General features: G+C 72.9%; 201 protein-coding genes, 3 rRNA genes and 3 pseudogenes (1 of these 207 cut by a window edge). 129 read left to right on the top strand and 78 right to left on the bottom strand.

The genetic code is table 11. The annotated features are described in order from the left end of the window. Both ACSU53_RS13700 and ACSU53_RS13695 read left to right on the top strand, forming a co-directional pair. On the top strand, positions 1-809 hold the 3' portion of the coding sequence (locus ACSU53_RS13700) for an ATP-binding cassette domain-containing protein (protein ID WP_437033186.1). It extends 166 nt beyond the left edge of the window; only the last 809 of its 975 coding nucleotides appear in the window; its start codon lies off the left edge, out of view; it ends in the stop codon at positions 807-809. After that, complete coding sequence (locus ACSU53_RS13695; RefSeq protein ID WP_437027671.1) at positions 806-1564, top strand: ABC transporter permease; 759 nt, start codon at positions 806-808, stop codon at positions 1562-1564. The genes ACSU53_RS13700 and ACSU53_RS13695 overlap by 4 nt, the downstream gene beginning before the upstream one ends. Positions 1565-1654: 90 nt before the next feature. Here the strand turns inward: ACSU53_RS13695 and ACSU53_RS13690 are convergent, their stop codons facing one another. Together ACSU53_RS13690 and ACSU53_RS13685 are read right to left on the bottom strand one after the other, a co-directional pair. Next, the gene (locus tag ACSU53_RS13690) at positions 1655-3064 is read right to left on the bottom strand and encodes a glutamate decarboxylase (RefSeq protein ID WP_437027670.1); all 1410 of its coding nucleotides are present in this window, start codon (positions 3062-3064) and stop codon (positions 1655-1657) included. A gap of 240 nt (positions 3065-3304) precedes the next feature. Next, positions 3305-4591 (bottom strand): ion channel protein, encoded by a 1287-nt coding sequence (locus ACSU53_RS13685; protein ID WP_437027668.1) that lies wholly within the window; start codon positions 4589-4591, stop codon positions 3305-3307. A 138-nt stretch (positions 4592-4729) separates the two neighbouring features. Between ACSU53_RS13685 and ACSU53_RS13680 the strand changes: the two genes are divergently transcribed. Further along, a complete protein-coding gene (locus tag ACSU53_RS13680) occupies positions 4730-5488 on the top strand; it encodes a MerR family transcriptional regulator (protein ID WP_437027666.1) in 759 nt (252 codons plus the stop codon). A 297-nt stretch (positions 5489-5785) separates the two neighbouring features. Then, entirely contained in the window at positions 5786-6808 is a 1023-nt protein-coding gene (locus tag ACSU53_RS13675; protein WP_437027664.1) for a VTT domain-containing protein, read from the top strand. A gap of 27 nt (positions 6809-6835) precedes the next feature. On the opposite strand, the gene ACSU53_RS13670 is transcribed toward ACSU53_RS13675, so the two are convergent. Further along, complete coding sequence (locus ACSU53_RS13670; protein WP_437027662.1) at positions 6836-8539, bottom strand: threonine/serine exporter family protein; 1704 nt, start codon at positions 8537-8539, stop codon at positions 6836-6838. 131 nt (positions 8540-8670) lie between these two features. Beyond that, complete coding sequence (locus ACSU53_RS13665; RefSeq protein WP_145871991.1) at positions 8671-9162, bottom strand: inorganic diphosphatase; 492 nt, start codon at positions 9160-9162, stop codon at positions 8671-8673. A 79-nt stretch (positions 9163-9241) separates the two neighbouring features. On the opposite strand from ACSU53_RS13665, the gene dacB reads away from it, so the two are divergent. The 6 genes from dacB to folE all read left to right on the top strand — a co-directional run bounded on the left by dacB (position 9242) and on the right by folE (position 16903). Next, complete coding sequence (gene dacB, locus ACSU53_RS13660) at positions 9242-10867, top strand: D-alanyl-D-alanine carboxypeptidase/D-alanyl-D-alanine endopeptidase (RefSeq protein WP_437027660.1); 1626 nt, start codon at positions 9242-9244, stop codon at positions 10865-10867. Between the two features lie 100 nt (positions 10868-10967). Continuing rightward, positions 10968-12101: a zinc-dependent metalloprotease gene (locus tag ACSU53_RS13655; RefSeq protein WP_437027658.1), complete on the top strand. Its 1134-nt coding sequence runs from the start codon at positions 10968-10970 to the stop codon at positions 12099-12101. Between the two features lie 183 nt (positions 12102-12284). After that, positions 12285-13310 carry a tRNA lysidine(34) synthetase TilS gene (gene tilS, locus ACSU53_RS13650; RefSeq protein ID WP_437027656.1) on the top strand — a complete coding sequence of 342 codons (1026 nt, stop codon included), beginning with the start codon at positions 12285-12287 and terminating at the stop codon, positions 13308-13310. A 60-nt stretch (positions 13311-13370) separates the two neighbouring features. Further along, the gene (gene hpt / locus ACSU53_RS13645) at positions 13371-13931 is read left to right on the top strand and encodes a hypoxanthine phosphoribosyltransferase (protein ID WP_437033184.1); all 561 of its coding nucleotides are present in this window, start codon (positions 13371-13373) and stop codon (positions 13929-13931) included. Positions 13932-14120: 189 nt separating this feature from the next. Beyond that, complete coding sequence (gene ftsH, locus ACSU53_RS13640; RefSeq protein ID WP_437027654.1) at positions 14121-16160, top strand: ATP-dependent zinc metalloprotease FtsH; 2040 nt, start codon at positions 14121-14123, stop codon at positions 16158-16160. A gap of 137 nt (positions 16161-16297) precedes the next feature. Next, entirely contained in the window at positions 16298-16903 is a 606-nt protein-coding gene (gene folE, locus ACSU53_RS13635; RefSeq protein WP_437027652.1) for a GTP cyclohydrolase I FolE, read from the top strand. Positions 16904-17085: 182 nt separating this feature from the next. On the opposite strand, the gene ACSU53_RS13630 is transcribed toward folE, so the two are convergent. The 6 genes from ACSU53_RS13630 to ACSU53_RS13605 form a co-directional block, all read right to left on the bottom strand. After that, entirely contained in the window at positions 17086-17577 is a 492-nt protein-coding gene (locus tag ACSU53_RS13630; protein WP_437027650.1) for a DUF3180 domain-containing protein, read from the bottom strand. A gap of 56 nt (positions 17578-17633) precedes the next feature. Further along, positions 17634-18245: a 2-amino-4-hydroxy-6-hydroxymethyldihydropteridine diphosphokinase gene (gene folK, locus ACSU53_RS13625; RefSeq protein ID WP_437027648.1), complete on the bottom strand. Its 612-nt coding sequence runs from the start codon at positions 18243-18245 to the stop codon at positions 17634-17636. Continuing rightward, complete coding sequence (folB, locus tag ACSU53_RS13620; RefSeq protein WP_437027646.1) at positions 18242-18601, bottom strand: dihydroneopterin aldolase; 360 nt, start codon at positions 18599-18601, stop codon at positions 18242-18244. Before folB ends, folK begins: the two co-directional genes overlap by 4 nt. Positions 18602-18858: 257 nt before the next feature. Then, entirely contained in the window at positions 18859-19368 is a 510-nt protein-coding gene (locus ACSU53_RS13615) for a nuclear transport factor 2 family protein (RefSeq protein WP_437027644.1), read from the bottom strand. Further along, positions 19365-20279, bottom strand: coding sequence for a dihydropteroate synthase (folP, locus tag ACSU53_RS13610; protein ID WP_437027642.1), 915 nt, complete (start codon positions 20277-20279; stop codon positions 19365-19367). The genes ACSU53_RS13615 and folP overlap by 4 nt, the downstream gene beginning before the upstream one ends. A 203-nt stretch (positions 20280-20482) precedes the next feature. Continuing rightward, positions 20483-22321, bottom strand: a complete 1839-nt coding sequence (locus ACSU53_RS13605) for a phosphatidylglycerol lysyltransferase domain-containing protein (protein WP_437027640.1) — start codon at positions 22319-22321, stop codon at positions 20483-20485. A 984-nt stretch (positions 22322-23305) separates the two neighbouring features. Between ACSU53_RS13605 and ACSU53_RS13600 the strand changes: the two genes are divergently transcribed. Further along, positions 23306-24862 carry a hypothetical protein gene (locus ACSU53_RS13600; protein ID WP_437027638.1) on the top strand — a complete coding sequence of 519 codons (1557 nt, stop codon included), beginning with the start codon at positions 23306-23308 and terminating at the stop codon, positions 24860-24862. 244 nt (positions 24863-25106) lie between these two features. On the opposite strand, the gene ACSU53_RS13595 is transcribed toward ACSU53_RS13600, so the two are convergent. Then, positions 25107-26459, bottom strand: coding sequence for a PH domain-containing protein (locus ACSU53_RS13595; protein ID WP_437027636.1), 1353 nt, complete (start codon positions 26457-26459; stop codon positions 25107-25109). Beyond that, positions 26456-26977 carry a PH domain-containing protein gene (locus ACSU53_RS13590; RefSeq protein WP_437033182.1) on the bottom strand — a complete coding sequence of 174 codons (522 nt, stop codon included), beginning with the start codon at positions 26975-26977 and terminating at the stop codon, positions 26456-26458. The genes ACSU53_RS13595 and ACSU53_RS13590 overlap by 4 nt, the downstream gene beginning before the upstream one ends. A gap of 211 nt (positions 26978-27188) precedes the next feature. Between ACSU53_RS13590 and ACSU53_RS13585 the strand changes: the two genes are divergently transcribed. Further along, positions 27189-28340 (top strand): NADH-quinone oxidoreductase subunit D, encoded by a 1152-nt coding sequence (locus ACSU53_RS13585; RefSeq protein ID WP_437027634.1) that lies wholly within the window; start codon positions 27189-27191, stop codon positions 28338-28340. Between the two features lie 64 nt (positions 28341-28404). On the opposite strand, the gene ACSU53_RS13580 is transcribed toward ACSU53_RS13585, so the two are convergent. Then, positions 28405-29508 carry an SAM-dependent methyltransferase gene (locus ACSU53_RS13580; RefSeq protein WP_437027632.1) on the bottom strand — a complete coding sequence of 368 codons (1104 nt, stop codon included), beginning with the start codon at positions 29506-29508 and terminating at the stop codon, positions 28405-28407. 151 nt (positions 29509-29659) lie between these two features. On the opposite strand from ACSU53_RS13580, the gene ACSU53_RS13575 reads away from it, so the two are divergent. The 3 genes from ACSU53_RS13575 (at position 29660) to ACSU53_RS13565 (ending at position 32455) form a co-directional block, all read left to right on the top strand. Beyond that, complete coding sequence (locus ACSU53_RS13575; RefSeq protein ID WP_437027630.1) at positions 29660-30859, top strand: sensor histidine kinase; 1200 nt, start codon at positions 29660-29662, stop codon at positions 30857-30859. Between the two features lie 181 nt (positions 30860-31040). Continuing rightward, entirely contained in the window at positions 31041-31712 is a 672-nt protein-coding gene (locus ACSU53_RS13570) for a response regulator (RefSeq protein ID WP_437027628.1), read from the top strand. A gap of 110 nt (positions 31713-31822) precedes the next feature. Then, the gene (locus ACSU53_RS13565; RefSeq protein ID WP_437027626.1) at positions 31823-32455 is read left to right on the top strand and encodes an AAA family ATPase; all 633 of its coding nucleotides are present in this window, start codon (positions 31823-31825) and stop codon (positions 32453-32455) included. A gap of 66 nt (positions 32456-32521) precedes the next feature. Here the strand turns inward: ACSU53_RS13565 and ACSU53_RS13560 are convergent, their stop codons facing one another. After that, positions 32522-33628 carry a DUF5937 family protein gene (locus ACSU53_RS13560; protein WP_437027624.1) on the bottom strand — a complete coding sequence of 369 codons (1107 nt, stop codon included), beginning with the start codon at positions 33626-33628 and terminating at the stop codon, positions 32522-32524. Between the two features lie 201 nt (positions 33629-33829). Then, positions 33830-35053, bottom strand: coding sequence for a threonine aldolase family protein (locus ACSU53_RS13555; RefSeq protein WP_437027623.1), 1224 nt, complete (start codon positions 35051-35053; stop codon positions 33830-33832). 204 nt (positions 35054-35257) lie between these two features. Here ACSU53_RS13555 and ACSU53_RS13550 point away from each other — a divergent pair, with 204 nt between their 5' ends. The 10 genes from ACSU53_RS13550 (at position 35258) to ACSU53_RS13505 (ending at position 44166) form a co-directional block, all read left to right on the top strand. Beyond that, positions 35258-36259 (top strand): Rossmann-like and DUF2520 domain-containing protein, encoded by a 1002-nt coding sequence (locus ACSU53_RS13550; RefSeq protein ID WP_437027621.1) that lies wholly within the window; start codon positions 35258-35260, stop codon positions 36257-36259. Between the two features lie 121 nt (positions 36260-36380). After that, positions 36381-37379 carry a pantoate--beta-alanine ligase gene (panC, locus tag ACSU53_RS13545; protein ID WP_437027619.1) on the top strand — a complete coding sequence of 333 codons (999 nt, stop codon included), beginning with the start codon at positions 36381-36383 and terminating at the stop codon, positions 37377-37379. Between the two features lie 65 nt (positions 37380-37444). Next, a complete protein-coding gene (locus tag ACSU53_RS13540) occupies positions 37445-39157 on the top strand; it encodes an L-aspartate oxidase (RefSeq protein ID WP_437033180.1) in 1713 nt (570 codons plus the stop codon). 5 nt (positions 39158-39162) lie between these two features. After that, positions 39163-40134, top strand: coding sequence for a carboxylating nicotinate-nucleotide diphosphorylase (gene nadC, locus ACSU53_RS13535; protein WP_437027617.1), 972 nt, complete (start codon positions 39163-39165; stop codon positions 40132-40134). 5 nt (positions 40135-40139) lie between these two features. Next, positions 40140-40937 carry a type III pantothenate kinase gene (locus ACSU53_RS13530; RefSeq protein ID WP_437027616.1) on the top strand — a complete coding sequence of 266 codons (798 nt, stop codon included), beginning with the start codon at positions 40140-40142 and terminating at the stop codon, positions 40935-40937. A 390-nt stretch (positions 40938-41327) separates the two neighbouring features. Further along, positions 41328-41993, top strand: a complete 666-nt coding sequence (locus tag ACSU53_RS13525) for a hypothetical protein (RefSeq protein ID WP_437027614.1) — start codon at positions 41328-41330, stop codon at positions 41991-41993. 65 nt (positions 41994-42058) lie between these two features. Next, entirely contained in the window at positions 42059-42238 is a 180-nt protein-coding gene (locus ACSU53_RS13520) for a hypothetical protein (protein ID WP_437027612.1), read from the top strand. 269 nt (positions 42239-42507) lie between these two features. Further along, positions 42508-43005 carry a BlaI/MecI/CopY family transcriptional regulator gene (locus tag ACSU53_RS13515; RefSeq protein ID WP_437033178.1) on the top strand — a complete coding sequence of 166 codons (498 nt, stop codon included), beginning with the start codon at positions 42508-42510 and terminating at the stop codon, positions 43003-43005. A gap of 9 nt (positions 43006-43014) precedes the next feature. Beyond that, complete coding sequence (locus ACSU53_RS13510; RefSeq protein ID WP_437027610.1) at positions 43015-43563, top strand: amino-acid N-acetyltransferase; 549 nt, start codon at positions 43015-43017, stop codon at positions 43561-43563. Positions 43564-43830: 267 nt separating this feature from the next. Then, positions 43831-44166, top strand: coding sequence for a histone-like nucleoid-structuring protein Lsr2 (locus ACSU53_RS13505; RefSeq protein WP_437027609.1), 336 nt, complete (start codon positions 43831-43833; stop codon positions 44164-44166). Between the two features lie 71 nt (positions 44167-44237). Here ACSU53_RS13505 and ACSU53_RS13500 read toward each other — a convergent pair whose 3' ends face one another. Then, positions 44238-44870: an SCO3374 family protein gene (locus tag ACSU53_RS13500; RefSeq protein ID WP_437027607.1), complete on the bottom strand. Its 633-nt coding sequence runs from the start codon at positions 44868-44870 to the stop codon at positions 44238-44240. Between the two features lie 432 nt (positions 44871-45302). On the opposite strand from ACSU53_RS13500, the gene ACSU53_RS13495 reads away from it, so the two are divergent. After that, positions 45303-47828, top strand: a complete 2526-nt coding sequence (locus ACSU53_RS13495) for an ATP-dependent Clp protease ATP-binding subunit (protein ID WP_437027605.1) — start codon at positions 45303-45305, stop codon at positions 47826-47828. Between the two features lie 96 nt (positions 47829-47924). On the opposite strand, the gene ACSU53_RS13490 is transcribed toward ACSU53_RS13495, so the two are convergent. After that, positions 47925-48566: an HAD family acid phosphatase gene (locus tag ACSU53_RS13490; RefSeq protein WP_437027603.1), complete on the bottom strand. Its 642-nt coding sequence runs from the start codon at positions 48564-48566 to the stop codon at positions 47925-47927. A 440-nt stretch (positions 48567-49006) separates the two neighbouring features. Between ACSU53_RS13490 and ACSU53_RS13485 the strand changes: the two genes are divergently transcribed. Beyond that, positions 49007-49606: a M23 family metallopeptidase gene (locus ACSU53_RS13485; protein ID WP_437027601.1), complete on the top strand. Its 600-nt coding sequence runs from the start codon at positions 49007-49009 to the stop codon at positions 49604-49606. Positions 49607-49710: 104 nt separating this feature from the next. On the opposite strand, the gene cseC is transcribed toward ACSU53_RS13485, so the two are convergent. From cseC to ACSU53_RS13460, 5 genes are all read right to left on the bottom strand, one after another. After that, entirely contained in the window at positions 49711-51099 is a 1389-nt protein-coding gene (gene cseC / locus ACSU53_RS13480; protein WP_437027599.1) for a two-component system sensor histidine kinase CseC, read from the bottom strand. An 8-nt stretch (positions 51100-51107) separates the two neighbouring features. Beyond that, complete coding sequence (gene cseB / locus ACSU53_RS13475) at positions 51108-51800, bottom strand: two-component system response regulator CseB (protein WP_437027597.1); 693 nt, start codon at positions 51798-51800, stop codon at positions 51108-51110. A 135-nt stretch (positions 51801-51935) separates the two neighbouring features. Next, entirely contained in the window at positions 51936-52586 is a 651-nt protein-coding gene (locus tag ACSU53_RS13470) for a hypothetical protein (protein WP_437027595.1), read from the bottom strand. Continuing rightward, positions 52574-53113 carry a SigE family RNA polymerase sigma factor gene (locus ACSU53_RS13465; protein WP_437027593.1) on the bottom strand — a complete coding sequence of 180 codons (540 nt, stop codon included), beginning with the start codon at positions 53111-53113 and terminating at the stop codon, positions 52574-52576. The genes ACSU53_RS13470 and ACSU53_RS13465 overlap by 13 nt, the downstream gene beginning before the upstream one ends. A gap of 539 nt (positions 53114-53652) precedes the next feature. Beyond that, positions 53653-54588: an A/G-specific adenine glycosylase gene (locus tag ACSU53_RS13460; RefSeq protein ID WP_437027591.1), complete on the bottom strand. Its 936-nt coding sequence runs from the start codon at positions 54586-54588 to the stop codon at positions 53653-53655. A gap of 239 nt (positions 54589-54827) precedes the next feature. Between ACSU53_RS13460 and ACSU53_RS13455 the strand changes: the two genes are divergently transcribed. Next, entirely contained in the window at positions 54828-55658 is an 831-nt protein-coding gene (locus tag ACSU53_RS13455) for a hypothetical protein (protein WP_437027589.1), read from the top strand. A gap of 291 nt (positions 55659-55949) precedes the next feature. On the opposite strand, the gene disA is transcribed toward ACSU53_RS13455, so the two are convergent. The 3 genes from disA to ACSU53_RS13440 form a co-directional block, all read right to left on the bottom strand. Then, the gene (disA, locus tag ACSU53_RS13450) at positions 55950-57074 is read right to left on the bottom strand and encodes a DNA integrity scanning diadenylate cyclase DisA (RefSeq protein WP_362102332.1); all 1125 of its coding nucleotides are present in this window, start codon (positions 57072-57074) and stop codon (positions 55950-55952) included. Between the two features lie 70 nt (positions 57075-57144). Next, complete coding sequence (gene radA, locus ACSU53_RS13445) at positions 57145-58554, bottom strand: DNA repair protein RadA (protein WP_437027586.1); 1410 nt, start codon at positions 58552-58554, stop codon at positions 57145-57147. Between the two features lie 214 nt (positions 58555-58768). Further along, positions 58769-59656, bottom strand: a complete 888-nt coding sequence (locus tag ACSU53_RS13440) for an NAD(P)-dependent oxidoreductase (RefSeq protein ID WP_437027584.1) — start codon at positions 59654-59656, stop codon at positions 58769-58771. 98 nt (positions 59657-59754) lie between these two features. Here ACSU53_RS13440 and ACSU53_RS13435 point away from each other — a divergent pair, with 98 nt between their 5' ends. Together ACSU53_RS13435 and ACSU53_RS13430 are read left to right on the top strand one after the other, a co-directional pair. Further along, positions 59755-60105: a winged helix-turn-helix transcriptional regulator gene (locus ACSU53_RS13435; protein ID WP_437027582.1), complete on the top strand. Its 351-nt coding sequence runs from the start codon at positions 59755-59757 to the stop codon at positions 60103-60105. Positions 60106-60596: 491 nt separating this feature from the next. Then, positions 60597-62360, top strand: coding sequence for a BACON domain-containing protein (locus ACSU53_RS13430; RefSeq protein ID WP_437027580.1), 1764 nt, complete (start codon positions 60597-60599; stop codon positions 62358-62360). A gap of 144 nt (positions 62361-62504) precedes the next feature. Here the strand turns inward: ACSU53_RS13430 and ACSU53_RS13425 are convergent, their stop codons facing one another. After that, complete coding sequence (locus tag ACSU53_RS13425) at positions 62505-63371, bottom strand: hypothetical protein (protein ID WP_437027578.1); 867 nt, start codon at positions 63369-63371, stop codon at positions 62505-62507. A 95-nt stretch (positions 63372-63466) separates the two neighbouring features. On the opposite strand from ACSU53_RS13425, the gene ACSU53_RS13420 reads away from it, so the two are divergent. From ACSU53_RS13420 to ilvD, 4 genes are all read left to right on the top strand, one after another. Beyond that, the gene (locus ACSU53_RS13420; RefSeq protein WP_437027577.1) at positions 63467-64411 is read left to right on the top strand and encodes a Ppx/GppA phosphatase family protein; all 945 of its coding nucleotides are present in this window, start codon (positions 63467-63469) and stop codon (positions 64409-64411) included. 142 nt (positions 64412-64553) lie between these two features. Then, positions 64554-65420: a sugar phosphate isomerase/epimerase family protein gene (locus ACSU53_RS13415; RefSeq protein ID WP_437027575.1), complete on the top strand. Its 867-nt coding sequence runs from the start codon at positions 64554-64556 to the stop codon at positions 65418-65420. After that, complete coding sequence (locus ACSU53_RS13410) at positions 65417-66064, top strand: TetR family transcriptional regulator (protein WP_437027573.1); 648 nt, start codon at positions 65417-65419, stop codon at positions 66062-66064. Before ACSU53_RS13415 ends, ACSU53_RS13410 begins: the two co-directional genes overlap by 4 nt. Positions 66065-66357: 293 nt before the next feature. Next, the gene (ilvD, locus tag ACSU53_RS13405) at positions 66358-68211 is read left to right on the top strand and encodes a dihydroxy-acid dehydratase (RefSeq protein ID WP_437027571.1); all 1854 of its coding nucleotides are present in this window, start codon (positions 66358-66360) and stop codon (positions 68209-68211) included. An 83-nt stretch (positions 68212-68294) separates the two neighbouring features. On the opposite strand, the gene ACSU53_RS13400 is transcribed toward ilvD, so the two are convergent. After that, entirely contained in the window at positions 68295-70682 is a 2388-nt protein-coding gene (locus ACSU53_RS13400; protein ID WP_437027569.1) for a protein kinase domain-containing protein, read from the bottom strand. Between the two features lie 183 nt (positions 70683-70865). On the opposite strand from ACSU53_RS13400, the gene ACSU53_RS13395 reads away from it, so the two are divergent. The 5 genes from ACSU53_RS13395 to proC all read left to right on the top strand — a co-directional run bounded on the left by ACSU53_RS13395 (position 70866) and on the right by proC (position 75430). Further along, positions 70866-71186: an SH3 domain-containing protein gene (locus ACSU53_RS13395; protein ID WP_437027567.1), complete on the top strand. Its 321-nt coding sequence runs from the start codon at positions 70866-70868 to the stop codon at positions 71184-71186. A 566-nt stretch (positions 71187-71752) separates the two neighbouring features. Then, entirely contained in the window at positions 71753-72295 is a 543-nt protein-coding gene (locus ACSU53_RS13390) for an EamA/RhaT family transporter (RefSeq protein ID WP_437027565.1), read from the top strand. A gap of 534 nt (positions 72296-72829) precedes the next feature. Then, positions 72830-73687, top strand: coding sequence for an ABC transporter ATP-binding protein (locus tag ACSU53_RS13385; RefSeq protein ID WP_437027563.1), 858 nt, complete (start codon positions 72830-72832; stop codon positions 73685-73687). Next, positions 73684-74475: an ABC transporter permease gene (locus ACSU53_RS13380; protein ID WP_437027561.1), complete on the top strand. Its 792-nt coding sequence runs from the start codon at positions 73684-73686 to the stop codon at positions 74473-74475. The genes ACSU53_RS13385 and ACSU53_RS13380 overlap by 4 nt, the downstream gene beginning before the upstream one ends. 142 nt (positions 74476-74617) lie before the next feature. Continuing rightward, positions 74618-75430, top strand: a complete 813-nt coding sequence (proC, locus tag ACSU53_RS13375; RefSeq protein WP_437027560.1) for a pyrroline-5-carboxylate reductase — start codon at positions 74618-74620, stop codon at positions 75428-75430. Positions 75431-75526: 96 nt separating this feature from the next. Here proC and ACSU53_RS13370 read toward each other — a convergent pair whose 3' ends face one another. Then, the gene (locus tag ACSU53_RS13370; RefSeq protein ID WP_437027558.1) at positions 75527-76111 is read right to left on the bottom strand and encodes a cysteine hydrolase family protein; all 585 of its coding nucleotides are present in this window, start codon (positions 76109-76111) and stop codon (positions 75527-75529) included. Positions 76112-76186: 75 nt separating this feature from the next. Here ACSU53_RS13370 and ACSU53_RS13365 point away from each other — a divergent pair, with 75 nt between their 5' ends. Further along, positions 76187-77191, top strand: a complete 1005-nt coding sequence (locus ACSU53_RS13365) for a GlxA family transcriptional regulator (RefSeq protein ID WP_437027556.1) — start codon at positions 76187-76189, stop codon at positions 77189-77191. Here ACSU53_RS13365 and trpS read toward each other — a convergent pair. Continuing rightward, positions 77122-78156 carry a tryptophan--tRNA ligase gene (gene trpS, locus ACSU53_RS13360; RefSeq protein WP_437027554.1) on the bottom strand — a complete coding sequence of 345 codons (1035 nt, stop codon included), beginning with the start codon at positions 78154-78156 and terminating at the stop codon, positions 77122-77124. The two genes, ACSU53_RS13365 and trpS, sit on opposite strands and share 70 nt — an antisense overlap. Before the next feature lie 827 nt (positions 78157-78983). Between trpS and ACSU53_RS13355 the strand changes: the two genes are divergently transcribed. The 12 genes from ACSU53_RS13355 (at position 78984) to ACSU53_RS13300 (ending at position 92563) form a co-directional block, all read left to right on the top strand. After that, positions 78984-80512: ribosomal RNA gene (locus ACSU53_RS13355) — 16S ribosomal RNA — on the top strand. Positions 80513-80824: 312 nt separating this feature from the next. Further along, positions 80825-83948, top strand: a 23S ribosomal RNA gene (locus tag ACSU53_RS13350). A 91-nt stretch (positions 83949-84039) separates the two neighbouring features. After that, positions 84040-84156: ribosomal RNA gene (gene rrf, locus ACSU53_RS13345) — 5S ribosomal RNA — on the top strand. Together the 16S, 23S and 5S rRNA genes form the textbook arrangement of a ribosomal RNA operon. 62 nt (positions 84157-84218) lie before the next feature. Next, positions 84219-84863 (top strand): HAD family hydrolase, encoded by a 645-nt coding sequence (locus ACSU53_RS13340; RefSeq protein WP_437027552.1) that lies wholly within the window; start codon positions 84219-84221, stop codon positions 84861-84863. A 128-nt stretch (positions 84864-84991) separates the two neighbouring features. Continuing rightward, the gene (locus ACSU53_RS13335) at positions 84992-85795 is read left to right on the top strand and encodes a VC0807 family protein (protein WP_437027551.1); all 804 of its coding nucleotides are present in this window, start codon (positions 84992-84994) and stop codon (positions 85793-85795) included. A 60-nt stretch (positions 85796-85855) separates the two neighbouring features. After that, positions 85856-87235, top strand: a complete 1380-nt coding sequence (locus ACSU53_RS13330) for an MFS transporter (RefSeq protein WP_437027549.1) — start codon at positions 85856-85858, stop codon at positions 87233-87235. Beyond that, entirely contained in the window at positions 87186-88358 is a 1173-nt protein-coding gene (locus ACSU53_RS13325) for an acetoin utilization protein AcuC (protein ID WP_437027547.1), read from the top strand. Before ACSU53_RS13330 ends, ACSU53_RS13325 begins: the two co-directional genes overlap by 50 nt. A gap of 336 nt (positions 88359-88694) precedes the next feature. After that, positions 88695-89510, top strand: a complete 816-nt coding sequence (locus ACSU53_RS13320; protein WP_437027545.1) for a phosphatase — start codon at positions 88695-88697, stop codon at positions 89508-89510. A gap of 129 nt (positions 89511-89639) precedes the next feature. Beyond that, positions 89640-89852: a helix-turn-helix domain-containing protein gene (locus ACSU53_RS13315; RefSeq protein ID WP_362090267.1), complete on the top strand. Its 213-nt coding sequence runs from the start codon at positions 89640-89642 to the stop codon at positions 89850-89852. Between the two features lie 156 nt (positions 89853-90008). Continuing rightward, positions 90009-90107 (top strand): 30S ribosomal protein bS22, encoded by a 99-nt coding sequence (locus ACSU53_RS13310; protein WP_003948845.1) that lies wholly within the window; start codon positions 90009-90011, stop codon positions 90105-90107. Positions 90108-90425: 318 nt separating this feature from the next. Beyond that, complete coding sequence (locus tag ACSU53_RS13305; RefSeq protein ID WP_437027543.1) at positions 90426-91487, top strand: NAD-dependent epimerase/dehydratase family protein; 1062 nt, start codon at positions 90426-90428, stop codon at positions 91485-91487. Positions 91488-91501: 14 nt separating this feature from the next. Continuing rightward, positions 91502-92563 carry a lysophospholipid acyltransferase family protein gene (locus tag ACSU53_RS13300; protein WP_437027541.1) on the top strand — a complete coding sequence of 354 codons (1062 nt, stop codon included), beginning with the start codon at positions 91502-91504 and terminating at the stop codon, positions 92561-92563. Positions 92564-92823: 260 nt separating this feature from the next. On the opposite strand, the gene ACSU53_RS13295 is transcribed toward ACSU53_RS13300, so the two are convergent. The 3 genes from ACSU53_RS13295 to ACSU53_RS13285 form a co-directional block, all read right to left on the bottom strand. Further along, positions 92824-94071, bottom strand: coding sequence for a DUF5667 domain-containing protein (locus tag ACSU53_RS13295; protein ID WP_437027539.1), 1248 nt, complete (start codon positions 94069-94071; stop codon positions 92824-92826). Positions 94072-94305: 234 nt separating this feature from the next. Then, a complete protein-coding gene (locus tag ACSU53_RS13290) occupies positions 94306-95136 on the bottom strand; it encodes an ECF subfamily RNA polymerase sigma factor, BldN family (protein ID WP_437027537.1) in 831 nt (276 codons plus the stop codon). A gap of 789 nt (positions 95137-95925) precedes the next feature. Then, on the bottom strand, positions 95926-96837 hold the full coding sequence (locus tag ACSU53_RS13285) for an HAD family hydrolase (RefSeq protein WP_437027535.1): 912 nt from the start codon (positions 96835-96837) through the stop codon (positions 95926-95928). A gap of 96 nt (positions 96838-96933) precedes the next feature. Here ACSU53_RS13285 and ACSU53_RS13280 point away from each other — a divergent pair, with 96 nt between their 5' ends. From ACSU53_RS13280 to ACSU53_RS13260, 5 genes are all read left to right on the top strand, one after another. After that, complete coding sequence (locus tag ACSU53_RS13280; RefSeq protein ID WP_437033176.1) at positions 96934-97212, top strand: glutaredoxin family protein; 279 nt, start codon at positions 96934-96936, stop codon at positions 97210-97212. Positions 97213-97502: 290 nt separating this feature from the next. Beyond that, positions 97503-98264: a redox-sensing transcriptional repressor Rex gene (locus ACSU53_RS13275; protein WP_437027533.1), complete on the top strand. Its 762-nt coding sequence runs from the start codon at positions 97503-97505 to the stop codon at positions 98262-98264. Further along, complete coding sequence (locus tag ACSU53_RS13270) at positions 98261-99970, top strand: glutamyl-tRNA reductase (protein ID WP_437027531.1); 1710 nt, start codon at positions 98261-98263, stop codon at positions 99968-99970. The genes ACSU53_RS13275 and ACSU53_RS13270 overlap by 4 nt, the downstream gene beginning before the upstream one ends. Next, a complete protein-coding gene (gene hemC / locus ACSU53_RS13265; RefSeq protein WP_437027529.1) occupies positions 99963-100922 on the top strand; it encodes a hydroxymethylbilane synthase in 960 nt (319 codons plus the stop codon). The genes ACSU53_RS13270 and hemC overlap by 8 nt, the downstream gene beginning before the upstream one ends. Next, the gene (locus ACSU53_RS13260; protein ID WP_437027527.1) at positions 100919-102634 is read left to right on the top strand and encodes a uroporphyrinogen-III synthase; all 1716 of its coding nucleotides are present in this window, start codon (positions 100919-100921) and stop codon (positions 102632-102634) included. Before hemC ends, ACSU53_RS13260 begins: the two co-directional genes overlap by 4 nt. A gap of 151 nt (positions 102635-102785) precedes the next feature. Here the strand turns inward: ACSU53_RS13260 and ACSU53_RS13255 are convergent, their stop codons facing one another. Both ACSU53_RS13255 and ACSU53_RS13250 read right to left on the bottom strand, forming a co-directional pair. Then, complete coding sequence (locus ACSU53_RS13255; protein ID WP_437027525.1) at positions 102786-102986, bottom strand: DUF397 domain-containing protein; 201 nt, start codon at positions 102984-102986, stop codon at positions 102786-102788. Beyond that, positions 102983-103816 carry a helix-turn-helix domain-containing protein gene (locus ACSU53_RS13250; RefSeq protein ID WP_437027523.1) on the bottom strand — a complete coding sequence of 278 codons (834 nt, stop codon included), beginning with the start codon at positions 103814-103816 and terminating at the stop codon, positions 102983-102985. The genes ACSU53_RS13255 and ACSU53_RS13250 overlap by 4 nt, the downstream gene beginning before the upstream one ends. 288 nt (positions 103817-104104) lie before the next feature. On the opposite strand from ACSU53_RS13250, the gene tgmC reads away from it, so the two are divergent. After that, positions 104105-105307: an ATP-grasp peptide maturase system methyltransferase gene (gene tgmC, locus ACSU53_RS13245; RefSeq protein ID WP_437027521.1), complete on the top strand. Its 1203-nt coding sequence runs from the start codon at positions 104105-104107 to the stop codon at positions 105305-105307. 87 nt (positions 105308-105394) lie between these two features. Continuing rightward, positions 105395-105826 (top strand): ATP-binding protein, encoded by a 432-nt coding sequence (locus ACSU53_RS13240; RefSeq protein WP_437027519.1) that lies wholly within the window; start codon positions 105395-105397, stop codon positions 105824-105826. A 2-nt stretch (positions 105827-105828) separates the two neighbouring features. On the opposite strand, the gene ACSU53_RS13235 is transcribed toward ACSU53_RS13240, so the two are convergent. After that, positions 105829-106359 (bottom strand): SMI1/KNR4 family protein, encoded by a 531-nt coding sequence (locus ACSU53_RS13235; protein ID WP_437027517.1) that lies wholly within the window; start codon positions 106357-106359, stop codon positions 105829-105831. Positions 106360-106649: 290 nt separating this feature from the next. Here ACSU53_RS13235 and ACSU53_RS13230 point away from each other — a divergent pair, with 290 nt between their 5' ends. The 3 genes and pseudogenes from ACSU53_RS13230 (at position 106650) to ACSU53_RS13220 (ending at position 109223) form a co-directional block, all read left to right on the top strand. Next, positions 106650-107108: a peptidoglycan-binding protein gene (locus tag ACSU53_RS13230; RefSeq protein ID WP_437027515.1), complete on the top strand. Its 459-nt coding sequence runs from the start codon at positions 106650-106652 to the stop codon at positions 107106-107108. A gap of 296 nt (positions 107109-107404) precedes the next feature. Further along, positions 107405-107802, top strand: a pseudogene (locus tag ACSU53_RS13225) (hypothetical protein); the annotation flags it as partial. Between the two features lie 329 nt (positions 107803-108131). Continuing rightward, positions 108132-109223 carry a helix-turn-helix domain-containing protein gene (locus ACSU53_RS13220; RefSeq protein ID WP_437027513.1) on the top strand — a complete coding sequence of 364 codons (1092 nt, stop codon included), beginning with the start codon at positions 108132-108134 and terminating at the stop codon, positions 109221-109223. Between the two features lie 10 nt (positions 109224-109233). On the opposite strand, the gene ACSU53_RS13215 is transcribed toward ACSU53_RS13220, so the two are convergent. The 3 genes from ACSU53_RS13215 to ACSU53_RS13205 are packed head-to-tail and all read right to left on the bottom strand — an operon-like array spanning position 109234 to position 112113. Further along, positions 109234-110763 carry a PLP-dependent aminotransferase family protein gene (locus ACSU53_RS13215; protein ID WP_437027511.1) on the bottom strand — a complete coding sequence of 510 codons (1530 nt, stop codon included), beginning with the start codon at positions 110761-110763 and terminating at the stop codon, positions 109234-109236. 14 nt (positions 110764-110777) lie between these two features. Then, complete coding sequence (locus tag ACSU53_RS13210) at positions 110778-111506, bottom strand: B3/B4 domain-containing protein (RefSeq protein WP_437027509.1); 729 nt, start codon at positions 111504-111506, stop codon at positions 110778-110780. A 1-nt stretch (position 111507) separates the two neighbouring features. Then, complete coding sequence (locus tag ACSU53_RS13205; RefSeq protein WP_437027507.1) at positions 111508-112113, bottom strand: LysE family translocator; 606 nt, start codon at positions 112111-112113, stop codon at positions 111508-111510. Positions 112114-112487: 374 nt separating this feature from the next. Between ACSU53_RS13205 and hemB the strand changes: the two genes are divergently transcribed. Continuing rightward, positions 112488-113489 carry a porphobilinogen synthase gene (gene hemB, locus ACSU53_RS13200; RefSeq protein ID WP_437027506.1) on the top strand — a complete coding sequence of 334 codons (1002 nt, stop codon included), beginning with the start codon at positions 112488-112490 and terminating at the stop codon, positions 113487-113489. Between the two features lie 68 nt (positions 113490-113557). Here the strand turns inward: hemB and ACSU53_RS13195 are convergent, their stop codons facing one another. The 5 genes from ACSU53_RS13195 to argS all read right to left on the bottom strand — a co-directional run bounded on the left by ACSU53_RS13195 (position 113558) and on the right by argS (position 118306). After that, complete coding sequence (locus tag ACSU53_RS13195) at positions 113558-113683, bottom strand: hypothetical protein (protein ID WP_432058697.1); 126 nt, start codon at positions 113681-113683, stop codon at positions 113558-113560. Between the two features lie 77 nt (positions 113684-113760). Beyond that, entirely contained in the window at positions 113761-114324 is a 564-nt protein-coding gene (locus ACSU53_RS13190; RefSeq protein ID WP_437027504.1) for a hypothetical protein, read from the bottom strand. Beyond that, on the bottom strand, positions 114321-115577 hold the full coding sequence (locus ACSU53_RS13185) for a DUF7224 domain-containing protein (protein WP_437027503.1): 1257 nt from the start codon (positions 115575-115577) through the stop codon (positions 114321-114323). Before ACSU53_RS13185 ends, ACSU53_RS13190 begins: the two co-directional genes overlap by 4 nt. After that, on the bottom strand, positions 115574-116320 hold the full coding sequence (locus ACSU53_RS13180) for an ABC transporter ATP-binding protein (protein WP_437027501.1): 747 nt from the start codon (positions 116318-116320) through the stop codon (positions 115574-115576). Before ACSU53_RS13180 ends, ACSU53_RS13185 begins: the two co-directional genes overlap by 4 nt. A gap of 228 nt (positions 116321-116548) precedes the next feature. Then, positions 116549-118306: an arginine--tRNA ligase gene (gene argS / locus ACSU53_RS13175; protein WP_437027499.1), complete on the bottom strand. Its 1758-nt coding sequence runs from the start codon at positions 118304-118306 to the stop codon at positions 116549-116551. 216 nt (positions 118307-118522) lie between these two features. On the opposite strand from argS, the gene lysS reads away from it, so the two are divergent. Then, positions 118523-120265 carry a lysine--tRNA ligase gene (lysS, locus tag ACSU53_RS13170; RefSeq protein ID WP_437027497.1) on the top strand — a complete coding sequence of 581 codons (1743 nt, stop codon included), beginning with the start codon at positions 118523-118525 and terminating at the stop codon, positions 120263-120265. A gap of 92 nt (positions 120266-120357) precedes the next feature. Here lysS and ACSU53_RS13165 read toward each other — a convergent pair whose 3' ends face one another. The 3 genes from ACSU53_RS13165 to ACSU53_RS13155 all read right to left on the bottom strand — a co-directional run bounded on the left by ACSU53_RS13165 (position 120358) and on the right by ACSU53_RS13155 (position 124028). Next, a complete protein-coding gene (locus ACSU53_RS13165; protein ID WP_437027496.1) occupies positions 120358-121869 on the bottom strand; it encodes a DUF2637 domain-containing protein in 1512 nt (503 codons plus the stop codon). A 238-nt stretch (positions 121870-122107) separates the two neighbouring features. Continuing rightward, positions 122108-122968 (bottom strand): DUF3558 domain-containing protein, encoded by an 861-nt coding sequence (locus ACSU53_RS13160; protein WP_437027495.1) that lies wholly within the window; start codon positions 122966-122968, stop codon positions 122108-122110. 139 nt (positions 122969-123107) lie between these two features. Continuing rightward, positions 123108-124028, bottom strand: a complete 921-nt coding sequence (locus ACSU53_RS13155) for a DUF3558 domain-containing protein (RefSeq protein WP_437027493.1) — start codon at positions 124026-124028, stop codon at positions 123108-123110. Positions 124029-124243: 215 nt separating this feature from the next. Here ACSU53_RS13155 and ACSU53_RS13150 point away from each other — a divergent pair, with 215 nt between their 5' ends. Continuing rightward, the gene (locus ACSU53_RS13150; RefSeq protein WP_437027492.1) at positions 124244-125437 is read left to right on the top strand and encodes an RtcB family protein; all 1194 of its coding nucleotides are present in this window, start codon (positions 124244-124246) and stop codon (positions 125435-125437) included. A 145-nt stretch (positions 125438-125582) separates the two neighbouring features. Here the strand turns inward: ACSU53_RS13150 and ACSU53_RS13145 are convergent, their stop codons facing one another. Both ACSU53_RS13145 and ACSU53_RS13140 read right to left on the bottom strand, forming a co-directional pair. Continuing rightward, positions 125583-126368, bottom strand: coding sequence for an SDR family NAD(P)-dependent oxidoreductase (locus ACSU53_RS13145; RefSeq protein ID WP_437027490.1), 786 nt, complete (start codon positions 126366-126368; stop codon positions 125583-125585). Between the two features lie 264 nt (positions 126369-126632). Then, positions 126633-126971 carry a YnfA family protein gene (locus ACSU53_RS13140; protein ID WP_437027488.1) on the bottom strand — a complete coding sequence of 113 codons (339 nt, stop codon included), beginning with the start codon at positions 126969-126971 and terminating at the stop codon, positions 126633-126635. Between the two features lie 175 nt (positions 126972-127146). Between ACSU53_RS13140 and ACSU53_RS13135 the strand changes: the two genes are divergently transcribed. From ACSU53_RS13135 to ACSU53_RS13090, 10 genes are all read left to right on the top strand, one after another. Further along, on the top strand, positions 127147-127716 hold the full coding sequence (locus ACSU53_RS13135; protein ID WP_437027487.1) for a hypothetical protein: 570 nt from the start codon (positions 127147-127149) through the stop codon (positions 127714-127716). Between the two features lie 20 nt (positions 127717-127736). Continuing rightward, positions 127737-128216 (top strand): MarR family winged helix-turn-helix transcriptional regulator, encoded by a 480-nt coding sequence (locus ACSU53_RS13130; RefSeq protein ID WP_437027486.1) that lies wholly within the window; start codon positions 127737-127739, stop codon positions 128214-128216. A gap of 528 nt (positions 128217-128744) precedes the next feature. After that, positions 128745-129854, top strand: coding sequence for an LLM class flavin-dependent oxidoreductase (locus ACSU53_RS13125; RefSeq protein ID WP_437027484.1), 1110 nt, complete (start codon positions 128745-128747; stop codon positions 129852-129854). Then, positions 129851-130570 carry a CE1759 family FMN reductase gene (locus ACSU53_RS13120; protein WP_437027482.1) on the top strand — a complete coding sequence of 240 codons (720 nt, stop codon included), beginning with the start codon at positions 129851-129853 and terminating at the stop codon, positions 130568-130570. The genes ACSU53_RS13125 and ACSU53_RS13120 overlap by 4 nt, the downstream gene beginning before the upstream one ends. Positions 130571-130644: 74 nt before the next feature. Next, positions 130645-131397 (top strand): response regulator transcription factor, encoded by a 753-nt coding sequence (locus tag ACSU53_RS13115; protein ID WP_437027480.1) that lies wholly within the window; start codon positions 130645-130647, stop codon positions 131395-131397. A gap of 355 nt (positions 131398-131752) precedes the next feature. After that, positions 131753-133099, top strand: coding sequence for an ATP-binding protein (locus tag ACSU53_RS13110; protein ID WP_437027478.1), 1347 nt, complete (start codon positions 131753-131755; stop codon positions 133097-133099). A 283-nt stretch (positions 133100-133382) separates the two neighbouring features. Next, positions 133383-134648 (top strand): ArgE/DapE family deacylase, encoded by a 1266-nt coding sequence (locus tag ACSU53_RS13105; protein WP_437027477.1) that lies wholly within the window; start codon positions 133383-133385, stop codon positions 134646-134648. A gap of 91 nt (positions 134649-134739) precedes the next feature. Further along, a complete protein-coding gene (locus ACSU53_RS13100) occupies positions 134740-135447 on the top strand; it encodes an AAA family ATPase (RefSeq protein ID WP_437027475.1) in 708 nt (235 codons plus the stop codon). A 398-nt stretch (positions 135448-135845) separates the two neighbouring features. Next, positions 135846-136301: an SRPBCC family protein gene (locus tag ACSU53_RS13095; RefSeq protein ID WP_437027473.1), complete on the top strand. Its 456-nt coding sequence runs from the start codon at positions 135846-135848 to the stop codon at positions 136299-136301. A gap of 53 nt (positions 136302-136354) precedes the next feature. After that, positions 136355-137101 carry a class I SAM-dependent methyltransferase gene (locus ACSU53_RS13090; RefSeq protein ID WP_437027471.1) on the top strand — a complete coding sequence of 249 codons (747 nt, stop codon included), beginning with the start codon at positions 136355-136357 and terminating at the stop codon, positions 137099-137101. A gap of 64 nt (positions 137102-137165) precedes the next feature. Here the strand turns inward: ACSU53_RS13090 and ACSU53_RS13085 are convergent, their stop codons facing one another. Next, positions 137166-138983, bottom strand: coding sequence for a serine/threonine-protein kinase (locus tag ACSU53_RS13085; RefSeq protein ID WP_437027469.1), 1818 nt, complete (start codon positions 138981-138983; stop codon positions 137166-137168). A 323-nt stretch (positions 138984-139306) separates the two neighbouring features. Between ACSU53_RS13085 and ACSU53_RS13080 the strand changes: the two genes are divergently transcribed. After that, positions 139307-141001, top strand: a complete 1695-nt coding sequence (locus ACSU53_RS13080; RefSeq protein WP_437033174.1) for a sensor histidine kinase — start codon at positions 139307-139309, stop codon at positions 140999-141001. Positions 141002-141242: 241 nt separating this feature from the next. Continuing rightward, positions 141243-141896: a response regulator gene (locus ACSU53_RS13075; protein ID WP_437027468.1), complete on the top strand. Its 654-nt coding sequence runs from the start codon at positions 141243-141245 to the stop codon at positions 141894-141896. Positions 141897-142171: 275 nt separating this feature from the next. Here ACSU53_RS13075 and ACSU53_RS13070 read toward each other — a convergent pair whose 3' ends face one another. Together ACSU53_RS13070 and ACSU53_RS13065 are read right to left on the bottom strand one after the other, a co-directional pair. Continuing rightward, positions 142172-142681 (bottom strand): DUF4396 domain-containing protein, encoded by a 510-nt coding sequence (locus tag ACSU53_RS13070; RefSeq protein WP_437033172.1) that lies wholly within the window; start codon positions 142679-142681, stop codon positions 142172-142174. 273 nt (positions 142682-142954) lie between these two features. Further along, complete coding sequence (locus ACSU53_RS13065; protein WP_437027466.1) at positions 142955-144460, bottom strand: SulP family inorganic anion transporter; 1506 nt, start codon at positions 144458-144460, stop codon at positions 142955-142957. Between the two features lie 428 nt (positions 144461-144888). Here ACSU53_RS13065 and ACSU53_RS13060 point away from each other — a divergent pair, with 428 nt between their 5' ends. Then, positions 144889-145299: a MerR family transcriptional regulator gene (locus tag ACSU53_RS13060; protein WP_437027464.1), complete on the top strand. Its 411-nt coding sequence runs from the start codon at positions 144889-144891 to the stop codon at positions 145297-145299. Here ACSU53_RS13060 and ACSU53_RS13055 read toward each other — a convergent pair. The 6 genes from ACSU53_RS13055 to ACSU53_RS13030 all read right to left on the bottom strand — a co-directional run bounded on the left by ACSU53_RS13055 (position 145277) and on the right by ACSU53_RS13030 (position 149926). Next, positions 145277-146083 (bottom strand): cytochrome c oxidase assembly protein, encoded by an 807-nt coding sequence (locus tag ACSU53_RS13055; RefSeq protein ID WP_437027462.1) that lies wholly within the window; start codon positions 146081-146083, stop codon positions 145277-145279. The two genes, ACSU53_RS13060 and ACSU53_RS13055, sit on opposite strands and share 23 nt — an antisense overlap. Next, the gene (locus ACSU53_RS13050) at positions 146080-146472 is read right to left on the bottom strand and encodes a DUF2243 domain-containing protein (RefSeq protein WP_437033170.1); all 393 of its coding nucleotides are present in this window, start codon (positions 146470-146472) and stop codon (positions 146080-146082) included. Before ACSU53_RS13050 ends, ACSU53_RS13055 begins: the two co-directional genes overlap by 4 nt. Before the next feature lie 477 nt (positions 146473-146949). Further along, the gene (locus ACSU53_RS13045; RefSeq protein WP_437027460.1) at positions 146950-147540 is read right to left on the bottom strand and encodes a hemerythrin domain-containing protein; all 591 of its coding nucleotides are present in this window, start codon (positions 147538-147540) and stop codon (positions 146950-146952) included. 8 nt (positions 147541-147548) lie between these two features. Continuing rightward, complete coding sequence (locus tag ACSU53_RS13040; RefSeq protein WP_437027458.1) at positions 147549-148748, bottom strand: hypothetical protein; 1200 nt, start codon at positions 148746-148748, stop codon at positions 147549-147551. A 294-nt stretch (positions 148749-149042) separates the two neighbouring features. Beyond that, on the bottom strand, positions 149043-149501 hold the full coding sequence (locus ACSU53_RS13035; RefSeq protein WP_437027456.1) for an arsenate reductase ArsC: 459 nt from the start codon (positions 149499-149501) through the stop codon (positions 149043-149045). A gap of 44 nt (positions 149502-149545) precedes the next feature. Further along, positions 149546-149926 (bottom strand): ArsR/SmtB family transcription factor, encoded by a 381-nt coding sequence (locus tag ACSU53_RS13030; protein WP_437027454.1) that lies wholly within the window; start codon positions 149924-149926, stop codon positions 149546-149548. 182 nt (positions 149927-150108) lie between these two features. On the opposite strand from ACSU53_RS13030, the gene ACSU53_RS13025 reads away from it, so the two are divergent. Then, complete coding sequence (locus ACSU53_RS13025; RefSeq protein ID WP_437027452.1) at positions 150109-151497, top strand: FAD-dependent oxidoreductase; 1389 nt, start codon at positions 150109-150111, stop codon at positions 151495-151497. Positions 151498-151573: 76 nt separating this feature from the next. Here ACSU53_RS13025 and ACSU53_RS13020 read toward each other — a convergent pair whose 3' ends face one another. The 3 genes and pseudogenes from ACSU53_RS13020 to ACSU53_RS13010 all read right to left on the bottom strand — a co-directional run bounded on the left by ACSU53_RS13020 (position 151574) and on the right by ACSU53_RS13010 (position 153431). After that, positions 151574-152506 (bottom strand): phosphorothioated DNA-binding restriction endonuclease, encoded by a 933-nt coding sequence (locus ACSU53_RS13020; protein ID WP_437027450.1) that lies wholly within the window; start codon positions 152504-152506, stop codon positions 151574-151576. A gap of 111 nt (positions 152507-152617) precedes the next feature. Next, positions 152618-152848, bottom strand: a pseudogene (locus tag ACSU53_RS13015) (maleylpyruvate isomerase family mycothiol-dependent enzyme); the annotation flags it as partial. 145 nt (positions 152849-152993) lie between these two features. Continuing rightward, complete coding sequence (locus ACSU53_RS13010) at positions 152994-153431, bottom strand: hypothetical protein (protein WP_030860612.1); 438 nt, start codon at positions 153429-153431, stop codon at positions 152994-152996. 524 nt (positions 153432-153955) lie between these two features. On the opposite strand from ACSU53_RS13010, the gene hemL reads away from it, so the two are divergent. From hemL to ccsB, 7 genes are all read left to right on the top strand, one after another. Next, on the top strand, positions 153956-155272 hold the full coding sequence (gene hemL / locus ACSU53_RS13005; RefSeq protein ID WP_437027448.1) for a glutamate-1-semialdehyde 2,1-aminomutase: 1317 nt from the start codon (positions 153956-153958) through the stop codon (positions 155270-155272). A gap of 41 nt (positions 155273-155313) precedes the next feature. Continuing rightward, positions 155314-155988 (top strand): histidine phosphatase family protein, encoded by a 675-nt coding sequence (locus ACSU53_RS13000; RefSeq protein WP_437033168.1) that lies wholly within the window; start codon positions 155314-155316, stop codon positions 155986-155988. Positions 155989-156661: 673 nt separating this feature from the next. Then, positions 156662-157927, top strand: coding sequence for a polysaccharide deacetylase family protein (locus ACSU53_RS12995; RefSeq protein WP_437033166.1), 1266 nt, complete (start codon positions 156662-156664; stop codon positions 157925-157927). Between the two features lie 65 nt (positions 157928-157992). Beyond that, positions 157993-158628 (top strand): TlpA family protein disulfide reductase, encoded by a 636-nt coding sequence (locus ACSU53_RS12990; protein ID WP_437027446.1) that lies wholly within the window; start codon positions 157993-157995, stop codon positions 158626-158628. A gap of 1 nt (position 158629) precedes the next feature. Continuing rightward, entirely contained in the window at positions 158630-159403 is a 774-nt protein-coding gene (locus tag ACSU53_RS12985; RefSeq protein WP_437027444.1) for a cytochrome c biogenesis CcdA family protein, read from the top strand. A gap of 3 nt (positions 159404-159406) precedes the next feature. Then, the gene (gene resB / locus ACSU53_RS12980) at positions 159407-161164 is read left to right on the top strand and encodes a cytochrome c biogenesis protein ResB (protein WP_437027442.1); all 1758 of its coding nucleotides are present in this window, start codon (positions 159407-159409) and stop codon (positions 161162-161164) included. Between the two features lie 74 nt (positions 161165-161238). Next, a complete protein-coding gene (gene ccsB / locus ACSU53_RS12975) occupies positions 161239-162309 on the top strand; it encodes a c-type cytochrome biogenesis protein CcsB (RefSeq protein ID WP_437033164.1) in 1071 nt (356 codons plus the stop codon). A gap of 407 nt (positions 162310-162716) precedes the next feature. Here ccsB and ACSU53_RS12970 read toward each other — a convergent pair whose 3' ends face one another. After that, positions 162717-163946 (bottom strand): hypothetical protein, encoded by a 1230-nt coding sequence (locus ACSU53_RS12970; protein ID WP_437027440.1) that lies wholly within the window; start codon positions 163944-163946, stop codon positions 162717-162719. Positions 163947-164155: 209 nt separating this feature from the next. Then, a complete protein-coding gene (locus ACSU53_RS12965) occupies positions 164156-164542 on the bottom strand; it encodes a PLD nuclease N-terminal domain-containing protein (protein WP_437027438.1) in 387 nt (128 codons plus the stop codon). 86 nt (positions 164543-164628) lie between these two features. Between ACSU53_RS12965 and ACSU53_RS12960 the strand changes: the two genes are divergently transcribed. Next, entirely contained in the window at positions 164629-166086 is a 1458-nt protein-coding gene (locus ACSU53_RS12960) for a menaquinone biosynthesis decarboxylase (RefSeq protein ID WP_164443859.1), read from the top strand. Continuing rightward, a complete protein-coding gene (gene mqnP / locus ACSU53_RS12955) occupies positions 166083-166988 on the top strand; it encodes a menaquinone biosynthesis prenyltransferase MqnP (RefSeq protein ID WP_437027435.1) in 906 nt (301 codons plus the stop codon). Before ACSU53_RS12960 ends, mqnP begins: the two co-directional genes overlap by 4 nt. A 209-nt stretch (positions 166989-167197) precedes the next feature. Here mqnP and ACSU53_RS12950 read toward each other — a convergent pair whose 3' ends face one another. Next, entirely contained in the window at positions 167198-167812 is a 615-nt protein-coding gene (locus tag ACSU53_RS12950) for a rhomboid family intramembrane serine protease (RefSeq protein ID WP_437027434.1), read from the bottom strand. A gap of 94 nt (positions 167813-167906) precedes the next feature. Here ACSU53_RS12950 and ACSU53_RS12945 point away from each other — a divergent pair, with 94 nt between their 5' ends. The 9 genes from ACSU53_RS12945 to ACSU53_RS12905 all read left to right on the top strand — a co-directional run bounded on the left by ACSU53_RS12945 (position 167907) and on the right by ACSU53_RS12905 (position 174578). Beyond that, positions 167907-168590: a UbiX family flavin prenyltransferase gene (locus ACSU53_RS12945; protein WP_437027433.1), complete on the top strand. Its 684-nt coding sequence runs from the start codon at positions 167907-167909 to the stop codon at positions 168588-168590. Between the two features lie 119 nt (positions 168591-168709). Then, positions 168710-169168, top strand: a complete 459-nt coding sequence (locus ACSU53_RS12940) for an Lrp/AsnC family transcriptional regulator (protein WP_437027432.1) — start codon at positions 168710-168712, stop codon at positions 169166-169168. A 92-nt stretch (positions 169169-169260) separates the two neighbouring features. After that, on the top strand, positions 169261-170424 hold the full coding sequence (gene mqnE, locus ACSU53_RS12935; RefSeq protein ID WP_437027430.1) for an aminofutalosine synthase MqnE: 1164 nt from the start codon (positions 169261-169263) through the stop codon (positions 170422-170424). A gap of 59 nt (positions 170425-170483) precedes the next feature. Then, complete coding sequence (locus tag ACSU53_RS12930) at positions 170484-171134, top strand: UdgX family uracil-DNA binding protein (RefSeq protein ID WP_437027428.1); 651 nt, start codon at positions 170484-170486, stop codon at positions 171132-171134. Positions 171135-171150: 16 nt separating this feature from the next. After that, positions 171151-171699, top strand: coding sequence for an N-acetyltransferase family protein (locus tag ACSU53_RS12925; protein ID WP_437027426.1), 549 nt, complete (start codon positions 171151-171153; stop codon positions 171697-171699). Positions 171700-171804: 105 nt separating this feature from the next. After that, a complete protein-coding gene (locus tag ACSU53_RS12920) occupies positions 171805-172110 on the top strand; it encodes a DUF4229 domain-containing protein (RefSeq protein ID WP_437027425.1) in 306 nt (101 codons plus the stop codon). Between the two features lie 185 nt (positions 172111-172295). Next, on the top strand, positions 172296-172397 hold the full coding sequence (locus ACSU53_RS12915) for a putative leader peptide (RefSeq protein ID WP_437027423.1): 102 nt from the start codon (positions 172296-172298) through the stop codon (positions 172395-172397). 54 nt (positions 172398-172451) lie between these two features. Next, positions 172452-173774, top strand: coding sequence for a dicarboxylate/amino acid:cation symporter (locus ACSU53_RS12910; RefSeq protein ID WP_437027421.1), 1323 nt, complete (start codon positions 172452-172454; stop codon positions 173772-173774). 132 nt (positions 173775-173906) lie between these two features. Next, positions 173907-174578, top strand: a complete 672-nt coding sequence (locus ACSU53_RS12905) for a TetR/AcrR family transcriptional regulator (protein WP_437027417.1) — start codon at positions 173907-173909, stop codon at positions 174576-174578. A gap of 7 nt (positions 174579-174585) precedes the next feature. Here ACSU53_RS12905 and ACSU53_RS12900 read toward each other — a convergent pair whose 3' ends face one another. Beyond that, on the bottom strand, positions 174586-175476 hold the full coding sequence (locus ACSU53_RS12900; protein ID WP_437027416.1) for a MaoC/PaaZ C-terminal domain-containing protein: 891 nt from the start codon (positions 175474-175476) through the stop codon (positions 174586-174588). Between the two features lie 5 nt (positions 175477-175481). Further along, positions 175482-176792, bottom strand: coding sequence for a 3-oxoacyl-ACP reductase (locus ACSU53_RS12895; RefSeq protein ID WP_437027414.1), 1311 nt, complete (start codon positions 176790-176792; stop codon positions 175482-175484). Positions 176793-176901: 109 nt separating this feature from the next. On the opposite strand from ACSU53_RS12895, the gene ACSU53_RS12890 reads away from it, so the two are divergent. Together ACSU53_RS12890 and ACSU53_RS12885 are read left to right on the top strand one after the other, a co-directional pair. Beyond that, on the top strand, positions 176902-178197 hold the full coding sequence (locus ACSU53_RS12890) for an acetyl-CoA C-acetyltransferase (RefSeq protein ID WP_437027412.1): 1296 nt from the start codon (positions 176902-176904) through the stop codon (positions 178195-178197). A gap of 256 nt (positions 178198-178453) precedes the next feature. Continuing rightward, the gene (locus ACSU53_RS12885; protein ID WP_437027410.1) at positions 178454-180373 is read left to right on the top strand and encodes an AMP-dependent synthetase/ligase; all 1920 of its coding nucleotides are present in this window, start codon (positions 178454-178456) and stop codon (positions 180371-180373) included. A gap of 302 nt (positions 180374-180675) precedes the next feature. Here the strand turns inward: ACSU53_RS12885 and ACSU53_RS12880 are convergent, their stop codons facing one another. Continuing rightward, on the bottom strand, positions 180676-180879 hold the full coding sequence (locus ACSU53_RS12880) for a cold-shock protein (protein ID WP_006133199.1): 204 nt from the start codon (positions 180877-180879) through the stop codon (positions 180676-180678). Positions 180880-181222: 343 nt separating this feature from the next. Between ACSU53_RS12880 and ACSU53_RS12875 the strand changes: the two genes are divergently transcribed. The 7 genes from ACSU53_RS12875 to ACSU53_RS12845 all read left to right on the top strand — a co-directional run bounded on the left by ACSU53_RS12875 (position 181223) and on the right by ACSU53_RS12845 (position 188233). Continuing rightward, on the top strand, positions 181223-182071 hold the full coding sequence (locus ACSU53_RS12875) for a menaquinone biosynthetic enzyme MqnA/MqnD family protein (RefSeq protein ID WP_437027408.1): 849 nt from the start codon (positions 181223-181225) through the stop codon (positions 182069-182071). Between the two features lie 72 nt (positions 182072-182143). Further along, positions 182144-183955, top strand: a complete 1812-nt coding sequence (locus ACSU53_RS12870) for a serine/threonine-protein kinase (protein ID WP_437027406.1) — start codon at positions 182144-182146, stop codon at positions 183953-183955. Between the two features lie 320 nt (positions 183956-184275). Next, complete coding sequence (locus ACSU53_RS12865) at positions 184276-184494, top strand: hypothetical protein (protein WP_437027404.1); 219 nt, start codon at positions 184276-184278, stop codon at positions 184492-184494. A gap of 256 nt (positions 184495-184750) precedes the next feature. Beyond that, on the top strand, positions 184751-185485 hold the full coding sequence (locus ACSU53_RS12860) for a prepilin peptidase (RefSeq protein ID WP_437027403.1): 735 nt from the start codon (positions 184751-184753) through the stop codon (positions 185483-185485). Between the two features lie 123 nt (positions 185486-185608). Continuing rightward, a complete protein-coding gene (mqnC, locus tag ACSU53_RS12855) occupies positions 185609-186808 on the top strand; it encodes a cyclic dehypoxanthinyl futalosine synthase (protein WP_437027401.1) in 1200 nt (399 codons plus the stop codon). A gap of 7 nt (positions 186809-186815) precedes the next feature. Further along, the gene (locus tag ACSU53_RS12850) at positions 186816-187475 is read left to right on the top strand and encodes a hypothetical protein (protein WP_437027399.1); all 660 of its coding nucleotides are present in this window, start codon (positions 186816-186818) and stop codon (positions 187473-187475) included. 62 nt (positions 187476-187537) lie between these two features. Continuing rightward, the gene (locus tag ACSU53_RS12845; protein ID WP_437027397.1) at positions 187538-188233 is read left to right on the top strand and encodes a demethylmenaquinone methyltransferase; all 696 of its coding nucleotides are present in this window, start codon (positions 187538-187540) and stop codon (positions 188231-188233) included. Between the two features lie 73 nt (positions 188234-188306). Here ACSU53_RS12845 and ACSU53_RS12840 read toward each other — a convergent pair whose 3' ends face one another. Both ACSU53_RS12840 and ACSU53_RS12835 read right to left on the bottom strand, forming a co-directional pair. Beyond that, positions 188307-188651 carry a PASTA domain-containing protein gene (locus ACSU53_RS12840; RefSeq protein WP_437027395.1) on the bottom strand — a complete coding sequence of 115 codons (345 nt, stop codon included), beginning with the start codon at positions 188649-188651 and terminating at the stop codon, positions 188307-188309. Between the two features lie 158 nt (positions 188652-188809). Beyond that, positions 188810-189315: pseudogene (locus ACSU53_RS12835) on the bottom strand (GNAT family N-acetyltransferase). 99 nt (positions 189316-189414) lie between these two features. Here ACSU53_RS12835 and ACSU53_RS12830 point away from each other — a divergent pair. Next, positions 189415-190698 carry a geranylgeranyl reductase family protein gene (locus ACSU53_RS12830; protein ID WP_437027393.1) on the top strand — a complete coding sequence of 428 codons (1284 nt, stop codon included), beginning with the start codon at positions 189415-189417 and terminating at the stop codon, positions 190696-190698. 278 nt (positions 190699-190976) lie between these two features. Further along, a complete protein-coding gene (locus ACSU53_RS12825) occupies positions 190977-191279 on the top strand; it encodes a hypothetical protein (RefSeq protein ID WP_437027391.1) in 303 nt (100 codons plus the stop codon). A gap of 422 nt (positions 191280-191701) precedes the next feature. On the opposite strand, the gene ACSU53_RS12820 is transcribed toward ACSU53_RS12825, so the two are convergent. Further along, entirely contained in the window at positions 191702-192541 is an 840-nt protein-coding gene (locus ACSU53_RS12820; RefSeq protein ID WP_437027389.1) for a C40 family peptidase, read from the bottom strand. Between the two features lie 734 nt (positions 192542-193275). On the opposite strand from ACSU53_RS12820, the gene ACSU53_RS12815 reads away from it, so the two are divergent. The 14 genes from ACSU53_RS12815 to nuoN are packed head-to-tail and all read left to right on the top strand — an operon-like array spanning position 193276 to position 209379. After that, positions 193276-193635, top strand: a complete 360-nt coding sequence (locus ACSU53_RS12815; RefSeq protein WP_164337649.1) for an NADH-quinone oxidoreductase subunit A — start codon at positions 193276-193278, stop codon at positions 193633-193635. A 10-nt stretch (positions 193636-193645) separates the two neighbouring features. Continuing rightward, on the top strand, positions 193646-194200 hold the full coding sequence (locus ACSU53_RS12810) for a NuoB/complex I 20 kDa subunit family protein (protein ID WP_030221896.1): 555 nt from the start codon (positions 193646-193648) through the stop codon (positions 194198-194200). Further along, positions 194197-194946, top strand: coding sequence for an NADH-quinone oxidoreductase subunit C (locus ACSU53_RS12805; protein ID WP_437027386.1), 750 nt, complete (start codon positions 194197-194199; stop codon positions 194944-194946). Before ACSU53_RS12810 ends, ACSU53_RS12805 begins: the two co-directional genes overlap by 4 nt. Continuing rightward, positions 194943-196274: an NADH-quinone oxidoreductase subunit D gene (locus tag ACSU53_RS12800; RefSeq protein ID WP_437027384.1), complete on the top strand. Its 1332-nt coding sequence runs from the start codon at positions 194943-194945 to the stop codon at positions 196272-196274. Before ACSU53_RS12805 ends, ACSU53_RS12800 begins: the two co-directional genes overlap by 4 nt. Then, a complete protein-coding gene (nuoE, locus tag ACSU53_RS12795) occupies positions 196271-197182 on the top strand; it encodes an NADH-quinone oxidoreductase subunit NuoE (RefSeq protein WP_437027383.1) in 912 nt (303 codons plus the stop codon). Before ACSU53_RS12800 ends, nuoE begins: the two co-directional genes overlap by 4 nt. Beyond that, entirely contained in the window at positions 197179-198528 is a 1350-nt protein-coding gene (gene nuoF, locus ACSU53_RS12790; RefSeq protein ID WP_437027381.1) for an NADH-quinone oxidoreductase subunit NuoF, read from the top strand. The genes nuoE and nuoF overlap by 4 nt, the downstream gene beginning before the upstream one ends. Continuing rightward, positions 198525-201029, top strand: coding sequence for an NADH-quinone oxidoreductase subunit G (locus ACSU53_RS12785; RefSeq protein ID WP_437027380.1), 2505 nt, complete (start codon positions 198525-198527; stop codon positions 201027-201029). Before nuoF ends, ACSU53_RS12785 begins: the two co-directional genes overlap by 4 nt. After that, complete coding sequence (gene nuoH / locus ACSU53_RS12780) at positions 201026-202402, top strand: NADH-quinone oxidoreductase subunit NuoH (protein ID WP_437027378.1); 1377 nt, start codon at positions 201026-201028, stop codon at positions 202400-202402. Before ACSU53_RS12785 ends, nuoH begins: the two co-directional genes overlap by 4 nt. Beyond that, positions 202395-203045 (top strand): NADH-quinone oxidoreductase subunit NuoI, encoded by a 651-nt coding sequence (gene nuoI / locus ACSU53_RS12775; protein ID WP_437027376.1) that lies wholly within the window; start codon positions 202395-202397, stop codon positions 203043-203045. Before nuoH ends, nuoI begins: the two co-directional genes overlap by 8 nt. Beyond that, positions 203042-203881 carry an NADH-quinone oxidoreductase subunit J gene (locus ACSU53_RS12770; protein WP_437027374.1) on the top strand — a complete coding sequence of 280 codons (840 nt, stop codon included), beginning with the start codon at positions 203042-203044 and terminating at the stop codon, positions 203879-203881. The genes nuoI and ACSU53_RS12770 overlap by 4 nt, the downstream gene beginning before the upstream one ends. After that, positions 203878-204177, top strand: a complete 300-nt coding sequence (gene nuoK / locus ACSU53_RS12765; protein ID WP_003974374.1) for an NADH-quinone oxidoreductase subunit NuoK — start codon at positions 203878-203880, stop codon at positions 204175-204177. Before ACSU53_RS12770 ends, nuoK begins: the two co-directional genes overlap by 4 nt. 14 nt (positions 204178-204191) lie before the next feature. Beyond that, positions 204192-206156 carry an NADH-quinone oxidoreductase subunit L gene (gene nuoL / locus ACSU53_RS12760; RefSeq protein ID WP_437027373.1) on the top strand — a complete coding sequence of 655 codons (1965 nt, stop codon included), beginning with the start codon at positions 204192-204194 and terminating at the stop codon, positions 206154-206156. Between the two features lie 5 nt (positions 206157-206161). After that, positions 206162-207733, top strand: a complete 1572-nt coding sequence (locus ACSU53_RS12755) for an NADH-quinone oxidoreductase subunit M (protein WP_437027371.1) — start codon at positions 206162-206164, stop codon at positions 207731-207733. Further along, positions 207730-209379: an NADH-quinone oxidoreductase subunit NuoN gene (nuoN, locus tag ACSU53_RS12750; RefSeq protein WP_437027369.1), complete on the top strand. Its 1650-nt coding sequence runs from the start codon at positions 207730-207732 to the stop codon at positions 209377-209379. Before ACSU53_RS12755 ends, nuoN begins: the two co-directional genes overlap by 4 nt. A gap of 99 nt (positions 209380-209478) precedes the next feature. Here nuoN and ACSU53_RS12745 read toward each other — a convergent pair whose 3' ends face one another. The 4 genes from ACSU53_RS12745 to ACSU53_RS12730 all read right to left on the bottom strand — a co-directional run bounded on the left by ACSU53_RS12745 (position 209479) and on the right by ACSU53_RS12730 (position 213104). Then, positions 209479-210294 (bottom strand): hypothetical protein, encoded by an 816-nt coding sequence (locus ACSU53_RS12745; protein ID WP_437027367.1) that lies wholly within the window; start codon positions 210292-210294, stop codon positions 209479-209481. Between the two features lie 91 nt (positions 210295-210385). Continuing rightward, positions 210386-211327, bottom strand: coding sequence for an SCO2521 family protein (locus ACSU53_RS12740; RefSeq protein ID WP_437027365.1), 942 nt, complete (start codon positions 211325-211327; stop codon positions 210386-210388). Between the two features lies 1 nt (position 211328). Then, entirely contained in the window at positions 211329-212273 is a 945-nt protein-coding gene (locus tag ACSU53_RS12735) for an SCO2522 family protein (RefSeq protein ID WP_437027363.1), read from the bottom strand. 27 nt (positions 212274-212300) lie between these two features. Then, positions 212301-213104: an SCO2525 family SAM-dependent methyltransferase gene (locus tag ACSU53_RS12730; RefSeq protein ID WP_437027361.1), complete on the bottom strand. Its 804-nt coding sequence runs from the start codon at positions 213102-213104 to the stop codon at positions 212301-212303. 124 nt (positions 213105-213228) lie between these two features. On the opposite strand from ACSU53_RS12730, the gene ACSU53_RS12725 reads away from it, so the two are divergent. Together ACSU53_RS12725 and recQ are read left to right on the top strand one after the other, a co-directional pair. After that, entirely contained in the window at positions 213229-213690 is a 462-nt protein-coding gene (locus ACSU53_RS12725; RefSeq protein ID WP_437027359.1) for a GNAT family N-acetyltransferase, read from the top strand. A 112-nt stretch (positions 213691-213802) separates the two neighbouring features. Further along, positions 213803-215830 carry a DNA helicase RecQ gene (gene recQ, locus ACSU53_RS12720; RefSeq protein ID WP_437033163.1) on the top strand — a complete coding sequence of 676 codons (2028 nt, stop codon included), beginning with the start codon at positions 213803-213805 and terminating at the stop codon, positions 215828-215830. Between the two features lie 109 nt (positions 215831-215939). Here the strand turns inward: recQ and ACSU53_RS12715 are convergent, their stop codons facing one another. Both ACSU53_RS12715 and fahA read right to left on the bottom strand, forming a co-directional pair. Continuing rightward, complete coding sequence (locus tag ACSU53_RS12715; RefSeq protein WP_437027357.1) at positions 215940-216878, bottom strand: M56 family metallopeptidase; 939 nt, start codon at positions 216876-216878, stop codon at positions 215940-215942. 199 nt (positions 216879-217077) lie between these two features. Next, entirely contained in the window at positions 217078-218295 is a 1218-nt protein-coding gene (gene fahA / locus ACSU53_RS12710; RefSeq protein ID WP_437027356.1) for a fumarylacetoacetase, read from the bottom strand. 358 nt (positions 218296-218653) lie between these two features. On the opposite strand from fahA, the gene ACSU53_RS12705 reads away from it, so the two are divergent. From ACSU53_RS12705 to ACSU53_RS12685, 5 genes are all read left to right on the top strand, one after another. Further along, positions 218654-219844: a DegT/DnrJ/EryC1/StrS family aminotransferase gene (locus ACSU53_RS12705; RefSeq protein WP_437033161.1), complete on the top strand. Its 1191-nt coding sequence runs from the start codon at positions 218654-218656 to the stop codon at positions 219842-219844. Then, positions 219837-223043, top strand: a complete 3207-nt coding sequence (locus ACSU53_RS12700) for a lipopolysaccharide biosynthesis protein (protein WP_437027354.1) — start codon at positions 219837-219839, stop codon at positions 223041-223043. Before ACSU53_RS12705 ends, ACSU53_RS12700 begins: the two co-directional genes overlap by 8 nt. A gap of 353 nt (positions 223044-223396) precedes the next feature. Next, entirely contained in the window at positions 223397-225205 is a 1809-nt protein-coding gene (locus ACSU53_RS12695) for a glycosyltransferase (RefSeq protein WP_437027352.1), read from the top strand. Next, positions 225205-225645 (top strand): hypothetical protein, encoded by a 441-nt coding sequence (locus tag ACSU53_RS12690; RefSeq protein ID WP_437027350.1) that lies wholly within the window; start codon positions 225205-225207, stop codon positions 225643-225645. Before ACSU53_RS12695 ends, ACSU53_RS12690 begins: the two co-directional genes overlap by 1 nt. Continuing rightward, entirely contained in the window at positions 225642-226847 is a 1206-nt protein-coding gene (locus tag ACSU53_RS12685) for a glycosyl hydrolase (RefSeq protein WP_437027348.1), read from the top strand. Before ACSU53_RS12690 ends, ACSU53_RS12685 begins: the two co-directional genes overlap by 4 nt. A gap of 195 nt (positions 226848-227042) precedes the next feature. Here the strand turns inward: ACSU53_RS12685 and ACSU53_RS12680 are convergent, their stop codons facing one another. The 3 genes from ACSU53_RS12680 to ACSU53_RS12670 form a co-directional block, all read right to left on the bottom strand. After that, complete coding sequence (locus ACSU53_RS12680; protein WP_437033159.1) at positions 227043-227798, bottom strand: polysaccharide deacetylase family protein; 756 nt, start codon at positions 227796-227798, stop codon at positions 227043-227045. A gap of 113 nt (positions 227799-227911) precedes the next feature. Next, positions 227912-229336, bottom strand: coding sequence for a glycosyltransferase (locus ACSU53_RS12675; RefSeq protein ID WP_437027346.1), 1425 nt, complete (start codon positions 229334-229336; stop codon positions 227912-227914). Between the two features lie 51 nt (positions 229337-229387). Beyond that, positions 229388-230452, bottom strand: coding sequence for a GNAT family N-acetyltransferase (locus tag ACSU53_RS12670; protein ID WP_437027344.1), 1065 nt, complete (start codon positions 230450-230452; stop codon positions 229388-229390). Positions 230453-230686: the final 234 nt, after the last annotated feature.

Raw genomic sequence — 230686 nt, 5'->3', positions numbered from 1 at the left:
TCCTGGCCACCCTGCTGCGCCCCGACGCGGGCCGTGTCGAGGTGGCGGGGCACGACGTGGTGCGTGACGCGTACGCCGTGCGGCTGCGCATCGGACTGCTCGGCCAGCACGCGGCGCTCGACGAGGAACTGGGCGGGCGGCAGAACCTGGAGCTGTTCGGCCGGCTGCACCACCTCGGCGCCCGCCGCGCCCGCGCCCGGGCCGACGAACTCCTCGAACGCTTCGACCTGACCCGCACCGGCCGCAAGGCGGTAGGGCAGTACAGCGGGGGCATGCGGCGCCGCCTGGACCTCGCCGCGTCCCTGATCACCGAGCCGGAGGTGCTGTTCCTGGACGAGCCGACGACCGGGCTGGACCCCCGCGGGCGGGCCGAGGTGTGGCAGTCGGTCCGCTCCCTGGTGGGCGGTGGCACCACGGTGCTGCTCACCACCCAGTACCTGGAGGAGGCCGACCAGCTCGCGGACCGCATCTCGGTCGTCGACGCCGGCCGGGTCATCGCCGACGGCACGGCGGACGAACTGAAGGCGGCCGTCGGCGGCGACCGCATCGACGTCGTGCTGCGCGACGCCGGACAGCTCGGCGCCGCCTCCGCCCTGCTCCCCGCGGCGCCCGGGGCGGTCACGGTGGACGCCGACCGCCGCCTGCTCAGCGCCCCCGTCACCGACCGCATGGCGGCGCTGACCGGCGTGGTCCGCGCCTTGGCGGAGGCGGGCATCGAGGCCGAGGACATCGCCCTGCGCAGGCCCACGCTGGACGAGGTGTTCCTGCACCTGACCGGGCCCGACGACCGAGTGGAGGAGCCCGCGTGATCACCTACGCACTGACCGACTCCTGGACCATGACCCGCCGCGAACTCGCCCGCTGGGGGCGCCGGCCGGTCGCCGTCGTGGTGAACCTGGTGTTCCCGGTGATGCTGCTGCTGATGTTCGGCTACCTGGTCGGCGGCGGCCGGGGCGTCGACGGCAGCTACCTGGACTTCCTGCTGCCCGGCATGCTCGCCCTCACCATGGCCTTCGGTCTGGAGGGCACGATGGTCGCCGTCACCCAGGACCTCGACAAGGGCGTCGTCGACCGCTTCCGCTCCCTGCCGATGGCCAACGGCGCGGTGCTGGTGGGCCGTTCGGCCGCCGACATGCTCCAGTCCGTGCTCGGCCTGGCGGTGCTCCTGACCGTCGCCGCCGCGCTCGGCTGGCGCCCCCACGGCGGCCCGGCGGCCTTCCTGACCGCCGTGGGGCTGCTCCTGCTGCTCCGCTTCGCCATGCTGTGGATCGGCATCCACCTGGCCCTGGTGGCCGGCCGGCCCGAGATGGTGCAGGCCGTGCAGATCCTGGTCTGGCCGGCCGGGTTCCTGTCCACGGCGTTCGCGTCGCCCGGGTCCATGCCCGGCTGGCTCGGCACCCTGGTCCAGTGGAACCCGATCTCCCACACCGCCGAGGCCGCGCGCGGCCTGTTCGGCCCGGCCGGGGAGTCCGGACACGTGTGGGCCGCCGCCGTCTGGCCGCTGGTCCTGCTCGCGGTGTTCTTCCCGCTCGCGGTACGGAGATTCACGCGGCTCAGCCGCTAGGTGTGCTGTCCCGGGACGTTGGTTACACGCGGGGCGAGGCCGGCAGGGAACCGGTACTGGTACCGGTCCCGGCCCCCGCCCCGGCCCCGGCTAGTGGTGGAAGCCGGTGGCCTCGTTCTTGTCCTGCACCAGGGGCTGCGGCTGCCGGCGCAACTGCGGGAGCAGCCGGCCGAGATCGTCGGCGAACAGGTCGGCGAGGTCCTCGGAGAAGCCGTTGCGGCACACCACCCGCAGCACCGACAGGTCCTCGCGGTTCGCCGGGAAGGTGTACGCGGGCACCAGCCAGCCGTTCTCCCGCATCCGCCGGGACACGTCGAAGACGTCGAACGCCGTGACGTCCGGTGCGGTGGTGAACGCGAAGACGGGCAACTCGTCGCCCCGGGTGAGCAGCCGGAAGTCGCCGAACGCCTCGATCCGCGCGGCGAGCCCCGTGGCCACGTCCCGCGCGGCCTGCTGCACCGCGCGGTAGCCGTTCCGGCCGAGGCGCAGGAACGTGTAGTACTGCGCGACGACCTGGGCGCCGGGCCGGGAGAAGTTCAGCGCGAACGTCGGCATGTCGCCGCCCAGGTAGTTCACCCGGAACACCAGCTCCTCCGGCAGGGCGTCCGCGTCCCGCCACAGCGCCCAGCCGACGCCGGGGTAGACCAGCCCGTACTTGTGCCCGGAGGTGTTGATCGACGCCACACGCGGCAGGCGGAAGTCCCATACCAGGTCCTCGTCGACGAACGGCGCGACCATGGCCCCGGACGCCCCGTCGACGTGCACGGGGATGTCCAGGCCGGTGCGCTCCTGGAGGTCGTCCAGCGCCGCGCACAGGTCCGCGATCGGCTCGTAGGACCCGTCGAAGGTGGACCCCATGACGCCGACGACCCCGATGGTGTTCTCGTCGCACAGCTCGGCCGCCGCCCGCGGGTCCAGGTGGAAGCGGTCGCCCTCCATGGGCACCTGACGGGCCTCCACCTCCCAGAAGGTGCAGAACTTCTCCCAGCAGACCTGGACGTTGACGCCCATGACGAGGTTCGGGCGGGCCTCGCGGGAGGGGTAGCGGCCGGCGTTGCGCCGGGCCCAGCGGCGTTTCATCGCCATCCCGGCGAGCATGCACGCCTCGCTCGACCCGGTCGTCGAACAGCCCACGGCCGCCGAGGGATCGGGCGCGTTCCACAGGTCGGCGAGCATCGCCACACAGCGCCGTTCCAGCTCGGCGGTGCGCGGGTACTCGTCCTTGTCGATCATGTTCTTGTCCCGGCACTCCGCCATCAGCCGCCCCGCCTCGGGCTCCATCCAGGTGGTGACGAAGGTGGCCAGGTTGAGCCGCGCGTTGCCGTCCAGCATCAGCTCGTCGTGCACGAGCTGATACGCCGTCGAGGGGGCCATGGGGGTCTCGGGCAGCCGGTGCTTGGGCGGCGCCTGGGTCATGTCGCCGACCGGGTTCGCCGCCCCCAGGAAGGGATTGACGGACAGGGGACGGTCGTCGTGCTGCGGGTGGTCGTGGAGCGGCATGAACACCTCCGGGGCGTGGGGCCTACGGGGACGAGAAAGGACGGGGTAGGACGAGACGGGACGGGGAAGGACGAGAAGGGACGGGAAAGCCGTGGGGACGGCGGCGGTGAGCCGCCGAACGCAGCCGGTGACGACGACGGCGCCGGGCGGCGCGGGCCGGGCCGGCGGACGCGCCGACCGGACCGGCCGCCACCGGACGGGCCCGGCCACGTCCCGGCCGCGACCGCTCCACGCCCCCGGTCACCGGACCGCCGTCCCGTCCGGCCGGAGCTGCATCTGCGGACGCCCCGTCACCAGCAGCCAGGCGGGCAGCGAGGCGATGCACAGCAGCGCGATGATCCCCGGCGAGGAGACCAGGACGGCGGCGACGAACAGGCTCACCCAGCCCTGCCGGGTGATGGCCAGCAGCAGGCCCAGGACCGCCGCCGAGACCCCCACCGCCGGGTGCACGGCGGGCACCAGGGCGTGCGCGCACAGTCCGAGCGCGGTGCCGACGAACACGGCCGGGAAGATCCGTCCGCCCCGGAACCCGCAGGACGCGGCGACCAGCAGGGCCGCCAGCTTCACCACCGCCATGACGGCGAACTCGCCCGCCGTCCAGCCGTCGGGGTCGCCCGCCAGCTCCGCGATCTCGTGCAGGCCCTTGAACAGCGTCAGATGGCCGCCCACCGCCGCCAGGGCGGCCAGGACGACACCGCCCGCGGGCAGCATCAGCATCGGGTGCCGGAGCCTGCCGAAGGCCCGGTGGACGTACGGGAAGGCCCGCACGGCGGCCATGCCGAGCAGCGCGCCCACCGAGGCGATGACGAGGGCCGCGAGCAGGTCGGCCCAGTCGGGGTGGCCGAAGGACGGCAGGTGCAGGTCGAAGTTGGGCCGGGAGACCAGGGTGACGGTGAGCGCGCCGGCGCCGGCCGCGGTGAGCGGCGCGAAGACGCCGTCCCAGAGCTGCCCCTTGAGCCGCTGCCCGGCCAGGGCCTCGGAGATGATCAGCGCGGCGGCCACCGGCGTGCCGAACAGCGCCCCGATCGTCGCCGCCTCGGCGAGCGCCGCCCAACTGCGTTCCGGGGCCGCCGGGAAGGCCCGCAGCCCGGCCCAGACGGCCAGCGAGACGTTGACGGCGATGATCGGGTTCTCGGGGCCGAGACTCGGCCCGCCCGCGAGCATCAGGGCGGTCGCCAGCAGCAGTCCCGGCAGCGCGGCGGGCGGCAGGACGGGGGCGTCGAGACCGGTGGTGGCGGGGTCCGGACCCGCGTGCCCGGGGACCTTCCACACCACCAGGCCCACGGCGATCCCGGTGGCGACGAGCACCACGGACATCCACAGCACGGAGTACCGGCCGACCCCGAGCGCGTCGGGCACCGTCCGCCACAGCACGTCCTGGAGTTCCTCGGCCCCGGCATCCACCCCCACCAGCAGCAGGCTCGCCGTCACGCCGACCAGCAGCGCCGGGAGGATGGACGGCAGCAGGGCGCGTGCCGGAGTCGCCGGAGCCGTGGCGGGTGTGTGCGGGGGACTGTCCTGGACCACGCGCACACGATAGACGGGTGAAAGCGGCAAACCGCGCTGAAACGGGCGTACGTGACGTGTGGGCGCCCGCGCCCGCCGGCTTGCACCTCACGTGACGTGAGGCCCCAGGGTGGAGTGCGTACCGAGAAGGGAGCGGAAGTGAGCTACTCCGTGGGACAGGTCGCCGGATTCGCCGGGGTGACGGTGCGCACGCTGCACCACTACGACGAGATCGGCCTGCTCGTCCCGAGCGAGCGCAGCCACGCGGGTCACCGGCGCTACGGCGACGCCGACCTCGACCGGCTGCAGCAGATCCTGTTCTACCGGGAGCTCGGCTTCCCGCTCGACGAGGTCGCCACCCTGCTCGACGACCCGGACGCGGACCCGCGCGCGCACCTGCGCCGCCAGCACGCCCTGCTGACCGCCCGGATCGAGAAGCTGCAGAAGATGGCGGCGGCCGTGGAGCACGCCATGGAGGCACGCAGCATGGGCATCAACCTGACACCCGAGGAGAAGTTCGAGGTCTTCGGGGACCACGACCCCGAGCAGTACGAGGAGGAGGTGCGGGAGCGCTGGGGCGGCACCGACGCCTACCGCCAGTCCAAGGAGCGGGCCGCCTCCTACACCAAGGAGGACTGGCAGCGCATCCAGCGCGAGGGTGACGAGCTCACCCGGCGCTTCGTTGCCCTGATGGAGGCCGGTGAACCGGCGGACTCCGAGGCCGCGATGGACGTGGCCGAGGACCACCGCCTGTGGATGACGCGCAACCACTACGACTGCGACCACCCGATGCACGCGTGCATCGGCGAGATGTACGTCTCGGACGAGCGGTTCACGCGGTCCATCGACCAGACGCGTCCCGGACTGGCCGCTTACGAGCGCGACGCCATCGTCGCCAACGCCGCCCGGCACTCCTGACCGCAGGGGCACGGGGCACGGGGCACGCGGGTCGCGGCGGCCGGCGCGGCGGGGCGAGGGGGCCGGCGCGGGCCGGCGGACGGCTCCCGGCGCCCCGCCCCCGGACGTGGGGAACGGGTGCCCGGGAGCCGTCCCGGCCACGGGCCCGGCAGGCCCCCGGAAGCCCCGCCGCGGCCCGGGGCGGGGCGGGACGAAGCACCCTGGAACCCGGGGCAGGGCGCCCGCGTTGAGACAACGTTGGTACTTTGGGCGCGCCGCCCGGCCCCCCTCACCCCATAAGCCAGGAGCCCCAGCCCCGTGACGACCCTTGCGCTCGGCCCCGAGTGGCTGAGCCCGGACTACCTGATCAGCACGTTCAGCCTGCCCGGCATCCTGCTGATCGTCTTCGCCGAGTCCGGTCTCTTCGCCTTCCTGCCCGGTGACTCCCTGCTGTTCACGGCGGGCCTCTTCGTAGCCGAGGGCAACTACATCAGTCAGCCGCTGTGGCTCGTCTGCACCCTGATCGTGCTGGCCGCGGTCATCGGTGACCAGGTCGGCTACATGATCGGCAAGTTCTTCGGCCCGAAGCTGTTCAGCCGCCCCAACTCCAAGCTCTTCAAACAGGAGAACCTGGAGAAGGCGCACGAGTTCATGGAGAAGTACGGCCCCAAGGCGATCGTGCTGGCCCGCTTCGTGCCCATCGTGCGGACCTTCGCCCCGATCGTGGCCGGCGCCGGCCGCATGCAGTACCGCACCTTCCTGACGTACAACATCGTCGGCGGCATCGCGTGGGGATGCGGCGTCACGGTGGCGGGCTACTGGCTGGGCCAGATCGACCTGATCAAGGAGAACGTGGAGACGATCCTCATCCTGATCGTGTTCCTCTCCGTGGTCCCGATCATCGTGGAGTACCTGCGCGAGCGGGCCAAGAAGAAGCGCGCCGGCGCCGAGGCCGCCCCGGCCGCCGCGCAGCAGCACCAGGCGCCGCTCATGGACGACGCGACCACCCAGCTGCGCCGCATCGCCCCCGACGACCGCGGCCCCGCCCCGATGGCCCCGCAGGCCCCCCGTCCCCAGCAGACCGCTCCCCAGCAGGCCGCCCCGCAGCCCTACGGCGGCCCGGCCCACGGCGGCCCCGCCCAGGGTGACCCGTACCCGTACGGCGGTGGCGCCTACGGGAACCGGCCGCCCCACGGCGACGGCGGCGGGCCCCGGCAGCAGCCCCCGCAGCCCCAGCAGCCCTACGGCAACGGGCCGTACCCGCCGCAGGGCCACCCCGGCCAGGCGCCCTGGCCGGGAGACGGACAGCGACCGCGGCAGCCGTACGACCAGGGCTACTGAGCCCCCGGCCGGACGCGGGGTTCCGGGTCAGAAACCCCGCGTCCGCTTCGCCGCACGGCGCTTCTCGGCGGAACCGATCTTCAGGGTGATCCGTGAGATCTCGGCACCGAGGTTCACCCCGATGGCGATGGCCATGGCGAGCGCCACCGCCTTGGTGAGGTACGTCAGGCCGGTGTCGACCTCGTTCTGCGCGATGTTCAGCAGACCGAAGTAGGTCGCCGAACCGGGCAGCAGGGGGCCGATCGCCGCCGTGGTGTACGGCAGCGCGGAGGCGAACCGGTACCGGGACAGCAACTGCCCGAACAGCCCCACCACCCCCGCCGCCACGGCCGTGGACGCCACCGGCGAGATGCCGCCCGCGTAGTGCATCGCGCCGTACACCACCCAGGCGACCCCGCCGTTGAGGGTCACCATCAGCACCGTCGCCCGCTCCTGCTGGAGCAGCACGGCGAAGGCCAGGGACAGCATCATCGACGCGGCGATCTGCGTCAGCGGCCGTTCCTCCTGGCCGAGGGCCGCGTCCGGATTCAGCCCGGCGCCCAGCTGCACGCCGAAGTAGAGCACCACCAGCACCCCGGCGACGATGCCGACGAAGAAGTACAGGACCTCCAGGAGCCGGGCGGAGGCGGTGATGTAGAAGCCGGTCAGGCCGTCCTGCACCCCGGCCACCAGCGCCCGTCCGGGCAGCAGCGCGAACAGCCCACCGGTGATCACCGCGGACGCCTTCAGGTTCGCGTGCGCCAGAGTGAGCGCGACCCCTATCGCTGCCGGGGGCATCGCGGCCACGGTGAACTGGTAGAACTCCGGCAGCCCGCGCCCCGCGCACAGCCAGGCCAGCCGGTCGCCGAGCATCGCGCCGATGGCGGCGGCCACGAACACCGGAAGCCCACCGCCGACCAGCACCGAAGCCGATCCCGCGAGCAGCCCGCTCGCCCCGGTCAGGGCCCAGCCGGGGTACGGGTGCCGGTTGCGGCGGATCTCCGCCAGCCGCCGGTAGGCCTCCTCCAGCGACACGTGCGTCTCGTCGTCGCTGAGGTCGTCCACCAGCTGGTAGACGGCCGCCAGCCGGGTGTAGTCGGTGCCCCGGCGGCGCACCGTGCGGGAGGCGGTCACCGGGTCGTCCACCAGGGACGGCTGGTGGGAGATCGACAGCAGGGTGAACGTGACGTTCGGCTCGCAGCGGTCCAGGCCGTAGGAGCGGCACACGGCGAACATCGCCGCCTCCACGTCCTCGGCGCCCTCACCGCCCGCGAGCAGCAGCTCCCCGATGCGCAGGGTCAGGTCGAGCACGCGCGGCACGGCCGGGCCGGTCTCGTCGTCGTGCCGCTGCGCGGACTCCGGGGCCGGACGCTCGGTCACCGGCATGCGCAGCATGGTGCGCATCCGGTCCTGCCAGGGGACGTCCGTCGTCAGGCGCACGGACGGTATGCCGCTGGGCGGGGTGAAGGCCGGCGGTGCCTGGCGGGTCTGGTAGGTACTCGGCGGGTTGAACGCCGACCCCTCGGTCTCCGGTGGCGACTGCGGCGCCACGTCCAGGCCCGACGGCAGCGCGAACTCCGAGGTGGTCTCCGACTCCGTGCCGGCGGTCTTCGGGACCGCCAGCCCCTCGGGAACGGCGAACTCGGAGGTCGTCGACGACTCCGGTTCGGCCGACGCTCCCCGCCCGGCAGGGGGGAGGAAGGCACTCCTCGCCTCGTCCGACTGCGGCTTGCGGTCCTCCGCGTCCCTCACGTGTGCAGCGCTCCCTGTACGACACCGTCCCTCGGGTCATCCGTTCCCCGTAGATCCTCAGTATGCGCACGGAAGAGCACGACGGGCCGCACGCGTGAGCGTACGGCCCGTCGGACGGGTCGGGCGGGGGCTCAGTGGCCGCCCTGCTCCTCGAAACGCTTGTAGGACCGCTCGATCTCGGCCTCGGCGTCCACCCGGCCCACCCAGTTGGCCCCCTCGACCGACTTGCCGGGCTCCAGGTCCTTGTAGACCTCGAAGAAGTGCTGGATCTCCAGGCGGTCGAACTCGGAGACGTGGTGGATGTCGCGCAGGTGCTCCACGCGCGGGTCCGTCGACGGCACGCACAGCAGCTTGTCGTCGCCGCCCGCCTCGTCCGTCATCCGGAACATGCCGATCGCGCGGCAGCGGATCAGGCAGCCCGGGAACGTCGGCTCGTCCAGGATGACCAGCGCGTCCAGCGGGTCGCCGTCCTCGCCGAGGGTGTTCTCGACGAAACCGTAGTCGGTCGGGTAGGCGGTCGAGGTGAAGAGTCGACGGTCCAGGCGGATCCGACCCGTCTCGTGGTCCACCTCGTACTTGTTCCGCGAACCCTTCGGGATCTCGATCGTGACGTCGAACTCCACCGGTGGCTCCTCCATGATCAACACATAGTTCTGGTGGTTAAGTGTCCCTCACGCAGGTGTGTGATCGCGAAAGGGGCTGGTGGTCGTGCCAGAGCTGAGGCCTTGGCGGGCCGCGAGACCGCACGTGGTGCGGATCGCGGGCGCCGTACGACCGCGGGCGGCACGGGCGGCGGCCGCCGTCCGGCCGCGCCTCGCGCGGGCCGTCGCCGCCGCCACGCCACGCCTGGCGCGCTCGGACCGGCCGGACTCGCCGCGGGTCACGCGGGTCGGCCGGCCGAAGACCTGGCAGTTCACCGCCACCGCCGCCACCGCCGGTCTGGCGCTGGCCGCCGGGGTGGTGACCGCCGCCGGTCCCTGGGACTCCACCGGTCAGCGTACGGCGGAGCGGGACCGGGCCGTGGCCCTGGAAGCCGCGCGTGGCACAGATCACGGCGCCGCACGCGGCAACGCCGGCACCCCGCCCCGCGGGCCCGACGCGGCGCCCGGCGCCGCCTCCGTGCTCGCCGGTCTCGGCGGCACCGCCACCACCGGACGCCCGGCGCCCACCGGGAAGGCGCTGGCCGCCCTGCTCGACCCGATCCTCCGGTCCCCCGTCCTGGGGCGGCAGTCGGCCGCCGTCGTCGACGCCGCCACCGGCAAGCGCCTGTACGGCACGGCCTCCGGGGACGCCCTGACACCTGCCTCCACCACCAAGATCGCCACCGCGGTCGCCGCGCTCTCCGCGCTCGGCGCCGACCACCGCCTGACCACCCGCACCGCCTACGAACCCGACACGAAAGAGGTCGTCCTGGTGGGCGGCGGCGACCCCACCCTCACCGCCCGCAAGGACGCCAAGGGCTCGGCGAGCCTGCGCGACCTCGCCGCCCGCACCGCCGCCGCCCTGGCCAAGCGCGGCGTGCGCGAGGTGACGCTCTCCTACGACACCACCCTGTACCGCGGGTCCGGGCGGCACCCGATCGGCGTCAACGGCAACCTCGCCGAGGTGACCCCGCTGATGGCCGACGAGGCCCGCACCGACGACTCCACCAGCGGCCCGGTGCGCCGCGTCCAGGACCCCGCCGCGGACGCCGCGCGGACGTTCGGCGGCTTCCTCGCGGACCACGGCGTCAAGACCTCACCGCCCGGCCCGTCGAAGGCGACGACCCGGGCCGACACCCTCGCCACCGTCTCCTCGCCCCCGCTGTCGGTCCTGGCTGAGCGCATGCTGACGCAGAGCGACAACGACATCGCCGAGGCCCTCGCCCGCCACACCGCGATCGCCGCCGGCCGCCCCGCCGACTTCGCCGGAGCCGGCGCGGCCATCACCGCGCAGCTGAAGAAGCTGGGCCTGCCGGTCAAGGGCGCCGTCTTCAAGGACGGCAGCGGTCTCGACCGCCGCGACCGGCTCACCGCCGACCTGCTGACCGCCCTGCTGGTGACGGCGGGCGACCCCGCCCGCCCCGAGCTGCGCGCCGCCCTCACCGGGCTGCCCGTGGCCGGTTTCACCGGCACCCTCTCCGGCCGTTACGCCGACGGCGCGGCCGGGGTCGTCCGCGCCAAGACGGGCACCCTCACCGGCGTGAACGCGCTGGCGGGCACCGTCGTGGACCGCGACGGACGGCTGCTCGCCTTCGCCTTCCTGGCCGACGGCACCAGCGGCCAGAAGGCGGCCGAGGAGGCCCTCGACAAGGCGGCCACGGCGCTGGCGTCCTGCGGCTGCCGGTGACCGCCGCACGCCCTTGGCCCGCCCTCCGCCCGCCCGGCGGCGGCCGTTCCGCCGACTCGCCGCCCTGCCGTCGGTGACGCCCCTCACGTACCGTTGACGCATGACGAGCATCGGTGGTGCTGCCTCTTCCGGGATGGTCGACTGGAATCTCGCGGTCGCGACGGCGACCCGGCTCATGCGGCCGGGCCCCGACGTGAGCCGCGACGAGGCCCGGGCCGTCGTCGCCGAGCTGCGCCGGCACGCGAAGTCCTCCGAGGAACACGTCCGGGGCTTCACCCGGCTCGGCACCGAAGAGACCCACGACACCCCCGTCCTCGTCGTCGACCGGCCCGGCTGGGTCCGGGCCAACGTGGCGGGCTTCCGCGAACTGCTCAAACCCCTCCTGGACAAGATGGAGGAGCGGCGCGGCTCCAGTCCGGGCAACGCGGTGCTCGGTGCCGTCGGCGGCAAGGTCACCGGGGTGGAGCTGGGCGTGCTGCTGTCGTTCCTGGCCTCCCGCGTCCTCGGCCAGTACGAGACCTTCGCCCCCGCCTCCCGCGACCTCCCGGCGGGCGAGAACGGCGGCGGCCGGCTGCTGCTCGTCGCCCCCAACGTCGTCCACGTCGAGCGCGAACTCGAGGTGGACCCCCACGACTTCCGCCTCTGGGTGTGCCTGCACGAGGAGACCCACCGCACCCAGTTCACGGCCGTGCCCTGGCTGCGCGACCACCTGGAGGGCGAGATCCAGGCGTTCCTGGGGGAGACCGACGTCGACCCCATGACCGTGCTGGAACGCCTGCGCGAGGCGGCCCAGACCCTCGTCGGCGGCCGGCCCGAGGGCGAGGAGGACGACGGCGGGCGCTCCCTGGTCGAGATCGTGCAGACGCCGGCCCAGCGCGAGATCCTCGGCCGCCTCACCGCGGTGATGTCCCTGCTGGAGGGGCACGCCGACTTCGTGATGGACGGCGTCGGCCCCGACGTCGTGCCGAGCGTCGCGGAGATCCGCGAGAAGTTCCAGCAGCGCCGGGCCAAGGGCGCCTCGCGCCTGGACCTGGCGCTGCGCAAGCTGCTCGGCCTGGACGCCAAGCTGCGCCAGTACCGCGACGGCGAGCGGTTCGTGCGCGCCGTCGTCGAGGAGGTGGGCATGGACGGCTTCAACCACGTGTGGACCTCGCCGAACACCCTGCCGACCAAAGCGGAGATCGCCGCCCCGGCGGACTGGATCACCCGGGTGCACCGCAAGCCGGAAGCCTGAGTTCCGTTCGGTGGGGGGCGACGGTGACGGCAGGGGGACGCCGGTCCAATCACCCGTCCGAGGGACCGTTTGTCATGCGTAGGCGTGCAATGCTCGGGGAACGCCCCGGTTCTGTCACCATCTACACACTCTGAGTGACCGATCTCGGGGGTCACCCCCGAACCTTCCTGAAGGGAACCGGACATGGGTCCCCATCCTGCGGTCGCGGCGATACGCCTGGCGGTCCGCCGCGTCCTGAACGACGTCCTCGCCGAACACGGCCGCACCGCCGGCCGCTCCGGGTCCGAGCGCTCCTCCTCCCCGCTCGTGCTCGTGGCCTGCTCCGGCGGCGCCGACTCCATGGCGCTCGCCTCCGCCCTCACCTTCGAAGCCCCCCGCCTCGGCGTCCGCGCCGGCGGCATCACCGTCGACCACGGCCTGCAGGCCGGGTCCGACCGGCGCGCCGCCGAGGTCGTGCAGCGGATGCGCGAACTCGGCCTCGACCCCGCCGAGTCGGTCGCCGTGCGCGTCGGCCGCGACGGCGGCCCCGAAGCCGCCGCCCGCGACGCCCGCTACGCCGCCCTCGACGCCGCCGCCGAACGGCACGGCGCCACCGCCGTCCTGCTCGGCCACACCCGCGACGACCAGGCCGAGACCGTTCTGCTGGGCCTCGCCCGGGGCTCCGGCATCCGCTCCCTGTCCGGTATGGCCGCGGTCTCGGGGGCCGACGGCCGCTACCGCCGCCCCTTCCTCCAGCTCGACCGGCAGACCGCCCGCCGGGCCTGCATGGTCCAGTCCCTGCCCGTCTGGGACGACCCGCACAACGCCGACCCCGCCTTCACCCGCTCCCGACTGCGCCACGAGGGCCTGCCCGCGCTGGAGAAGGCCCTCGGCAAGGGCGTCGTCGAAGCCCTCGCCCGGACGGCCCAGCTCTCCCGCGACGACGCCGACGCCCTCGACGCCTGGGCCTCCCGCGCCGAGGACGGCGTACGGGACCCGGAGGGCCGCCTGGAGTGCGCCGGGCTGCACGCCCTGCCGCCCGCCGTGCGCCGCCGCGTGCTGCGCCGGGCCGCGATCGAGGCGGGCGCGCCGGCCGGATCGCTGTTCGCGCGGCACATCGAGGAGGTCGACCGGCTCATCACCGGCTGGCGCGGCCAGGGAGCCATCAACCTCCCCGGCCGGGTCGTCGCCACCCGGCAGGGTGGCAGACTGGTGATTCGGCAAGGCTGAATCCCTCCCCCCGGCAGCGCCGCCGACGGTACGGGGCAGCCGGTGGGACGACCGAAAGTGATGCGGGTGGACGCGAAAGACATGGGTGCCGACCTCGAGAAGGTGCTCCTCAGCAAGGAAGAGATCGACGCCAAGCTGACGGAACTGGCGGCGAAGATCGACGCGGAGTACGCGGGGAAGGACCTGCTGATCGTCGGCGTCCTCAAGGGCGCGGTCATGGTCATGGCCGACCTGGCGCGGGCACTGTCCACCCCCGTCACCATGGACTGGATGGCCGTGTCCTCGTACGGGGCGGGCACCCAGTCCTCCGGCGTGGTGCGGATCCTGAAGGACCTGGACACCGACATCAAGGGCCGGCACGTCCTGATCGTCGAGGACATCATCGACTCCGGGCTGACGCTGTCCTGGCTGATCTCCAACCTCGGCTCGCGCGAGCCCGCCTCCCTCAAGGTGTGCACGCTGCTGCGCAAGCCCGAGGCCGCCAAGGTCGCCATCGACGTGGAATGGGTGGGATTCGACATTCCCAACGAATTCGTCGTCGGATACGGCCTCGACTATGCCGAGAAGTACCGCAACCTCCCGTTCGTCGGTACGCTCTCGCCCCACGTCTACGGCGGCTGAACCGCCCCGGGCGGGTTGCCGTACAGAAGATCGGGAACCCCGGCGGTGTCCGCGCCGTTGGAGCATGCGTAGACGCGTTTGTCAGCCGTCCCGCGCAGCTTCGGGGGACAATGCTGGGGTACCGTCCGAAGAACAGTCTTTATCAAACTCACTATGGCAGGAGGGACGGGGCGGCACCGCTCCGTATGGATGGACGTGAAGCGATACTTCCGTGGGCCGGTCATGTGGATCGTGCTGGCCGTCCTTGCCGTGGTCGTGTTGATGCAGGTCGTCGGTTCGTCCGGCGGCTACAAGACGGTGGACACGGGCCAGGTCGTCCAGGCGATCAACGAGAACAAGGTCGAGCAGGTCAAGCTGACGACGGGCGACGAGCAGACCATCAAGGCCGAGCTCAAGGACGGCGTCGAGATCAAGGGCAGCTCGAAGATCCAGGCGAGCTACATCGGTGACCAGGGCGTCACCATCGCCAACACGCTGCAGGACAAGTACCAGAACAAGCAGATCCCGAAGGGCTACACGGTCTCGCCGTCGAAGCAGAACGCCTTCGTCAGCATTCTGCTGTCGCTGCTGCCCTTCGTCCTCATCGTGGTCGTCTTCCTGTTCCTGATGAATCAGATGCAGGGCGGCGGCTCCCGCGTCATGAACTTCGGCAAGTCCAAGGCGAAGCTCATCACCAAGGACACCCCGAAGACGACGTTCTCCGACGTCGCGGGCTCCGAGGAGGCCGTGGAGGAGCTCCACGAGATCAAGGAGTTCCTGCAGGAACCGGCGAAGTTCCAGGCCGTCGGCGCCAAGATCCCCAAGGGCGTTCTGCTCTACGGTCCCCCCGGTACGGGCAAGACCCTGCTCGCGCGGGCCGTCGCGGGCGAGGCGGGCGTCCCCTTCTACTCGATCTCCGGTTCCGACTTCGTCGAGATGTTCGTCGGTGTCGGTGCCTCCCGAGTCCGTGACCTGTTCGAGCAGGCCAAGGCCAACGCCCCCGCGATCGTCTTCGTCGACGAGATCGACGCGGTCGGCCGCCACCGCGGCGCCGGCCTCGGCGGCGGGCACGACGAGCGCGAGCAGACGCTGAACCAGCTGCTGGTCGAGATGGACGGCTTCGACGTCAAGGGCGGCGTGATCCTCATCGCCGCCACGAACCGCCCGGACATCCTCGACCCCGCGCTGCTGCGCCCCGGCCGCTTCGACCGCCAGATCGCGGTCGACCGCCCGGACATGCAGGGCCGTCTGGAGATCCTCAAGGTCCACCAGAAGGGCAAGCCGGTCGCCCCGGACGTCGACCTGTCGGCCGTCGCCCGCCGCACCCCCGGCATGACCGGCGCCGACCTGGCGAACGTGCTCAACGAGGCGGCGCTGCTGACCGCCCGCAGCGATCAGAAGCTGATCGACAACCACATGCTGGACGAGGCGATCGACCGGGTGGTCGCGGGCCCGCAGAAGCGGACCCGGATCATGTCGGACAAGGAGAAGAAGATCACCGCGTACCACGAGGGCGGACACGCCCTGGTCGCGGCGGCCTCACCCAACTCCGATCCGGTCCACAAGATCACCATCCTCTCCAGAGGCCGGGCCCTCGGCTACACGATGGTGCTGCCGGACGAGGACAAGTACTCCACCACGCGCAACGAGATGCTGGACCAGCTGGCCTACATGCTGGGCGGCCGCGCGGCCGAGGAGCTCGTCTTCCACGACCCGACCACGGGTGCCGCCAACGACATCGAGAAGGCCACCGGCCTCGCCCGCGCCATGGTCACGCAGTACGGCATGACCGAGCGCCTGGGTGCGATCAAGTTCGGCGGCGACAACACCGAGCCCTTCCTCGGCCGTGAGATGACTCACCAGCGCGACTACTCGGAAGAGGTCGCCGCGCTGGTCGACGAAGAGGTCAAGAAGCTCATCGAGGCCGCGCACAACGAGGCCTGGGAGATCCTGGTCGAGAACCGCGACGTCCTCGACAACCTGGTGCTGGCCCTGCTGGAGCGGGAGACGCTGGGCAAGGAGGAGATCGCCGAGATCTTCGCCCCCATCGTCAAGCGCCCGCCCCGGCCCGCCTGGACCGGTTCCTCCCGCCGTACGCCGTCCACCCGTCCGCCGGTCCTCTCCCCCAAGGAGCTGGCCCTGACGAACGGCGCGAACGGCGCGACGCCGGCCATCTCCACCGCCAAGAGCACCGTGGCGGAGCCCGCCCCGGCGCCGGAGCGGACCCCGGAGGAACGCCCCGAGAGCTGACCCGCTCCCCGGCGGCCCCGCCGGGCCCGGAATGGATGCCGCGCCCCCCAGGTTCTAGCCTGGGGGGCGCGGCGTTTTGCGTACCCGCAGTTGAGACGCGTGCCCGGCGCGCGTGAGGCACAGGAACGAGGCACTCCATGACCGACCCCGTGACGCTGGACGGCATAGGCCCCGTCGGCGAGTTCGACGAGAAGAGGGCCCAGAACGCCGTCCGGGAGCTGCTGATCGCGGTCGGCGAGGACCCGGACCGTGAAGGGCTGCAGGAGACGCCGGCCCGGGTGGCGCGGGCGTACAAGGAGATCTTCGCGGGGCTGTGGCAGAAGCCCGAGGACGTCCTGACGACCACGTTCGACCTGGGCCACGACGAGATGGTGCTGGTCAAGGACATCGAGGTGTACTCGACATGTGAGCATCACCTGGTGCCGTTCCGGGGCGTGGCGCACGTCGGCTACATCCCGTCCACCAGCGGGAAGATCACCGGACTGTCCAAGCTGGCCCGGCTGGTGGACGTCTTCGCCCGGCGACCGCAGGTGCAGGAGCGGCTCACTACGCAGATCGCCGACTCCCTCATGGACATCCTGGAGCCGCGCGGTGTGATCGTGGTCGTGGAGTGCGAGCACATGTGCATGTCCATGCGCGGCATCCGCAAGCCCGGCGCGAAGACGCTCACCTCGGCCGTGCGCGGCCAGCTGAGGGACGCGGCCACCCGCAACGAGGCGATGAGCCTGATCATGGCCCGCTGACCGCACCTCCGGGGGCCGCACGGCTCACCGTGCCTGCGGCGACGGTGGGGCCGGCACGGTCTCCCGCCCGGCGCCGGGCAGCGGGCACGGCTCGTGGTGTGGCTCCGTCCCGTGCCATGACACCGGTGCCGGTGCCGACGCGCTGTGCTGTGTGCCGGGCGGTCAGGGGCCCGGGGGACGGGTCAGGCCGCCGGGGCGGCTCCCGGGCCGCCGTCGTGTTCGTCGTCCTCCGGCAGCTTGCAGACCCGCTCCAGGAAGAGGGCGGCCACTATCACGCCGATGCCCGCCAGGACCGAGGCCCCGGCGTAGAGGGCCTGGTCCCGGCGGGCCGGGACGTCGAGGTACTCCAGCAGGAAGACGCCCGTCCCGCCGTACATCCCCGCGACGAGGGCGGCGACCAGGGCGCTGGCCTGGCCGAAGACGACGGCCCGCGCCGCCATCATCGGGTCGACGCCCTTGGCCTCGGGGCGGCGCTCGCGCTGGGCCCGGAGTCGGGACCGCAGGGAGAGCGCCGTGGCCGCGAGGACCACGGCGATCAGGGCCAGGACGATGGGCGCGGCCACCGGCACGCTCGGCAGGGTCCCGAAGGAGTTCCACAGGCGGGCGACCGCCCAGGACAGGATCCCGGCGACGACGAACACGCCGGCCAGCACCCTGATGCGCAGCTCTCTCACGGTGTCCCTTCGATGTGCCCGGTGGTGCCCGGAGCGGGCCCTGTCGACCTTAACGGCTACTCGGGCAGCCGGAGTTCCAGGTCCGTGCGCGGTGTCACGCCCTCGCGGGTGACCGCGTCGAGCAGGGCCGTCACCGGGCCGCGCCCGGGAAGCTCCGCGTCGGGGTCGACGTCGTGCCAGGGGGCGAGGACGAAGGCGCGCTCGTGGGCGCGCGGGTGGGGCAGCGTGAGGACCGGGTCGTCGGAGAGACGGTCCGCGTAGGCGACGATGTCGACGTCCAGGGTGCGCGGGCCCCAGCGCTCGTCGCGGACCCGGTGGAAGGCCTCCTCGACGGCGTGCGCCCGCTCCAGCAGGGAGGACGGCGGCAGCGTGGTCCGCAGGATGACGACCGCGTTGAAGTAGGCGGGCTGGCTGCCCGGCTCGACGCCCCACGGCTGCGTCTCGTACACGGGGGAGACGGCCTTGACCCGGATGCCGGGGGTGTCCTCCAGCGCGTCGACGGCGCCCTGGAGGGTCTCCAGGCGGTTGCCCAGGTTGGCGCCGAGGGACACGACGGCCTGCTTCGGGTTCTGCAGGGTGGTGTCGGCGGCGTCCACCTGTTCGACCACGGAGGCCGGGACGGGCTGAACGGTCGGGTCGGTGTGGCCCGTGCTGGACGGCCTGGTCATGCGCGGCTCCGGTTGATGGTGACGGTCACGTCGTCGAAGGGCACGGTGATCGGTGCTTCCGGCTTGTGGACGCAGACCTCGACCTCCCGTACCGCTTCGTGCTTCAGGCAGACCTGGGCGATCCGCTCGGCGAGGGTCTCGACGAGGTCGACGGGCTCGCCCCGGACGACGGCCACGACCTCCTCCGCCACGACGCCGTAGTGCACGGTCTTCGTCAGGTCGTCGTCGGCCGCGGCCGGCCGGGTGTCCAGCCCGAGGACGACGTCCACGACGAAGGTCTGGCCCTTCTCGCGTTCCTCGGGGAACACACCGTGGTGCCCACGGGCCTTGAGGCCGCGCAGCGCGACACGATCCACGCGAATCACTCCTGCAGTCGTCGGTCCGGCCGGTGGTGTCGCGTGCGGACGGCACGCCGGCCTCGGTCGAATCTACCCGCGGGGCCGGTCCGGTCCCGGCTGCCGTGGGGCGCTCCCCGCCGGGCGCGGGGAGGGTTCATCCAGCGTTTGCCCAGCGGAGGGCCCGGCCTCACGGGTCGGGGGCCGTGTCCGTCGCGACGCCGTGATTCCCGCCACGTCCCGGTCCGCGGGGCGGCACGTGGCGGGTGTCCGTCCGGTCACGCCGGGGTGTCGTCGCCCTCACCGTCGTCGTCCTCGGCCTCGGCGAGGACCGGGGAGGCGTGGTGCGACCACAGTTTCCAGCCGGCCGGAGTGCGCCGGAAGACGTTGGAGGCGACGACGAGCTGGCCGACGAGCGGGCCCAGCTCCTCCCCGGCGGCCGGGGCGGGGCCGCCGCTGAGGATGTTCTCGGTGCAGGTCACCACGGCGGTGTCGCCGGTGACGGAGACGTGCACGTCGGTGAGGAAGAACTGGATGTAGTCGGTGTTCGCCATGATCAGGGCGTAGGAGCGCAGGACCTCGCCGCGTCCGGTGAGCACCGGCCAGCCGGGGTGCACGCAGGAGACGACGCCGCTGTCGGCGGGATCGTGGTAGCTCTCGTCGACGCCGAGGTCGGCGGGGGTGAGCCAGAGGGAGGACACCGTTTCGAAGTCGCCCCGTTCGACCGCCTCGTAGTAGGCGGTGTTGGCGGCCTCCACCTGCTCGACGTCGGTGTGGGGTGCGCTCACCGGGTGCCTTCTGCGCCGGGCCCGCCGGACGGGGCGGGTGCAGCGTCCGGGGTGTACGCCCGGGAGACGGCGTGGGCGACGCGGACGGCGTCGGCGGTGGCGCGCACCTCGTGGACGCGGACCGCCCAGGCGCCGGCCTGCGCGGAGAGGGCCGAGACGGCGGCGGTGGCGGCGTCCCGCTCCCGGGCGGGCGGTGGAGCGCCGTCGGGTCCGGCGAGGATGTGGCCGAGGAACCGCTTGCGGGACGCGGCGACGAGCAGCGGGTGCCCGAGGGCGAGGACGCGGTCCAGGCGGGCCAGGAGGGCCAGGTCGTGGTCGGCGCCCTTGGAGAAGCCGAGGCCCGGGTCGACGATCACGCGGTCGGCGGCGATGCCGCCCTCCAGGACGGCCGCGACGCGCGCGTGCAGTTCGTCGACGACCTCGGTGACCACGTCGTCGTAGGTGCCCCGGACGTTGGCGCCCTCCAGCAGGCCGCGCCAGTGCATGACCACGAAGGGCGCGCCGGAGGCGGCGACCACGGGGATCATGGCGGGGTCGGCGAGCCCGCCGCTGACGTCGTTGACGAGGGCGGCCCCGGCGGCGAGGGACTGCTCGGCGACGGAGGCGCGCATGGTGTCGACGGAGATCGTGACGCCCTCGGAGGCGAGCCCGCGGACCACGGGGATGACCCGCCGCAGTTCCTCGGCCTCGTCGACGCGGGTGGCGCCGGGGCGGGTGGACTCGCCGCCGACGTCGATGAGGTCGGCGCCCTGGGCGACGAGGTCGAGGCCGTGCTTGACGGCGGTGCTCGTGTCGAACCAGCGGCCGCCGTCGGAGAAGGAGTCGGGCGTCACGTTGACGACTCCCATGACCGCACAGCGGTCCCAGTGTGGAAGTCCCGCGACGTGAGGGCGTCCGCTGCGATTGCTCATATGTTCAGCGTAGGCCCAGGGCGGGGGCCCGGGAGCGCGCGGGGAGGGCGCGGCCCGGGCGGAAACCGTGCGGCGGGGACGGCTTCCGCCCGGGGCGGGAGCGGGCGCGCGGCGGGGAGCGGTGCGCGCGCCCGGGGGTGCGGTGGCGGTCGGGAGGGGCGTCGCCCCCCGGGGCGGGGTGGCCCGCGGACCGCGTCGGCCGGTCAGGCCGCGGGGACCGCGGTGTCCGGGGAGGCCGGGGTGTGCTCCGGGGGCCGGTGGGCGCAGGGGAGCGGGGCGGGTCTGCGGCGGCGCAGGAAGGACGGCAGTGGCGGAACCGGATTGAGGAAACCTTCCGCCTGGAGGGCGGCGATGCCGATGCGGGGCAGGTCGCCCGGGGCCCGGTACACCACGAACCGGGGTTCCCAGCGGGGCCGGAACTTGGCGTTGAACTTGTACAGGGACTCGATCTGGAACCAGCGGGAGAGGAAGAGCAGCAGTCCCCGCCAGGCGCGCAGCACCGGCCCGGCGCCGATCCGCTCGCCCCGGGCCAGGGCCGCCCGGAACATCGCGAAGTTGAGGGAGACGCGCGTGATGCCGAGCGCCGGCGCGGCCTGGAGGGCGGCCACGATCAGCATCTCGTTCATGCCGGGGTCGGCCGAGCGGTCCCGGCGCATCAGGTCGAGGGAGACGCCGTCGGCACCCCACGGCACGAAGTGCAGGACCGCCTTGAGGTCACCGTGCCCGCCCGGTGACCCGGGGGCGCCGGGCGGGCCGTCCGTCCGGTGCGCGGTGGCGATCAGGCAGTCGCCGTCCGCCGGGTCGCCGACCCGGCCGAGCGCCATGGAGAAGCCGCGCTCGGTGTCGGTGCCGCGCCAGGCGTCGGCGGCGCGGCGGATGCGGTCCAACTCGGCGTCCCCGAGGTCACGGACGCGCCGGACCCGGGTCTCGTAACCGGCGCGCTCGATGCGCTTGACCATCTGGCGCACGTTGCGCATCGCGCGGCCGGCCAGGGAGAAATCCTTGACGTCCACCACCGCCTCGTCGCCGAGTTCGAGGGCGTCGAGGCCGGTCTCCCTGGTCCAGACGTGGCCGCCGGTCTCCGAGCAGCCCATGACGGCGGGCGTCCAGGAGTGGGCCCTGGCCTCGTCCATGAAGCGCTCGATGGCGCCGGGCCAGGCCTCCACGTCACCGATCGGGTCGCCGCTGGCGAGCATCACCCCGCAGACCACGCGATAGGTGACCGCCGCCTTGCCGCTGGGGGAGAAGACCACGGCCTTGTCGCGGCGCAGCGCGAAGTGGCCGAGGGAGTCGCGCCCGCCGTGCCGGGCGAGCAGGGCGCGCAGCCGCTCCTCGTCCTGTTCGGTCAGGCGGGCGGCCGGATGCTCGGGCCGGAAGGCGAGGTAGAGGGTGGTGACGGCGGTGAGCAGGCCGAGGGCGCCGAGGGAGAAGGCGACCGTCCAGGAGGTGTCGCCCCGGTAGTCGAGCGGGCCCTCGAAGCCGAACAGCCCGTACACGACGTGGGTGAGGCGGTCGGCGAGGCTCGGGTCGCCGACCAGCAGCCGGGGGTGGGCGTTGACGACGACCAGGCCCAGCAGCAGCGAACCGGTGCCCATCAGCACGAAGTTGGCGAGCGCCCGCCATCTGCTGCGCGGGTCGGGCAGCGCCGCGAACTGGGCGCGGTGGCGCAGCAGCACCGCGAGCAGCGCGAGCGAGAGCACGACGCCCAGCAGGGAGTGGCGGTAGGCGAACTGCGCGACCGCGCCGGCCGGAAGCAGGGCGACGGCGGCGCGCCAGGCGCGGCGCTTGCCCCGCTTGAGCCCGTGGGCGAGCAGCAGCAACAGCACGCCCGCGCTGAGGGCGAGCGCGGCGGCGAACGGGCCGAGGGTGCCCGGCAGCACCTCCGCGAGGGCGTGCATACGGCTGTGCCGGAAGCGGGGGAAGACGCCCGCCGCGACGTCCAGGAGACCGACCAGGGCGCACGCGCGGCCCACCCAGAGCGGCACGGCCTCGGGACGCGGCCCGCGCAGCAGGCGGCGCGCGGTGCCCGCCGACCGTCGCACGGCGCCCACCAGGCGCGTGCCGCGCGGGGACCGGGCCGGGGCGGTTCGCTCCGCACGGTCGGCGCCGCCCCTGTGAACCGTGCGGTCCGTGCGGTCCGTACGGGTCGTCCGGGCGGTACGGTCCGTCCGGTCCGTACGGTTCTCCCGGCCCGTGGTGCGCGGAACCTCGCCCGGCATTTCCTCATCCGTCCTGACAGACATCGCATCCCGTGGTTCTGCGAGAGACTCTGGATCCGGTCCCGATTCGGGCATCCGGCGACATTGCGCCCTCTAGGACGGCGTCCCGGGCAGGGAGGTTCACTCCGCCCGCCACGACCGTCCACGGCCCGGGACCGGTCGGCGCCGTCCGTCTGACGCGGTGGCCGGGGCGGCCGGCTGCGGGTCCGGCCACGCGTGCGGGCGGCGCCGCCGATGGGTCCGGCACGGGCCGGCCGCCGACACGTCGCGCCCGTCTCCGGCAGTGCGCCGGGCGAGTCCGACGGCCCGGCCCGGCCCGGCTCCGGTTCTCCGGGGTGAAGGATCCGGGGCGAAGGACATGAGCCGGACGCGCGTCTCCTCGGTCAACCCGGAAAGGGCGGAGACGACTTCCACACCCGGCGGCGGGGCATTCCGCTGATCCGGGAGCGGGATGGGCGGGTGCTGGAGGAAGCGGTGAGCGGGCGCGGGATCCGGCGCACGACGACGGCCCTCGGAGAGACCCTCGGAAAATCGGGGTGCCGATGCCCGGGAATGGGGCGGACGAACACCGCGCCACCGGGAAACGGGCGCCGTCCGTTGCCCGTTCGGCCCCGGGCGGGGCGCGCCGCGGGGCGGGACGAGGGGCCGTCGGGGGCGGCGCGGCGGAACGATCTCGGGGCGAATTCCGGGAGTTGTGCCCATTCACGGCCGGCCCGAGTTCTCCGACGCCCTGTGAAGCCCTTGTTATCGCTTTGTTTTTACGGGGCGGGGGTCCATCATTCCCCTACGCGCGGTAAGTTTCTGGCCATGCCACGTGGACGTCACCGCCATTCACCGCCCTTGCACAGGCTGCTGCCCCCGTCGGCGATCGCAGGCGTCTCGCTCGTCTGCGCCCTGGGGCCATGGGTGTTCACGCAACCGGCCGCACTGCGCCTGCTGGCCGCGGTCGCGGCGGCGACGGCGACCGCCGGTGCGGTCGTCATGCGGCGCTGGGACGCCCAGGCGGGCAAGCGTGTCGCCGACCTGACGCGCGCGCGGGCGAGCGACGAGTGGCGCTACGAGGAACGGACCGCCGAACTGGAGTCCGACCTGGAGGAGTCGCGCGAGCTGCGCGTCAAGCTGGAGCAGCGGCTGCGGGCCAAGCGCGCGGAGCTGGCCGGCCTGCGCAACGAGCACGCGGCCCTGCTGCGCCGCTACGCGGCGGCGGAGGCGGACCGGGCGAGCGTCCTGGAGGACCGCCGGGTGCTGGAGATCGAGGCCGCGGTGCCCGCGCGGGCGCTGCCCGCGGGTGCGTCGGACGCGGCCGGCACCGAGGGCGCGGAGCACACCGGGACGGCGGACGCCGGGGCCGCGGCGGAGACCGTGCCCGGCCCGCGGACCGGTGACGACGCCTCCGGGACGGACGCCTCCGGGACGGAGGAGGCCGCCGCGACCCGGGCGTTCTCCCCGGAGGGCTCCCAGCTGTTCCTGCGCGCCGGGGCGGCCCTGGCACGCTTCGAGCGGTCGGCCGGGACAGTCGGAACGGACACCGGAGCGAGCACCGAACCGAGCGCCGAATCGAGCACCGAACCGAGCAGCGAAGCGGACACCCGTGCGGACGCGGACGGCGACACGTCCGGGGACGCCGACGAGCAGCAGCCGGGCGGCGCGCAGGCCGGCCCCGTCGGTGCCGGGGCGGAGGACGCCGCCGACGACGACGTAACCGCGCAGCAGCCCGGCGGCACGTACGCCGACGACGGGACGGGACGGGCGCCCACGGCCGCCGAGGGCGCCCCGGGCCGCCCCGCGCCCGGCGGGGTGACGCCCCACACGCCCCGCACGCCGCGTACGGGCCTGAAGGGGAACGGTTTCCGCAAGCGGGGCGGCTCCCCCCGGGACGACGGCCCCGACGGCGCCGCGCGCAGGCCCGGGGAAGCACGGGAGGACGACGCCGAGGGGAAGACCGTGGCGGCCGCCGAGCACGACCGGGCGACCGCCGCCCCCGCCGGCCCGACCGGGCCCGCCGCATCCCCGGCCCCGGCCGGCTCCCCGTCCGCGCGGCAGCCCTCCGGACACTTCACGGTGCCCACGGCGGTCGCGGTCGTCCCCCCGACGGTGCCGGTCCGGCGCCCGGTCACCGGGGACGGGTTCGACTTCTTCGGCACCAAGAAGGGCGCGGAGGAAGCCGCCCTGGAGGAGGTGCAGAACGAGGACCTCGCCGATGTCGTCGGGCCGGAGGCGCTCGCGCTGCACAAGGCGGAGGCCGAAGCCGGTTTCAAAGCGGCCGGTGACGAGGCCCGCGCCGTCGGACAGGTCATCGACCTGACGGAGCACGACGAGACGGAGCACATCGACGTCGAGGGCCTGCGCAGCGCGGTGTCCTGACCGGCGCCGGACGCACCACGAGGCAGGACGGTGAAGGGTCCCGCACACCACGGTGTGCGGGACCCTTCCTCATGTCCGCGACGGCTTCATGTCCGCGACGGCCTCGCGCAGTTCACCGTCCGCCGTCCGCCGTCCGCCGTCCGCCGTCCGCCGTCTGCATCTGCCGTCCGTCATCCGTCGTCCGATCCGTCGTCCGTCGTCCCCCGGTGCCGGTCCGGCCGGCGGGGGCGGGCGGTGCCGGACGTCACTTCGCCTGGGCGTCCGGGACCATCCACCGGTCCGGGCGGGCGTCCCGGCGGCCCGTGCGGGAGCGTTCGGCCTGCGCCCGCAGCAGCTCCGCCGCCTCGTCGGCGTCCCGCAGGCGCGCCGTCACCGACTTGTTCGCCCCGTTGTCCACATGGACGTCGGCGACGCCGTGCGCGCGCTGCCACGGGCCCTGGACCAGCCGTACGCTCTGCACCTTCGCGTGCGGCACCAGGGCGGTGCTGCGCCCCAGCAGGCCGCGGCGCGCCACGAACACCGTGTCGGTCACGGCGAGTCCGTAGCCGCGCCACCACCCGGGCACGCACCACCGGGCGCGGCGCGGTGACCGGGACAGGGCCGCGTGCGGCGGAACGTGCACACCGGGCAGTACGCGGGCTATCACCGCCTCGGCGATCTCGCGCGGCGCGACCGGCAGCAGCATCGAGTTGTCGGACCCGGCGACGTCCAGTTCCACCCGCACCCAGCCGCGCCGCCGCCACAGCAGCGGTTCCACGATCCGCACGGTCTGCACCCGTCCCGGCGGCACCGTCTCGTGGGCCCGGTCCAGCAGGCCGTGGTCGATGCGCAGCCCGTCCGGCGACTCGCCCACCGTCCAGTCGTACTCGGTGACGAACCGGCCGACGCTGCTCGCGCCCGCCGCGCCGAACAGCGGCAGGGCGGCGGCGAGGACCGTCCACAGGCTGTGGGTGGCCATCCACAGCAGCGGCACCACGACCACGGCGGCGATCAGCCAGCCCCACGTCGCGCCGGTCAGCACCAGGGAGAGGGCGAGCACGCCCGGCGGCACCCGCAGCAGCTCCCGGGACGGCGCCTCCCCGACCTCGTGCGCGGTCTCCGGGGCGAAACCGGCCGCGCGGGCGAGCAGTTCGGCCCGCAGGGCACGGGCCTGGTCGGCGCCCAGGAAGGCGAGTTCGTCCTTCTTGTCGGTGCCGATGACGTCCAGTTTCAGTTTCGCCACGCCGACCACCCGGGCGAGCAGCGGCTGGGTGACGTCGATGGCCTGCACCCGCTCCAGCCGGATGTGCGCGGTACGGCGGAACAGCAGCCCGGTGCGGATGCGCAACTCGCTGTCGGTCACCGCGAAATGGGTGAACCACCAGCTCAGGAAGCCGTAGAGGGCGGCGGCCGGCAGCAGCACGGCGAGGCCGATGAGCAGGGTGCCGGTGGTCAGCCGGGTCAGCTGGCGCTGTGCCTGGTCGGGGTCGTGCACCGCCCACCCGATGAGCACCGCGACGGGTGCCCAGGCCCGCCGGAGCGGGGTGACGGGGTGCAGCCGCCGCTCGATCACCGGGCGCCGTCCGGTCACGTCCCGCTGGACGTCGGGGGCCGTCACAGTCCCGCCGATCGTGCCTCGCCCAGCTCGGTGAGCCGGTCGCGCAGCCGCTCCGCCTCGGCCGGGTCGAGGCCGGGAATGGTCGCGTCGGTGGCCGCCGCGGCGGTGTGGAGCTGCACGCTGGCGAGGCCGAAGTGCCGTTCCAGCGGGCCGGAGGTGACCTCGACGAGTTGCATCCTGCCGTAGGGCACGACCGTCTCCTGCCGCCACAGCACGCCCCGGCTGATCAGCAGGTCGTCGGAGCGCTCGGCGTACCGCCAGGAACGCCAGTTGCGTTCCAGCATCCCCCATCCCCACACCAGCAGGGCCAGCGGCAGCACTGCGAAGGCGGCCCAGCCGGGCCCGGCCAGCAGGCCCGGGACGAGCCCGGTGGCCAGGGTCAGCAGCCCCAGCCACACCACCAGCAGCAGCCGCCGTACCCGGAGCAGCCCGGGCGGCAGCGCGATCCACACGGCTTCGGCACCGGCCACCGTTCCGGCTTCGGCACCGGCCGCCGCTTCGGCTTCGGCACCGGCCACGGCTTCATCACCGGCACCGGCACCTGCCCCGGTGCCGGTTTCCGTCCCGCCGCCGGCCGTGGGCGCGGGTCGTGTCCCGGTGCTGCCCGCGCCGCCGGTGGCGTGGGCGTCCGCGGTCACCGCGTGCGCGTCCGCCGTCGTACCCGTCGTCCCCCGATCGTGGGGGCTCCCCGTCTCCATGCAGCCAGCGTACGTAGGGGAGACTGGGACCATGACGCCCACCACGGAGACCATGGTCGGTATCGGCGGCGCCGCGGAGAGCACCGACATGGTGCTGAACATCGGGCCCCAGCACCCGTCGACGCACGGTGTGCTGCGTCTGAGGCTGGTGCTGGACGGCGAACTCGTCGTGCGCGCGGAGCCGGTGATCGGCTACATGCACCGGGGTGCGGAGAAGCTGTTCGAGGCCCGGGACTACCGCCAGATCATCGTGCTCGCCAACCGCCACGACTGGCTGTCGGCGTTCTCCAACGAACTGGGCGTCGTCCTCGCCGTGGAGCGCATGCTGGGCATGGAGGTCCCCGAGCGCGCGGTGTGGCTGCGCACACTGCTCGCCGAGCTGAACCGGGTGCTCAACCACCTGATGTTCCTCGGCTCCTACCCGCTGGAACTCGGCGGCATCACCCCGATCTTCTACGCGTTCCGGGAGCGGGAGGAGCTCCAGCACGTCATGGAGGAGGTCTCCGGCGGGCGCATGCACTACATGTTCAACCGGGTGGGCGGCCTCAAGGAGGACCTCCCGGCCGGCTGGACGGCCCGCGCGCGGGCGGCCGTCGCCGACGTCCGCTCGCGCATGGGCCGCTTCGACGATCTGGTCCTCGGCAACGAGATCTTCCGGGGCCGCACCCGCGACGTGGGCGTGCTCTCCCCCGAGGCCGTGCACGCCTACGGGGTCAGCGGGCCGATCGCCCGCGCCTCCGGCGTCGACTTCGACCTGCGCCGCGACGAGCCCTACCTCGCCTACGGCGAACTGGGCGACGTCCTGAAGGTGGTGACGCGCGAGGAGGGCGACTGCCTGGCCCGCTTCGAGTGCCTCCTGGAGCAGACCTACAACGCCCTGGACCTCGCCGACGCCTGCCTCGACCGGCTGGCCCAGCTGCCGCCGGGGCCGGTGAACCAACGGCTCCCGAAGGTGCTGAAGGCGCCCGAGGGCCACACCTACGCCTGGACCGAGAACCCGCTCGGCATCAACGGCTACTACCTGGTCAGCAAGGGGGAGAAGACGCCGTACCGGCTGAAGCTGCGCTCGGCGTCGTACAACAACATCCAGGCGCTCACCGAGCTGCTGCCGGGCACCCTGGTGTCGGACATGGTGGCGATCCTGGGGTCGATGTTCTTCGTGGTGGGGGACATCGACAAGTAGCCGGCCGCGTCACCCGCCCGTCTGCGGGAGCGAGCGTCCGGGAGGCGGCCGGGCGGCCGGTGTCTCACGGCGCGAGGACGTCCGGGACACCGACCGGGTGCACCAGCCACCCGAAGGCGCCGAGCCCGTCCGGTGAGAGGAGTTCCGCGGCCTGGCCCGCCCCCGCGAGGGCGCGCACGTAGCCCGCGGGGTCGGTGGAGGCCAGGGCGAGCGGCGGGCGCCCTGCCGTCAGGCCCAGGGCGCGCAGGGCCTCCCGCTGGGTGAGCAGGCGCCCGCCCGGGCCGGGGACGGCCGCCGCGCACGCGTCCAGGGCCACGTGCGCGGTGAGGTCGCAGGAGCCGTCCGGCACCGGGGCCGTCTCCCGGCCCTCACGGAACCCGGTGAGCGTGCCGAACGGCGGCCGGGTGCCGAGGGTGTGGCCGTAGTCCACGGCCACGGCGAGCCCGCGCGCGACCGTGCCGACCGCCGACGCCCAGGCCCGGTCCCGGGGCAGCCCGATCTCGGCGCGCAGCCCCTCCGCCGCCGGCGACGCAGGGTCCGGCGCGCCTGCTGTGCCGGCGGGCGACGCGAGGTGCGGCTCCGCCCCGGCGGGCCCCCCGCCGTCCAGCGGCCACCACCGGGCGAGCCACCGCGCCGGGGGCCCGGTGACCGGTGCCCCGAGCCGTTCCGTGCCGTCCTCGGCGACCAGGACCAGCCGCGGGACGCCCTCGGCGTCCACCTCGGCGACGTCCAGCGGCACGTTGTCGAGCCACTCGTTGGCGAACAGCAGCCCCGTGATCCCGGGCGGCGGACCGGACCGCCAGGCGATCCGCCCGTCCAGCCCGGCGGGACGGGCGGCGACCTCGACGGCGTGCGCACGGGTGCGCCGCGCCACGTCGGCGGGCAGCGCGGCGAGCACCCCGGTGACGAGTTCGCCGCGTCCGGCGCCCATGTCGACGAAGTCGAGCACCTCGGGCCGGCCCAGCGCGTCGTCGACCCGGCGGAGCAGCTCCGCCACCGCCCGCGCGAACAGTGGTGAGGCGTGCACCGAGGTGCGGAAGTGCCCCGCCGGCCCCTCGGGGCGCCGGTAGAAGCCGTCCGGCCCGTACAGCGCCTCCTGCGCCGCGGCCCGCCAGCCCCGCCGGCTGCGCCCGCCCGTGCCGGGATCCGCCTGTGCCGCGGCCTCCACGTGTGCTCCCTCGTCCGTCGTCCCGCCCGTCACCGGTCCGGGCCGGGCGCGGACACCGGCCCGGCCTCCACCTTGCGGAGTATGCCCGCCGTCCGGGGATCGGCCCTCCGGTTGACCCATGCACGCATTCTGCTTCCCTACGCTGGGTTACGTGCAGCGTCTCTATGACTTCCTCCGCAGACACCCGACCTGGGTCGACGGTTTCTGGGCCGTGGTCCTGTTCGGGGTCTCGGTCGTGGGCGGGGCCGTCGAACCGGCGCGGAGGCCGGTCCACGAGGGCCTCTCGGTCCTGGTGATGCTGCTGCTGTCCCTGGTCGTCGCGCTGCGCCGCCGGATCCCGGAACAGATGCTGGTCCTCGCGGCCGTGACCGGCGTGTTCCAGCTGATCACGGACGTCCCGACGATGCCCGCGAACTTCGCCATGCTGGTGATCGTCTACACGGTCGCCGCCGTCGGGGCCCGCTGGGCGTCCCGCTTCGCGCTCACCGCCGGCCTGTGCGCGGCGCCGCTGGCGCAGGTGCGCTGGCCCAACCCGGAGACGAGCACGGCGGGCAACATCGCGCTGGTGATATTCCAGACCGTGCCCTTCGCCCTCGCCTGGGTGCTGGGCGACTCCATCCGCACCCGGCGCGCGTACTTCGCGCAGCTGGAGGAGCGCGCCGCCCGGCTGGAGAAGGAGCGCGAGGCGCAGGCGAAGGTCGCGGTCGCCGCCGAACGCGCCCGCATCGCCCGTGAACTGCACGACGTCGTCGCGCACAACGTGTCGGTGATGGTGGTCCAGGCCGACGGCGCCGCCTACGTCCTGGACACCGCGCCCGACCAGGCGAAGAGGGCGCTGGAGACGATCTCCTCCACCGGCCGGCAGGCCCTCGCCGAGATGCGCCGCCTGCTCGGCGTGCTGCGCACCGGCGAGCACCAGGAGGCCGGCGAGTACGTGCCGCAGCCGGACGTGCGGCAGATAGAGGACCTGGTGGAGGAGTGCCGCACCGCCGGACTGCCGGTGGACTTCCGGGTCGAGGGCACCCCGCGTCCGCTGCCCAGCGGGGTCGAGCTGACCGCGTACCGCATCGTGCAGGAGGCGCTGACCAACACCCGCAAGCACGGCGGGCCCAACACCGGGGCGAGCGTGCGCCTGGTCTACTTCGACGACGGGCTCGGCCTGCTGGTCGAGGACGACGGCAAGGGCGCCCCGCACGAGCTGTACGAGGAGGGCGGCCTGGACGGGCAGGGCCACGGACTGATCGGGATGCGCGAGCGGGTCGGGATGGTCGGCGGCACCCTGGACGCGGGCCCCCGGCCCGGCGGAGGATTCCGGATCAGCGCCCTGCTGCCCCTCAAACCCGCGCACTGAGACCGCGCGCGCCCGCCGGGACACCTCACGGCGCCCCGGCACCGGCCGCCGGTGACCACCACCGGCACCGGGCACGGGCACCCGCCCGCGGCCCGCGGCCGCACCCGCAACGACCCGCCGGCGACCGAGTCGCGCACCGGCGGGAACAGCCCCCAGCGACGGACGACGGAAGTAGGGACCGATGACGATCCGCGTGATGCTCGTCGACGACCAGGTGCTGCTGCGCACCGGGTTCCGGATGGTGCTCGCCGCCCAGCCGGACATGGAGGTCGTGGCGGAGGCGGGCGACGGCGTGGAGGCGCTGGAGGCGCTGCGGTCCACGGCCGTGGACGTGGTGCTCATGGACGTCCGCATGCCGAAGCTGGACGGGGTGGAGACCACCCGGCGGATCTGCATGGACGCCGATCCGCCGAAGGTGCTGATCCTGACCACCTTCGACCTGGACGAGTACGCCTTCTCCGGGCTGAAGGCCGGCGCCTCGGGCTTCATGCTCAAGGACGTCCCGCCGGGCGAACTCCTCAATGCCATCCGCTCCGTCCACAGCGGCGACGCGGTGGTCGCCCCCTCCACCACCCGGCGGCTGCTGGACCGGTTCGCGCCGATGCTGCCGAGCGCGGACAGCCGGCCCCGGCACGCGGCGCTGGAACGGCTCACCGAGCGGGAGCGGGAGGTCATGGTGCTGGTCGCCCAGGGCCTGTCCAACGGGGAGATCGCGGCCCGGCTGGTGCTGTCCGAGGCGACGGTGAAGACCCACGTGGGCCGCATCCTGACCAAGCTGGGGCTGCGGGACCGGGTCCAGGTCGTCGTCCTCGCCTACGAGACGGGCCTGGTGCGGGCCGGGGGCCACGGCTGACCCGCCCGGCCCGGCGGCTGACCCGCCCGGCCCGGCGGCTGACCGCCCGGCCCGGTGCGGAAGGCGGGGATCCGGCCCGGCGGCGCCGCGGCGCCGGTAGGGTGCCGCGCATGCTCCTGTGGATCAACGGCCCCTTCGGGGGCGGCAAGACACAGACCGCATACGAGCTGCGGCGCCGCCTGCCCGGCAGCGTGGTCTGCGATCCGGAGCACGTCGGCTTCGGCCTGAACCGGATGCTCCCGCCCGGTCTGCGCGGCGACTTCCAGGACCTGGCCGCCTGGCGCCGGGGCGTCGTCGAGGTGCTCGACCTGGCCCTCACCCGGCACGACGGCGTGGTGATCGCCCCCATGACGGTCACCGACTCCGGGTACTTCGCCGAGACCGTCGGGCGGCTGGGCGAACTCGGGCACGACGTACGCCACTTCACCCTGCTCGCCGAGCGGTCGACCGTGCTGCGCCGGCTGCGGGAGCGCGGCCCGGCCCACCTGCTGCCCGGGGCGGGCCGCCGGAAGGGGGTGCCGCGCCGGGAGAGCTGGGCCGTGCGAAGGCTCGACCACTGTCTCGAACGGCTCGCCGCACCGGAGTTCGCCGAGCACCTGTGGACCGACCGCACCACCGTCCCGAGGACGGCCGACCGCATCGCCGTCCTGGCCGGGCTGACCCTCACCCCGAACCGCGACGGCCCGCTGCGGACCCGGCTGCGGCAGGCCGGCGTGGGGCTCCGGCACATCCGCTTCGACTGACGGGGCCGCCCCCGGGACGCACCCGGGCCTGCCCCACCCGGCCGACCGCCGGCCCGGCCGGGTGGCTCAGCGCAGCACCGCCTCCAGGAAGTCGCTGCCGAGGCGGGCCACCACCGTCATGTCCAGCTGGTGCAGCACGTACCGTCCGCGCCGGCGGGTGGTGATCAGCCCCGCCTTCTTCAGCACGCCCAGGTGCCGGGAGACCTCCGGCGCCGTCACGCCGTGCATCTGCGCCAGTTCACCGGTCGTGTACGTGCTGCGCGCGAGGTGGCGGCACAGGCGCATGCGCACCGGGTGGGACAGCGCGGTCATCCGCAGGACCAGCTGCTCGACGGTCGGCGGGGCGGCGAGCTCGGCCGAGCCGACCGGGTACTGGAGGACCGGCTGCCAGCCGTAGCGGTGCAGGACGATCAGGTGCGGCCGGCCCAGACCGGTCGGGATCAGCAGCAGGCCGCCCTCGGCGGTGGCGGTGCGGCCGTCCCCCAGCTTGTCCACGGTGATCCGTCCGGCCGCCTCGTCCAGCGTGATCGCCGGGGAGACCGCGGCCAGCGTCTCGGCGAGGCCCTTGCGGCGCAGCAGGTCCGTCTTGTGCCGGGTGTCGGCGGCGAGCTGGTGGCGCAGCCGGGCCCACGCCTCGGCGAAGAACGCCTCGTCGCAGTCCTGAAGGAACTGCCGCAGCCAGGCCCGGACGCGGGGCGGGTCGGCCAGCAGCCGCTCCGCGAACCGCACCTGCCGCGGCCCGCGCGCGGCGGCCAGCTCCAGCGCGCGGCGGCGCAGTCCGGGGTCGGCGAGGGGGCCCGGTCCCGGCGTGCTGTACGGCAGGGCGCAGGTGAACTCCAGGGCGGCGTCGACGAACAGTTCGTCGGAGAACGTGTCCAGCAGGTCCAGTTCCTCGGCCAGCGTGGCCCCCGGCAGTCCGGCCCCGCCCGGGACCGCCGCGCACGGCAGGAACAGGTCGGAGAACGTGGTCCGCCACAGGAAGTCCGCCTCGCACATCCGGTCCGCCAGGTGCGGGTCCAGGCGCGCGGTCACGCCCGTCACCCAGCCCTGCAGCCCCGGGTGGTGGGCCGGTTCCGCCAGCGCGTGCAGGGCCATGCCGAGTTCGGCCAGGGGGGAGACCACGGCGGTGATCCTCTCCGGCCGCAGCCCGGCGATGTCGATGCGCACGCTCATGCCCACATGGTGCACCGGGCCACCGACAGTGCCGCCGCCTAGGGACGGGCGCCGTCACGCCGAGGCGCCCGTCGGCCGGCGGGTACCCGGGCCGTCCGCCGGGGCCGTCCGGCGCCGCCCGACGGCCGGGGCGCGGGAGATCCGCGCCGCGGACACCGGTGGCCGGGCCCGGGCACGGCCACCGGTGTCACTGCCGGGAGGTCACCATCCGCCCGCCGCCGCGACCCGGCCGGCGAACCCGGCCGCCGCCGCCCGTACGTCCCGTGCCGTCCACTCCAGGCCCGCCTCTTCCACGGTCACCTCGGTGACCGCCAGGTCCGGGCCCGGTGCCTGCCACGACTGGGCGAACAGCAGGGTCCCGGTCTCCTCGCCCTGCCGCACCGCGGCCTCGGCGGCGAGGCCCGCGTCGCACGGCAGCCAGACCTGGAACTGGTGGGTGTGCGGCACCTGCGGGTGGACCCGCGCCCACGGCACCCCGGCCGCCGCCAGGCCCTCGCGCAGCGCCGCGGCGACCGTCCGCGCGTGCCGGACGCAGTCCGGCAGCCGGGGCAGTTCCCGCTCCAGCCCGGCCAGGGCCGACAGCACCGTGGGGAACTGCTGGAAGACGGTGCCGCCGTACCGGTGCCGCCAGGTCCGCGCTTCCTCCACCAAAGTCCGGGGGCCGGCGAGCGCGGCCCCGCCGTAGCCCTTGAGGGATTTGTAGAACGACACGTAGACGCTGTCCGCCAGGCCCGCGATCTCGTCCAGGGGCCGCCCGAAGTGCACGGTGGACTCCCACAGCCGCGCGCCGTCGAAGTGGACGACCGCGTCCCGCTCCCGCGCGGCCTCGACGAGCCCGGTGAGCTCGTCCCACGTGGGCAGCAGGAAACCGGCCTCGCGGAGCGGGAGTTCCAGCATCAGCGCGCCGAACGGCTCCTCCAGGTCCCGCACCTCGGCGGCCGTCGGCTGCCGGGGCGCGCCGGTGATGCGCACCGGGCGCAGGCCGCTGACCTGGCTGAAGGCGTTCCGCTCGTGCAGTTCGGGGTGGCTGAGCCCGTGCAGCGCGACGGCCGGGTCGCCGACGCGGCCCGCCCAGCAGCGCAGGGCCACCTGCTGGGCCATCGTGCCGGTCGGGAAGAAGACGGCGGCCTCGTGGCCCAGCAGGGCGGCCACCCTGTCCTCCAGGACCTCCACCACCCCGCTGCCGTAGGTGTCCGCCGGTTCGTCGAGGTCGTGGAACCGCGCCGCCCCGTCCAGCAGGGCGAGCCGCTCCCGGAGGGTCAGGACGTGGCCCGGCCGGGCGAGCACGTGCGGTGCCTTCCGGTGGGCCGCGACGCGCCGTTCACGGAGGTCCGCGTGCCCGTCGGGCGGGGCCGGGGGGCCGGCCGCCTCCGGCGGGTCCGTGCGGGAGCTGCTGTCGGGGTCGTGCGTGCCGGGACCGTTCATGACGGGATCATCCCGTGCGCCGCAGCGCGCGGACACCCGCCCGTCCGCACGCGCGGGTGGCACGCGGACGCACGGAACCCCACAGCGTGACGCACGGAACCCCACAGCCTGTGGACGAGCGGACGCCGCCGGAACCGATCGCGTTAGCATGACGAGAAATCGTCCGGTACCCCGAGCGGACTGGAACGGGAAGGCCCCCGTCGCGTGAACACAACCCCACAGCCGGATCCCCGGGACCGCCCCGCGCGGCTCACCGTCGGCGTCGTCGGCGCCGGACGCGTGGGCCCCGCCCTCGCCGCGTCCCTGCAGCTGGCCGGACACCGCCCGGTGGCCGTCTCCGCCGTCTCCGACGCCTCCCGCAGGCGCGCCGGCGAGATGCTCCCCGACGTGCCGGTCGTGCCGCCCGCCGAGGTCCTGGAACGGGCCGAGCTGGTGCTGCTGACCGTCCCCGACGACGCCCTGCCGGAGCTGGTCGCCGGTCTCGCCGGGACCGGTGCCGTGCGCCCCGGGCAGCTGCTGGTCCACACCTCCGGGCGGTACGGCGCCAGGGTGCTGGACCCCGCTCTGCGGGCCGGCGCCCTGCCGCTGGCGCTGCACCCCGCGATGACGTTCACCGGCACCCCCGTCGACGTGCAGCGGCTCGCCGGGTGCTCCTTCGGCGTCACGGCGCCCGAGGAGCTGCGGCTGGCCGCCGAGGCCCTCGTGATCGAGATGGGCGGCGAACCCGAGTGGATCGCCGAGGAGAACCGCCCGCTCTACCACGCGGCCCTCGCCCTGGGCGCCAACCACCTGGTCACCCTGGTCGCCCAGTCCCTGGAGCTGCTGCGCGCCGCCGGGGTGGGGGCGCCCGACCGGATGCTGGGCCCGCTGCTCGGCGCCGCCCTGGACAACGCCCTGCGGTCCGGCGACGCGGCCCTCACCGGCCCCGTGGCGCGCGGCGACGCGGGCACCGTGGCCACGCACATCGCCGAGCTGCGCCGGCACGCCCCCGCGACCGTCGCCGGGTACCTGGCCATGGCCCGCGCGACCGCCGACCGCGCCCTGGCCGGCGGCCTGCTGAAGCCCGAACTGGCCGAGGACCTGCTCGGTGTCCTCGCCGACGGCACCGGCACGGCCGGCGGCGGCCCCGGCCCGGCGGGCCCGGATCCGTCCGGTCCCGAGGGGGAGGGCCCGGACCCGTCCGGTCCCGAGGGGGACGCCCGATGACCTCCACGGGCCCCGCCACCCCCCGCACGGCAGCGACGGCCGCCCCGGGACCCGGCCCCGGCGACGCCGGCCCCGCCACCCCCCGCACCGCTGAGCGCGCGCCCCGGAACGGAGCCCTCCGATGACCACCGCCCTGCTGCGCACCGCCGGGGAACTGCACGCCCGCGCGCGGACCGGCCGCCGAGCCGTCGTGATGACCATGGGCGCCCTCCATGAGGGGCACGCCACGCTGATCCGCAGCGCACGCCGGATCGCCGGAGCCGACGGCCAGGTCGTGGTCACCGTGTTCGTCAACCCGCTCCAGTTCGGCCGCGGCGAGGACCTCGACCGCTACCCCCGCACCCTGGACGCCGACGTCGCGCTGGCCGCGCGGTCGGGCGCCGACCTGGTCTTCGCGCCGTCGGTGGAGGAGGTCTACCCGGGCGGCGAACCGCAGGTCCGGATCACCGCCGGACCGATGGGCACCCGCCTGGAGGGCGCCGCCCGCCCCGGCCACTTCGACGGCATGCTCACCGTCGTCGCCAAGCTGCTCCACCTCACCCGCCCCGACATCGCCCTCTACGGCCAGAAGGACGCCCAGCAGCTCGCCCTGATCCGCCGCATGGTGCGGGACCTGAACTTCGGCGTCGAGATCGTCGGCGTGCCCACCGTCCGCGAGGAGGACGGGCTCGCCCTGTCCAGCCGCAACCGCTACCTCTCGCCCGCGGAGCGCCGCACCGCGCTCGCCCTGTCCGCCGCCCTGTTCGCCGGCCGCGACCGGCACGCCGCCGAGGAGGCGCTGCGCGCGCGGGCCCGCGAGGTGCCGTCCAGCCGCGCCCGCGCCGAGGCGCTCAGCGCGCTCGGGGAGTCCCGCGCGGCGGCCGACGCGCACGCCGTCGCCACCGCCGTCGGCGGCCCGGCCGCCATCAAGGCCGCGGCCCGGCAGGTCCTCGACGAGGCCGCCCGCCTCGACCCGCCCCTCACCCTGGACTACCTGGCCCTCGTCGACCCCGACGACTTCACCGACATCGACGGCGACTTCACCGGCGAGGCCGTGCTGGCCGTGGCGGCCCGGGTCGGATCGACCCGGCTGATCGACAACATCCCCCTGACCTTCGGAACGTTCGGAGCCGTCTCGTGACCAGCACAGGCATACGCCCGCCCGCCCCACGGACGGAAGCCCCCGGCGCCCCTCAAGGGGGAGCGCTGCGCCCCCGCCTTCATGCGCCCGCGCCCGGGTGGTCCATCGCGGCGGACGTGGTGGTCGTCGGTTCCGGCGTCGCCGGACTCACCGCCGCCCTGCGCTGCGAGGCGGCCGGCCTGACCACGGTCGTCGTCACCAAGGCCCGGCTCGACGACGGCTCCACCCGCTGGGCGCAGGGCGGCATCGCCGCGGCCCTCGGCGACGGCGACACCCCCGAGCAGCACCTCGACGACACCCTGGTCGCGGGGGCGGGCCTGTGCGACGAGGAGGCTGTGCGCATCCTCGTCACCGAGGGCCCCGACGCGGTGCGCCGGCTGATCGCGACCGGCGCGCACTTCGACGAGTCCGCCGAGGGCGGCCTGGCCCTCACCCGCGAGGGCGGCCACCACCGCCGCCGCATCGCGCACGCGGGCGGCGACGCGACCGGCGCGGAGATCTCCCGGGCCCTGGTCGACGCGGTCCGCGCCCGCGGACTGCGCACCGTCGAGAACGCCCTGGTCCTGGACCTCCTCACGGACGCCGAGGGCCGCGCCGCCGGTGTCACCCTGCACGTCATGGGCGAGGGCCGGCACGACGGCGTGGGCGCGGTCCACGCCCCGGCGGTGGTGCTCGCGACCGGCGGCATGGGCCAGGTGTTCAGCGCCACCACCAACCCCGCCGTCTCCACCGGCGACGGCGTGGCCCTCGCGCTCCGCGCCGGAGCCGAGATCTCCGACCTGGAGTTCGTGCAGTTCCACCCCACGGTCCTCTTCCTCGGGCCGGACGCGGAGGGCCAGCAGCCGCTGGTCTCCGAGGCGGTGCGGGGGGAGGGCGCCCACCTGGTGGATGCCGACGGGGTGCGCTTCATGCAGGGGCAGCACGAGCTGGCCGAGCTCGCCCCGCGGGACGTCGTCGCCAAGGGCATCATGCGGCGGATGCGGGAGCGGGACGCCGAGCACATGTACCTCGACGCCCGGCACTTCGGCGCCGAGATGTGGGAGCGCCGCTTCCCCACCATCCTCGCGGCCTGCCGGTCCCACGGCATCGACCCGGTCACCGAGCCGGTGCCGGTCGCCCCGGCCGCCCACTACGCCTCCGGCGGCGTCCGCACCGACTCCCGCGGCCGCACCACCGTGCCCGGGCTGTACGCGTGCGGCGAGGTCGCCTGCACCGGCGTGCACGGTGCCAACCGGCTGGCCTCCAACTCCCTGCTGGAGGGCCTGGTCTACGCCGAGCGCATCGCCGCCGACATCGCCCGGCACCGCGACGGGGAGGGCCTGCACGGCCGGGTCCCCCGGCCGCTGCCGCAGACCGGCCGCCCCGCGCACCCCCTGCTGGCCCCCGAGGCCCGCTTCGCCATCCAGCGGATCATGACCAGGGGAGCGGGCGTCCTGCGTTCGGAGTCCTCCCTCGCCGAGGCCGCCGCCGGACTGGACACCCTGCACACCGAGGCGCGCGACGCCCTGGAGGAGAACGGCAAGACCGCCGAGCCGGGCGTCGACACCTGGGAGGCCACCAACCTCCTGTGCGTGGCCCGCGTCCTGGTCGCCGCCGCCCGCCGCCGCGAGGAGACCCGCGGCTGCCACTGGCGCGAGGACCGCCCCGAGCGGGACGACACCCGGTGGCGCCGCCACCTGGTCGTCACGCTGAACCCCGACCGAACCCTGGCCGTGCACGCCACGGACGGCACAGACTTCCCCGAGACCCTCCCTCCCCAGGCACCCCAGGAGCAGTGACAGCAGTGACCACGCCCGACCTTCCCCTCGTTCCGTCCGGCGGCTGCGGCGACGGCTGCGGCTGCGGTGGTGACGAGGAGTACCTGGAGTGCGGCCTCGACCCCGCGCTCGCCCAGCTCCTGGCCGACGCCGGCCTCGACCCCGTGGAGGTCGAGGACATCGCCAACGTCGCCCTCCAGGAGGACCTCGCCCACGGCGTGGACGTGACGACGGTCGCGACCATCCCCGAGGACGCCGTCGCCACCGCCGACTTCACCGCCCGGGAGGCCGGCGTCGTCGCGGGCCTGCGGATCGCCGAAGCCGTCCTGTCGATCGTCTGCACCGAGGAGTTCGAGGTGGAGCGGCACGCCGAGGACGGCGACCGCGTCGAGCCCGGCCGGAAGCTGCTGTCCGTGACCACCCGCACCCGCGACCTGCTCACCGCGGAGCGCAGCGCGCTGAACCTGCTGTGCCGCCTCTCCGGCATCGCCACGGCCACCCGCGCCTGGGCGGACGCCCTGGAGGGCACCCGCGCCAAGGTCCGCGACACCCGCAAGACGACGCCGGGCCTGCGCGCCCTGGAGAAGTTCGCGGTCCGCTGCGGCGGCGGCGTCAACCACCGCATGTCCCTCTCGGACGCGGCCCTGGTCAAGGACAACCACGTGATCGCCGCGGGCGGCGTCGCCCCGGCGTTCACCGCCGTCCGCGAGCGCTTCCCCGACGTGCCCATCGAGGTCGAGGTCGACACGCTGCACCAGCTCCGCGAGGTGCTCGACGCGGGCGCCGACCTGATCCTGCTGGACAACTTCACCCCCGGCGAGTGCGAGGAGGCGGTCGCCCTCGTCGACGGCCGCGCGGCCCTGGAGGCGTCCGGCCGGCTGACCCTGGACAACGCCAAGGCGTACGCCGCGACCGGCGTCGACTACCTGGCGGTCGGAGCCCTGACCCACTCCTCGCCGATCCTGGACATCGGCCTGGACCTGCGCGAGGCGGAGTAGCTCCCATGCTGCTGACCATCGACGTGGGCAACACCCACACCGTCCTGGGCCTGTTCGACGGCGACGAGATCGTCGAGCACTGGCGCATCTCCACCGACGCGCGCCGCACCGCCGACGAGCTCGCGGTCCTCCTCCAGGGCCTGATGGGCGCGCATCCGCTGCTCGGCGAGGAACTGGGTGACGGCATCGACGGCATCGCCATCTGCGCGACCGTCCCCTCCGTCCTGCACGAGCTGCGGGAGGTCACCCGCCGCTACTACGGCGACGTGCCCGCCATCCTCGTCGAACCCGGCGTCAAGACCGGCGTCCCGATCCTCACCGACCACCCCAAGGAGGTCGGCGCGGACCGCATCATCAACGCGGTCGCCGCGGTCGACCTCTACGGCGGCCCGGCCATCGTCGTCGACTTCGGCACCGCGACGACGTTCGACGCGGTCAGCGCGCGCGGCGAGTACATCGGCGGCGTCATCGCGCCCGGCATCGAGATCTCCGTGGAGGCGCTCGGCGTGCGGGGCGCGCAGCTGCGCAAGATCGAGGTGGCGCGCCCGCGCAGCGTGATCGGCAAGAACACGGTGGAGGCGATGCAGGCGGGCATCGTCTACGGCTTCGCCGGCCAGGTCGACGGCGTCGCCAGCCGCATGGCCCGCGAACTCGCCGACGACCCCGAGGACGTCACCGTCATCGCCACCGGCGGGCTCGCCCCCATGGTGCTGGGCGAGTCCTCGGTCATCGACGAGCACGAGCCCTGGCTGACCCTCATCGGCCTGCGCCTGGTCTACCAGCGCAACATGTCCCGGCGCTGACCGTCCGGGGCCGCGGCGGGGACGGCCGCGTCTGCCGGTCCGCCCGCGCCGGGACGCGGTCCGGCACGCGTCCGGGGGCGCCACGGCCCGGTGAGCGGTGCGTCACGCCCCCGGGCGGGCGTGGGCGGTTCCGGCGGGGCTCCCGGCGGCACCCGGACCCGCTGCCCGGCCTCCCGGGCCCGGCACCCGCCCCCGCCCCGCTCTGCCGCGCTCGGGGTGCGCACGGCCCCGGCCGTCCCGTCGGCCCTTCCGGGTGCCCGGCCCCGCCGCACCCGGGGGCCGTCGGCCGGGGGACCGCACCCGGGCGCCCTCAGCGCCACCCGAGTGGGTCCCGGACGCCACACCCGACCGCTATGCGGTGTTTGTCTGATTAGCGCGTATCGTCGCCGCATGCCCACGCCCTACGGATCCCGCGGCGGCCTGGCGTTCGGTGCGGAGGAGCTGCGTGTGCTCCGCCGTGCCCTCGCCCTCGCCCTGCACCCAGCGTCCGCCTCGGCCGACGACGTCCAGGACTGCCTCCGCCTCGCCGAGGCGGTCGACGAGGCGACGAGGGAGAGCGCCCGGCTGCGCGCCTTCCTCGTCGCCGACCTCGGCCGCTACCGCGCCGCCCTGCCCGGCACGGCCGCCGGATACCTCACCCTCCTGGAAGAGGCCCTGGGCGCCGGATACCGTCCCGTCCCGGACGACCTCGCCGCCCTGCGCGCGCTGCGCGGCAGTCCCGTCGCCGCCGCCCTGCTGGAGCACTGCCGGATGCTCGCGGAGCAGGACGTCCGCGCCCGGCTGGCCGGCCGGTCCGCCCACCCGGGCGCCGGCAGGCTCCCGACGGTGCCCGCCTCCCGCACCCGGCTGCACGCCCTTCCGGGCGGCCAGGCGGCCGGGGAACAGCCCGGCAAGGGCCGGACCCCGGGGCAGCCCCCCGCGCCCCGGCCGAAACCCGCGCCGGCACCCGGCCCCGCCGCCCCGAAACCGTCCCGGCCCATCCCCACCCCGGGCGAGGTCTTCCCCCGCCGCAAGCCCGTCCCGCCCCCGGCGGGCCGGCGGCTGGCGGCCGGCTGACCCGGTGACCCGCCACGGGCGCACCCGGGCCCGTGGATCCCCCGTCCGCTGGCTACTCTGGAGCCATGGACTACGTTGCCGCGCTGCTGCCCCCGGCCGTCATGGCCGCCCTCTTCATCGCAGTGATCCGGGTGATCGTGAAGACCCAGGGCGGCGCCAACAAGGCCAAGGAGGACGCCGCCGTGGACGCGGCCCTCGCACGGGCCGAGGGCGCCCGGCAGACCTCCGGCGGCACCGAGGGCTGATCCCGCGCACCGTCCGGGCCGCCGGGCCCGGACCTGCCGGACCCCCGTGACGGCGCACCGATCCGGGCCTCCACGGCCCGGTGACCGGGCGTACGGCTCCGCCGAGCCGTACGCCCTTCGTGCTGCCGTCCCACTGCCGCGTCGCTGTCGCCTTGCTACCGTTTTGCTCCCGTTTTCCGGTGAAGGCGCACGTCGGCACGCCATTGTCCGGATCTCCCACTATTGTTCTGGCTGTGCCTCGCCCCTTGGGAGAACTCGAAGACGCGGTCATGACGCGGGTGTGGAAGTGGAACCGCCCGGTGACCGTACGAGAAGTCCTGGAAGACCTCCAGAAGGAGCGGTCCATCGCGTACACCACCGTGATGACCGTGCTCGACAATCTCCATCAGAAGGGCTGGGTGCGACGCGAGGCGGAAGGCCGGGCCTATCGATATGAGGCCGTCTCCACCCGGGCCGCCTACGCCGCCGCCCTGATGAACGACGCCTGGTCGCAGAGCGACAACGCGGCGGCCGCTCTCGTCGCCTTCTTCGGGATGATGAGCGAGGAACAACGCCAGGCCCTCACGGACGCGGTCCGTATCGTCAGGATCCCGGATACCGCGGAACAACCCGGAACTGCCGAACCGGCGGCCGGGGAAGCCGCGGAACACCGGGAAGGGGCTCCCGCGGAACGCGAAGCGGCGGAAGCCGAACCGCCCGGACCGCCGGCCGCCGGGACGGCCGGGAACGAGAACCCCGACTCGGCCCGGGGCGGTCCCGGGCGATAACGTCCGTCCATGTCAGCAGACAGCCCGGATGGTCCAGAAGTGACCGCGACCGTTAAAGCCATCACCGTCCGCCGAGCCCGCACCAGCGATGTGCCGGCCGTGCGCGGTCTCCTCGACGCCTACGTGCGCGGGGGCATCCTGCTCGACAAAGCGACGGTGACCCTTTACGAGGACATCCAGGAGTTCTGGGTGGCGGAACGGGACGACAACGCCGAGGTCGTCGGCTGCGGGGCCCTGCACGTGATGTGGGAGGACCTCGCCGAAGTCCGCACGCTCGCGGTCAAGCCCGGACTGAAGGGCGCCGGGGTCGGACACCGCGTGCTGGAGAAGTTGCTGCAGACCGCCCGCCGGCTCGGCGTTCGCCGGGTTTTCTGTCTGACCTTCGAAGTCGAGTTCTTCGGCAAGCACGGCTTCGTCGAGATCGGTGAGACGCCCGTCGACGCCGATGTGTACGCCGAGCTGCTGCGTTCCTATGACGAGGGCGTCGCGGAGTTCCTGGGTCTCGAACGAGTGAAACCGAACACCCTGGGCAACAGCCGGATGCTTCTGCATCTGTGATCGTCGCCGATTCCGGATCCGGTGTTCCGCACCCCGTTCCGCCGCCCTTCCGATCGGCGGCGGGGAGCTCCTTCGGCCGGTGCCCTATGTCCGAAACGCGCATGTTTCCGGGCCGTGGGAGGGCGGTGGGTGCGCGCCAGGGGTTTGTGTTTTTTCGTCAAAAGCGGTTTGCTTTCCGACGTACTGCAGTACTGCATATAACAAGGGGCGGCGATACGGCGGACGCCGACTCACCCGGCCCTCACGTTATCGATGAAAGGAATTACGGTGGCACAGAAGGTTCAGGTCCTTCTTGTCGACGACCTCGACGGCGGCGAGGCGGACGAGACCGTGACGTTCGCACTGGACGGCAAGACGTACGAGATCGATCTCACCACCGCCAATGCGGACAAGCTCCGCGGCCTTCTCGAGCCCTACGTGAAGGGCGGCCGGCGTACCGGTGGCCGTGCTTCCGGCGGGCGCGGAAAGTCCCGCGCGTCCTCCGGTGGGAGCCAGGACACCGCGGCCATCCGCGCCTGGGCGAAGCAGAACGGCTACGAGGTCAACGACCGCGGCCGTGTTCCCGCCTCCATCCGCGAGGCGTACGAAAAGGCCAACGGCTGACGTCGGTTTCCTGCGGGGTCCGCACTCCTCCCCGGCTTCCCACGGGGTCCGGAGAGGTTTTCGGGGACCTCTCAGGGGATCCGCGGGGCCGCGACGGTTCCGGTGCACGCGCGCCGCAGCCGGACGCGGTGGCACTGGGTGGCCACCGTGTTCACCAGTCGCGCCAGATCGGCGGCGCAGCGACGGCCCCCCATCGCCGACAGCGTCGGCAGCGAGGACTCCGCCTCGCCACCCGGCCCGGGGGGCCGCAGCCACACGGCGGCCCCCGGCGACGTCTCACGGCCCGGACAGGTCCGCGGGGCACCGGACGAGCGGTGGCCCGGGGGCGGGGGCGCGTCCATCAGGCCGCCGGCGCCGATCGAGGCCAGGTCGAGCGGCAGGCCGCCCCACTCCAGCCAGTCCAGCAGCCCCGGCAGCTCCTGCGCGCTGCCCGCGGCGACCAGCATCCGCAGCCGGCCGCCCTGCGCGGCCACCGGGAACGCCGGGTCGTCGCCCGCGCGGCCGAAGTGCGCCAGGGCCGCGTGCCCCGCCTCGGCCGGCACGTCCAGGACGTCGAAGCGCACGCCCACGACCAGGCGTGGCCGCGGGCCGGGCAGGGTCGGCCAGCCCAGTTCGTTCTCGTACCAGTGCCGGATCCGGTCGCCGGACCCGGGCGGCCGGCGGGGCCCCGGCAGTCCGGCCCCCGTGGAGACGGTGACGACCATGTACCGGGCAACTGCGCGAGCGGCCCTCGGGTTACGCTCGGTGCCCGGATGTGTGCAGCGGGTGGCGGATCCGGAGGCGTACGGGAGCGGGAGGCGGCGCAAGGTTGTTCGCCCGTAGCGGAGGGATCCCGTGTACGCGGCATGGACGGTCCGTCGCAGCGGGTAAGACATCCCTAGTGGGAGAGGCCGACACGCAGACCGCAGCGGCTCCCGTTCGCCACGGGCGTACTGGCGATGGGGGTAACTGCCTGGCCTGCGGGAACATCGTCTCGCACCATCGGGTTGGAGCAGATGTCGGAACGTTCGGGGTCAGGAGGCCATCGACGGTGTCGGCAGTTGGAATGAGCGGTCCCCGCCTGCGGGACTAAGCTGCGGAAGGACAGGGAGGGGAAGTTCCCCCCACTGCCTGACCGCTCTGAGGAGCGATTAACGATGTTCGAGAGGTTCACCGACCGCGCGCGGCGGGTTGTCGTCCTGGCTCAGGAAGAAGCCCGGATGCTCAACCACAACTACATCGGCACCGAGCACATCCTCCTGGGCCTGATCCACGAGGGTGAGGGTGTCGCCGCCAAGGCCCTTGAGAGCCTCGGGATTTCGCTCGAGGCGGTCCGCCAGCAGGTGGAGGAGATCATCGGTCAGGGCCAGCAGGCCCCGTCCGGCCACATCCCCTTCACCCCCCGTGCCAAGAAGGTCCTGGAGCTGTCGCTCCGCGAGGCCCTTCAGCTGGGCCACAACTACATCGGCACGGAGCACATCCTGCTCGGCCTGATCCGTGAGGGCGAGGGCGTCGCCGCCCAGGTCCTGGTCAAGCTGGGCGCAGACCTCAACCGGGTGCGGCAGCAGGTGATCCAGCTGCTCTCCGGTTACCAGGGCAAGGAGACCGCCACCGCCGGCGGTCCTGCGGAGGGCACGCCTTCCACGTCCCTGGTCCTCGACCAGTTCGGCCGGAACCTCACCCAGGCGGCCCGCGAATCCAAGCTCGACCCGGTCATCGGGCGCGAGAAGGAGATCGAGCGGGTCATGCAGGTGCTGTCCCGCCGTACCAAGAACAACCCGGTGCTGATCGGTGAGCCCGGCGTCGGCAAGACGGCCGTCGTCGAGGGCCTCGCGCAGGCCATCGTCAAGGGCGAGGTGCCCGAGACCCTCAAGGACAAGCACCTCTACACCCTGGACCTCGGCGCGCTGGTGGCCGGCTCCCGCTACCGCGGTGACTTCGAGGAGCGCCTGAAGAAGGTGCTCAAGGAGATCCGCACCCGGGGCGACATCATCCTGTTCATCGACGAGCTGCACACGCTGGTCGGTGCCGGCGCGGCCGAGGGCGCCATCGACGCGGCCTCCATCCTGAAGCCGATGCTGGCCCGCGGTGAGCTGCAGACCATCGGTGCGACCACGCTGGACGAGTACCGCAAGCACCTGGAGAAGGACGCGGCCCTGGAGCGCCGCTTCCAGCCCATCCAGGTCGCGGAGCCGTCGCTGCCGCACACGATCGAGATCCTCAAGGGCCTGCGCGACCGGTACGAGGCGCACCACCGCGTCTCCATCACCGACGAGGCGCTGGTCCAGGCCGCCACCCTGGCCGACCGGTACATCTCGGACCGCTTCCTGCCGGACAAGGCGATCGACCTGATCGACGAGGCCGGTTCCCGGATGCGCATCCGCCGGATGACCGCGCCGCCGGACCTGCGCGAGTTCGACGAGAAGATCGCGGGCGTCCGCCGCGACAAGGAGTCCGCGATCGACTCGCAGGACTTCGAGAAGGCCGCCTCCCTGCGGGACAAGGAGAAGCAGCTCCTGGCCGCCAAGGCCAAGCGGGAGAAGGAGTGGAAGGCCGGCGACATGGACGTCGTCGCCGAGGTCGACGGCGAGCTGATCGCCGAGGTCCTCGCCACGGCGACGGGCATCCCGGTCTTCAAGCTGACCGAGGAGGAGTCGTCCCGCCTGCTGCGCATGGAGGACGAGCTCCACAAGCGGGTCATCGGCCAGGTCGACGCCGTCAAGGCGCTGTCCAAGGCGATCCGCCGTACCCGTGCCGGCCTGAAGGACCCGAAGCGTCCGGGCGGCTCGTTCATCTTCGCCGGTCCGTCCGGTGTCGGTAAGACCGAGCTGTCCAAGGCGCTCGCGGAGTTCCTCTTCGGCGACGAGGACGCGCTGATCTCCCTCGACATGTCGGAGTTCAGCGAGAAGCACACGGTCTCCCGCCTCTTCGGTTCGCCCCCCGGTTACGTGGGCTACGAGGAGGGCGGCCAGCTGACGGAGAAGGTGCGGCGCAAGCCGTTCTCGGTGGTCCTCTTCGACGAGGTCGAGAAGGCCCACCCGGACATCTTCAACTCGCTGCTGCAGATCCTGGAGGACGGTCGTCTGACCGACTCCCAGGGCCGGGTCGTGGACTTCAAGAACACGGTCATCATCATGACGACCAACCTCGGCACGCGGGACATCTCCAAGGGCTTCAACCTGGGCTTCGCCGCCCAGGGCGACACGAAGACCAACTACGAGCGCATGAAGAACAAGGTCTCGGACGAGCTCAAGCAGCACTTCCGGCCCGAGTTCCTCAACCGTGTCGACGACGTGGTGGTCTTCCCGCAGCTGACGCAGGACGACATCCTCAAGATCGTCGACCTGATGATCAGCAAGGTGGACGAGCGCCTGCGGGACCGGGACATGGGCATCGAGCTCTCCCCGTCCGCGAAGGAACTGCTGTCCAAGAAGGGCTACGACCCCGTGCTGGGCGCCCGGCCGCTGCGCCGGACCATCCAGCGCGAGATCGAGGACTCGCTGTCGGAGAAGATCCTCTTCGGCGAGCTGCGTCCCGGTCACATCGTGGTCGTGGACACCGAGGGCGAGGGCGAGTCGCAGACCTTCACCTTCCGCGGTGAGGAGAAGTCGGCGCTGCCCGACGTCCCGCCGATCGAGCAGGCGGCCGGCGGCACCGGCCCGAACCTGAGCAAGGACGCCTAGCGCCCGCGCTCGGCAGCGACGCGACACAGGGGTCTGCCCCGGGACATCAGGTCCCGGGGCAGACCCCTGTCTGCGTCCGGCGGTGCTCCGCGCGGATCAGGACAGCTGACCGCCGTAGTCCGGCAGCTTGAACGTCTTCTCCGCGTGGCCGCCGGAGAGGTCGGTGGCGCTGTTGCCGATGTTGGCGATGATCGTGTAGCCCTTCGCCTCGATGGCGACGCGCTGGGCGGTCTTGTAATCGGCGACGTTCTTGAAGAGGTCGAAGAACCCGCGGACGTGCAGTCCGGAGGACTCGTAGCCGGCGTGGTCGAGGTTGAACGCGGTGGGCGCCCAGATGATGCCGGGGCGGGCCGTCACGAAGAACAGGTCGACGCCGCGCTCCTCGGCGTACTGGGCGACCTCCAGGACGGGCCGGTTGGCGGGCTGCGGGAAGCTGAAGCCGAAGTCGGTCTCCAGCGCGGTGTTGTCGATGTCGAGGACGAGGGCCTGCTTCTCGCCCGGCCGGGTGTTGTCGATCCGCTGCTTCAGATAGGGCAGGGCCTGGTCCATGACCGCCTGGCAGTCCCGCTGCCAGGTGTCGTAGTCGACGTCCGCCGCTGCCGGGGCCGCTGTGGCGGCCGTCGGGGCGGCGGGTGCGGCGGAGGCGGTGGCCTGGGCCGGGGAGGCCAGGGCCACCAGGGCGGCCGCGGAGACGGCGGTGACCGATGCGCGGCGCAGCCAGGGGCGTCGGCTTCTCATGTGGTGGGGGGTCCTCTCACGTCGTGACGCTGCCAACATGTCGTGTGCATGCTCGTGTGCGAGGGTGACGCGAGGTGAACCGTAGGGTTACCGCACGGTAAGTGCCTAGAGGCGTGCGCCACATTTGTGAAATGGCGCGGGAGCGCCCCCGGTGACATGCCGCACAAGGGGGCAGAGGGGTACGACGCGGAATAGTAGCGGGCAGGGGAATCTAAATCGGACAATTGGTGCACCGCTGTGGTGGATCAGGGCGAAACAGGGCTTTCACCCCGTGCGACCCCCTCCGTCAAGAGAGGTGGGTCTCACGCCTGACCTACGGCCTTTCGTCGTAGGTCACACCTTTGCGGCTTTTGGGCGGGGGCGGTTACCAAGGAACGGCCACCACGGCGCGGTCCCTGCACCGGGTGGTTCTCCTCTGTCCCCACCCCGTGAGGTTTTCGATGTCCCAGCGCGTCACGTCCCGTTCCTTCCGTCCGGCCCGCATCCGTACCCGCGCCGCCGTCCTGGTCGCCGGTTTCGGTGCCTCGGTCGCCCTGGGAGCCGGAGTCGCGACCGCCGCCGACACCACCACGACCGGTGTCACCGGCACGGCCCAGGCCCAGCAGGCCGCGAAGAAGGCCGCTTCCTGGGTCGACCCGGTGAAGAAGTACAAGCTGTCGGCCAGCTTCGCCGCGAACGGCGGCATGTGGGCCTCCAAGCACAGCGGCCAGGACTACGCCATCCCCACCGGCACCCCGGTCCTCGCCACCCACGGCGGCACCGTCGTCAAGGCCGGCCCCAACGGCGCCGGCGACGGCCCCGCCTACGGCAACGCCGTCGTCATCAAGCACGGCAGCAAGACCTACTCCCAGTACGCCCACCTGTCGAAGGTGAACGTCAAGATCGGCCAGGTCGTCAAGACCGGCCAGAAGATCGCCCTGTCCGGCAACACCGGCAACTCCAGCGGACCCCACCTCCACTTCGAGATCCGCACCACCCCGAACTACGGCTCCGCCGTCGACCCGGTCAAGTTCCTCCGCGCCAAGGGCGTCCGGCTCTGATCCCGGGGCCGCACCCGCAGCCGGGGCTCCCGGCCCCGGGAGCCTGACGGCCGGCGTGCGCGCCGGCCCCGCGGAGCGGTCCTCCCGCTACCTCGGCACTCCCGCTACCTCGGCAGCGCCGGGCGGGCCGCCGAGCGTGCGCGGTCCCGGTCCGGCAGCACCGGATAGCTGCCCGTGCTGGTCGGGGCGTGCTCCGGAAGCCACAGCACGCCCACCGCGCCCTCCGCCGGCACGTCGTCCGGGGCACCCGCCGGGCGGACGTTGCGGAAGGTCAGCCGGGCGCCCAGCACCCGGGCCTGTCCGGCCGCGATGGTCAGGCCCAGGCCGTGCCCCCGGCCGGCCCGGTCCTGGCTGCCGGTGCGGAAGCGGCTCGGCCCCTCGGCGAGCAGGTGCTCCGGGAAGCCCGGCCCGTGGTCGCGGATCCGGATGACCCGGCCCTCCACGGTGACCTCGATCGGCGGCCTGCCGTGCCGGGCGGCGTTCGTCAGCAGGTTGAACAGCACCCGCTCCAGGCGGCGCGGGTCGGTGGTGACCTCCGACTCGTGCACCACCCGCACGGTGACGTCCGGGTCCTTGGCCGCCACCCGCCGGGCGACGAACTCGCCCAGCATGATGTCCTGCAGCTCCGCCCGCTCCGAGGCACCGTCCAGCCGGGCCACCTCCAGGACGTCCTCCACCAGGGTGCGCATGGCCTTGGCCCGGTCCAGCACCAGTTCCGTGGGCCGGCCGGGGGGCAGCAGCTCCGCCGCGGTCAGCAGCCCGGTCACCGGGGTGCGCAGCTCGTGCGCGATGTCGGCGGTGACCCGGCGCTCGGCCTCCAGCCGCTGCCGCAGCGCGTCCGCCATCGCGTCCACGGCGCTGGCCAGGTCGTCGGTCTCGTCCCGCACGACCCCGCCGATGGCCTCCCGCACCCGCACGTCCGTCTCGCCGGTGGCCACCCGGTGGGCGGCGGCGGCCGCCTTCCGCAGCCGGCGCGAGAGCTGGCCGCCGACGAGCACACCCAGCGCGCTCCCGCCGAGGACGACCGCGATGGAGCCGATCAGCAGGGCCTGGTCGAGGTCCTTGAGGATGTCCGAACTGCGGTCGGTGAACCCCGAGTGCAGGGACATCACCTGCCCGTTCTTCAGCGGGACGGCCGCCCAGATGTCCGGTGTCCCGTCGGGCCGGTTGGCGACGTAGGTGGCCCGCCGGCCCTCCTCCACCTTCTGCCGCAGCTCCTGGGGCAGGTCCGGGTCGTCGATCCGGGTGTTGGGGAAGTTCAGCCGCCCGGACAGCTCGTAGTTGCGCTGGGCCACGGTGATCCGCTCGTCGGCCAGGTCGCGGGCGTTGTCGAGCATCGACACCCGGGCGGCGTTGTGCACCACCAGGCTCAGCACCACGGCGACCAGCGCCCCGACCAGCGCGATCGCCGCACTGAGCTTCCAGCGCAGACCGGTCCGGATGGCCGCCCGGTCCCAGAACGCGGCCGTCGGCCGCCGGAAGTACCGCCGCATGACGCCGCTCAGGCCTTCAACTTGTAGCCGAAGCCGCGCACGGTCTCGATCCGGTCCTGCCCGATCTTCGTCCGCAGCCGCTGCACGTGCACGTCCACGACCCGGGTGTCACCGCCCCAGCCGTACTCCCACACGCGCTCCAGCAGCTTGTCGCGGGAGAGCACGGTGCCCGGCGCCGAGGAGAACTCCAGCAGCAGCCGCATCTCGGTCGGCGTCAGCGCCACCGGGTCCCCGGCCCTGCGCACCTCCATGCCCTCCGTGTCGATCTCCAGCTCCCCGAAGGCCAGCACCCCGCCGTCGGCGGACTCCGTCTCCTCCCGGCCGCCGGCCCGGTCGAAGCGGCGCAGCACCGCGCGGATCCGGGCGACCAGCACGGCGCCGTCGAACGGCTTCGTCACGTAGTCGTCGGCCCCCGCCTCCAGTCCCAGCACGACGTCGATGGAGTCGGCCCGCGCCGACACCATGATCACCGGGACCATCGACTCGTCCCGGATGCGCCGGCACAGGCTGACCCCGTCCAGGCCGGGCAGCATGACGTCGAGGAGGGCGATGTCGGGCCGGTCGGTGCGGAACGCCTCCAGGCCGGACAGTCCGTCGGGCATCGCGGTGACCGCGAAGCCGTCCCGCTCCAGGGCGAGCTGGGTGGCTTCGCGGATGACGTCGTCGTCCTCGACGAAGAGCACGTGGGTCTGGTCTGCCATCCCGGATCTCTCAGCTCTCGTGTGGTCTCAAGTCGGTGCGGGCGGGTCCCCCCATGGGCTGACGCGCGGGCCGCGTTCCTGGTTCACCCATACATCGGCTGCGAGGGCCCGGCGGTTCACCCAGTGAGCCGTGTCTCACTCCTCGGGCACCGGCGTCTGCTCCCCGCCGGCCACCCGTCCGTAGTCGTTGTGCGTGCGGAACTCCTCGACGAACCGGTCCTCGGACCAGCGGTAGGTGATCACGTCCTCGCCGGACGGGCTCGACACCGGATCCCCCGGGTCGTACACCTGGTTCGTCACCACCAGGTCCCCGCGGTCCATCTCCGCGTACACCGGCGGTTCCTCGGCCGCGAACACGTTGCGGTAGGAGCCGGACCCGTCGGCGTCCCGGTACACGTACGAGCCGACCCCCACCGCGTCCCCGCACGTCAGGACGTTGACGACGATGTCGTCGGCGGTGCCGCCGGTCAGACGTCCGTAACTCACGTCGACGGGGTACTCGTCGGCCACGCACGGCTTCAGCTCCCGCTTGACCTCCGCGGAGACCTCCGGGTCGCCCTGTACGAGCCGCACCGCATCGACCCGGTCCCCCGAGGCGCCGGCGGGCAGCCCGGCGGTCGGCGACACGGTCGTGTACCCGCTGGCCGGGCCCTCGTCGCGGGCTCCGGTGCCGCCGGTGCCGCAGCCGGCCGCACAAAGGACGAGGGCGGCGACCACGACCGTCGTCGTGCCCGCCGCCCGGGACGCCCGGGCCGTTCTCGGCCCCGTGCCGGTCAGGCCGCGCACCGCTCCCGCTCCTCACGCTCCAGCGCGCGTGCGTCCAGATCGCGTGACTCCAGCTCCTCGCGGAGCCGGGCCAGCGCCCGGTGCAGCGTGCTCTTGACCGTTCCGGCCGACATGCCGAGGGCGGCGGCCGTCTCCTCCGTGGACATCTGCTCCCAGTGTCGCAGCACCACCACGCTGCGCTGCTTGGGGGCGAGGATCCTCAGCACGTCCATCAGCAGGGCGCGGTCGGCGTGCTGCTCGGTGGCGTCGTCGACGCTGGCTTCCGGGAGCTGCTCGGTCGGCACCTCCTCCAGCTTGCGGGCGCGCCACCACTCGGTCCTGGTGTTGATCATGACGCGGCGCAGGTAGGCGTCGGCCAGCCGCTTGTCGGCGATGCCGTCCCAGCGGCCGTACGTCCGGGCGAGAGCGGTCTGCAGCAGGTCCTGGGCGTCCACCGGGTCCGGGACCAGGCGACGGGCACTGCGCAGCAGCGCGTCCTGCCGGGTGCGGACGTACTCCTCGAACTCGAGCACCTCTCCGTGCGCCATGGTGAACCGCCTCCGCTTCCCCGTCCCGGCGCGCCCCGTGCGCACCGGCTCCACTGCCCCGTGGTCCGTCGTCGTGTCCCCCCGTGGGCCACGCGAACGAACGTACGGACGCGGTGTCACGGCACTGTGCGGAGCAGCCTGCGGACACCCCTCGGCTGTCCGTCGGTTGTGTAACGGACGCCGATACCGGGCGAAGCGGATGGGGGATGTGTGCGGGTTCGGCGGGAGATGTCCGCGGGATGCGTGCTCCGGACCGGGACCGGTGGGACGGGAGGGATCCGTGAGGCGGAGGCGGGGCGGGGGTGGGGGCGGTGTCCCGTCGCCGGCGTGCTTCGCCGGTGCGCGCGTGGGGGCGGCGTCTGGGGAGGCGGTGGGGCATGCGCTCGTAGTGGGTGCACGGCGGCGCGGTGGTGCCCGGTGGTGCCCGGCGCGCGGTGATGCGCCGCTGCCGGGGGTGCGCGATCACCGCGCGGGGGCGCGTGCAGGCGTCGCGCGCCCGCCGCGCGCCTCCCGGACCGGTCGGGCCAGGTCGGGTCGGATCAGGTCAGGGGCAGCCGGTACAGGCCGCCCGGCAGGGGTTCCACCAGGCCGTCCGCCACGAGCCCGTCCAGGGCGCGGGCGCGCTGCACAGGCTCGTGCCAGACCCGGTCCAGGGCCGCCTGGGGCACCGGGGCGTGCGCCTCCCTCAGGACCGCCAGCAGCCGCCCGCGGACCTGCCGGTCCGTGCCCGCGTACGTCTGCCCGCGGCGCGGCGGACCCTCGTGCGCCGGCTTGCCCGCCAGCCGCCAGGCGCAGAGCGCGGCGATCGGGCAGCGGTGGCAGGACTCGTTCTTCGCGGTGCACACCAGCGCGCCCAGTTCCATGGAGGCGGCGGCCCACCGTGCGGCGGTGGTCTCGTCCTCGGGCAGCAGCGCGCGGGCGAGCCGGCGTTCGGCGGCGGTGGTGGCGTTCGGCGGGTACTGCACGCCGGTCACCGCGCGGGCGAACACCCGGCGGACGTTGGTGTCCAGCACGGCGTGCCGCTGTCCGTACGCGAACGACGCGACGGCGGCGGCCGTGTACTCGCCGATGCCGGGCAGCGCCAGCAGCTGGGCGTGGTCGGCCGGCACGTCGCCGCCGTGCCGTTCGGTTATGGCGACGGCGGCGCCGTGCAGCCGCAGGGCGCGGCGCGGGTAGCCGAGCCGGCCCCAGGCGCGGACGGCCTCGCCCGGGGCTTCCGCGGCGAGGTCGGCGGGGCGCGGCCAGCGGGCCAGCCACTGCTCGTAGACGGGCAGGACCCGGTTCACCGGGGTCTGCTGGAGCATGAACTCACTGACCATCACTCCCCAGGCGCCGGCCTCGGGGCGGCGCCAGGGCAGGTCGCGGGCGTGCTCGTCGAACCAGTCGATGACGGGGGAGTGCAGCGGCTCACCGGGAGCGCGCTCGGACGCGGGATCGGTGGTGCCGCCGTGCGGGGGCTTCGTGGGAGCAGTCATGGCCCTTCGATCCTGCCACGGCGGGCCCCGCCTCCGGGTGGACCGCCACGGTGGTGACCGGGCGACCCTCCCTCACGCACCGTGAGGGGTGGAACGGTCGCCCTGCGTGACCGGACGGCTCGTGGAGACGCAAAGGCGGAGCTGACAAGGCGGTTTCCGGGATGATGATCCGGAAAAGTTGTCGCTCCGAGCGGCGGGTGGGACCGGTGAACGCGCCGATCTCTCGTATGGTTTGCGCCGTGGGATCTTTGCGCAATCCGGTCGGGCCGCTTCCCTCCTCCATCTACTGGCGACGGAGGGCCGTACTGCTGTCCGTACTGGCCTTGTTGGCGTTGTTGATCACCTGGGTGATCACGGCGGGCGGCGGGGGCGGCAACGACCACGAGAACGGTGCCAACGGCAAGAACCCCGCGCCGTCCATCACGCCGGGGCCGTCGAGTTCGGGGCCGGCGATCAGTCAGGCACCGGGCGGCCGGGACGAGACCGGTGACGAGAACTCCGGTGGCGCGTCGTCCGGTACGGGGGACGACGGCGCCAACGGCGACCCGGGGGACGGCGGAACGTCGGACGGCGGTGCCGGGGGCGATGCGGGCGGCGGCTCCGGGGGCGGGACGTCCGCCGGGGTGGGCGCGGGCGACGCGCTGCCGGCCGGAGGGGGGTCGGGAATGCCCGACTGCACCGCGAGCGCCGTGAAGTTCAGCCTGCGCAGCGCCCGCAACACCTACGAGCCGGGACAGAAGCCGACGTTCCTGCTGACCGCGCGCAACGTCTCCGGCAAGGACTGCAAGGTCGATCTCGGGCCGGAGAACGCGGTGTTGACGGTGACTCAGGCGAGCGGCGACGACGCCTACTGGGCGTCGGACCACTGCCCCGAGGGCGCCCGGAGCCTGCTGTTCCGCGTGCCGGCGGGTGACAGCATCACGTACAAGGTGACGTGGGACCGCAAGCCGAGCGCCCCCGAGTGCGCCACGCCGCCGGCCGGTTCGGCGGGGGCGGGGACGTACCTGGTGGAGGCGAAGGCACCCGGCTTCGCCAAGGTGCAAACGTCCTTCGTCCTGGAACGGGACTGAACAGGACCGAACGCGGCTGAGCGCGGCTGAGCGCGGGCGCCCGTGACCGGGTGCGGTGAGCGGCCGTCGGCGCCGGGCGGAGTGCCGGCCGGCCCAGGGAGCGGTCCACCGGCGGTGGTGGCCGGGAGTCACCGGGTGCCGGCCCCCGCCGGGTGATGGCCGGCGCAGGGCGGTGGTGCGCGGCGCGGGAGGGCGCCCGGGTCCGGAACCGTGGCCGCCCCGTCGGGTGCCGGACCTATCGTCGGGCGTCGGAGTCGGACGTACCGTCGGGTGCCGGACGTTCTGTCGGTGTCAGACGTACCGTTCGAGGATCGAGCTCTCGGCCAGGCGCGACAGGCCCTCACGGACGCTGCGGGCGCGGGCCTCGCCGACGCCGTCCACCGTCTGCAGGTCGTCCACGCTGGCGGCGAGCAGCTTCTGCAGGCCGCCGAAGTGCTCCACCAGGCGGTCGATGATGGCGCCGGGCAGCCTCGGCACCTTGGCCAGCAGGCGGAAGCCGCGCGGGGACACCGCCGAGTCCAGCGTCTCGGGGGAGCCGGTGTAGCCGAGGGCGCGGGCCACCGTCGACAGCTCCAGCAGTTCGGCGTGGGTGAGCACGTTGAGCTCGTGCAGGGCCTCGTCGACCGTGCGGGAGCGCTTCGCGGTGGGCTCGGGGACGTAGTCCCGCACGACCAGTTCGCGCTCCGGTTCCACGCCGGCGATCAACTCGTCGAGCTGGAGAGCGAGGAGGCGGCCGTCGGTGCCCAGTTCGACCACGTATTCGGCGATTTCGGTGGCGATGCGGCGCACCATCTCCAGCCGCTGCGCGACCGCCGAGACGTCCCGCACGGTCACCAGGTCCTCGATCTCCAGCGCGGAGAGCGTGCCCGCGACCTCGTCGAGGCGGAGCTTGTACCGCTCCAGGGTGGCCAGGGCCTGGTTGGCGCGGGACAGGATCGCCGCGGAGTCCTCCAGGACCCGGCGGTGGCCGTCGACGTAGAGGGCGATCAGCCGCATCGACTGCGACACGGAGACCACGGGGAAGCCGACCTGCTTGGAGACCCGGTCCGCGGTGCGGTGCCGGGTGCCGGTCTCCTCCGTGGGGATGGTGGGGTCCGGCACCAGCTGGACGCCGGCCCGCAGGATCTTCGTCAGGTCGGACGACAGCACGATGCCGCCGTCCAGCTTGCACAGCTCCCGCAGGCGCGTCGCCGTGAACTCGACGTCCAGGACGAAACCGCCGCTGCACAGCGTCTCGACGGTCTTGTCCGAGCCGAGCACGATGAGCCCGCCGGTGTTGCCGCGGAGCACGCGCTCCAGTCCGTCCCGCAGGGCGGTGCCGGGTGCCACGGCGCTCAGTGAGGCGCGCATCAGGCCCTCCGAACCGGCACTCCCACCGGACTTTCCGGGAGCTGCTGCCCGGTCGTTGGCTGCCACTGCACTCCTCCGGTCGCAGGTTCCTGGGCGCCCCCGCGGTTCGTACGGACGGGCGAGACCTGGGCAAAGTCTACCGGCGGTCCTCGTCCTCCCGCGGGGCCTCTCGGCGACGGGAACGGGGAAGGACCCGCAGGGCGTCCCCTATGTCCGCGACTTCCAGAACCTTCATTCCGGCGGGGATCCGTCCCGGATCGCCCGGTACCAGAGCGTGTGTGAAGCCCAGCCGGTGGGCCTCGGCGAGCCTGCGCTGCACCCCCGTGACGCGCCGGACCTCGCCCGCCAGGCCGACCTCGCCGATCGCCACGAGGTTCTTCGGCAACGGGGTGTCGCTCGCCGCCGAGGCCAGGGCCAGCGCCACGGCCAGGTCGGCGGCCGGCTCGGTGAGCTTCACCCCGCCGACCGTCGCGGAGTAGATGTCCCGCTTGCCCAAGGCGCTGATCCGGCCGCGCTGTTCCAGGACCGCCAGCATCATCGAGACGCGGGAGGTCTCCAGGCCGGAGGTGGTGCGCCGGGGGGAGGGGATCTGCGAGTCGACCGTGAGCGCCTGCACTTCGGCGACCAGGGGGCGCCGGCCCTCCAGGGTGACGGTCAGGCACGTGCCGGGGACCGGTTCGTCACGACGGGTCAGGAAAAGTCCGCTCGGGTCCGCGAGGCCCGTGATGCCCTCGTCGTGCAGTTCGAAGCAGCCGACCTCGTCGGTGGTGCCGTAGCGGTTCTTGACGCCCCGGACCAGGCGCAGCCGCGCGTGCCGGTCGCCCTCGAAGTGCAGCACGACGTCCACCAGGTGCTCCAGCAGCCGGGGGCCCGCGATGGCGCCGTCCTTGGTGACGTGTCCCACCAGCAGCGTGGACATCCCGCGCTCCTTGGAGGCGCGGATCAGCGCCCCGGCCACCTCACGGACCTGGGCCATGCCGCCGGGGGCGCCGTCGATCTCCGGGGAGGCGACCGTCTGCACGGAGTCCATGATCAGCAGGGACGGCTTCACCGCGTCCAAGTGCCCGAGCACGGCGGCCAGATCAGTCTCCGCCGCCAGGTACAGGTGGTCGTCGATCGCGTGGATGCGGTCGGCGCGCAGCCTGACCTGGCTCGCCGACTCCTCGCCCGTCACGTACAGGGTCCGGTGGTCCGCGCTCGCCGACTTCGCCGCCACGTCCAGCAGCAGGGTGGACTTGCCCACACCCGGCTCGCCCGCGACGAGCACCACGGCACCGGGCACGAGACCGCCGCCCAGCACCCGGTCCAGTTCCGGGACACCGGTGGGGCGGGCGGTCGCCTGCTGCCCGTCGACCTGCCCGATGGGCAGTGCGGAGGTGGTGACCCGCCCGGGCGTCGTGGTACGGACGGCGGGCGCGCCGTACTCCTCGACCGTGCCCCAGGCCTGGCACTCCGGGCAGCGGCCGAGCCACTTGGCCGTCTGCCAGCCGCACTCGGTGCAGCGGTAGGACGGGCGGTCCTTGGTGGTCTTGGAACGGGCAGCCATGCGGAAACGGTATCCGCCCGCACTGACAGCCCTGCCCGCAGCGGCCCGGCCGGCCATGGCACGCCGCCGGCCCGTGGCGCCCCGTCGGCCCGTGGCGCCCCGCCCGCGTCGGCCGGCGTGGCATCCCGTCCTCGCCGGCCCGCTGGGCGGCACGTCCGCGTCGGCCCGCGTCGGCCCCGCTCCCGGCCACGGGGCCGCGCGGCGGCGGGCGCGGCTACCCGCGGCCCAGCAGTTCGGCGATGCGGACGAAGCCGTCGGCGCCGTGGCCCCGGTCCACGGCCCGCCGGGCCAGCCCCTCGGCCGCGCGCATCACGCTCGCGTCGATGCCGTGTGCCTCGGAGGTGCGGACGATGTGCGCCATGGAGGACAGGGCCGAGGTGATCGGGTTGTCCTCGCCGGAGTAGCTGCCGCTGTCGGCCTCCCGCGCGGACGCCTCGAAGACCGGCGGGAGGATCTGCGCGATGCCCCGGGCGAACGGCGCCAGCTCCCCGGGGGTGATGCCCTCGGCCCGCGCCACCGCCAGGGCGTGCACGAATCCCGCCATCGCGGTCCAGAAGATGTCCAGCAGCGCGATGTCGTGGGCCGCCGCCCGGCCGGGCTCCTCGCCCACGTGATGGTGGGTGCCGCCGAGCGCCCGGAGGACGGACCCGTGCTGCCGGTACGGCTCCTCGGGGCCGCTGTAGAGGAAGACCGCGTCAGGGGTCCCGATGGTGTCGGCGGGCGTCATGATCGCCCCGTCCAGGTAGCGGATCCCGTGCCCGGCGGCCCACTGGGCGGTGTCCCGGGCGCGGCCGGGGGTGTCGGCGCTGAGATTGACCACGGTGCGCCCCGTGAGCGCGCCCTCGACCGCCTCCCGCCGCAGGATTGCGTCCGCGGCGTCCTGGTTCACCACGCAGACCACGGTCAGGTCGGCGGCGGCGACCGCCTCCTCGGCCGACCGGGCTCCGGCCGCGCCCCGCGCGACCAGCTCCCGGTCGCGGCCCGGGGTGCGGTTCCAGACCGTGGTGCGCAGGCCGGCGGCCAGGAAGGCGCCCGCCAGGCTCCGGCCCATCGGCCCCAGACCGAGAACGGTGACGGCGGGCTGCTCCGTGCGTGAGGACATGACTCAACTCCAGTGAATGACCGAGAATGCCGGTGACAGGGGAACCAGGGGAACCAGGGGAACCAGGGGAACCAGGGAAAACGGGCGAAAGGGCGCCGATGACACGCAGCCGCGCACAGGACCCGGACGTCTGCGGTGTGACGGCCGCGATCGCCGTGATCGACGGGAAGTGGAAGACGACGCTGCTCTGGCTGCTGGAGTCCGGCCCCCACCGCCCGGGTGAGCTGCTGCGACGGCTGCCGGACCTGCGCGAGAAGGTGCTGACTCAGGCGCTCCGGGAGATGGAGGCCGACGGCCTGGTGCACCGGGAGGTGCACGACGTGCTGCCGCCGAAGACCGTGTACTCCCTGACGCCCTTCGGCCGGGACCTCACCGAGGCACTGGCCCCCCTCGCGCACTGGGGACACCGCCGCCTGGAGCACCTGGCCGGGACCGGGCCGGTCTCCTGAACCCTCACTTCACCGTCCCGTCCTCTCCGCCCTCGCCCGTACCGGTGCGCCGCCGCGGCCGCACCACCAGGGTCTCCCAGTCCCTGGACGCCGCCAAGTACCCACAAAAAAGTGGGTGGTGGGGCCCCGGCGGGTGCGACGGTCCGGCGGGTGGCCTGCCCCGCGGCGTCGCACCGTCCCGGCGTACGGGCACCGGCCGCCCGGACCGGACCGCTGTCGGCCGACTGGACGAACGGCACCGGGAGGGAAGGGGGACCGGAAGGCCCTCGCAGACGAGAACCCCCGGAGAGCGAAGGCGCCCGGAGGGCACCGGGACGCACCGGGGCAGCGCCCGGAACACCGGCGGACCGGTGTACGGCGCGGCACCCGCACCGGGCCCGTCTGCCCGCCGAGGGGCCGCCGCTCCCCGTTTGAGGGATCGTTTCACCCGTACGGATTAAAAGTGCGCAGGGCACCGGAAGGGGCCGCGCCGGGCCGCCTACGGTCGCCGAATGACCAGCAGTGGCCCGGACACCCCGCCCCGCACGACCGGCGCACACCGGGCGCACCGGGAGGTGCGCGACCGCGGAGCCGCCCGCACCCTGGCGCAACGGCCCCCGCTGCGCGACGAGCCCTACCTCGACGGCCTGTTCACCTATTGCCTGTCCGTCCTGTGCGACCACGACGGGGCGACCGCCGCCGTCGCGGACGTGCTCGCCCTCGCGGAGCGCCGCGGCCGGAACATCCCGGACGCGATCGGGGACCGCCGTGCCTGGCTGTACGCGCTGGCCCGCTGGGCGTGCCTGCGCCGGCTGACCGAGGCCGGGCGGGAACGCCGCGCCACGCACGCGGCCGGCCGCGCCGACCGGCAGCGCGCCGCCCGCGGCGCCTCCGCCCCGGCCGTCTCGGAGGAGGTGCAGGAGCAGCGGCGGCGCGAACTGGCCCTGCTGGCCTGGCCGGAGGCCGCCGGCACCACCCCGGAGCAGCGCGAGGCCCTCGAACTGGCGGTGCGTCACCACCTGGCCGCCCACGAGGTCGCCGCCGTGCTCGGCATGGAACCGGTCACCGCGCGGGAGCTGCTCGCCTCCGCCGCCTGCGAGGTCGAGCGCACCCGCGCCGCGCTCGCCGTCGTGGAGGCCGGCGCCTGCTCCGGCGTGGCGCACCTCACCGGCGACCGTCGGGTGGTCCTGAGCACCGCGGTGCGGCGGGAACTCGTCCGCCACGTCGACGACTGCCCCCGCTGCCGCCGTACCGCGGAACGGGCCATCCCCGGCCGCTGGCCCGGCACCAGCGTCACCCCCGACGCCCTCCCGGTGCTGCCCGCGCCCCGCGCGGCCCTGCGCACCGCCCTGGCGCACCACCCGCGCGGACGTTCCGGTGCGCCCCGCTTCGACCGGCGGGGCTACCCGATGGACCCCAAGGACCTGGTCGCCCGGCGGGACCGGCTGAGGGCACGGGCCGTCACGACGACCGTCGTCGCCACCGTGGTCGCGGCACCGGTGTTCGCCCTGTGGGCCGCCTACCGTGGGACCCCGGTGGGCGAGGGCGAGGACGGCCGGTCGGCGTCCGCGCGGGAGGCCGACGGTCCCGTGGACCTGGGCGGCGAGGGACCCGGCGGGTACGAGAACGCGGGCAACGCCAGCACCCGGCCGGACAACCGCTTCGAGAAGGACGGCCGCCGGAAGACCTCCGACGTGTCGGTGGAGGTCGTCGGTGTCGCGGGCGGCGACAGCAAGGGTGCCGCGTCCCTCGGTGTCACCGCCGGCCACAGCGGGGACACCACGTTCATCACCCTCACCGCGACCGGATCCGCACCGGTGCGCTGGTCCGCGTCGACCGGCGCCCACTGGCTCTACCTGAGCCGGTCCTCGGGCACCCTGCGCCCGGGGGAGTCCCTGACGGTCAAGGTGTACGTCGACCAGCTGCGCGAGCCGTCCGGCCACTGGCAGGCGCGGGTCGCCGTCGCACCGGCCGGCGCCGTCGTCACCATCGACGGCTACGGCACCGCACCCGGCCCCTCCCGCCCCGCGACGGGGCACCCCGGGCACCCGGGCAGCCCCGGCACGCCGCATCCCGGCACCCCGAGCGGTCCGCCGCCCTCGTCCGGGCCGGACCCCACGCCGACGACCCCGGCGCCCACCGAGCCCACGCCGAGCGATCCGCCGCCGACCACCGACCCGGGGCCCTCGCCCGGCGACCCGACCCCCACGGAACCGTCCGGCTCCCCGCCCCCGGGCGACGGCGAGAGCGGGGACCCGAGCCCGTCGACGTCCTGAGCCGAGCGGGAGCCGGAACCGTCCGCCGTGCCGGGCGTCCGCTCCGCACGACGCCACGGGCCCCGCCGGACCGGCCGGCGGGGCCCGGACCGCTTGTCTCCGGCGCGCTCAGCGCGCGGTGCCCGGGCGGGATCCGGCGCGGTCTCAGGCGGGGTCCGCCGGATGCGGCGCCAGGAGGGGCAGCTGCGCGGCCAGCCGTGCCTCGCACAGCTCGACCAGACGGTCGTACCCCGCCTTGCCCATCAGTTCGGTCAGCTCGGCCCGGTAGGAGACGTAGACCGGCTCGCCGGCACCGTGCGCCGACGTCGCCGACGTGCACCACCAGTGCAGGTCGTGCCCGCCCGGGCCCCAGCCGCGCCGGTCGTACTCGCCGATGGACACCTGCAGGACGCGCGTGTCGTCCGGCCGGTCGATCCATTCGTAGGTGCGCCGGATCGGCAGCTGCCAGCACACGTCGGGCTTGGTCTCCAGCGGCTCGCGGCCCTCCTTGACCGCGAGGATGTGCAGCGAGCAGCCCATGCCGCCCGCGAAGCCCGGCCGGTTCTGGAAGATGCACGAACCCTGGAACGGGCGGGTCTGGCGCTCGCCGTCCTCGTCCTGCGAGACCCAGCCGCGCCGGGTGCCCTCCTCGTGGTGCTGCCAGATGTCCGGCGTGAGCCTCGCCACATGCTCGGCGACGCGCTTCTCGTCGTCCTCGTCGGAGAAGTGGGCACCCAGGGAGCAGCACCCGTCGTCCGCGCGGCCCGCCTGGATGCCCTGGCAGCCGCTGCCGAAGATGCAGTTCCAACGAGAGGTCAGCCATGTCAGATCGCAGCGGAAGACCTGCTCGTCGTCCGCCGGATCAGGGAACTCCACCCACGCGCGCGCGAAGTCGAGGCCCTTCTCGTCGGCCGGAGGGCGATCCGTCGGAGGCGTCGCGGACGCGGCCGGCCGCGTCGACGTCCCGACCGGTTCGACCGTCCTGGCCTTCTTGTCCGACTTCTTGTCCTTCGCCTTTTTCGTCTTTGGCACGAGTCCAGGGTATGCCGCCCGGGCGGCGGGCCGGGACCGGCCCGTATCCGGCGGACCGTGCAACACGGCCCGCTGCGGGCAGTAGCGTTCCGTACATGAGACTTGGTGTCCTGGACGTGGGCTCGAACACGGTGCACCTGCTGGTGGTGGACGCGCACCCCGGCGCCTGCCCGCTGCCCGCGCACTCCCACAAGACCGAACTTCGCCTCGCCCAGCTCCTCGAGGACGACGGGTCGATCGGTCCGCAGGGCATGGACAGACTGGTCTCGGTCATCCGGGAGGCGCTGCGGGCCGCCGAGGACAAAGGGGTGGAGGAACTGCTCCCGTTCGCCACGTCCGCGGTGCGTGACGCGGGCAACGCCGACGACGTCCTCGCCCGCGTACGGGCCGAGACGGACGTCGAACTCCGGGTGCTCAGCGGCGCGGAGGAGGCACGGCTCACCTTCCTCGCCGCCCGCCGCTGGTTCGGCTGGTCCGCCGGGAAGCTCCTGGTGATCGACATCGGCGGAGGGTCCCTGGAGATCGCCTACGGCATGGACGAGGAACCCGACGCCGCGGTGTCGCTGCCGCTGGGAGCCGGACGCCTCACGGCGGCGTGGCTGCCCGGGAACCCGCCCGAGGCGGACGAGGTGCGGGCGCTGCGCCGCCACGTGCGCACCGAGATAGCCCGTACCGTCGGCGAGTTCAGCCGGCTCGGCCGCCCCGACCACGTCGTGGCCACCTCCAAGACCTTCAAGCAGCTCGCCCGTATCGGGGGCGCGCCCGCCTCCGCCGAGGGCCTGTACGTCCAGCGGGAGCTGAAGCGGCAGTCGCTGGAGAGCTGGGTGCCCCGGCTCGCCGCAATGACCGAGCAGGAGCGCGCGGAACTGCCCGGCGTCTCCGAGGGCCGGGCCGGCCAGTTGCTGGCCGGTGCGCTGGTCGCGGAGGCGTCGATGGACCTCTTCGGCGTGGAGCGGCTGGAGGTCTGCCCGTGGGCCCTGCGCGAGGGCGTGATCCTGCGGCGCCTGGACCACATGGACGGCGGCGTCCGGCGGGCCTGAGGGTCGCGCCCGGCGGGCCTGACGGTGGCGCCGCCGTCAGCGGCCTTCCCGTGTTCCCGCCCGCACCGCCCGCTATGGCGAACGCCACATCGGCCCCGGCGGGCCCCGCGCCAGCCCAACCGCACCCCGTACCCTGTCCCTCGTGGCAGATCCAACGGTGCGCATCCCGGATGCGAAGGTCGCACTGTCGACGGCCTCGGTCTACCCGGAGTCGACGGCGACGGCCTTCGAGATCGCCGCGCGCCTCGGCTACGACGGCGTCGAGGTCATGGTGTGGACCGACCCCGTCAGCCAGGACATCGAGGCATTGCGGCGGCTCAGCGACTACCACCGCGTGCCCGTCCTGGCCGTGCACGCGCCCTGCCTGCTCATCACGCAGCGCGTGTGGTCCACCGACCCGTGGACCAAGCTGCAGCGGGCCCGGTCCGCCGCCGAACGGCTCGGCGCCGACACCGTCGTCGTCCATCCCCCCTTCCGCTGGCAGCGGCAGTACGCCCGCGACTTCGTCCAGGGCATCTGGCGCATGGCCGACGAGACGGACGTGCGGTTCGCGGTGGAGAACATGTACCCCTGGCGCTACCGCGACCGCGAGATGCTCGCCTACGCGCCCGACTGGGACGTCACCCGGGACGACTACCGGCACTTCACCATCGACCTCAGCCACGCCTCGACCGCCCGCACCGACGCCCTCGACATGCTCGACCGCATGGGCGACCGGCTGGGCCACGTCCACCTCGCCGACGGCCGGGGCTCGGCCAAGGACGAGCACCTCGTGCCCGGCCGCGGCAACCAGCCGTGCGCCGAGGTGCTGGAGCGCCTCGCGCGGACCGGCTTCGACGGTCACGTCGTCATCGAGGTCAACACCCGGCGGGCGATGTCCGGGGCCGAACGGGAGGCCGACCTCGCGGAGGCCCTCGCGTTCACCCGCCGCCACCTCGCCGCCGCTGCGACGGCCCCGGCCTCCCCGGCGTCCTCCGTGCCCCCGGCGATCCGGGTGCCGCGACGATGACCGGCCTCGCCGCCCCCGGCGGCCGGGGAGCGTCCGAACAGCGCGACGGCACCGTACGGCGCCGCGGCCGGCCGCCGCGCACGGAGGCCACGGGAACCCGCGACCGCATCCTCCACGCGGCCCGGGAGGAGTTCTCCGAACGCGGGTACGAGAGGACCTCCGTCCGGGGCATCGCCAAGGCGGCCGGGGTGGACTCCGCTCTCGTGCACCACTACTTCGGCACCAAGGAGCAGGTCTTCGAGGCCGCCGTCGAGGTGGCCTTCGCGCCCGCCCTGCAGGCCCGGGACAGCGTCCTGGACGGCCCGCTCGACGAGGTCGGCGAGAAGATGACCCGCATCATCCTGGGCCTGTGGGAGAACCCGGTGACCCGGACCCCGCTGCTGGCGATCGTCCGCTCCGCCGTGAACAACGAGGTCGCGGCCGCCGTCTTCCGCCGCCTGGTCTCCTCGCAGCTCCTGCGCCGGATCGCCGGCCGGCTCGACGTCCCGGACGCGGAGCTGCGCGCCGAGCTCGCCGCCGCGCAGCTGGTGGGGATCGCCATGCTCCGCTACGTGATCAAGGTGGAGCCGCTGGCGTCGGCCGACCCCGAGCAGATCGTCCGCCGGGTGGCCCCGGTGGTCCAGGGCCACCTCACCGGTCCCTGACCCGGCCGCTCCTCCCGGACGCCGGGCCGCGTGCGGGGCGGGCTGGGGGGCGGCGTGCGGCGGAGGGCGGGGCACGGGCGGCGGGCGGCGGGCGGCGGACGACGGCTGCGTGCGGGTCGTGGTTCGGGCACCGGGCACATCCGCCTGAGACACCGGTCTCGCATATCGGACACTGCGTCCCGAACCCTGGAAGACCGGCGTACGCTCGACTGGAGTCGGATTCCCGTATCCCTGATGTTCTTCCACGCCGGAACCCCGGCACCCCCGAGAAGGTCCCGAAGGAGCGAGCGACGATGCCCGAGCTGAGGTCCCGCACAGTCACCCACGGCCGCAACATGGCGGGCGCCCGCGCCCTCATGCGGGCTTCCGGTGTACCGGGCGCGGACATCGGCCGCAAGCCGATCATCGCCGTCGCCAACAGCTTCACGGAGTTCGTCCCCGGCCACACCCACCTCGCCCCGGTCGGCCGGATCGTCAGCGAGGCGGTCGTCGCGGCCGGCGGCATCCCGCGCGAGTTCAATACCATCGCCGTCGACGACGGCATCGCGATGGGCCACGGCGGCATGCTGTACTCCCTGCCCTCCCGGGACCTGATCGCGGACAGCGTCGAGTACATGGTCGAGGCCCACTGCGCCGACGCCCTGATCTGCATCTCCAACTGCGACAAGATCACCCCGGGCATGCTCAACGCCGCGCTGCGGCTTAACATCCCGACGGTGTTCGTCTCCGGCGGCCCGATGGAGTCCGGCCGGGCCACGCTCGTCGACGGCACGGTCCGCACGCTCGACCTGGTCGACGCGATGTCGGAAGCGGTCAACGACAAGATCTCCGACGCGGACATCCTCCGCATCGAGGAAAACGCCTGCCCGACCTGCGGCTCCTGTTCCGGCATGTTCACCGCCAACTCGATGAACTGCCTGACCGAGGCCATCGGCCTGTCCCTGCCGGGCAACGGCTCGGTCCTCGCCACCCACACCGCCCGCAAGGACCTGTACGTCCGCGCGGCCCGGACGGTCCTGGACCTCACCCGCCGCTACTACGAGCAGGACGACGACTCGGTCCTGCCCCGCAACATCGCCACCCCCGCGGCCTTCGAGAACGCCATGGCGCTCGACATCGCGATGGGCGGTTCCACCAACACGATCCTGCACCTGCTGGCCGCCGCCCAGGAGGCGGAGGTCGCCTACGGCCTCACCGAGATGGACGCCCTCTCGCGCCGCGTCCCCTGCCTGGCGAAGGTCGCGCCCAACGTCGCGGGGGACCGCACGTACTACATGGAGGACGTGCACCGGGCGGGCGGCATCCCGGCCCTCCTCGGCGAACTGCACCGCGCGGGCCTGCTCAACGAGGACGTCCACTCGGTCCACAGCCCGTCCCTGGCCGACTGGCTGAAGACCTGGGACGTCCGCGCCGGTTCCCCGTCGGCCGAGGCCGTGGAACTCTGGCACGCGGCCCCCGGCTGCAAGCGCTCCGCCGAGGCCTTCTCCCAGTCCGAGCGCTGGGACTCCCTGGACGTGGACGCCGCGGGCGGCTGCATCCGCTCCGTCGAGCACGCCTACTCCAAGGACGGCGGCCTCGCGGTCCTGCGCGGCAACCTCGCCGTGGACGGCTGCGTCGTCAAGACGGCCGGCGTCGACGAGTCCATCTGGACCTTCGAGGGCCCGGCGGTCGTCTGCGAGTCGCAGGAGGAGGCCGTCCAGAAGATCCTCACCCAGCAGGTCAAGGAGGGCGACGTCGTCGTCATCCGCTACGAGGGCCCCAAGGGCGGCCCCGGCATGCAGGAGATGCTCTACCCGACCTCGTACCTCAAGGGCCGCGGCCTCGGGAAGACGTGTGCGCTGATCACCGACGGCCGCTTCTCGGGCGGTACCTCGGGCCTGTCCATCGGCCACGCCTCCCCGGAGGCGGCCTCGGGCGGCACGATCGCGCTGGTCGAGGACGGCGACCGGATCCGCATCGACATCCCCAACCGCTCGATCGAGCTGCTGGTGGACGACGCCGAGCTGGCCCGCCGCGAGCAGGCGCTGAACGGCACGTACGCCCCGAAGAACCGCGACCGCAAGGTCTCGGCGGCGCTGAAGGCGTACGCGGCGATGGCCACCAGCGCGGACAAGGGCGCGGTCCGCGACGTGAGCAAGCTGGGCTGACCACCACCGGGCCCGCCCCACGGGCCCGGCTGCGCCAACCACCGCCACAGGGCCGCTTCCGCACCACGGGAGCGGCCCTTCGCTCACCAGGCGGCCGGGTCGCTCCCCGCCACACCGAACACGGTGCCGTCGGGTGCGCCGGCGTAGACGTGGCCGCCCGCGAGCACCGGCTCGGGCAGCGCACCGGGAACCCGGTCGGAGTCGTCGCCGAGCCGCGGCCGGGTCTGCCCGAGGAGCTTCCCGGTACGGGCGTCGACGCCCAGCAGCCGCCCGTCGGGCACGGTCACGTACACGTGCCGTCCGTCGGAGACCGGCCGCGAGCCGCGGCTCACGCCCGTCTCCAGCCGCCACCGCTGCTTCCCGGCGGCCAGGTCGACGGCCACCAGGGAGCCGCCCCCGCCCATGAGGTACACGGTGTCCCCGCGCAGCCCGGCCTCCGCCTGGGCGACGGGCACCGGCAGCGTCACCCGTCGGGTGGCTCCCGTCCGGGGCGTGTAGCGGACCACCGCCTTCGCGTCCCCGTACACGGCACCGTCGGCGAGGAGGTACAGGGAACCGTCCGCGGCCCCCACGGGCGTCAGCGACCCCGCCAGGTCCGCGTCCCACCGCACGTCACCCGTCGCCGGGTCGACCGCGGTGACACGGGTCCTGCTGCCGTCGGCCGACGGGCTCGCCGCGTAGGCCGCCGGCTCATCGGCCCGCCCGGGCGCGGCCGACTTCGCTGACTTGCGGGGCTCTCCGGTTGCTGCGGCCCGTCCAGTGTCTTGAGTACCTCCGGTCTCTGCGGTCTCTGCGATCTCTTCGACCTCGCCGGTCCTACCGGCCCCTCCGGGTTTCGCGAGGCCTCCGGACTCCGCGGTGTCCGTCGCCTCCGCGGTCGGGGTCTCGCCGCCGAACGCCGAGAAGTAGGGCGCCGCCTGCCCGGGGATGCGGCGGGACCACCGGGTGTCGCCCGATGCGGCGTCCACACCGGTGACCGTTCCGTCCGGCCGGGTGAGCAGCAGCGTGTCGCCGACCGCCCGCGCGCCGTCGTAGCCGGGCGCCTTCCTGCTCCACACCGATGCGCCGCTGCCGGGATCCAGCGCCTCCAGTGCGCCGAGCCGGTCGAGGGAGGGCTGGACGAGGCCGCCCGCGAGGACCGGGGGTTCGCTGCGGGGCGTCCGGGCCACGTCGTGCTGCCACCGGGTGCGGCCGTCGGACGGGTCGAGGGCGACCACCCGGCCGGGCAGCGCGCACAACAGGTTCTCCCGCCCGTACGAGCACTGGGGCATGCCGCCCCGGTCCGGGGCCGGAACCTTCTCCCACGTCCCGAAGGCGGCCGGCGTGCTCCGGGCGGCGGTGGCCTTCCGCGCCGGTTCCTCACCTCCGTCCGCCAGCTGAACCGCCGTCACTCCGCCGAGCAGGGCCAGGCTGAGCGCCCCGGACACCAGGACCGTCCGTCTGCCGGGACGCCGGCCGGACCGCTTCCCGGACTCCTCCGCCGGTGCCGGTGCCGGGTCCGCCGAGGCGTGAGCCGGTGCCGGATTCGCCCCTGCGTCCGCGGCGGTGCCGCTCGGAGGGCCCGGCCGTGGCTCCGGTGCGGCCTCCCCGCCGGGCGGGTCCGGCGTCCGGGGCGCCGGGAGGAACACCTGGGTGTCGTACGTCGCCGCCACCGACCGCAGCGCGCGCATGAGTTCGTCCGGAGTGGGCCGGTCGTCGGGCTCCTTGGCGAGGCACCGCAGCACCAGGGGCGCCAGCGACTCCGGCACGCCGGTCAGGTCGGGCTCGTCGTGCACGACCTGATAGGCGACGACGTACGGGCTGTCGGAGTCGAACGGTCCCCGCCCGGTCGTCGCGTGCACCATCAGCGAACCCAGCGCGAACACGTCGGCCGCGGGGCCCACCTCCCGGGGCCGCCGGAACTGCTCGGGCGCCATGAACGGCGGCGTTCCGATCAACTTCCCGGTCTCCGTGCGCAGTTCACTGTCCCGTGGCCGGGAGATGCCGAAGTCGATGACCTTCGGCCCGTCGCCCGCGAGCAGGACGTTGCTCGGCTTGAGGTCCCGGTGCACGACACCGACCCGGTGGATGTCGCGCAGCGCCTCCGCCAGTCCGGCCATCAGCCGACGGGACTGGTCCGGGTCCATCGGCCCGTTCCGCTTCACCTGTTCGCTGAGGGTGGGGCCGGGGATGTACAGGGTGGCCATCCAGGGCCGTTCGCCCTCCGGGTCGGCGTCGACGACCGGTGCCGTGAAGGCTCCGCTCACCCGCCGTGCCGCGGCCACCTCCTGCCGGAACCGCCCCCGGAACTCGGGGTCCATGGCGTACCGCTCGTGCACGACCTTCACCGCGACGCGCATCCCCGAGGTGCTCCGGGCCAGATGGACGACGCCCATGCCGCCCGAGCCCAGGCAGGACTCCAGACGGTAGTGACCGGCGTACTCCGGAAGTTCCGCTTCGGCGCCCGGCCCGGTGTTCCGCTGCGACGCCATGGAACCACCCCCGTGCTGTTCGTTCGCGCGCGCGACGCTGGGGAGCCTAGTCGATGGTGTGTGCGGGACCCAGGCGGCGCTACCGCCTTTCCGTGCGAGGAAAGAACGGGTGTTTCGGGATGTGTCGTCGGGGTATCAACGGGGCCCCACGAGGTGCGTGGGGTCCAACGGGGGAGGATTCACATGTCTGTTGAGCAGACGCAGCACACCGCGGCCGGCGACGGCCGGGAGGCGGCGGAGGCGGTCGTCACGGCCGCCGCGGCCACCTACCCGGTGGCCCCGGGCCACCGGCTGAACGTCCGCAGCGGTCCCGGCACCGGTTACGCGGTCGTCCGCGTCCTGGCCGAGGGCGCCCGGGTCCGGATCACCTGCCAGACGACCGGCACCCGGGTGTCCGGCCCGTACGGCACCTCGTCGGTCTGGGACTGCATCGGCAGCGGCCAGTACGTCTCCGACGCGTACATCTACACCGGCAGCGACGGCTACGTGGCCCCGCGCTGCTGATCCCGCCGCCGCGGGACGGCCGCACCGGCCGTCCCGCGCAGCCGCCGGGACCGGGCTCGCGTCCGGGACCGCCCGGCGTCCTCGCGATCCTCGCGCCGAGCGGGACCGCACCCGGCGGCCTCGCGGCGGGGGGCCTCGCGGCGGGGGGCCGCGCCGGCCCGTGACCGGCTCCGGTTCACCGGTCGCCCTCCTCGGCCGCCGCCGCCCGGGCAGCCCGAGCATCACGAGTGCCGCCACGACGTGGAGCACCGCTGAGGCGACGAGGGCGACACCGACGCGTGCGCCTGGCCGGCCGGTCCCGCCGCGCCGGCCGCCGGACCGGTGACGGAGCGGAAGAAGAACGTGCCCAGCACGGCGATGCCGGGCGATGCCGATGGCACTGCCACCCCTGCGCGCCGGCATCGACCGGGGATCGGGCCGGCCGGCTGCTGCGGCGGGACCGGGGTGCGGACGGACCTGGAAGGCGCCTCCCCGGCGGACGTGGCAGGGCGGGCTTCGGCGGCGCCCGGCAGCGCCCTGCGGCAGGGGGCTGCCGGGCGCCGCGGGGGACCAGTCACAATCGACACGTGAGCACAGCAGAGAACGGAACGAACGGCACCCCGGGCAGCGCCCCCGACTCCCCGGGCACCTCGGGCACCCCGGGCACTCCCGCCGGTCCCCGGCCGGAGCCCATCCGCTTCTTCGGCACCACGTGGGTGGACCACGACAACGGCTACGCGGCCCGCCGCGTGGGCGTCTGCGTCGGCTCCCTCGCCGCGGCGATCGCCGCCTGCTTCGTGCTGCGCTTCGCCTACGAGGGCCTCGCGATCGCCGATGTCAGCAGCTTCGTCACGCTCCTCATGGTCGTGATGTTCGCCGTGTGCAGCTCGCTCGCCTTCCGCCACACCTGGGACAGCTTCCGCCGCCGCCCGGACCCGGACCGCCAGAACTCCCTGCGCGGCCTCCTGGCCATCGGCTTCGTCGGCTCCCTCCTCGCCTACTTCTTCCGCTCCCTCACCGAGGCCCCCGGCGAGAAGCTCCACCGCGAGGAGTACGAGACCGCCCGCAAGCAGTACGCGAAGCGCACCGCCCGCCGCTCCGGCAACCCCAGGAAGCGCCGCCGCTCCTGAGCGCGGGAACATCCGGCACTTTCTCCTTCCGGCGCGCCGACGACTTCTCCGCCCGGTGCGCTTTCGTGGCGTGACGGTGCACCTCCGCAGGTTCTGAGCCCGCCGGGCGGCGCACGTGCCGTGGACGGGCCGACCGGCATGCGCGCCGCCCCGGCAGTTCCCGGAAGCGCCGACGCCTGATGAGTGCGGCAGTGCCTGGCACCTTTCCCTTCCGGTGCTCTGTCGTGGCGTGACGCTGCGACCCCCAGGTCCTGAGCCCGCCGGGCGGCGTCTGCCGTGAGCGGTCGTACCGCCCGCCGCCGCTCCGGCAACCCCGGGAAGCGCCGCCGCTCCTGAGCGCGGCAGCACTCGGCACCCTCCCCTGGTGCTCCTTTCGTGCCGTGACGGCCGGCACCGCAGGTCCCTGGGCCCGCGCGGTGGCGCAGGCCGTGGGCGGGACCGGTGACACGACACGCCCGCCCCGACGCGCTCTTCTCCTTCCGTCCTCCTGCTCCGCGCTTGACGCGGTGTGCCCTCGCGAGGATTATTCATCACATGATGAATTACCTCTCCGGGCCGACCCACCCGGCAGCCCAGCCCGGCGGCGCGGGCGACGCCGACGGCACCCCGGCCGTCCGGGCGCAGGGACTCACCGTCGTCCGGGGCCCGCGCACCGTCCTGCGCGACCTGGCCTTCACCGTCCCGCGCGGGCAGATCACGGGACTCCTCGGACCCTCCGGGTGCGGCAAGTCGACGCTGATGCGGGCCATCGTCGGCACCCAGGCCAAGGTCTCCGGCACCCTGGACGTCCTCGGTCTCCCCGCCGGGCACCCCGCGCTGCGCAGCCGCATCGGCTACGTGACCCAGGCGCCGTCGGTGTACGACGACCTGACGGTCCGCCAGAACCTGGACTACTTCGCCGCGATCCTCGACCCGGGCCGAGCCGCCGCCGACCGCCGCCGGGAGAACGTCACCCGCGCGATCGCGGACGTGGACCTCACCGGGCACGCCGACGCCCTCGCCGGGAACCTGTCCGGCGGCCAGCGCAGCCGCGTCTCCCTGGCCGTCGCCCTCCTCGGCACCCCCGAGCTGCTGGTCCTGGACGAACCGACCGTCGGCCTCGACCCGGTCCTGCGCCGCGACCTCTGGGAGCTGTTCCACGGCATCGTCGCCGAGCGGAACGCCAGCCTGCTGATCTCCTCCCACGTGATGGACGAGGCGGAGCGCTGCCACCGCCTCCTGCTGATGCGCGCCGGCGCACTGCTCACCGGGGACACCGCCCGGCCGGAGGACGCGGCCGTCACCCCGGACGCCCTGCGTTCCCGGACCGGCGCCGAGACCGTCGAGGCGGCCTTCCTGCACCTGGTGGACCGGGCCGCCGCGGCCGACCGCTCGAAGGAGACCACGCGATGACCACGACCACCCGCACCCGCACGGCCCGCCCCTCGGCCCAGGCCGGCGCCCTCAACGCGGCCCGTACCCTCGCCACCGCGGGCCGGGTCCTGCGCCAGCTGCGCCACGACCCCCGCACCGTCGCGCTGCTGCTGGTCGTGCCCTGCCTGATGCTGCTCCTGCTCCGCTACGTCTTCGACGGCAGCCCGCGCACCTTCGACACCATCGGCGCCTCGCTCCTCGGCATCTTCCCGCTGATCACGATGTTCCTGGTCACCTCGATCGCGACCCTGCGCGAGCGGACCTCCGGCACCCTCGAACGTCTCCTCGCCATGCCGCTCGGCAAGGGCGACCTGATCGCCGGCTACGCGCTCGCCTTCGGCGCCCTCGCGGTCGTCCAGTCGGCCCTCGCCACGGGTCTGGCGGTGTGGTTCCTCGGGCTCGACGTCGTCGGCAGTCCCTGGCTGCTGCTCCTGGTGGCGCTCCTCGACGCGCTCCTCGGTACGGCCCTCGGCCTCTTCGTCTCGGCCTTCGCGGCCTCGGAATTCCAGGCGGTGCAGTTCATGCCGGCCGTGATCTTCCCCCAGCTCCTCCTGTGCGGCCTGTTCACCGCACGCGACGCCATGCACCCCGTCCTGGAGGGCCTCTCCGACGCCCTCCCGATGTCCTACGCCGTCGACGGCATGAACGAGGTCCTGCGGCACACCGACATGACCGCCGCCTTCCTGCAGGACATCTCGATCGTCGCCGGGTGCGCCCTGCTGGTCCTGGGCCTCGGCGCGGTCACCCTGCGCCGCCGGACCTCCTGACGTCCACTGCCACGGGCCGGCCCGGCGCCCTCCCCGGGCCGCCCCGGCCGCCGTTCCGCCCACCGGACAGCCGCCGCGTCCGGCCGCTCCCGGGTGGGAGGATGAACCAGGACGTCGCACACCCCGGAGGGCACTCCCAGCCATGACCCAGAAAGTCGCAGTCCTCGGCACCGGAAAGATCGGCGAAGCCCTGCTCAGCGGAATGATCCGCGCGGGCTGGAATCCCGCCGACCTCCTGGTCACGGCCCGCCGCCCGGAACGAGCCGACGAACTCCGTACCCGCTACGGAGTCACCCCCGTCTCCAACCAGGAGGCCGCCAAGACGGCCGACACCCTGATCCTCACGGTCAAGCCCCAGGACATGGGCGCCCTCCTCGACGAACTCGCCCCGCACGTCCCCGCCGACCGCCTGATCATCAGCGGCGCCGCCGGAATCCCCACCGCCTTCTTCGAGGAGCGCCTCGCCTCGGGCATCCCGGTGGTCCGCGTCATGACCAACACCCCCGCCCTCGTCGACGAGGCCATGTCGGTCATCTCCGCCGGCAGTCACGCCACCGCCGCCCACCTCGCCCACGCCGAGGAGATCTTCGGCGGCGTCGGCAAGACCCTGCGCGTCCCCGAGTCGCAGCAGGACGCCTGCACGGCCCTGTCGGGCTCCGGGCCCGCGTACTTCTTCTACCTCGTCGAGGCCATGACCGACGCCGGCATCCTGCTCGGCCTGCCCCGCGACAAGGCCCACGACCTGATCGTCCAGTCCGCGATCGGCGCGGCCACCATGCTCCGCGACAGCGGCGAACACCCGGTCCGGCTCCGCGAGAACGTGACCTCGCCGGCGGGCACCACCATCAACGCCATCCGCGAACTCGAGAACCACGGCGTGCGGGCCGCCCTCATCGCCGCCCTCGAAGCCGCCCGCGACCGCAGCCGCGAGCTGGCCTCCGGCACCAAGGACTGACCGGCCGGCCCCGCCCGAGCCCCTGCGGGCCGGTGCGCCGGCGTGCCAGTGCGCCAGTGCGCCAGTGCGCCGGAGTGCCCGCAGCCGCTCACCGGCTCACCGCGCGGCGGTCAGCACCTCCTCCGTCATCACCACCGACGCGAACCCACCGCCGTGCAGCGACACCGCGGACGCCTGCGCCAGGTCGTCCGCGCTCCGCCGCCAGCCGAACGGTCCCTCCAGGTCGAACGTGTACGTCGCGTCGAAGGCGACCACCACCTCGAATTCGAGGTTCCCGCCCATCCGCGCCGTCGTCTCGACGCACATGTTCGTCTGGATCCCGGCCAGCACCACCTGCTGGATCCCCGCCTCCCGGAGCCAGGCCGCCAAGTCCGGACTGCCCAGGAAGGCCGAGTTCACCGTCTTCGTGACCAGCAGCTCCGCCCCGCCTCCCTTCCCCCGCCGCCGCTCCACGTACTCCTTGAAGCCGTTGCCCTCGGACCCGGGCCGCAGCGGCGACCCCGGCGAGACGGAGTCGTGCCGCACGAACACGACCGGCCGGCCCGCCGACTGCCAGGCGTCCAGGAGAGCGGCGATGTTGTCGTCCGCCGCGAGATGGTTGCGCGTCCCCCAGAAGCCGTCCTCCTCGAAGCCCTTCTGCACGTCCACGACCACCAGTGCCGCGTTCCTCGCGATGTCCATGCACCCGATCGTGCCGCCCCACCACCTCCCGTCCCAGAGGTACAGAAGTCATCGATCGATGGTTTACTGCCACCCATGGCAGAGCCCTACCGCGTGGCCCTGGTCGCCTTCCCCGGCATCCGCGCCTTCGACGTCTCCGTGATCACCGAGGTCTGGGGCGTCGACCGCACCGACCGCGGCGCCCCCGCCTTCGAACTGCGCCGGGCCGCCACCGACACCGACGCCGTCCCCATGCGCGGCGGCCTCACCCTCCTGCCCGACCGCCCCCTGACCTGGCTGGCCGACGCCGACCTGATCGTCGTCCCCGGACTGGACGACCACCTCACCCCCGCACCACCTCCCGTCCTCGACGCCCTGCGTCACGCCCACGCCCGCGGTACCCCCCTCGCCGCCCTCTGCGGAGGCGCCTTCACCCTCGCCCAGGCCGGCCTCCTCGACGGCCGCCGCGCCATCACCCACTGGGGCCTCACCGACCTCCTCCGCGCACAGCACCCCCGGGTCCGCCTCGTCCCCGATGCCCTGTTCATCGAGGACGGCAACATCTGGACAGCGGCCGGCACCGCCGCCGGCATCGACCTCTGCCTCCACCTGATCCGGCTCGCCCACGGATCCGAGGCCGCCGCCACCATCGCCCGGTCGATGGTCACCGCCCCTTTCCGCACCGGCACCCAGGCGCAGTTCATCGAACACCCCACGCCCCGCACCGACCGCGACGCCGACGCCCTCGCCGCCGTCCGCGAGCACGCCCTGCGCCACCTGCACGAACCGCTCACGGTCGCCGGCCTGGCCGCCCACGCCGGCATGTCCCCGCGCACCTTCGCCCGCCGCTTCGCCGCGGCCACCGGTACGACCCCGCTGCGCTGGCTCCTCGATCAGCGCATCGCCGCGGCCCAGCGCCTCCTGGAACGCACCGACCTCCCCATGCCCGAGGTCGCCCGCCGGTCCGGCTTCGGCAGCGAGGTCACGATGCGCCAGCACTTCGCATCGCGCCTCGCCACCAGCCCCCGGGCCTACCGAGCGGCCTTCAGCACGGGCTCCCCGGTCTCAGCACCCGCCGGCAGCAGCCCGATCGCCCGGTAAGCGGCATCCACGGTCGGCCGAGCCATGCCCCGCGCCCGTTCCGCACCATCCCGCAGCACCCCCTCCACGTAGCCGGGATCCGCGCACAGCTCCTTGTGCCTCAACTGCACCGGCCGCAGCATCTCGATCACGGCCTCCGCGGTGTCCCTCTTCACATCCCCGTACGACTCGTATACACCGCCCAACGCCTCCGGGTTCCCACCCGTGCACGCCGCGAGGATCTCCAGCAGATTCGCCACCCCCGGCCGGGACTCCCTGTCATACACGACGTCCCGTCCGCTGTCGGTCATCGCCCGCATGACCTTCCGGCGCACCACGTCGGGCTCGTCCAGGACGTAGACGATCCCCGGCCCGGCATCGTCGCTCTTGCCCATCTTCGACCGAGGATCCTGAAGGTTCATCACCCGTGCCGCCACCTTCGGGTGCGTCGCCCTCGGCACCACGAATGCCTGCCCGTAACGCTGGTTGAACCGCACCGCCAGGTCCCGGGTCAGCTCCACGTGCTGTGTCTGGTCGTCCCCCACCGGCACCTCGTGCGTCCCGTAGGCCAGGATGTCCGCCGCCATCAGCACGGGGTACGTCAGCAACGACAGCCGCACACTCCCGCCCCGCCGCTTCTCCCGCGCCGCCTTCTCCCGGTACTGGATCATCCGGCGCATCTCGCCGTCCGTGGCCACGCACTCCAGCAGGTACGACAGCCGGGCGTGCTCGTCGACGTGGCTCTGCACGAACACCGTGCACACCTGTGGATCCAGCCCGGACGCCAGCAGCAGCGTCGCCGCCTGCCGGCTCAGCCTGCGCACCCGTGCCGGATCGTGGTCCACGGTCAGCGCGTGCAGATCGACGATGCAGAACAGCGCGTCCGCCCGGTGCTGGTCCTGCGCGGCCCACTGCCGCATGGCGCCCAGGTAGTTCCCGAGCGTCAGGTGTCCGGTCGGCTTGACCCCACTGAAGACCCGCTTCATCTCTTCTCTCCGTCTCCTGGCCGGGGCCGCCGACTCCGGCGGGCCGCCCCTCGGAGCTCCGGAGGGAGAAACAAGAACGGCCGCCGGAGCGGCGGCCGTGTGCGCATACGTAAGGACGGCCGCCGTCAGGCGGCCCACCAGAACTGGCGGTACGTACGCGTCGTCATGCACGAGAGGATACGTCCCGGGGGCGGGACGAGCAGGCGGTTTGACACGCCCAGGGCCGATCCGTAGTGTTCTCCGGGTTGCCCGACGTGAGCACCGACTCCGGTCGGCCCCGGGCAGCCATTCCGCAAGCACCAACCACTCCCTGACGGCAGACGTCTGTCCGTCACCGGGAATGGCATGCGTGTGTGCGAAATGAGGAATCCACGCCCGAAAGGACGTAGGGCCCCGATTAGCTCGGGGGCCGGGAATCCGCTAAAGTCTCACCCCGTCGGAACGGCCCAACGGCCGGGAAGGCGAACCCTGCTGACTGGGGGTCAGGCCGATCAGGATCTGATAAAGTCGGAACCGCCGGAAAGGAAAGCGCGAGAAGCGTCGACCTGGAAAGCACCGAGGAAATCGGATCGGAAAGATCTGATAGAGTCGGAAACACCGAAGGGAAGCGCCCGGAGGAAAGCCCGAGAGGGTGAGTACGAAGGAAGCGTCCGTTCCTTGAGAACTCAACAGCGTGCCAAAAGTCAACGCCAGATATGTTGATACCCCGTCTCCAGCGTCAGCTGGGGCGAGGTTCCTTTGAAAAACACAGCGAGGACGCTGTGAACCATCGGACTATTCCTCCGGTGGTTCCGCTCTCGTGGTGTCGACCCGATCACGGGTACACATTCACGGAGAGTTTGATCCTGGCTCAGGACGAACGCTGGCGGCGTGCTTAACACATGCAAGTCGAACGATGAACCACCTTCGGGTGGGGATTAGTGGCGAACGGGTGAGTAACACGTGGGCAATCTGCCCTGCACTCTGGGACAAGCCCTGGAAACGGGGTCTAATACCGGATACTGAACCACTTGGGCATCCTGGTGGTTCGAAAGCTCCGGCGGTGCAGGATGAGCCCGCGGCCTATCAGCTTGTTGGTGAGGTAACGGCTCACCAAGGCGACGACGGGTAGCCGGCCTGAGAGGGCGACCGGCCACACTGGGACTGAGACACGGCCCAGACTCCTACGGGAGGCAGCAGTGGGGAATATTGCACAATGGGCGCAAGCCTGATGCAGCGACGCCGCGTGAGGGATGACGGCCTTCGGGTTGTAAACCTCTTTCAGCAGGGAAGAAGCGAAAGTGACGGTACCTGCAGAAGAAGCGCCGGCTAACTACGTGCCAGCAGCCGCGGTAATACGTAGGGCGCGAGCGTTGTCCGGAATTATTGGGCGTAAAGAGCTCGTAGGCGGCTTGTCGCGTCGGTTGTGAAAGCCCGGGGCTTAACCCCGGGTCTGCAGTCGATACGGGCAGGCTAGAGTTCGGTAGGGGAGATCGGAATTCCTGGTGTAGCGGTGAAATGCGCAGATATCAGGAGGAACACCGGTGGCGAAGGCGGATCTCTGGGCCGATACTGACGCTGAGGAGCGAAAGCGTGGGGAGCGAACAGGATTAGATACCCTGGTAGTCCACGCCGTAAACGGTGGGCACTAGGTGTGGGCGACATTCCACGTCGTCCGTGCCGCAGCTAACGCATTAAGTGCCCCGCCTGGGGAGTACGGCCGCAAGGCTAAAACTCAAAGGAATTGACGGGGGCCCGCACAAGCGGCGGAGCATGTGGCTTAATTCGACGCAACGCGAAGAACCTTACCAAGGCTTGACATACACCGGAAAGCATCAGAGATGGTGCCCCCCTTGTGGTCGGTGTACAGGTGGTGCATGGCTGTCGTCAGCTCGTGTCGTGAGATGTTGGGTTAAGTCCCGCAACGAGCGCAACCCTTGTCCCGTGTTGCCAGCAAGCCCTTCGGGGTGTTGGGGACTCACGGGAGACCGCCGGGGTCAACTCGGAGGAAGGTGGGGACGACGTCAAGTCATCATGCCCCTTATGTCTTGGGCTGCACACGTGCTACAATGGCCGGTACAATGAGCTGCGATACCGTGAGGTGGAGCGAATCTCAAAAAGCCGGTCTCAGTTCGGATTGGGGTCTGCAACTCGACCCCATGAAGTCGGAGTCGCTAGTAATCGCAGATCAGCATTGCTGCGGTGAATACGTTCCCGGGCCTTGTACACACCGCCCGTCACGTCACGAAAGTCGGTAACACCCGAAGCCGGTGGCCCAACCCCTTGTGGGAGGGAGCTGTCGAAGGTGGGACTGGCGATTGGGACGAAGTCGTAACAAGGTAGCCGTACCGGAAGGTGCGGCTGGATCACCTCCTTTCTAAGGAGCACTTCTCACCAACTTCGGTTGGTCAGAGGCCAGTACATCGGCGAACGTCCGATGCTGGTTGCTCATGGGTGGAACGTTGACTATTCGGCCAGGACCTCGGGTCGGAGGCTGCTAGTACTGCTCGTCAGAGCGTGGAACGCATGATCTCCGGACGGGTGCCGGCCGGGCACGCTGTTGGGTGTCTGAGGGCACGGCCGTATGGTCGATGTCTTCGGTGCCGGCCCCAGTGAACTCGAGCTGTTGCTCGGGGTGGTGGGTGGTTGGTCGTTGTTTGAGAACTGCACAGTGGACGCGAGCATCTGTGGCCAAGTTTTTAAGGGCGCACGGTGGATGCCTTGGCACCAGGAACCGATGAAGGACGTGGGAGGCCACGATAGGCCCCGGGGAGTCGTCAACCAGGCTTTGATCCGGGGGTGTCCGAATGGGGAAACCCGGCAGTCGTCATGGGCTGTCACCCGCTGCTGAACACATAGGCAGTGTGGAGGGAACGCGGGGAAGTGAAACATCTCAGTACCCGCAGGAAGAGAAAACAACCGTGATTCCGGGAGTAGTGGCGAGCGAAACCGGATGAGGCCAAACCGTATGCGTGTGAGACCCGGCAGGGGTTGCGCATACGGGGTTGTGGGATCTCTCTTCTGTTGTCTGCCGGCAACAGGACGAGTCAGAAACCGTTGATGTAGGCGAAGGACATGCGAAAGGTCCGGCGTAGAGGGTAAGACCCCCGTAGTCGAAACGTCAGCGGCTCGTTTGAGAGACACCCAAGTAGCACGGGGCCCGAGAAATCCCGTGTGAATCTGGCGGGACCACCCGCTAAGCCTAAATATTCCCTGGTGACCGATAGCGGATAGTACCGTGAGGGAATGGTGAAAAGTACCCCGGGAGGGGAGTGAAATAGTACCTGAAACCGTGTGCCTACAAGCCGTGGGAGCGTCGGACATCAGCTTGCTGGTGTCTCGTGACTGCGTGCCTTTTGAAGAATGAGCCTGCGAGTTTGCGGTGTGTTGCGAGGTTAACCCGGGTGGGGAAGCCGTAGCGAAAGCGAGTCCTAATAGGGCGTTTGAGTAGCACGCTCAAGACCCGAAGCGGAGTGATCTAGCCATGGGCAGGTTGAAGCGGAGGTAAGACTTCGTGGAGGACCGAACCCACCAGGGTTGAAAACCTGGGGGATGACCTGTGGTTAGGGGTGAAAGGCCAATCAAACTCCGTGATAGCTGGTTCTCCCCGAAATGCATTTAGGTGCAGCGTCGTGTGTTTCTTGCCGGAGGTAGAGCACTGGATAGGCGATGGGCCCTACCGGGTTACTGACCTTAGCCAAACTCCGAATGCCGGTAAGTGAGAGCGCGGCAGTGAGACTGTGGGGGATAAGCTCCATGGTCGAGAGGGAAACAGCCCAGAGCATCGACTAAGGCCCCTAAGCGTACGCTAAGTGGGAAAGGATGTGGAGTCGCAGAGACAACCAGGAGGTTGGCTTAGAAGCAGCCACCCTTGAAAGAGTGCGTAATAGCTCACTGGTCTAGTGATTCCGCGCCGACAATGTAGCGGGGCTCAAGCGTACCGCCGAAGTCGTGTCATTGCAGTACATACTCCTAACGGAGACTGTGATGGGTAGGGGAGCGTCGTGTGCCGGGTGAAGCAGCGCCGGAAGGCAGTTGTGGACGGTTCACGAGTGAGAATGCAGGCATGAGTAGCGATTCACACGTGAGAAACGTGTGCGCCGATTGACTAAGGGTTCCTGGGTCAAGCTGATCTGCCCAGGGTAAGTCGGGACCTAAGGCGAGGCCGACAGGCGTAGTCGATGGATAACCGGTTGATATTCCGGTACCCGCTGTGGAGCGTCAAACATCGAGCATCGTGATGCTAAGGCCGTGAAGCCGCCGGCTGAGTCTTCGGACGAGGTCGGAGTGGTGGAGCCGCTGAACCAAGCGGTTAGTAGGTGAGTGATGGGGTGACGCAGGAAGGTAGTCCATCCCGGGCGGTGGTTGTCCCGGGGTAAGGGTGTAGCCCGAGTGGTAGGCAAATCCGCCACTCATCAAGGGTGAGACCTGATGCCGAGCCGATTGTGGTGAAGTGGATGATCCTATGCTGTCGAGAAAAGCCTCTAGCGAGTTTCATGGCGGCCCGTACCCTAAACCGACTCAGGTGGTCAGGTAGAGAATACCGAGGCGTTCGGGTGAACTATGGTTAAGGAACTCGGCAAAATGCCCCCGTAACTTCGGGAGAAGGGGGGCCATTCCTGGTGATCCGATTTACTCGGTGAGCTGGGGGTGGCCGCAGAGACCAGCGAGAAGCGACTGTTTACTAAAAACACAGGTCCGTGCGAAGCCGTAAGGCGATGTATACGGACTGACGCCTGCCCGGTGCTGGAACGTTAAGGGGACCGGTTAGCTCCATTTCGGTGGGGCGAAGCTGAGAACTTAAGCGCCAGTAAACGGCGGTGGTAACTATAACCATCCTAAGGTAGCGAAATTCCTTGTCGGGTAAGTTCCGACCTGCACGAATGGCGTAACGACTTCTTGACTGTCTCAACCATAGGCCCGGTGAAATTGCACTACGAGTAAAGATGCTCGTTTCGCGCAGCAGGACGGAAAGACCCCGGGACCTTTACTACAGTTTGATATTGGTGTTCGGTTCGGCTTGTGTAGGATAGCTGGGAGACTGTGAACTCTGGACGCCAGTTCAGGGGGAGTCGTCGTTGAAATACCAGTCTGGTCGTGCTGGATGTCTAACCTGGGTCCGTGATCCGGATCAGGGACAGTGTCTGATGGGTAGTTTAACTGGGGCGGTTGCCTCCTAAAGGGTAACGGAGGCGCCCAAAGGTTCCCTCAGCCTGGTTGGTAATCAGGTGTTGAGTGTAAGTGCACAAGGGAGCTTGACTGTGAGACCGACGGGTCGAGCAGGGACGAAAGTCGGGACTAGTGATCCGGCGGTGGCTTGTGGAAGCGCCGTCGCTCAACGGATAAAAGGTACCCCGGGGATAACAGGCTGATCTTCCCCAAGAGTCCATATCGACGGGATGGTTTGGCACCTCGATGTCGGCTCGTCGCATCCTGGGGCTGGAGTCGGTCCCAAGGGTTGGGCTGTTCGCCCATTAAAGCGGTACGCGAGCTGGGTTTAGAACGTCGTGAGACAGTTCGGTCCCTATCCGCTGTGCGCGTAGGAGTCTTGAGAAGGGCTGTCCCTAGTACGAGAGGACCGGGACGGACGAACCTCTGGTGTGCCAGTTGTTCTGCCAAGGGCATGGCTGGTTGGCTACGTTCGGGAGGGATAACCGCTGAAAGCATCTAAGCGGGAAGCCTGCTTCGAGATGAGGGCTCCCACCCACTTGATGGGGTAAGGCTCCCAGTAGACGACTGGGTTGATAGGCCGGATATGGAAGCACGGTAACGTGTGGAGTTGACCGGTACTAATAGGCCGAGGGCTTGTCCTCAGTTGCTCGCGTCCACTGTGTTGGTTCTGAAACCACGAACAACCCCACACCCGGGTTTCTTGGTGTGGTGCGGTTGAGTGTTTCATAGTGTTTCGGTGGTCATAGCGTAGGGGAAACGCCCGGTTACATTCCGAACCCGGAAGCTAAGCCTTACAGCGCCGATGGTACTGCAGGGGGGACCCTGTGGGAGAGTAGGACGCCGCCGAACAATACGTTGGGAAAGCCCCTGTGCCGTATGGCACGGGGGCTTTCTGCGTTTAGGGTCGAGGCATGCGCTATGACCTCGTCATCTTCGACAACGACGGTGTCCTCGTCGACAGTGAGCCGATCTCCAATCGACTGCTGGCCGGATATCTCACCGAGCTCGGCCACCCCACCACGTACGAGGACTCCATCCGCGACTTCATGGGGTCCGCCATGCATCGTGTGCATGACCTCGTCGAGGAGCGGACGGGTCGGCGGTTGCCGGACGACTTCGACGACGTGTTCCACGGGCGGGTCTTCGCCGCGTTCGAACGGGAGTTGAAGGCCATACCCGGCGTGGTCGACGTCCTGGAGAAGCTGACCGCGGACGAGGTGCCGTACTGTGTGGCGTCCTCCGGGAGCCACGAGCGGATCCGCGTCGGGCACCGGACGACAGGGCTCGACCGGTGGTTCACGGACGAGCGCATCTTCAGCTCGCAGGACGTCGGCCGGGGCAAGCCGGCGCCGGATCTCTTCCTGTACGCGGCGGAGCGGATGGGGGTGGCTCCCGAGCGCTGTGCGGTCGTCGAGGACAGTCCCCTGGGGGTTCAGGCGGCGCTGGCGGCGGGGATGGACGTGTACGGCTTCACCGCGATGACCCCGGCGGACAGACTCGCGGGCGCGGAGCGCCTCTTCGCCGAATTCCGGGAGCTGCCCGACCTGCTGGCGTGACCTGTAGCCGGAAGCGGCCGGTGTGCGCTGTGTGACCGGAGAGCACCGTCCGTGCTGACAATTGTCATGCCGAGGTGCGGACGTTCGTTTCTAGTGCCGGTCGGGGGCCGGCGACGAAGCTGTGGGACATGACGACGAACGCGGTGACTCCCAGCAGCAAGCGACGGACCTTCCTGCCGATCGTCCTGGACGTGGCGGTACCGGTGGGGACCTACTACCTCCTGAAGAACGGCTTTGGCATGGGCACCGTCGGTGCTCTCGCCTGGTGCAGTGTGCTGCCGGCCGCGCGGACCGCGTGGAGCGCGGTGGTGGACCGGACGCTCAACGCCTTCGCCGCGCTCATCCTCCTCGTGAACGTGGCCTCCCTGGCGGCAGGCTTCGTCACCGGTGACGCCCGGCTCATGCTGGCCAAGGACGGGGCGATCGGGAGCGTGATCGGCATCGGGGTGCTGGTGTCCCTGATGGCCGGCAGGCCGATGCTGACGCCGGCCATGAAGCCGTGGCTGACCCGCGGGCGGGCGGACCGGGAGGCCGCCTGGACGCGTCTGTCGGCGGAGTCGGACGCGTTCCGGCGGGCCGAGTGGCGGTTCTCCCTGGTGTGGGGTGTGGCCCTGCTCGGTGAGTGCGTCGTGCGGGTCGTGCTGGCCTACACGGTGCCCGTGGACACCATGGTGTGGCTCGGTGTCGTCCTGATGATCGTGACCATGAGCGGCAGCTTCCTGATCAGCGGGGCACTCGGTGCGGGCCCCATGGCAGCGATGATCGCCGCGGAGGTGAAGGGCTGCGGGCCCTCGGCCCGGTCCGAGGCCGCCCGTGCCGCCGACGTCCCGGCCCGCTCCGACGCGGCCCTCCCCGGCGCCGCGACGGTCGGCCGGGAAGGGAACGCGGAGGGACCCGTCCGCTCGGCCTCCCCCGAACTCCTGCGGAACTGAGGGGAATTCACCTTTGGCCGGATCTACCCACCGGTACCCCGGGGCCCTACGCTCGCCGCCATGACCGATGTGCTGCGGCGCGGCAGGGCCTCGCTGGCGTTCAGCTTTCTCGTGCAGGGGGTCGCGTTCGCCCTCCTCGTGACGCGGATCCCGGCGATCCAGGACCGGTACGGGGTCTCCGACGCGCTGCTGCCCGTCTTCCTCGCCGCGGTGCCGGTCCTGGCCGGGATCGGGAGCGTGACGACCGAGCGGCTGGTGCGGCGGGTGGCGCCGAGTGGCGTGCTGCGGTGGTCGCAGCCGGTCGTGCTGCTCGCGCTGCTGGGCGTGGGCGCGGGGCGCGACATGGTCGTCCTGGCCGTCTCGCTGGCCGCCTTCGGCCTGGCCGTGGGGGCGCTGGACGCCTCGATGAACATGCTCGGCGTGAGTCTCCAGCGGGCGTACGGCCGCAGCATCATGCTGAGCTTCCACGCGGCCTACAGCCTCGGCGGGATCGTCGGGGCGTCGCTCGCGTGGGTGGGGGCGCACTGGCAGCTGGCGCTGTGGGTGTCGTACCTGCCGGTGGTGCTGGTGCTGCTGCCGGCGGCGCTGGCCGGCAGCCGCTGGTTCGTCGACGGCGACACCGGGAGCGGCCGGGCGGCCGCGACGGCCGGGCCGGGAAAGTCGGCCGGGTCGGCCGCGACGGCCGGTGCGGACGTCGAGGGAGGTGGCGGGACGGCCGGGGCGGCCGGGGCGGCCGGGGCGGTCCCCGGGGGCGTCGGGGCCGCAGGGGCGGCGACGGGTGCGGACCGGGCGGACGGCGGCCACGCTCCACGACCCGGCGGGGCCGTGGCGTTCCGGATGCTGCTGCCGTTGTGCCTGGTGATGACGGTGGCGTACATCGGGGACTCGACGGTCTCCAACTGGAGCGCGAAGTACCTCCAGGACGTGCTGGGCAGTTCGGAGCAGACGGCGACCGTCCCCTACAACGTCTACATGGTCACCACGCTGCTGGGGCGGACGCTCGGCGACTTCGGTGTGCGGCGGTTCGGTGCCGTGGCGGTGGTGCGGGCCGGGGCGCTGGTGGCGGCGGGCGGATTCGCGGTGGTGGCCGGGGCGCCGGGGGCCTGGGTGGGGATGCTGGGCTTCACGCTGCTGGGGCTCGGGTTGTGCGTGCTGGTGCCGCAGACGTTCGCGGCGGCGGGACGCTTGTTCCCGGGTTCTTCGGACGCCGCCGTCGCCCGGCTGAACGTCTTCAACTACGTCGGTTTCCTGATCGGGTCGCCGTTGGTGGGGGCGCTGGGGGACGCGTGGAGCTATCGGGGGGCGATGCTGGTCCCGATGGTCCTGGTGCTGGTGACGCTCGTGTACGCCAGGTCGTTCGCGCCGCGGCCGGACCGATACGGTGGCGGGCATGAGCGGCCGCACACAGCTGATGTGGGACGAAGCAGTAACGGGCTATGACTTCGGCCGGGAGCATCCGATGGACCCGGTGCGGCTGGCGCTGACCCGGAGCCTCGTGGAAGCCCTCGGACTCGACCGGGAGGTGGACGTCGTCGCCGCCAAGGCGGCGGGTGAGTCGACGCTGCGCCTGGTCCACCGGGAGGACTACATCGCGGCGGTGAAGGCCGCGTCGGCGGACCCGCGCTCGGCGGACACCGGGTACGGGCTGGGCACGGTCGACGATCCCGCGTTCGCCAGGATGCACGAGGTGTCCGCGCTGATCGCGGGGCAGTCGGTGGGGGCGGCGGAGGCGGTGTGGCGCGGGGAGGCGCTGCACGCGGTCAACTTCGCGGGCGGGCTGCACCACGCCATGCCGGGCGGCGCCTCCGGGTTCTGCATCTACAACGACGCCTCGCTGGCCATCGCGCGTCTGCTGGAGCTGGGCGCGGAGCGGGTGGCGTACGTCGACGTGGACGTGCACCACGGGGACGGGGTGCAGGCGGCGTTCTGGGAGGACCCGCGGGTGCTGACGATCTCCCTGCACGAGCACCCCCGCACCTTGTTCCCGCAGACCGGCTGGCCGGAGGAGACGGGCGCGGACGGTGCGGAGGGCAGTGCGGTCAACGTGGCGCTGCCGGCCGGTACCGGCGACGCCGGGTGGGTGCGGGCGTTCCACGCGGTGGTGCCCGAGCTGCTCGCGGAGTTCCGGCCGCAGGTGCTGGTGACGCAGCACGGGGCCGACACGCACTTCGAGGACCCGCTGGCGCACCTCGCGGTGTCGCTGGACGCGCAGCGGGCGGTGCAGGTGGCCTGTCACGAGCTGGCGCACGAGCACGCCGACGGGCGGTGGGTCGCGCTGGGCGGGGGCGGCTACGCGGTGGTCGAGGTGGTGCCCCGGTCGTGGGCGCACCTGGTGGGGATCGCGGCCGAGCGGCCGGTGGATCCGGCGACCGTGATTCCCGAGGGCTGGCGTCAGGAGGTGTACGCGCGGACCCGGCAGCTGGGGCCGCAGCGGATGACGGACGGGCGGTGGCCGGTGGAGTGGACGTCCTGGGAGGCGGGCTACGACCCGGCGGACCGTCTGGACCAGGCGATCCGGGCCACCCGCCGCGCGGTGTTCCCCCTGCGGGGCCTGCTGCCGTAGTCGCCGGCTCCGGCCTCGCTTTCCCGTCCTGTCCGCACCGCGGGCGGGAGAGCCGCCGACGTATCCGAGGTATCCGACGTACCCGACGTGTCCGGCGGAACAGCGGCAGCGGCAGCGAGGACGAGGGCGACGCCCCGTGCTCCGCGTCCGTCCCTCCGGTGTCACCGTCACGCAGCCGCCCAGCCGCCCAGCCGCCCAGCCGCCCAGCCGCCCAGCCGCCCAGCCGCCCAGCCGCCCAGCCGTTCTGCCGTTCCCGTCGGGGCCGCCGTTACGCCAACTGTGCGGTGTTTCCCGGTTCCCCGGATGTCCGGGGCCGTCGTCGCGCACCATCACGGGGTGCTGACTCCCGCGGACCTTCGCGCGCATCTGCTGGCTGCCCGGATCGCCGGTGCGGTGGCGACGACGCGTGAGGAGAGCCTGCGGAGTTACCGGCTGTTCGCGGCCCGGGATCCGCGCGCGCTGATCGGGATCGAGCCCGAAGGGGTGTGGGGGCACGGCGAGTTGATCGGGCTGATGGCGCAGAGGTGTGGGGTTTCGGCCGATCCCCGGTGCATCTCCGGCCATGAGGTGATCGATCCGGACCGGACACTCGCCGCGCTGGACGCCTGGGCGGAGCGGCTGGCGGCCGCGGCGCGGAGCCGTTCACCGGTGCTGTTCGGCACCGGACACCCGGATCGGCTGCTGGGGTTCTACGCCGGGCTCGCAGACGCGCTGTCGGCGGCGGGATGTACCGTCCTCACCCCGGCGCAGGGTCGCTGTGTCGACATAACGACCCGGTTCGGTCTACGCACCCACAACCTCCACTACCTCCGGGGAGTCGGGCTGGTCCGGGCGGCCGACCCGGAACGCTCCGGTTGTGAGCCCGGCGCGCACACCCACTCCCCTCTCCCGGTTCGGACCGCGCTCGCGGCCGCCGCGGAGGCCGGCGGGCCCCTCCCGGAATTGGTGATCGGTGATCACGGCTGGGCCTGCGGAGCAGGTCAGCTGGGGTTCGAGGTGCTGGCGCTGGCCGATGTCAACGACCCTGCGCCCTTCGTGGGGGAGGCAGAGGGGCGCGTGTCGGTCGTCGTTCCACTTGATGACGGTGTGCGGCGTCATCACTACCTGCCACTGGCCCGCTACGTACTCGATCGGGCGTGTCTGTCACAGTAGGCCGCGGTTGCGTCCACCTCTTCCCCACTCGCATCACCCGCCCCTACATTGGGGAGTGAGCACGCAGCGACGAAGAGTCACCGGAAGGGGAAGCCGGTGGCCGTCGAGTGCGGAAGGTTCAGGTGTGTCATGGCTGCAGCTGGCGAAAGGCCTCTGAACGAGGTTCAGTTCCTTACCGTGGCGGAAGTCGCCAAGGTGATGAGGGTGTCGAAGATGACCGTGTACCGGCTGGTGCACAGTGGTCATCTGCCCGCGATCCGGGTGGGGCGGTCGTTCCGCGTCCCCGAGCAAGCGGTTCACGAGTACCTCCGCGAGAGTTATGTGGGGGTGGACACCGCCTGACGGCAAGGCCGGGGAGATCCGTACAGGGCACTCATGGGGATCTCCCCGCCCCTTCGATTACGACCTCAGCTCTCGGGCGGGTAGGCTAGCCCCTCGTAGGTCGTGTGGGCCCATGGCGCCCAAACACCGAGTGATGAGAAGTGAGCGAGGGTAGTCGTGGGCTCTGTTATCAAGAAGCGGCGCAAGCGGATGGCCAAGAAGAAGCACCGCAAGCTGCTCAAGCGCACGCGCGTTCAGCGTCGCAACAAGAAGTAAGCGGCAGCGCGAGAGCGTGTCCAGTGGCCCCCCACCGCATCCGATGCGGTGGGGGGCCACTGTCTTGCCCGGCCCCCGGCCCCCGGCCCTCGGCTGCCGACCGCAGGCTTCCGCGCCGCGCGGGTCGTCGGGCGCCGCGCCGCGCGGGTCGTGGGGTGCGGGTCGCGAATGGCGGACCGCACGGGCCGCGGTTGGCCGGGTCCGTTCGCCCCTTGGGGGTAGTCGTCACTTCATGTATCGGGCGGTCGCCCCAGAGCGACGGTGACCCGCTAGGTTGACCGTCAGGACGAGGGCGGAGCGAGAAGGAAGGCGCGGATCTTGGGAAAGGTCGTGCTCGTGACCGGAGTGGCCCGGCCGTTGGGGGGCCGTTTCGTCCGGCGGATCCAGCGTGACCCGGAGGTGGACCGGGTCGTCGCCGTGGACTCGGTCCAGCCCGAGCACCACCTCGGCGGCGCGGACTTCGTGCAGGCGGACATCCGGCAGCCGACGATCGCGCGGGTGCTCGCCGAGACGGGCGCCGACACGGTCGTCCACCTCGACGTGACGGGGACCCCGCTCGCCGGGGGCGGGCGGACCTCGCTGAAGGAGACCAACGTCATCGGCACCATGCAGCTGCTCGGTGCCTGCCAGAAGTCCCCGAACATCACGCGCCTGGTGGTGAAGTCGAGCACCAACGTGTACGGCTCCGCGCCCCGGGACCCGGCGGTGTTCACCGAGACGACGACCCCCAAGTCCCTGCCCAGCGGCGGCTTCGCCAAGGACACCGTGGAGGTCGAGGGGTACGTGCGGGGCTTCGCGCGCCGCCGGCCGGACGTCGCCGTGTGCGTACTGCGGTTCGCCAACATTCTCGGCCTCACCGCCGACAGTCCGCTCGCCTCGTACTTCTCGCTGCCGGTGCTGCCGACCGTGTTCGGCTACGACCCGCGGCTGCAGTTCGTGCACGAGGACGACGTGATCGAGGTGCTGAGGATCGGCTCGCACGAGGCGCGGCGGGGAACGCTGAACAGCGGCACGTTCAACATCGCCGGGGACGGCGTGCTGCTGCTCTCCCAGTGCTCGCGGCGGCTCGGCCGGCCCACCGTGCCGCTGCTGCTGCCCGCCGTCACGTGGGCGGGTTCGCTGGTGCGTACGCTGGGGATGTCGGACTTCTCGCCGGAGCAGATCCGGCTGCTGACCCACGGCCGGGTGGTGGCGACGGACCAGATGCGTGACACGTTGGGCTTCTCGCCGAAGTACACGACCGCAGAAACGTTCGCGGACTTCGTGCGCAGCCGCGGCCCCGGGCTGCTTCCGCCGGAAGCGCTCGCCGGGGCCGTCGACCGGATCGCCGCGCTGCCGCTGCCGGGCAGCGGTCACCCCCCGAAGCAGAGCGCCAACTGAGGAGCGCAGCAACGATGGCGGACGCCAAGGTCATTCCGTTCGACGACGACCGCTCCCGCGGCACCAACGGGCAGCGCGCGTCGCGCCGCAGGGGCGCGGGGAACCGGCGCCCCGGCCCGCCGTCCCCGGCGGTGGGGGAGGTCCAGCCGCTGCCCGGCCGGGCGTCCGCGCCGGACGACGGCGCCGTGCCGTCCGGGGAGCCTCCCGTGCCGGACGGGGCGGGCGGCGACGGTTCCGACGGCCTGGAGCAGCGTCTCGCGAGCGGTCTGGCCTTCCTGCGGCGGCGGCTCACGGGCGACTACGAGGTCGACGACTTCGGCTACGACGAGGAACTCACCGACCAGGTCCTGATGTCGCTGCTGCGACCGGTGTACGAGAAGTACTTCCGGGTCGAGGTGAAGGGCGTCGAGAACATCCCGTCGGAGGGCGGCGCGCTGATCGTCGCCAACCACTCGGGGACGCTGCCGATGGACGGCCTGATGATGCAGGTCGCCGTGCACGACAACCATCCGGCGGGCCGTCACCTGCGGCTGCTGGCGGCGGACCTGGTGTTCGTGCTGCCGGTGGTCAACGAGCTGGCGCGTAAGCTGGGGCACACCCTGGCGTGTGCGGAGGACGCCGCCCGGCTGCTGGAGCAGGGGGAGGTGGTCGGGGTGATGCCGGAGGGTTTCAAGGGCCTCGGCAAGCCCTTCGCGGACCGCTACAAGCTGCAGCGGTTCGGCCGGGGCGGCTTCGTCTCCACGGCTCTGCGGGCGGGGGCGCCGATCATTCCGTGCTCCATCGTGGGCGCTGAGGAGATCTACCCGATGATCGGCAACGCCCGGACGGTCGCGCGGCTGCTGGGTTTCCCGTACTTCCCGCTGACGCCGACCTTCCCGTGGCTGGGGCCGCTCGGTCTGGTGCCGTTGCCGACGAAGTGGACGATCCAGTTCGGGGAGCCGATTCCGACGGACGGTTATCCGCCGGAGGCGGCGGAGGACCCGATGCTGATGTTCAACCTGACCGATCAGGTGCGGGAGCAGATCCAGCACACGCTGTACAAGCTGCTGGTGCAGCGCAGGTCGGTGTTCTTCTAGCCGCCGTCAGGCCCGGCGGGGCGCGCCGGGTCCGTACCGGGCCTGTCAGGCCCTGTGGGAGCCGCCGGGTCCCGTGTGCCGCTCCGAGGACCGGTGGTAGCGCGGACGTCGATCCGGGGACTGGTGGTAGCGCGGACGTCGATCGGGGACCGGCGGCAGCGCGGAGGCCGCTGTTGCCGGCTCGCGCGCACGGGTGCGGCCGGGGTGCCCCTCCGCAGAGGGTCCCCGGCCGCGCCCGGTGCGTGTCGGCGGGCCGTCGGTCAGTCCGCGTCCTCGGCGTCGATGCCCAGGCCCGGGAGCAGGCCGGGCAGGAGCGGCGGGAGGGTGACGTCGGGCCGGCTGGGCGGGGCGATGTCGCCGGTCGACGGCAGGGACGGGCTGGTGTCGCCGCCCTTCGGCGGGTCGAGCAGGCCGCCGGTGTTGCCGCCGAGCAGGCCGTCGTCCTCGCTGCCGGCGTCCGCCGAGCGGCTGGGGCTCCGGCTGTGGGCGCCGTCCTCGTCGGAGGCGTCGCCGTGGTCCGCGCCGGGGGCCTGCGGGCGGCCGGTCTCGGACGGGCCGCCGGGGGTCGAACCGCCACTGCCCTTCCGCCCGCCGTCGCCGCCCTCGCGGGCCGGGGGCTGGGGGAGGAGGGACTGCAGCGGGGCGACGTCCTCGTCTATGGCGTCGAACACCGACGAGACCTGCTCGCTGACGTCGCCGAGCTGCACGGGCAGCTGCTCGCGCAGGTTCCCCCAGACGTCGCGGTGCGACTGGGAGAACGACGACAGCGCCTGCATGGGGCCGAGGGAGTCGGGGTGGCGCTGGTACGCCTCGCGCAGCAGCCGGTGGCCCTCGGAGGCGTCGTGGCGCATGCCGGACAGGGCGCGGCGGATCTCGCCCAGGGACTCGTGGTCGAGGGGGCCGCTGCGTCCGCGTTCCATCAGCCGACGGGCTTCGCTGAGGCGGGTGGAGGCGTGGTCGAGGTAGACCCGGCCGCGCTCGTCGTTGCCGTCGGCGAGGGTGAGTTTGACGTCCTCGATGCCCCGCTTCAGGCCGTAGAGGGAGTCGCCGGGCAGGGCGTCGGAGCTGGCGGCGGCCACTCCGCCGAGGGCGCCCGCGGCCACGCCCACGCTGAGTCCGCCCGCGGTGAGCCCCTTGGCCAGCCGGGAGCGCGGGCGGAGTCTGCCCAGGGGGGTCGCCCGGTGGGCGCCTCTGGCGCGTCGGGAGCGCTGTTCGGGCACGGCCGGATCCATCGCCTCGCCCGCGGCGGTGCCTTCCTGGAGCATGGTCTCGAACGCGGCCACCAGCTGGGCCCGTTGCACGACCTTGACCTCGGGATCGAGCTCCGGTCTGGGCAGCGCGCCGAGCCCGGAGGCCAGCGCGAGCAGGTGGGCCTGCTCGCGCTCCGCTGTGGCCGGGGCCGGGGCGGGTCCTTCGGACTGCTCGGCCGCCGGGCCCCGATCGGACTGCTCCTCCAGGGCCTGGGCGAAGGCGTTCGCCCGCCGGTGCGCCGATACGTTCGCGATCACTGGCGGCACCTCCTCTCGTCATGACGGTCGACTCCCCAGGGGGTCCTGAGGGTTCCACCCCCCGGACGCGTCCACACGATCGGGTGATCGGAGTGGGCCAGGGGATGACCACAGGGAGCCTGCATCCCGCACAACGAGCGGCGCGGCACTTCGGTTACGGACGGAGAGGGATCGGATGAGGAAGTCAACGGACTTTCACTGACCGTGAGTTGAATGTCGCCGAGCGTGTCGCGCTCAGCGGGCGTCTTCCGGGAGGAGCCGGGCCAGGGTGCGCACGGCCCGGTACTGGAGGGTCTTGATCGCTCCTTCGTTCTTGCCCATCACCCGGGCGGTCTCGGCCACCGAGAGGCCCTGCAGGAAGCGGAGGGTGACGCACTCCTGCTGCTGGGGGTTGAGCCGGCGCACCGCTTCGAGCAGGGCGGCGTTGGAGAGGGACTCCAGGACGGAGTCCTCGGGGGAGCGCTCGACCTCGTTGGCGTCGAGCATCTCGCCGGTGGTGACCTCCAGGCGGAAGCGGCTCGACTTGAAGTGGTCGGCGACGAGGTTGCGGGCGATGGTCACCAGCCAGGCGCCGAAGTCGCGGCCCTGCCAGGTGAAGGTGCCGATGCGGCGCAGGGCGCGCAGAAAGGTCTCGCTCGTGAGGTCCTCGGCGGTCGCCTTCCCTCCCACCCGGTAGTAGATGTACCGGTACACGGTGTCGCTGTACTGGTCGTAGAGGCGTCCGAAGGCGTCGGCCTCGCCGGCCTGGGCCCGCTCGACGAGGTCCATCATCCGGGCGCTGTCACTGTCCGCGGCGGGCCTGCGGACGGTGGTGGAGCCCGAGGCGCGTCCTCGTCGGGCGACCGCCCGTCCGTCGCCGGCCCGCCGCCCCTCGGCGACGGCGCTGCGCGCCGGTCCCCGCTCGATCCCGTCGGCGAGGGCGTAGCACGGTCCGACGGGTGCGGTGGCGAATGCGGGGACGGCGTACGCGGGGGGGACAAAGCCGCGCAGCGTGTCCCGGGCCGTTGCGACCGCTGCGCGCAGCGTAGCCAGGCCCGAGGCGTCAACCCCGACGTGTGGGTACACGGGACTCCCAGAGGCAGAGCTTCCATCACGTGCAGGTCGGAACCTTTCACTCGTCGTAGCGACGGGAAGGTGCCGGTTTGCGTCTGAGGAGAATAACGCTTCGTACAGGCACTGCTACACCCAGTTGCTCAATTCATCGATTACGTCGCTTCGGTAACCGGTTGATGTGACTTCTCGTGCCGCAGAGTGACGGAAAGTTGACCGATTTGCTTCGAGTTCACGGTCGGTGCAGTACGAGTTGTGGCCGTGTGCAGCCAACGTGACTGGACAGGCGGGTTGCGGGGTACGGCAGTTGGATTGGCCGGGACTCCGGGCGGGGCGCAGAGTGCGTTCCCGCCCGGTCACGGGCCGGGCGGTGAACGGGCGTGTCAGCAGGTTGACCGCGGTGAGCCACGGAAAGAAGGCCGCGCAATGCCGCCGAGTGCGGTGGTCGCGCAGGAAGCGGAGGAGGAGGGGACCGGCGGGCGCGTGGCGTGCGGCGCGGAGGGCGGTGCCACCCAGGGGCCGGTCCGCGAGCCGGTCCGGGACCGGTCCGGGAGCCGGTCCCGGAGCCCGTCCGAGCCGTACGGGGGTTCGGCGAGGGGCGGGGCCGTGAAGACCGAGCGGGTGGGGGGCCGGGCATGGAGACGCCGTCGCGGGGCGTCGGCACCGCAGGGCGGCGCGCCCGGAGGTAAGGCGATGCGGAGACACGACGACGGGCCCGTGCCCGAGTCCGCCCGCGCGGGCGCCCAGGTCAGCGCCCTGTCGGCTCCGGTCTCCGGGCCCGGTCCGGGTCCGCGTACGCGCGGCTCAGCGGCGGCGGCGGTGCAGGGCGATGGCCGCCGCGGTGCCGCCCGCCACGGCTCCCACGCCGGCCGCGGCGGGGATGCCGACCTTGGCCGCCTTGCGGCCCGTGCGGTAGTCCCGCAGGCGCCAGTCCTTCTCCCGGGCGTGCTTGCGCAGCTTGGCGTCCGGGTTGATCGCGTACGGGTGGCCCACCAGGGACAGCATCGGGATGTCGTTGTGGGAGTCGCTGTACGCGGCGCAGCGGGAGAGGTCCAGGCCCTCGGCGAGGGCCAGGGCGCGGACCGCCTCCGCCTTCGCCGGGCCGTGCAGCGGCTCGCCGACCAGTTTGCCGGTGTACACGCCGTCGATGGACTCCGCGACGGTGCCCAGGGCTCCGGTCAGTCCCAGCCGTCGGGCGATGACCTGGGCGATCTCCACGGGTGCGGCCGTGACCAGCCAGACCCGCTGGCCGGCGTCGAGGTGCGCCTGGGCCAGGGCCCGGGTGCCGGGCCAGATCCGCTCGGCCATGTACTCGTCGTAGATCTCCTCGCCGATGGACTGGAGTTCGCTGACGCGGTGGCCCTGCACGATGGAGAGCGCGGAGTCGCGGGCCTCCTGCATGTGCTCGGGGTCCTCGACCCCGGCCAGCCGGAACCACGCCTGCTGCCAGGCGAACCGGACGAGTTCGCGGGTCTCGAAGAACTTCCGCTTGTACAGGCCGCGGCCGAAGTGGAAGAGGGCGGCGCCCTGCATGACCGTGTTGTCCAGGTCGAAGAACGCGGCGGCCTGCTCGTCGCCGTGCACCGGGAACTGGGGTTCGCGGTCGGCGAGGTCCTGGGTGGACTTGCGGGCTGCCTCCGCCGAGGCCTCGCCTGCCAACACGCTCCGCGCCGTGGCGGAGCGCCTACGGGGGGTGAGCCATCCGAGAGCGGCCATGGCGTGAGCATAGCCAGTCGGACGGGTCGTTCCGGAGTCACGACGGTGCGGACGCCGTGAACTCGGCGGGTCCGTGTCGTGAACCGGCGCGCGACAATGGCCGGCATGAGCCCTCTCTTCCGCCGCACGGCGCCCAAGGACCGTCTCGTCACGCTCATCCGCAAGCCCGGCTGTCACCTGTGCGACGACGCGCAGGTGGTGGTGGAGAAGGTGTGCGGTGAACTCGGTGTCCGCTGGGAGCAGCGGGACATCACCGAGGACCGGGACCTGTACGAGCAGTACTGGGAGCAGATTCCCGTCGTTCTCGTCGACGGCGAGCAGCACACGTTCTGGCGGGTCGACGAGGACCGGCTTCGTAAGGCGCTCAACGACTGACTGATCAGTCCAAAGTGTGGGGGCGATGCGCTTAGGATTGATGGTGACTGGGTCTCGGGGGCGGGATAGACAGAGGAGGGTGTGCTGTTTTGCCCCCGGAAGTAAAGGTGCAGCGGCGCTCACGTGCCGGTTCCGCGCGAATGCGCCGTGGTTGCGTGACCCCGGTCACGTTGGCCGGGCAAATCGGACACCATCTTTGTGCACGCGTTCACAAAGACATAGCCTGCATGCGACGGGGCGGTCCGGGGACGTATGACCGCCTGAAGCCCCGCTCGACCCGCAGGAGCACCGTGGCAACTGGCCGAACTCACCGACCGGCGACCCGTAGCCGAGGGATTCCCGAGGCCACCGTCGCCAGGCTTCCGCTGTACCTCCGCGCCCTGACCGCGCTCTCCGAGCGTTCCGTACCCACGGTCTCCTCGGAGGAACTCGCGGCCGCCGCGGGCGTGAACTCCGCGAAGCTGCGCAAGGACTTCTCCTACCTCGGCTCCTACGGCACCCGGGGCGTCGGGTACGACGTCGAGTATCTCGTGTACCAGATCTCGCGTGAACTCGGCCTCACCCAGGACTGGCCGGTTGTGATCGTCGGGATCGGTAACCTCGGCGCCGCGCTCGCCAACTACGGCGGGTTCGCCTCCCGCGGGTTCCGGGTCGCCGCCCTCATCGACGCCGACCCCGCGATGGCCGGGAAGCCCGTCGCCGGGATCCCGGTGCAGCACACCGACGAGCTGGAGAAGATCATCCAGGACGACGGTGTCTCGATCGGCGTGATCGCGACCCCCGCCGGTGCCGCCCAGCAGGTCTGCGACCGGCTCGTGGCCGCCGGTGTCACGTCCATCCTGAACTTCGCGCCGACCGTGCTGTCGGTGCCGGACGGCGTCGACGTGCGCAAGGTGGACCTCTCCATCGAGCTGCAGATCCTCGCCTTCCACGAGCAGCGCAAGGCCGGTGAGGAGGCCGCGGCCACCGCCGCCGTGCCGCGCACCGCCCGCAAGAACATCACCACCGACCAGGGGCCCGACGGGGACGTGCCCGCCGTGATGCCGACATGAGTCTGCTGGTCGTCGGCCTGAGCCACCGCAGCGCGCCGGTCAGCGTGCTGGAACGGGCCTCTCTGAGCGCGGACGCGCAGGTCAAGCTGCTGCAGGACACGGTCGCCGCCGAACCGGCCACCGAGGCCTCGGTGCTCGCCACCTGCAACCGCATCGAGCTGTACGCCGACGTGGACAAGTTCCACGCCGGTGTCGCCGAGCTGTCCACGCTGCTGGCCCAGCACAGCGGGGTCGGCCTGGAGGAGCTCACTCCCTATCTCTATGTGCACTACGAGGACCGGGCCGTGCACCACCTGTTCTCGGTGGCGTGCGGGCTGGACTCGATGGTCGTGGGCGAGGGGCAGATCCTCGGCCAGATCAAGGACTCGCTGGCTCGCGCGCAGGAACTGCACACCGCCGGGCGGCTGCTGAACGACCTGTTCCAGCAGTCGCTGCGGGTCGGCAAGCGGGCCCACTCCGAGACCGGGATCGACCGTGCCGGGCAGTCCCTGGTGACCTTCGGCCTGGAGCAGCTGGCCCGCGGCGCGGACGTCGGCGCCTGGGCGCGGGGCAAGACGGCCCTGGTGGTCGGCGCCGGTTCGATGTCGTCGCTGGCCGCGGCCACGCTCGCGCGGGCCGGGGTCGCTGAGATCGTCGTGGCCAACCGGACCCCCGACCGGGCCGAGCGGCTGGCGCAGATCCTGACCGAGGGCGACGACACGGAGGCGCTGGCCCGCGCCGTGCCGATGGCCTCGGTGCCGTTCGAGCTGACACGTGCCGACATCGTCGTGTCCTGCACCGGCGCCACCGGGACCGTGCTGACCGCCGACATGATCGCGGCCGGCGTCGAGGGACGCACCGGTGAGCCGGCTGTCACCCGCCCGGCCGCCGAGGCGGAGCCCGCCGCAGGCGAAACGGTGCTGCCGCCCGCCTCCGCGGACGCCGACGACAACTGCCCGCTGGACCTGTCCGCCGTGCAGCCCGGCTTCTCCGTGATGGGGGAGGCCGCGGTGGCCGGCATGGACGCCGCCACGCTGGAACAGCACGCGGCCTGGGCCGCCGGCAGCGCCGTCGAGCGCCGCGAGGGCGGCCGACGCGCCGTCGAGGCGGAAGCCGAACTGATCGGCGCGCTGGCCGCGACCGCGGCGAGCGCCGGCCGGATCCCCGAACGGCGCCGTCCGGAGCCGGTGCAGGAGCCGCCGCGCCCGGAGCCCGTGCAGTTCCTGCTGGACCTCGCGATGCCGCGGGACGTCGACGCGGCCGTGCACCGGCTGGCCGGAGTGCGGCTGGTGGACATCGAATCGCTCGCCGACGCGTCCGCGGACGCTCCGATGGCTGCCGATGTGGACCAGGTCCGGCGTATCGTCTCCGACGAAGTCGCGGCCTTCGGGGCGGCGCAGCGGGCGGCGCACATCACGCCGACCGTGGTCGCCCTGCGCACCATGGCCGCGGATGTGGTGGCCGGTGAGATCGCGCGTCTCGAGGGGCGGTTGCCCGGCCTGGACGACAAGCACCGCGCGGAGATCACGCAGACCGTGCGGCGGGTGGTCGACAAGCTGTTGCACGCACCGACCGTGCGGGTCAAGCAGCTCGCGGCCGAACCCGGCGGCGCCGGGTACGCCGACGCGCTGCGCACCCTGTTCAACCTCGACCCCGAGACGGTGGCCTCCGTCTCCCGCGCCGAGGAAAGCACCGAAAAGGCAGAAACCGAGGGCCGGCATGACTGAGAAGGCACTGAGGCTCGGGACCAGGCGCAGCAAGCTCGCCATGTCCCAGTCCGGGCAGGTGGCGGAAGCCGTGAGCCAGGTGACCGGACGGCCCGTCGAGCTCGTCGGTGTCACCACGTACGGTGACACCTCGCGCGAGCACCTCGCGCAGATCGGCGGCACCGGTGTGTTCGTGGCCGCGCTGCGCGAGGCCCTGGTGCGCGGCGAGGTGGACTTCGCGGTGCACTCGCTGAAGGACCTGCCGACGACGCCGCACCCGCGGCTGACGCTGGCCGCCGTCCCGGTGCGCGAGGACCCGCGGGACGTGATCGTCGCGCGTAACGACCTGAAGCTGACGGACCTGCCGGACGGCGCCCGCATCGGCACCGGTTCGCCGCGTCGCATGGCGCAGCTCAACGCGTACGCCCGGGCCCGCGGCACGGCCGTCGAGACGGTGCCGATCCGCGGCAACGTCGACACCCGGCTGGGCTTCGTGCGCAGCGGCGAGCTGGACGCCGTGGTGCTGGCCGCCGCGGGCCTGAACCGGGTCGGCCGCAGCGACGAGGTGACCGACTTCATCCCGGTCGACACGGTTCTGCCCGCCCCCGGCCAGGGGGCCCTGGCGGTCGAATGCGCCGCGGACGACGCGGAGCTGATCGCCGCGCTCGCCGAGCTCGACGACCCGTTCACGCGGGCCGCCGTCACGGCCGAGCGGTCACTGCTCGCCACCCTGGAGGCCGGGTGCAGTGCTCCCGTGGGCGCACTGGCCGACCTCCTGAGTGACGGGCAGATTGCCAAGGAAATGCGCCTGCGCGGCGTCGTCGGCACGACCGACGGCTCGCGGCTGGTGCAGCTGTCCACCACCGGTCCCGTGCCCGAGACGCACGAGGCGGCGATGGCGCTCGGTCGCGAACTCGCCACCGAGATGCTCGCGCAGGGCGCGGCCGGTCTGATGGGGGAGCGAGCACATTGAGCCCCACCACCCTTCCCGCCCCTCCGGAACAAGGGCACGTCACCTTCCTCGGTGCCGGACCCGGGGATCCGGGACTGCTGACTCTGCGCGCCGTGGAGGCGCTGGCGAACGCGGACGTCCTGGTCGCCGAGCACGAGGTGCTCGACGTGGTGCGCCGGCACGCCAGGCAGGGCGTTGCCGAGGTGCTCACGGACACGGACGCTTCGGGCTCTTCCACGGCAGCCGTTCCGGGCACGGGCACGCCCCAGCTGACGGTCGTTGACGGCGCGTCAACAACCGCCGGTGCGCCCGCGATGCGGGATGCCGCACATCTTGTCATGGAGGCCGCGCGGGGCGGCAGGCGGGTCGTGCGTGCCGTGTCCGGTGACCCCGGCCTCGACGCGTACGCCGCCGAGGAGATGCTGGCCTGCGCCGCGGCCGGGGTGACCTTCGAGGTCGTCCCGGGCATCGCGACCGCGGTCGGTGTGCCCGCCTACGCCGGTGTGCCGCTGCGCGACCCCGAGGGCACCGACGTGCGCTTCGTGGACGCCCGTACCGCCTCCGACCGGTGCTGGACGGAGGTCGGGGCCTCGGACGCCACCGTGGTCGTCTCCACCACGCTGGACTCCGTGGCCGCCACCGCGGGCGAACTGGTGTCCGCCGGTCGCAAGCCCGACACCCCCATGACGGTGACCGTCGCCGGGACCACCACCCGGCAGCGCACCTGGACGGCGACGCTCGGCACGATCGCGCAGACCCTGAAGCAGGCGAAGGTGCTGCCCTCGCCCGATGGCGGAAGGCCGGTGATATCCGTGGTCGGTGAGCGGTCCGCCCCCGCACAGCGGGCGGAGCTGGCATGGTTCGAGTCCAAGCCGCTGTTCGGCTGGAAGGTCCTCGTACCGCGCACCAAGGAGCAGGCGGCGTCGCTCTCCGACCAGCTGCGCTCCTACGGCGCGGTGCCGCACGAGGTGCCGACCATCGCCGTCGAGCCGCCGCGCACCCCGCAGCAGATGGAGCGCGCGGTCAAGGGCCTGGTCACGGGCCGCTACGAGTGGATCGCCTTCACCTCGGTCAACGCGGTCAAGGCGGTGCGCGAGAAGTTCGAGGAGTACGGGCTCGACGCCCGTGCCTTCGCCGGGATCAAGGTCGCCGCGGTGGGTGACCAGACCGCCCAGGCCCTGATCGACTTCGGGGTCCGCCCCGACCTGGTGCCCAGCGGCGAGCAGTCGGCGCGCGGGCTGGTCGAGGACTGGCCGCCGTACGACCCGGTCTTCGACCCGATCGACCGCGTGTTCCTGCCGCGGGCCGACATCGCCACGGAGACGCTGGTCGCCGGGCTGATCGAGCTGGGCTGGGAGGTCGACGACGTCACGGCCTACCGCACGGTGCGCGCCTCGCCGCCGCCGGCGGAGACCCGTGAGGCGATCAAGGGCGGTGGCTTCGACGCGGTGATGTTCACGTCGTCGTCCACGGTCCGCAACCTCGTCGGCATCGCGGGCAAGCCGCACAACGTCACGGTGATCGCCTGCATCGGCCCGGCGACCGCCAAGACGGCCGAGGAGCACGGCCTGCGCGTCGACGTGATGGCTCCCGAGCCGTCGGTCCACAAGCTGGCCGAGGTCCTCGCCGACTTCGGCGCCCGGCGCCGGTTGGCCGCCATCGAGGCGGGCGACCCGGTCACCCGCCCGAGCGAGCGGCGTCCGGGGGCGCGGAGGCGGCGGTCGACGACGTGAGGTCGTCCGCGTGAGGTGAGGAGGGGCGCCCTTTCGGGGGCGCCCCTTTCCATGCTGCCCCGCGGCCATTGCGTGCACCGCGTCTGCGGTGCATTGCGCAGACGCGGCCCGCGCCCAAGATCAAGGATGCGGGCCACGTCCGTCTACTCCATCAGCGCTCGACTGCGTACGGCAGGAAGGCCGTCCAGGCGGCGGGGGCGACGGTGAGGCGGGGGCCGTTCGGGTCCTTGGAGTCGCGGACGAGGATGTGGGCAGCGGCCGTGGCCACCTCGACGCAGTCGGGGCCTTCGTCTGTGCTGTAGCTACTCTTTATCCAAACGAAGTTGGCTTCGGCGTAGGGCTTGAGGGTCATGTCTCTCCAAGCACTCTCTCGATGAGGGCCGTCGACTCCCGTGGGCTGAGAGCCTGCGCCCGGATGGTCCCATAACGGATGTCGAGGAGCTGTACTTCCTTCGGATCAGTGATCACGCGGCTGATGTGCTGCACCTCCACATGTCCAACTGTGGTGCCGTCCTTGAGCCTGAGCAGTCTGAACGACCCAGCGAGGCCTGAGTTCTCCTCGTGGCTCAGAGGAAGCACCTGGAGGTCGACGTTGGGGAACCTGGCGACCTCCAGCAGTCGTTCGAGTTGTTCACGCATGACCATCCCGCCCCCGATGGGCCGACGGAGCGTCGACTCACACTGGGCGAAATTGAAGAGGGGACGAGAAGTCGTGTCACTGACGATCTCCTGACGCGCCACACGCGCTGACAACCGCTGTTCGAGCTCCTCAGCCGTGAAGGTCGGCCGGCGAGCGCTGAACACTGCTCGTGCGTAGCTGCTGGTCTGCAACAGTCCGTGAACGACTGAGTTGTTGTACGCGCACAGCTCGACAGCCTCCGCCTCCAGGTTCTTCAGATCCCTTACCTTCTTCGGGTACCGGATCTCTGCCACGTCCTCCTTCATCGCGGCGATCTTTCCGCCCGCGCCCAGTGCCTCGTCCGCCGCGTCCAGGTACTCCGGCCGGGGAATCCGCCGACCCCGTTCGACGCAGGAGACCAACTCCTCTCCGTACCCGATGGCCGCCCCGAATTCCGCCTGGGTGAGGCCGGCCGCCTCCCGCCATAGCTTCAACTGCCGCGTGACGGTGCGCATCACAGCACCGGCCTCTTCGTCGCCCAGTCCTGCTTCCCACCCGCTCATGTCCGCCGCCTCCCGTCGCGCGCGTCCTCCTCCGGACCAACTCCGGTCGCCCGCGACCCGTCACGCCGGGCGGGCCGGACAGAACGCGGGCCACTGGGCATACAGCCGTTGTTTGTACGGGCTGGCCGCCTACACAGTGTGCTGGCGTGCGGACACACTGAGTGGCGCTCCGGAGCACCGGACGGTGATCGAGTGCAACCCGAACGGGCAATGGGGCTGGCTTCCCGACGCCGCGGACATCACTGAGGCGTTCGCCGATCTGCTCACCGTCGAAAGGAAGGGCCGTCCATGACGTTTCCCGTGGACCTCGAAACCGAAGCCGCGCGCCTGCGCGCGGTCATGGCGGAGGACCTCGCCGCTCGCGGGGCGCTGGACGATCCGGCGTGGCGGGCAGCGGTGGAGGCGGTGCCCCGGCACCGGTTCGTGCCCGGCTACTACCTGCCCGGCGAGAAGCGCGACGGGCGCGGGCTGACGCCGTGGCAGCCGGTCACCGCCGAGCTCGACCAGGAGCGCTGGCTGGCCGCCGCGTACTCCGACACCACGCTCATCACGCAGTTCGACGGCGACGAACCCGACTGGGAGCACCCGGCCGACCGGCACGGCGGCGCCCCGACCTCGTCCTCCACGCTCCCGTCGCTCGTGGTGCGGATGTGGGCCGACGCCGAAGTCCGGGAGGGGCACACGGTGCTGGAGATCGGCACGGGGACCGGGTACTCGACCGCGCTCGCCTGCGAACGGCTCGGGTCGGCCGGTGTGACGAGCATCGAGGTGGATCCGCGCCGGCTGGAACGCGCCGCGAGCGCGCTGCACGGCTGCGGTTACGCGCCCACCCTCGCGGTCGCCGACGGGCTCTACGGGTACTGGCCCGAGGCCCCGTTCGACCGGATCGTCGCAGCCTGCTCCTTCCGCGCCGTGCCCCCGGCTCTGGTCGCCCAGACCCGGCCCGGCGGGAAGATCCTGCTGACGCTCTCCGGCTGGCTGTACGGGTACGCCCGCGTCCTGCTCACCGTCGCCGGGGACGGTACCGCCGAGGGGCACCTGCTCGGCGGCACGGTCTCCTTCATGGCGGCGCGCACGCACGCGGCGCCGGCCTTCGGCAACCCCGCCCACTGGGTCGCAGAACTGCCGGGGGAGTCTCGCGTCGCCCGGCATGCCCCCGAGCGGATCACCGCCGCGACCGAGGAAGCCTTCTCCTTGCGCTTCCTCGCGCAGTGCGCGGTGCCCGACGCGCAGCTGTCCACTCTCGGTGACGGCGTGTGCCTCGTCGACGTGGTGAGCGGGTCGGCGGCCGAGCTGATGCCGGACGCGGACGGCGGTTGGCGGGTGCGGGAGGGAGGGCGCGTCCGGTTGTGGGAACGCGTCGAGTCGATGCTCGATGCCCATGACACGGCAGGGCGGCCGGGGCTGGAGACCTTCACTCTGTGCGTGCGCGATCGTCAACAACGCGTGCGGCGCCCGGACATGCCCTGCTTTCCCTTGCCGTCCCCCTGAGGGGCGCCCCGGACCCACCCGGGCAGCCTCCGTCCGCCCGGGCTGATCGACTTCACAGAAGGAGTTCGACTCAACACTCTGAGTGACATGAAGCGAGAAGTCACCGCAGCATCATCCGTCCCGCACCTGCACTACTCCGTGCCCCTCTCCGCCACCCGCCGGGGTGTTCGCCTGGCCCGCCTGCTCGCCGCCGAGCGACTGGAGTGCTGGGGGCTGCCGGTGGACCCGGCACGGCTGATCGTCGCCGAACTCGCCGCGAACGCGGCCCGGCACGGACGCGTCCCGGGGCGAGGCTTCCGGCTCACGCTCACCGTGACCGCGTGCGGGGTGCTGCGCATCGAGGTGACCGACCCCCGGGGCGAGAGGGAGCCGGTACGCGGGGGCGCCGTAGCGCAGCCCGGCGAGTCGGGTTACGGGCTGTTGCTGGTCGAGGAGGAGGCCGACGACTGGGGCGTGCTGCCGGGGCCGTTCCCGTGCAAGACGGTGTGGGCCGAGCTGAGGCTCGGCCGCCTTCGGTGACGTCAGCGGCAGAGTGCGTCGATGTGCTCGGAGAAGTCCGGGAACTCGGCCTGGGCCTCGGTGACGACGGTGGCGGCCGGGCGGCGCGGGGTGGTGGCGTGGCGGGCGGCGAGGTCGGCGAGGGGGGTGGTGGTCGGGCGGGGGCCGGTGTCACGGAACAGGACGACCTCCATGGGGCCGACCCCGTCCGCGAGCACCCAGAGGAAGTCGGACAGGTTCCCGGCGATGACGCCGCGCTCGCCCTCCGAGCCCAGGAAGATCACGGGTTGCTCGGCGAGGGGCCGGCCGGGGCGGGCGTGCCACAGGGCGGCGATGCCTCCGGTGCCGTCCGCGCCGAAGAGCCGGTAGGCGTCACCGTCGAGTCCGGGGTTGCCGGTCCACTGGCGGATCCAGTGCGTCGTCTCCTCGGCGGAGGAGAAGTCGTCGTAGGGCTCGAAGTCGATGCCCTCGCCGTCGGCGTAGTCGGTCCCGACGCGGGCCAGGTCCGCGAGGGCGGGCGGGAAGCGGCGGTCGTCGCCGTGGGTCTCGGTCACGTCGGCAACGTAACCGGCCGCACTGACATCCGGTCGCTGCGGAGACTCGTTCGGCCGACTCGCCACGCTGATCCGCTGATCCGTGCGGGTCCTGCTGTCCCCTGGTCGGGACCGGTCCACAACCGTCCCCCGAATTCCCGTTGGGAAAGATGTCTCAGCAGGTCAGGGCGTGGGACGTCCCGTTCACGGGTCACATGGGGCGGCGGGCATTGCGGTTGTTGATCGACCACCACAGAGTTCTTGGCGTGCCGTCCGCAGCGGGCGGCTCCAGCTATCGGGGAGGGTGCACAATGCGAGCCATGACGAGAACGCTCGTCAGTGTCACGACTGCCGTGGGGATCGCCGCCGGGGGCGTGGCGGTCGCGGGGACAAGCCATGCGGCCACGAATCCGGACACGCAGCAGGCGTCGGTCGCGTCGATCGGCACGGAGGCGTACGCGCCGTTGGCCGTGGTCAACCTCGGCCTGACCAATTTCGAAGCGCAGCTGATCCAGGGCAAGTTCCTCAGGGGCTGGGGTTACACCGGTCCCATAGACGGGCAGCTCGGCCCCGACAGCTGGAAGGCGTTCCAGCGCAGGCTCAGCAACGGCTACGGATACAACGGCGCCATCGACGGCATCGTCGGGTCCGGAACGGTGAAGGCGCTCCAGCGCTACTTGAAGACCTGGTACAACTACACCGGCGCGATCGACGGCATCGCCGGGCCGCAGACCACGGCGGCGTTCAAGAGCATGGCCCGCGTGACCTGAGGTGATACCCGCGACCGAGTGACACGGCCCGGGGGCGCGGGGGGCGAGCGGAGTTCCTCCCGGGTGGGTGATCACCCGGCGGTACGCGGGTGAAGGCAGGGCCTCCCGCTGGCTCGGGGTGCGGATCCCCGTTGCGAGCTGTGCCGGGAGGTCCTGCCGCCGTCCGCCCCGGTCGGCCCGGGCCGCCGACTGTCCGTCGGCAAAGGCACCGCTCCGGCGGGCGTAGCGTAGGTGGTACGGCGACGTACGGATCCTTTCCCGGTACTCGGCCCCGGCGTCTGCGGACCACGCCGGCGATGCGTCGGATGGTCGCCGAGACCAGGCTGCACCCCGCCGACTTCATCCTCCCGGCCTTCGTGCGCGAGGGCGTGAGCGAGCCGGTGCCGATCGCGGGCTGCTCGTCTTGTCCGACCTGTGTCTGGACGAGACCACCGACCACGGGCACTGCGGGGTGCTGGACGAGCAGGGGCGGGTCGACAACGACGCCACGCTCGAGCGGTACGCCGAGATGGCGCAGGTCCAGGCCGACGCCGGGGCCCATGTGGTGGGCCCCAGCGGGATGATGGACGGCCAGATCGGCGTCATCCGCGACGCCCTGGACCAGATCGGCCGGGAGGACGTGGCGATCCTCGCCTACACCGCGAAGTACGCGTCCGCCTTCTACGGCCCGTTCCGCGAGGCCGTCGGGTCCTCAGACCGTTCGGCCGGCTCGTCACCGGAGCCCGGAAAGGCGGGCTGTGGTGGGGCGGGACGCCGGGGCTTCGGGCGGTAAAAGACTTAAGAACCCAGGGAAATAACCAACCAACCCAACCAAACCTGGTCTTGATCACTCGGGTGGGTGAAATCGGTCGAAGTGACTGGCGCGGCGGCTGGTCGGGCGGGCAGTCTCGGCGCAAGGGCAGTCGACCAACTCGACGCCCTCGTAAGCCGATAAGCCCGGAATCCGTGCATGAATCGGCCCCCGCTGGGACTAGCACTCCCAGAGCGAGGGCCTGACCATCGAGGAAGAGAAAGGCCTTCCCCATGGCTGAGCAGAAGCCTATCCCCGCCCCGCGTCCGCAGCAGGGTGTTCGCCGATCCGCCACCCCCTCCGGTGTCACCCACGTACGTACGTACCAGTCCGGTCAGTACGTGCTGATCGGCAACCATCTCGCCCAGCACCGGGAGTTGTCGCTGACCGCGATCGGACTCGCCGCCCACATCCTGTCGGTGCCCGAGGGCACCCCCGTCGACATCCGCAGCCTCACCGAGCGTTTCCCCGAGGGGCGGGACCGGATCGCCGTCGCGCTGCGGGAACTGGAGGCCCACGGCTACCTGCGCCGGGTGCGGGAGCACACCCCCGAGGGGCGGCTGGTGACCCGGACGTACGCCCACCACGTGCCGTTCTCGACGACGGCGCAGGCCGCTGCCCGCGCCGTCAGGGCCGTGCCCGCGCGGTCGGAGACGGGGGCGGTGCCTGTGTACCGGGCACCTTCGCCCGGGGCGCACACCTCGGACGAGGTGCCGGACCCGTCCCAGGAGGACGACCAACGCCCGGACCCGGCCGGCAGTTTTGAAGAGCCTGGCGATCCTGAAGAGCCCGGCGATCCTGATGAGCCCGGCCATGCTGATGGGCCCGATGAGCCTGATGGGCCTGGGGGTCCTGGGTCGCCGGCCCTGGGCGGGGCCGCTGCTCCGGTGGGAGGGGGCGAGCCGCCCGCCGGCCCCCGGTGCGGGGAAGCGGCCGACCTGCTCTCCGGGCTGCGCCGGACCGACGAGCGCCTCACCCTCTCCGCGCGGGACGTGAGCAGACTGGCTCCGAGTGTCGTCGCCTGGTTCGAACGAGGGGCCACACCCGGCGCCGTGCTGCGGACGCTGACCGCCGATCTCCCGGCCGTGATCAAGCACCCCGCCGGAGTGATCGCCTACCGGCTGCGGGAGATGCTGCCCCCTCCGCTCCCGGTCGCCACGGCACTCACACCGGTCACCGGAGCGGTGCAGGTCCGCCGTCCCCATCCCTTCCAGGACTGCGACGGCTGCGACCGTGTGTTCCGTGCGCCGGAGCCGGGCCGTTGCCGGGACTGCCGGTCGGGTGCCGCTGCGGGCGGGGTGGACGCGGTCGCCCGGGCGGCCTGATCACCCTCGGTCACGGCCGGCCGCGCGGTGCACGGCCCGCCCCGGACCGGCCGGACACCTCGTGCAGTGCTCGCCCGAGGAGGGCCACCCCTTCGGTGAGCGTGCCGGGCGGGTCGGCCGCGTAGCCGAGGACCAGGCCCTGGGGGCCGGGGAGTTGGCGGTGCCAGGACAGGGGGTGGCACTTCACGCCGTGGGCGAGCGCGGCGGCGGCGAGATCGGTGTCGGGGACGTCCTGGGGGTAGGTGACCGTCAGGTGCAGGCCGGCCGCCGCGCCGTGGACGACCGCGCCCGGGAGATGCCTGCCGACGGCGTCGAGCACGGCGTCACGGCGGCGGATGTGGCGGGAGCGGAGCAGCCGCAGGTGCCGCTCCAGTTGCCCCGACTCCATCAGCCGGGCCAGGACGAGTTGCGGGAGGACGGCGTTGCCCAGGTCCGCGAAGCGCTTCTCTCCGGTGAGCGCCTCCAGGCGGTGGGGCGGCGGGATCAGCCAGCCGATCCGCAGCGCGGGGGCGAGCAGTTTCGACACGCTGCCCATGTAGTACAGCCGGTCGGAGAGCAGGGAGCGCAGCGCGGGCACGGGCGGCCGGTCGTAGCGGTGCTCGGCGTCGTAGTCGTCCTCCAGGATCACCCCGCCGTCCGCCGCCCAGCGCAGCAGTTCACGGCGGCGCTCACCGCTCGTGACGACGCCGGTGGGGAACTGGTGGGCGGGGGTGAGCAGGACCGCCGGGGCGCCACAGGCGCGCAGTGCGTCGACGCGCAGCCCATGAGCGTCGACCGGCACGGGCGGGGTGGCCAGTCCCCGGCTCCCCAGGTGCTGGCGGGTGCCGAGGGAGCCGGGGTCCTCCACGGCGACACCGGTGATGCCGTCCGCCAGCAGTACGGGATGCAGCAGGGTGAGCGCCTGGGCGGTGCCCGCGACGACCAGGATCCCGTCCGGCTCGACCCGGATGCCGCGACTGCGCGCCAGCCACCCGGAGACGGCACGACGCAGCCGCGGCGCGCCGCGAGGGTCGCCGTACCCGAGGTCGGTGGCCGACATCTCGGCCAGCACGGCACGTTCGGCGCGCAGCCAGGCCGTGCGGGGGAAGGCGGACAGGTCGGGACGGCCGGGGGTGAGGTCGATGCGGGCATCGGCGGCGCGCAGCGCGTCGAAGGCGCCGGGACCGGGCGGACCGGTGAAGGGGGAGCGCATCGCGGCTCGCCCGCGAGGGGACGGCGGCCCGGGGGCGGGAGGCGCCGCGACCACCACCGTGCCGCCGCGTCCGCGCCCTTCCACGTGCCCGTCCTCCGCGAGCCGCCGGTACGCCTCGGTGACCACGCCCCGGGAGACCCGCAGTTCGGCGGCGAGCACCCGGGTGGCCGGCAACCGGCTGCCCACGGTCAGCCGGCGGTCGCCGATCGCCTGCCGCAGCCGCTCCGCCAGCCAGTCCGCCTTGCCGCCGGCGGGAGCGTCCCCGGGACGCAGTTGCAGGAAGTCGGAGCCGTGCGCCGGCGGTACGGGACCCGCCGCCGTGCCTTCCACCTCGCTCACCGTACCCATGGTGCCACGCGGGGTCAGGGCGCCCCGGTGCCGGACAGCGACTCCTCGTCGAGAACGAACTCCGGTCGCGCGGGGGTCAGGAGGGCGGTGACCGGGTCGGCCGGCCAGAGTGCGGTGAGGTCCCGGGCGATCGTCCGCAGTGCCTCCGCGACGGTGTCCGCACCGCCGTCGTGCACGGCCTCCGTCACCACCAGGATGCGGCGGGTGTGCTCGCCGACCGCGGAGTGGCCGCTCTGCCGGTTGGTCCAGCGGCGCGCGTGCGCCCGGTCGGCGGAGTCCGCGTACGTCACTTCGCCGGGGGCCGGATGCTCGGTGGTGCCGCCGAAGGTCGTGTACTCCTCATCACCCCGGGCGGGACGCACCTCCAGCAGCGGGCCGCGGATGCGGTCGGCGTCGAGCACCGCGACCGGGACGGCGTACGCCACGGAGACCGCGTTGCACAGGTCGACCACCGGGTGGATGCTCGGCAGGGCCCCCTCCTTGCGCAGCCGCCGCAGCAGCGACTCCGAGGCGCACCGGTACTGCGTCGGCTTCAGCCCCATCCGGGTGAAGACCCGCCGCCAGGCCAGCACTTCGGGGAACCGGCTCTCGGAGGTGCCGGCCAGCCGGCTCCGGGCACGGGCGGTGTACTCCTCGACGTACGGCCGGACGTCGGCCACCGGGCCGATGCCGGTGGTGTGGAGGGCGCCCGCGGCGAGGCCGGGGTGGTCGGACCAGATCGCTTCGGCGTGCCGGAACCGCACGTCACGCCACCGCCATCCGCGCGCCCAGCGCCACGAAGGAGACGGCGAACACCCGGCGCAGGCCCGTCATGACGCGTGGCCGGGCCGCCAGCCGGTCGCGGACGGCCGCGGCGGCCATGCCGTAGACGGCGAAGACGACGAAGGTCAGGGCCATGAAGACCCCGCCGAGCCGGAGCATGAGCCCGGTGGAACCGGGTGTGCCGGCGGGGACGAACTGCGGGAGGAACGCGACGAAGAACAGGGTCAGCTTGGGGTTCAGCAGGTTGAGGAGCACCCCGGAGGAGATCACGCGGAGCACCGGGCCCGGCGCGGGGTCCGCCTCGACGACGAGCGCGTCCTTGTCACGCAGGGTCGCCCAGGCCATGTACAGCAGGTAGCCGACGCCGAGGTACTTCACCACCGCGTAGGCGACGGCGCTGGTGTGCAGCAGCGCGGCGAGGCCGGTGACCGTCGCCACCAGGTGCGGCACGACACCGAGCGTGCAGCCGAGCGCGGCCACCACGCCCGTCCGGCGGCCGTGGGACAGCCCGGCGGCGAGGGTGTACACCACCCCGGTGCCGGGGGTGACCACCACGACCAGGGTGGTCAGCAGGAACGCGAGACTCAAGGGAACCCCTCCGCGAGGTCGACGGTGGCTCCAGCCTGCTGCGCCGATGGACCCGACGGGAGAGCCAAAGAGGCAGGCTTCGAGAGGTCCAAAGAGCCGAGAGGTTCACAGAGCCGAGCCGGACGACGCACCGCCCGGGACCCCGCGGGCGACGGGGGGAGGGCGGGAGGGGCGCCCCCTCGTACGGCGAGGAACCACCGCCGGGCGGGGCCACTCGGCTGCCCGTGACGTGCGGGGCCGGGCGCACGGCCGGGGCGGCCGTGGGGGCCGTGGGAGGGCTTCGCCGTGGCCCGGGCTGCGTCCGCGTTCTCCGGGGCCGGCCGCCGACTGCCCGTCGGTAAAGGCACCGTCGGGACGGGCGTAGCGTAGGTGGTATGACGACGTACGGATCCTTTCCCGGTACTCGGCCCCGGCGTCTGCGGACCACGCCGGCGATGCGTCGGATGGTCGCCGAGACCAGGCTGCACCCCGCCGACTTCATCCTCCCGGCCTTCGTGCGCGAGGGCGTGAGCGAGCCGGTGCCGATCGCGGCGATGCCGGGGGTCGTGCAGCACACGCGGGACAGCCTGAAGAAGGCGGCGGCGGAGGCCGTGGCGGCCGGGGTTTCCGGGATCATGCTGTTCGGGGTGCCGGAGGAGTCCAAGAAGGACGCCGTGGGCACGCCCGGGACCGACCCGGACGGGATTCTCCAGGTGGCCCTGCGGGACGTGCGGGCCGAGGTGGGGGACGAGCTGCTCGTCATGTCCGACCTGTGCCTGGACGAGACCACCGACCACGGGCACTGCGGGGTGCTGGACGAGCAGGGGCGGGTCGACAACGACGCCACGCTCGAGCGGTACGCCGAGATGGCGCAGGTCCAGGCCGACGCCGGGGCCCATGTGGTGGGCCCCAGCGGGATGATGGACGGCCAGATCGGGGTCATCCGCGACGCCCTGGACCAGATCGGCCGGGAGGACGTGGCGATCCTCGCCTACACCGCGAAGTACGCGTCCGCCTTCTACGGCCCGTTCCGCGAGGCCGTCGGGTCCTCCCTGCGCGGTGACCGCAAGACGTACCAGCAGGACCCGGCCAACGTGCGCGAGTCGATGCGCGAGCTGGCGCTGGACCTCGAAGAGGGCGCCGACATGGTCATGGTCAAGCCGGCCGGGCCCTACCTCGACATCCTGGCCCGGGTCGCCGACACGGTGGACGTGCCGGTCGCCGCCTACCAGATCTCGGGCGAGTACTCGATGATCGAGGCCGCCGCCGAGAAGGGCTGGATCGACCGCGACCGGGCCGTCCTGGAGTCGCTGACCGGCATCAAGCGGGCCGGGGCGCAGAACATCCTCACGTACTGGGCCGTCGAGGCGGCCCGGATGCTGGAGCGCGGTCGGTAGCAGCCGCAGCAGGGTCGGTAGCTGCAGCAGGGGCGGTGGCCGCAGCACGGTCGGTGGTCGGAGCGCGTTCAGTAGGTGAGGGCGTCCTCCCTCGACTGCTGCCAGTACGTCACGGTCAGCGAGCTCACGGTGGTGCAGCCGCTCATGGACCGGCCGCTGGTGGAGAGCTGCTCACCAGGCGCCTCTTTGATCATCAGATGCGCTGCCTGTCGGACTTCCCCGGTGTCGGCGACAGCTGTGTTCAATTGCCGCCGGCACGTCTCGGTGACCCTCAGTCGCGACTGTTGGTCATGAGCAGGGCGAGGGCGAATACGGCGATGGTGATCAGCCATGCCGGCGCGCTGCCGGCCGGGTACAGGGGCAGCGCCCACCAGGTGTGCGTCGAGGAGCCGCCGGGCTCGTAGGTGCGTCCGGTGACCAGGGTCCCGATGAGGAGTGCCATCGCGGCACCTGCCGCGGCTGCTTCGTTGACGGCGCGTCGCACAAGGAGAGCGAGGGCGAGGAGGAGGGTGAGGTTACGGGCGACGTCCATCCCTACCAGTGCCCCGGCCCCGTGCGCGAGAGCGACGGTGAGGATGACCGCGCCCCGATCGAGGCGCCAGACCGGTATCACTGCTGTCCGCTCCGTTTCCCGGAGCCGTCGGTCCATGCAGTACATGACGGCGATGACGACCAGGACGGGCGTGAAGTACTCAAGCCGGGCACCGACCATACCCCCAGCCAGGCTGGGGACGGGGACCTCGCTCGCGCCTGCTGCCAGGCAGAGCAGGACGAGCAGAACGAGGGCGCCGGGAACGGCCCACCAGCGGCGCACCGTGATCGCGTAGCAGTTCATGTGCCCACCTGGACGCAGTGCTCTTGGCTGGTGGCCTTCTGGGTGAACCAGCGTGCCTGGTCCGCTGCGGGCATGTGGCGGACCTTCTGGAGTGCTGTCCAGTGGGCGGGAAGCAACGTCTGCTGGATGGAGTTTGCATCGACCCCGATGGCGAGGGCGGCCCAGGCGGCTGCCAGCGAGCCGGGCTGACGGCAGTCGCGCACGCCGGCGTCGGCGGCCACACCGGCTACTGCGGATTCGGCGAGATCGGCTTTGAACCGGTCCTGCGCGGCTTGCTCATGCAGGGCGGGAAGCGACCAGTAAAGGGGCCAGACGCCGGGCTCGAGCGGGGTACTGACGGAGGTGAGCCGTAGCTCTCGGGGAGCGGGGATGCCTGCTGCCTTCAGACGGTTGATCGGCCCTTGGGCGTCCTGGTGCAGCTGCTCGGCGTACGACTGGTGTTCCGGCGGCACGCACACCTTGGGGGCGTCTCCGGTACAGGTCAGGGAAACATCACGCGGGTGGGTCGGGGCCCGGTATCCCCAGTCAGTCACCACGAGGTAGCCGGCCATGAGGGCTGCCGCAGCCGTGACAGCGCCGATTGTGGCCTTGGGACCGCGCCGTTGGGGGCTGGTCATCAGCCATGTACCGACGGCCAGGCCGGCGACGACACTCCAGGGGATGAAATAGACGGCCGGGTCACGGATATCGGTGACGGTGGAGCCGCCGTCGATGAAGCCGCCCAGGTGCCGTAGTGAGGGATTGGCGATGGCGTGCGGCATGGCGAGCCAGGCCCAGCAGCCGATGGCCACGAGGGGAGCCGCGAGGCTGCGGGGGAGTGCCCAGCCTATGCGCCAGCCGATGGCGGTCCATCCCAGCGGCAGGACCAGGAGGTGGGCAACGGCGAGCCATCCGGCCCCGCTGGGCCATGCCTCGGTCGCGTTGTGTGCGGCGACCAGGGCCCCGACGGCCAGTACGAGGTGGAGAATCAGGGCAGGGATGGCGGCTCGGAAGAGCTGTACGAAGGGGTTACGCGGGCTCGTCAGCCCGATGGAGCCCAGCTGCCGGTGCCTGCCCGCCTCCCAGGCGGTGGCTGCGGCCGCCGCCGGAGCGATGACGGCCATGGCGAAGGCGGCCATCTCTCCTGTCTCGACGCCGTAGTGGGAGGGGACGGTGTAGGTGACGTCCCCGATGTACAGGCCGACGTAGAACAGAGCGGGCAGAAGGAGCCACAGGGCAGCCGAGGAGCGCAGGTTCGCCCACGTGAGGTTCATTCGGCTGCCTCCAGGAGTGTCGCGTAGGCGCTCTCCAGCTGGCGGCCCGGAGCGCAGTCCGGCGCGGCATGGCCGGCGAACTCCTTGACGGTCCCCTGGAAGCGGGGGCGGCCTGCCTCAAGGACGACCACGGTGTCGAAAGCCTGGTCCAGGTCCCCGATGTCGTGGGTGGAGACGATGACGTGGACCGTGCCGCGCAGAGAGATCAGCAGGTCGAGGAAGCGGCGGCGCTGGTGCGGGTCGAGCCCGACGGTGGGTTCGTCGAGGAGGAGAATCTCGGCGTTGTGGACGAAGGCCTGCGCGATGGCGATGCGCTGGCGCTGCCCGCCAGACAGTGTCTTGACCTTGTGGTTCATCTTGTCGGTAAGACCGACGCGTTCGATGGCCTCCGGCGCGGCGTTCCACGCGTCGCGCTCGCGCATGCCCTTGAGCCAGCCCACGTACGCCACGTGCTCCCGGCAGGTCATCCCAGGAAGGAACCCTGGGCGTTGCGGCAGCCAGGACACCTTGTGCCGGTAGGTCTGAACATGCCTGCGATCGGCAAGGTCAAGGTTCCCGAAGAGAACCCGGCCCTGCTGGGGGGCGGCGGCGCTGGCGCCCAGCGTCAGCAACGTGCTCTTTCCCGCACCGTTCGGGCCAAGCAGGACGGTGTGGCCAGGTGCGAAGTTCAAGTCGAGCTGATCGAGAACTGGGCGTGATCTTGAGGTGTAGCGGAAGGTGCAGGACTGATAATGCAGGGGCATGGGGGGTTCCTCAGGCATGGACAGCCGCTCGGCCGCACCCAGGACGCGGGGGCGGCCGAGCGGCTGGGATGTGCTCAGTAATTCACAGTCAGGGACTTGACCGAGACGCGGGACCCGGACGAACCCTCATTGACCCCTCATTGACAACGACGTAGTAGTCGCCCGAGCGGCCCGCACCCCCCGGTGGGCGTGCGGGCCGCTCGTGCGCGCCGTGGTCCGGTGCAGGTGTCAGAGCCGCTCGGGCGTGCGGATGCCCAGCAGGGCCATGCCGCGGTGGAGCGTGCGGGCCGTGAGGTCGCACAGGAACAGGCGGTTGGCGACCTGTTCCGGCGAATCGGCCTTCAGCACCGGGCACTTGTCGTAGAACGCCGTGTACAGCGAGGCCAGCTGGTACAGGTACGCGGCCAGCTTGTGCGGGGCGTACTCCGCGGCGGCCTCGAAGACCGTGTCGCCGAAGGCGTCCAGGTGCAGGCCCAGTGCGCGCTCGGCCTGGTGCAGCTCCAGCTCCGGGTGGGCGGCCGGGCGGACGTCGCCGGCCTTGCGGAGGATGGACTGGATGCGGGCGTAGGCGTACTGGAGGTAGACGCTGGTGTCGCCGTTCAGCGAGACCATCTGGTCGAGGTCGAACTTGTAGTCGCGGTTCGGGGACGTCGACAGGTCGGCGTACTTCACGGCGCCGATGCCGACCTGCGCGGCCCGCTCCTGGATCTCGTCCTCGGTGAGGTCCCGCGCCTTCTCCCGCACGACTTCGGCGGCCCGCTGCACGGCCTCGTCCAGCAGGTCCTCCAGCCGGACCGTCTCGCCCTCACGGGTCTTGAAGGGCTTGCCGTCCGCGCCGAGCACCGTACCGTAGCCCATGTTGTGCGCGGTGACGCCGTCGCTGAGCCAGCCGGCCCGGCGGGCGGTCTCGAAGACCATCTTGAAGTGCAGCGACTGGCGCACGTCGACGACGTACAGCAGCGTGGTGGCGTGCAGGTCCTGGACGCGGTTGCGGATCGCGGTCAGGTCGGAGGCCGCGTAGCCGAAGCCGCCGTCGGCCTTCTGCACGATCAGCGGGACCGGCTGGTCGTCCTTGCCGCGGATGTCGTCGAAGAACACCACGAGCGCGCCCTCGGAGCGCACCGCGACGCCCCTCTCCTCCAGGAGCCGGGCGGTCTCGGGCATGCCCTCGTTGTACGCGGACTCGCCGACGATCTCCTCGTCGCGGATCTCCATGTCCAGCTTCTCGAAGACGGAGTAGAAGTAGACCTTCGACTCGTCGACGAACTGCTGCCACAGTCCGAGGGTTTCCTTGTCGCCGGACTGGAGGGCGACGACCCGCTTGCGGGCCCGCTCCTTGAAGTCCTCGTCCGCGTCGAACAGCGCACGCGACGCCTTGTACACGCGGTTCAGGTTGCTCATGGCCTGCTCGCCGTCGACCTCGCCCGCGGGGGCCAGCTCGCCGGGGTGCTCGAACAGGTACTGGATGAGCATGCCGAACTGGGTGCCCCAGTCGCCGATGTGGTGCCGGCCGATGGTCTTCTCGCCGGTGAAGTCGAGCATGCCGCGCAGGGCGTCGCCGATGACCGCGGAGCGCAGGTGGCCGACGTGCATCTCCTTCGCCACGTTCGGCTGGGCGTAGTCGACGACCGTGATGCCCGGCTTCTCCTTCAGCGGCACGCCGAGGCGCTCGCCGTCCGCGAGCCGCGCGGCGAGGTTCTCGGTGATCGCCCGGTCGGCGAGCGTGATGTTGAGGAAGCCGGGGCCGGACACCTCGACGTCCTTGATCAGGTCGCCGGTGGTGATCCGCCCGACGACCTCGGCCGCCAGCTCCCGCGGGTTCGCCTTCGCCTTCTTGGCGAGGGCGAGGATGCCGTTGGCCTGGAAGTCCGCCCGGTCGCTTCGTCGCAGCAGCGGGTCGGCGCCGGCGGCCTCCGGCCGGGTGGCCGTGAGGGCGGACGCGAGCTGCTGCTGGACGGAGTCGGTGAGGGACGTGACCGAGGCCATGGAGGCTGCCGTTCTGCTCGGGTTCGATGACACTACGAGAGCCGAGTATCCCACGCGGTGAAAAGCGGTTTTCGCGGATGCGGGCCGTCCTGGGAGAATGGGGCGGCCGGCCGTGCGACGTACGGGCCGGCCCGGGAGAAGCGCCAGGAACCTCCGGGAAGCTCCAGGAATCACCAGAACCACCGGAACCACCAGAAGAACCCCAGGAAAGAGGACGTGCCGATCGTGGCTCAGAGCACCGAGACCACCGACTGGGTCTCCCGTTTCGCGGATGACGTCATCGCCGAGTCGGAGCGTCGGGCCCCGGGCAAACCGGTCGTCGTCGCGTCCGGGCTCTCCCCGTCGGGCCCGATCCACCTGGGGAACCTGCGGGAGGTCATGACCCCGCACCTCGTCGCCGACGAGATCCGCCGCCGGGGCCGCGAGGTCCGGCACCTGATCTCCTGGGACGACTACGACCGGTACCGCAAGGTCCCGGCCGGTGTCCCGGGCGTCGACGAGACGTGGGCCGAGCACATCGGGAAGCCGCTGACCTCGGTGCCCGCGCCGAAGGGCTCCGCGCACCCGAACTGGGCGGAGCACTTCAAGGCCGCGATGGTCGAGTCGCTCGCCGCGCTGGGCGTGGAGTTCGACGGCATCAGCCAGACCGAGCAGTACACCTCGGGCGCCTACCGCGAGCAGATCCTGCACGCCATGAAGCACCGCGGGGACATCGACGCCATCCTCGACCAGTACCGCACCAAGAAGGCGCCGCCGAAGAAGCAGCAGCAGAAGCCGGTCGACGAGGCCGAACTGGAGGCCGCCGAGGGCTCCGGCGCCGCCGCCGAGGACGACGGCAGCTCCGGTTCCGCGGGCTACTTCCCGTACAAGCCGTACTGCGGCAACTGCGGCAAGGATCTCACCACCGTCACCGCCTACGACGACGCGTCCACCGAGCTGACCTACGCCTGCACCGCGTGCGGCTTCTCGGAGACCGTCCGGCTCAGCGAGTTCAACCGCGGCAAGCTGGTGTGGAAGGTCGACTGGCCCATGCGCTGGGCCTACGAGGGCGTGATCTTCGAGCCCAGCGGCGTGGACCACTCCTCGCCGGGCTCCTCCTTCCAGGTGGGCGGCCAGATCGTCGGGATCTTCGGCGGCCGGCAGCCCATCGGCCCGATGTACGCCTTCGTCGGCATCAGCGGCATGGCCAAGATGTCGTCCTCCAAGGGCGGCGTGCCCACCCCGGCCGACGCGCTGAAGATCATGGAACCGCAGCTGCTGCGCTGGCTGTACGCCCGGCGCAAGCCCAACCAGTCCTTCAAGATCGCCTTCGACCAGGAGATCCAGCGTCTCTACGACGAGTGGGACCGGCTCGACGCCAAGGTCGCCGAGGGGACCGCGCTGCCGGGCGACGTCGCCGCGCACGCCCGCGCCGTCGGCACCGCCGCCGGTGAGCTGCCCCGGACGCCGCGTCCGCTGCCGTACCGCACGCTGGCCTCCGTCGCCGACATCACCGCCGGCCACGCGGACCAGGCGCTGCGCATCCTCAACGACCTCGACCCGGCCCGCCCGCTGGCCTCCCTCGACGAGGCCCGCCCGCGCTACGACCGGGCCGAGGAGTGGATCAACACGCACGTCCCCGCCGACCAGCGCACCATCGTCCGGGCGGAGCCGGACGGCGAGCTGCTGAAGTCGCTCGACGAGCAGGCCCGGCAGTCCCTGCGGCTGCTGCTCGACGGCCTGGCCGACCACTGGTCCCTGGACGGCCTGACCCACCTCGTCTACGGGGTGCCGAAGGTCCAGGCCGGGTTCTCCGCCGACGCCACGCCGAAGGAGCTGCCGCCGGAGATCAAGACGGCCCAGCGGTCGTTCTTCGCGCTGCTCTACCACCTGCTCGTGGGCCGCGACACCGGCCCGCGCCTGCCCACGCTGCTGCTCGCGGTGGGTCAGGAGCGGGTGCGGGCGCTGCTCGGGGAGTAGCGGGAGCGGCAGGACCCCGGTCCGTCGTACGACGAGGAGGGGGCGCCCGGTGAGTACCGGGCGCCCCCTCTTTCTGTCACGGGTGGTGCGGGTCAGGCGATGTGGTTCTCCTCCAGTTCCGCGTTGAAGCGGTTGGAGAAGCGGGTGACCATGCGCTTGGCCTCGGCGTCGGGGAGGGACGTGCCGTACGTCGCCTCGATGTTCTCGCCGAACTCGCGCGGGGTGGGGAAGCTGTCGTTGATCGACTGCTTGAAGACCTGGTAGAAGCCCTCCTCGTCGGGCTCCTGCGGCTCCTGCCCCTGCTGGGGCCCCTGGGGCTGACGGGCCTGGTCCTGACCCTGGTCCTGGCCCTGTTGCCGGAACTGCTGCGGGCCGCCGCCCTCGCCCAGCTCACGGGTGCGCCCGCCCGGCACGACGGGGATGGGGAAGCTGCCGGTCTCCTCCGGCGAGGGCTCCTGGAGCGGGGGCTCCTCCTCGTACTGGTCGCGGTACTGGTCGGCCTGCTGCTGCTCCTCGTACCACTGGGCGTACTGCTCGGCCGGGTCGTACGTCGGGTCGTAGCCGCCCTGGTACTCGACGTGCCGGGGGGTGTTGAACCAGGGGCTCTGGTCCTCGCCGTCGGGACCCGCCCCGCCGTCGGGGCCCTGGGGGCCGCCGGGGCCGGGGCCGTACGGGGTGCCGGGGCCGGGGCCGGGGCCGTACGGGGTGCCGGGCCGGGCCGGTGCGTTCCCGGCCGGGGCCGCCCGCCCGGCGTACGCCTCCTCGCCGGCGCCACCCGGCCGCCCGCCCGCGCGGTGGCCCTCCAGCTGCAGCCGCTGCTCGCCGGGGGCCGGCGCAGCGCCCACCTCCGCCGGGGACGCGGGCCGGCCGACCTCGGCCGCCTCCGCGCGGGGCGCCGGCGGGATCAGCGCCGGTTCGATGCCGGCCGCCGCCAGGCCCGCCGGGGCGGTGTCGGCGAGCGGGACACCGTACTTGGCGAGCCGCAGCGGCATCAGCGACTCCACCGGTGCCTTGCGGCGCCAGGCGCGGCCGAAGCGCGACCGCAGCCGCGCCTGGTACACCAGCCGCTCCTGCTCCAGCTTGATCACCTGGTCGTAGGAGCGCAGCTCCCACAGCTTCATCCGGCGCCAGAGCAGGAAGGTGGGCACCGGCGACAGCATCCACCGGGTGAGGCGCACGCCCTCCATGTGCTTGTCGGCCGTGATGTCGGCGATCCGGCCGATCGCGTGCCGCGCGGCCTCCACCGAGACCACGAACAGCACCGGGATGACGCCGTGCATGCCCACGCCCAGCGGATCCGGCCAGGCCGCCGCGCCGTTGAAGGCGATGGTGGCGGCCGTCAGCAGCCACGCCGTCTGCCGCAGCAGCGGGAACGGGATGCGGATCCACGTCAGCAGCAGGTCCAGGGCGAGCAGGACACAGATACCGGCGTCGATACCGATGGGGAAAACGTAACTGAAGTCCCCGAAGCCCTTCTTCAGGGCCAGCTCACGGACCGCCGCGTACGAACCGGCGAAGCCGATGCCGGCGATGATGACCGCACCGGTGACGACCACGCCGATGAGTATGCGGTGCGTCCGTGTCAGCTGCATTGGCGCGGCCACCGGTACTCCCCTCCCTTTGCGTCTTGTTGCGCGCAACAGAGTGGCACATGTGTGCGGGAGACGGGTGGCCGGTTCCGTTTCGTCGTGGGATCCCTCACGGGACAGGGTCCCTGACCGGGGCGCGGACGGGGGCCCCGGCCGCGTTCCGGGCAGGGCTCCGGCAGGCTCCGGAACACCGCCGCGGGCCGTGCCCGCGCTGCGCCTGCCGTGCCCCTGCCGCGCCCTGCCGTGCCCCGGCTCAGTCCTTGCCGGACGCCTTCGAGGAGGACGACGACCCGGACGGGCTGGTGGACCCGGACGGGGACGGCGACGCCGACCCGTCCTTGCCGTTGGCCTCCACCACCGAGGCGACCGCGTCCTCGGCGGCCTTCTTCGCCTTCTTCATCAGACCGTCGGCGTCCGGCGTCTTGTCCCCGGCGAAACCGGCCCCGTTGTAGTCGACGGTCACCACCACGTTCTCGGTGCGCACCACGACCGTCTGCTGCTGGAAGGTGCCTTCCTTCTTCTTCAGCTCGTAGTGCACGGCGGTCGCCTCGTCGCCCAGGCCCTCGACCGGCTCGGCCTTGACACCCTTCGCGCCCTCGGTGCCCTGCGCGTCCTCGACCTGCTTGTCGTAGTACTTCCCGGCGAGTTCGTCGCCGGCGCCGCGCGTGACGTCCGAGTCGTAGCGCAGCAGCGAGACGTTCAGCCAGCGGTACTGCGAGCCCTTGACGCCGTTGCTGTCCAGGCTGTCCCAGGAGCAGCTGGTCCGCTTCGCGATGTCGTCCGACGTGCCCTCCTTGCCGCCCTCGGCCTCGGGCACCAGGTCCTTGAGGGTCTTCTTCGACAGGACCTTGCAGGCGTCCTCGGGCAGCTGCCCGAACACCGCCGGCCGCACCGTCGGGGACGGGGAGGCGGACGCCGACGCGGAGGCGTCGGACACCTTCGGGTCCGTGCCGCCGTCGGAGCCGGAGTCCGAGGAGCAGCCGGCGGCGACCAGCATCGCGGGGACGGCCGCGGCGACGACCAGGCCCCGGGAGAGGCGTGCTCTCCCGCTCCGCCTGGACGCCGTGGGTGCTCCTCCCAGGCCGTGCTGGTCTCGCTGTACTCGTCGCTGCATGGTTCCTTCACTCATGACGCTCGTGTTCCCTGCGGTCCGGTCCGGATCGGGTCCGAGGGGTCACGGTACGCGGTATGTCTCCCGCGCGGTCCTGCTTCACGGGGTTCGCGCCGTGCGGTGAAGAGGGCCCGAACGGGCCTCAGCCGCCCAGTGACTCGGCCAGCCGGGAGGCCAGTTCCCGGGCCCTGTCCTGCATTTCCTCGCTGTCCGGCTCCACGCCGACGGCGGCGGGCTGCTCGGCGTACTGGATGGTCACGATGACGTTGGACGTGCGGAACGCCACAGTCACCGTCCGCTCCTTGGCCGTCGAACCGGAGCTGCTCAGCACGTCGTCGAGGAACGCCTCGTCGCCCAGGTCCTCCAGCACCCGCGGCCGCAGGTCGGCGTCGGACGCCGCGGAGGACGAACCCGACGAGGACGGGGACGAGTCCGAGTCCGAGGACGGGGACGAGGAGGAGGACGGTGACGAGCCGGAGGCATCGGACGAGCCGGACGCATCGGAGGAGTCGGAGGGCTCGGCGGGCGAGGACGCGGCGGAGGAAGGGGAGGAGGACGGGTCCGGGGCCTCCGGCGCGCCGGTGCCGGCCGTGCCGGACCCGGTGGCCGACGGCTCCGGAAGCCGGGCCGCGGACCGCCTCGACGCGAAGAGCGTCTCGGCCTGGCTGTCGTCGCTGACGCTGTTGTCGTACGAGACGATCCGCTCGAAGTCGACCAGCAGGTGGTCCGTGGCGTTCGCGGACTCCACCTTCCAGCGGCAGCCCACCTTGCGGTCGGTGTCGTAGGTCAGCGTCGCCTCGCCCGCGTACGCCTTCCGCCGCTGCGCCTCGTCGGTCAACTCGCGCAGCCCCGGCAGCAGTTCCTCCAGCGCCTTGTCGCCGACCGTGCCGCACGGCTCGGGCAGCGTGGCGTACCGGCCCGGCTGTGCCGCCTGCGACGCGGTGCCCGGTTGACCGGGGTTGGAGTTGTCGGACTGCGCCCCGTCGCCCGAGCCGCCGGTGCACCCGGCCAGCAGGGCCGCGAGGAGTGCGGCGGCGCCGGATACGTACGCCCTGCGCTGCACGGTCGGGCTCCTCTCGGGTGGGTGGCGCGGGCCGGTGCCCGCCTTGCCTCGCGGTGTCCCCGCCGGTATTTCGGTTGCCGGGCCGGGGTGTCCGCTGGAGACAATGTGTATCGCACGCACTGCCGTGAACGCCGGTCCGGCATCCCATTTCCGTGACCTTGGCGCCGGTTTTGCGTTTCGATGCTTCTGTGGTGATCCGGGGGAATGAGGGCGACATGTCGTATGTGGAACTGCCGGGTGCGAAGGTACCGATCCGGATGTGGGCGGACCCCGCGACGGTGGAGGAGGGTGCGCTCCAGCAGCTGCGGAACGTCGCCACCCTGCCCTGGATCAAGGGGCTCGCCGTGATGCCCGACGTGCACTACGGCAAGGGCGCGACGGTCGGGTCGGTCATCGCCATGCGCGGTGCGGTGTGCCCGGCGGCGGTCGGGGTGGACATCGGCTGCGGGATGTCGGCGGTGCGGACCTCCCTCACCGCCAACGACCTGCCCGGCGACCTGTCCCGTCTCCGGTCCAAGATCGAGCAGGCCATCCCGGTGGGCCGCGGCATGCACGACACGGCCGTCGACCCGGGCCGGCTGCACGGCTTCGCGACCGGCGGGTGGGACGACTTCTGGAGCCGCTTCGGGGGCGTCGCGGACGCGGTGCGCTTCCGTCAGGAGCGCGCCACCAAGCAGATGGGCACGCTCGGCGGCGGCAACCACTTCGTCGAGGTGTGCACGGACACGGAGGGCGCCGTCTGGCTGATGCTGCACTCCGGCTCCCGCAACATCGGCAAGGAACTCGCCGAGCACCACATCGGCATCGCGCAGAAGCTGCCGCACAACCAGGACCTGGTCGACCGCGACCTCGCCGTCTTCGTGGCGGACACCCCGCAGATGGCGGCCTACCGCAACGACCTGTTCTGGGCGCAGGAGTACGCGAAGTACAACCGTTCCATCATGATGGCGCTCCTGAAGGACGTGGTCCGCAAGGAGTTCAAGAAGGCCAAGCCGGTCTTCGAGCAGGAGATCAGCGCGCACCACAACTACGTGGCCGAGGAGCGCTACGACGGCATGGACCTGCTCGTCACCCGCAAGGGCGCGATCCGCGCGGGCTCCGGCGAGTACGGGATCATCCCGGGCTCCATGGGCACCGGCTCGTACATCGTCAAGGGCCTCGGCAACGCCCGGTCCTTCAACTCGGCGTCCCACGGCGCCGGCCGCCGGATGAGCCGCAACGCGGCCAAGCGGCGCTTCTCCACCAAGGACCTGGAGGAGCAGACGCGGGGCGTGGAGTGCCGCAAGGACTCCGGCGTCGTGGACGAGATCCCGGGCGCCTACAAGCCGATCGAGCAGGTCATCGATCAGCAGCGGGACCTGGTGGAGGTCGTCGCCAAGCTCAAGCAGGTGGTGTGCGTGAAGGGTTGACGAGGTGTCAAGTGAACGCTGACGAGGCGTCAGGAGGGCGATGGCGAAGCGTCAGGAAGGGGCGGGGTCAGGGGCCGGGTGGCGCGGGGGGCCGCCCGGCCCGTGACCCCGCCCCGGTGTCGTGCCCGTGCCGGGACGAGGCGGGTCAGGGGCGCTCGCGGTGGACCTTGGTGTTGGACGCCTGCGCACGGGGGCGGACCACCAGCAGGTCGATGTTGACGTGGCTGGGCCGGGTGACCGCCCAGGTGATGGTGTCGGCCACATCGGCGGCGGTCAGGGGTTCGGCGACGCCCTCGTAGACCTTGGCGGCCTTCTCGGTGTCCCCGCCGAAGCGGGTGAGCGCGAACTCGTCGGTCTTCACCATGCCGGGCGCGATCTCGACGACGCGCACCGGTCGGCCGACGATCTCCAGGCGCAGCGTCTCGGCGAGGACGTGCTCGGCGTGCTTGGCCGCCACGTAGCCCGCGCCGCCCTCGTAGGTGGCGAAGCCCGCCGTGGAGGACACGATCACCACGGTGCCGTCGCCGCTCGCCTCCAGCTTGGGCAGCAGCGCCTGGGTGAGGTGGAGGGTGCCGATGACGTTCGTCTCGTACATCCGGCGCCAGTCGTCCGGGTCGCCGGTCGCCACCGGGTCGGCGCCCAGCGCGCCGCCGGCGTTGTTGACCAGCACGCCCACGGTCCGGAAGGCGGTCGCGAAATCGTCGACCGCGGCACGGTCGGTGACGTCCAGCGGATACGCCGTCGCCGAGTGGCCGGCCGCGGTCAGCTCCTCGGCGAGCGCCTCGATGCGGTCCTTGCGGCGCGCCGTGAGGACGACGCGGTACCCGGCCTCGGCCAGCCCGCGCGCCGTGGCGGCCCCGATGCCGCTGCTCGCCCCGGTGACGACGGCGATCCGCGAGGCGGCGGGCGGTACGGCGGCGGGGCTGGGCATGGGCGCTCCTCGGTCGGGACGGGCCGGGCCGGACGGCAGGCCCGGCGCGGCAAGGCCGGGCCGGGGCTCACCCGGCCGGTGCGGGTGGTCGGCGCCCAGCGTAGACGGGGTCTGCGGGTACGGGCGGGGGCGGCGGCGGCCGGCAAGGGGCTCGGCCAGGAGGCACGCGGTTGCGCGCGGCTGCGTGCGGTTGCCTGCGCGGCACCGCGGGCGGAGCGGGCGGCCCGGCTCCGGTGGCTCCCTCCGGTCGGTCACCCCGGTGGCTCACCCCCCGTTGCGGGGCGCCCACATGATGACGGCCATCCCGGCGAGGCAGATCAGGGCGCCGGTGATGTCGTACCGGTCCGGGCGGTAGCCGTCCGCGAGCGCGCCCCAGAGGATCGACCCGGCGACGAAGATCCCGCCGTAGGCGGCGAGGACGCGACCGAAGTGGGCGTCGGGCTGGAAGGTGGCGACGAAGCCGTACGCGCCGAGGGCGAGGACGCCGCCGGTGGCCCACATCCACCCGCGCTGTTCCCGTACGCCCTGCCAGACCAGCCAGGCGCCGCCGATCTCCAGGACGGCGGCGAGGGCGAACAGGGCGGCGGAGCGGAGGATCAGCATGGGGTCAGCTTCGCACGCGGCACGGTGGGCCCCTCCGGGTGTCCGGCGGGCCGTTTCCGGCGTCCTTCGGGGGCGGGTGTCACCTGTTGGACGGCGCCTGTGCGGGGCGGCGCGGGGGATACATCCACACGATCACGGTGAGTCGGTGCGATGCGGAGCGGGAGCGGGTGGCGGCATGCGGAATCCGGTCGGGCGGCAGCGGAACGTTCGGGAGCGCGGCGGTGCGGGGCGGCGCTGGGCGCGGGTGAGGGCCGGGGCCCCGGGAGCGGGGCGGCGGGCGGCGCGCGTGCTCGGGGCGGGGGCGGCGGTCCTCGCGCTGACCGCCGGTACGGCCTCCGGGGCGGCAGCGCTGGACCGTGCCGAGGCCGACCTGGCGTACCACGGCGTCGCGACACTGGTCGCGGGGGAGACCGACGTGCGGCTGGTGCCGGTGAACCACGGGCCGTCGGCCGTCGCCGACGCCACGGTGCGGCTCCAGTGGTCGGAGCCGCTCGCCGACGAGCAGCCGGAGCTGCCGGCGGGCTGCGCCCGGTCGGGCGGGCAGGCGGTGCTGTGCCGCACGGGTGCGCTGCCCGTGGACGGTGTGGGGGAGCGGATCGGGCTGCGGGTGCGGCTGGAGGGGGCGCCGTCGGAGGTGTACGTCGACGTGGACACCGTGTGGAGCGGCGGCGCGCTCGACCGCAACCGGCTGAACGACCGGCAACGGGTCCTGGTGCTGGACACCGGGGACGAGTACCACTTCTGAGCGGGACGGACGGGCGGGGCGTGTCCGGGACCCCCGCGCGGGAGCGGCTGCTGGCGGAGCTGGCCGTGGTGTCCCGGCGCCACATGGCCGCGTACGTGCTGCTCAACCAGGCCGTCGCCGACCGGCTCGGGCTGCACCCCACCGACCTGCAGTGCCTGAACCTGCTGACCCTGGAGGGCGGTCCGGTGACGACCGGCCGGATCGCCGTGCTGACGGGCCTGTCCACCGGTGCGGCGACCCGGCTGGTGGACCGGCTGGAGCGGGCCGGGTACGTGGTGCGCGAGGGGGACCCGGCCGACCGGCGGCGCGTGCTGGTGTCGGCGGTGCCGGAGCGGGCCGACGCGTTCCGCCGCGAGTGGGACGGCGTCGGCGGGAGCTGGGTCGCCCTCTTCGACGACCTCGACGACGACCGGCTCGCCGGGTTCGTCGACCTCCTGGGACGGGCGAGCGCCTTCGCGGCGACGCGGGCCACCCGGCTGCGGTCGGGGGACGAGGGGTAGGGAGGCCGGCCGGGGCGGCCGGACCGGGCTCCCGGGGGGCGGGCGCCCCCGGCCGGCCGGCCGCGGTGCGGCAGCGGGCCGGGCCCGCCCGGCACGGGGAGGGGGAACGGGCCGTGCCAGGGGTGCGGGAGGCAGCGCGCGAGCAGCAGGGCTGGGCGCGCGCGGCGGGGGGCGGGACGGCCTCATCGGGGAGGAGCCCGGCCCGGTGCGTGGGTGCCCGGGCCCGGCGCGTGGGGTACCCGGGAGGAGCCACGGCCCGCACGGGTCGGAACCGGCACGGGAAGCCGCCGAGGCGCGGGCCGGGAGCGGCACGGGGCGGGGCCGGGGCGCAGGTGCGGGAGCCGCACGGGGGCGCCGCCGAGGCGCGGGTCGGACCCGTCGGTGCCGCCGCCGGGGCGGGACACCTCGCAGGCGGACGACACCGGCCGCACGGCGGGCCGTGCCCGGGAGGCGGGCCGGGAATAGGACGTGCGGGCGCGCCGTTCCACGGATATAGTTGAACGGTAAACAACTTGGAGGGTGAGCCGGATGCAGTTCGGGATCTTCAGCGTCGGGGACGTGACCCCCGACCCCACGACGGGACGCACGCCGACCGAGCGCGAGCGGATCAAGGCCATGGTCGCCATCGCGCTGAAGGCCGAGGAGGTGGGCCTGGACGTCTTCGCGACGGGTGAGCACCACAACCCGCCGTTCGTGCCGTCGTCCCCCACGACCATGCTGGGCTACATAGCCGCCCGCACCGAGCGGCTCGTCCTCTCCACCTCGACCACGCTGATCACCACGAACGACCCGGTGAAGATCGCCGAGGACTTCGCGATGCTCCAGCACCTGGCCGACGGCCGGATGGACCTGATGATGGGGCGCGGCAACACCGGCCCGGTCTACCCCTGGTTCGGGCAGGACATCCGCCAGGGCATCAACCTCGCCATCGAGAACTACGCCCTGCTGCACCGGCTGTGGCGCGAGGACGTCGTCAACTGGGAGGGCAAGTTCCGCACCCCGTTGCAGGGCTTCACCTCCACGCCCCGCCCGCTGGACGACGTCCCGCCGTTCGTCTGGCACGGCTCGATCCGCTCGCCGGAGATCGCCGAGCAGGCCGCGTACTACGGCGACGGCTTCTTCCACAACAACATCTTCTGGCCGGCCGACCACACCAAGCGCATGGTCGAGCTGTACCGGACCCGGTTCGCGCACTACGGGCACGGCACCCCCGAGCAGGCGATCGTCGGCCTCGGCGGCCAGGTGTTCATGCGCAGGAACTCCCAGGACGCGGTGCGCGAGTTCCGCCCCTACTTCGACGTCGCGCCCGTCTACGGACACGGCCCGTCGCTGGAGGAGTTCACCGCGCAGACGCCGCTCACCGTGGGCTCGCCGCAGCAGGTCATCGAGAAGACGCTGTCGTTCCGCGACTACGCCGGTGACTACCAGCGCCAGCTCTTCCTGATGGACCACGCCGGACTGCCGCTGAAGACGGTGCTGGAACAGCTCGACCTGCTGGGCGAGGAGGTCGTGCCGGTGCTCCGCGAGGAGTTCGCCAAGAACCGCCCGGCCGACGCCCCCGAGGCGCCGACCCACGCGTCGCTGCTCGCCCGCAAGGCCCGCGAGGACCGCAAGAACACGGAGGTGACCCCCGCATGAAGCTCGTCGTCGTCTCGGCGGGACTGAGTGTGCCGTCGTCCACCCGGCTCCTCGGCGACCGGCTGGCCGCCGCCGCGCGGGCCGCGGCACCGGCTGCCCCGGCGGACGTCCGGGTGGTCGAGCTGCGCGACCTCGCCGTGGAGATCGCGCACACCTTCACCAACGGCTTCGCCGGCCGGTCCCTGTCCGAGGCGTACGAGGCGGTGACGCAGGCCGACGGGCTGATCGTCGTGACACCGGTGTTCTCGGCGTCGTACAGCGGTCTGTTCAAGTCGTTCTTCGACGGGCTCAGCGTCTCCGAGCCGGAGGCGCTCGCCGGGAAGCCGGTGCTCGTCGCGGCGACCGGCGGCACGGCCCGCCACTCGCTCGTCCTCGACCACGCCCTGCGCCCGCTGTTCTCGTACCTCAAGGCCGTCGTCGTGCCCACCGGCGTCTTCGCGGCCTCCGAGGACTGGGGCGCCGGGGGACTGGACGGCCGCATCGAGCGCGCGGCCCGGGAACTGGTGGCGCTCGCCGCTCCTGCCGCGACCACCGCCCCGGAGACGCCGGGCACCGCCTCCGGCACCGCCCCGGCCGCCGCGTCCGGCACCGCCCCGGGCACCGCCTCCGAGGGGCTGACCGGCGTCTCCGGCGGCCGGGCGATGCCCGCGCGGGACACGTTCGAGGAGGTCGTGCCCTTCGAGGAACGGCTCGCCGCGCTGCGCCCCACCGGGTGAGCACCCCGTGACCACCCGGCCCCGGATCCCTCCACCGGGGCCGGGTCCGGCGTCGGCGTTGCACACTGGATGCCGTGCCGCACACCGTCCTGCTCGCCGAAGACGACCGCGCGATCCGCCACGCCCTGGAACGGGCCCTGACTCTGGAGGGCTACCGGGTCACGGCCGTCGCCGACGGCGTCGAGGCCCTCGCCCAGGCCCACCGCAGCCGGCCCGACGTGCTCGTGCTGGACGTGATGATGCCCGGCATCGACGGCCTCCAGGTCTGCCGGGCGCTGCGCGCCGAGGGCGACCGCACCCCGGTGCTGATGCTGACCGCGCTGGTGGAGACCGCCGACCGCATCGCGGGACTGGACGCGGGAGCCGACGACTACGTCGTCAAGCCCTTCGATGTCGACGAGGTCTTCGCCCGCCTCCGCGCCCTGCTGCGCCGGGCCGCCGCCCCGGCCCCCGCGCCCGCTCCGGGCGAGGCGCAGGGCAGGGCCCCGGAGCCGGCGCCGGACCCCGCCCGCGGGCCGGCGGCGGGACGGTTCGTGGAGGCGGCCGGCGTGCGCATGGACCCGCAGGCCCGCCGGGCCTGGCGCGGCGGACGGGAACTGGAACTCACCCGCACCGAGTTCGAACTGCTGGAACTGCTGGTCCGCAACGCGGGCACCGTGCTGGACCACTCCACGATCTACGACCGCATCTGGGGTTACGACTTCGGCCCCGGCTCCAAGAACCTCGCCGTCTACGTCGGCTACCTGCGCCGCAAACTGGACGAGCCGGACGGCCCGCAGCTGATCCACACCGTGCGCGGTGTGGGGTACGTGCTGCGGGAGGACTGAGGCCCCGGTGACGGCCCGGGACGACAGCCGGACGGGAGCGGATACGACGGCAGGCACGGAGACCGCGGCAGGGACGGATACGGCGGCAGGGACCGGGACGGAGGCAGGGGCAGGGTCACGAGGGGGGCGGGCGCTTCCGGGGGCCGGTGCCGTTGCCGGTGCCGTGGCCGGTCCTGCGGGCGGTGGTTCCGCCGCTGCGGGACACGCAACCGGTGCGGGGGCCCTTCCCCCGGCCCGTCCCGTGCCCCGCCCGGAGGCCCCTCGTCCCCGCCGCCGGACGCGCCCTCGTTCCCGGCTCCGCCTCCGCCCGCGGCTGCTGTCGCTGGGGACCACGTTCGCCGTCGCGTTCGCCGCCGTGACGGCCTCCGTCACCCTGCTGATCGGCTTCCTCTCCTACACCGCCGCCGCCCGGCTGGTCCGCGTGGACCAGCAGTCCGTGTTCCACGAGGTCGTGCAGGACCTGCGCAACGAGGTGCGGGCCAACCACATGACCCCGGTGGACTTCTCCTCCACCGCTCCCGGCCACGACCTCGTCCGCCCCGCCCGCACCGACGTCCAGGTCCTCGGACCGGACGGCGACGTCTTCGACCCGGGCCGCCCGGGCCTGCCGGTCGAGGACGCCGACCGCCGGATCGCCGGGTCCACCGCCGCCGGGGACGCCGTCGAGCACGCCGACGTGCGGGTCGGCGACGACCTCTACCGGGTGGCGACCGTCTCCCTGGGCGGCGGCCGGGGCGCCGTGCAGGTCGCCCAGGAGTCCAGCGACACCGAGGACCTGCTGCGCACCCTCCAGCGCCGCACCCTCGTGCTGATGGCGGCGGTGGTGCTCGGCGCGGGGCTGTTCGGCTGGTGGCTGGCCCGGCGCATCACCCGGCGGCTCGTCGTCCTCACCCGTGCCGCCGAGGACGTCACCCGCACCCGCCGGCTCGGCATCCAGGTGCCCGTCGCCGGGCACGACGAGGTCGGCCGCCTCGGCCGTGCCTTCGACCGGATGCTCGGGCGGCTCGCCCAGTCCGAGGAGGACCAGCGGCGGCTCGTCCAGGACGCCGGCCACGAACTGCGCACCCCGCTGACCTCCCTGCGCACCAACATCAGCCTGCTCCGCCGCATCGACGAGCTCCCGCCCGGCACCCGGGAAGAGCTCGTCGCCGACCTCGCCCAGGAGGCCCTCGAACTGACCGACCTGGTCAACGAACTCGTCGAACTGGCGGCGGGGCAGTCCGACACCGAGCCGCCCCGGCGGGTCGACCTCGCCGAGGTCGCGGAGGAGGTGGCGGCCCTGGCCCGGCGGCGGAGCGGCCGGCGGATCGTGGTCCGCGCGAGCGGGCACACCGTCACCGACGGGCGGCCCGGGATGCTCACCCGGGCGCTGTCCAACCTGGTGGAGAACGCCGTCAAGTTCGACCGGGACGGCCGCGCCCCCGTGGAGATCGACGTCGCCGGTCCGGACGGCCCGGGCCCCGTACGGGTCGAGGTGCGCGACCGGGGGCCGGGCATCGCCGACGGCGACCTGCTGCACGTCTTCGACCGCTTCTACCGCGCCGCCGACGCCCGTTCCCTCCCGGGCTCCGGGCTCGGTCTGTCGATCGTCCGCGAGGTGGCCCTGTCCCACGGCGGCGCCCCCTACGCGGCCCGGCGGCAGGGCGGCGGCACGGTGACCGGGTTCACGGTGGGCGGGGCGCGACCGCACGACGAGGAGTGAGCGGGAACGCCCTCCTCCGGGACCTGGGGAGCCGGTCCCGGGCCGGTCCCGCGACGACCACGCCGGGGTGCCCCGGGGAGGCTTCCGGGCTCCTCCCGGGGCGCGTCCCGGCGCCCGGGGGCCCTCCTTCCGCACGCCGGTGGCCCCGGGCGGCCTGCGCGGGACCGGCCCGTGCCCCTGGTGCGGCGGGCTGTGAAGTGCGCCACCGCGTACGCGCGGTCACCCGCGAGCATGTATGCGTCCGGGGGCCGGGTGGGCCGCCCCCGGAGGGGAGGGACGGCACGTGCTGACCGACGAGGAGGCCGCCGTGCTGGCGGCGATCGACGAGGACGCCCTGGGACGGACCCTGCTGGAGCTGATCTCGGTGCCCAGCGTGACCGGCAGCGCCGCCGAGTCGCAGCTCCAGCACCAGCTGGCCGGGCGGCTGGAGTGGCTGGGGATGGACGTCGACCTGTGGTTCATGGACCTGCCCGCGCTCCGGGCCGACCCGGACTTCCCGGGCACCGAGGCGCCCCGCGAGGAGGCGTGGGGCCTGGTCGGCACCACCCCCGACGGCGGTGACGGGCCCACCCTGATCCTCCAGGGCCACGTCGACGTGGTCCCGCCGGGCGACCCGGCCGCCTGGGACGGCGACCCGTTCGTGCCCCGGGTGACGGGGGACCTCGTGCACGGACGCGGCGCCTGCGACATGAAGGCCGGGCTGGCCGCGCACCTCGCCGCCCTGGCCGCGATACGGACGACCGGCACCCGGCTGCGCGGCCGGGTCGCGGCCCACTTCGTCGTCGGCGAGGAGGACGGCGGCCTCGGCGCCTTCGGCACCCTGCGCCGCGGCCACCGCGGCGACGCCTGCGTCATCGCCGAACCCACCGCGGGCACCCTGATCACCGCCACCGCGGGCGCCCTCACCTTCCGCCTGGCCGTCCCCGGCAGGGCGGCCCACGGCAGCTCCCGCGAGCAGGGCGTCAGCGCCGTCGACGCCTACCTGCCGCTGCACCGGGCGCTGGCCGCCCTGGAGACCGAGCGGAACCGGGACCCCTCCCCGCTGCTGGCCGAGTACCCGATCCCGTACGCCGTGTCCGTGGGAACCGTCCGGGCCGGGGACTGGGCGAGCAGCGTGCCGGACCTGCTGGTCGCCGAGGGGCGGCTCGGGGTGCGGATCGACGAGGACCCGGCGGACGCCCGCGCCGGCCTGGAGCGGTGCGTGGCCGAGGCGTGCGCGGCGGACCCCTGGCTGCGGGAGCATCCGGCGACGGTCACCTGGCCGGGCGGGCAGTTCGCCGGCGGCCGGCTGCCCGAGGGGCACGCGCTGGCGGACACCGTGGCGGGCGCGCACGCCGACGCGACGGGCGGCCCCCGGCCGCGGCAGCGCGGCGCCGCCTACGGCAGCGACCTCAGGCTCTACGCCGGTGCGGGCATCCCCACGCTCCAGTACGGGCCGGGGGACATCGCGGTCGCGCACAGCGAGCGCGAGCACGTGTCCCTGCGGGAGGTGGTGCGGGTGGCGCGCACCCTGGCGCTCACGGTGCTGCGGACGGTGGGGACGAAGTAGCAGGCAAGCAGCCCCCGCGGCGCGTGGCGGAGGGCGGGCGGCGGTCGTGCCGTTCCGGGCCCGGTGCGGGCCGCTGTGGGAGACTCGACGGGTGATCATCGAACGTGCGTACGCGCACGGTGGTGACCGGGACGGCGCGGAGTGGCCCTGGTCGGTGCCCTGCGTGCGGGAACTGCTGCACGGCGGGCTGCGGTTCACCGCGCCGGTGACGTTCGTCGTCGGGGAGAACGGCTCCGGGAAGTCCACGCTCGTCGAGGCCCTGGCGGAGGGCTTCGGCCTGGACCCGTGGGGCGGCTCCCACGAGTGGCGCTATGCGAGCCACCGCACGAAATCCGCGCTCGGTCAGCGCATCCGCTTCGACGCGGCGCCCCGGGGCCGTCGCATGCTCGCCTCCTGGTCCGCCCGCCAGGGCTTCTTCCTGCGCGCCGAGACCGCCCTGGACGCCCTCGGCCGTGAGGGGCTCGACCCCGAGGCCCGCAGCCACGGCGAGGGCTTCCTCGCCGCGTTCCGCGACAAGTTCTTGCGCCCGGGCCTCTATGTCCTGGACGAGCCGGAGGCCGCGCTCTCCTTCTCCTCGTGTCTCGAACTGCTGGGCCACTTCGACAAGTTGGCGCGTCAGGGTGCGCAGATCATCTGCGCGACCCACTCGCCCCTGCTGACCGCGCTGCCGGGCGCCGACATCGTCGAGGTCGGCGACCACGGCATGCGCCGCACCGCCTGGGAGGACCTCGCCCTCGTCGACCACTGGCGGCGCTACCTCGCCGATCCGCGCGCCTACCTGCGGCACGTACTGGACTGACACCGTCCGGCCCGTCCGGCACGGTCGGCGGGACCGGCCCGTCCTGCCCGTCCTGCCCGTCCGGCATGGCCGGCTCGCGCGGCGGGCAGGGGCCGGTACGCCCGGCACGCCCGGCGTGCGACCGGCCCGCCCGGCACGGCTGGCCGGCTCGACCGCACGGCCGGCGCGGCGGGCAGGGAGCGGCCTGACCTGACCGGCCCGGCCGGCCGAACCGCACGGCCGGCGCCGGCCCGGACCGACCCCGCGCGACTCCCGGACCCGCACCCTCGCGCTGTCCCCATCGGCCCCGCGATGTCCGGGCGGGCGATGAGTTCCGGCCCCGGCGGGGGTCCACCCTGCGACAGGAACCACGCACACCACCGTCGTGGACGAGTGGACGACACCCCGAGGAGACACCCATGAGCACCGAGCAGACCCCCCGCACCGGCCCCTTCTCCTACGCCCTGACCCGCACGCTGGATGCCCCCGCCGCGACCGTCTGGCGGGCCTGGACCACCCCCGACACGTACGCGCGGTGGGCCTACGCCGTGCCGGGGAGCGTCGAGATGGACGTCCGGCCGGGCGGGGCCTGGAAGGCCACCGTGGCCACCCCCGACGGTGACCGCGTCCCGCTGACCGGCTCCTACCAGGAGGTCGACCCGCACCGCCTGCTGGTCCTCGCCATGGACCGGCCCGGCGGCGCCGAACCCAGTTCCATGGCCATGCAACTCGACGCCCGGGACGACCACCGCACCACCATCGTCCTGCGTCAGACCTGCGACACGGCCGAGGAGCGGGACATGGCGGAACAGGGCAGCACCCTGCTCCTCGACAGCCTGACCAGCTACCTGGAGCAGGGTGTGCCCCGGTCCTGAACCGGGCGAAAAGGGTTGGACAGCGACCGTGCCCGCGTCGCAGGGTGGGCGGCGTGGACCAGGAGCAGATCTGGAACGACGCCGCCGCCCGCCGCTACGACACCCCCGGCACGGGGATGTTCGCCCCCGAGGTGCTCGGCCCCACCGTGGACCGGCTCGCCGAACTGGCCGAAGGGGGGCGGGCGCTGGAGTTCGCCGTCGGCACCGGCCGGGTGGCGCTGCCGCTCGCCGCGCGCGGGGTGCCCGTGACCGGGATCGAACTCTCCCGCCCGATGGTGGCGCAGCTGCGCACCAAGGCCGACGAGGCGGCCCTGCCCGTCGTGGTCGGCGACATGGCGACGGCCCGCGCCCCGGGGACGTACACGCTGGTGTACCTGGTCTACAACACGATCTCCAACCTGCTCACCCAGGACGAGCAGGTCGCGTGCTTCCGCAACGCCGCCCGGCACCTCGCCCCCGGCGGCCGCTTCGTGATCGAGCTGGGGGTGCCCGAACTGCGCGCGCTGCCCCCGGGGCGGCGCGCGATCGTCTGGCACGACGAACCCGGCTACATCGGCCTGGACACCTACGACGTGGTCCGCCAGCACCTCGTGTCCCACCACGTCCGGTTCGAGGACGGCAGCGAGGAGGCGCGGCTGTTCCGCAGCCCGCACCGCTACATCTGGCCGTCCGAACTCGACCTCATGGGCCGGCTGGCGGGATTCACGCTCGCATCCCGCCACGCGGACTGGAGCGGCACCCGGTTCACCGAGGACTCGCCCTCCCACGTCTCCGTCTACCGGCTGCCGGTGGCCGGGTAGCCGGCAGCCGGAGACGCGGGGGTGCCGGGCCCGCCCCCCGGCCGGAACGGCGGGTCATCGCGGGTCATCCACCGGGCCCGGCACCGGGGCGCTTCCACGCGGTGACGTAGCCCTTGTAGGTGGGCAGGCCGTCGGGACCGACGCCGGGGACGATCTCGGTGATCTCGGCCTCGGCCACGTTGTCGTTGCTGGTGATGGAGCACAGGACGGTGCCGACCTTCACCTGCCGGCCCAGGCGCAGTTCCGCCGCGGGCAGCGGGTGGGACAGCACGGCGGTCTGCTGCTCCTCCGTGCACACCGTCGTCCGCTCCCCGACGACCACGAGCATGCTGCCGAGCCAGCCGTCGGAGTTGTAGACGAGCTCGGCCGGTCCCGGGAGCGCCCCGCGTTCCATGGTCGTGGACCGGGGGACGTCGAAGTCCAGGTGGTTGGCCCGGTCGTCGGAGGGCGGCGGGGCGAAGGTGAAGGGCTTGTGGGCGAACAGCAGGGTGTAGCCCGCGGGGGCGGACGGCACGGGGCGGTCGCCGCCGGATTCCTCGCCGCGGGCGCCGTCCTTGCCGTCGCCGGTCTGTCCGGGGGAGGCCGCGGGGCCGGTGCCCCCGGTCCGGTCGGCGTCCGCCTCGGCGCCGGTGCCCGCCCGGTCGTCCCGCGAGCGCCCGTCGTCCGCCTGCCAGGCCAGCGTCCCCGCGACGGTCACCGCCGCCACGGCGAGGGCCGCGACCGCCACGGTCAGCACCTTGGCGCGCCGCCGCGAACCGGCCGAGGGGTCGGCCCGGAGCGTCGTGCCCATCGACGGGGGCGGCCCGAAGCCGCCGGCCGGCGCGGGGCCCGGCCCGGGTACGGGCGGGTGTGCCGGTCCCCCTGCCGTCGCGGCCACCGCTGCCGCTGACGGCGCGGCGGATGGCGGAGGGAGGGGCGGTGTCGCCGGTGCGGCGAATGGGGGCCGCGGGCGTCGGACGAGGACGGTCGCCGCCTCCTCCGCCGAGGACACCGCCGCCGCGACGGCAGGGGGCAGCCAGTCGCCGAAGTCGGTCAGCGGACGGCCGGCCAGCTCCTCGCACAGCGCCGCCAGTTCGTCCGCGCCGGGGCGCTCGCCGGGGTCGGCCGCCAGGGCGGCCCGCAGGACCCGCCGCAGGGGTTCGGGGTAGGCGTCGAGCACCGGCGGACCGGTGTCGGTGGCGGCGATCAGCGCGGCGACCCCGAGGCCGGTGCCGTCCCCGTAGGGGTGGCGGCCGGAGCCGGTGACGGCGGCCAGCAGGCCGAGGGAGAAGACGTCGGCGGCCGGGCCGGGGTCCTGGCCCCGGGCGTGTTCGGGCGACATGAAGCGGGGCGTGCCCACGATGCCGCCGGTCACGGTGAGGTTGGTGGTGTCGTCGGAGCGGGCGATCCCGAAGTCGATCAGCCACGGCCCGTCGCTGCCGATCAGGGCGTTGCTGGGCTTGACGTCCCGGTGCACGTACCCGGCGGCGTGCACGGCGTGGAGCGCCCGCGCGAGGCACCCGGTGACCTGGAGGGCGGCCGGGACGGGCAGCGGGCCGTACCGGTCGAGCAGGGAGTCCAGCGGCAGGCCCGGCTGGTAGGCGGAGGCGATCCAGGGCTGCTCCGCGTCGGTGTCGAAGTCGAGCACGGGAACCAGGTGGTAGCCGGCCACCGTCCGGGCGGCCTGCGCCTCCTGCGCGAACCGGCGGCGGTAGTGCGGGTCCCGGGCGTGCTCCCGGCGGATCACCTTCAGCGCGAGCGGCCGGTTCCCGCGCGTGCGCGACAGGTAGACGGTGCCCATGCCGCCCTCGCCGATGCGGGCTTCGAGCGGGTAGCCGCTGATCTCCCTGGGATCGTCCGGCCCGAGTGGATCCAGACCGCCTCCGTCACCGACCGGCCGCATCCGCCGTCCCCCTCCCCGATTGCCGAGCCCTCCCCGAGTGGCCGCAGCCTAACCGCCGGCCGGGTGCGGCGCCTGAGTACCAGCACCCATGTACCGCGGCCTTCCGGGAGGGCGGAACGAGGCCCGGGACGACTTTCGTCGCCGGGCGCCGCGACCAAAGGTCACAGCGCCGGACGGCCGGCAGGCCCTACCGTGCTGCCGTGACGCACGCGGAATCCATGGAATCGATGACGTCGGCCGGGTCCGCCGTCCGGGCGCCGGACGCGGCGGGGCGCCGGGTGTTCCGCCCGGCCGAGCCGCTGAGGGCACTGTTCGCGCCCGGGATGTGGCCCACCCGGCGCGTGGTCGGGGAGTCCGTGCTCCTCCTGGTCGTGGTCGGCCTGTCGCTGGCCATCGACCTGACCGAGGACGCCGGTGTGCTGCGCACCGTCGCGACCGCGGCGCTGGTGGTGCTGCTCACATCGCTGCGCCGCGTGCTGCCCGCGACCGTCCTGGTGGTCACCGCCGCCCTCGCCGTGCTCCCCGCGCTGACCCTGCTGGTGCTCGTCGCCGCCTGGTCGGCCGGGCGGCGCATCGACGGGGCCCGCCGGACCTTCGGCGTCTTCGCCCTCGCCTACGTCCTGGCCCTGGCGTCCAGTTCGTGGGAAATGACCGGGCTGTCCCTGCCGATCCTGGCGCTCGGCGCGATGATGCAGCTCTTCTTCATCCTGCTGCCGGGCCTCGCCGGGCGCTATCTGTCGCAGCGCCGCACCCTGGCGGACATCCTCGGCGAGTACCACGCCCAGCTGCTGCGCGAGCGCGAGATCATCGCCGAGCACGCCCGGATAAGGGAGCGGCAGCGCATCGCCCAGGACATGCACGACAGCCTGGGGCACCAGCTCGCGCTCATCGCGGTGCACACCGGGGCGCTGGAGGTGGACCGCGACCTGACCGACCGTCAGCGGGAGGCCGTGGGGGTGCTGCGCGAGGCGTCGGCCGCGGCGATGCACGAACTGCGGGACGTGGTCGGCGTGCTGCGCGACGGGGTCGAGGCGCCGTCCGGCCCCGCGGGCGCTCCCGGGAACCCGGGCCCGTCCGACGGCCCCGGACAGCGCTCCCGCGGAGTGGCCGGCATCGAGGGCCTGGTGGAGTCCTCCCGCAAGGCGGGCGCGGTCGTGGAGCTGCGGACCTCGGGCGATCCGCGTCCCCTCGGCCCCGCGGCGGGGCACGCGGCGTACCGGCTGGTGCAGGAGGGCCTGACCAACGCCCACAAGCACGCGCCCGGCGCCCGGATCTCCGTCGGCCTGCGGTACGAGCCGGACTCCCTGGTCGTCGAGGTCGCCAACGGCCCCGCGAAGGGCCCCGCGCCGCACGGTGTGGCGAGCGGCGGACAGGGCCTGACCGGACTGGAGGAGCGGGCCCGGCTGGTCGGCGGCATGGTGCACGCGGGGCCCACGGAGGACGGCGGCTTCCGGCTCGCGGGCGTCCTGCCGTACGCCGCGCCGGCCGACGGCCCGGTCCAGCAGCCGCCGCCCGCCGCGGTGACGACATTCGTCGCACCGGTGAACGACCTTCGGGGGCAGAGCCCGGCGGGCCCCCTCGGTCAGAGTGATCGCGTTCTCGAACGGATCGCTCTGCCGAAGGAGTTGGCCAAGGCCATGAACAGGGACAAGAGACGCAAGGGCTTCGCCATCGGCTGCGGCGTGGCCGCCCTGGTGGGGGTGCTGCTGCTGGCCGGACTGGTCGTGGGCGGCGTGCTGCTGTTCCGTGAGGCGGAGAAGTCCATGATCGAGCCGAAGCAGTACGACGCCGTCGAGGTCGGCACGTCCGAGGCCGAGGTCCGCGACCGGCTGCCCAGCGGGGACTCCTTCCTGATGGACGGCCTGGACAAGGGCGCCCCGCCGGAGCCGCAGGGGGCCGAGTGCATCACCTACCGCTCCACCGAGATGGCGGACGACTGGGACAAGGAGCCGGTCTTTAGGTTCTGCTTCAAGGACGGCACCCTGATCGAGAAGAAGTCCTTCGAGGTCTCGGTGTAGTACGCCGGCGCCGTCCCGCACCGCCCGCCGGCGGGACGGGGCACCTCCGGCACGCGCGGCGCCTGCCCTCGGCGGGGCGGCCGGGGGCGGGCGCCACGGGGAGCGGCAGAGGGACAGCAGGGGGGGGCGGCAGGGGGCAGCAGGGGCGGCACCGGCCGGGAGGGCGCGCCCCGGGGTCGGGGATGATGTCCCGGTGTTCGCAGGCATGGGCCATGGCCGTACAGGACCACGCGGGGGAGTTGTGATCAGGGTTCTCGTCACCGATGACGAACCGCTCATCCGGGCGGGCATCAGGATGATCCTCTCCTCCGCCGACGACATCGAGGTCGTCGCCGAGGCGGCGAACGGCCGCGAGGCGGTCGACCTCGCCCGCACCCACGGCGTCGACGTCGTGCTGCTGGACCTGCAGATGCCGGTCATGGACGGACTGACCGCGCTGGCCGAGCTGCACCGGACCGCTCCCCGCGCCCGCGTGCTGATCCTGACGACGTTCGGCGAGCGGCAGAACGTCCTGCGGGCCCTGACCGAGGGCAGCTCCGGGTTCCTGCTGAAGGACTCCGCCCCCGCCGAACTGCTGGGCGCCGTCCGGGCGGCGGCGTCCGGCGAGGCGTACCTGTCCCCGGGGGCCACCCGGCACGTCGTGGACTCCCTGGCGTCCGGCGGCGCGGCGCAGCGCGCCGAGCAGGCCCGCCGGCGCCTGGAGATACTGACGGACCGGGAACGGGAGGTGCTGGCCCTGCTGGGCGAGGGCCTGTCCAACGCGGACGCCGGCCAGCGCATCCACATGAGCGAGGCGACGGTCAAGACGTACGTGAGCCGCATCCTCGCCAAGCTGGAGTGCGAGAACCGCGTCCAGGCCGCCCTCCTGGCCCGCGACGCCGGCCTCGACGCCTGAGCGCGCTGCGGGCTCGCGCGGCGTCGGTCGTTGTACGGCGTCGGGCGTTGCGCGGTATCGGTCGTCGTGCGGCGTCGGGCGTTGCGCGGTGTCGGCCTGCGCGGTGGCTGCTTGAGCGGGGGCCGTCGGGCAGGGCCCGCGTGAGTGCCCCGAGCAGGGCCCGCGGTGGCGCGGAGCCTGCCCGAGCGGTGGGCCGGATGTGCGGCGGGCCCCTTCCGGGTCGGGGGTGGGGGCTGACGTGCGGGTGCGACCGGGGCCGGGGGTGCGCTCCGGGGTCAGTGGTGGGCGTGGACCACGGCGTGGCCCTTGCCGCGGCCGATCATCCACTTGTTGACCGGTGCGGTGACCAGGAACGCGACGACGAAGCCGCCGAGCAGCGCCGACCAGAACAGCCCGTCGGCCAGGCCCGCCTCCATGGCGCCCGGGGTGAGGGCGATGATCCCGTTGTCGACCAGCTCCATCACGGCGATGGACACCGTGTCGGCGGCCAGCGCCACCTTGACCGCGGCCTTCAGGGACAGTCCCGCGCGCACCACCGCGACGAGGGTGAGCGAGTAGCCGAAGAGGAAGGCCAGGGCGATCGCGAGGACCATGGTCGCCGCGTTCCCCCACATGAGGGCGGTTCCGATGACCATGCCGAGGATCTCGCCGACGGCACACCCGGTGAGGCAGTGCAGGGTGGCCCGCACGGCCGTCGCCCAGGTCGCCCCGCCCGGAGCCGTCCCGGCGGCATGCGGTGCGTGGGGGCTCCGGTGCGCGTGTGCGGAGTGGGAGTGCTCGTTCATGGTGCTCATCCCCTTCACCGTTCACCGCCGGGGGTGCATCCGGCGGTTGCGAGCGACCGGTGGACGGGTCGTCCGGTGGACCGGCCGTCCGGTGGGCCGGCCGTCCGGTCCGGGAGCGGTAACGCTATACCCCCAGGGGGTATTCCCTGCGGCGGTGAGCCGGCCGGCCGCCGAGCCCGGAAGAGCCCGGAGCGGGCACCCGGAACGCTTCGTCCTCCGGGTGCCCGCTCCTCGACGGCACCAGCTGGTGCGATCCGGCGCGAGCCGAGCCGGTCAGTGACCGGCGAGTTCCCCGCTCAGTGAGGTGTGGATCCGGGCGCTCGGCTCGTTCAGCCCGATGATCTCCACGGTCTTCCCCCGGCGCGCGTACTTCGTCTCGATCGCGTCGAGGGCGGCGACGGACGAGGCGTCCCAGATGTGCGCGGCGGACAGGTCGATGACCACCCGGTCGGGGTCGGTGGCGTAGTCGAACCGGCCGACGAGGTCGTTGGAGGAGGCGAAGAACAGCTCGCCCGTCACCCGGTAGACCACGGTGGAACCGTCGGGGTCGGTGACCGCGGTGACGTCGGCGATGCGGGCCACCCGGCGGGCGAAGACGACCATCGCGGTGATCGAGCCCACGACGACGCCGATGGCGAGGTTGTGGGTGGCGACCACGCAGACGACGGTGACCAGCATGACGGTGGTCTCCCCGGCCGGCATGCGGCGCAGCGTCTTCGGGGCGACGGAGTGCCAGTCGAAGGTCGCGAAGGACACCATCACCATCACCGCCACCAGGGCCGCCATCGGGATGTCGGAGACGATCGGCCCGAAGACGATGCACAGCACCATCAGGAAGGCGCCGGCGAGGAAGGTCGACAGACGGGTCCGGGCACCGGACACCCGGACGTTGATCATCGTCTGGCCGATCATGGCGCAGCCGCCCATGCCGCCGAAGAAGCCGGTCACGATGTTCGCGACGCCCTGCCCGACGGACTCGCGGGTCTTGCTGGAACGGGTGTCGGTGATGTCGTCGACCAGCTTGGCCGTCATCAGCGACTCCATCAGGCCGACCAGAGCCATGGCCAGCGCGTACGGCGCGACGGTGGTGAGGGTGTCCAGGGTGAACGGCACGTCCGGCAGGCCCGGCACCGGGAGCGCGGACGGCAGTTCGCCCTTGTCGCCGACGGTCGGCACGGCGATCCCGGCCGCGACGGTGATCACGGTCAGGACGACGATCGACACCAGGGGCGCCGGGACCACCGTGGTGACCTTCGGGAAGAACACCATCAGCGCCAGACCGGCGGCCATCAGCGGATACACCGGCCACGGCACGTCCGTCATCTCCGGCACCTGCGCCATGAAGATCAGGACGGCGAGGGAGTTGACGAACCCGACCATCACACTGCGCGGCACGAACCGCATCAGCTTGGCCACGCCGAGCGCGCCCAGCACGATCTGGAAGACGCCGGCCAGGATCACGGCCGCGACGAGGTACCCGAAGCCGTGCTCGCGGTTCAGCGGGGCGATCACCAGGGCGACGGCGCCGGTGGCCGCGGAGATCATCGCCCGGCGGCCGCCGACGACGGCGATGGTGACGGCCATGGTGAACGAGGCGAACAGGCCGACCGCGGGGTCGACCCCGGCGATGATCGAGAAGGAGATCGCCTCGGGGATCAGCGCCAGGGCGACCACCAGTCCGGCCAGCACCTCGGTGCGCAGCACCCTGGGGTCGGACAGCCAGGTGGGACGTCGGGGGCCGCGCAGCCAGGCGGCCGGGGAGAGGGCGGGAGAGGACAAGAGAGGAGAACCTGTCGTGCTCGGGCACACCCGGCAGGGACGGCGGGCGCGCGGGAAGGCGTGCGGCGGATGAGCCCGGACGGGCTCCGGAGGGGTCCGCGAGCGGCGCGGACGGGCGTCAGACGGCGGTGGCCCGGCGGCCCCGGCGGGGCGTGACGGGCGGGCGCGGGGTCACGGCGGACAGGCAGCGGCGACGCGGGGCGGCACGCGCATGCACTCTCCTGGGACGATCGGGGACCATGGTCTTCCGGACTTCGCCGGGGGCGCCATCGGCCCCGACACGGCTGACGGTCACGGGACCGCGTCCCGCACCATGGAACGGGCACGGCACACCACCGGCCCGGCACCGGAGCAACCCTACCCTAACGTTAGAGTAGAGATCGGCGCCCGCCGTCCGCGGCCGGCGAGAGACGAGGAAGGCACCCCGCGTGAGCAGCGAGCACATGCAGATCGGCGAGGTCGCCGCACGGACCGAGCTGTCGCTGCGCACCATCCGGCACTACGAGGAGACCGGCCTCGTCATCCCCTCCGCCCGCTCCCAGGGCGGCTTCCGCCTCTACACCGAGGCCGACGTCGCCCGTCTGATGGTGATCCGCCGCATGAAGCCCCTCGGCTTCACCCTCGACGAGATGCGCGACCTGCTCGACATCACCGACCGCCTGGACACGGACACCGCCGGCGAACTCCCCGCCGACGAGCGCGAGGAACTGCTGGACCGCCTCCGCGCCTTCGACCGCGCCGCCCGGCAGCGCGTCGAGGACCTGCGCACCCAGCTGTCCCGGGCCGAGGACTTCGCGGCGACCCTGGCCGCCCGCCTCACGCGGCTTCCCGTGCCCTGACCGGTACCCGGGCGCGGGCGCGGAGGCGATTCCGCCGCCGGCCGACGGCCGCGTACCACTGCACGGCGAGCACGAGCGCGAGCGCGACCTCCACGGCGTCCCCGCCGTAGTACATGACCTGCGCGCCGAGCCGCAGGTCGGACGTCCCGAAGGAGGTCCCCGGGGGCGCGTCGGCGTACAGGCTCTTGGCGAGAACGGCGTGGGCGGTCCCGGCCAGGAGCAGCGTCGTCCCCCGCAGCGGCAGACCCCACCGGCGTCGCACGGGGTCGAGCGACAGCACCGAGAAGGTGAACAGCAGACCGGCCGCCAGCATGTGCAGGTCGAGCAGCGCAGCGAGGACGGGCCGGTGGTGCACGGCGGACAGCAGGCCGGTGCGGTACAGCACCCAGAGCCCGCCCAGGTCGACGACCGCGGCCACCGGGGGGAACAGCAGCCACCCCGCCGGAGCGGAGTGCGCCACCCGCAGCATCCCGCGACGGACGCCGCCCGGCGGCAGCACCCGCAGGGTGAGGGTGAGCGGGCGGGCGACCACGAGCAGGACGGGCCCGGCCATGCCGATCAGCAGGTGACGCACCGCGTGCGCGGTGAACGGTTCCCCCGGCACCTGCCCGCACAGCCCGTGGACCACCATCGCGCACCCGGCCACGAAGAGGCCGTCCCGGCGCCACGGCCAGGCGTCGCCGCGCCTCCTCAGGACGGCGGCGGCCCCCAGGTACGCCGCGCCGGCCAGGCCGCAGGCGACGACGGCCACCGCGACGACGGCCGGAGCCGGGCCGGCCGTCACGACACCCGCCGCTCCCGCCGCCCGGCGCGCACCAGGACGCCCGCCCCGGCCAGCAGCAGCGCGAGACCGCTTAGGTTCCATGCCCAGTCGTAGGGGGCGAGGTCGACGCCGTACCGGATCTGGTGCACCCGCAGCAGCTTGTGGTCGACGACGCCGTCGAAGAGCTGGAAGCCGCCCAGGCCCAGGAGGAACCCGCCCCAGCCGTGCACGGGCGACAGGGCGCGGCGGCGCCGCAGATCCGCGTAGAGGAAGAAACCGGCCACCAGCGCCAGCAGTGACGCGGTGTGCAGCAGGCCGTCGGAGACGAGCGCCGCACCGGAGGTGGAGCGGTCGTAGAAGTGGTGCCAGTGCAGGATCTGGTGGAAGACGATCTCGTCCACGGCCGCCATCACGGCCGCGCCGATCAGTGCGCACACGAGGACCGAACGGCGGCGGTCGTCACGCCCCGCGCGGCCCGCCTGCTCCGGCTGTCCGTGAACCGTCACCCGGTGGGTCCCCCTTTCCGCGTTCGGTCGGTCGTCGGTCGTCGGTCGTCGGTCGTCGGCCGTCGGTCGTCGGTCGTCGTCCGTCCGCGGGGTGAACGGGCCGTTGCCGTCGGCCGGTTGTCCACTGTCCGTTCGTTGCCGTTGCCGTTGCCGTCGCCGTTGCCGTTGCCGTCGCCGTGGCGGTGGCGGTGGCGGGCGCGGGTGGCCGTGGCGGTCGCCGACGAGCGCGGCCCCGGCCCGGCCGGGCGTCGCGGACGACGCGCAGCCGGCCGGGGCCCGTGGCCCGGAATGCGCGGCCCGGGGCCCGGCCACGGACCCGCCCAGGGGACCGGTCCGTGGCCGGGAACGCCGGCCCGCCGTTCCGTGCGGTCGGCTCGGTGCTCAGTCCTTCCCCATGGCCTTGCGGACGGCGTCCTTCGTACGGTCCATCAGGGCCGCCACCGGCCCCACCGCCATGTTGGCCGCGCCCGACTGCACGCCGGGGTGCGGCCGGGTGGGCGCCATGGCCTCGGCCGCCTTGATGGCCTTGGCCATCGTCGCGAGCCCGGCCGTGTCGGTGCTGCGCCGGATGTGAGTGAACTCGTAGCGTTCCTCGGCCCGTGCGTGCTTCTGGACGTCCATGCGCAGCTCCAGCAGCTTCGGCATGAACGCCGGGTCGTCCGTGTCCATCTCGTCGAGCGCCGCCAGCGTCTCCTTGGCGGCCTTCTCCTCGGCGAGGCGGTCCTCGACGACTTCCTCGCCGCCGGGGAACCCGCGCCGGGCGAAGGGGTGCACGACCTCCTGCTCGGCCGTCTCGTGCACGGCCAGCAGCCGCACCAGACGGCGGAAGGCGTCGCGGCGCTCCTCGCCCTGCGTGGCCTCGACCTCGTCGAAGAGGTTGCGGATGTCGCCGTGCTGCCGCATCAGCAGCGCGACCACGTCGTCGTCGGCGGCCCGGTCGTCCCCGGCGTGCGGGGTGGAAAGCTCGGACATGGCGCCCCTCACTTCTCCCGCATGGCGGGGTCGGGGTGCTCGCCCTCGGACTGCACGCGGTACTCGCGGCCGAACATCTCGTCGTGCTGGGCCATGACGCGGTCGCTGGGCGGTGCCTCGCCGCCGTGGATCTGCTCCTGCATCTTCTCGAACCGCTCGTGCGCCTCGCGCACATAACCGGCCCCGAGGGTGGTCAGGTCCATCTGGGTGTCCAGCAGCTCCCGGATGTAGCCCTTGTTCGGCTCGAAGGTGAGCACGTTGGGCAGCTCCGGGGCCAGGACCGAGGCGGGGTCACGGCCGTCGTGCCGGCGCATCAGGTCGCACGCCAGGTGCAGGTGCTCCAGCTCCATGTTCAGGTGCAGCTCCCAGATCGCCTTGACCTTCGGGTCGCTCTCCTGCTCCATGAAGGAGTAGTACAGGTAGCACTCGTTGTACTCGTGGTTGACGAGCTGCTCCCACCACGTCTCACCCGGGTCCACCAGGGACTCGTAGTGGGTGACGTGCTCCTCCTCGATGAGCCCGATCTCCTGGTAGAGCTGACGGGCGATCGGCTCCATGTAGGTGGGGCCGGTGTTCATGTAGAAGTTCATCGTCTGCTGCTCCGTCGACATGATCGTCAGCGCGTGCAGCTTGGACAGCGGGTTCGTCTCGTCCTTGGCGTACGGGTCACGGACGTTGTCGTACGCGTCGCGGTGGTGGTACCGGGTGGGCCTGCCGGGCATGACCTCGGTCAGGTTGTCGACGATCGACTCCGCCTTGCGGTGCTCGATCATCTCGTACAGGTTCGCGTACCGGTACAGGTGGTCGAAGTCCTCCAGGACGCCGAACTGGTAGGCCTGCTTCAGGTACGGGTCCGGCTCCATCCGCGCGACCCACGCCGTCAGGTCCACGGCGACCTGCTCGTACGCGATGGTCGTCTCCAGCACCGAAGCCACGCCCGGCAGCAGCCAGTTGACGGCCTTCTGCTGCTGCGCCTCGATGTAGCGGACCCGGGCCAGCTGCCGCTTCACCTCGGGGTCGGTCGTGTGGCGGGCCATGTGGTGGCTGAACATGATCGCTTCGACCTCGATGCCGTTCATCGTGATGACACGGCAGCGGGTGTACGGGTCGGAGTGGTCCGGGTCGATCGGCTCCACGTTCAGTTCGCGCCAGCTCCGTAGCTGGCGGTCCAGCGGGATGCCCCGCTGCTCCAGTGGGTTGAAGGTCATGGGGGGTGCCTCCTGTGGACGAGGGGGGGACTCGCGCGCCGCCGGGGTACCCCGTATCGGGCGACCCGCACGAGTCGGCACCACAATTGGTTCATCTCCGTCGCTTTCCAGCCACCGCTCACACCCGTGGGTCCCGCAGTTCGCTCGGATGGACGAAGCGGGGCCGAGCACGTGTGCCCGTCCTGCGCGGTGTGGGGAGAGGCGCCCCCGCGGTCACCCTCCGGGCGGTCCCGCAGGCCGGCCCGCGGCCCGCGCCGCCCGCGGCCCGCGGAACCGCGACCTCGTCGTGCCCGGTCAGGCCTCGGCCGCCCGTTCGATCTCGGTGATCAGCGCCTCGACGCGCCGCCTGATCGCGTCCCGGATCGGACGGACGGCGTCGAGTCCCTTGCCCGCCGGGTCCTCCAGCTCCCAGTCGAGATACGTCCTGCCGGGGAAGACGGGGCAGGCGTCGCCGCAGCCCATCGTGATGACGTAGTCGGACGCCTGGACCGCTTCGCGGGTCAGGATCCTCGGCCGGGCACCGGCGAGGTCGACGCCGGCCTCCCTCATCGCCTCCACGGCCGCCGGGTTGACCCGGTCGGCGGGGGCGGAGCCCGCGGAGCGGACCTCGACGCGGTCACCCGCCAGGTGCCGCAGGAACCCGGCGGCCATCTGGGAACGGCCGGCGTTGTGCACGCAGACGAACAGCACGGAGGCGAGGGGAGCGCGGTGACCGGGGTGATCGCGGTGGGCGTCGGGAGCGGAGGGCGGCATGGCGGTGTTCTTCCTTCACGTCCGAGGTGACGTCCGGCGCGGGGTCAGTCCGAGGCGGGCAGCGCGAGCAGCCGGCCCATCGCCGCGAGGACGGACGGCTCGACGCGGTAGTAGACCCAGGTGCCGCGCCGCTCGGAGGTGAGCAGACCCGCCTCCTTGAGCTTCCTGAGGTGGTGGGACACCGTCGGCTGGGAGACGCCCACGTCGGAGATGTCGCACACGCACGCCTCGCCGCCCTCGTGCGAGGCGACCGAGGAGAACAGCCGCAGCCGCACCGGATCGCCGAGAGCCTTGAACATCCGTGCGGCCGTCTCGGACTCCTCGACGGTGAACGGGCGCTCGGTGAGCGGCGGACAGCACGGCGCCGCGGCGGCGTCGGTTCCGGTCTCGGACTCGATCAGCGGAAGCGCCTTGGTGTTCGACATGCGTCTATGTTGACACACGTCGAATCAAGGTCTCTACTTTGAGATACATCTATGTCGACGATCGTCGAAGCAGGAAGCAGGAACAGGAACCAGGAACCAGGAAGCAGACGCCGCTCCGGCTCCCGGCTTCGACGTGAACGACCCATCGACGGATGTCGAGACCACGAGACAAGGGGAGACCCGTGACCGCCACCACCGACCCGTTGCCCGTCGTCGTCATCGGTGCGGGCCCCACCGGCCTGGCCGCTGCCGCCCGCCTGGTCGAGCGGGGCATCGAACCCCTGGTGCTGGAGGCCGGCCCCGCCGCCGGCACCGCCGTCCGCGCCTGGGCGCACGTGCGGCTGTTCTCGCCCTGGGCGGAACTCACCGACCCGGCCGCCGAGAAACTGCTGGCCCCCACGGGCTGGACCCGCCCGGACGCGGCCGCCCACCCCACCGGCGGTGACTGGGCCGGGCGCTACCTCCAGCCGCTCGCCGACGTCCTGGGCGACCGGGTCCGCTACGGCGCCACGGTCACCGGGGTGGCCCGCGCGGGCCGTGACCGCGTCGTCGACGCCGATCGCGACCGGCAGCCTTTCGCCGTGCACGTCACCTCGGCCGGCGGCGGGGAGGAACGGATCGACGCCCGCGCCGTCATCGACGCGTCCGGCACCTGGTCCACGCCCGGCCCGATGGGTGCGGACGGCCTGCCGGCGCCGGGGGAGAGGGCGGCCGCCGACCGCGTCTCCTACCGGATCCCCGACTTCCGCGACCCGGCCGTCCGAGCCCGGTACGCGGGCCGGCGGACCGCCGTCGTCGGCTCGGGAGCATCCGCGTTCACCGCCCTCGCCCTCCTCGCCGACCTGGCCGGGACCGCACCCGGCACGCACGCCGTGTGGATCCTGCGCCGCGGCCTCGGGGCGCACTCCTTCGGCGGCGGCACGGCCGACCAGCTCCCCGCCCGCGGTGCCCTGGGCCTGCGGGCCAAGGCCGCCGTCGAGGACGGCCACGCGTCGGCCGTGACCGGCTTCCGCGTGCGGGCCGTGGAGCGCGACGGCGAACGGCTCGTGCTCACCGCCGAGGACGGACGCCACCTGGACCCGGTGGACGAGGTGATCGTGCTGACCGGGCTCCGGCCCGACCTGTCCTTCCTCTCCGAGGTCCGCCTCGGCCTCGACGAGCGCCTCCAGGCCCCGGCGGCACTGGCCCCGCTGATCGACCCGAACCTGCACTCCTGCGGCACCGTGCCCCCGCACGGCGCGGCCGCACTCTCCCACCCGGAGGTGGGCCTCTACCTGGTCGGCATGAAGTCCTACGGCCGCGCACCCACGTTCCTGGCCCTGACCGGCTACGAGCAGGTCCGTTCCGTCGCCGCCGCGATCGCCGGGGACCACGAGGCCGCCGAGCGCGTCGAACTGACCCTGCCGGAGACCGGCGTGTGCGGCGGTGCGGGCCTCTACGACACCCCGGACGCCACCCGCCCCGGCCAGGACAGCGGCTGCTGCACGGCCCCGACCACGCCCACCCTCGGCACCGACACCGGCACCGGCACCGGCACCGGCTGCGGACCCGGAGCCTCCGGCGGCTGCTGACCGCGCCCGTCCGCCTGTTTCCGGTCGGCGGTCGCCGCCGTGGGCCCGTCCCGCCTGCACGACGGGGTGCGGGATCCTAGGGGGGCGGCCGTCGCGCGCCGACAACGGACACGGCGGGGCGGGGATCGCCGTGGAAGACCTGCCGGGTGTGCCAGTCGCGGTGGGCCGCCGCTATGGGGTCCATGCCGGGCTGAGGGCCGATGACGGGGCGGCCCGCGAGGGCGGTGACCTGCTCACGCGCGGCGGGGCTGTGGCCGACGAAACGCTGTGAGACCAGGATGCGCAGGTCGTCCCCCACCCCGAGGACTCCCTTGTCGAAGAGCTTGTGGTGCAGCGAGCACAGGCACAGCCCGTTGTCGACCTCGTCGGGTCCGCCGAAGGCCCACCAGCGCACGTGAGCGGCCTCCAGACCGACCGGCACCGTGCCGAGTCGGCCGTCGTACCCGCAGAAGGCGCAGCGGTACTCGTAGGCCGTCAGCACCAGTCGGCGCATCCGCGGGTCCCGCTGACGGCGCACCACCGCCGACTGCTCCACCGCGGCCGTCTCCGGCTCCAGTCCGACGGCTTCGCACAGTTCGCCGTGCACGGAGGGCGGGAAGTGGCGGTCGAGAAGCAGGCGCGTGATGCAGCCGAGCAACTCCGGTTCGCGCCGCAGCGCCGCCCTCAGGTCCGGTGCGAGCCTGCCGGTCGCGCCCGTCTCCCGCAGGTCCCGCACTCCGGTCCCCGGGCTGCCCGGTCCGTGATCGGTGCGGACCTCCCACACGCCGTCGCTCACCAGGTGGTGGAAGGGGTAGGCCGGTGTCGTCCGGTGCGGCGGACCGTACTCGGTCAGCAGTCGCTGGAGGTCCTGTTCCACCGCGGTGTACCGCAGGCCCCCGTCGGCATCGGCATGCGCGTCGTCCTGCCGGAAGCGGCCGAGGGCGTACAGCAGGAGCAGCGGTTTGTGCGGCGCGCGCGTACCGCTGCGCGTCCACTGCCTCAGCTTTGCGACCCGCTCCAGCCAGTCCATGGCGGTTGATCGTAGACGCGACGGCGCATGTCCGTCCGGGCTCCGGAGAAGGGGGCGGTCGTACAGCCCGTGCCGCCCCCTTCCGGCCCGGACCCGGAGGCCGGCATCGCGTCACGGTGTCCCGCACCGGCTGCGGAGGAGTTCCACCCCGTCGCCCTCCAGGTCGTCGCAGTACGCCGCACGCCGGGTCATGGCCATCACCAGGGCCAGGGTGGGGCCGGACACCACGGGCCCGGCACCGGTCCGGAAAGGGCCGTCGTCCGCGACGAGGAGCAGACCGCCGATCCGGCCCTTCGCGAGCACCACGAGGTCCGTCCCCCGGTAATACTCGGCGACCCGCGTGGGGCAGGGCAGCGCGCGAACCGGCTCGGTGCCCCCGGCGGGACCACGGTGCCCCCGCGATGTGCCCCGGCCGCCCGACGGCGCCTGCCGGCACACGACGAGGGCGGGACCCGAAGGTCCCGCCCGAACGCCACGAAACTCCGGATCAGGGCCACACCAGGCAGTACGCCTGGTGTCCCGCCTCATGCAGCCGGTGTGAGAAGTCCTGCCACTCGTGCAGCAGCTGGTACACGTTGAACGCGTCCCGGGGGCCGCCGCGGTCCGGGACCGTGGACCAGATGAAGGCCGCCGCGCCGACCGCTTCCTCACCTATGCCGCGCAGGGGGTCGACGACCGTCATGGGGAGCTTCACGACCGCGTAGTCGGGGTGCAGGACGACCAGTTCCAGGGGCGGGACCTTGTGCAGGGGGACGCCCTCTATGCCGGTGAGGACCATGGCGGCCATGGTCTCCGGCTTGATCTTGGTGAACATGCCGCCCATGCCGAGCTCGTCGCCGCCGAGTTCCTCGGGGCGCATCGAGATCGGGACGCGGGCCGCGGTGGCGCCATCGGGCGCGCCGAAGTACTTGTACGTCACCCCCACCCGACCACCATTCCTGCTCCCCGCCCCCAGCCGGTCGAGGCGCTGCTCGATCCGGTCGGGCTCGTTCGGTACTCCGTGTGCCCGACGTGCCGCTTCCGCGTCTTCCGCCTCGCGCCGGTGCCTTCCCCGCCTGGACCGACGAGGACCCAGGTCATCGGTCCCCTCGCCCAGTCCGCCACCGCGATGCATATCTCCACCCGACTGCTTTTCTAGGACGCGTGGTCCCCACCGCGCAACCCGATCATCGTGTCAGTGACCTCCCCCACGGCCGCGCGCCGAAACGTGCGGTCCGACATATGTCCGCGGGGCCTCGGCGGCCTCCGGCCGCACGGGCCGTGTGAGCTGTGTGTATCAGACGACAGTTTCGCAGATCACGGCGGATTCGGGGCCGGATGCCGCAGGAGGCGGGGACACCGGGGGCGGACGGCGGGCCCGGCGGGCTCGCACCGCTCCTGGCCTACCCTGAACAGGTCACTCGCACCCGGAGTCCGGTTCGTCGGAGAAGGTCGGAGAAGTCGCAGGTCATGAGCGAACTGCCATATTCATACGAAGCCCCCGCCTCGCAGGCGCTGTTCGACCGTGCCGCGGCCGTCACCCCCGGTGGCGTCAACTCACCGGTGCGTGCTTTCCGCGCCGTCGGCGGCACCCCGCGGTTCATGGTGTCCGGCACCGGCCCGTACCTCACCGACGCCGACGGGCGGGAGTACGTCGACCTGGTGTGCTCGTGGGGGCCGATGATCCTGGGGCACGCCCACCCCGAGGTGATCGCCGCCGTGCAGGAGGCCGTCGCGCGCGGTACGTCCTTCGGCACGCCCGGTGAGGGCGAGGTCGCGCTCGCCGAGGAGATGGTCGCCCGGATCGATCCACTGGAGGAGGTCCGGCTGGTCTCCAGCGGGACCGAGGCCACCATGTCGGCCATCCGCCTCGCCCGCGGCTTCACGCGGCGCACCAAGGTGATCAAGTTCGCCGGGTGCTACCACGGTCACGTCGACTCGCTGCTCGCGTCCGCCGGCTCGGGCGTCGCCACCTTCGCGCTGCCGGACACGCCGGGCGTCACCGGCGCCCAGGCCGGGGACACCATCGTCCTGCCGTACAACGACCTGGAGGCCGTGCACGCCGCGTTCGCCGCGCACCCCGGGGAGATCGCCTGCGTGATCACCGAGGCGTCCCCCGGCAACATGGGCGTCGTGCCGCCGCTGCCCGGCTTCAACCAGGGGCTGAAGGACGCCTGCGCCGCCAACGGCGCGCTGTACATCTCCGACGAGGTGATGACCGGCTTCCGCACCAGCCGCGCCGGCTGGTTCGGCATCGACGGGGTGCGGCCCGACCTGATGACCTTCGGCAAGGTCATGGGCGGCGGCTTCCCGGCCGCGGCCTTCGGCGGCCGGGCCGACGTCATGGCGCACCTGGCGCCCGCCGGCCCCGTCTACCAGGCCGGCACCCTCTCCGGGAACCCGGTCGCCACCGCCGCAGGTCTCGCCCAGCTGCGGCTGCTCGACGACGCCGCCTACGAGAAGGTCGACGCGGTGTCGGCGCAGATCCAGGCACTCGTCGCCGAGGCGCTGACCAAGGAGGGCGTCGCGCACACCCTGCAGAACGCCTCCAACATGTTCTCGGTCTTCTTCACCGACCGGCCGGTGCGCGACTACGAGGACGCCAAGGCGCAGGAGTCCTTCCGCTTCACCGCCTTCTTCCACTCCCTGCTGGCCGACGGCGTGTACCTGCCGCCGTCGTCGTTCGAGTCCTGGTTCGTCTCGACCGCGCACGACGAGCGGGCCGTCCAGCGGATCGCCGACGCCCTTCCGGCGGCGGCCCGCGCGGCGGCGGAGGCGACCGCGTGAGCACGGGGGAGGAGGGGTCCGTGAAGAAGCACGACGACGACATGGGCGACATCACCGTCGTCCACCTGATGCGGCACGGTGAGGTGCACAACCCGGAGGGCATCCTCTACGGCCGGCTGCCCGGCTACCACCTGTCCGATCTGGGCCGGCGGATGGCCGACCGTGTCGCCGAGCACCTCGCGAGCCGTGACATCACCCACGTCGGCGCCTCGCCCCTGGAACGGGCGCAGGAGACGGCCGAGCCGATCGCCAAGGCGCACGGCCTGGACATCGCCACCGACGCCCGGCTGATCGAGGCGGGCAACGTCTTCCAGGGCAAGACCTTCGGCGTCGGAGACGGGGCGCTGCGCCGGCCGGGCAACTGGCGGCACGTCGTCAACCCGTTCAAGCCGTCCTGGGGCGAGCCCTACGTGGACCAGGTGGTCCGGATGAAGGGCGCGATGGACGCGGCCCGGGACGCGGCGCGCGGTCACGAGGCGGTGCTGGTCAGCCACCAGTTGCCGATCTGGATCGTGCGGTCGTTCGTCGAGCGGCGGCGGCTGTGGCACGACCCGCGCCGCCGGGAGTGCACGCTGGCCTCGCTCACCACGTTCACCTACCAGGGCGACCGGATCGTCTCCGTCGGCTACAGCGAGCCGGCCCGCGACCTCGTCCCCGCCCATCTGCTCGCCGGCGCCAAGCCGGTGAAGGGGCAGGGCAAGGCGTTCGGCGCCTGAAACGGGCACAGCGGGGCGTAATGGCGTGTAAAGGTGCGGCGTAACGGTGCGGGGCGGGGCGTCGCCTGACGGGACGTGACGGATCCGGACGGGGCGCCCCGGGCAGGAGCCGTGCGGGGGCGGACCGGTCAGGGGCCGTGCCGGAGTGACCAGGTCCGGATCCGGGCGGAGGTGACCCGGTCCGGATCCGGAGCGTCGTGTGACGGCCGGTTGTTCGGTCCGATCCGTCCCGGCACGCCGCGCGACGCCGCCCCGTCCCTCTTCCCCGCGCCCCCACGGTGGGGCACGCACCCCCGGAGCCGAAACCCGCAGACCCACAGCCGGGGCCCGCACGCCGCACCCCCGAGCCCGAGTCCCGTACTGACACAGGAGCCCGCGCTCCGAGCCCGAGCCCCGCCCCGTACGCCCCTGCCCCGAACGCCCCCGCACCCTCTTCCGTACCGGAGGGGTGCGGGGGCCGGTCCTGTTGTGTACGGTCCCGTGACCGGTCCGGGTGGCCGGTGTGTCACCGGGCGCGTGGCCGGCTGCGGGAGTGTTCTCCACGGTGTGGCTTTCGTTGCGGAATCTCCGCATATGGCCGGGAACCTCCCCGAGCCCGCTGTCCTCTGACTGAGTGAACACCCTTCACGACGTGACGATCGGGGATGCCATGCGCAGTCTCACCCGCAGGGGAATGCTCGGGCTCGGTGCGGGCGCCGCGGCCGCCGTCTCGTTGGCCGGCTGCGGCGGCCTCACGGGAACGGACGGCTCGGGCGGCACCGGCGGTTCCGGCGGCGGGAGCAAGCCGAAGCCCAAGCCGAGCAGGACCGTGCGCCCCATCGGTGACGGTTCGACCTCCTTCACCGGCAAGCAGCCCCACCAGCCCGCCGCGCCGAAACCGCTGGAGCCGGGGGAGACCCCGCCGCAGTTCGTCGTCTTCTCCTGGGACGGGGCCGGTGAGGTCGGCAACGGGCTGTTCCCGCGCTTCCTGGACCTCGCCAAGGAGCACGGCGCGCACATGACCTTCTTCCTTTCGGGGCTGTACCTGCTCCCGGAGTCGAAGAAGCGGCTGTACGACCCGCCGAACAACCCGCGCGGCGCCTCGGACATCGGCTACCTCACCGACGACCACGTCAAGGACACCCTGAAGAACGTCCGCCGGGCCTGGCTGGAGGGCCACGAGATCGGCACCCACTTCAACGGCCACTTCTGCGCCGGCTCCGGCAGCGTGGCCAACTGGACGCCGAAGCAGTGGCGCAGTGAGATCGAGCAGGCGAAGTCGTTCGTGAAGAAGTGGCGCACCCACTCCGGCTGGACCGAACTGGAGTCCCTGCCGTTCGACTACGACAAGGAACTCGTCGGCGGTCGCACTCCGTGTCTGCTGGGCCAGGACAATCTGCTGCCCACCGCCCGCGAGCTGGGCTGGCGCTACGACGCCTCCTCACCGGGGGGACGGCAGGTCTGGCCCTCCAAGAAGCAGGGCATATGGGACCTTCCGCTCCAGCAGATACCTTTCCCCGGACGTTCTTTCGAGGTCCTGTCGATGGACTACAACATGCTCGCCAACCAGTCCCTCAACACGACCAAGGCGCCCGCCCACAACTACCCGGGCTGGCGCGAACAGGCGACCGGAGCCTACATATCGGGCTTCAAGCGGGCATACGAGTCGAACCGGGCACCCTTCTTCATCGGCAACCACTTCGAGGAGTGGAACGGCGGCATCTACATGGACGCCGTGGAGCAGGCCCTGAAGCACATCGCCCGGGAGAAGGAGAAGGGCGGCGACGTGAGGCTCGTCTCCTTCCGGCAGTTCACCGACTGGCTGGACGTGCAGAAGCCCGAGGTGCTCGACCGGCTGCGCACCCTGGACGTGGGCCAGGAACCGGCCGGGGGCTGGAGCTCCTTCCTCAAGGACACCGGGGGCACCGGCACCGGAAGTGCCTCCCCGGACGCCTCCTGACGCGGCGCGGCCGCCCGCCAGGGGGGTGGGCAAGATCCCCAGAACGGGCATGCGAAACTTTTCACATGAGTGCCGTCAGCCGCGCCCCCCAGCGCTCGAACCGGGCCGCCCGTGTGACTGTCCGCCGCCGCGTCGCTTTGACCGCCGGTGCCGCCGTGGCCGCACTGCTCGTTTCCGCCTGCGGGTCGGGCGGGACGTCCGGCGGAGGCGGCGACACCAACTTCGTCGCCGGCTCCGACGGCATCGCCACCGTCCCCCGGGGCGAGCGGGCGACGGTGCCCGAGCTGTCCGGCGAGGACCTGGAGGGCGAGCCGCTCGACGTCGCCGACTACCGGGGCAAGGTCGTCGTCCTCAACGTGTGGGGCTCCTGGTGCAACCCCTGCCGCGCCGAGGCCAAGCACTTCGCCAAGGTCTCCCGCGACTACGCCGACAAGGGGGTGCAGTTCGTCGGCATCAACACCCGGGACACCAGCATCGGCAACGCGCTCGCCTTCGAGAAGGACTTCGACGTTCCCTACCCGAGCCTGTACGACCCGACGGGCAAGCTGCTGCTGCGCTTCGAGAAGGGCACACTGAACCCGCAGGCCATCCCCTCCACCCTGATCCTGGACCGGAAGGGCGGGATCGCCGCCCGCACGCTGTCCCCGCTCAGCGAGGAACGCCTGCTGAAGATGCTCGAGCCGGTCGTCGCGGAGAAGTGACGTGACGACCCTGCACACGCTCGCCACCGGCGTGGACCCGAACACCACCGTGCTCAACGGTGCGCTGCTGGTGGCGTTGCCCATCGCGCTGCTCGGCGGACTCGTCTCCTTCTTCTCGCCCTGCGTACTGCCGCTGGTCCCCGGCTACCTCTCTTACGTCACCGGTGTCTCCGGAACAGACCTGGCCGACGCCAGGCGCGGCCGGATGGTCGCCGGTGCCTCCCTGTTCGTCCTCGGGTTCACCGTGGTCTTCGTCTCCGGAGGGGCCTTCTTCGGGTACTTCGGACAGACCCTCCAGGAGCAGTCGGGCGTCCTGACCAAGGTGCTCGGGGTCTTCATGATCCTCATGGGCGTCTTCTTCATGGGCATGATGCCCTGGCTGACCCAACGGGAGTTCCGTTTCCACAAGCGGCCGGCGGCCGGTCTGGTCGGCGCGCCCGTCCTCGGCGCCCTGTTCGGAATCGGCTGGACCCCGTGCATCGGCCCGACGCTGGCCTCGGTGACGGCCCTGTCCTTCAGCAACGCCACCGCCGGACGCGGCGCCATACTGACCGTCGCCTACTGCATCGGCCTCGGCCTGCCGTTCGTGCTCACCGCCGTCGCCTTCCGCAAGGCGCTCGGCGCCTTCGACTGGGTCAAGCGGCACTATGTCTGGGTCATGCGCATCGGCGGCACGATGATGATCGTGACCGGTGTGCTGCTGCTGACCGGCGCGTGGGACAGTCTCGTGGCGGAGATGCAGACCTGGTCCAACGGCTTCACGGTGGGGATCTGACCCATGAGCGACACCACGACCGACACCGCGAAGGCCGGTGACGAGCGGGACCTGGGCGCCGCCGGCTCCCGGATGTCCACCGCTCCCCGCGAGGAGCAGCCCAGCCTGCCCTCCCTGGGCGTCATCGGCTGGGCCCGCTGGTTCTGGCGGCAGCTGACCTCGATGCGGGTCGCGCTGCTGCTGCTCCTGCTGCTGTCGCTGGCCGCGATCCCCGGCTCGCTGATCCCGCAGACCGGGATCGACGAGACGCAGGTCGCCGACTTCCGCGAGCAGCACGAGGTCCTGGCACCGATCTACGACAAGCTGGGCCTGTTCAACGTCTACAGCTCGGTGTGGTTCTCCGCGATCTACATCCTGCTGTTCGTCTCCCTCATCGGCTGCATCGTGCCCCGCACCTGGCAGTTCGTGGGCCAGCTGCGCGGCCGCCCGCCGGGCGCCCCCCGGCGGCTGGACCGGCTGCCCGCGCACACCACCTGGCGCACCGCGGCCGAGCCCGAGGAGGTCCGCGAGGCCGCACTGGCCCTGCTGAAGAAGCGCCGCTTCCGGGCCCACGTGGCCGGTGACGCCGTCGCCGCCGAGAAGGGCTACCTGCGCGAGGTCGGCAACCTGACCTTCCACATCGCGCTGATCGTGATGCTGGTCGCCTTCGCCTGGGGCCAGTTGTTCAAGTCCGAGGGCAACAAGCTGATCGTCGAGGGCGACGGGTTCTCCAACACGCTCCCGCAGTACGACGACTTCAAGTCCGGCAACCTCTTCGACGTCGGCGACCTGGAGCCGTTCAGCTTCACGGTGAAGGACTTCAAGGGCACCTACGAGCGCAGCGGCCCCAACAAGGGCACCCCGCGCACGTACGAGGCCGACCTCACTTACAGCGAGGGCGCCTACGGCGAGGAGAAGACCACCACCGTCAAGGTCAACAAGCCGCTGGAGATCGGCGACGCCAAGGTCTACCTGGTCAGCCACGGCTACGCCCCCGTGGTCACCGTCCGCGACGGCAAGGGCGAGGTCGTCTACCGCAGCGCCGTGCCGCTGCTGCCGCTGGACGGCAACGTCACGTCCTCCGGCGTGGTCAAGGTCCTCGACGGTTACCGCAACCCCGAGGGCAAGAAGGAACAGCTCGGCTTCAACGCCTTCTTCGTGCCCACCTTCGGCGGCTCGGCCAGCGGCACCATGCTGTCGCAGTTCCCCGCGCTGGACTATCCGGTGCTCGCCCTGTCCGCGTACCACGGCGACCTGAAGGCCGACTCGGGCATCCCGCAGAGCGTGTACCAGATGGACAAGACGAAGATGGAGGAGTTCAAGGACGCCGACGGCGAGCTGTTCAAGCAGATGCTCACGCCCGGCGAGACCATGACCCTCCCCGACGGCGCCGGCTCGGTCACCTTCGAGAAGGACGTCAAGGAGTGGGCCGGTTTCCAGATCGTCCAGGAGCCGGGCGGCGGCTGGGCCCTGGGCGGCTCCGTCGTCGCGATCATGGGTCTCGCCGCCTCCCTGTTCATCCAGCGCCGCCGCGTGTGGGTGCGCGCGGTGCAGGGCGCCGACGGCGTCACCGTCGTCGAGATGGGCGGCCTCGGCCGCAGCGAGTCCGCCAAGGTGCCCGAGGAACTCGGCGACCTCGCGGACGTCCTCTACGACCGGGCCCCGGGTGTCCCCGGACCGGACGACCCACCCGGGGAAACCGCGGCCTCGGCCGATCCCCCCGCCTCCGACTCCGCATCCGACTCCGAAGTCGAACCTGCCGAAGGGGCTGAGAAGCAGTGACTCTCGCCGCCGCAACCGATCTGGCCGGGGCTGCCACGCAGCTGGCCGCCGCCAACAACGAGAGCCTCGCCGAGATGAGCAACGTCCTCATCTACTCGGCGATGGCGGTCTACACCCTGGCCTTCTTCGCGTACATCGCCGAGTGGATCTTCGGCAGCCGCAGCAAGGTCGCCCGCACCGCCTCCGCCCTCACCCCCGCCGCCGGGGCGAAGAGCGGACCGGCCGTCACCGTGCGGCAGGGCGGCGGGACCGCCGTGCTGGAGCGGCCCAAGGTCGCCGTCCGGGCGGCCTCCGGCTCCCGTGACGTGCCGGACGGCCCCGGTGCCCACGGCGGGGACGAGCAGGGCGACCTCTACGGCCGGATCGCCGTCTCCCTCACCGTGCTCGCGTTCCTGCTCGCGGTCGGCGGGGTCCTCACCCGCGCGCTGTCCGTGGAACGGGCGCCGTGGGGCAACATGTACGAGTTCAACATCACGTTCTCCACCACCGCGGTCGGCATCTACCTCCTGCTGCTGGCGCTGAAGAAGAACGTGCGCTGGATCGGCCTGTTCCTGACCACCGCCGTCCTGCTCGACCTCGGGCTCGCGGTCACCGTCCTCTACACCGAGAGCGACCAACTGGTCCCGGCGCTCCACTCGTACTGGCTGTACATCCACGTCTCGACGGCGATCCTGTGCGGCGCGGTCTTCTACGTCGGCGCCATGGGCACGGTCATGTACCTGTTCAAGGACTCGTACGAGAACAAGCTGGTGAACGGCGGCAAGCCCGGCGCCTTCGCGACCTCCGTCATGGAACGGCTGCCCTCCGCCGCCTCGCTGGACAAGTTCGCCTACCGGGTCAACGCGGCCGTGTTCCCGCTGTGGACGTTCACGATCATCGCGGGCGCCATCTGGGCCGGTGACGCCTGGGGCCGCTACTGGGGCTGGGACCCCAAGGAGACCTGGTCGTTCATCACCTGGGTCGCCTACGCCGGGTACCTGCACGCCCGCGCCACGGCCGGCTGGAAGGGCCGCAAGGCCGCCTACCTGGCCCTCGCCGCCTTCGGCTGCTGGCTGTTCAACTACTACGGCGTGAACATCTTCGTCTCCGGCAAGCACTCCTACGCCGACGTCGGCCTGGGCGCGCTGGCGGCCGTCGGCTTCTGACCCCCCGCGCCGTCGAAGGCCGGTTCGCCGTGACAGCGGTCACGGGGGCCGGCCTTCGCCGTTGCCGCCCGCGGTGACCGCCGCCGCGTCGCCGTGCCCCCGCCGCGTCGCCGTGACCGCCGTCGCGTCGCCGTGCCCGCCGTCGCGTCGCCGTGACCGCCGTCGCGTCGCCGTGCCCGCCGTCGCGTCGCCGTGACCGCCGTCGCGTCGCCGTGACCGTCGCCGGGGGGCGGGCCGGCCCGCCGGGCCCTGGGGGCCCGGGGCGGAGGACGCCCGGGTGTGAGGGGCCCGGCCCGCCTGCCGCCCTCCGGGCTGTGGTGAGCCGGGCGGGCGCCGGGCGCGGGAAGGCCGTGGCCCGCCCAGGGCGCACCGGACGGGCCGTCACCCGTGCCCGGCAAGACGCCCGTTCAGCGCCCGGACCCGGTGTGGCCCGCGCGGCGGCCGGAGCCCACGACCTCCGCCAGGAGGCCGTAGTACGCGGCGGGCCGGGACGCGAAGTCGACACGTGCGGCGAGTGCCGCCGGATCCGCGTCCGAGCCCCTCAGCAGGTCGACCGACGCCTGCGCGAACCGCTCGGCGGTGCGCGCCTGTCCGGCCGCGTCCAGAATGCCGCGCAACTCGGTCACCGCCAGTGGAGCCAGGTGACGCGCCTCGGGGGACGCGTCCAGCATCTGCCGCCGGCCGGCCGCGGGCGCGGCATCCGCCAGGAGCCGCTCCAGTTGCCCGGCCAGCCGCGCGCCCTCGCCGGCTGTCTCACGCGCCGCGGGCCCGGCCTCCACCAGCACCCGGAGGGCGTTCAACAGCCGTGCCGTGCCGGGGTCGAGCGGGTCGGGGTCCAGGCGCACCACCGTGTCGGCCTCCACGTCGGCGGCCCTGCACCGGGCGGCCTCCCACACCTTCTCCGCGGGGCGACGCCCCAGACGGGTGGCGTGCGCGACGCCCCACGCCCCGGCGTCGAGCACGTCCCGCACGGTGTGCAGACCGCTCCTTTCCCACACGTCGGCCGGCACCCTCCGTACTCCGGCGGCCCGCCGCAGCGTCCCGGCCGGCATCCGGTCCAGGCGTTCCCGCACCGCCGCCCGGTGCACGGGCTCCCAGGCGTGACGGACCGCCCGTACGGCGCGGGCGTGGTCCCCCGCGACCCGTTCGGCTGCCGTCCGCAGGCGTTCCGCCCGGCGCAGGACGCCCGGACGCACGCCGCTCACCCGGGTGCCGGACCGGACGGCGCCGCCGGCCACGCCGACGAACGTCAGGAGCAGGCCACAGCTGACCAGCACGTCGGACGCCAGGACGGCACCGCTGCCGTCGTGCTTCTCCTCCGAGTACAGCTCGCCCTTGTCCGCCCCCTCGGCGATCACGAATCCCGTCTCCCAGCCGAGGTCCGTACCCGGCCGGTACTCGGGCGCCTTCAGCAGCGGGTCCCGCTCGGGGTCGCAGCGGTAGGGCGCCTCGCGGGTGCCGGGACCGAACGGATCGCCCCACTGCACCTCGCAGGTCCCGTCCGGCTCCTCGTGCAGCACGGTCAGGTCGACCTGCTCCAGCTCGGGCATGCGGGCCGTCCACCACAGGCCGAACGACACCGAGATCAGCAGCAGCCCGAGCGCCACGGTGCAGCGGAGGACAGGTATCCGTCTCATTCCGCCCCCGTTCGCCCACGGCCGGTGCCGCACCCAGCCTGCCGGAGCTCACCTCATGTCAACCACCGTTGCCCCCGGCAGACAAGGGACGCCGGTCCCTTCCCGGTCCCGGCAGGGGCGCGGGGGAGGTGGCGGCGGGCAGGGGCGGGCCCGGGCAGGAGGCCCGCCCCGCCGGAGCCGGGGGAACGTGGTCCGTCGGGCGGCGCGGGTCAGTCGCCGCGGTCCTGCCTGCCCTTGTCGCCGTCCTCGTCGAGGTCCTTGGCCTGCTGGGTGTCCTCGGCGGGCCCGGCCGGCCTGGCCGGCTTGTCGTCGTTCAGGGACTTCAGGAAGTCCGGGTTGTCGTCCGGAGCCACCCACTGCTGCCTGCTGCCGCCGAAGCCCCAGGGGGAGCCGCCGGAACCGGGCGCGCCCGCGGGGTGGCGCTTCTTGCCGGCGATGATCCAGGAGATGGAGCCCACGAGCGGGAACAGCAGCACGAGGATCGCCCACAGCGGCTTGGGCATGTGACGGATGTCCTCGTCCTTCGTGCTGATGCAGTCGATGAACGCGTAGACGCTCAGAGCCAGCGGGACGAGGAACATCAGCACCCGGAGCATGGGCCTCTCCAGAGAAGGGGTCGTGGGGACATCGGCACAGCCCCCAGGTACAGGGCCAGGGTAACCGCTCGGGGATACTTGACCCCATGGCTTACGACGATCTTCGTTCCCTGCTCAGGGCGCTGGAGCGCGAGGGCGACCTCAAGCGGATCAAGGCAGAGGTCGACCCGCATCTGGAGGTCGGTGAGATCGTCGACCGGGTGCAGAAGGCCGGCGGTCCCGCCCTCCTCTTCGAGAACGTGCGCGGCTCCAGCATGCCGCTCGCGATGAACGTGTACGGCACCGACCGGCGGCTGCTCAAGGCGCTCGGCCTGAAGTCGTACTCCGAGATCAGCGACAAGATCGGCGGGCTGCTCAAGCCGGAGCTGCCGCAGGGCTTCGTCGGCGTGCGCGAGGCGTTCGGCAAGCTGGGCGCGATGACGCACGTCCCGCCGAAGAAGGTGAAGTCCGGCGACGCGCCGGTGCACGAGGTCGTGCTCACCGGCGACGACGTGGACCTGGACCGGCTCCCCGCGCTGTTCACCTGGCCCAAGGACGGCGGCTCCTTCTTCAACCTCGGGCTCACCCACACCAAGGACCCCGAGACGGGCATCCGCAACCTCGGCCTGTACCGGCTCCAGCGCCACGACAAGCGCACCATCGGCATGCACTGGCAGATCCACAAGGACAGCCGCAACCACTACCAGGTGGCCGCCCGGCGCGGTGAGCGGCTGCCCGTCGCCATCGCCTTCGGCTGCCCGCCGGCCGTGACGTACGCCTCCACCGCGCCGCTGCCCGGCGACATCGACGAGTACCTGTTCGCGGGCTTCCTCCAGGGCAAGCGGATCGAGATGGTCGACTGCAAGACGGTCCCGCTCCAGGTGCCCGCGCAGGCGGAGGTCGTCATCGAGGGCTGGCTGGAGCCGGGGGAGATGCTCCCGGAAGGCCCCTTCGGCGACCACACCGGCTTCTACACCCCGCAGGAACCGTTCCCCGCACTGACGATCGACTGCGTGACGATGCGCAAGCGCCCGCTGCTGCAGTCCATCGTCGTCGGCCGCCCGCCGACGGAGGACGGCCCGCTCGGCCGAGCCACCGAGCGCTTCTTCCTCCCCCTGCTGAAGATCATCATCCCGGACATCGTGGACTACCACCTGCCCGAAGCCGGCGGCTTCCACAACTGCGCGATCATCTCGATCGACAAGAAGTACCCCAAGCACGCGCAGAAGGTCATGCACGCCGTCTGGGGCGCCCACATGATGTCGCTGACCAAGCTGATCGTGGTCGTCGACGCCGACTGCGACGTGCACGACCTGCACGAGGTCGCCTGGCGGGCCCTGGGCAACACCGACTACGCCCGCGACCTCAGCCTCGTCGAGGGCCCCGTCGACCACCTCGACCACGCCTCCTACCAGCAGTTCTGGGGCGGCAAGGCGGGCATCGACGCGACGAAGAAGTGGCCCGAGGAGGGGTACACGCGCGACGGGGGCTGGCCCGACATGGTCGAGTCCGACCCTGAGACCGCCGCCAAGGTGGACCGCCGCTGGAAGGAGTACGGACTGTGACCTCGGCCTCCGCCGCACTGCCGCGGCAACCGGGGCGCACCAAGGCGTTCCTGCGCCTGGTCATGATCGAGCACTCGGTGTTCGCGCTGCCCTTCGCGTACATCGCCGCGCTCACGGCGATGTACGAGTGGGACCGCACCATCCACTGGGTCAAGCTGCTGCTGGTCACCCTCGCGATGGTGGGGCTGCGCACCTTCGCGATGGCCGCCAACCGGATCATCGACCGCGAGATCGACGCCCGCAATCCGCGCACCGCCCACCGCGAGCTGGTGACCGGCGCGATGTCCGTCAAGCACGCCTGGACGGGCGCGCTCATCGCCCTGGTGGTGTTCCTGGGCGCGGCGGCCCTGCTGAACCCGCTGTGCCTGGCGCTGGCGCCCGTGGCGATCGTGCCGATGGTGGTCTACCCCTACGGGAAGCGGTTCACCGACTTCCCGCAGGCCATCCTGGGGATCGCGCAGGCGATGGGGCCCATCGGCGGCTGGCTGGCCGTCACCGGTTCCTGGTCCTGGGAGGCGGTCGTCCTGGGCCTCGCGGTCGGCATCTGGATCGGCGGCTTCGACCTGATCTACGCCTGCCAGGACGTCGACGCCGACCGCGAGATCGGCGTGCGGTCGGTGCCGGCCCGCTTCGGCATCCCGGCCGCCATATGGGGCGCCCGCGTCTGCCACGTCGTGACGACCGCCCTCTTCGCCTGGTACGCGGTCCTCACCGGCGCCGGGGTGTTCTTCTGGCTGGGCCTGCTGATCGTCGCCGGGGCCTTCGTCTACGAGCACACCATCGTGCGCCCCCACGACCTGACCCGGCTGAACCGGGCGTTCTTCAGCGTCAACGGCTTCATCGGGATCGCCCTGTTCGTGTGCGCGCTGCTGGACCTGCTGGTGCGGGGGCTCACCCCGTAGCGACCCGGCTGCCCGGCACGCCGGGACGCCGGGACGTCGGTACGCCGGTACGCCCGGACGTCGGTACGTCGGTACGTCGGTACGTCGGTACGTCGTCGGTTCGTAGGCCGACACGCGGCCGGACCCACGCCGGGCCGGACGCACGCCAGGCCGGGCGCACGCCGTCGCGGGCCCCGGGCCGGGCGGCGCCCACGGCCCGTGCGGCGGGGTCAGAGGCCGGGTGTCCCCGCGCCCGCCGGTCCGCCCGGCCGGCGCCGGAACAGGAACGCCGAGGCCACGCCCGCCAGCAGCCCGATGAGGTGGCCCTGCCAGCTGACCCCGGTCTGCCCGGGGGCGATGCCCGCCAGGACGGATCCGCCCCACACCGCGGCGACGAGGACGCCGGCCACCACGCCCAGCGGACGGCGTTCGACGAAGCCGCTGCACACCAGGAAGCCGAAGAGGCCGAAGATCAGGCCGGAGGCGCCCGCCGTGTTGGTGTGCGCGGGGGCGATCAGCCAGACGCCCAGGCCGTCGCAGACGATGATCAGCGCGCACACCGCGGCGAAGCGGCGCAGCCCGCCGAGGGCCGCGAGGAAGCCGAACACCAGCAGCGGCACGCTGTTCGCGGCGACGTGTCCGAAGCCGAAGTGCACGAAGGCCGAGGGGACGACGTCCACCAGCTCCCCCGACGTGCGCGGGCGCACGCCGAAGGTGTCCAGGGCGTGGCCGGTCGCCACGTCGACGACCTCCAGCACCCACAGCAGGGCCACCCAGGCCACCATCACCACGGCCGCCGTCTTCGCCCGCTCCCCGCCGGAGAACCGCCGTCCCGTACCGGACATCGCTCACCCCCACGCGCCGCACCGCCCGTTCCGGGAGAACGCACGGGCACCCTGGAACGGTTCCCGTCGTCCGCCGCCGGATAGGCTCGGTCCCGTGAACCATCTCAAGCCAGGAGAGACGGCCAGAACACCTTGGATCGTGGGGGTGTCCGGGGCCTCCGGCACGCCATATGCGGCCGCTGTTCTGCGTGCGCTGCTCCTGGCCGGGGAGAGCGTCGACCTCGTCGTCAGCCGGGCCTCGCGGCTCACCCTGCTGGACGAGACCGGGGTCTCCTTCCGGGACGCCCACTGGCGCGACGACCTGCGGCGATGGCTGTCCCGCGGGGCGGACGGCAAGCCGGACACCTTCGCCGTGGACCTCGACGGGGTGCGCTACTGGCCCGCGGGCGACCTGGCGGCGGGCCCGTCGTCGGGGTCGTACCCGAGCAAGGGCATGCTCATCGTGCCCGCCTCCACGGCCTGCGTCGCCGGGGTCGCGCTCGGACTGTCCAAGGACCTGCTCCAGCGGGCGGCGAGCGTGACCCTGAAGGAGGGGCGCACGCTGGTCGTCGCCGTGCGGGAGACCCCGCTGGCCGGCCCGACCCTGCGTCAGCTCGTCGCTCTCGACGAGGCGGGCGCGACCGTCCTCCCGGCCTCACCGGCGTTCTACGCGGGCGCGACGCACATCCAGGACCTGGTGGACTTCGTCGCCGGGCGCGTCCTGGACGCGGCGGGCGTCGAGCACCGGCTCTACCGCCGCTGGGAGGGCGAACTCGGCGGTGGCGCACGGACCCACTGACCGCCGCCCCGCGCACCGGCCGCCCGGCCCGCGCGGCCGGGCCCGCCCCCTCACCCCTCGTCACCCCTCGCAGAACCCTCCAGATCTTCTCGACCTCTTCAGCGGAAGGCTTCGATCGCATGGACGCGGTGGACAGGCAGCTCATCCAGGCCCTGAGAGAGAACGGCCGGGCCTCCTACGCGGAGCTGGGGCGTCTCGTCGGCCTGTCGGGACCCAGCGTCACCGACCGCATCAACCGGCTCGAGGCGGCCGGCGTCATCACCGGCTACCGGGCCACCGTGGACTCCGCCTCGCTCGGGCTCGGCGTCACCGCGCTGATCGGCATCTCGCTCTCGGACGCCGCCGACCACGAGGACGTGGCACAGCGGCTGAAGGACCTTCAGGAGATCGAGGACTGCTGGTTCATCGCCGGGGACGACTCCTTCATGATCAAGGTGCGGGCGGCCGACGTGGACGGCCTGGAGCGGATCATCCGCCGCCTGTCCGGCACCAAAGGGGTCTCCCGGACCCGGACCACCATCGTGCTCTCCACCAAGTGGGAGAACCGCGTCGGCGAACTGCCCGAGGAAGAGGTGTAGCCGGGGCACGGAGCACCCCCTTCCGGCGGTCCCTCCGCCCGGACGGCCAGGGAGTACGGTGGGCGGAGTCTTCCCAGGAGAAAGGTGTCGGCATGGACGTCGGGCTCAAGCGTGAGCTGGAGGAGAAGGTGAGGGCGGGCGTCCGCCTGACCCGCGAGGACGGCATCGCGCTGTACGAGTCGGACGACCTGGCCTGGCTCGGCGGGCTGGCCCACGAGGTGCGCACCCGGCTCAACGGCGACGTCGTGCACTTCAACGTCAACCGGCACCTCAACATGACCAACGTGTGCACCGCCTCCTGCGCCTACTGCTCCTTCCAGCGCAAGCCCGGTGAGAAGGACGCCTACACGATGCGCATCGAGGAGGCGGTGAAACTCGCCCAGGAGATGCGGGGCGAGAACCTCACCGAACTGCACATCGTCAACGGCCTGCACCCCAACCTCCCGTGGCGCTACTACCCCCGCTCCCTGCGGGAGCTGAAGGCGGCCCTGCCGGAGGTGTCGCTGAAGGCGTTCACCGCCACCGAGATCCACCACTTCGAGACCATCTCGGGCCTGTCCGCCTCGGAGATCCTCGACGAGCTGATCGACGCCGGGCTGGAGTCCCTGACGGGCGGCGGCGCCGAGATCTTCGACTGGGAGGTCCGGCAGCACATCGTGGACCACCGCACCCACTGGGAGGACTGGTCCCGCATCCACCGGCTGGCGCACGAGAAGGGCCTGAAGACCCCGTGCACCATGCTCTACGGCCACATCGAGGAGCCGCGCCACCGCGTCGACCACGTGCTGCGGCTGCGTGAACTCCAGGACGAGACCGGCGGTTTCCAGGTCTTCATCCCGCTGCGCTACCAGCACGACTTCGTCGACATGAAGGACGGCAAGGTCCGCAACCGGCTCCAGGCCCGCACTTCCATGGCCACCGGCGCCGAGGCGCTGAAGACCTTCGCCGTCTCCCGCCTGCTGTTCGACAACGTGCCGCACGTGAAGGTCTTCTGGGTGATGCACGGCGTCAACACCGCCCAGCTCGCCCTCCAGCACGGGGCGGACGACATGGACGGCTCGGTCGTCGAGTACAAGATCACGCACGACGCCGACAACTTCGGCACCCCCGACAAGCTCACCCGCGAGGACCTGCTGGAACTCATCCGGGACGCCGGCTTCCGCCCGGTGGAGCGCAACACCCGCTACGAGATCATCCGCGAGTACGACGGACCCGACCCGGCCCGCCGGGAGGCACCCCAGCCGATGCGCGTCTGACCCGCCCGGACCGCGCCCGGGTCCGGTGACGGCGGCGGCCGGGCGGGTACCCGCCCGGCATGGCTGCCACCGAGTCGCCCGAGGACGCCTACACCGCCGCCCCCTTCGTCCCCGGCCGGGGCGGACTCCCCGCGCTGCGCCGGGCCGCCGCCGGCTGCCGGGGCTGCCCGCTGCACCGGGACGCCACGCAGACCGTCTTCGGCGCGGGGAAGGCCGGCGCCCGGCTGATGCTGGTGGGCGAACAGCCCGGCGACCAGGAGGACCGCCAGGGCGAACCCTTCGTCGGACCCGCCGGGAAGCTGCTCGACCGGGCACTCGCCGAGGCGGGCATCGACCCTGGGGACGCGTACGTCACCAACGCGGTCAAGCACTTCAAGTTCACCCGGTCCGAACCGCGCAAGCGCCGCATCCACAAGGCGCCCACCCTGCGCGAGGCGGCCGCGTGCGGGCCCTGGCTGGCCGCCGAACTCGCGGTGGTGGAGCCGGAGCTGATCGTGGTGCTGGGCGCGACCGCCGGAAGGGCCCTGCTCGGCTCGTCGTTCCGGGTCACCCGGGTGCGCGGCACCGTGCTGGAGGAGCGGATCCACGGCCGTCCGCAGCGGCTGGTGCCCACGGTGCACCCGTCGGCGGTGCTCCGGGCGGACGACCGGGAGGCGGCCTTCCGCGGGCTCGTCGCCGACCTGAACATCGCGGCGGACGCCCTGTCGTAAGGATTACCATGCCCCTATGCCGCTTACCTCTCCTCCTACGGCGCCCCTCACCTTCACGCTCGACCCGCCGGTGACCCCCGCCCTGCGCGACGGCATCCTCGACCTGTGGGCCGACGTCACCGACGCCGGCGGCGCCGTCGGCTTCCTCCCGCCCGCCGACCGCGAACAGATCCGGCCCGAACTCGTCCGCCAGTTCGTCGCCATGGCCGAGGAACGTTCCCGCCTCCTGGTCGGCCACGACCAGGAGGGCCGGGTCGCCGCGACCGCCTTCCTCACCTTCAACACCCACCGCCTGATGACCCACTGGCTCTGGCTGTACACGGTGATGGTCCACCCCCGCCACCAGGGCAAGGGATACGGCCGCGACCTGCTGGCCGCCGCCGAACGGGCCGCCCGCGGCTTCGACGGCATCGAGGCCGTCCGCCTCACCTGCCGCGGCGGCCTCGGCCTGGAACGCTTCTACGCCTCCTGCGGATACAAGGAGGTCGGCCGCATCCCCGGCGCGATCCGCGTGGCCCCCGGCGACCACCGCGACGACATCGTCATGCTGCTCCCGCTCACCTGAACCGCACCGCCCCACCCCCGTGCAAGATCCCTCCCCGCCCGTGCTTCACTGGAGGTCGTTCCATAAGGGACGTTCCGGCCGTCCGAACACGGAAGAGTGGATCTGATGCTCCGCTACACGCTGATGCGCCTGGGGATCTTCGTGGGCTGCCTCGTGGTCGTCTGGGGCCTCGTCCACTCGGGCCTCGCCCCGCGCGGGCTGGGCGACTCCAACGGCCTGTGGATCGTCCTGCTCGCCCTGCTGCTCTCCGCCCCCATCAGCTTCGTCGCCCTGCGCAAGCAGCGGGACGTCGCCTCCGAGGGCATCGTGCGCAGGGTCGACCGCGTCAAGGCCAATCTGGAGGCCCACCGCAACCAGGAGGACGCGGCCGACGACGCCGCCCGCGGAGAGGGCCGCGCCCGGACCTCCTGACCCTCCGCACCCCTCCGCCTCCGCGGACGCGTTACGTCCGTCACAGGCCGGCACCCGCCGTGCAGCGCCCCGGTTCCTGAACCACCAGGACACCGGGGCGCTTTGCGTTCCGCGGGCGGTCTCCACCCCCTGCCTCTCAAAGTGAGGCTTTGGGACTCTCAAAGCTCAGGTGTTACGGTCACGGGGTGAAGTCAGCAGCCGTGTTCCCCACGCCCCGGAGTGTTCCGCTCGTGGCGCGCCTGCACGTGGACCTCTGCCGGGTGACCACCGCGACCTGTCGTCCCTGACGACCCGCACCACCCCCGCCACCTTCCCCCTCGTCACCGCGTCCCCCTCGGAGCATGTCCGTGTCCACGAACACGAAGTCCTTCAGGCTGCCCGTCCGGGCACCCTTCTGGGCCCAGATACTCGCCGGTCTCGTCCTCGGCGTCCTGCTCGGCTGGCTCGCCCGCAGCCAGGACCTCTCCTGGCTCGTCACCACCCTCGAAAAGGTGGGCGGCACCTTCATCGGCCTGCTGAAGCTGGCCGTCGCCCCCCTGGTCTTCTTCGCGATCCTGGTCTCGATCACCAACCTGCGCAAGGTCAACAACGCGGCCCGCCTGGCCTCCCGCACCCTGCTCTGGTTCATGATCACCTCCCTGATCGCGGTCGCCATCGGCCTCACCATCGGCCTGCTCACCAACCCGGGCTCCGGCACCGGCCTCACCCCCGCCGACGGGGCGAAGCCCGAGAAGACCGGCTCCTGGATCGACTTCCTCACCGGCATCGTCCCCACCGACGTCATCACGCCGTTCACCGAACTGAACGTGCTGCAGATCGTCTTCATGGCCGCCGTCGCCGGCATCGCCGCCCTCCAGCTCGGCGAGAAGGCCGAACCCGTCCTGGCCTTCAGCGAATCCGTCCTGGCCCTGCTGCAGAAGGCGCTGTGGTGGGTCATCCGGCTCGCGCCCCTCGGCACCGTCGGCCTCATCGGCAACGCCATCGCCACCTACGGCTGGGACCTGCTCGGCCAGTACGCGACCTTCACCGCCGACATCTACATCGGCTGCCTCATCGTCCTGTTCGGCGTGTACCCCGCACTGCTCGCGGGCGTCGCGAAGATCAACCCGGTGCAGTTCTTCAAGGGCGCCTGGCCCGCCATCCAGCTGGGCTTCGTCTCCCGCTCCTCGGTCGGCACCATGCCGCTCACCCAGAAGGTCACCGAACGCCTGGGCGTCCCGCGCGAGTACGCGTCCTTCGCCGTCCCGTTCGGCGCCACCACGAAGATGGACGGCTGCGCCGCGATCTACCCGGCCATCGCCGCGATCTTCGTCGCGCAGATCTTCGACGTCCCGCTCGGCGTCGGCGACTACCTGCTGATCGCCTTCGTGTCGGTGGTCGGCTCCGCCGCCACGGCGGGCCTGACCGGCGCCACCGTCATGCTGACGCTGACGCTGTCCACCCTCGGTCTGCCGATGGAGGGCGTCGGCCTGCTCCTCGCGATCGACCCCATCCTGGACATGATCCGCACGGCGACGAACGTCGCGGGCCAGGCGCTGGTGCCGGTGGTCGTCTCCGCCCGTGAGGGGCTGCTGGACCGGGACGCCTACGACTCGGTGCACTCCTCCCCGGTCGACCAGGACACCCCCGCCGACGACTCCCGTCAGGTGGCGGTACCGGCCTGACGCGGCGCGCGGCGGCCGTCGGCGTCCCGTGCCCGCGGGCTCCCGAGAGGGGGTCCGCGGGCACGGGCGTTTCCGGCCCGCGTCGGCGGCGGGCGGCCGGAGCCGGGGCCGGGGCCCCGTACGCTGATCCGCATGGGTGCCGTGAAGACCAAGCGGATGCCGCGTGCGGTCCGTGAGCAGCAGATGCTGGACGCCGCCGTGCGGACCTTCGGCCGGCGGGGGTACATGGCCGCGTCGATGGACGAGATCGCCGAACTGGCGGGCGTGTCCAAGCCGTTGGTCTACCTGTACCTGAATTCCAAGGAGGACCTGTTCACCGCCTGCATCCGGCGGGAGGCGAAGGCGCTGACCGAGGCCGTGCGGGCGGGGGCGCGGCCGGGGCTGCCCGCGGACCGGCAGCTGTGGTCGGGGCTGATGGCGTTCTTCGCGCACACCGCGCGGCACCCCGACGGCTGGGCCGTGCTGCACCTGCAGGCGCGTACGCACGGTGAGGTGTTCGCCGCCGAGGTGGCCGCGATGCGGGCGGAGATCGTGGCCTTCGTGACCCAGTTGATCCTTGCCGCGGCGCGGGAGGCGCACCGGGATCCGGATCTGCCCGAGGGGGAGGTGTCGGGGCTCGCGGAGGCCCTGGTGGGGGCCGCGGAGTCGCTGGCCGACTGGGCGAACGCGACCCCGGGCACGACGGCGCGGCAGGCGGCGGCGACCCTGATGAACTTCGCGTGGGCCGGGCTGGGCAACCTGATGACGGGCGCCCCCTGGTCGCCGCCGGACGAGGACGACGGGGAGACCGGCGAGCGGAACTGAGGCGGCGTCAGGCGGGGCGGGCGTCTCCGGTGACGGGGCGGACCTCCCCGGTGAGGTGGACGCGGTCCTCGGGCCCGCGCAGGGCGAAGCGCTCGCCGTCGGCCGCGAGGGTCACCGTGCCGGGCAGCGGGACCGGTGCGCGGAAGTCGGCCCGGACGACGGCGGCGTCCGGGACCGGGCGGGCGGCGAGGCAGCGGGCGGCGGTCCACATGCCGTGGGCGATGGCCCGGGGGAAGCCGAAGGGGCGTGCGGTGAGCGGGTGCAGGTGGATGGGGTTGCGGTCGCCGGAGGCGGCGCCGTAGCGCCGTCCCAGGTCGCCGGGGAGCTGCCAGGTGTCGACGGCGGGCAGGTGTGCGGGGTCGTCCGCGGGGCGGGTGTCCGGGGTGCCGGGGGTGCCGGCGGGGGTGCGGTGCCGGGCGAGGTAGGTGCTGCTGGACTCCCAGGCGAGCACTCCGTCGGTGCGCAGTTCGGTGACGACGGTGGCCTCGGTGCCGCGCCGGTGGGGTCGCAGGTCCCGTAGGTGGACGGTGAGTTCGTGCGCGTCGGTGGCGGAGGACGGGTGGTGCCGGGTGATGTGCACGGAGGTGTGGACCAGTCCGAGCAGCGGCAGGGGGAAGTCGCGCCGGCTCATCAGCCGCATGGCGGCGGGGAAGCCGAGGACGTGGGGGTAGGTCACCGGCAGGGTGTCCGCGCCGGCGGGGAAGCCGCAGACCTGTTCGTAGGCGGCGAGCCGGGCGAGGTCGACGCGCAGGCCGGGGAGCACCAGGCGGGTGCGGGGGAAGGCGGCCTCGGGGCCGGGGCGTTTGAAGGGGGAGAGCAGGGCGCCCCGCAGCAGGAGCGGGGGGAGGGCGGGGGAGCCGGCGAGTACGCGGGTCGGGCGTTCGGAGGCGGGGGTCATGGGTGTCAGGCCCCCAGCAGGCTCTGGCCGCAGACGCGGACGACCTGGCCGTTGACCGCGCCCGAGTCGGGGTGGGCGAGCCAGGCGGTGGTCTCGGCGACGTCGACGGGGAGGCCGCCCTGGGCGAGGGAGTTCATGCGGCGGCCGGCCTCGCGGATGAGCAGCGGGACGGCGGCGGTCATCGTCGTCTCGATGAAGCCCGGTGCGACCGCGTTGACGGTGACGCCGTGGGCGGCGTGCGCGCGGGGGGCCAGGGAGCGGACCAGGCCGACGATGCCCGCCTTGGAGGCGCCGTAGTTGGTCTGTCCGGCGTTGCCGGCGATGCCCGCGATGGAGGCCGTGGCGACGATGCGTCCGCCGGGCCGCAGGGCGCCGGCGTCGAGCAGGGCGTCGGTGGTGCGCAGCACGCTCGCCAGGTTGACGTCGAGGACCGGGTTCCAGCGGTCGGCGGGCATGTTGACGAGGCGTCGGTCGCGGGTGATGCCCGCGTTGTGGACCAGGACGTCGATGCCGTCGGGGAGGGCCCGCAGGATCCGGCGGCCCGCGTCGGCGGCGGTGATGTCGAGGGGCAGCGGGGTGCCGCCGAGCCGTTCGGCGACGCGGACGGCGTCCTCCTCGGCCTGCGGGACGTCGAGCACGACGACGTGGGCGCCGTCGCGGGCGAGGGTCTCGGCCACGGCCTCGCCGATGCCGCGGGCGGCGCCGGTGACCAGCGCGGTGCGGCCGGCCAGGGGGTGTTCGGCGGGGGGAGCGGCGGGGGTGTCGTCGCCGGTGCCGACGCCGATGACCTGGCCGCTGAGGTAGGCGGACTTTGGGGAGAGCAGGAAGCGGAGGGTGGAGGCGGCGGCGGGGGCGGCTCCGGCGAGGCGGACCAGGTTGACGGTCGTGCCGCGGCCGGTCTCCTTGCCCAGGGAGCGGGTGAATCCCTCCAGCGCCTGCTGGGCGGCGGCCTGGTGGTGGTCGTCGGGGTCCGGCGGCGTGCCGAGGACGACGATGCGTCCGTTGGCGGTGACCGAGCGGACGACGGGGTGCAGGGCCGCGTGCACGGCGGCGAGGCCGTCGACGTCCCGTACCCCGGTGGCGTCCAGGACGACGGCGGCGGGCCGTCCGTCGTCGTCGGGGGCGAGTCCGGTGGTGGCGAGGACGGGGGCGAGGTCGAGGGCGGAGGTGCCGGCGGTGAGGTGGAGCAGGCCGCCGTCGAGGTCCGGCTGCCCGGGTGACCAGCGCTTCAGGGCCGTGGGCCGGGGGAGGCCGAGGCGGCGGGTGAGGAAGCGGCCGGGCGGGGTGCCGGTGAAGCTCAGATAGCGGTCGGCCATGTGCGACTCCCAGCGGGTTCGTGGGGGCTCGCCAGGGGGCCGCCCCGTGCTTACTCTGGAGTAAGGTTACCGGAGGTTATCCTAGGTCACGCGTGAGGAGCAGGTCGAGATGAGTCCTTCGAAGCCGGTTCCGGCGACAGCGGTGCGGCGCGTCGCGGTCATCGGCGGCAGCCGCGTCCCGTTCGCCCGCGCCGACGGCCCCTACGCCACCGCCTCCAACCAGGAGATGCTGACCGCCGCCCTCGACGCACTGGTCGAGCGCCACGGCCTCGACGGGCCGGGCGCGGTGGACGAGTTCGTGGCCGGCGCGGTCCTCAAGCACAGCCGTGACTTCAATCTGGCCCGCGAGACCGTCCTCGGCTCCCGGCTGGATCCCCGCACCCCCGCGTACGACATCCAGCAGGCGTGCGGCACCGGCCTGCAGGCCGTGATCGCCGCCGCCAACAAGATCGCGCTGGGGCAGAGCGAGGCGGCGGTCGCGGGCGGCGCGGACACCGCGAGCGACGCGCCCCTCGGTGTCAACGACGACCTGCGCCGCATCCTGCTGGCCGCCCGCCGGGCCCGGTCGGCCGGGGCCCGGCTGAAGGCCCTGGCCGGGATCCGCCCCCGTCACCTGGTGCCCGACATCCCGCGCAACGCCGAGCCGCGCACCGGCCTGTCCATGGGCGAGCACGCCGCCGTGACCGCCCGGGCGTGGGGCATCACCCGCGAGGCGCAGGACGAACTGGCCGCGGCCAGCCACCAGCGGCTGGCGGCGGCGTACGAACGCGGCTTCTTCGAGGACCTGGTGGTGCCGTTCCGCGGGCTGGAGCGCGACCAGAACCTGCGGCCGGGCTCGACCGTGGAGAGCCTGGCGAAGCTGCGGCCGGTCTTCGGCCTCGACGGTCCGGCACCGACGATGACGGCGGGCAACTCCACCCCGCTCACCGACGGCGCCGCCGTCGTCCTGCTGGCGAGCGAGGAATGGGCCGAGGCCCGCGGCCTGACCCCGCTGGCCCACCTGACCACCAGTGCCACGGCCGCCGTGGACTTCGCCGGCGGCGACGTCGCGGGCGGTGAGGACGGCCTGCTGATGGCCCCGGCGTATGCGGTCCCGCGAATGCTGGAGCGTGCCGGGCTGGGCCTGGACGACTTCGACCTGATCGAGGTGCACGAGGCGTTCGCCTCCCAGGTGCTGGCCACCCTGGCGGCCTGGGAGAAGCGGGGGCTGGGCCCGGTCGACCGTGCCCGGCTCAACGTGGCCGGGTCGTCGCTGGCCACCGGCCACCCGTTCGCCGCGACCGGCGCCCGCATCGTGGCGACCCTGGCGAAACTCCTCGCCGAGCGGGACGGTCCGGGCCGCGGCCTGATCTCCGTCTGCGCGGCCGGCGGCCAGGGGGTGACGGCGGTGCTGGAGCGCGCCTGACCGGCCGTCGCGGGCGCGCCCGGCCGGGCGGACGCGCGTCACCGCGGTGACCTCCGAGACTGCACATCCCCGGCTCCGGACCGCCCCGGAACCCGCACGATCCCGTCACGCGAGAGCCGTACGATCCCGGTCCGGCCGGAGTGCGCACTCGTTCCCCGGGGTGCCTCCCCGACTGCCGCCGGGCGTCCCGGCGTGCACGGCCCGTACGCCGTGACGGCACCCGGCCACCCCCACCGCACGCCCCTGGAGCCGCCCCGTGTCCTCTGCGCCTTCCTCCCCCGTCCCCGGTGACGCGTACGGCGCCACCGCCCCGGCCGCGGCCGAGATCCGACGGCTCGACGGCGTCGTGCGCGAGGTGTCGGTGCCGCCGCTCGCCCGGCCGGTGCGCCACGGGTCGCTCGCCGACCTGCCCTTCGACAACGCGCGCGCGGCGCCGGACGAGGTGGTCCTCAGCCGCCGGTCGGCGGACGGCGCCTGGTCGGACGTGACCGCCGCCGCGTTCGCGGACCAGGTGCAGGCGGTGGCCCGGGGACTGATCGCCGAAGGGCTGAGACCGGGGGACCGGATCGCCGTCATGGCCCGCACGGTCTACGAGTGGACGCTGGTGGACTTCGCCGCCTGGGCCGCCGGGCTGGTCACGGTGCCCGTCTACCCCACCTCCTCGCCGTACCAGGCGCGCTGGATCCTGCACGACTCCGGCGCCGTCGCCCTGATCACCGAGAGCGCCGGACAGGCCGCCGCCCTCGGCCCGGAGCTCGCCCACCTGCCCGGCCTGCGCCACGTGTGGGTCGTGGAGAAGGGCCACGTGGAACGGCTGGCCGAGGCCGGGGCGCAGGTGGCCGACCAGGAGGTGGAGGTGCGCCGGGGGGTCCTCGGCCCCGACACCCTCGCCACCCTCGTCTACACCTCCGGCACCACCGGCCGGCCCAAGGGCTGCGCCCTGACCCACGGCAACTTCTTCGCCGAGGTCGACAACGCGATCGAACTGCTCTACCCCGTCTTCCGCGCCCGGACCAGCGAGGAGGCGTCGGTCCTCCTCTTCCTGCCCATGTCGCACATCTTCGGGCGGATGGTCGCCGTGGCCTGCGTCCGGGCCCGGGTGCGCCTCGGCCACGCGCCCAGCCTGAAGCCCGAGGACCTGATCCCGGACCTGGCGGCGTTCCGGCCCACCTGCCTGCTGACCATCCCCTACATGCTGGAGAAGGTCTTCAACACCGCCCGCGCCCGCGCGGAGTCGGGCGGCCGCGCGGCCGTCTTCGACCGGGCGGTGTCCGTGGCCCGTCGCTACGGCGAGGCCGTCGAGGCCGGACACAGCGGCACCGGACCCGGCCCGTCCCGCGGGCTGAAGGCCGCGCGCGCCCTCTACGACCCGCTGGTCTACCGCAAGCTGCGCACCGCCATGGGGGGCCGGGTCCGCTACGTCATCAGCGGGGGCTCCCCGCTCGGCCGCCGCCTCGCCGCCTTCTACGCGGGGGCCGGCATCGACGTCTTCGAGGGCTACGGGCTGACCGAGACCACCGGCGCCACCACCATCACCTCCCCCGACCGGCCCCGCCTGGGCACCGTGGGCCTGCCGCTGCCCGGCACCCGGGTGCGGATCGCCGCGGACGGCGAGATCCTCGTCGCGGGCGAGCACGTGCTGCGCGGCTACTGGGACCCCCGGGCCGGGGGAGTGGTGCCCGCCGCGCCCGACGGGTGGCTGGCGACCGGGGACCTCGGGCAGCTCGACGACGAGGGCAACCTCACCCTCACCGGCCGCAAGAAGGAACTGCTGATCACCGCGGGCGGCAAGAGCATCGCCCCGGCCCCGCTGGAGGACTGGCTGCGCTCGCACCCCCTGATCTCCCAGGTCATGGTCGTCGGGGACGGCCGCCCCTACGTGAGTGCCCTGATCACCCTGGACCCGGACGGCATCGCCCACTGGCGGCGCATGAACGGCAAGCACCCGGTCCCGCCGGAGCTCCTCGCCGACGACGCGGAACTGCTCGCGATCCTCCAGCGCGCCGTCGACGAGGCCAACAGGATGCTGTCCCGCCCCGAGTCCATCCGCCGCTTCACCGTGCTGCCCGTGGACTTCACGGAGGCGGCCGGTCACCTCACCCCGTCGATGAAGCTGCGGCGCGAGGCCGTCCTGCGGGACTTCGCCGACGTGGTGGAGGAGCTGTACGCGGGATGACCGGCCGGACGGGTGGCGCGCCCGGCCGCGTGTCGCGCGGACGGGCGGCAATTCCCGTGGAAGACGGGGTCCGGAGGCGGGAAATTCTCCGGGAATTCACTGCGGATGGCGCCGTTCGGGCGACGGGACCCTGCCCGGCCGTGACCGCGGATTCCCGCGCAGGCGACGTCCGCGGGCCCGCCGGTCCGGAATGCGGACGAGGAGAAAGGGCGTGGCCCGGACGGCAAAAGGCAGGAGCCCCGTCGCCGGACGGCGCGGGGCTCCTTGGGTACTGCTGGTCGTTCCCGGATCGGAGGATCGGGTCAGGCAGGGGTGACGTTCTCCGCCTGCGGGCCCTTCGGGCCCTGCGTGACGTCGAAGGTGACCTGCTGGTTCTCCTCGAGGGACCGGAAGCCGGTCGCGTTGATCGCGGAGTAGTGGACGAAGACGTCGGGGCCGCCGCCTTCCTGGGCGATGAAACCAAAGCCCTTTTCGGCGTTGAACCACTTCACGGTTCCGGTAGCCATAAGCCCTCCTTGGGCTCAAAAGGGTTGCCCTGCTCCAGAACCAGCAAGTGTGAAGACCAATTCCGCACAACTGCATCCGTCTGAGAACGACGAGAGCCCGCGGTCACATGCTCCGCAGGCTCTGTACTGCAAGGGAAACCAAACTGCAACTTGCGACGAGCCTAGCACGGGGGTGCCCGTTCGCAATAGAGGTCAAGATCACGTCACCCGAATGTTTGAATGCCCCCTCCTTCACCCCCGTCACACCCCCGAGTGTGCCCTCCGCGGGCCCCGATTCCCGGGGCGTCCCCGGACGGGGAGGGTGGGCGGACCGGCCGCGCCGGGCGGGGGCTAGCCTCACGATGTGGACAATCCTCGCACCCGGCCGCGCGTCGGCCACATCCAGTTCCTGAACTGCATGCCCCTGTACTGGGGGCTCGCCAGAACGGGCACACTCCTCGACTTCGAGCTGACGAAGGACACCCCGGAGAAGCTCAGCGAGAAGCTGGTGCAGGGCGACCTCGACATCGGGCCGATCACCCTGGTCGAGTTCCTCAAGCACTCCGACCAGCTGGTCGCCTTCCCCGACATCGCCGTCGGCTGCGACGGGCCGGTGATGTCCTGCGTGATCGTCTCGCAGGTCCCGCTGGACCGCCTGGACGGCGCCCGCGTCGCCCTCGGCTCGACCTCGCGGACCTCCGTGCGCCTCGCCCAGCTGCTCCTGGCCGAGCGGTTCGGCGTCCGGCCCGACTACTACACCTGTCCGCCCGACCTCAGCTCGATGATGCAGGAGGCGGAGGCGGCCGTCCTGATCGGCGACGCCGCCCTGCGCGCCAACATGCTCGACGCGCCCCGCTACGGGCTCGACGTGCACGACCTCGGCCGGCTGTGGAAGGAGTGGACGGGGCTGCCGTTCGTCTTCGCCGTCTGGGCGGCGCGCCGCGACTACCTGGAGCGCGAGCCGGGCATCACCCGGAAGGTGCACGAGGCGTTCCTCTCCTCCCGCAACCTCTCCCTGGAGGAGGTCGGCAAGGTCGCCGAGCAGGCCGCCCGCTGGGAGGACTTCGACGAGGCGACGCTGGCGGAGTACTTCACCACGCTCGACTTCAGCTTCGGCGCGCCGCAGCTCGCGGCGGTCGCGGAGTTCGCCCGCCGGGTGGGCCCCACGACCGGCTTCCCGGCGGACGTGAAGGTGGACCTGCTGCAGCCGTGAGGAGCGGGCGCCCGCCCACTACCCTGCTGGAGTTCCGGCGTACCAGGCGTGACGGGGGAGGGGGGGGACGCCATGCGGCCGCTCGAGGCCGACGAACCCACGGCCGTGGGGCCGTACCGGCTGCTCGGCCGGCTCGGCTCCGGCGGCATGGGCCGGGTCTACCTGGGGCGGAGCGCCGGCGGGCGCACCGTCGCGGTCAAGATCGTGCACCCGCACTTCGCGCTCGACGAGGAGTTCCGGGCGCGGTTCCGGCGCGAGGTGGAGGCCGCGCGCCGGGTCGGCGGCGCCTGGACGGCCCCCGTCCTGGACGCGGACCCCGGCGCCCGCGTCCCCTGGGTCGCCACCGCCTACGCCGCCGGGCCCTCGCTCGCCGCGGCGGTCACCGAGGGCGGCGCGCTGCCCGACGGCACGGTACGGGCGCTGGGCGCGGGCCTCGCCGAGGCGCTGACGGCCGTCCACGACCTGGGCCTGGTGCACCGCGACGTGAAGCCGTCCAACGTGCTCCTCACCCTCGACGGCCCGCTGCTGATCGACTTCGGCATCGCCCGGGCCACGGACGGTACGGCCTCCCTCACCTCCACCGGCGTCTCGATCGGCTCGCCCGGCTACATGGCGCCCGAGCAGATCCTCGGCAGGAGCGTCACCGGCGCGGCCGACGTGTTCTCCCTGGGCGCGGTCCTCGCCTACGCGGCGACCGGCGCCTCGCCCTTCCCCGGCGACTCCTCGGCGGCCCTGCTCTACAAGGTCGTCCACGAACCGCCCGAACTCGGCGGCCTGGACGGCGAGGTGCGGGCGCTCGCGGAGGAGTGCCTGGCCAAGGACCCGTCCGCCCGCCCGGCGCCCGCCCAGGTGGCCCGGCGGCTCGCCCCCGAGGGCGCGGCCCGGCTGGTGGCGGGAGGGTGGCTGCCCGGGCCGCTGGTGGAGCAGGTCAGCCGGGGCGCCGTGCGGCTGCTCAACCTGGAGGCCGGGCACGGCGGCCCGGACGGCGGCGGACCCGCGTCCGGGCCCGTGGGGTTCAGCACCCCGTCGGTCGGAGCGGCCGACGGCGAGGAGCCCGGCGGCCCGGCCGCCTGGCCCGGCGACGGGACGGCGTCCGGCACGTTCGGCACGTTCGGCCCGCCGCCGGTGATGCCGGGGACCGGCCGGGCGGCGGCCGGGGGAGCCGTGCCCGAACCCCGTGACGCGCCCGCGGTGCCGTCGCCCGCCGTGCCCGCGCAGCCGCCGGGGACGGCACCCGGGACCCCCGCACCGGCCGCCGGTCCGCCGCACCCGCCGACCGAGCCCTCCGGTGGCGGACGGCCCGGACGGCTCTCCGTCTCGGTGACGGCCACCGGCGGCCGGGAGCGCGGCGGCGGCCGGGGCCGGCGGGTCAGCTGCACCGTGGCACTCGCGGTGGCCGGGGCCCTCGCCGCGGTGACCGTCGGCTCGGTCCTCGTCCTCGACCTGCTGCCGGGCGGCTCCGGCGGGGGCGCGCACGGTTCCCGGGACGACGCCCAGTCCGAGGCCCCCGCCCGGACGGTTCCCGCCGCCTACGTCGGCACCTGGGAGGGGCAGGCCGCCTCCCGGGACAGCATCACCATCCCGCTCGGCACGTTCCGGGTGACGGTGAAGGACGCGAAGGTGGGCGAGCGGGTGGGCACCGTCCGGCACACCGACATCCTCGGCGGGGTCTGTGACGACGTCCTCACCCTCGTGCGGGTCTCCGGCGAACGGCTCGTCACCCGCGCCGTCGGCGCCGAGTCCAACCGCTCCGTGTGCGACCAGGCCCGGCACACCGTCGTCCTCACCCCGACCGGTGACGACCTCCGCTACGAGTCCGACAGCAAGGCGTCGGGGCGGCCCGAGGCCCGCCTGTCGCGGCTGCGCCAGGGGGACACTTCCTAGGGTGCTCCCGGTGCGGGCGGCGGCCGGTCGCCGAACATCCCGCGGATCTGCACAGTCCGCACGCCGGGCCCGCGCGGCGGCGGGCGGCGGCCGCACCCGGTTCGGAGGCGGGGGAGGCCCGCGGTGCCCGCAACCCGCCGGACGGCGGGTGCGGTGAAGGATCCCGCGGTCCGCGGTGACCCGTTCTTCACACCGGTGAACAGGCACGGGCGTGCTCGGCCCGCGGCGACTCCGCCCGGCTGGCCGCCTCCTTGGCGTGCGTGCTGTGCTTCCGCAGTCGGATCGCCGACACCATGCCGCAACGAAGGGAAACGCGCGCCATGAACCACGCCCCCCGGGTGGAGACCGCCGAACTCGCCGACGCGGAACTGGACGCCCTCGCCGGCGGCACCCACGTCGCCGTCGGCCTGCACGCTGCGCCGGGCTCCCTCGGCGTGCACGTCGAGGCCGGTGACCTCGCCGTCTCCGCGGGTCTCGGGGCCGCCGTCTCCCCGTCCGGCCTCACGGCGGACGGTCACGTCCACACCACGATGTACTGACCGTGCGGCGGTGACGGCACGGCCGGGGCCGGCCGTCGGCCGCGGGCCCTCGGCGTCTGACGGTGTCTCCCGGCGTCTGACGTGTGTCCGACGGCGTCCGTCGGTGTCCTTCCCGGAGTCCTCCGGGTGTGCCTCGACGGGCCCGGCGGACCCGGCGGCCCTCCGGGCCCGTCGACGCGGGCGCGGAGCATCCCTAGGATCTCCTCGGCCCGGCACCCCGGCGCCGCCCTCCGTCGCCCGCCCGTCAGGACGCCCCATGCCGTTCCCCGTCGACGCCGTGCTGATCGTGCTCGCCGCGCTGTGGGGTGCCGCGGCGGGCGCGCTGGTGCCGCGCGCGGCCTACCGGCTGTCCGTCCCGCCGGAGGAGGACTGGCGGGCGGTGTGCCCGGCGGGACACGTGCTCGCCGGCTGGCTGGGCCCGGCCCGGTGCGCGGGTTGTCCGGGGCGGCCGTACGGGTCCGGATCGGCCTCCGTCCCGGTGACCGCCGCCGTCTGCGCCGTGCTGGCCGCCGCCACCGGGCCCCGGCCCGAACTGGCCGTCTGGCTGCTGCTGGCGCCCGTGGGCGTGCTGCTCGCGGTGGTGGACCTGCGGGTGCAGAGGCTCCCCGACCCGCTCACCCTGCCGTTCGCCGGTGCCGCGCTCGTCCTGCTCGGTGCCGCCGCCCTCGTTCCCGGGCACGCCGGCCACTGGACCACCGCCGTGCTGGGCGCGCTCGCCCTGGGCGCCGGCTACCTCCTGCTGTTCCTCCTCAACCCCGGCGGCATGGGCTTCGGGGACGTGAAGCTCGCCCTGGGCGCGGGCGCCGTCCTGGGCTGGTACGGGTGGCCGACGGTGCTGCTCGGCACGTTCGCCGGCTTCCTGCTCGGGGCGCTGTACGGCGGCGCCCTGGTCCTCGCCCGCCGGGCGGGACGCGGGACGGCCATACCGTTCGGGCCGTTCCTCGTCACGGGCGCCCTGACCGGGCTGCTCATCGGCGCGTACACGGCCTGACGTCGGCCGGGAAACCGCGCTGACGTACGCTGGATCGGTCCGCCCACCCGTCTCCCACCCCACCACTCCCACAGCGAGCGCTCCGCGCGCACCGCCTGATCAACCCTCACGAAAGGGACGCCGGTGACCGAGAAGGCCGACCTTCAGCCCATCCTCGACCGCGCAGCCGCCGGTGGGCGGATCACCCCCGAGGAGGCCGTGCTCCTCTACCGCGACGCCCCGCTGCACGCGCTCGGCTCCGCCGCCGACGCCGTGCGCCGCCGGCGCTACGCCGGGACCGAGCACATCGCGACGTACATCATCGAGCGCAACATCAACTACACGAACGTCTGCGTCACCGCGTGCCGGTTCTGCGCCTTCTACGCCGCTCCCAAGGACACCGCCAAGGGCTGGACCCGCGACCTCGACGACATCCTGCGCCGCTGCGCGGAGACGGTCGAACTCGGCGGCACCCAGATCATGTTCCAGGGCGGACACCACCCGGACTACGGCGTGGAGTACTACGAGAAGCACTTCTCCGCGATCAAGAAGGAGTTCCCGCAGCTCGTCATCCACTCGCTGGGGGCGAGCGAGGTCGAGCACATGGCGCGAATCTCCAAGGTGTCGGTCGAGGAGGCCATCACCCGCATCCACGCGGCCGGGCTCGACTCCTTCGCCGGCGCCGGCGCCGAACTGCTGCCGGAGCGGCCCCGCAAGGCCATCGCCCCGCTGAAGGAGTCCGGCGAGCGCTGGCTGGAGATCATGGAGATCGCCCACAACCTGGGCGTGGAGTCCACCTCGACGATGCTGATGGGCACCGGCGAGACCAACGCCGAGCGCATCGAGCACCTGCGCATGATCCGCGACGTGCAGGACCGCACCGGCGGCTTCCGCGCGTTCATCCCGTACACGTACCAGCCCGAGAACAACCACCTGAAGGGCCGGACCCAGGCGACCCTCTTCGAGTACCTGCGGATGATCGCCATCGCCCGCCTGTTCCTCGACAACGTGGCCCACATCCAGGGGTCGTGGCTGACCACCGGCAAGGAGGCCGGCCAGCTGTCCCTGCACTACGGCGCGGACGACCTCGGCTCGATCATGCTGGAGGAGAACGTGGTCTCCTCGGCAGGTGCCAAGCACCGCTCCAACCGGCTGGAGATCATCGACCTGATCCGCCGGGCGGAGCGGGTCCCGGCGCAGCGGTCGACGACGTACGAGCACCTCGTCGTGCACGACGACCCGGCGAACGACCCGGCCGACGACCGCGTGGTCTCGCACATCTCCTCCACGGCCATCGAGGGCGGCACCGCCCACCCGGAGCTGAAGCTCCTCACCTCCAACTGACCGGGCCGTGCTGACGCTGCACGCGGCGGACCTCGTCGTCCCCGGGGGCGGACGGCCCGCCGTGCCGGGCGGGGCGGTGCTGGTGGACGGCCGTGTGCCGGCCGCCGTCGGCCCGTACGCGACGCTGGCCGCCGCCCACCCGGCGGCGCGCACCCGGCGCTGGCCGGGGCTGCTCACCCCGGGGTTCGTCCACCCCTGCGGCACCGCACTGCTGGAGCACGCCTACCACCCGGACCCGCGCGAGGCCGACGAGCTGGGCACCGCCCCGCTGACCGGTGACGCGCTGGCCGCGCTCGCCCCGGCCGAGGCCCGCTGGGGCGCCAGCGCCCGGCGCGGGGCGCAGCGGCTGCTGGCGCACGGCGTCGTCGCCGTGACCGGGCCGCTGCGGCGGCCCGCCGTGGTGGACGCCGTGCGGCGGGCGGGGCTGGACGTCGTGCCGCGCCCCGCCGGTTCCGGCGGCACCGGGGACTGTGACGGCCCGGCCGTCCTGGACCCGCTGGCCGGGCGGAGTCCGGCCGCCGTGGCGGCGCCCCCGCTCGTCGCGGGGCAGGGAACCGCCACGTTCGCCGTCTTCGACGTGCCCGACGAGGCCGCGCTGGCCGCCCGCGGCGCCGGGACCTGCGTGGCCACCGTCCTGGCCGGCCGCCTGGTGCACCGGCGGCGCTGAAACCGCCGGGCGGCACGGCGGGCGGCGTGGGCCGGCCGGGGACGGGCTGCCACAATGGGCCCGTGACCCGCGCATCCCTGGACAAGCAGCCGCACGAAGTCGCCTCGATGTTCGACGACGTGGCGGAACGGTACGACCTGACCAACGACGTGCTGTCCCTCGGCCAGGACCGCCGATGGCGCAAGGAGGTCGCCCGCGCCGTCGACGCGCGCCCCGCGCAGAAGATCCTCGACCTGGCGGCCGGCACCGGCACGTCCTCGCTGCCCTTCGCCCGCGCCGGGGCCTACGTGGTCCCCTGCGACTTCTCCCTCGGCATGCTCCGGGTCGGCAAGCGCAACCACGCGTGGCTCCCGCACACCGCCGGGGACGCCACCCGGCTGCCCTTCAAGGACGACGTGTTCGACGCCGTCACCATCTCCTTCGGGCTGCGCAACGTGCAGGACTTCGACGCCGCGCTGCGCGAGATGCACCGGGTGACCCGGCCCGGCGGGCGGATCGTCATCTGCGAGTTCTCGCACCCCACGTGGGCGCCGTTCCGCACCGTCTACACCGAGTACCTGATGCGCGCGCTGCCGCCGCTCGCCCGCACGGTGTGCACCAACCCGGACGCCTACGTGTACCTCGCCGAGTCGATCCGGGCCTGGCCCGACCAGCCCGCGCTGGCCGAGCGGCTGGACAAGGCCGGCTGGTCCCGGGTGGCCTGGCGGAACCTGACGGGCGGCGTGGTCACCCTGCACCGAGGCTTCAAGGAGAGCTGACGGGCAGCGCGTCCCCTCCCGCCCGGCGGTCACGAGGAGGCCGTGAGCGGCGCGGTGACCGCGCCGCCCGGCCTCAGGGAAGGCCGGCGGGCAGCAGGGCGCGGCCGCACGGCGGCAGCGGATCCTGCCCGGGCGGGCGCGGTTCCTCCAGCGCGCGCCGCGGACCCCCGCCGGGCGGGCCGGACCCGCGCGGCTCGCGCATCCCGCCGCCGCCCTCGCCCTCACCCGGGTCGAACCACACGTGGACCGGGGACGCGCGCGGCACCCGGGTTCCGGGCTGCGGGTACTGGCGCACGACGTGATCGACGACGGTGAGGTGGAATTCGGGCCGGTCCGGCGCGTCGAGGTACAGCCCCCGCGCGCGGGCCGCCTCGCGCGCGTCCACGGCCATCAGGCCGACCAGACGCGGTACGCGCACGTCGGGTGTCCCGGGTGTCACTCGCACGGACGTCACCCCCCAGCGGTACCGGCAGGGTAGACCCGCCGGGGTGCCCGCCGGAAGGTTCGCGTCGCGTTACGTGACAGCGGATGACCGTGAGTGATCGTCAGGTGAGGTGCGGGGCCGGGCCGGAGCGGTCACAGGGCCAGCCGGAAGCAGTGCCCCGCACGCCGGGACACGGGCGTCGTGTACGTCTCGGCGAGGCGCATGCCGAGCCGCCGGGTGACCGCGACGGAGCGGGCGTTGCGGGCGTCCACCATCGCCACCACGTCCGTGACGCCGGCCGCGCGGACCCGCTCCAGGGTCTGCCGGGCCGCCGCGGTGACGTACCCCCTGCCCCAGTACCGCCGCCCAGCCGCCAGCCGATCTCCGTCTCGCCGGTGGGGCCCCAGTCCCGCTCCCAGGGCTGCGCGCCGGTGAAGCCGACGACCTCGCCCGCCTCGTCGAGCAGGGTCCACAGGCAGAAGCCCCGCTCGGCGTCGTGCCGGCGCTGGCGGGCGGTGAGCTCCTCGTAGACCGACAACTCCGCGGGCCTGCCGCCCTGGAACTCCATGACCTCGGGGTCGGCGAAGAGGCGGTGCCAGACGACCGCGTCCTCATGGGTGGGCACGCGGAGCCGCACGGCGGGGAGAGCTCTGGTCACGGATGCAGCCCTTCAGCCGGGTGATCGATTCTCCTGCATAGACTGCCCCTGTCCAGTGCCGGCCGGCACGCAGATTTCGAGCCTTGGGGAGAACCCGCCGTGACCGAGCCCCTCTCCGACAACACCGCCGACGTGATCGTCGTGGGCGCGGGGCCAGCCGGCTCCACCACCGCCTACCACCTGGCCAGGTCCGGACTCGACGTGCTCCTGCTGGAGAAGACCGAGTTCCCGCGGGAGAAGGTCTGCGGCGACGGCCTCACCCCGCGCGCCACGAAGCAGCTCGTCGCCATGGGCATCGACATCTCCGAAGAGGCGGGCTGGCTGCGCAACAAGGGCCTGCGCATCATCGGCGGCGGTGTCCGGCTCCAGCTGGACTGGCCGGAACTCGCCTCCTTCCCCGACTACGGCCTGGTCCGCAAGCGGGACGACTTCGACGAACAGCTCGCCCGGCAGGCCCAGAAGGCCGGCGCGCGGCTGTACGAGCGCTGCAACGTGGGCGCGCCGATCATCGACGACCGCACCGGCCGCATCACCGGGGTCAAGGCCAAGCTGGGCGAGGAGAAGCGCGAAGTCACCTTCCACGCCCCGCTGGTGGTGGCCGCGGACGGCAACTCCACCCGGCTGTCCCTGGCGATGGGCCTGCACCGGCGCGAGGACCGCCCGATGGGCGTCGCCGTCCGCACGTACTTCACCTCGCCCCGCCACGACGACGACTACCTGGAATCCTGGCTGGAGTTGTGGGACCGCCGCGGCCCGCAGGACCGGCTGCTGCCCGGCTACGGCTGGATCTTCGGCATGGGCGACGGCACCAGCAACGTCGGCCTCGGCGTCCTCAACACCTCCGAGTCGTTCAAGGAGCTGGACTGGCGCGAGGTCCTCAAGGCCTGGTGCGCCTCGATGCCCGAGGAGTGGGGCTACACCCCGGACAACATGACCGGCCCGATCCGCGGCGCCGCCCTCCCCATGGCCTTCAACCGCCAGCCGCACTACACCCGCGGCCTGCTCCTGGTCGGCGACGCGGGCGGCCTGGTCAACCCGTTCAACGGCGAGGGCATCGCCTACGCCATGGAGTCCGCGCAGATCGCCGCCGAGGTCATCGTGCAGGCGCACGCGCGGGCGACCCCGGCCCAGCGGGAGTTCGCCCTCCAGCGCTACCCGCGCGTCCTCAAGGACACCTACGGCGGCTACTACACGCTCGGCCGCGCCTTCGTGAAGCTCATCGGCAACCCCAAGATCATGCAGATCGCCGCCCAGCGCGGACTCACCCACCCGATGCTGATGCGGTTCACCCTGAAGCTGCTCGCCAACCTGACCGACCCGACGGGCGGCGACGCCATGGACCGCATCATCAACGGCCTGAGCAAGGTGGCCCCGAAGGCCTGACCGGCGGGCGGCGCCCGCCCACGTGCGCCCATGTGCGCCCGCGCACCGGCCGCGCGTCCGACGGGTCCGGCCCGTCCAGCCGTCCGGCCCGAACGTGATCACGACGTGATGCGTGCGGGGACAGCCGGTCGCCCGGCCCCCGAGTCGAACGGGACGTACCCATCCCCATCCCCTTCCCGTTCGTGTACCGCGTCGACCGCGTGGTCGAGGGCGCGGTGGCGCTGCCCGAGTGGGACAACCCCGGGGACTCGGACCCGTAGAACGACTCCGCCTGGATCGTGCTCGACGCCGCCGGCGAACCCGGCGACGACGGCACCGCGCCCGCCACGACGCCACCCTCGGACGGCAAGGACGCCAAGGACGGCAACGACGGCAACGACGGCGACCAGGACGGGACGGGCGGCGGGAGCGGGACGGGCGGCGCCTCCGGTGACGCCGGGGGCGCCGGCGCGCTCGCGTTCACCGGGGCCGGCGGCACGGCACTGATCGGCGGGGCCGCGGCGCTGGCGCTGAGCCTCGGCGCGGGCCTCACCCTGTTCCTGCGCCGGCGCGCACGGCTGTCCGGCGGCGCCGCCGTCTGACCCGGAAGCCGTACGAGGCGGCTGCGGGCGGTCGGGGGCCCGTGACGGACTCCCGGCCGCCGACGGCCCGTCGGGGCGCTCCACGGGCCCGTCAGGGGCCGTGGAGCCGCTCCGCGCGGGCGTGAGGGCACGCCAAAGAGCCCCGGCAAAGGGGTGATTCGGGCAATTCAGTGCAACCGCCCCCGCGGGGCGGGTGCTCCTCGCGGGCCCGTGCGCGGGGTGCGTCCCGGACCGCTCCGGTCACCCGTGCGGGTGGGGTGCGGACCCCCGCGGTCACCCGTGCGGGTCCCGTGCCGGCCCGCCCGGACCCGCCTCGCGGCAGGGGGCGATCCGCCCGAAGTGCCCCCCGAGGGGCGGGATGTGAACGGCGGAGGGCCGCTGCCCCCGAGCGGCAGCGGCCCTCCGGCGTCTCGTCGTACGGCTCAGAGGACGCGCACGGCGCCCGACGCCGGGTAGCCGGACAGGTCCTGGATGACGACGCCCTTGGAGGGGTTGGCCGCGTCCAGGTACTGGCCGTTACCGATGTAGACACCCGTGTGGTACGCGGAGCCCTTCCCGCCCCAGTACAGGATGTCGCCCACCTGGATCTGCGAGAGCGGGATGTCGGTGCCGACCGTCGACTGGGCCTGGGAGACGCGCGGCAGGTCGACGCCGACCTGCTTGAACGCGGCCTGCACCAGGCTGGAGCAGTCCCAGGCGTTGGGGCCCGTGGCGCCCATGACGTAGGCGTCGCCGACCTGCGCCTTGAGGAAGGCGATGACCGTCGCGACGCTGCCGCTGGCCGGCGCGGAGGCGGTCGTGGCGGCCGTGGCCGTGCTGGTGGACAGGCTCGGGCGGTCGGCGGTGCGCGTGGCGCGGTCCGCGGCGGCCTTGCGGGCGTCCTCGGCGGCCTTCTTCTTCGCCGCCGCCTTCTTCTTGGCCTCGGCGAGGTCCGCCTTGGCCTCCTTGGCCGCCTCGGCGGCGGCCGCGTCGCGCTCGGCCCGCAGCTGGTAGTTCGCGGCGGCCTGCTGCGTGGCGTCCGCGGACTGGGCGACCTGAGCGGCCAGGTCGGCCGTCAGGGTGGGCAGTTCGAGGGTCTGGGTCACCGGCTCGGCTGCGTTCGCCGAACCCGATGCGCCGGCCACTGCCAGGGTGCTGAGGACGCCACCGGCCACGCCGGCCCGCATCGCCATCGTGGTCTGTGCGGTGCGCCGGGGCTTCCGGTGGCTGCGTATGTGAGCGGTGTGGGACATGGGAACAACCGGTACCAGGGGCTCCTTCATATCCACAAGAAACGTGTGCTGCGCCACAGTTGTTCAATCGGGACCCCGAATCCCGGGCGTGTCGTTCCTTATTGACGCCGTAACGGACATTGCGGGCGCCCGGTAATCGGCCTGTGATCACGGCCTTTCATCGTTACGCCCGAATTGCCCGCCACCTACCACCGGTTCGGCCGATTGGCCAAGCCCTCTTGTTCGGCCGGGCCCACGGATGTGGCGGAGGTCACGGAACGATTACCCCTGCGGCCGCGTCCCGGGGGCCGGCCGTGACGGGCGGCCGGACCGGGCCGCGCGGGCGCCGGACTTCGTGAACGCGTGCACGTGTCCACATCGCTCCGCGCGACCCCTCCCAGGTGTGAACGGGCCTCTATCAAGAGATCAGGTCCAGCACCAATTTGCATGCAGAGGAAATCTCTTGATATGGAGACGCACCCCTCCGACCTGCACTGACGTGCCAAAATGTCACTTCTCGTGATCGCGCGGACGCTTCGCGTACGAAGATCACCGCTCATCCGACTTCATGATCGTTCGTCAGGTGGCAGAGATCACAAAGGTAGTGGGATACCCCGTGTCGCAGATCACAGACCACCGGGCATAGGATGCGGAGCAGTTGGGCTTGTGACCTGCTTCACATGTTCTCGATCTTCGTCGGGGCGGGCGTGGTTCGAGGGGTTGATGAGGCAGGTGGGAGGTCCGACGCGCCAGCAGTCAGTGCCGACTGAGAGGAGCGAGGAGCGGTGAACGCGTATGCGCCCATCCTCGTACTGGGAGCCCTCGGGGCAGGCTTTGCGATCTTCTCCGTGGTCATGGCCACGCTGATCGGTCCGAAGCGCTACAACCGCGCCAGGCTCGAGGCCTACGAATGCGGAATCGAGCCGACCCCCACGCCGGCCGGCGGCGGGCGCTTCCCGATCAAGTACTACCTGACGGCGATGCTCTTCATCATCTTCGATATCGAGATCGTCTTCCTCTACCCCTGGGCCGTCAGCTTCGACGCCCTGGGGATCTTCGGGCTCGTGGAGATGCTGCTCTTCGTGCTCACCGTCTTCGTCGCGTACGCGTACGTATGGCGGCGCGGCGGCCTGGAATGGGACTGAGGGGTTAGCCATGGGACTCGAAGAAAAGCTGCCGAGCGGCTTCCTGCTCACCACCGTCGAGCAGGCCGCGGGCTGGGTGCGCAAGTCGTCCGTCTTCCCGGCCACGTTCGGCCTCGCGTGCTGTGCCATCGAGATGATGACCACCGGCGCCGGCCGCTACGACCTGGCGCGCTTCGGCATGGAGGTCTTCCGCGGCTCGCCCCGGCAGGCGGACCTGATGATCGTGGCCGGCCGGGTCAGCCAGAAGATGGCGCCGGTGCTGCGGCAGGTCTACGACCAGATGCCGAACCCGAAGTGGGTGATCTCCATGGGGGTCTGTGCCTCCTCGGGCGGCATGTTCAACAACTACGCGATCGTCCAGGGCGTCGACCACGTCGTCCCGGTCGACATCTACCTGCCCGGCTGCCCGCCCCGGCCCGAGATGCTCCTGGACGCGATCCTCAAGCTGCACGAGAAGATCCAGAACTCCAAGCTCGGCGTGAACGCCGAGGAGGCGGCCCGCGAGGCGGAGGAGGCGGCGCTCAAGGCCCTGCCCACCATCGAGATGAAGGGGCTGCTGCGATGAGCGACGCACACCGCACCGAGGGTGACGGCGTGAACCCCGAGAAGGACCTCTCCGCGGAGAACCTCCCCGGCCAGCGCGGCGACGGCGGCGAGGAGATCCGCGTCCAGCGCGGCATGTTCGGCGCCCAGAGCGGCGGCGACACCTCCGGTTACGGCGGGCTGGTCCGCTCGGTCCGTCTCCCGGGACCGTCGAGCCGCCCCTACGGCGGATGGTTCGACGAGGTCGCCGACGAACTCGAGGGCGCGCTGGAGGAGCAGGACCTCCTCCCGGACAACGCCATCGAGAAGACGGTCGTCGACCGAGGCGAACTCACCTTCCACATCGAGCGCGAGCACCTCGTACGGGTCGCGAAGACCCTGCGCGACGACCCCGCGCTGCGCTTCGAACTGTGCACCGGCGTCAGCGGCGTGCACTACCCCAACGACAAGGGGCGCGAGCTGCACGCCGTCTACCACCTGCGCTCGATCACCCACAACCGGGTGATCCGCCTGGAGGTCAGCGCGCCCGACAGCGACCCGCACATCCCGTCGCTGTTCTCGGTCTACCCGACCAACGACTGGCACGAGCGCGAGACGTACGACTTCTTCGGCATCGTCTTCGACGGTCACCCGGCCCTGACGCGGATCATGATGCCGGACGACTGGCAGGGCCACCCGCAGCGCAAGGACTACCCCCTCGGCGGCATCCCCGTCGAGTACAAGGGCGCCCAGATCCCGGCTCCGGACCAGCGGAGGTCGTACTCATGAGCACGCACACCCCCTCTTCCGCCTCGGCCCGCGAAACCACCGAGGGCACCGTCTACACGGTGACCGGCGGCGACTGGGACGAGATCGTCGAGGCCGCGGCCCGCGCCGACGACGAACGCATCGTCGTCAACATGGGCCCCCAGCACCCCTCCACCCACGGAGTGCTCCGCCTGATCCTGGAGATCGACGGCGAGACCGTCACCGAGGCCCGCGCCGGCATCGGCTACCTCCACACCGGCATCGAGAAGAACCTCGAGTACCGCACGTGGACGCAGGGCACCACGTTCGTGACGCGCATGGACTACCTGACGCCGTTCTTCAACGAGACGGCGTACTGCCTCGCGGTCGAGAAGCTGCTCGGCATCGAGGACCAGGTGCCCGACCGCGCCTCGGTGATCCGGGTGCTCCTGATGGAGCTGAACCGGCTCTCCTCCCACCTGGTGTGCATCGCCACCGGCGGCATGGAGCTCGGCGCCACCACGATCATGATCTACGGGTTCCGGGACCGCGAACTCGTGCTCGACATCTTCGAGCTGATCACCGGCCTGAGGATGAACCACGCCTACATCCGCCCCGGCGGACTCGCCCAGGACCTGCCGCCCGGCGCGGTGGACCAGATCCGCGAGTTCGTGAAGAAGATGCGCAAGAACCTCCCGGAGTACGACGCGCTCGCCACCGGGAACCCCATCTTCAAGGCGCGGCTGCAGGACGTCGGCTACCTCGACCTGGCCGGCTGCATGGCCCTCGGGGTCACCGGCCCCGTGCTGCGCTCCACCGGCCTGCCCCACGACCTGCGCAAGGCCCAGCCGTACTGCGGCTACGAGACCTACGACTTCGAGGTCCCGACCGCCGACACCGCCGACTCCTACGGGCGCTTCCTGATCCGCCTGGAGGAGATGCGCCAGTCGCTGAACATCATCGAGCAGTGCCTGGACCGGCTCCAGCCGGGCCCGGTCATGGTCGCCGACAAGAAGATCGCCTGGCCCGCCCAGCTCGCCCTGGGACCGGACGGCCTGGGCAACTCCCTCGACCACATCAAGCAGATCATGGGCACCTCCATGGAGGCCCTGATCCACCACTTCAAGCTGGTCACCGAGGGCTTCCGGGTCCCGCCCGGCCAGGCGTACACCGCGGTCGAGTCGCCCAAGGGCGAACTCGGGGTGCACGTCGTCTCCGACGGCGGCACCCGCCCCTACCGGGTCCACTTCCGCGACCCGTCCTTCACCAACCTGCAGGCCATGGCGGCGATGTGCGAGGGCGGCCAGGTCGCCGACGTCATCGTCGCCGTCGCGTCCATCGACCCCGTGATGGGAGGCGTCGACCGGTGACCACCTCTTCTTCGGAGCGGGGCGTCAGCCTGGGCATGCCCGAACTGCCCGCGCCCGACTACCCCGACGACGTCCGCGCCCGGCTGGAGGCCGACGCGCGCGACATCGTCGCCCGCTACCCCGACTCCCGGTCCGCCCTCCTGCCCCTGCTGCACCTCGTGCAGTCGGAGGAGGGCCACGTCACGCGCACCGGGATGCGGTTCTGCGCGGACGTCCTCGGCCTGACCACAGCCGAGGTCACCGCCGTCGCGACCTTCTACACCATGTACCGGCGCAAGCCGAGCGGCGATTACCAGGTCGGGGTGTGCACCAACACGCTGTGCGCCGTCATGGGCGGCGACCAGATCTTCGAGGAGCTCCAGGAGCACCTGGGCGTCGGCAACGGCGAGACCACCGGCGACGGCAAGGTGACGCTGGAGCACATCGAGTGCAACGCGGCCTGCGACTTCGCGCCCGTGGTGATGGTGAACTGGGAGTTCTTCGACAACCAGACGCCCGAGAGCGCCAAGCGCATGGTGGACGACCTGCGGGCCGGCCGCCCGGTGGCACCCACCCGCGGGGCCCCGCTGTGCACCTTCAAGGAGACCGCCCGGATCCTCGCCGGCTTCCCCGACGAGCGGGACGGCGCCGTCGAGGCCACCGGCGGAGCCGGACCCGCCTCCCTGGCCGGCCTGAAGCTGGCCAAGGGCGAGGCCCCGCCCGCCCGCGTGGTCCACCCGCGCGGCGAGGCACCCGCCGAGGCCCCGCCGCACGAGCCGTCGCCCACGGAACACCTCAGCTCGCACGACGCGCCGCAGGACACCGCGGCCTCCGACCCCGCGCACCCGTCACCCACCACCTCCCGTGACCCGGAGACGCCACCCCGTCCCTCCGGCCCCACGGGATCCGCTGCCGAGGAGGGGGAGTGATGACCTTGGCACCCGAGATCAAGGACACCGGCCCGGAGAAGCTGCTCGCACCCGTCCTGTCCGCCTTCTGGGACCAGGAACGCTCCTGGACCCTGGACACCTACCGCAGACACGACGGGTACGAAGGGCTCCGCAAGGCGCTCGCCATGACGCCCGACGAGGTCATCGCCTACGTCAAGGAGTCCGGTCTGCGCGGACGCGGCGGCGCCGGCTTCCCCACCGGCATGAAGTGGCAGTTCATCCCGCAGGGCGACGGCAAGCCCCACTACCTCGTCGTCAACGCCGACGAGTCGGAGCCCGGCACCTGCAAGGACATCCCGCTCCTGTTCGCCAACCCGCACAGCCTCATCGAGGGCATCGTGATCGCCTGCTACGCCATCCGGTCGTCGCACGCCTTCATCTACCTCCGGGGCGAGGTCGTTCCCGTGCTGCGACGGCTGCACGAGGCCGTGCGCGAGGCCCGGGAGGCCGGCTTCCTCGGCGAGAACATCCTGGGCAGCGGACTCGACCTGGAACTCACCGTGCACGCGGGGGCGGGCGCGTACATCTGCGGTGAGGAGACCGCGCTGCTCGACTCGCTCGAAGGCCGCCGCGGCCAGCCGCGGCTGCGTCCTCCCTTCCCCGCGGTCGCGGGGCTGTACGCGTGCCCCACTGTGGTGAACAACGTCGAGTCCATCGCCTCGGTTCCCGCCATCATGAACCGGGGCAAGGACTGGTTCCGCTCCATGGGCAGCGAGAAGTCCCCGGGCTTCACGCTCTACTCCCTCAGCGGCCACGTCGCCCAGCCCGGCCAGTACGAGGCACCGCTCGGCATCACCCTGCGCCAGCTGCTGGAGATGAGCGGCGGCATGCGCCCGGGCCACCGGCTGAAGTTCTGGACCCCGGGCGGCTCCTCCACGCCGCTGCTCACCGACGAACACCTCGACGTCCCCCTGGACTACGAGGGGGTGGGCGCCGCCGGTTCCATGCTCGGCACCAAGGCGCTGCAGTGCTTCGACGAGACCACCTGCGTGGTCCGCGCCGTGACCCGCTGGACCGAGTTCTACGCCCACGAGTCCTGCGGCAAGTGCACGCCCTGCCGCGAAGGGACGTACTGGCTGGTGCAGTTGTTGCGGGACATCGAGGCCGGCAAGGGCCGGATGTCCGACCTGGACAAGCTGAACGACATCGCCGACAACATCAACGGCAAGGCGTTCTGCGCCCTCGGCGACGGCGCCGCCTCGCCGATCTTCTCCTCGCTGAAGTACTTCCGCGAGGAGTACGAGCAGCACATCACGGGCCGTGGCTGCCCCTTCGACCCGGCCAAGTCGACGGCCTGGGCCGACCGTACGGAGGTGCACGCATGACTGTGACCACCAACGCTCCCTCCGGCGGGGGAGAGGCGGCGGTCCCGCCCGAGGACCTGGTGACGCTGACCATCGACGGCGTCGAGATCAGCGTGCCCAAGGGCACCCTGGTCATCCGGGCCGCCGAACAGCTCGGCATCGAGATCCCCCGGTTCTGCGACCACCCCCTCCTCGACCCGGTCGGCGCCTGCCGCCAGTGCATCGTCGAGGTGGAAGGCCAGCGCAAGCCGATGGCCTCCTGCACCATCACCTGCACCGACGGGATGGTGGTGAGGACCCAGCTCACCTCGCCGGTCGCCGAGAAGGCGCAGAAGGGGATGCTGGAGTTCCTGCTCATCAACCACCCCCTGGACTGCCCGGTCTGCGACAAGGGCGGCGAGTGCCCGCTGCAGAACCAGTCCATGTCGCACGGGCACGCCGACTCCCGCTTCGAGGGCACCAAGCGCACCTACGAGAAGCCCGTCCCCATCTCCACCCAGGTCCTGCTCGACCGCGAGCGGTGCGTGCTGTGCGCGCGCTGCACCCGGTTCTCCGTGCAGGTCGCGGGCGACCCGATGATCGAACTGCTGGAGCGGGGCGCCCTGCAGCAGGTCGGCACCGGCGAGGGCGACCCCTTCGAGTCGTACTTCTCCGGCAACACCATCCAGATCTGCCCGGTCGGCGCGCTCACCTCGGCGGCCTACCGCTTCCGCGCCCGCCCCTTCGACCTGGTCTCCTCGCCGTCGGTGTGCGAGCACTGCTCCGGCGGCTGCGCCACCCGCACCGACCACCGGCGCGGCAAGGTCATGCGGCGCCTGGCGGGCAACGACCCCGAGGTCAACGAGGAGTGGATCTGCGACAAGGGCCGCTTCGGGTTCCGCTACGCGCAGCAGCGCGACCGGCTCCACACCCCGCTGGTGCGCAACGCCGAGGGTGAACTGGAGCCCGCCTCCTGGCCGGAGGCGCTCCAGATCGCCGCCCAGGGGCTGCTCGCCTCCCGGGGCCGCACCGGCGTCCTGACCGGCGGCCGGCTCACCGTCGAGGACGCCTACGCGTACAGCAAGTTCGCGCGGGTGGCCCTGGGCACCAACGACATCGACTTCCGGGCGCGGGTGCACAGCGGCGAGGAGGCCGACTTCCTGGCCGCCCGGGTCGCCGGACGCGGCCGTGACCTGGACGGCACGGGCGTCACCTACACGGCGCTGGAGAAGGCGCCCGCCGTCCTGCTGGTCGGGTTCGAGTCGGAGGAGGAGGCGCCCGGCGTCTTCCTGCGGCTGCGCAAGGCCTGGCGCAAGCGCGGCCAGCGCACCTTCGCGCTGGCCACCCACGCCACCCGCGGCCTTCAGAAGGCGGGCGGCACGCTGCTGCCCGCCGCCCCCGGCACCGAGACCGAGTGGCTGGACGCCCTCGCGAGCGGCGTCGGCCTGGAGGGCGACGGGGCCGCCGCGTCCGAGGCGCTGCGCGCCGACGGCGCGGTGATCGTCGTCGGCGAGCGGCTCGCGGCCGTCGCGGGCGGCCTGACCGCCGCCGTCCGGACGGCGACCGCGACCGGCGCCCGGCTGGCGTGGATCCCGCGCCGCGCCGGGGAGCGGGGCGCGATCGAGGCGGGCGCCCTGCCCACCCTGCTGCCGGGCGGACGCCCGGCGACCGACCCGCGGGCGCGGGAGGAGGTCGCCGCCGCCTGGGGCGTCGCCGAACTCCCGCTCCGCTTCGGCCGTGACACCACCGGGATCGTCGAGGCCGCCGCGGACGGCCAGCTGCAGGCGCTGCTGGTGGCCGGGGTCGAGGTCGCCGACCTGCCCGACCCGGCCCGCGCGCGGGAGGCCCTGGCCGAGGCCGGGTTCGTGGTCTCCCTGGAGCTGCGGCCCGGTGAGGTGACCGCGCTCGCCGACGTGGTGCTGCCGGTCGCCCCGGTCGTCGAGAAGGACGGCACGTTCCTCAACTGGGAAGGCCGGGCGCGCCTGTTCGAGGCGTCGATCAAGCCCGACCAGATGACCCGCCGCCCCGCGCCGACCGACGCGCGGGTGCTGCAGATGCTGGCCGACGCCATGGACGTCCACCTGGGCCTGCCCGATCTGCGCACCCTGCGCGCGGAGCTGGACCGGCTCGGCACCTGGGACGGCCCGCGGGCCACCGACCCGGAGGACCGGGCGGGCGCGCTGCCCCGGCCCGCCGCCGGCGAGGCGGTGCTGGCCGGACACCGGCTGCTGCTCGACCAGGGCCTGCTCCAGCAGGGCGACGAGGCGCTCGCCGGCACCCGGCACGCCGCGCTCGCCCGCGTCTCGGCCGCCACGGCCGCCGAGGCGGGCGTCAAGGACGGCGACCTGCTCGCGGTCACCGGCACCACCGGGACGGTCGCGCTGCCGCTGGCCGTCACCGAGATGCCCGACCGCGTGGTGTGGCTCCCGCTGAACTCGGCCGGCGACGGCGTCGCCTCCGACACCGGGGCGCTGCCCGGCTCCCTCGTCCGCATCGGCCCGGCGACCGGCGCCGGCGAGGCCCCCCAGGAGGTGGAGGCATGATGTACCTCTCCGCCGAAGACCTCTCGATGTTCGGCCGCGACCCCTGGTGGCTGGTCGTCGTCAAGGCGGTGTTCTGCTTCGCGTTCCTGATGGTGACGGTGCTGATCGCCATCGTGATGGAGCGCAAGTTCGTCGCCTGGATGCAGCTGCGCATCGGCCCCAACCGGAACGGCCCCTGGGGCATGCTCCAGTCGCTCGCCGACGGCGTGAAACTGATGCTCAAGGAAGACGTCGTCGTCAAGCGCGCCGACAAGGCGGTCTACATCCTCGCGCCGATCGTCGCCGCCATCCCGGCCTTCATGGCGATCGCCGTGATCCCCTTCGGGCCGGCGGGCAACGAGATCTCCATCTTCGGCCAGCGCACCACGATGCAGCTCACCGACCTGCCGATCGCGATGCTCTACATCCTCGCGGTCGCCTCGATCGGCATCTACGGCATCATGCTGGCGGGCTGGAGCTCCGGCTCCACGTACCCGCTGCTGGGCGGTCTGCGCTCGTGCGCGCAGATGATCTCCTACGAGATCGCGATGGGTCTCGCCTTCGCCTCCGTGTTCCTCTACTCGGGGTCGATGTCGACCTCGCAGATCGTGGAGCAGCAGACCGACCGCTGGTACATCCTGCTGCTGCCCATCTCCTTCATCATCTACATCGTCACCATGGTCGGGGAGACCAACCGCGCCCCGTTCGACATGCCGGAGTCCGAGGGCGACCTGGTCGGCGGCTTCAACACCGAGTACTCGTCGATCAAGTTCGCGATGTTCATGCTCGCCGAGTACATCAACATGGTGACCGTCGCGGCCGTGGCGACCACGCTGTTCCTCGGCGGCTGGCGGGCCCCGTGGCCCGTCAGCACCTTCTGGGAGGGCGCCAACCACGGCTGGTGGCCGATGCTCTGGTTCGTCCTCAAGGTCCAGATGCTGCTGTTCTGCTTCGTCTGGCTGCGCGGCACGCTCCCCCGGGTGCGCTACGACCAGCTGATGAAGCTGGGCTGGAAGGTGCTCATCCCGGTTGCGCTGGCCTGGCTGATGCTCGTCGCCACCGTGCGCGCGCTGCGCAACGAGAACGTCGGCTTCAGCGACATCGCCCTCTACATCGGAGGCGCGGTCCTCGCCCTGCTGCTGCTCTCCTTCGTCGCGGACTTCTTCCGCGACAAGGCCAAGCGGGCGGAGCAGGCCGCCGCCGAACCCCCGGCCGCGTTCGACCCGATGGCGGGCGGGTTCCCCGTACCGCCGCTGCCCGGACAGGAACTGCCGCCGGTGCCCCGCCGCCGTCCCCGCCGGGAGCGGGAGCTGATCACCAGTGGCGGACCCGATACTCAGAGTGACGAATCCCTGGGTGGATCCACGGATGGAAAGGAGGCGTCCGATGGCTGAGCAGCCCAAGGAGGCCGGGCAGACGAAGCCCGGTTTCCTGAACCCCGTGGCCGGCTTCGGCGTGACCTTCAAGGCCATGTTCAAGAAGCGGCTCACCGAGCAGTACCCCGAGCAGCAGAAGACCACCGCTCCGCGCTTCCACGGACGGCACCAGCTCAACCGCCATCCGGACGGCCTGGAGAAGTGCGTCGGCTGCGAGTTGTGCGCCTGGGCCTGTCCCGCCGACGCGATCTACGTGGAGGGCGCGGACAACACCGAGGAGGAGCGCTACTCGCCGGGCGAGCGGTACGGCCGCGTCTACCAGATCAACTACGCCCGCTGCATCCTGTGCGGGCTGTGCATCGAGGCGTGCCCCACGCGGGCGCTGACGATGACCAACGAGTTCGAACTGGCCGACTCCAGCCGTGCCGACCTCATCTACACCAAGGAGCAGCTGCTCGCCGGTCTGGAGGAGGGCATGGTGGACAGCCCGCACGCCATGTACCCGGGCACCGACGAACAGGACTACTACCGGGGCCTGGTGACCGAGGCCGCCCCCGGCACGGAGCGCCAGGTCGCCCACTCCAAGGGGGAGGTCGTCCAGGAGGCCGACTCCACGTTCGGCCCGGACGAACCGGCGTCGGAGCAGGTGATCGGCCGATGACCGCGCTCGCCGCCTACACCACCTCCACCGGCGAGGCCGTCCAGTTCTGGATCCTGGGCACGATCGCCGTGATCGGCGCCCTGTGCACCGTCTTCATGAAGCGGGCCGTGCACAGCGCGCTGTGCCTCGCGGGCACGATGATCATCCTGGCGGTCTTCTACCTCGCCAACGGCGCCTACTTCCTGGGCGTCGTGCAGATCGTCGTCTACACCGGCGCGGTCATGATGCTGTTCCTGTTCGTGGTGATGCTGGTCGGCGTCACCGCGGCGGACTCCCTGAAGGAGACCATCAAGGGCCAGCGCTGGCTGGCCCTGCTGTGCATGGCCGGCTTCGGCATCCTGCTGGTCGGCGGCATCGGCAACGCCTCCCTCACCGAGTTCAACGGCATCGGCGCGGCGAACGCGGGCGGCAACGTGGAGGGCATCGCCACTCTCCTGTTCACCCGCTACGTGTTCGCCTTCGAGATCACCGGCGCGCTGCTCATCACGGCCGCCGTCGGCGCCATGGTGCTCACCCACCGGGAGCGCACCGAGCGCGCCCGGACCCAGCGGGAGCTGGCCGAGCAGCGGGTCCGCGAGGGCACGTACCTCCCGCCGCTGCCCGCCCCCGGCGTGTACGCGCGGCACAACGCCGTGGACATCGCCGGACTGCTGCCCGACGGCACGCCCTCCGACCTCACGGTCAGCGCCACGCTGCGCGAGCGGGGCCAGATCCGTGACGTGTCGCAGGAGGCGATGAACGACCTGCGGGCGCTGGAGCAGCGCGCGGAGGAGCGCCTGGGCCGCACGGCGATCGAAGCCGGACCGTTCAAGGGGACCGAGGAGGGGCAGAAGTGAACCCGGTCAACTACCTCTACCTCGCCGCCCTGCTCTTCACGATCGGCGCCACCGGCGTACTGATCAGGCGCAACGCGATCGTGGTGTTCATGTGCATCGAGCTCATGCTCAACGCCTGCAACCTCGCCTTCGTCGCCTTCTCCCGGATGCACGGCAACCTCGACGGCCAGATCATCGCCTTCTTCACGATGGTCGTCGCCGCCGCGGAGGTCGTGGTCGGGCTGGCGATCATCGTGTCCCTGTTCCGTTCCCGCCACTCGGCCTCGGTCGACGACGCCAGCCTGATGAAGCTGTGAGGGGCTGCTGAATCGTGGAGAACCTGATTGCGCTGCTGGTGGCGGCGCCCCTGCTCGGAGCGGCGGTCCTGCTGTGCGGCGGCCGCAGACTGGACGCCGTCGGCCACTGGATCGGCACGGCCCTGGCCGGCGTCTCCTTCGCGGTCGGCCTGGTGCTGTTCACCGACCTGCTCGGCAAGGACGCCGCCGACCGCACCGTCACGCAGCACCTGTTCAGCTGGATCCCGGTGGAGGGATTCCAGGCCGACATCGCCTTCCGGCTCGACCAGCTGTCGATGACGTTCGTCCTGCTGATCACCGGCGTCGGCTCGCTGATCCACCTCTACTCCGTCGGGTACATGGAGCACGACGAGCGGCGCCGCCGCTTCTTCGGCTTCCTGAACCTCTTCCTCGCGGCGATGCTCCTGCTGGTCCTCGCCGACAACTACCTGCTGCTGTACTTCGGCTGGGAGGGCGTCGGTCTCGCCTCCTACCTGCTGATCGGCTTCTGGCAGCACAAGCCCAGCGCGGCGACCGCCGCCAAGAAGGCCTTCCTGGTCAACCGGGTCGGCGACATCGGCCTGTCCATCGCGATCATGATGATGTTCGCCTGGTTCGGCACCTTCGCCTTCGGCCCGGTCCTCGGCTCCGAGGGCGAGCCGGGGCTCGCCTCGGCCGCCGGTGAGGGCAAGCTCACCGCGATCGGCCTGATGCTGCTGCTGGCCGCCTGCGGCAAGTCCGCCCAGGTGCCGCTGCAGTCCTGGCTCGGCGACGCGATGGAGGGCCCGACCCCGGTCTCGGCCCTCATCCACGCCGCGACCATGGTGACCGCGGGCGTCTACCTCATCGTCCGCTCCGGCGCCATCTTCAACGGCGCCCCGGACGCGCAGCTCGTCGTCACCATCGTCGGCGCGGTCACGCTGCTGTTCGGTGCGATCGTCGGTTGCGCCAAGGACGACATCAAGAAGGCGCTGGCCGGCTCGACCATGTCGCAGATCGGCTACATGGTCCTGGCCGCGGGCCTCGGCCCCATCGGCTACGTCTTCGCGATCATGCACCTGGTGACGCACGGCTTCTTCAAGGCCGGCCTGTTCCTCGGCGCCGGTTCGGTCATGCACGGCATGAACGACGAGGTCGACATGCGCCGTTACGGCGGCCTCAGGAAGTACATGCCGGTCACCTTCGTCACCTTCGGCCTCGGCTACCTCGCCATCATCGGCTTCCCGGGCCTGTCCGGCTTCTTCTCCAAGGACAGGATCATCGAGTCGGCCTTCGCCAAGGGCGGCACCGAGGGCTGGATCCTCGGCGCCTGCGCCCTGCTGGGCGCGGCCCTCACCGCGTACTACATGACGCGCGTGATGCTGATGACGTTCTTCGGCGAGGAGCGCTGGCGCAACGCCCCGACGCCGTCCCCGGCGGCGCCGGACGTGGAGCCCGCGGCCGAGACCCGCGGCGAGTACGCCCCGCCGCACCCGCACGAGTCGCCGAAGGTCATGACGATCCCGATGATCGTGCTGGCCGTCGGATCGGTCGCCGGCGGTGCCTTCTTCAGCATCGGCGACCGCTTCCTGAACTGGCTGGAGCCGGTCACCGGGTACGACCACGGCCACTCCCCGCTCAGCGCCCTGACGGTCACGCTGGCCACGGTCGCCGTGATGGTCGTCGGTGTGGCCGTCGCCTGGGCCCAGTACGGGCGCCGCCCGGTCCCGGCGGTCGCCCCGCGCGGTTCGCTCCTCACCCGGGCCGCCCGCCGCGACCTCCTCCAGGACGACTTCAACCACGTGGTCCTGGTCCGCGGCGGCGAACACCTCACGCGTTCGCTGGTGTACGTCGACCACACCCTGGTCGACGGCGTCGTCAACGGAACGGCCGCCTCGTTCGGCGGCCTGTCCGGCCGGATGCGCCGCCTGCAGAACGGCTTCGCCCGCTCCTACGCGGTCTCCATGTTTGGCGGCGCGGCGGTCTTGGTCGCCGCGACCCTGCTGATGAGGGCGGTCTGATACCGATGTCCTTTCCTCTGCTGACAGCGACGGCGGCGCTCCCGGCCATCGGGGCGATCGCCACGGCCGCCGTACCGGCCTCCAAGCGCACGGCAGCCAAGTGGCTGGCCCTGCTGGTCTCGCTCGCCACGCTCGCCCTGGCGGTCGTCATCCTGGTGCGCTTCGAACCGGGCGGCGACCGCTACCAGCTCACGGAGTCGCACGCCTGGATCGCCGACTTCGGGGTCCGCTACGACCTGGCGGTGGACGGCATCTCGGTCGCGCTCATCGCGCTGACCGCCCTGCTGATCCCGTTCATCGTGCTGGCGTCCTGGCACGACGCCGACCCCCTGGAGACGGGCAGCAAGCGGTGGCGGCCGACGCAGGGCTTCTTCGCCCTGATCCTCGCCATCGAGGCGATGGTGATCCTCGCCTTCATGGCCACCGACGTCTTCCTCTTCTACATCCTGTTCGAAGCCATGCTGATCCCGCTGTACTTCCTGATCGGCGGCTTCGGGGACCGGGCGCACGAGCACGGCGAGAAGGCCGGCGCCACCCAGCGGTCCTACGCGGCGGTGAAGTTCCTCCTCTACAACCTGGCCGGCGGACTGATCATGCTGGCCGCGGTGATCGGGCTGTACATGGTCGCCGGGAACTTCTCCCTCCCCGAGATCGCCGAGGCCCGGGCCAACGGCTCGCTGGAGATGGCGCAGAGCACCGAACGCTGGCTGTTCCTCGGCTTCTTCTTCGCGTTCGCGGTGAAGGCGCCGCTGTGGCCCCTGCACACCTGGCTGCCCAACGCCATGGGGGAGTCCACCGCCCCGGTCGCCGTGCTCATCACGGCGGTCGTGGACAAGGTGGGCACCTTCGCCATGCTGCGCTTCTGCCTCGGGCTGTTCCCGGAGGCGAGCCAGTGGGCGACCCCGGTGGTCCTGGTGCTGGCGGTGATCAGCATCATCTACGGGGCGCTGCTCGCGGTGGGCCAGCGCGACATCAAGCGGCTGATCGCCTACGCGTCGATCTCCCACTTCGGCTTCATCGTGATGGGCATCTTCGCGCTGACCAGCCAGGGCCAGTCCGGCGCCACGCTGTACATGGTCAACCACGGCATCTCGACGGCGCTGCTGCTGCTGGTCGCCGGGTTCCTGATCTCGCGGCGCGGCTCCCGGCTCATCGCCGACTACGGCGGGGTGCAGAAGGTGGCCCCGGTGCTGGCCGGCACCTTCCTGATCGGCGGTCTGGCGACGCTGTCGCTGCCGGGTCTGGCGCCGTTCGTCAGCGAGTTCCTGGTCCTGGTCGGCACGTTCACCCGCCACCCGGCGATCGCCATCGTCGCGACCCTCGGCATCGTGCTCGCCGCCCTGTACACCCTCGTCCTCTACCAGCGGACGATGACGGGCCCGGTGAAGCCGGAGGTCGCCAAGCTGCCCGATCTGCGGCTGCGTGAGATCGCGGTGGTCACCCCGCTGATCGTGCTGCTGCTCTTCCTGGGCGTCTATCCCAAGCCCGTCACGGACATCGTGAACCCGGCGGTGCAGCACACCATGTCCGACGTGGACCAGAAGGACCCCCAGCCCGAGGTGGAGGCGGCCAAGTGAGCGCAACAGCCATCCACAGCCTGTGGACGACGGCGGCCGAGCCGATCGCGAAGATCGACGCGCCGAAGATCGAGTACGCCCAGCTGGCGCCCACGCTGATCGTCGTCGGCGCGGCCGTCGTCGGCGTCCTCGTCGAGGGCCTGGTGCCGCGGAAGTCGCGGTACTACGCGCAGATGTTCGTCGCCGCGGTCGCCCTGACCGCCGCCTTCGCCGCCGTGGTGGCGCTGGCGGTCGACGGCTACGGCACCACGAAGGCGGGCATCGCGGCGATGGGCGCCATCGCCGTCGACGGCCCCGCCCTGTTCCTCCAGGGCGTCATCCTGCTGACCGCCCTGGTCGGCCTGTTCACCTTCGCCGAACGCCGCCTCGACCCGGAGGCGCACGGCAACCGGGTCGACTCCTTCGCCGCCCAGGCCGCCGCCGTACCCGGCAGCGACCAGGAGAAGAAGGCGGTCAAGGCGGGCTTCACCACCACCGAGGTGTTCCCGCTCCTGCTGTTCGCGGTCGCGGGCATGCTGGTCTTCCCCGCCGCCAACGACCTGCTGACGCTGTTCGTGGCCCTGGAAGTGCTCTCCCTCCCGCTGTACCTGCTCTGCGCGCTGGCCCGCCGCAAGCGGCTCATCTCGCAGGAGGCGGCGGTCAAGTACTTCCTGCTCGGCGCGTTCGCCTCGGCGTTCATGCTGTTCGGCATCGCCCTGCTGTACGGCTACGCCGGCTCCATGTCGTACGCCACGATCGCGCAGGTCGTCGAGGGCACCGTGCAGGACGTCAGCCCGGCGCTCGCGGGCACCATGGGCAACGACGCGCTGCTGCTCGTCGGCAGCGCCCTCGTGGTGATGGGCCTGCTGTTCAAGGTGGGCGCCGTCCCGTTCCACATGTGGACCCCGGACGTGTACCAGGGCGCCCCGACGCCGGTCACCGGCTTCATGGCCGCCGCCACGAAGACGGCCGCCTTCGGCGCCCTGCTGCGCATCCTCTACGTGGTCCTGCCCGGACTGCGCTGGGACTGGCGGCCGGTGATGTGGGGCGTCGCGATCGCCACCATGCTGATCGGTGCGATCGTCGCCATCACGCAGACCGACATCAAGCGGCTGCTGGCGTACTCGGCGATCTCCCACGCGGGTTTCATCCTCGCGGGTGTCATCGCCGCCACCCCGGACGGCGTGTCGTCGGTGCTCTTCTACCTGGCGGCGTACTCCTTCGTCACGATGGGCGCCTTCGCCGTGGTCACCCTCGTCCGCGACGCGGGCGGCGAGGCCACGCACCTGTCCAAGTGGGCCGGTCTGGGCCGCCGTTCGCCGTTGGTGGCGGCGGTGTTCGCGGTGTTCCTGCTGGCCTTCGCCGGTATCCCGCTCACCGCGGGCTTCACCGGCAAGTTCGCCGTCTTCAAGGCGGCGGCGGAGGGCGGCGCGGTGCCGCTGGTCGTGGTCGGTGTGATCGCGTCGGCCATCGCCGCGTTCTTCTACATCCGGGTGATCGTCCTGATGTTCTTCAGCGAACCCCGCCCGGAGGGCCCGACCGTCGCCGTGCCGTCGCCGCTGACGATGACGGCGATCGCGGTCGGCGTGGCGGTCACGGTGGTGCTCGGCGTGGCGCCGCAGTACTTCCTGGACCTGGCCGGCACGGCGGGGGTGTTCGTGCGCTGACGCGCAGTGGCGTCTTCGCCGCGAGTACGCCGAAGGGGCCCGGGTCTCCGCGAGGGTGGCCGGGCCCCTTCGGCGTGCGGGCTCCGGCGACGCGACGCGTCACTCGCCCTTGGCCCACCATGCCTCGAAGCGGGCAGCTCGCTGCGTGGCCCGTTCGCCCACGATCAGGCTGGTCTCGTAGATCCGCGACGGGTCGTTGTCCTCGGTGGTCATCTCGTAGCTGATGGCCTTGTCGAAGACCACGAAATTGCGCACCACGTCCCGCCGGTCCCGGGCCTCCAGGGTCGACAGGACCAACACCCGCACGTCGACGCGGAGACTGCGCTGCCGGTCCCGGACCTCGTTCACGTCGGCGTCCAGGTCGTCGGGTGAGTTCAGGATGATCAGACGGCGCACGCGAACGCCCCGCCGCACCGCATCCTCCTGGGCGTCCTCGTAACGCCTCCCCAGGTCGGTCTCCCAGAACCCGCGGTCCACGGAGGTACTCACCGCGTCGACGGACGTGCTCGCGCAACGGGTCAGGTTCAGCAGCCAGTCACGGTCCTCCCCGGGGTAGGCCGCGTGATGTCCCTTGAGGTCCTCCAGCAGCTGGGCGGTGCGCCGGATCTCCTCGCGGGCGAAGGCGTAGAGGAAGGCGTCACGGTCCGCTCCCAGCGCCGCGACGTTGCGCGCCAGTTGCTGGACCTCGTCCGCGCCGACGGGCGAGACGTTCAGTTGGGAGAACAGCCGGGCCGTCTCGTTGAACTCGGTCAGACCGCGGTCCAGGCGCCGTTCGAAGTCGGCGAGCTGCTGCACGATCAGGGCCGCCCCGGCGAGGAACACCGACAGCGTGATCTTCCAGATCTCCGGCTGGTCCGTCAGATTGGTGATGCCGTAGGTGACACCGCCCACGAGGGCGGTCACGAACACTCTCACCAGGACATCGGATATTCGGCGCGTGGGCCGCATGGCTTCCCCCCGGATTCGGTAGCGGTCGGTGAACTGCGGAGTGCACGCCCCGCGGCCGTCAGGGCGACGGCCGGGTGCGCGGCGCCCGGTCTCCCACGCGCTGGGCGAGGGACTGCCACTGCCGGGTGAACCCGGGGGTCCGCTCCAGGACCTCCCACAGACCGGAGAGCGGTGCGGCCACCCGCGCGCCCGGCATCCACAGGTGCAGCAGGTGGTCCACGGCCGCGCGCAGCACGGCCCCGGAGGAGTCCGGACGGGGCCCGGGAGGATGGTCCTCCAGGAGCCGGATGAGCGCGGTCAGCAGCCAGTCGTGCAGGGCGAGGTCGGCGCAGAAGGCAGCCACGTCGCCCGGCACGGAGCCGTCCGGCAGCCGCAGTTCGACCGTCCGCAGCCCGTTCTCCTCAAGGGTGAAGCGCTCCAGGCGCGGCCGGTCCGCCTCCACGGCCCGCAGGGCCACCCAGCGCAGCCGGGTGCGCGGCGCGCGCAGGGGTGGGGCCCGGTCCGGCAGCAGCTGCCGAAGGACCTCGGCGAGCAGGGCCTCGGCGAGCAGCCCCGGGTCCAGTTCGGTGTCGCGGCTGCCGGTGAGGAACCCCCGCGCCGTGGCCCGTTCGGGCAGTTTGCCCAGTGGTTCGATCACTCCCGGCCGGGTGAGGTAGTGCCCCCACGGCCGCCGCGCGTCGGGCCCGGCGGCGGTCACCCCGGTGTAGGCGTTCACCTGCATGACGTGCCCCTCGGTGACCGACGCGCACGAGAGCACCGTTCCGATGCCGCGGACCCTGCTGCCGTCGTCGGTGGGCAGCGCGCAGTCGACGCCGGTGAGCCGGGCCGGGGAGGCGACGTACAGGTTCGGGCGCCGCGAGACGCGGACGGGTTCGTCGAGCCGCAGCCGCAGCAGGTCCACGACGGCCCGTCGGGGCAGGGCCGCGGCCGTGGGCAGCAGGCAGGTGCGCACCTCCCCGCCGAGGAGCACCAACTGGGCCGCTTCCGTGGGGCCGTCCATGTCAAGGCCCCGGATAGAAGACGTACGAGGTCCGGTCGGTGATCGCGTCGGGTAGGCGGACGCGTTCGCCGGCCGATCGCTCGGCGACCTGCTGCAGCGCGCCCGGATCCACCTCGATCTGGTCGAGCAGCACCAGGACGGCGTGTTCGACGGGGAGGTAGCGCGACGGCAGCAGGGAGCAGGTGCGGTAGGCCGCGAAGGGCGCGGCGGCCGGGTTGAGCTGGAGCAGCGGCGGCAGGTCGTCCCAGTTCTCGGGGAAGCCGCCGCCGTCCCAGAGCCGCGGACGCAGCACTGGCCGGCCGTCGTGGCGCAGCAGGCCCAGGCGCAGCAACTGCCAGACGGCCGCCAGGAACGCGCAGGAGAAGGTCTGCTCCGCGCCCTCTCCGTCCCAGAGTTCGATGTCGAGGAACACCGAGTGCCTGCGGGCCGCCGTCTCGCGGGGCGGCTGCCAGACGGGGGCGTCGGCCGCCCCGGGGCTGCGGCTGCCGTTGGCGATCCAGCCGGTCTCGGTGGCCGGAGGGCGCACGCCGGTGCTCCCCCGGGGCGGGGACTCCACCAGGCGCTGCGCCACGGACCGGGCGAGCGGGAAGCCGTTGGCGCGTGCGCAGCCGGACTCCCGGACCAGGTAGTCGATGCCCAGGCCGGCCCGTTCGGCCTCAGACAGCAGCGCCGGGACGACGTCGGCGGGCGAGGAGAAGCGGGAGAAGTAGTCGTCGACCAGGAAACATGTGCTCATCCGCAGCCGTTTGCCGCCCGTGTCGAGCGCGGCGGAGGCTGCGACGGCGTCCACCCAGGGGCGGGCGTGCGCGAAGTGCGCCCGCAGTCGGGCCGCCCCGTAGTCGAAGTCCTCGGCGTACAGGTGGCCGATCTCGAGCGAGAGGTGGGACAGCGGAACGGCCTGCGTGCGCGGTTCGGCGGTGACCTCGCGGAAGACGGCCTCGGTCACACTTCCCCCTGAACTCGTCCGTGGGTCCTACCGGGTGGCCTGGCGTCGGCCGCAGGCCAGGATCATTCCCTCGTAGCCGTCCCGCAACGCATGGCCCTGGCGGAAGCGCCTCACGCGCAGCCCCTCGGCGTACGGTCCGAAGGCGGAACCCACCGTGTGTTCGTCGACGTCGCAGGACGGGTAGCGCTCCCTGCCCACGTAGTAGCAGGACCGGGACTCGGCCATGAAGGCCGCGGCGAAGGGGGCGCCCGGGAGCAGCGAGCGGACGAAGCACCGCACTGCCTCCCGGAACACGGCGACCGAGGGCGTGATGGACTCGGCGGTGAAGAACATGGTCCCGACGTCCCAGCGGTCCGTGGGCAGTTCGAAGACGTCGCCCTGTTCGATGCGGGTGCTGCCCCGCAGTTGGCCGCGAGGGTCCGCGATCCGGGCGTAGGGGCTGCGACGGCGGAGCACGTCCCAGAAGGCGTCCCAGTTCGCGCCGTAGGACGTCTCCCGGTGCACGGTGTCACGCAGCCAGGTCACGTTGGTCTCCGCGAAGTCCAGGAGGGTGATCTCCTTGCACCAGGGGAGCAGCATCAGCGTCGGATAGAGGTTGGCCCCGCTGCCCACGTCGATGCCGGTGAGCGGCGCGGGCAGGCCGTGGCGGCGGAAATGCCGGCACAGGTGATCACTGCCCGCCCGCAGGATCGCGGCGTCGGCGGGGTGCAGTTCGAGATAGTTCTGGCGGACGTAAGCATCGGGATCGAAGGCGTCCCAGCGGGGGGCCTCGGCCTCGACGAGGGGGGCGGGGCGTGGTTCCGCTGCTCCGTGCGTCGCGTGTCGATCCACCCGTCGAGCGTAGGGGACCGGGGCGGTCGTGTCCGGAGGTCCGCCGGACATCCTCGGAAGCACGGGGGCGCACGCGGGGGCACACAACTTGTACGGCGGTGAACGAGGGATTCGGGAGAGAGCCATGGTGCACGTGAGACCGATGCGGGAGAGCGAGCTGACCGATCTGGCCCGCCTGGACGAGGAGCTGTTCCCGCAGTGGGCCTACCCGTTCTTCGTCCTGCGCCAGCTGTACGACCTGTGCGGCGCCCGGATAGTCGTCCTGGATGACGACGGGGAGGAGCGGGACGGCATCGTCGGGTACGCCGTCGCCGCCCGCGCATCGAACGGGCGCACCGGCTGGGTGCTGGCGCTGGGCGTGGCGCGTGCGGCGCGCGGGCGCGGGTGGGGGCGCGAGCTGCTGCGCGCCTGTGTGGACGGGCTGCGGGAGGACGGCGCCGAGGAGATCCGGCTGACCGTCGAACCGGCCAACGACTCGGCCCTGGCGCTCTACCGCGGCCTGGGATTCACCGAGGTGGAGCGGCGTGCGGACTACTACGGGCCGGGCGCGGACCGCCTCGTCCTGGCGCTCGGCCTTCCGGCCTGAGGTGGCGGCGGGCGCTGCCGGGCCCGGTGCCTGTGGAAAACTCCGGGTCTGTCGGCGCGGGCCCCTATCGTGGGACGCAGTGGTCGAGGGACGACGCACGGGGGACGGGTCGATGGGCGGGATGGGCGGTATCGCCGAGATGGCAGTGACGGAGAGCGAGGCGCGGGCCACGCTGCACCGGGTGTTCGGGTACGACGCCTTCCGGGGCGAGCAGGAAGCCGTGATCGAGCACGTGGTCGCCGGCGGCGACGCCGTGGTGCTCATGCCCACCGGCGGCGGCAAGTCGCTGTGCTACCAGATCCCGGCCCTGGTCAGACCGGGTACGGGGGTGGTGGTCTCCCCGCTGATCGCGCTGATGCAGGACCAGGTGGACGCCCTGCGGGCGCTCGGGGTGCGCGCCGGGTTCATGAACTCGACGCAGGACTTCGACGAGCGCCGGGTGGTGGAGGCCGAGTTCCTCGCCGGGGAGCTGGACCTGCTGTACCTGGCGCCGGAGCGGCTGCGGCTGGACGGCACGCTGGACCTGCTCTCGCGCGGCAAGATCTCCGTCTTCGCGATCGACGAGGCGCACTGTGTCTCCCAGTGGGGGCACGACTTCCGCCCGGACTACCTCATGCTGTCGCTGCTCGGCGAGCGGTGGCCGGACGTGCCCCGCATCGCGCTCACCGCGACCGCCACCCACGCCACCCACCGGGAGATCACCGAGCGGCTGGGGATGCCGGACGCCCGGCACTTCGTGGCCAGCTTCGACCGGCCCAACATCCAGTACCGCATCGTCCCCAAGGCCGACCCGAAGAAGCAGCTGCTGCAGTTCCTGCGCGAGGAGCACGCCGGGGACGCGGGCATCGTCTACTGCCTGTCCCGCAACTCAGTCGAGAAGACCGCGGAGTTCCTCTCCCGCAACGGGGTGGAGGCGGTGCCCTACCACGCGGGGCTCGACGCGGGGACGCGTGCCGCGCACCAGGCCCGCTTCCTGCGGGAGGACGGCCTGGTGGTGGTGGCGACCATCGCCTTCGGCATGGGCATCGACAAGCCCGACGTCCGGTTCGTGGCCCACCTCGACCTGCCGAAGTCGGTCGAGGGCTACTACCAGGAGACCGGGCGCGCGGGGCGGGACGGCCTGCCGTCGACGGCCTGGATGGCCTACGGGCTGAACGACGTCATCCAGCAGCGCAAGCTGATCCAGACCGGCGAGGGCGACGAGGCGTTCCGGCGCCGCGCCGCCCAGCACCTGGACGCGATGCTCGCCCTGTGCGAGACGGCCCGCTGCCGGCGCGGCCAACTCCTCGCCTACTTCGGCCAGGAGCCCGGCCAGGAGGCCTGCGGGAACTGCGACACCTGCCTCACCCCACCCGAGACCTGGGACGGCACGGTGGCGGCGCAGAAGGTGCTGTCCACCGTGGTGCGGCTGCAGCGGGAGCGCGGGCAGAAGTTCGGCGCGGTGCAGATCGTGGACATCCTGCTCGGGCGGCGCACGGCCAAGGTCATCCAGTTCGACCACGACCAGCTGTCTGTGTTCGGCATCGGGGAGGAGCTCGACGAGGGCGAATGGCGGGGCGTGGTCCGCCAGCTCCTGGCGCAGGGCCTGCTCGCCGTCGAGGGCGACTACGGCACGCTGGTGCTGACGGAGGCCAGCGGAGCGGTGCTGCGGCGCGAGCGGGAGGTCCCGCTGCGCAAGGAGCCGAAGAGGGCGCCCGCGGCGCGGACCAGAGGCTCCGGCTCCGGGCGGGGCGGGCGCGCGGCGGCCGCCGCGGAGCTCCCCGAGGAGCTGGTCCCGGTCTTCGAGGCGCTGCGCGCCTGGCGCGCGGAGCAGGCCCGCGAGCAGGGCGTCCCGGCGTACGTCATCTTCCACGACGCCACCCTCCGGGAGATCGCCGCGGCCCGGCCCTCGTCGGTCGCCGAGCTGGGAGGGATCAGCGGGGTCGGCGAGAAGAAGCTGGCGACCTACGGCGAGGGGGTGCTGGAGGTGCTGGCGGGCCTGTCCGCCTCATCGGGCTCATCGGGCTCATCGGGCGCCGCGCCGGACGCCTCGACGGCCGACGCTCCGGCCGGACGCGGCACGGCCTCCCGCGAGGCCGTCGCCGAGGACCCTGACGATCTCTGGCCCGAGGAGGAGCCCGAACCCGACCCCTGGGACTGACCTCCTGGGACCGGACCGGACCAGGACCGGCGTCCTGCGCGTGCCACGGGCGCGGCGAGGGCGGCCCGGTGCCGACCCGGCGGCCCGGTGCGGGTGTCCCCGCCCTCGGCTAGGGCAGCGCGGTGAGGCCCGGCGCGAAGGTGATCAGCAGGGGCACCAGGGGGACCAGTGCCGCCGCCGTGGTCGTCAGGGCACGGTCACGGCGGCCGAGGCGGGGCGGCGGCTCCAGCAGGCGGTCGACGCGCTCGCCGAGCAGGCGGTGGCTCGACGCGCAGGACAGGACACCCCGGTGCTGGTTCAGCTCGATCAGTGCCAGGGCCGTGGTCAGGTGGCCGCAGCGCCGGGAGGCGGTGTCGTCGGCGGCCAGTTCGACCAGCCGGTGCGTCTGGTCGCAGAAGTGCGCGAACAGCGGGACGCGCGGGAAGCCGGTGGCGAGCGCCGTGGACAGGTGCAGCAGCCAGTCGTGGCGGGCCCGCGCGTGCCCCCGCTCGTGGGTGAGGACAGCGTCGAGCTGGTGGTCGGTGAGGCGGTGCAGGGCACCGGTGGTGACGATCAGCCGGGCCGGGCTGCCCGGCATCCACCAGGCGTCCGGGTACTCGTCCTCCAGCACCAGCAGCGGACCCCGGCCGCCGGGCAGCCCGGCGGGCAGGTCGGGGGCCCGTTCCCGCAGGTGCGCGCGGGCCCGCGAGCGGCGTCTGCGGGCCTCGAACAGCTCCCGCGCGAGCATCGCGGTCGTCCAGGCGGCCCCGCAGGCCAGGAGCACGGTGAGGACGACCGCCCAGGCCGGTGCCGAGGACAGGTCGTAGGCCGCGGTCACGGCGGGCGGGGCCGGCGCGAAGAGCTGCGCGCGGACGGTGCCGAACACGGCGGCGGCGCCGAGGGCGAGGGCGGTGACGCAGCACAGCAGGACGGTGGCGACCAGGCACTGCCACACCCACAGGCCCACCACCGGTTCCCGTTCCGGCCACGTCGCCCGGGTCAGCGCCCGGGGGACGGGGACGGCGGCCGTCACGGCGACGAAGCTCAGCAGGAGCAGGCAGGCGGTCATGCCACGGACTCCGGATCCTGTCGGAAAGAGGGCGGCTCGGGACACGGCGGGAGGGCACGCGGGGCGGGTGCGCCGGTTCCCGCGCGTACCGCCGGGACCGTCCGCACCGCCCGGCGTCCAGTATGACGGCGCGGGGCGGTGCGAGGCAGGGGTCGGCCGGTGTCCGCGCCGGCCGGCCCCCGGGAGGCGGTTCTCCGGGTCAGGACGGGGTGGGGACCACCCGGCCGCTGACCTCCCCCAGGCCGACCCGCACCCCGCCGGGGCCGGGCGCCCACGCGGTCAGGGTCACCACGTCGCCGTCTTCCAGGAACGTCCGCTTGCCGTCGGGCAGTTCCAGCGGGTCGCGGCCGTTCCAGGTCAGCTCCAGCAGCGATCCGCGTTCCCGCTCGGCGGTGCCGCTCACCGTGCCGGAGCCGTACAGGTCGCCGGTGCGCAGCGACGCGCCGTTCACCGTCATGTGGGCGAGCTGCTGGGCGGCCGTCCAGTACATGGTGGAGAAGGGCGGCTCGGAGATGACGTGGCCGTTGAGCGCGACGGTGATCCGCAGGTCGTAGCCGCCGGGTTCCTCGTCCCGGTCGTCCAGGTAGGGCAGCAGGGCGTGGGTGCGCTCCGGGGGAGCCGTCCGGGCCTCGTCCAGGGCGTCCAGCGGGGTGATCCACGCGGACACGGACGTCGCGAACGACTTGCCGAGGAACGGGCCCAGGGGGACGTACTCCCAGGCCTGGACGTCGCGCGCGGACCAGTCGTTGAGGAGGCACAGGCCGAACACGTGGTCCCGGAAGGCGCCGAGCGGCACCGGGCGCCCCTGCTCGGACGGCACCCCGACGACGAAACCGACCTCGGCCTCGATGTCCAGCCGGACGGACGGGCCGAAGACCGGGGCGTCGTCGGCGGGCGTCTTGCGCTGGCCCGCGGGACGCACCACGTCGGTGCCGGACACCACGACCGTGCCGGACCGGCCGTGGTAACCGATCGGCAGGTGCTTCCAGTTGGGCGTGAGCGAGTCCGGGGCGTCGGGGCGGAACATCCGGCCCACGTTCCGCGCGTGGTTCTCCGAGGCGTAGAAGTCCACGTAGTCCGCGACCTCGAAGGGCAGGTGCAGGGTCACCGCGGACAGGGGGTGGAACAGCGGCTCGACGGTCTCCCGGTGCGCGGGGACGGTCACCCACGCGGTGATCGCCCGCCGGACGTCCGACCAGGCCGTACGGCCCGCCGCAAGCAGGGCGTTGAGCGTCGGCCGGGCCAGCAGGGAGGCGTACGGGGAGCCGAGCGCGCGGGCCGCGGCACCGGCGTCGAGGACGTGGTCGCCGAGCCGGACGCCGACGGTCCGCTCCGAGGAACCGGGGGGCGAGAACACGCCGTACGGCAGGTTGTGCGGGCCGAAGGGATCGCCCTCGGGGACATCGAAGGGGGGCATCGGGTGCTGCCTCGCTTTCGTGTGCGCAGTGCTCCACGTGTCCGTGGCCGTGCCACACGTTACGGGGGACACCCGCGTTTTGGGCAGGGCCGTCCCGGCGGCGGGGCGACGGGCGGCCCGGCGGGCGGCGCGCGGATCCGTCCGGGACCGCCCGCGTCGCCACTCGCGTACCGGGCGTCATCCACAGGACGCGACGCAATCTTGACGGAGCGGTGCGAACGGGGTGACTCTGGGCGGGTGCCGGAAGACCTCGGGGAGGGGGTCCTCCGACGGCACCTCAGGGGGGCGGATGGCCATAGGGGAGGCCGGTCCGGGTTCGGCGCGTCCAGGTGTCCAGCCGCGAGAGCTGGAGCAGACCCTGCGTGCCCGGCTCGGCCGGGAAAGCGTGTACATGCCGTCGTGCCGGCTCGGGCTGTACGTGGCGCTGCGCCACTGGTGCCCGCCCGGCGGCCGGGTCCTGATGTCGCCGGTCAACGACGACGTCATCTTCTTCGTGGTGCTGGCCGCCGGACTGCGTCCGGTGCAGGCGCCGCTGAACCCGTTCGACGCGTCCCTCGACGTCGACGCCGTGCCCGACGACGTGTGGGGCTCGCTCTCCGCCGTGCTCACCACGAACCTGTACGGCAACCCCGACCCGGCGCCCGGACTGCGCGCCCGCTGCGCGTCCCTGGGCATCCCGCTGATCGAGGACGCGGCCCACGCCATCGGCAGCGAGACCGGCGGCCGGCCGGTCGGGGCCTGGGGCGACGCGTCGGTCTTCAGCCTGTCCAAGCACGTCGGCGCCAAGGCGGGCGGCATGCTCGCGGTCGCCGACCCGGGCCTCGCCGACGCGTTCCGCGCGGCCCGCGACGACCTGCTCCTCCCGCGCCGCGTCCGGTCCGAACTCGCCTACGCGGTCCGCCCGTACGCGGAGGCAGTGGTCCGGCGGCTCGGGCTGCGCCGGGCCGCCTGGGCCACGCTGCGCCTGCTGGGCCTGACGGAACGCGAGGGCATCCGGATGCCCCTGCGCCCCGAGGAGCTGAGCCGCGCCGCGCACGCGGCCCCGGACCTCGGCGCCCACGACTCCTGGGTCCGCGTCGACCTGCACGACTACCGGCTGGAGCCGGGCCCGGTACGGCTGGGCCGCATCGGACGGCGGCTCGCCCGGCTCGACGGGATCCTCGCCGCCCACCGGGCGGGCACCGAACGGCTGCTCGCGTCCCGCTGGGCCCGCCCGCCCGCGGACGGCACGGTGCAGCCGCTGTTCCGGGTGCCGCTGCTGGTGGCGGACCGGGACGCGGCGACCGCGGCGCTGGCCCGCCGCGGCATCGTCGTCGGCTACCTCTACGACCCGCCGCTGGACGACTACGCGGGCCCCGGGTTCACCGACCCGTCACCGGCGCCCGAGGCGGCCCGCTGGTTCGCCCGGCACGCGCTGCCCGTGGACCCGCTGCGGGCCCGGGAGGCCCTGGACGCGCTCCAGCGGTCCGGCGTCCCGCCCGCCGAACCGCCGCGGGCCCTCACCCGCCGGCACGGGCCGGGGCCGGGGGAGCGGGACGCCGGTGGCTGAGACCCGGGTGCACGAGCCCGCCGCGGTGCGCCGCGGCGGCAGCCGGCCGACACCCGCACCGGGGAGGGCGGGCGGCTCCGACTCGCTGTTCAAGAACGCCTACTTCCTCATGCTCAGCACCGGGGTGTCGGCCGTCCTCGGTCTCGGCTTCTGGCTGGTGGCGGCGCGGTACTACTCCGAGGACGCCGTCGGCCAGGGGTCCGCCGCGATCGCCGCGATGCGGCTGCTCGCCAGCGTCACGGCCACCACGATGATCGGTGCGGTGGTGCGCTTCGTCCCCCGGGCCGGACGGGAGACCGCGCGGCTCGTGTGGGGCGTGTACGGGGCGAGTTCACTGGTCGTCGCCCTCGCCGCGGGCGTCTTCCTGCTCACCCTCGATCAGTGGGGCGCCTCCTACGAACCCCTCGGCACCCCGCTGGCCGGGGCCCTGTTCGTCGCCGCGTGCGTGGCCTGGGCCCTGCTCACGCTCCAGGACGGGGTGCTGACCGGGCTGCGCAAGGCCGAGTGGGTTCCGGCCGGCAACGCCGTGTTCTCCGTCGGCAAGCTGGCCCTGCTGGCCGTGTTCGCCGGGACGATGCCCGTGCTCGGCATCTTCGTCTCCTGGGCCGTGGCGATCGCCTTCTCCACGCTGCCCCTGGGCTGGCTGATCTTCCGCCGCCTCATCCCCCGCCAGGCCGCCGCCGACCGTGACGTGCAACCGCCCCGGCTGCGGTCCATGGGCCGCTTCCTGGCGGGCGACTCGCTCGGCGCGCTGTTCAGCCTGGCGATGATCAACCTGCTGCCGGTGATGGTCGCCGTCCGCTTCAGCGCCGCCGAGAACGGCTACTTCTACGTCGCCTACACCGTCGGCGGCACCATGGAGTTCATGGCCATCAACATGGCCTCCTCGCTCACCGCGCACGCCTCGCACGACCCGCGGCAGCTCGCGGACGGGGTGCGCGGGGCGCTGCGGCGGATGGGGCTGCTGCTGGTGCCGGTGGTGCTGTTCCTGGTGGTCTTCGCGGAGCACATCCTCACCCCGTTCAGCCCCGACTACGCCGAACACGGCTCGACCGTCCTGCGGTTGCTCGCCCTCGGGGCACTGCCCCGGGTCGTCGTGGAGCTGTACATCGGGGTCCTGCGTGTCCAGGGCCGCACCGGTGTGCTCGCCGGGCTCCAGGGGGCCATGTGCGTCCTGGTACTGGGCAGCGCGGCCGTGCTGTTCACCCCGGCGGGGATCTCGGGGGCGGGCTGGGCGGTGCTGATCAGCATGTCGCTGATCGCGGCCGTCTCGGTGGCCGGCCTGCGCTCGGCGCTGCGCCGCAAACCGGACGGCCCGCCGGACCCGCAGTCCACCGCTCCCGCTTACGGCACCCGCTGGGCCCGGTTGAACGCCACCGCCGGCTACGGCACGGGCTGGGCCCGCCGGGCCGCCTACGAGGGCGGGGGCGCGGCCGAGGCCGGCCGGGCCGGTGGGGACGACGGCGGCGAGGACACGGTGTCCCTGTTCATCGGCACCCCCGGGTACGAGCGCGAGGCGCTCCCGGCGGACACGCTGGCGTTCGTCGTGCGCCCGCAGCAGCCGCCGCCGCGGCCGGGGGGTGACACCGCAGGGCCGGGGACCCCGGCTGCGGTGGCGGGGGAACGGGGGCTCTCGGACGCACCGCCCGGGGTTGCGCCGCCCGGGGACGTGGTGGCCTCCGGTGCGCCCCGCCCGGGCACACCGGACGGGGCCGGCCCGGAGGAGGGGGAGGCGTCGGTCCGGGACAGCGGGGAGCGGCACGGGCAGAGGGCACCGTCGGACGACGGCTGGGAGGCGGACGGCGGCGGGGACGCGGATGGTGCCGGGGACGTGGACGGTGCCGGGGAGGTGGCCGGTGCGGAGAGCGAGATACGGGACCGGGAGGAGACCGGGGACGAGCTCCGGGACCGGGAGGAGACCGAGGATGCGGTCCGGGACCGGGAGGAGACCGCGAGCCGGCAGCCGACCGGAGGCCGGGAACCGGCCGCGGGTGGGAACGAGGCCGCGGGCGAAACGGTCCGGGAGGCAGGCGATGAACCGGCCCGGGACGAGGGGCCGGTAAAGGATGACGGGCCCGTCCGGGACGAGGAACCCGTCCGGGACGAGGAACCCGTCCGGGCCCGAGAGCCCGGCCCGGAGCCGGAGTCCGAGCACCCCCAGCCAGTGGCGGGCGCGACACCGTCCCGCCCCGCCTGGGCCGCGGAGGCGGCACCCGTCGCCCGTGTGACGTCGTCGGTGCCGTCGGCTCCGCCCGCTCCGTCGGCCCCGCCCGTCCGGTCCGCCCGGCCCCCCGCACTCTCCGCCTGGGAGCGCGAGGCCCCGGCCGAGGTCAGCAGCCCGCCCTGGGACGACGCACCGTCCGCCGCGCCCCTTCCGCCGCCGGCCCCTCCGGCCGCCCCCGGCCCCGGCACGAACCCCGGCACGGACCCCGGCCCCGCTTCCGGCCCGGATGCCGCCCCCGCTGATCCCGACCGGCTCCTCCGGCGCGCCCTGTGGGGAGTCCTGGGCCTCGCCACGCTCGTCTTCTGGTTCTCCGCGCGCCCGTCGGGCCGGCTCGGCGGCCCGTCGCGCGACGACCTCACCGGGCGGGAACTGCTGCACGAACTGCCGCTGCCCGCGCTGGCCGCCGGGGGAGCGCTGGTGCTGGTCTTCGTGGCCTCGGTGACCCTGTGCCTGCGTCCCGCGCCCCGGCTGGCCGGGGCCGCGCTGTGCTCCGCGCTGGTCGCACTGCACGCCGCGCCCGTCTCCCTCGGGCGGCTGCCGCGGGCGGCGGAGGGGGTGCCGCACTCCGGGGCGGCCGAAGCCGTCGCGGAGGCGGTGGGGCTCGACGGCGCCGGACCGCTGCTGCGGTGGGTGCCGGCCGTCTGCGCGCTGCTGTGCCTCGTCCCGCTGTGGCTGCTGCTGGCGTGTACGGGCGGGCGGCTGTCGTGGGCGAGGCGCTGGGGGGTCCTGTATCTCGTCGCCGTGGCCGGCTGGGTGTGGCAGGGGGAGCTGGCGCCGGCCGCCCCGGTCCTGCTGGTCGTCCTGGTCCTGCTCGTGCCCGTGGTCCGTGCCGTGGCGGCCTCGACGCTGCCGGCCCGCGCGCTCCGCCTGCTCCGTCCGCTGCCCCCGCCCGACCGGGACGGCACCACCGGAGCCGGGCCCAGCACAAGACGGCCGCCGGACCCGCCCGGCCCGTCCGGCCCGTCCGAGCACTGAACAAGACGTCAGAGCCGAACCGTCAGGGGGGAACCACCGTGCGTCCGCCAGCCACTCCACGCGAGAGATCCGGGCCCGAACCCGCACCGGAGGACACCTCGGTGCCGGCCCCCGCCGCCGGTGCCCCGGGAGGGCGGCCCGCACCGGACGGGCCGTCCGAGGACCCGGCCGCGCCACACCCGCCGTCCGGGACCGGCACCGCGGCAGGTCCGGCCCCGTCCGCACGGCGTCCGGGGAGCGGGTGGACCGTGAACCGGTCCGGCCCTTCCCCGGAGTCGTCGAGCCCGGAAACGCCCAGCCCGGAAACGTCCGGCCCGGAGGCGTCGAGCCCCGCCCATGAACGCGCCGAACCCGTGACGGACCTGTCCGACCTGCCGCCCGTGTGGTCCGGGCGCCGTGCCCTCGCGGCCTGGCCCGTCGTGCCGCTGGCCGCGGCGCTCGCCCTGTGGGGCTACGCGGTGCGGCACACCGACGTGTCGGCGCTCGACGACTTCGGCCTGGTGACGGCGTTGCACCCGGCGTTCTGGGCCGGGCTCGCGGTGCTGACGGCGGGCTTCTGGTGCACGGTGCGCCGTCCCCGGGGCCGCGGCGGCTGGCCCGCGGCGTACGTGCTGGGCCTGCTGGTGATGGAACGGGCCACCCAGGCCGTGCTCTACCCGACGCCGCTGTACGCGTGGGCGTGGAAGCACGACGGCGTGGTCGACCACCTGCTGACCGCGGGCGGGCTGCAGAGTGCCGCCGAGGTCGGCGACATGGCGGTCTACGACCAGTGGCCCGGCTTCTTCGCCGCCCAGGCCGCGCTGGTGCGGCTGCTGGGCGTGGACTCGGCGGCGATGTACATGGCGTGGTGGCCGCTGGCGTCGAGCCTGATGCTGCTGCTCCCGCTGCTGCTGATCTACCGCACGTTCACCGAGGACCGGCGGCTGATCTGGACCGGGGTCTGGCTGTTCTTCGTCGCCAACTGGGTGGGCCAGGACTACTTCTCCCCGCAGTCGGTGGCGTTCGCGCTGCACCTGGGGGTGCTGGCCGTGGTGCTGCGCCGGTTCGGGCGCACCGGCGGTCCCCGGCGGCAGGGGCAGGCCGTGTGGACGGCGGTGCTCGTCGTGCTGGTGACGGCGATCGTCATCTCCCACCAGCTCACCCCGGGCATGCTGGTGGTGTCCCTGCTCGCGCTGTGCCTGCTGCGCCGGTACCGCGACTGGGTGCCCGTCGCCACCGCGGTCGTGCTCTTCCTGGCGTGGTGCCTGACCGCCGCGCTGCCCTTCCTGTCCGCCGCGCTGCCGGACATGATCCGCTCGGTCGGCGACGTCGGCGGCAACGTGGCGACCGGTTACGGCACCACGCCGACCGGCACCGGGGCGATCGCCACCTCGTGGGCCGCCCGGCTGCTGTCCGGCTCGGTCCTGCTGCTGGCGGCGGCCGGGACGGTGCGGCAACGGGTGCTGCGGCACCGGGCGATGCCCCTGCTGCTGATCACGGCGGCACCCCTGCCGATGCTGGTGGCGAGCAGCTACGGCAGCGAGATGATCTTCCGGGTGCTGATGTTCATGCTGCCCGGCGCCGCGTTCTTCGCCGCGGCGGCCCTGCTGCCGACGGTGCGCACGCTGGCCGCCGAGGCGTCGGCCCCGGCGGAGGCGGCCGGCGCCCGCGAGAGGTCCGCCGTACGGCGCGGCCTCGCCGGGTGGGGGCCGCCCGTGGTGCTCCTGGCGGTGACGCTGGCCTTCGTCCCGAGCTACTCGGGCAAGGACCGCATCAACTACTTCCCGCCGCAGGAGGTGGCGCTCGTGCAGCAGGTCCTCGACGAGGCCGCCGAGGGCTCGCTGGTCGTCGCCGCCAACCGCAACTACCCGCTCGCCTACGCCTCGTACGGGGACATCGGCCACTACTGGTACCTGGACGACGAGCGGTCCCACATCGACCGGATCGTGGCCGACCCGGCCGCCACCCTGGCCTCGGACATGGCCGGCGTGGAGAGCCCGGCCACCGCCTATCTCCTGTTCACCCAGGGGCAGTCGGCCAACTCCGAGATGAACGGGCAGCTCACCCGGGAGCAGTTGACCGGCATCGAACGGGCGGTGGCGGCGTCCCCCCGCTTCCGGCTCGTGGCGCGGAACAGCGCCGGGACGGTCTACGCACTGCGCGGCGAAGGAGGAACCCGGTGATGACGGTGATGACCCCGCAGGAACTCGTCGTCCGGATGCTGCCGCCGTTCGGCGGCTGGCTGGCACTGGCCTCGCTCGCGCTGCCCGGAGGGTCACCGCTGCGCGGGGCGGCCGTGGTCGCGTTCCTGGCGGCGGGTCCGGGCGCGGCCCTGGTCGCGGTCTGCGGCCCGGCGCTGCGCGCGCGGCCCGCCCAGGGGCCCGTCGACCGGCGCGACCCGCGCTTCGCCCGCCACTCCGACCTGCTGGAGCGGCTGATGCTGGTGGTCCTCGGCAGCCTCGGCGCGGCCATGATCACCGCCACCGTACTGATCGCCACCCACACCTTCAGCGCCCAGCGGGTGCTGCTCGCGCTGACGGTGCTGACGACGCTGGCCGCGTTCTGCCCGCGACCGGGCGGCTCGCCGCCGACGCCCCGGACACGGAAGGGTTCCGCTCTGTGAGGTTCGCCCGTCTTGCCGCCCGCGTCACCGCCGCCCTGCGCGGTGCCCGGGACACCGCCGGGCCCGGTCCCGGCGCCGACGCGTCCGGGGCGGCCCGCTCCGGCCCGGGCGCCGGCCGTCACCGCGTGCCGAGGGCCCGGCCGAGGTCGCCGCGCCGCCGGCTGCTGATCACGTCGGCGGTGGTCGTCGGCGCCGTCCTGGCCGCGCTGCTCGCCCTGCGCAACGCCTCCGGCCCGGCGGGCGGGACGGACGCCGCCGCCCGGGAGGAGTGCCGCCCGACGGAACTGCTCGAACCGCCGTGCGGTGCCTGGTTCGGCGCCTTCGTGCCGCACGAACGGCACACCCTGGAGCAGAAGGTCGCCGCCTACGAGAAGCGCGTGGGCCGCAGGCTCGACATCGTGTACACGTACCACGACATGTCGCTGCCCGAAGGCACCCGCCGGGAGGGGCAGTTGCTCAGCCCGGAGGAACAGGCCGTCGGCGAGGACCGCATGCTGCTGCTCTCCTGGGAGAGCAAGTGGTGGGGCGGCACGAAGCGGCAGCAGCCCACCTGGAAGCAGATCGCCGCCGGTGAGCTGGACGAGACCGTCATCGACGTCCAGGCCCGGCGCATCAAGGACTACGGGGAGCGCACCGGCAAGAAGGTCTTCCTCTCCTTCGACCTGGAGATGGACACCCGTACCCCCGAGAACGGCACCCCCGAGGAGTACGTCGCGGCGCACCGGCACATCCACGACCGGTTCCGGGAACTCGGTGTCGACAACGTCGTGTGGACGTGGATCATCACGGGCTACCTCGGCCACGCCGACCTGTTCGAGCGGATGTACCCGGGTGACGCGTACGTCGACTGGATCGGCTACAACCAGTACAACTACTACCGCTGCCACCGGACGGACTGGCGCAGCTTCGCCCGGACCCAGCGGGCCACGCACGCCTGGGTGCGGGCGAACATCTCCGCCGGGAAGCCGCTCATGCTCTCCGAGTTCGGCAGTGCCTCCGACGCGTCCCGCCCGGAGCGCCAGGCCGAGTGGTACGCCGAGGTCCCCGAGGTGCTGAAGAGCCTGGACGGCGTCAAGGCGGCCCTTCAGTGGAACCACCGGGACCCCGGACCGCACTGCGACCTCGCCGTGTCCGGCGACGCGGCGTGGGACAGCCTGCGCGAGGTGGCGGCCGACCCCTACCTGAACCAGCCCGTGAGGTGACCCGGCGGGCCGCCCGGGAGGCGGACCCTCGCGGCCCGGCCCCCGGGCCCTGTACGGCACCCGCCCGCACGCGGTGCCCGCCCGGGTCCGGGATCCGGTCCGGGACCCGGGTCGGCCCCTTCCGGCCGCCCGGCGCCTCCCGGCCCGGGTGCCCGAGTCGGCCCGTTCCCGCCGCCCGGCGCCTCCCGGCCCGGGTCAGCCCGGGAACTCCGGTCCGCGCACCGCCGCCCGGGCCCGCCGGTACCAGCGCCAGCCGACCGTCTTCGGGCCGTCCCGGTACGGGGCGACCCGTGCGCCCCGGCCCGCCAGCCAGTCCTCGACGTCGGCGAGCGTGTGGGTGCGGCGGACGATGAGCCGGGCGATGCGGTACGGCTCGTCCCGGCCCGAGCTGAGCGCGTGCCGCACCGCGGTGGCCGTCTCGTACCCGGCACGGGCCGTCATCGCCCTGACCCAGGGGCTGTTGTAGCCGTGCGGGTAGGCGAGGTGGGGCACCGGGTGGCCGAGGGCGTCCTCCAGTACGGCCTTGGAGTCGGCCAGTTCGGCCCGGAGCCGGCGGGTGGTCAGGGTGTCCAGCTGGGCGTGGGTCACCGTGTGGCTGCCGACCTCCATGCCCGCGGCCTCCAGGTCCGCCGCCCGGTCCAGGCCCATCATCGGCGCGGGGGGCAGCAGGCTCCCGCCGCCCGTGGCGAGGGCGCCGGTGGTGAGGTAGGCGGTGGCGGGCAGGGACCGTGCCGCGAGCGCCTCGGCGGTCGGGCCGGGCAGGTCGGCGAACCCGTCGTCGAAGGTGAGCAGCACCGGCCGGGGCGGCAGCGGGGCGCGCCCGGCGAGGTGGTCGGCGAGGGCACCGATGGTGACGGGGGTGCGGCCGCTGTCCACCACGGCGTCCAGGTGCGCGGCGAACTGGCGCGGTGTGACGGTGAACTCGGCGATCCAGTCGGGCGGGTCGTCCATCACGGCGTGGTAGAGGAACACCGGCACCGCCGGGCTCCCGCCGGACCCGGGCGCGCTCCGCGCGGTGCCCTCCGGGCGGGGGTCCCCCGCCCCGGACCACTGGGGCGAGGCCGTCATCGCGTTCTCCTCTCCGCAACTGCAGCCGCAGCCACAGCCGCAGCCGCACCCACGCCAACACCCACACCCACACCCGCGCCAGGCGCCCCGCCCCGGGGACCCCGCAGGGCACGGCGGGCCCGCAGGTAGCCGACCGGCCCGTACAGCATGCCCCGCCGCTGCAGCCGGGACAGCCGGCGCGGCCAGGGATGGGTGCGGGTGTCGTGGGCGCCCGGGGTGCCGCCGCCGTCGGTGTCCCGCACGGCGGTCAGGGACCGGGCGTGGGCCAGCCCGCCCGGCAGCCGGGCGAGGAACGCGGGCAGCAGCGCGGGGCGGTTGACCAGGACCGCGGTGAGGTAGGCGGTGAGCCCGGCGCCGTAGCCGTACGCCTGTGTCTCCAGGTCGGCCCAGGTCTCCCGGTGGTGGTGCCACACCAGCGCGTACGGCGTGTAGTGCAGCCGGTGGCCCTGGGCGAGGACACGGACGAAGCCGTAGAGGTCGTCCCCGCCGCGGGCGGGTGTCCCGGCGCCGGTGGCCGGGTCGAAACCGCCGGCCTCCCGCAGGGCCTCGGCGCGGAACGCCATGTTGGCGCCCGAGCCGAACCGGCCCGCGGTGAAGGGGAACAGCGGCTCGTCGCGGGGCGGATCCTGCGGGTCGTAGGTGGCCGGGGCGAAGCCCTTCGCGAAGCCGCCGTGGCTCTCCAGCAGGACCTGCGCCGGGGTCCGCAGCCGGGCGGGCAGGATCAGGCCGGTGGTGCAGCCGAGCCGGGGGTCGGCGGCGAAGGGCGCGGTCAGCTCGGTCAGCCAGCGCGGGTCGGCGACCACGTCGTCGTCCGTGAAGGCGACGACCTCGCCCCGTGCCCGCGCGAGCCCGGCGTTGTGGGCGACCGCCAGCCCCGGGACCGGCTCGCGCACGTAGCGCACGCGCTCCCCGTACGTGCCGTGCACCAGGTCATGCGTCCCGTCGGTCACGGGCGCGTTGTCGACGACGACGACCTCGAACCGGGGGTGGTCCTGGGCGAGCAGGGAGTCCAGGGCCCGGGCCAGCTGCCCCGCGCGCTCCCGGGTGGCCACGACGACCGTCGTGCACGGCGGTGCCGCCGCCCCGCCCCCGGCCTCTCCGCCGTCGCCCGCCGCGGCGGGCCCGGTCACGGCGGCGGGTCCCCCGGCCGTCGCGCCGGCGGCCGGCACCGCGTCGCGGGCGAGGCGGGCCAGCACCGCCCGCGGGTCGGCCCCCTCTGGGACGTGCCCCAGCAGCGTCCCGACCGGCCGGCCGTCGCGGCGGACCAGGGCGAACACCTCGCCGTGCCGGACCGGCGGGCTGCCGGGGCCGGGTCTCAGGACCACGTCGGCACCGCGCAGGTCCATCTCCGCGACCTGGACCGCGCCGATGGCCAGGAAGCGGCGGATCTCCTCCTGGGTCGTGCGTGTTCTGCGGGACATGCGTCCCCTCCCCTCCTCAGAAGACCGCTCAGGTCCCCTCCTCGGGTCCCCTCAGGACCGGCGCAGCCGGCCCGCGCCCCTCAGGGCCCGCGACGCCAGCGACGCCAGGCGCGGGCGGGCGCGGACGAAGCCGTGCGCGCGGCGCACCGGCTCGCGGCTCAGCCAGTGCAGTGCCGCACCCGCCCCCGGGCGGGTCACCGCGCCCTCGTGGACGGCGAGTTCGCCGGTCTTCAGCGAGTCCTTGTACTCGGCCCGGCCGCGCCCCATGTCGAGCAGGCCCACGCCCTCGGCGGCCGCCGCCTCCGCCATCCGCAGGTGCAGCACCAGCCCGGGCGAGTACTTCGCGAACCCCGGGTCGTAGGCCGGGAACCAGCAGGCGAGCACGGAGGCCGAGCGCAGGCCGAAGTGCGCGGCGACGGGACGGCCGCCGGCGTAGAGGACCGACAGCGTGCCCGTGCACTGCGCGGCCCGGGTCTCCGCGAGCCGGGCCACCAGCAGGGCGATCCACTCCTGCGCGAACCGGTCGCGCCGGCCCGTCCTGCGGTACTGCGCCGACTTCCACTCCATGAGCGTGCGCAGCGCGGCCGGGTCGCGCTCGTCGAAGACGAACCGGACCGGTCCGGCCTGGCGGCCGAGCCGGCGCTCCTTGGCCAGCGTGGTCTTCAGGAACTTCGGCGACTGCGTGCGCAGCACCGACTCGTAGGTCTCGTAGCCCTTCTCGATGTCGATGACGTAGGTGGTGTGCTCCTCGGCCGCGTACGGCACGAACAGCGGCTGGTCCGCCTCCAGGTTGTCGAAGGCGAAGCTGGACAGGGAGCAGGCGCGCAGCAGTTCACGCGCGTCCGGGACCGCCCCCGGCGCCAGGACCGCCCCCTGGCAGTCCGACACCCCCAGGGCGATCGCCCGCCCCTGCCCCCACGGCCCCCGCTCGAAGGGCAGGAAACCGGCCGGCTCCGCCCCCTCGTACACCACGGCGACCCGGGCCCGCGGCCGGACCCGCCCCACGGCCGTGGCGAACTCCGGTTCCATGAACGGATTGCGCGGTGTGTCCGCCGCGGCGCGCAGGGCGCGCCAGCGTTCCCGTTCCCCCTCGCCGAGCTCCTCCGGCCTCAGCACACGCGTGCGTCCACTGTTCACCCGACCCCCCGATCAAGTCCCCCCTGGACTCTTGGAAGGTACCGTCGGCGCCCCCTGGCCGGTAGGTGGCGTCCCGTCCTATTGCCACATGGTGCACAAACCGTCGACGACCGGGCACGGTCCGGGACCGTCCGGCCGGGCGGCGGGGCGGCCGGCCGGCGGGGGACGGGTGAGTGCGGCGGGGCCGTGCGCGGTGCGGGGCGGGCGGACGTG

This window comes from Streptomyces sp. enrichment culture (genome assembly GCF_964273255.1).
In the GTDB taxonomy this organism is placed as follows: domain Bacteria; phylum Actinomycetota; class Actinomycetes; order Streptomycetales; family Streptomycetaceae; genus Streptomyces.
This window is presented reverse-complemented; position numbering and strand designations above follow the sequence as displayed.

Coding starts and splice junctions, on each gene's coding strand:
- ACSU53_RS13690 (WP_437027670.1), bottom strand. CDS start 3,064: ATGCCGCTCCACGACCACCCGCAGCACGACGACCGTCCCCTGTCCGTC.
- ACSU53_RS13655 (WP_437027658.1), top strand. CDS start 10,968: ATGACGAGCATCGGTGGTGCTGCCTCTTCCGGGATGGTCGACTGGAAT.
- tilS (WP_437027656.1), top strand. CDS start 12,285: ATGGGTCCCCATCCTGCGGTCGCGGCGATACGCCTGGCGGTCCGCCGC.
- hpt (WP_437033184.1), top strand. CDS start 13,371: ATGCGGGTGGACGCGAAAGACATGGGTGCCGACCTCGAGAAGGTGCTC.
- ftsH (WP_437027654.1), top strand. CDS start 14,121: ATGGACGTGAAGCGATACTTCCGTGGGCCGGTCATGTGGATCGTGCTG.
- folE (WP_437027652.1), top strand. CDS start 16,298: ATGACCGACCCCGTGACGCTGGACGGCATAGGCCCCGTCGGCGAGTTC.
- folK (WP_437027648.1), bottom strand. CDS start 18,245: ATGACCAGGCCGTCCAGCACGGGCCACACCGACCCGACCGTTCAGCCC.
- folP (WP_437027642.1), bottom strand. CDS start 20,279: ATGAGCAATCGCAGCGGACGCCCTCACGTCGCGGGACTTCCACACTGG.
- ACSU53_RS13600 (WP_437027638.1), top strand. CDS start 23,306: ATGCCACGTGGACGTCACCGCCATTCACCGCCCTTGCACAGGCTGCTG.
- ACSU53_RS13585 (WP_437027634.1), top strand. CDS start 27,189: ATGACGCCCACCACGGAGACCATGGTCGGTATCGGCGGCGCCGCGGAG.
- ACSU53_RS13570 (WP_437027628.1), top strand. CDS start 31,041: ATGACGATCCGCGTGATGCTCGTCGACGACCAGGTGCTGCTGCGCACC.
- ACSU53_RS13565 (WP_437027626.1), top strand. CDS start 31,823: ATGCTCCTGTGGATCAACGGCCCCTTCGGGGGCGGCAAGACACAGACC.
- ACSU53_RS13560 (WP_437027624.1), bottom strand. CDS start 33,628: ATGAGCGTGCGCATCGACATCGCCGGGCTGCGGCCGGAGAGGATCACC.
- ACSU53_RS13555 (WP_437027623.1), bottom strand. CDS start 35,053: ATGAACGGTCCCGGCACGCACGACCCCGACAGCAGCTCCCGCACGGAC.
- panC (WP_437027619.1), top strand. CDS start 36,381: ATGACCACCGCCCTGCTGCGCACCGCCGGGGAACTGCACGCCCGCGCG.
- ACSU53_RS13530 (WP_437027616.1), top strand. CDS start 40,140: ATGCTGCTGACCATCGACGTGGGCAACACCCACACCGTCCTGGGCCTG.
- ACSU53_RS13525 (WP_437027614.1), top strand. CDS start 41,328: ATGCCCACGCCCTACGGATCCCGCGGCGGCCTGGCGTTCGGTGCGGAG.
- ACSU53_RS13520 (WP_437027612.1), top strand. CDS start 42,059: ATGGACTACGTTGCCGCGCTGCTGCCCCCGGCCGTCATGGCCGCCCTC.
- ACSU53_RS13515 (WP_437033178.1), top strand. CDS start 42,508: ATGACGCGGGTGTGGAAGTGGAACCGCCCGGTGACCGTACGAGAAGTC.
- ACSU53_RS13510 (WP_437027610.1), top strand. CDS start 43,015: ATGTCAGCAGACAGCCCGGATGGTCCAGAAGTGACCGCGACCGTTAAA.
- ACSU53_RS13500 (WP_437027607.1), bottom strand. CDS start 44,870: ATGGTCGTCACCGTCTCCACGGGGGCCGGACTGCCGGGGCCCCGCCGG.
- ACSU53_RS13495 (WP_437027605.1), top strand. CDS start 45,303: ATGTTCGAGAGGTTCACCGACCGCGCGCGGCGGGTTGTCGTCCTGGCT.
- ACSU53_RS13490 (WP_437027603.1), bottom strand. CDS start 48,566: ATGAGAAGCCGACGCCCCTGGCTGCGCCGCGCATCGGTCACCGCCGTC.
- ACSU53_RS13485 (WP_437027601.1), top strand. CDS start 49,007: ATGTCCCAGCGCGTCACGTCCCGTTCCTTCCGTCCGGCCCGCATCCGT.
- cseC (WP_437027599.1), bottom strand. CDS start 51,099: ATGCGGCGGTACTTCCGGCGGCCGACGGCCGCGTTCTGGGACCGGGCG.
- cseB (WP_437027597.1), bottom strand. CDS start 51,800: ATGGCAGACCAGACCCACGTGCTCTTCGTCGAGGACGACGACGTCATC.
- ACSU53_RS13465 (WP_437027593.1), bottom strand. CDS start 53,113: ATGGCGCACGGAGAGGTGCTCGAGTTCGAGGAGTACGTCCGCACCCGG.
- ACSU53_RS13460 (WP_437027591.1), bottom strand. CDS start 54,588: ATGACTGCTCCCACGAAGCCCCCGCACGGCGGCACCACCGATCCCGCG.
- radA (WP_437027586.1), bottom strand. CDS start 58,554: ATGGCTGCCCGTTCCAAGACCACCAAGGACCGCCCGTCCTACCGCTGC.
- ACSU53_RS13440 (WP_437027584.1), bottom strand. CDS start 59,656: ATGTCCTCACGCACGGAGCAGCCCGCCGTCACCGTTCTCGGTCTGGGG.
- ACSU53_RS13435 (WP_437027582.1), top strand. CDS start 59,755: ATGACACGCAGCCGCGCACAGGACCCGGACGTCTGCGGTGTGACGGCC.
- ACSU53_RS13430 (WP_437027580.1), top strand. CDS start 60,597: ATGACCAGCAGTGGCCCGGACACCCCGCCCCGCACGACCGGCGCACAC.
- ACSU53_RS13420 (WP_437027577.1), top strand. CDS start 63,467: ATGAGACTTGGTGTCCTGGACGTGGGCTCGAACACGGTGCACCTGCTG.
- ACSU53_RS13410 (WP_437027573.1), top strand. CDS start 65,417: ATGACCGGCCTCGCCGCCCCCGGCGGCCGGGGAGCGTCCGAACAGCGC.
- ilvD (WP_437027571.1), top strand. CDS start 66,358: ATGCCCGAGCTGAGGTCCCGCACAGTCACCCACGGCCGCAACATGGCG.
- ACSU53_RS13400 (WP_437027569.1), bottom strand. CDS start 70,682: ATGGCGTCGCAGCGGAACACCGGGCCGGGCGCCGAAGCGGAACTTCCG.
- ACSU53_RS13395 (WP_437027567.1), top strand. CDS start 70,866: ATGTCTGTTGAGCAGACGCAGCACACCGCGGCCGGCGACGGCCGGGAG.
- ACSU53_RS13385 (WP_437027563.1), top strand. CDS start 72,830: ATGATGAATTACCTCTCCGGGCCGACCCACCCGGCAGCCCAGCCCGGC.
- ACSU53_RS13380 (WP_437027561.1), top strand. CDS start 73,684: ATGACCACGACCACCCGCACCCGCACGGCCCGCCCCTCGGCCCAGGCC.
- proC (WP_437027560.1), top strand. CDS start 74,618: ATGACCCAGAAAGTCGCAGTCCTCGGCACCGGAAAGATCGGCGAAGCC.
- ACSU53_RS13370 (WP_437027558.1), bottom strand. CDS start 76,111: ATGGACATCGCGAGGAACGCGGCACTGGTGGTCGTGGACGTGCAGAAG.
- ACSU53_RS13365 (WP_437027556.1), top strand. CDS start 76,187: ATGGCAGAGCCCTACCGCGTGGCCCTGGTCGCCTTCCCCGGCATCCGC.
- trpS (WP_437027554.1), bottom strand. CDS start 78,156: ATGAAGCGGGTCTTCAGTGGGGTCAAGCCGACCGGACACCTGACGCTC.
- ACSU53_RS13340 (WP_437027552.1), top strand. CDS start 84,219: ATGCGCTATGACCTCGTCATCTTCGACAACGACGGTGTCCTCGTCGAC.
- ACSU53_RS13335 (WP_437027551.1), top strand. CDS start 84,992: ATGACGACGAACGCGGTGACTCCCAGCAGCAAGCGACGGACCTTCCTG.
- ACSU53_RS13330 (WP_437027549.1), top strand. CDS start 85,856: ATGACCGATGTGCTGCGGCGCGGCAGGGCCTCGCTGGCGTTCAGCTTT.
- ACSU53_RS13325 (WP_437027547.1), top strand. CDS start 87,186: ATGAGCGGCCGCACACAGCTGATGTGGGACGAAGCAGTAACGGGCTAT.
- ACSU53_RS13315 (WP_362090267.1), top strand. CDS start 89,640: ATGGCTGCAGCTGGCGAAAGGCCTCTGAACGAGGTTCAGTTCCTTACC.
- ACSU53_RS13300 (WP_437027541.1), top strand. CDS start 91,502: ATGGCGGACGCCAAGGTCATTCCGTTCGACGACGACCGCTCCCGCGGC.
- ACSU53_RS13285 (WP_437027535.1), bottom strand. CDS start 96,837: ATGGCCGCTCTCGGATGGCTCACCCCCCGTAGGCGCTCCGCCACGGCG.
- ACSU53_RS13280 (WP_437033176.1), top strand. CDS start 96,934: ATGGCCGGCATGAGCCCTCTCTTCCGCCGCACGGCGCCCAAGGACCGT.
- ACSU53_RS13270 (WP_437027531.1), top strand. CDS start 98,261: ATGAGTCTGCTGGTCGTCGGCCTGAGCCACCGCAGCGCGCCGGTCAGC.
- hemC (WP_437027529.1), top strand. CDS start 99,963: ATGACTGAGAAGGCACTGAGGCTCGGGACCAGGCGCAGCAAGCTCGCC.
- ACSU53_RS13255 (WP_437027525.1), bottom strand. CDS start 102,986: ATGACCCTCAAGCCCTACGCCGAAGCCAACTTCGTTTGGATAAAGAGT.
- ACSU53_RS13250 (WP_437027523.1), bottom strand. CDS start 103,816: ATGAGCGGGTGGGAAGCAGGACTGGGCGACGAAGAGGCCGGTGCTGTG.
- tgmC (WP_437027521.1), top strand. CDS start 104,105: ATGACGTTTCCCGTGGACCTCGAAACCGAAGCCGCGCGCCTGCGCGCG.
- ACSU53_RS13240 (WP_437027519.1), top strand. CDS start 105,395: ATGAAGCGAGAAGTCACCGCAGCATCATCCGTCCCGCACCTGCACTAC.
- ACSU53_RS13230 (WP_437027515.1), top strand. CDS start 106,650: ATGCGAGCCATGACGAGAACGCTCGTCAGTGTCACGACTGCCGTGGGG.
- ACSU53_RS13220 (WP_437027513.1), top strand. CDS start 108,132: ATGGCTGAGCAGAAGCCTATCCCCGCCCCGCGTCCGCAGCAGGGTGTT.
- ACSU53_RS13215 (WP_437027511.1), bottom strand. CDS start 110,763: ATGGGTACGGTGAGCGAGGTGGAAGGCACGGCGGCGGGTCCCGTACCG.
- hemB (WP_437027506.1), top strand. CDS start 112,488: ATGACGACGTACGGATCCTTTCCCGGTACTCGGCCCCGGCGTCTGCGG.
- ACSU53_RS13195 (WP_432058697.1), bottom strand. CDS start 113,683: ATGATCAAAGAGGCGCCTGGTGAGCAGCTCTCCACCAGCGGCCGGTCC.
- ACSU53_RS13190 (WP_437027504.1), bottom strand. CDS start 114,324: ATGAACTGCTACGCGATCACGGTGCGCCGCTGGTGGGCCGTTCCCGGC.
- ACSU53_RS13185 (WP_437027503.1), bottom strand. CDS start 115,577: ATGAACCTCACGTGGGCGAACCTGCGCTCCTCGGCTGCCCTGTGGCTC.
- ACSU53_RS13180 (WP_437027501.1), bottom strand. CDS start 116,320: ATGCCCCTGCATTATCAGTCCTGCACCTTCCGCTACACCTCAAGATCA.
- argS (WP_437027499.1), bottom strand. CDS start 118,306: ATGGCCTCGGTCACGTCCCTCACCGACTCCGTCCAGCAGCAGCTCGCG.
- ACSU53_RS13160 (WP_437027495.1), bottom strand. CDS start 122,968: ATGCAGCGACGAGTACAGCGAGACCAGCACGGCCTGGGAGGAGCACCC.
- ACSU53_RS13150 (WP_437027492.1), top strand. CDS start 124,244: ATGTCGTATGTGGAACTGCCGGGTGCGAAGGTACCGATCCGGATGTGG.
- ACSU53_RS13145 (WP_437027490.1), bottom strand. CDS start 126,368: ATGCCCAGCCCCGCCGCCGTACCGCCCGCCGCCTCGCGGATCGCCGTC.
- ACSU53_RS13140 (WP_437027488.1), bottom strand. CDS start 126,971: ATGCTGATCCTCCGCTCCGCCGCCCTGTTCGCCCTCGCCGCCGTCCTG.
- ACSU53_RS13135 (WP_437027487.1), top strand. CDS start 127,147: ATGCGGAATCCGGTCGGGCGGCAGCGGAACGTTCGGGAGCGCGGCGGT.
- ACSU53_RS13125 (WP_437027484.1), top strand. CDS start 128,745: ATGCAGTTCGGGATCTTCAGCGTCGGGGACGTGACCCCCGACCCCACG.
- ACSU53_RS13120 (WP_437027482.1), top strand. CDS start 129,851: ATGAAGCTCGTCGTCGTCTCGGCGGGACTGAGTGTGCCGTCGTCCACC.
- ACSU53_RS13095 (WP_437027473.1), top strand. CDS start 135,846: ATGAGCACCGAGCAGACCCCCCGCACCGGCCCCTTCTCCTACGCCCTG.
- ACSU53_RS13085 (WP_437027469.1), bottom strand. CDS start 138,983: ATGCGGCCGGTCGGTGACGGAGGCGGTCTGGATCCACTCGGGCCGGAC.
- ACSU53_RS13080 (WP_437033174.1), top strand. CDS start 139,307: ATGTGGCCCACCCGGCGCGTGGTCGGGGAGTCCGTGCTCCTCCTGGTC.
- ACSU53_RS13070 (WP_437033172.1), bottom strand. CDS start 142,681: ATGAACGAGCACTCCCACTCCGCACACGCGCACCGGAGCCCCCACGCA.
- ACSU53_RS13050 (WP_437033170.1), bottom strand. CDS start 146,472: ATGGCGGCCGTGGACGAGATCGTCTTCCACCAGATCCTGCACTGGCAC.
- ACSU53_RS13045 (WP_437027460.1), bottom strand. CDS start 147,540: ATGTCCGAGCTTTCCACCCCGCACGCCGGGGACGACCGGGCCGCCGAC.
- ACSU53_RS13040 (WP_437027458.1), bottom strand. CDS start 148,748: ATGACCTTCAACCCACTGGAGCAGCGGGGCATCCCGCTGGACCGCCAG.
- ACSU53_RS13035 (WP_437027456.1), bottom strand. CDS start 149,501: ATGCCGCCCTCCGCTCCCGACGCCCACCGCGATCACCCCGGTCACCGC.
- ACSU53_RS13030 (WP_437027454.1), bottom strand. CDS start 149,926: ATGTCGAACACCAAGGCGCTTCCGCTGATCGAGTCCGAGACCGGAACC.
- ACSU53_RS13020 (WP_437027450.1), bottom strand. CDS start 152,506: ATGGACTGGCTGGAGCGGGTCGCAAAGCTGAGGCAGTGGACGCGCAGC.
- hemL (WP_437027448.1), top strand. CDS start 153,956: ATGAGCGAACTGCCATATTCATACGAAGCCCCCGCCTCGCAGGCGCTG.
- ACSU53_RS13000 (WP_437033168.1), top strand. CDS start 155,314: ATGGGCGACATCACCGTCGTCCACCTGATGCGGCACGGTGAGGTGCAC.
- ACSU53_RS12995 (WP_437033166.1), top strand. CDS start 156,662: ATGCTCGGGCTCGGTGCGGGCGCCGCGGCCGCCGTCTCGTTGGCCGGC.
- ACSU53_RS12990 (WP_437027446.1), top strand. CDS start 157,993: ATGAGTGCCGTCAGCCGCGCCCCCCAGCGCTCGAACCGGGCCGCCCGT.
- resB (WP_437027442.1), top strand. CDS start 159,407: ATGAGCGACACCACGACCGACACCGCGAAGGCCGGTGACGAGCGGGAC.
- ccsB (WP_437033164.1), top strand. CDS start 161,239: ATGAGCAACGTCCTCATCTACTCGGCGATGGCGGTCTACACCCTGGCC.
- ACSU53_RS12970 (WP_437027440.1), bottom strand. CDS start 163,946: ATGAGACGGATACCTGTCCTCCGCTGCACCGTGGCGCTCGGGCTGCTG.
- ACSU53_RS12965 (WP_437027438.1), bottom strand. CDS start 164,542: ATGCTCCGGGTGCTGATGTTCCTCGTCCCGCTGGCTCTGAGCGTCTAC.
- ACSU53_RS12960 (WP_164443859.1), top strand. CDS start 164,629: ATGGCTTACGACGATCTTCGTTCCCTGCTCAGGGCGCTGGAGCGCGAG.
- ACSU53_RS12950 (WP_437027434.1), bottom strand. CDS start 167,812: ATGTCCGGTACGGGACGGCGGTTCTCCGGCGGGGAGCGGGCGAAGACG.
- ACSU53_RS12940 (WP_437027432.1), top strand. CDS start 168,710: ATGGACGCGGTGGACAGGCAGCTCATCCAGGCCCTGAGAGAGAACGGC.
- mqnE (WP_437027430.1), top strand. CDS start 169,261: ATGGACGTCGGGCTCAAGCGTGAGCTGGAGGAGAAGGTGAGGGCGGGC.
- ACSU53_RS12930 (WP_437027428.1), top strand. CDS start 170,484: ATGGCTGCCACCGAGTCGCCCGAGGACGCCTACACCGCCGCCCCCTTC.
- ACSU53_RS12925 (WP_437027426.1), top strand. CDS start 171,151: ATGCCGCTTACCTCTCCTCCTACGGCGCCCCTCACCTTCACGCTCGAC.
- ACSU53_RS12920 (WP_437027425.1), top strand. CDS start 171,805: ATGCTCCGCTACACGCTGATGCGCCTGGGGATCTTCGTGGGCTGCCTC.
- ACSU53_RS12910 (WP_437027421.1), top strand. CDS start 172,452: ATGTCCGTGTCCACGAACACGAAGTCCTTCAGGCTGCCCGTCCGGGCA.
- ACSU53_RS12905 (WP_437027417.1), top strand. CDS start 173,907: ATGGGTGCCGTGAAGACCAAGCGGATGCCGCGTGCGGTCCGTGAGCAG.
- ACSU53_RS12900 (WP_437027416.1), bottom strand. CDS start 175,476: ATGACCCCCGCCTCCGAACGCCCGACCCGCGTACTCGCCGGCTCCCCC.
- ACSU53_RS12895 (WP_437027414.1), bottom strand. CDS start 176,792: ATGGCCGACCGCTATCTGAGCTTCACCGGCACCCCGCCCGGCCGCTTC.
- ACSU53_RS12890 (WP_437027412.1), top strand. CDS start 176,902: ATGAGTCCTTCGAAGCCGGTTCCGGCGACAGCGGTGCGGCGCGTCGCG.
- ACSU53_RS12880 (WP_006133199.1), bottom strand. CDS start 180,879: ATGGCTACCGGAACCGTGAAGTGGTTCAACGCCGAAAAGGGCTTTGGT.
- ACSU53_RS12870 (WP_437027406.1), top strand. CDS start 182,144: ATGCGGCCGCTCGAGGCCGACGAACCCACGGCCGTGGGGCCGTACCGG.
- ACSU53_RS12865 (WP_437027404.1), top strand. CDS start 184,276: ATGAACCACGCCCCCCGGGTGGAGACCGCCGAACTCGCCGACGCGGAA.
- ACSU53_RS12860 (WP_437027403.1), top strand. CDS start 184,751: ATGCCGTTCCCCGTCGACGCCGTGCTGATCGTGCTCGCCGCGCTGTGG.
- ACSU53_RS12820 (WP_437027389.1), bottom strand. CDS start 192,541: ATGAAGGAGCCCCTGGTACCGGTTGTTCCCATGTCCCACACCGCTCAC.
- ACSU53_RS12810 (WP_030221896.1), top strand. CDS start 193,646: ATGGGACTCGAAGAAAAGCTGCCGAGCGGCTTCCTGCTCACCACCGTC.
- ACSU53_RS12805 (WP_437027386.1), top strand. CDS start 194,197: ATGAGCGACGCACACCGCACCGAGGGTGACGGCGTGAACCCCGAGAAG.
- ACSU53_RS12800 (WP_437027384.1), top strand. CDS start 194,943: ATGAGCACGCACACCCCCTCTTCCGCCTCGGCCCGCGAAACCACCGAG.
- ACSU53_RS12785 (WP_437027380.1), top strand. CDS start 198,525: ATGACTGTGACCACCAACGCTCCCTCCGGCGGGGGAGAGGCGGCGGTC.
- nuoH (WP_437027378.1), top strand. CDS start 201,026: ATGATGTACCTCTCCGCCGAAGACCTCTCGATGTTCGGCCGCGACCCC.
- nuoI (WP_437027376.1), top strand. CDS start 202,395: ATGGCTGAGCAGCCCAAGGAGGCCGGGCAGACGAAGCCCGGTTTCCTG.
- ACSU53_RS12770 (WP_437027374.1), top strand. CDS start 203,042: ATGACCGCGCTCGCCGCCTACACCACCTCCACCGGCGAGGCCGTCCAG.
- ACSU53_RS12755 (WP_437027371.1), top strand. CDS start 206,162: ATGTCCTTTCCTCTGCTGACAGCGACGGCGGCGCTCCCGGCCATCGGG.
- ACSU53_RS12740 (WP_437027365.1), bottom strand. CDS start 211,327: ATGGACGGCCCCACGGAAGCGGCCCAGTTGGTGCTCCTCGGCGGGGAG.
- ACSU53_RS12725 (WP_437027359.1), top strand. CDS start 213,229: ATGGTGCACGTGAGACCGATGCGGGAGAGCGAGCTGACCGATCTGGCC.
- recQ (WP_437033163.1), top strand. CDS start 213,803: ATGGGCGGGATGGGCGGTATCGCCGAGATGGCAGTGACGGAGAGCGAG.
- ACSU53_RS12715 (WP_437027357.1), bottom strand. CDS start 216,878: ATGACCGCCTGCCTGCTCCTGCTGAGCTTCGTCGCCGTGACGGCCGCC.
- fahA (WP_437027356.1), bottom strand. CDS start 218,295: ATGCCCCCCTTCGATGTCCCCGAGGGCGATCCCTTCGGCCCGCACAAC.
- ACSU53_RS12690 (WP_437027350.1), top strand. CDS start 225,205: ATGACGGTGATGACCCCGCAGGAACTCGTCGTCCGGATGCTGCCGCCG.
- ACSU53_RS12680 (WP_437033159.1), bottom strand. CDS start 227,798: ATGGACGACCCGCCCGACTGGATCGCCGAGTTCACCGTCACACCGCGC.
- ACSU53_RS12675 (WP_437027346.1), bottom strand. CDS start 229,336: ATGTCCCGCAGAACACGCACGACCCAGGAGGAGATCCGCCGCTTCCTG.